The 225145-nt window shown below is 68.1% G+C and carries 209 protein-coding genes and 5 tRNA genes; 126 read left to right on the top strand and 88 right to left on the bottom strand.

What is annotated here, in order from left to right:
* Positions 1-297: 297 nt before the first annotated feature.
* Complete coding sequence (locus tag M2421_RS09035; RefSeq protein ID WP_259206110.1) at positions 298-2361, bottom strand: 3-hydroxyacyl-CoA dehydrogenase NAD-binding domain-containing protein; 2064 nt, start codon at positions 2359-2361, stop codon at positions 298-300.
* A gap of 237 nt (positions 2362-2598) precedes the next feature.
* Here M2421_RS09035 and rpoE point away from each other — a divergent pair, with 237 nt between their 5' ends.
* From rpoE to recO, 9 genes are all read left to right on the top strand, one after another.
* A complete protein-coding gene (gene rpoE, locus M2421_RS09030; protein ID WP_259206109.1) occupies positions 2599-3219 on the top strand; it encodes an RNA polymerase sigma factor RpoE in 621 nt (206 codons plus the stop codon).
* An 8-nt stretch (positions 3220-3227) separates the two neighbouring features.
* Complete coding sequence (locus M2421_RS09025) at positions 3228-4130, top strand: sigma-E factor negative regulatory protein (protein ID WP_259206106.1); 903 nt, start codon at positions 3228-3230, stop codon at positions 4128-4130.
* Positions 4131-4227: 97 nt separating this feature from the next.
* Positions 4228-5754 (top strand): DegQ family serine endoprotease, encoded by a 1527-nt coding sequence (locus M2421_RS09020; RefSeq protein WP_259206105.1) that lies wholly within the window; start codon positions 4228-4230, stop codon positions 5752-5754.
* 168 nt (positions 5755-5922) lie between these two features.
* Positions 5923-7713 (top strand): translation elongation factor 4, encoded by a 1791-nt coding sequence (gene lepA / locus M2421_RS09015; RefSeq protein ID WP_259206518.1) that lies wholly within the window; start codon positions 5923-5925, stop codon positions 7711-7713.
* A 99-nt stretch (positions 7714-7812) separates the two neighbouring features.
* The gene (gene lepB / locus M2421_RS09010; protein WP_259206103.1) at positions 7813-8607 is read left to right on the top strand and encodes a signal peptidase I; all 795 of its coding nucleotides are present in this window, start codon (positions 7813-7815) and stop codon (positions 8605-8607) included.
* A 32-nt stretch (positions 8608-8639) separates the two neighbouring features.
* Entirely contained in the window at positions 8640-9023 is a 384-nt protein-coding gene (locus M2421_RS09005) for a DUF4845 domain-containing protein (RefSeq protein ID WP_259206096.1), read from the top strand.
* Positions 9013-9693, top strand: a complete 681-nt coding sequence (gene rnc, locus M2421_RS09000; RefSeq protein WP_259206094.1) for a ribonuclease III — start codon at positions 9013-9015, stop codon at positions 9691-9693. The genes M2421_RS09005 and rnc overlap by 11 nt, the downstream gene beginning before the upstream one ends.
* On the top strand, positions 9690-10586 hold the full coding sequence (gene era, locus M2421_RS08995; protein ID WP_259206089.1) for a GTPase Era: 897 nt from the start codon (positions 9690-9692) through the stop codon (positions 10584-10586). The genes rnc and era overlap by 4 nt, the downstream gene beginning before the upstream one ends.
* A gap of 67 nt (positions 10587-10653) precedes the next feature.
* Positions 10654-11376 carry a DNA repair protein RecO gene (gene recO / locus M2421_RS08990; protein ID WP_259206087.1) on the top strand — a complete coding sequence of 241 codons (723 nt, stop codon included), beginning with the start codon at positions 10654-10656 and terminating at the stop codon, positions 11374-11376.
* Positions 11377-11619: 243 nt separating this feature from the next.
* Here recO and M2421_RS08985 read toward each other — a convergent pair whose 3' ends face one another.
* Entirely contained in the window at positions 11620-12345 is a 726-nt protein-coding gene (locus M2421_RS08985; RefSeq protein ID WP_259206084.1) for a hybrid sensor histidine kinase/response regulator, read from the bottom strand.
* 138 nt (positions 12346-12483) lie between these two features.
* On the opposite strand from M2421_RS08985, the gene rlmD reads away from it, so the two are divergent.
* On the top strand, positions 12484-13818 hold the full coding sequence (rlmD, locus tag M2421_RS08980; RefSeq protein ID WP_259206079.1) for a 23S rRNA (uracil(1939)-C(5))-methyltransferase RlmD: 1335 nt from the start codon (positions 12484-12486) through the stop codon (positions 13816-13818).
* Positions 13819-13876: 58 nt separating this feature from the next.
* Here rlmD and M2421_RS08975 read toward each other — a convergent pair whose 3' ends face one another.
* Positions 13877-14509: a hypothetical protein gene (locus tag M2421_RS08975; RefSeq protein ID WP_259206074.1), complete on the bottom strand. Its 633-nt coding sequence runs from the start codon at positions 14507-14509 to the stop codon at positions 13877-13879.
* Positions 14510-14569: 60 nt separating this feature from the next.
* Between M2421_RS08975 and M2421_RS08970 the strand changes: the two genes are divergently transcribed.
* The 8 genes from M2421_RS08970 to M2421_RS08935 all read left to right on the top strand — a co-directional run bounded on the left by M2421_RS08970 (position 14570) and on the right by M2421_RS08935 (position 20404).
* Positions 14570-15073, top strand: coding sequence for a CYTH domain-containing protein (locus M2421_RS08970; RefSeq protein ID WP_259206071.1), 504 nt, complete (start codon positions 14570-14572; stop codon positions 15071-15073).
* Positions 15074-15116: 43 nt separating this feature from the next.
* Positions 15117-15806, top strand: coding sequence for a DsbA family oxidoreductase (locus tag M2421_RS08965; protein WP_259206069.1), 690 nt, complete (start codon positions 15117-15119; stop codon positions 15804-15806).
* Between the two features lie 97 nt (positions 15807-15903).
* Positions 15904-16911, top strand: a complete 1008-nt coding sequence (nagZ, locus tag M2421_RS08960) for a beta-N-acetylhexosaminidase (RefSeq protein WP_259206067.1) — start codon at positions 15904-15906, stop codon at positions 16909-16911.
* Positions 16911-17465: a hypoxanthine-guanine phosphoribosyltransferase gene (locus M2421_RS08955; RefSeq protein WP_259206064.1), complete on the top strand. Its 555-nt coding sequence runs from the start codon at positions 16911-16913 to the stop codon at positions 17463-17465. The genes nagZ and M2421_RS08955 overlap by 1 nt, the downstream gene beginning before the upstream one ends.
* On the top strand, positions 17465-18211 hold the full coding sequence (locus M2421_RS08950; RefSeq protein WP_259206061.1) for an S-methyl-5'-thioinosine phosphorylase: 747 nt from the start codon (positions 17465-17467) through the stop codon (positions 18209-18211). The genes M2421_RS08955 and M2421_RS08950 overlap by 1 nt, the downstream gene beginning before the upstream one ends.
* Before the next feature lie 88 nt (positions 18212-18299).
* Positions 18300-18509 carry a cold-shock protein gene (locus tag M2421_RS08945; protein ID WP_259206060.1) on the top strand — a complete coding sequence of 70 codons (210 nt, stop codon included), beginning with the start codon at positions 18300-18302 and terminating at the stop codon, positions 18507-18509.
* Positions 18510-18627: 118 nt separating this feature from the next.
* Entirely contained in the window at positions 18628-19875 is a 1248-nt protein-coding gene (locus tag M2421_RS08940; protein ID WP_259206058.1) for an NAD(P)/FAD-dependent oxidoreductase, read from the top strand.
* A 259-nt stretch (positions 19876-20134) separates the two neighbouring features.
* Positions 20135-20404, top strand: a complete 270-nt coding sequence (locus tag M2421_RS08935) for a hypothetical protein (protein WP_259206053.1) — start codon at positions 20135-20137, stop codon at positions 20402-20404.
* Between the two features lies 1 nt (position 20405).
* Here the strand turns inward: M2421_RS08935 and pdeM are convergent, their stop codons facing one another.
* Genes pdeM through M2421_RS08915 form a run of 4 tightly spaced genes read right to left on the bottom strand, consistent with a single transcriptional unit; the run spans position 20406 to position 26116 of the window.
* Positions 20406-21056 (bottom strand): ligase-associated DNA damage response endonuclease PdeM, encoded by a 651-nt coding sequence (gene pdeM / locus M2421_RS08930; RefSeq protein ID WP_259206047.1) that lies wholly within the window; start codon positions 21054-21056, stop codon positions 20406-20408.
* Positions 21046-23493, bottom strand: coding sequence for a ligase-associated DNA damage response DEXH box helicase (locus M2421_RS08925; protein WP_259206515.1), 2448 nt, complete (start codon positions 23491-23493; stop codon positions 21046-21048). The genes pdeM and M2421_RS08925 overlap by 11 nt, the downstream gene beginning before the upstream one ends.
* Positions 23494-23507: 14 nt before the next feature.
* Entirely contained in the window at positions 23508-25112 is a 1605-nt protein-coding gene (locus M2421_RS08920; protein WP_259206044.1) for an ATP-dependent DNA ligase, read from the bottom strand.
* Positions 25109-26116, bottom strand: a complete 1008-nt coding sequence (locus M2421_RS08915) for a ligase-associated DNA damage response exonuclease (protein ID WP_259206041.1) — start codon at positions 26114-26116, stop codon at positions 25109-25111. The genes M2421_RS08920 and M2421_RS08915 overlap by 4 nt, the downstream gene beginning before the upstream one ends.
* A 110-nt stretch (positions 26117-26226) precedes the next feature.
* Between M2421_RS08915 and M2421_RS08910 the strand changes: the two genes are divergently transcribed.
* Positions 26227-27858, top strand: coding sequence for an isovaleryl-CoA dehydrogenase (locus M2421_RS08910; protein ID WP_259206038.1), 1632 nt, complete (start codon positions 26227-26229; stop codon positions 27856-27858).
* Positions 27859-27975: 117 nt separating this feature from the next.
* Here the strand turns inward: M2421_RS08910 and M2421_RS08905 are convergent, their stop codons facing one another.
* The 3 genes from M2421_RS08905 to M2421_RS08895 form a co-directional block, all read right to left on the bottom strand.
* The gene (locus M2421_RS08905; RefSeq protein WP_259206035.1) at positions 27976-28380 is read right to left on the bottom strand and encodes a hypothetical protein; all 405 of its coding nucleotides are present in this window, start codon (positions 28378-28380) and stop codon (positions 27976-27978) included.
* Between the two features lie 227 nt (positions 28381-28607).
* Positions 28608-28949, bottom strand: a complete 342-nt coding sequence (locus M2421_RS08900) for a hypothetical protein (RefSeq protein ID WP_259206034.1) — start codon at positions 28947-28949, stop codon at positions 28608-28610.
* Positions 28950-29073: 124 nt separating this feature from the next.
* Positions 29074-30249, bottom strand: a complete 1176-nt coding sequence (locus M2421_RS08895) for a thiolase family protein (RefSeq protein ID WP_259206033.1) — start codon at positions 30247-30249, stop codon at positions 29074-29076.
* A 302-nt stretch (positions 30250-30551) separates the two neighbouring features.
* Between M2421_RS08895 and M2421_RS08890 the strand changes: the two genes are divergently transcribed.
* On the top strand, positions 30552-33398 hold the full coding sequence (locus M2421_RS08890; RefSeq protein WP_259206031.1) for an autotransporter serine protease: 2847 nt from the start codon (positions 30552-30554) through the stop codon (positions 33396-33398).
* A gap of 117 nt (positions 33399-33515) precedes the next feature.
* On the opposite strand, the gene M2421_RS08885 is transcribed toward M2421_RS08890, so the two are convergent.
* A complete protein-coding gene (locus tag M2421_RS08885) occupies positions 33516-34613 on the bottom strand; it encodes a Glu/Leu/Phe/Val dehydrogenase dimerization domain-containing protein (protein ID WP_259206029.1) in 1098 nt (365 codons plus the stop codon).
* 324 nt (positions 34614-34937) lie between these two features.
* Here M2421_RS08885 and M2421_RS08880 point away from each other — a divergent pair, with 324 nt between their 5' ends.
* Positions 34938-36038, top strand: a complete 1101-nt coding sequence (locus tag M2421_RS08880; RefSeq protein ID WP_259206028.1) for an HDOD domain-containing protein — start codon at positions 34938-34940, stop codon at positions 36036-36038.
* Between the two features lie 39 nt (positions 36039-36077).
* On the opposite strand, the gene M2421_RS08875 is transcribed toward M2421_RS08880, so the two are convergent.
* From M2421_RS08875 to M2421_RS08865, 3 genes are all read right to left on the bottom strand, one after another.
* Positions 36078-37655 (bottom strand): phospholipase D family protein, encoded by a 1578-nt coding sequence (locus tag M2421_RS08875; RefSeq protein WP_259206027.1) that lies wholly within the window; start codon positions 37653-37655, stop codon positions 36078-36080.
* Positions 37656-37710: 55 nt separating this feature from the next.
* Positions 37711-38421: an rRNA pseudouridine synthase gene (locus tag M2421_RS08870; protein WP_259206026.1), complete on the bottom strand. Its 711-nt coding sequence runs from the start codon at positions 38419-38421 to the stop codon at positions 37711-37713.
* 535 nt (positions 38422-38956) lie between these two features.
* Positions 38957-39454, bottom strand: coding sequence for a M48 family metallopeptidase (locus M2421_RS08865; RefSeq protein ID WP_259206025.1), 498 nt, complete (start codon positions 39452-39454; stop codon positions 38957-38959).
* Positions 39455-39527: 73 nt separating this feature from the next.
* On the opposite strand from M2421_RS08865, the gene M2421_RS08860 reads away from it, so the two are divergent.
* Both M2421_RS08860 and M2421_RS08855 read left to right on the top strand, forming a co-directional pair.
* The gene (locus M2421_RS08860) at positions 39528-40079 is read left to right on the top strand and encodes a DUF2058 domain-containing protein (RefSeq protein ID WP_259206023.1); all 552 of its coding nucleotides are present in this window, start codon (positions 39528-39530) and stop codon (positions 40077-40079) included.
* A 109-nt stretch (positions 40080-40188) separates the two neighbouring features.
* Positions 40189-40455: a DksA/TraR family C4-type zinc finger protein gene (locus tag M2421_RS08855; RefSeq protein WP_259206020.1), complete on the top strand. Its 267-nt coding sequence runs from the start codon at positions 40189-40191 to the stop codon at positions 40453-40455.
* A 52-nt stretch (positions 40456-40507) separates the two neighbouring features.
* Here the strand turns inward: M2421_RS08855 and M2421_RS08850 are convergent, their stop codons facing one another.
* Complete coding sequence (locus M2421_RS08850) at positions 40508-41089, bottom strand: mechanosensitive ion channel family protein (RefSeq protein ID WP_259206014.1); 582 nt, start codon at positions 41087-41089, stop codon at positions 40508-40510.
* A gap of 84 nt (positions 41090-41173) precedes the next feature.
* Entirely contained in the window at positions 41174-41350 is a 177-nt protein-coding gene (locus M2421_RS08845; protein ID WP_259206013.1) for a hypothetical protein, read from the bottom strand.
* A 135-nt stretch (positions 41351-41485) separates the two neighbouring features.
* Here M2421_RS08845 and M2421_RS08840 point away from each other — a divergent pair, with 135 nt between their 5' ends.
* Genes M2421_RS08840 through M2421_RS08830 form a run of 3 tightly spaced genes read left to right on the top strand, consistent with a single transcriptional unit; the run spans position 41486 to position 43497 of the window.
* A complete protein-coding gene (locus M2421_RS08840; RefSeq protein ID WP_259206012.1) occupies positions 41486-42070 on the top strand; it encodes a sigma-70 family RNA polymerase sigma factor in 585 nt (194 codons plus the stop codon).
* Complete coding sequence (locus M2421_RS08835) at positions 42067-42600, top strand: hypothetical protein (protein ID WP_259206010.1); 534 nt, start codon at positions 42067-42069, stop codon at positions 42598-42600. The genes M2421_RS08840 and M2421_RS08835 overlap by 4 nt, the downstream gene beginning before the upstream one ends.
* 15 nt (positions 42601-42615) lie before the next feature.
* Entirely contained in the window at positions 42616-43497 is an 882-nt protein-coding gene (locus M2421_RS08830) for a DUF4097 domain-containing protein (protein WP_259206009.1), read from the top strand.
* A gap of 48 nt (positions 43498-43545) precedes the next feature.
* Here M2421_RS08830 and M2421_RS08825 read toward each other — a convergent pair whose 3' ends face one another.
* The 3 genes from M2421_RS08825 to M2421_RS08815 form a co-directional block, all read right to left on the bottom strand.
* Complete coding sequence (locus M2421_RS08825) at positions 43546-43725, bottom strand: hypothetical protein (protein WP_259206007.1); 180 nt, start codon at positions 43723-43725, stop codon at positions 43546-43548.
* 17 nt (positions 43726-43742) lie between these two features.
* Complete coding sequence (locus tag M2421_RS08820; protein ID WP_310439728.1) at positions 43743-44036, bottom strand: YkgJ family cysteine cluster protein; 294 nt, start codon at positions 44034-44036, stop codon at positions 43743-43745.
* A gap of 408 nt (positions 44037-44444) precedes the next feature.
* Entirely contained in the window at positions 44445-45800 is a 1356-nt protein-coding gene (locus M2421_RS08815) for an Hsp70 family protein (protein WP_259206002.1), read from the bottom strand.
* A gap of 115 nt (positions 45801-45915) precedes the next feature.
* Between M2421_RS08815 and M2421_RS08810 the strand changes: the two genes are divergently transcribed.
* Complete coding sequence (locus tag M2421_RS08810) at positions 45916-46251, top strand: zinc ribbon domain-containing protein YjdM (RefSeq protein ID WP_259205999.1); 336 nt, start codon at positions 45916-45918, stop codon at positions 46249-46251.
* 7 nt (positions 46252-46258) lie between these two features.
* On the opposite strand, the gene M2421_RS08805 is transcribed toward M2421_RS08810, so the two are convergent.
* Entirely contained in the window at positions 46259-47356 is a 1098-nt protein-coding gene (locus M2421_RS08805) for a tetratricopeptide repeat protein (protein WP_259205997.1), read from the bottom strand.
* A 297-nt stretch (positions 47357-47653) separates the two neighbouring features.
* On the opposite strand from M2421_RS08805, the gene M2421_RS08800 reads away from it, so the two are divergent.
* From M2421_RS08800 to M2421_RS08785, 4 genes are all read left to right on the top strand, one after another.
* A complete protein-coding gene (locus M2421_RS08800; RefSeq protein WP_259205994.1) occupies positions 47654-48253 on the top strand; it encodes a hypothetical protein in 600 nt (199 codons plus the stop codon).
* Between the two features lie 38 nt (positions 48254-48291).
* Positions 48292-48474, top strand: a complete 183-nt coding sequence (locus M2421_RS08795; RefSeq protein WP_259205991.1) for an oxidoreductase-like domain-containing protein — start codon at positions 48292-48294, stop codon at positions 48472-48474.
* Between the two features lie 36 nt (positions 48475-48510).
* The gene (locus M2421_RS08790) at positions 48511-49140 is read left to right on the top strand and encodes a DUF998 domain-containing protein (protein WP_259205988.1); all 630 of its coding nucleotides are present in this window, start codon (positions 48511-48513) and stop codon (positions 49138-49140) included.
* Positions 49141-49228: 88 nt separating this feature from the next.
* The gene (locus M2421_RS08785) at positions 49229-50572 is read left to right on the top strand and encodes an AcvB/VirJ family lysyl-phosphatidylglycerol hydrolase (protein ID WP_259205987.1); all 1344 of its coding nucleotides are present in this window, start codon (positions 49229-49231) and stop codon (positions 50570-50572) included.
* A 149-nt stretch (positions 50573-50721) separates the two neighbouring features.
* Here M2421_RS08785 and mprF read toward each other — a convergent pair whose 3' ends face one another.
* On the bottom strand, positions 50722-53280 hold the full coding sequence (mprF, locus tag M2421_RS08780) for a bifunctional lysylphosphatidylglycerol flippase/synthetase MprF (protein WP_259205986.1): 2559 nt from the start codon (positions 53278-53280) through the stop codon (positions 50722-50724).
* 193 nt (positions 53281-53473) lie between these two features.
* Between mprF and M2421_RS08775 the strand changes: the two genes are divergently transcribed.
* Positions 53474-53821 (top strand): RidA family protein, encoded by a 348-nt coding sequence (locus M2421_RS08775; RefSeq protein ID WP_259205980.1) that lies wholly within the window; start codon positions 53474-53476, stop codon positions 53819-53821.
* Positions 53822-53891: 70 nt separating this feature from the next.
* Here the strand turns inward: M2421_RS08775 and rnfB are convergent, their stop codons facing one another.
* From rnfB to M2421_RS08735, 8 genes are all read right to left on the bottom strand, one after another.
* On the bottom strand, positions 53892-54311 hold the full coding sequence (rnfB, locus tag M2421_RS08770; protein WP_259205979.1) for an Rnf electron transport complex subunit RnfB: 420 nt from the start codon (positions 54309-54311) through the stop codon (positions 53892-53894).
* A 25-nt stretch (positions 54312-54336) separates the two neighbouring features.
* Positions 54337-54930, bottom strand: coding sequence for an HAD family hydrolase (locus M2421_RS08765; RefSeq protein WP_259205973.1), 594 nt, complete (start codon positions 54928-54930; stop codon positions 54337-54339).
* Positions 54931-54991: 61 nt separating this feature from the next.
* The gene (metG, locus tag M2421_RS08760) at positions 54992-57058 is read right to left on the bottom strand and encodes a methionine--tRNA ligase (protein WP_259205972.1); all 2067 of its coding nucleotides are present in this window, start codon (positions 57056-57058) and stop codon (positions 54992-54994) included.
* 533 nt (positions 57059-57591) lie between these two features.
* On the bottom strand, positions 57592-58035 hold the full coding sequence (locus tag M2421_RS08755) for a DUF2147 domain-containing protein (RefSeq protein WP_259205970.1): 444 nt from the start codon (positions 58033-58035) through the stop codon (positions 57592-57594).
* Positions 58036-58133: 98 nt separating this feature from the next.
* The gene (locus M2421_RS08750) at positions 58134-58553 is read right to left on the bottom strand and encodes a VOC family protein (protein WP_259205969.1); all 420 of its coding nucleotides are present in this window, start codon (positions 58551-58553) and stop codon (positions 58134-58136) included.
* Complete coding sequence (locus tag M2421_RS08745) at positions 58550-59638, bottom strand: serine hydrolase domain-containing protein (RefSeq protein ID WP_259205968.1); 1089 nt, start codon at positions 59636-59638, stop codon at positions 58550-58552. Before M2421_RS08745 ends, M2421_RS08750 begins: the two co-directional genes overlap by 4 nt.
* Positions 59639-59658: 20 nt before the next feature.
* Positions 59659-61584: a DUF885 family protein gene (locus M2421_RS08740; RefSeq protein ID WP_259205965.1), complete on the bottom strand. Its 1926-nt coding sequence runs from the start codon at positions 61582-61584 to the stop codon at positions 59659-59661.
* 133 nt (positions 61585-61717) lie between these two features.
* Positions 61718-62395: a DUF502 domain-containing protein gene (locus M2421_RS08735; protein ID WP_259205963.1), complete on the bottom strand. Its 678-nt coding sequence runs from the start codon at positions 62393-62395 to the stop codon at positions 61718-61720.
* Positions 62396-62482: 87 nt separating this feature from the next.
* On the opposite strand from M2421_RS08735, the gene M2421_RS08730 reads away from it, so the two are divergent.
* Positions 62483-63781, top strand: coding sequence for a hypothetical protein (locus M2421_RS08730; protein WP_259205961.1), 1299 nt, complete (start codon positions 62483-62485; stop codon positions 63779-63781).
* 68 nt (positions 63782-63849) lie between these two features.
* On the opposite strand, the gene M2421_RS08725 is transcribed toward M2421_RS08730, so the two are convergent.
* The 4 genes from M2421_RS08725 to trxA form a co-directional block, all read right to left on the bottom strand.
* Positions 63850-64329: a DUF4442 domain-containing protein gene (locus M2421_RS08725; protein WP_259205951.1), complete on the bottom strand. Its 480-nt coding sequence runs from the start codon at positions 64327-64329 to the stop codon at positions 63850-63852.
* 69 nt (positions 64330-64398) lie between these two features.
* Positions 64399-66036 carry a CHASE2 domain-containing protein gene (locus M2421_RS08720; protein WP_259205947.1) on the bottom strand — a complete coding sequence of 546 codons (1638 nt, stop codon included), beginning with the start codon at positions 66034-66036 and terminating at the stop codon, positions 64399-64401.
* Positions 66033-67691 carry a FecR domain-containing protein gene (locus tag M2421_RS08715; protein WP_259205937.1) on the bottom strand — a complete coding sequence of 553 codons (1659 nt, stop codon included), beginning with the start codon at positions 67689-67691 and terminating at the stop codon, positions 66033-66035. The genes M2421_RS08720 and M2421_RS08715 overlap by 4 nt, the downstream gene beginning before the upstream one ends.
* 213 nt (positions 67692-67904) lie before the next feature.
* The gene (gene trxA / locus M2421_RS08710; RefSeq protein WP_259205917.1) at positions 67905-68762 is read right to left on the bottom strand and encodes a thioredoxin; all 858 of its coding nucleotides are present in this window, start codon (positions 68760-68762) and stop codon (positions 67905-67907) included.
* A gap of 127 nt (positions 68763-68889) precedes the next feature.
* Here trxA and M2421_RS08705 point away from each other — a divergent pair, with 127 nt between their 5' ends.
* The 8 genes from M2421_RS08705 (at position 68890) to M2421_RS08670 (ending at position 75926) form a co-directional block, all read left to right on the top strand.
* The gene (locus tag M2421_RS08705; RefSeq protein WP_259205908.1) at positions 68890-69495 is read left to right on the top strand and encodes a DUF998 domain-containing protein; all 606 of its coding nucleotides are present in this window, start codon (positions 68890-68892) and stop codon (positions 69493-69495) included.
* Between the two features lie 160 nt (positions 69496-69655).
* Complete coding sequence (gene leuS / locus M2421_RS08700) at positions 69656-72295, top strand: leucine--tRNA ligase (protein ID WP_259205892.1); 2640 nt, start codon at positions 69656-69658, stop codon at positions 72293-72295.
* A 91-nt stretch (positions 72296-72386) separates the two neighbouring features.
* Positions 72387-72974, top strand: a complete 588-nt coding sequence (gene lptE, locus M2421_RS08695) for an LPS assembly lipoprotein LptE (protein WP_259205872.1) — start codon at positions 72387-72389, stop codon at positions 72972-72974.
* A 30-nt stretch (positions 72975-73004) separates the two neighbouring features.
* Positions 73005-74042, top strand: a complete 1038-nt coding sequence (gene holA, locus M2421_RS08690; RefSeq protein WP_259205865.1) for a DNA polymerase III subunit delta — start codon at positions 73005-73007, stop codon at positions 74040-74042.
* Positions 74043-74047: 5 nt separating this feature from the next.
* Positions 74048-74713: a nicotinate-nucleotide adenylyltransferase gene (gene nadD, locus M2421_RS08685; RefSeq protein WP_259205853.1), complete on the top strand. Its 666-nt coding sequence runs from the start codon at positions 74048-74050 to the stop codon at positions 74711-74713.
* A 97-nt stretch (positions 74714-74810) separates the two neighbouring features.
* A complete protein-coding gene (gene rsfS, locus M2421_RS08680) occupies positions 74811-75212 on the top strand; it encodes a ribosome silencing factor (protein ID WP_259205851.1) in 402 nt (133 codons plus the stop codon).
* Between the two features lie 85 nt (positions 75213-75297).
* Positions 75298-75768 (top strand): 23S rRNA (pseudouridine(1915)-N(3))-methyltransferase RlmH, encoded by a 471-nt coding sequence (rlmH, locus tag M2421_RS08675; protein WP_259205842.1) that lies wholly within the window; start codon positions 75298-75300, stop codon positions 75766-75768.
* A gap of 81 nt (positions 75769-75849) precedes the next feature.
* Positions 75850-75926, top strand: a tRNA-Asn gene (locus tag M2421_RS08670).
* A 162-nt stretch (positions 75927-76088) separates the two neighbouring features.
* On the opposite strand, the gene M2421_RS08665 is transcribed toward M2421_RS08670, so the two are convergent.
* From M2421_RS08665 to M2421_RS08655, 3 genes are all read right to left on the bottom strand, one after another.
* A complete protein-coding gene (locus M2421_RS08665) occupies positions 76089-78881 on the bottom strand; it encodes a TonB-dependent receptor (protein WP_259205826.1) in 2793 nt (930 codons plus the stop codon).
* 182 nt (positions 78882-79063) lie between these two features.
* The gene (locus M2421_RS08660; RefSeq protein ID WP_259205824.1) at positions 79064-79726 is read right to left on the bottom strand and encodes an energy transducer TonB; all 663 of its coding nucleotides are present in this window, start codon (positions 79724-79726) and stop codon (positions 79064-79066) included.
* A 224-nt stretch (positions 79727-79950) separates the two neighbouring features.
* On the bottom strand, positions 79951-80685 hold the full coding sequence (locus M2421_RS08655; RefSeq protein ID WP_259205823.1) for an SIMPL domain-containing protein: 735 nt from the start codon (positions 80683-80685) through the stop codon (positions 79951-79953).
* Between the two features lie 129 nt (positions 80686-80814).
* Between M2421_RS08655 and M2421_RS08650 the strand changes: the two genes are divergently transcribed.
* Genes M2421_RS08650 through tldD form a run of 4 tightly spaced genes read left to right on the top strand, consistent with a single transcriptional unit; the run spans position 80815 to position 88297 of the window.
* A complete protein-coding gene (locus M2421_RS08650; RefSeq protein ID WP_259206514.1) occupies positions 80815-81399 on the top strand; it encodes a Maf-like protein in 585 nt (194 codons plus the stop codon).
* A complete protein-coding gene (gene rng / locus M2421_RS08645) occupies positions 81392-82879 on the top strand; it encodes a ribonuclease G (protein WP_259205821.1) in 1488 nt (495 codons plus the stop codon). The genes M2421_RS08650 and rng overlap by 8 nt, the downstream gene beginning before the upstream one ends.
* 45 nt (positions 82880-82924) lie before the next feature.
* Positions 82925-86797: a YhdP family protein gene (locus M2421_RS08640; RefSeq protein ID WP_259205817.1), complete on the top strand. Its 3873-nt coding sequence runs from the start codon at positions 82925-82927 to the stop codon at positions 86795-86797.
* A gap of 54 nt (positions 86798-86851) precedes the next feature.
* Positions 86852-88297, top strand: coding sequence for a metalloprotease TldD (gene tldD, locus M2421_RS08635; RefSeq protein WP_259205814.1), 1446 nt, complete (start codon positions 86852-86854; stop codon positions 88295-88297).
* 80 nt (positions 88298-88377) lie between these two features.
* Here the strand turns inward: tldD and yjgA are convergent, their stop codons facing one another.
* Positions 88378-88983, bottom strand: a complete 606-nt coding sequence (gene yjgA / locus M2421_RS08630) for a ribosome biogenesis factor YjgA (RefSeq protein WP_259205813.1) — start codon at positions 88981-88983, stop codon at positions 88378-88380.
* A gap of 68 nt (positions 88984-89051) precedes the next feature.
* Between yjgA and pmbA the strand changes: the two genes are divergently transcribed.
* Positions 89052-90419, top strand: a complete 1368-nt coding sequence (gene pmbA, locus M2421_RS08625) for a metalloprotease PmbA (protein ID WP_259205811.1) — start codon at positions 89052-89054, stop codon at positions 90417-90419.
* 76 nt (positions 90420-90495) lie between these two features.
* A complete protein-coding gene (locus M2421_RS08620; RefSeq protein WP_259205809.1) occupies positions 90496-90873 on the top strand; it encodes a DUF4870 domain-containing protein in 378 nt (125 codons plus the stop codon).
* Positions 90874-91042: 169 nt separating this feature from the next.
* Here the strand turns inward: M2421_RS08620 and M2421_RS08615 are convergent, their stop codons facing one another.
* The 5 genes from M2421_RS08615 to M2421_RS08595 all read right to left on the bottom strand — a co-directional run bounded on the left by M2421_RS08615 (position 91043) and on the right by M2421_RS08595 (position 95831).
* Entirely contained in the window at positions 91043-91921 is an 879-nt protein-coding gene (locus M2421_RS08615; RefSeq protein WP_259205808.1) for a farnesyl diphosphate synthase, read from the bottom strand.
* Positions 91911-92171: an exodeoxyribonuclease VII small subunit gene (locus M2421_RS08610; RefSeq protein ID WP_259205806.1), complete on the bottom strand. Its 261-nt coding sequence runs from the start codon at positions 92169-92171 to the stop codon at positions 91911-91913. The genes M2421_RS08615 and M2421_RS08610 overlap by 11 nt, the downstream gene beginning before the upstream one ends.
* Before the next feature lie 36 nt (positions 92172-92207).
* Complete coding sequence (tilS, locus tag M2421_RS08605) at positions 92208-93494, bottom strand: tRNA lysidine(34) synthetase TilS (protein ID WP_259205804.1); 1287 nt, start codon at positions 93492-93494, stop codon at positions 92208-92210.
* A 67-nt stretch (positions 93495-93561) separates the two neighbouring features.
* Entirely contained in the window at positions 93562-94122 is a 561-nt protein-coding gene (locus M2421_RS08600; protein ID WP_259205800.1) for a WG repeat-containing protein, read from the bottom strand.
* The gene (locus M2421_RS08595) at positions 94122-95831 is read right to left on the bottom strand and encodes an alkaline phosphatase (RefSeq protein ID WP_259205798.1); all 1710 of its coding nucleotides are present in this window, start codon (positions 95829-95831) and stop codon (positions 94122-94124) included. Before M2421_RS08595 ends, M2421_RS08600 begins: the two co-directional genes overlap by 1 nt.
* A gap of 149 nt (positions 95832-95980) precedes the next feature.
* Between M2421_RS08595 and M2421_RS08590 the strand changes: the two genes are divergently transcribed.
* The 7 genes from M2421_RS08590 (at position 95981) to M2421_RS08560 (ending at position 103254) form a co-directional block, all read left to right on the top strand.
* On the top strand, positions 95981-97309 hold the full coding sequence (locus M2421_RS08590) for a dicarboxylate/amino acid:cation symporter (protein ID WP_259205796.1): 1329 nt from the start codon (positions 95981-95983) through the stop codon (positions 97307-97309).
* A gap of 368 nt (positions 97310-97677) precedes the next feature.
* The gene (locus tag M2421_RS08585; RefSeq protein WP_310439725.1) at positions 97678-98160 is read left to right on the top strand and encodes a hypothetical protein; all 483 of its coding nucleotides are present in this window, start codon (positions 97678-97680) and stop codon (positions 98158-98160) included.
* On the top strand, positions 98157-98789 hold the full coding sequence (locus tag M2421_RS08580; RefSeq protein ID WP_259205794.1) for a hypothetical protein: 633 nt from the start codon (positions 98157-98159) through the stop codon (positions 98787-98789). The genes M2421_RS08585 and M2421_RS08580 overlap by 4 nt, the downstream gene beginning before the upstream one ends.
* 44 nt (positions 98790-98833) lie before the next feature.
* Entirely contained in the window at positions 98834-100300 is a 1467-nt protein-coding gene (locus tag M2421_RS08575; protein ID WP_259205792.1) for an adhesin, read from the top strand.
* A gap of 137 nt (positions 100301-100437) precedes the next feature.
* On the top strand, positions 100438-101136 hold the full coding sequence (locus M2421_RS08570) for a C39 family peptidase (protein WP_259205791.1): 699 nt from the start codon (positions 100438-100440) through the stop codon (positions 101134-101136).
* Positions 101137-101144: 8 nt separating this feature from the next.
* Complete coding sequence (locus M2421_RS08565) at positions 101145-101903, top strand: hypothetical protein (RefSeq protein ID WP_259205790.1); 759 nt, start codon at positions 101145-101147, stop codon at positions 101901-101903.
* 46 nt (positions 101904-101949) lie between these two features.
* Positions 101950-103254, top strand: a complete 1305-nt coding sequence (locus M2421_RS08560; RefSeq protein WP_259205789.1) for a hypothetical protein — start codon at positions 101950-101952, stop codon at positions 103252-103254.
* Between the two features lie 222 nt (positions 103255-103476).
* On the opposite strand, the gene M2421_RS08555 is transcribed toward M2421_RS08560, so the two are convergent.
* The 3 genes from M2421_RS08555 to M2421_RS08545 form a co-directional block, all read right to left on the bottom strand.
* A complete protein-coding gene (locus M2421_RS08555) occupies positions 103477-104814 on the bottom strand; it encodes a sigma-54 dependent transcriptional regulator (protein ID WP_259205788.1) in 1338 nt (445 codons plus the stop codon).
* Positions 104815-105076: 262 nt separating this feature from the next.
* Positions 105077-105766, bottom strand: a complete 690-nt coding sequence (locus M2421_RS08550; RefSeq protein ID WP_259206513.1) for a C40 family peptidase — start codon at positions 105764-105766, stop codon at positions 105077-105079.
* Positions 105767-105984: 218 nt separating this feature from the next.
* Positions 105985-106524 (bottom strand): C40 family peptidase, encoded by a 540-nt coding sequence (locus M2421_RS08545; RefSeq protein ID WP_259206512.1) that lies wholly within the window; start codon positions 106522-106524, stop codon positions 105985-105987.
* 110 nt (positions 106525-106634) lie between these two features.
* Here M2421_RS08545 and M2421_RS08540 point away from each other — a divergent pair, with 110 nt between their 5' ends.
* From M2421_RS08540 to M2421_RS08510, 7 genes are all read left to right on the top strand, one after another.
* Positions 106635-107114 (top strand): peptidylprolyl isomerase, encoded by a 480-nt coding sequence (locus tag M2421_RS08540; protein ID WP_259205787.1) that lies wholly within the window; start codon positions 106635-106637, stop codon positions 107112-107114.
* A 148-nt stretch (positions 107115-107262) separates the two neighbouring features.
* Positions 107263-108492, top strand: coding sequence for a DUF418 domain-containing protein (locus M2421_RS08535; protein WP_259205786.1), 1230 nt, complete (start codon positions 107263-107265; stop codon positions 108490-108492).
* A 140-nt stretch (positions 108493-108632) separates the two neighbouring features.
* Entirely contained in the window at positions 108633-109994 is a 1362-nt protein-coding gene (gene gorA / locus M2421_RS08530) for a glutathione-disulfide reductase (RefSeq protein ID WP_259205784.1), read from the top strand.
* A gap of 118 nt (positions 109995-110112) precedes the next feature.
* Entirely contained in the window at positions 110113-111033 is a 921-nt protein-coding gene (locus M2421_RS08525) for a DMT family transporter (RefSeq protein WP_259205782.1), read from the top strand.
* A complete protein-coding gene (locus M2421_RS08520; protein WP_259205781.1) occupies positions 111030-111395 on the top strand; it encodes an MGMT family protein in 366 nt (121 codons plus the stop codon). Before M2421_RS08525 ends, M2421_RS08520 begins: the two co-directional genes overlap by 4 nt.
* A 43-nt stretch (positions 111396-111438) precedes the next feature.
* Positions 111439-112110, top strand: a complete 672-nt coding sequence (locus M2421_RS08515; RefSeq protein ID WP_259205779.1) for a rhomboid family intramembrane serine protease — start codon at positions 111439-111441, stop codon at positions 112108-112110.
* A 47-nt stretch (positions 112111-112157) separates the two neighbouring features.
* Positions 112158-113819: an SDR family oxidoreductase gene (locus M2421_RS08510; protein ID WP_259205778.1), complete on the top strand. Its 1662-nt coding sequence runs from the start codon at positions 112158-112160 to the stop codon at positions 113817-113819.
* An 88-nt stretch (positions 113820-113907) separates the two neighbouring features.
* Here M2421_RS08510 and M2421_RS08505 read toward each other — a convergent pair whose 3' ends face one another.
* Together M2421_RS08505 and M2421_RS08500 are read right to left on the bottom strand one after the other, a co-directional pair.
* The gene (locus M2421_RS08505; RefSeq protein WP_259205776.1) at positions 113908-115917 is read right to left on the bottom strand and encodes a M13 family metallopeptidase; all 2010 of its coding nucleotides are present in this window, start codon (positions 115915-115917) and stop codon (positions 113908-113910) included.
* Between the two features lie 141 nt (positions 115918-116058).
* Positions 116059-118170, bottom strand: coding sequence for a M13-type metalloendopeptidase (locus tag M2421_RS08500; protein WP_259205775.1), 2112 nt, complete (start codon positions 118168-118170; stop codon positions 116059-116061).
* Between the two features lie 229 nt (positions 118171-118399).
* Between M2421_RS08500 and M2421_RS08495 the strand changes: the two genes are divergently transcribed.
* Positions 118400-119998 (top strand): NAD(P)/FAD-dependent oxidoreductase, encoded by a 1599-nt coding sequence (locus M2421_RS08495; protein ID WP_259205773.1) that lies wholly within the window; start codon positions 118400-118402, stop codon positions 119996-119998.
* Between the two features lie 30 nt (positions 119999-120028).
* Here M2421_RS08495 and M2421_RS08490 read toward each other — a convergent pair whose 3' ends face one another.
* The 4 genes from M2421_RS08490 to M2421_RS08475 form a co-directional block, all read right to left on the bottom strand.
* Positions 120029-120859 carry an SEL1-like repeat protein gene (locus M2421_RS08490; protein WP_259205772.1) on the bottom strand — a complete coding sequence of 277 codons (831 nt, stop codon included), beginning with the start codon at positions 120857-120859 and terminating at the stop codon, positions 120029-120031.
* A gap of 141 nt (positions 120860-121000) precedes the next feature.
* Entirely contained in the window at positions 121001-122998 is a 1998-nt protein-coding gene (locus tag M2421_RS08485; RefSeq protein WP_259205770.1) for a prolyl oligopeptidase family serine peptidase, read from the bottom strand.
* A gap of 111 nt (positions 122999-123109) precedes the next feature.
* Entirely contained in the window at positions 123110-126010 is a 2901-nt protein-coding gene (locus tag M2421_RS08480; protein ID WP_259205767.1) for a TonB-dependent receptor, read from the bottom strand.
* Between the two features lie 478 nt (positions 126011-126488).
* Positions 126489-129290, bottom strand: a complete 2802-nt coding sequence (locus M2421_RS08475; RefSeq protein WP_259205766.1) for a TonB-dependent receptor — start codon at positions 129288-129290, stop codon at positions 126489-126491.
* 207 nt (positions 129291-129497) lie between these two features.
* Here M2421_RS08475 and apbC point away from each other — a divergent pair, with 207 nt between their 5' ends.
* Together apbC and dcd are read left to right on the top strand one after the other, a co-directional pair.
* Positions 129498-130355 carry an iron-sulfur cluster carrier protein ApbC gene (gene apbC / locus M2421_RS08470; protein WP_259205763.1) on the top strand — a complete coding sequence of 286 codons (858 nt, stop codon included), beginning with the start codon at positions 129498-129500 and terminating at the stop codon, positions 130353-130355.
* A 164-nt stretch (positions 130356-130519) separates the two neighbouring features.
* Positions 130520-131092: a dCTP deaminase gene (gene dcd, locus M2421_RS08465; protein WP_259205762.1), complete on the top strand. Its 573-nt coding sequence runs from the start codon at positions 130520-130522 to the stop codon at positions 131090-131092.
* 228 nt (positions 131093-131320) lie between these two features.
* Here the strand turns inward: dcd and M2421_RS08460 are convergent, their stop codons facing one another.
* From M2421_RS08460 to M2421_RS08450, 3 genes are read right to left on the bottom strand one after another with little or no spacing between them, the layout of a single operon-like run.
* Positions 131321-131488: a DUF5668 domain-containing protein gene (locus M2421_RS08460; protein ID WP_259205760.1), complete on the bottom strand. Its 168-nt coding sequence runs from the start codon at positions 131486-131488 to the stop codon at positions 131321-131323.
* Between the two features lie 15 nt (positions 131489-131503).
* The gene (locus tag M2421_RS08455; protein ID WP_259205759.1) at positions 131504-131926 is read right to left on the bottom strand and encodes an HIT family protein; all 423 of its coding nucleotides are present in this window, start codon (positions 131924-131926) and stop codon (positions 131504-131506) included.
* A complete protein-coding gene (locus M2421_RS08450) occupies positions 131923-132594 on the bottom strand; it encodes a dienelactone hydrolase family protein (protein ID WP_259205755.1) in 672 nt (223 codons plus the stop codon). Before M2421_RS08450 ends, M2421_RS08455 begins: the two co-directional genes overlap by 4 nt.
* A 204-nt stretch (positions 132595-132798) precedes the next feature.
* Between M2421_RS08450 and rimO the strand changes: the two genes are divergently transcribed.
* Positions 132799-134163 (top strand): 30S ribosomal protein S12 methylthiotransferase RimO, encoded by a 1365-nt coding sequence (gene rimO, locus M2421_RS08445; RefSeq protein ID WP_259205751.1) that lies wholly within the window; start codon positions 132799-132801, stop codon positions 134161-134163.
* On the top strand, positions 134160-135032 hold the full coding sequence (locus M2421_RS08440; RefSeq protein ID WP_259205750.1) for a DUF3025 domain-containing protein: 873 nt from the start codon (positions 134160-134162) through the stop codon (positions 135030-135032). Before rimO ends, M2421_RS08440 begins: the two co-directional genes overlap by 4 nt.
* 47 nt (positions 135033-135079) lie before the next feature.
* Here the strand turns inward: M2421_RS08440 and greB are convergent, their stop codons facing one another.
* Both greB and M2421_RS08430 read right to left on the bottom strand, forming a co-directional pair.
* Positions 135080-135586 carry a transcription elongation factor GreB gene (gene greB / locus M2421_RS08435; RefSeq protein WP_259205749.1) on the bottom strand — a complete coding sequence of 169 codons (507 nt, stop codon included), beginning with the start codon at positions 135584-135586 and terminating at the stop codon, positions 135080-135082.
* Positions 135587-135641: 55 nt separating this feature from the next.
* Positions 135642-137147 carry a DUF853 domain-containing protein gene (locus M2421_RS08430; RefSeq protein ID WP_259205746.1) on the bottom strand — a complete coding sequence of 502 codons (1506 nt, stop codon included), beginning with the start codon at positions 137145-137147 and terminating at the stop codon, positions 135642-135644.
* A 147-nt stretch (positions 137148-137294) separates the two neighbouring features.
* Between M2421_RS08430 and M2421_RS08425 the strand changes: the two genes are divergently transcribed.
* Entirely contained in the window at positions 137295-138905 is a 1611-nt protein-coding gene (locus M2421_RS08425; protein WP_259205739.1) for a transglycosylase SLT domain-containing protein, read from the top strand.
* A gap of 120 nt (positions 138906-139025) precedes the next feature.
* Positions 139026-139367 (top strand): ribonuclease E inhibitor RraB, encoded by a 342-nt coding sequence (locus tag M2421_RS08420; protein ID WP_259205736.1) that lies wholly within the window; start codon positions 139026-139028, stop codon positions 139365-139367.
* A 94-nt stretch (positions 139368-139461) separates the two neighbouring features.
* On the opposite strand, the gene asd is transcribed toward M2421_RS08420, so the two are convergent.
* Together asd and M2421_RS08410 are read right to left on the bottom strand one after the other, a co-directional pair.
* The gene (gene asd, locus M2421_RS08415) at positions 139462-140304 is read right to left on the bottom strand and encodes an archaetidylserine decarboxylase (RefSeq protein ID WP_259205734.1); all 843 of its coding nucleotides are present in this window, start codon (positions 140302-140304) and stop codon (positions 139462-139464) included.
* Positions 140301-140951: an SCO family protein gene (locus M2421_RS08410; protein WP_259205722.1), complete on the bottom strand. Its 651-nt coding sequence runs from the start codon at positions 140949-140951 to the stop codon at positions 140301-140303. Before M2421_RS08410 ends, asd begins: the two co-directional genes overlap by 4 nt.
* 330 nt (positions 140952-141281) lie before the next feature.
* Here M2421_RS08410 and prmB point away from each other — a divergent pair, with 330 nt between their 5' ends.
* From prmB to M2421_RS08340, 14 genes are all read left to right on the top strand, one after another.
* Positions 141282-142211 (top strand): 50S ribosomal protein L3 N(5)-glutamine methyltransferase, encoded by a 930-nt coding sequence (gene prmB, locus M2421_RS08405; protein WP_259205721.1) that lies wholly within the window; start codon positions 141282-141284, stop codon positions 142209-142211.
* Entirely contained in the window at positions 142208-143311 is a 1104-nt protein-coding gene (gene aroC / locus M2421_RS08400) for a chorismate synthase (RefSeq protein WP_259205705.1), read from the top strand. Before prmB ends, aroC begins: the two co-directional genes overlap by 4 nt.
* The gene (locus tag M2421_RS08395; RefSeq protein WP_259205694.1) at positions 143304-144359 is read left to right on the top strand and encodes a D-glycerate dehydrogenase; all 1056 of its coding nucleotides are present in this window, start codon (positions 143304-143306) and stop codon (positions 144357-144359) included. The genes aroC and M2421_RS08395 overlap by 8 nt, the downstream gene beginning before the upstream one ends.
* 206 nt (positions 144360-144565) lie before the next feature.
* Positions 144566-145591 (top strand): aspartate-semialdehyde dehydrogenase, encoded by a 1026-nt coding sequence (locus M2421_RS08390; RefSeq protein WP_259205690.1) that lies wholly within the window; start codon positions 144566-144568, stop codon positions 145589-145591.
* Between the two features lie 88 nt (positions 145592-145679).
* Positions 145680-147662, top strand: a complete 1983-nt coding sequence (locus M2421_RS08385; protein ID WP_259205676.1) for a FimV/HubP family polar landmark protein — start codon at positions 145680-145682, stop codon at positions 147660-147662.
* Positions 147659-148039 (top strand): VOC family protein, encoded by a 381-nt coding sequence (locus tag M2421_RS08380; RefSeq protein ID WP_259205674.1) that lies wholly within the window; start codon positions 147659-147661, stop codon positions 148037-148039. The genes M2421_RS08385 and M2421_RS08380 overlap by 4 nt, the downstream gene beginning before the upstream one ends.
* Before the next feature lie 48 nt (positions 148040-148087).
* Entirely contained in the window at positions 148088-148861 is a 774-nt protein-coding gene (truA, locus tag M2421_RS08375; RefSeq protein WP_259205672.1) for a tRNA pseudouridine(38-40) synthase TruA, read from the top strand.
* Positions 148858-149514, top strand: coding sequence for a phosphoribosylanthranilate isomerase (locus M2421_RS08370; RefSeq protein WP_259205657.1), 657 nt, complete (start codon positions 148858-148860; stop codon positions 149512-149514). The genes truA and M2421_RS08370 overlap by 4 nt, the downstream gene beginning before the upstream one ends.
* Before the next feature lie 222 nt (positions 149515-149736).
* Positions 149737-150417: a hypothetical protein gene (locus M2421_RS08365; RefSeq protein ID WP_259205656.1), complete on the top strand. Its 681-nt coding sequence runs from the start codon at positions 149737-149739 to the stop codon at positions 150415-150417.
* On the top strand, positions 150414-152432 hold the full coding sequence (locus M2421_RS08360) for a hypothetical protein (RefSeq protein WP_259205654.1): 2019 nt from the start codon (positions 150414-150416) through the stop codon (positions 152430-152432). The genes M2421_RS08365 and M2421_RS08360 overlap by 4 nt, the downstream gene beginning before the upstream one ends.
* A gap of 120 nt (positions 152433-152552) precedes the next feature.
* Complete coding sequence (locus M2421_RS08355) at positions 152553-157910, top strand: DNA repair ATPase (RefSeq protein WP_259205651.1); 5358 nt, start codon at positions 152553-152555, stop codon at positions 157908-157910.
* A complete protein-coding gene (locus M2421_RS08350) occupies positions 157907-158629 on the top strand; it encodes a hypothetical protein (RefSeq protein ID WP_259205639.1) in 723 nt (240 codons plus the stop codon). Before M2421_RS08355 ends, M2421_RS08350 begins: the two co-directional genes overlap by 4 nt.
* A gap of 58 nt (positions 158630-158687) precedes the next feature.
* A complete protein-coding gene (locus M2421_RS08345) occupies positions 158688-159788 on the top strand; it encodes a toxic anion resistance protein (RefSeq protein WP_259205638.1) in 1101 nt (366 codons plus the stop codon).
* A 734-nt stretch (positions 159789-160522) separates the two neighbouring features.
* Entirely contained in the window at positions 160523-160912 is a 390-nt protein-coding gene (locus tag M2421_RS08340; protein WP_310439604.1) for a transposase, read from the top strand.
* Between the two features lie 934 nt (positions 160913-161846).
* Here the strand turns inward: M2421_RS08340 and M2421_RS08335 are convergent.
* A complete protein-coding gene (locus M2421_RS08335; protein WP_259205631.1) occupies positions 161847-162740 on the bottom strand; it encodes a LysR family transcriptional regulator in 894 nt (297 codons plus the stop codon).
* A 95-nt stretch (positions 162741-162835) separates the two neighbouring features.
* Between M2421_RS08335 and trpB the strand changes: the two genes are divergently transcribed.
* The 5 genes from trpB to glmM all read left to right on the top strand — a co-directional run bounded on the left by trpB (position 162836) and on the right by glmM (position 167946).
* Positions 162836-164053: a tryptophan synthase subunit beta gene (gene trpB / locus M2421_RS08330; protein WP_259205629.1), complete on the top strand. Its 1218-nt coding sequence runs from the start codon at positions 162836-162838 to the stop codon at positions 164051-164053.
* Positions 164050-164742 carry a hypothetical protein gene (locus tag M2421_RS08325; protein ID WP_259205623.1) on the top strand — a complete coding sequence of 231 codons (693 nt, stop codon included), beginning with the start codon at positions 164050-164052 and terminating at the stop codon, positions 164740-164742. Before trpB ends, M2421_RS08325 begins: the two co-directional genes overlap by 4 nt.
* 1 nt (position 164743) lies before the next feature.
* The gene (gene trpA / locus M2421_RS08320) at positions 164744-165556 is read left to right on the top strand and encodes a tryptophan synthase subunit alpha (protein WP_259205621.1); all 813 of its coding nucleotides are present in this window, start codon (positions 164744-164746) and stop codon (positions 165554-165556) included.
* Positions 165557-165694: 138 nt separating this feature from the next.
* The gene (accD, locus tag M2421_RS08315; protein WP_259205613.1) at positions 165695-166579 is read left to right on the top strand and encodes an acetyl-CoA carboxylase, carboxyltransferase subunit beta; all 885 of its coding nucleotides are present in this window, start codon (positions 165695-165697) and stop codon (positions 166577-166579) included.
* On the top strand, positions 166579-167946 hold the full coding sequence (gene glmM / locus M2421_RS08310) for a phosphoglucosamine mutase (RefSeq protein ID WP_259205603.1): 1368 nt from the start codon (positions 166579-166581) through the stop codon (positions 167944-167946). Before accD ends, glmM begins: the two co-directional genes overlap by 1 nt.
* Positions 167947-168053: 107 nt before the next feature.
* Here glmM and M2421_RS08305 read toward each other — a convergent pair whose 3' ends face one another.
* Together M2421_RS08305 and M2421_RS08300 are read right to left on the bottom strand one after the other, a co-directional pair.
* Entirely contained in the window at positions 168054-168908 is an 855-nt protein-coding gene (locus M2421_RS08305; protein ID WP_259205599.1) for a polysaccharide deacetylase family protein, read from the bottom strand.
* Complete coding sequence (locus M2421_RS08300; protein ID WP_259205597.1) at positions 168895-170187, bottom strand: glycosyltransferase family 4 protein; 1293 nt, start codon at positions 170185-170187, stop codon at positions 168895-168897. The genes M2421_RS08305 and M2421_RS08300 overlap by 14 nt, the downstream gene beginning before the upstream one ends.
* Before the next feature lie 193 nt (positions 170188-170380).
* Here M2421_RS08300 and M2421_RS08295 point away from each other — a divergent pair, with 193 nt between their 5' ends.
* From M2421_RS08295 to pnp, 28 genes are all read left to right on the top strand, one after another.
* Positions 170381-171316 (top strand): 2-oxoglutarate and iron-dependent oxygenase domain-containing protein, encoded by a 936-nt coding sequence (locus M2421_RS08295; RefSeq protein WP_259205595.1) that lies wholly within the window; start codon positions 170381-170383, stop codon positions 171314-171316.
* 665 nt (positions 171317-171981) lie between these two features.
* Positions 171982-172737: a triose-phosphate isomerase gene (gene tpiA, locus M2421_RS08290; protein ID WP_259205593.1), complete on the top strand. Its 756-nt coding sequence runs from the start codon at positions 171982-171984 to the stop codon at positions 172735-172737.
* A gap of 54 nt (positions 172738-172791) precedes the next feature.
* Positions 172792-173232 carry a preprotein translocase subunit SecG gene (gene secG, locus M2421_RS08285; protein ID WP_259206511.1) on the top strand — a complete coding sequence of 147 codons (441 nt, stop codon included), beginning with the start codon at positions 172792-172794 and terminating at the stop codon, positions 173230-173232.
* A 63-nt stretch (positions 173233-173295) separates the two neighbouring features.
* Positions 173296-173380, top strand: a tRNA-Leu gene (locus M2421_RS08280).
* 113 nt (positions 173381-173493) lie between these two features.
* Positions 173494-173850, top strand: coding sequence for an NADH-quinone oxidoreductase subunit A (locus M2421_RS08275; protein ID WP_038691968.1), 357 nt, complete (start codon positions 173494-173496; stop codon positions 173848-173850).
* Positions 173841-174395, top strand: coding sequence for an NADH-quinone oxidoreductase subunit B (locus M2421_RS08270; RefSeq protein WP_259205588.1), 555 nt, complete (start codon positions 173841-173843; stop codon positions 174393-174395). The genes M2421_RS08275 and M2421_RS08270 overlap by 10 nt, the downstream gene beginning before the upstream one ends.
* 32 nt (positions 174396-174427) lie before the next feature.
* Positions 174428-175180, top strand: a complete 753-nt coding sequence (locus M2421_RS08265) for an NADH-quinone oxidoreductase subunit C (RefSeq protein WP_259205586.1) — start codon at positions 174428-174430, stop codon at positions 175178-175180.
* 89 nt (positions 175181-175269) lie between these two features.
* The gene (locus tag M2421_RS08260; protein WP_259206509.1) at positions 175270-176499 is read left to right on the top strand and encodes an NADH-quinone oxidoreductase subunit D; all 1230 of its coding nucleotides are present in this window, start codon (positions 175270-175272) and stop codon (positions 176497-176499) included.
* A gap of 94 nt (positions 176500-176593) precedes the next feature.
* Complete coding sequence (gene nuoE / locus M2421_RS08255) at positions 176594-177121, top strand: NADH-quinone oxidoreductase subunit NuoE (protein WP_121038421.1); 528 nt, start codon at positions 176594-176596, stop codon at positions 177119-177121.
* 3 nt (positions 177122-177124) lie between these two features.
* Positions 177125-178465, top strand: coding sequence for an NADH-quinone oxidoreductase subunit NuoF (gene nuoF, locus M2421_RS08250; protein WP_259205581.1), 1341 nt, complete (start codon positions 177125-177127; stop codon positions 178463-178465).
* Positions 178462-180696 carry an NADH-quinone oxidoreductase subunit NuoG gene (gene nuoG / locus M2421_RS08245; RefSeq protein ID WP_259205580.1) on the top strand — a complete coding sequence of 745 codons (2235 nt, stop codon included), beginning with the start codon at positions 178462-178464 and terminating at the stop codon, positions 180694-180696. Before nuoF ends, nuoG begins: the two co-directional genes overlap by 4 nt.
* Positions 180693-181784, top strand: a complete 1092-nt coding sequence (gene nuoH, locus M2421_RS08240) for an NADH-quinone oxidoreductase subunit NuoH (RefSeq protein WP_259205569.1) — start codon at positions 180693-180695, stop codon at positions 181782-181784. Before nuoG ends, nuoH begins: the two co-directional genes overlap by 4 nt.
* A gap of 3 nt (positions 181785-181787) precedes the next feature.
* Positions 181788-182276 (top strand): NADH-quinone oxidoreductase subunit NuoI, encoded by a 489-nt coding sequence (nuoI, locus tag M2421_RS08235; RefSeq protein ID WP_038687244.1) that lies wholly within the window; start codon positions 181788-181790, stop codon positions 182274-182276.
* A 6-nt stretch (positions 182277-182282) separates the two neighbouring features.
* Positions 182283-182942 carry an NADH-quinone oxidoreductase subunit J gene (locus tag M2421_RS08230; protein ID WP_259205557.1) on the top strand — a complete coding sequence of 220 codons (660 nt, stop codon included), beginning with the start codon at positions 182283-182285 and terminating at the stop codon, positions 182940-182942.
* On the top strand, positions 182939-183244 hold the full coding sequence (gene nuoK, locus M2421_RS08225; protein WP_017355932.1) for an NADH-quinone oxidoreductase subunit NuoK: 306 nt from the start codon (positions 182939-182941) through the stop codon (positions 183242-183244). The genes M2421_RS08230 and nuoK overlap by 4 nt, the downstream gene beginning before the upstream one ends.
* Positions 183245-183251: 7 nt before the next feature.
* Positions 183252-185435 carry an NADH-quinone oxidoreductase subunit L gene (gene nuoL, locus M2421_RS08220; protein ID WP_259205551.1) on the top strand — a complete coding sequence of 728 codons (2184 nt, stop codon included), beginning with the start codon at positions 183252-183254 and terminating at the stop codon, positions 185433-185435.
* A 23-nt stretch (positions 185436-185458) separates the two neighbouring features.
* Complete coding sequence (locus tag M2421_RS08215; RefSeq protein ID WP_259205538.1) at positions 185459-186967, top strand: NADH-quinone oxidoreductase subunit M; 1509 nt, start codon at positions 185459-185461, stop codon at positions 186965-186967.
* Between the two features lie 36 nt (positions 186968-187003).
* Entirely contained in the window at positions 187004-188464 is a 1461-nt protein-coding gene (nuoN, locus tag M2421_RS08210) for an NADH-quinone oxidoreductase subunit NuoN (protein WP_259205511.1), read from the top strand.
* A gap of 121 nt (positions 188465-188585) precedes the next feature.
* Positions 188586-188662 (top strand) — tRNA-Met (locus tag M2421_RS08205).
* Positions 188663-188688: 26 nt separating this feature from the next.
* Positions 188689-189021 (top strand): hypothetical protein, encoded by a 333-nt coding sequence (locus M2421_RS08200; protein WP_259205493.1) that lies wholly within the window; start codon positions 188689-188691, stop codon positions 189019-189021.
* A 133-nt stretch (positions 189022-189154) separates the two neighbouring features.
* Positions 189155-189231 (top strand) — tRNA-Met (locus M2421_RS08195).
* A 1150-nt stretch (positions 189232-190381) separates the two neighbouring features.
* Positions 190382-190972 carry a ribosome maturation factor RimP gene (rimP, locus tag M2421_RS08190; RefSeq protein ID WP_259205485.1) on the top strand — a complete coding sequence of 197 codons (591 nt, stop codon included), beginning with the start codon at positions 190382-190384 and terminating at the stop codon, positions 190970-190972.
* Between the two features lie 4 nt (positions 190973-190976).
* Positions 190977-192488, top strand: coding sequence for a transcription termination factor NusA (gene nusA / locus M2421_RS08185; RefSeq protein ID WP_259205483.1), 1512 nt, complete (start codon positions 190977-190979; stop codon positions 192486-192488).
* Positions 192489-192583: 95 nt separating this feature from the next.
* A complete protein-coding gene (gene infB, locus M2421_RS08180; protein WP_259205476.1) occupies positions 192584-195223 on the top strand; it encodes a translation initiation factor IF-2 in 2640 nt (879 codons plus the stop codon).
* Positions 195224-195301: 78 nt separating this feature from the next.
* On the top strand, positions 195302-195724 hold the full coding sequence (rbfA, locus tag M2421_RS08175; RefSeq protein WP_259205468.1) for a 30S ribosome-binding factor RbfA: 423 nt from the start codon (positions 195302-195304) through the stop codon (positions 195722-195724).
* Between the two features lie 119 nt (positions 195725-195843).
* A complete protein-coding gene (truB, locus tag M2421_RS08170; RefSeq protein WP_259205467.1) occupies positions 195844-196755 on the top strand; it encodes a tRNA pseudouridine(55) synthase TruB in 912 nt (303 codons plus the stop codon).
* Positions 196756-196929: 174 nt separating this feature from the next.
* Positions 196930-197190, top strand: a complete 261-nt coding sequence (rpsO, locus tag M2421_RS08165; RefSeq protein WP_038687260.1) for a 30S ribosomal protein S15 — start codon at positions 196930-196932, stop codon at positions 197188-197190.
* 150 nt (positions 197191-197340) lie between these two features.
* Entirely contained in the window at positions 197341-199449 is a 2109-nt protein-coding gene (gene pnp, locus M2421_RS08160; RefSeq protein ID WP_259205453.1) for a polyribonucleotide nucleotidyltransferase, read from the top strand.
* Positions 199450-199560: 111 nt separating this feature from the next.
* Here the strand turns inward: pnp and M2421_RS08155 are convergent, their stop codons facing one another.
* A complete protein-coding gene (locus M2421_RS08155) occupies positions 199561-200583 on the bottom strand; it encodes a hypothetical protein (protein WP_259205433.1) in 1023 nt (340 codons plus the stop codon).
* 251 nt (positions 200584-200834) lie between these two features.
* On the opposite strand from M2421_RS08155, the gene M2421_RS08150 reads away from it, so the two are divergent.
* Complete coding sequence (locus tag M2421_RS08150) at positions 200835-202010, top strand: glycoside hydrolase family 18 protein (protein ID WP_259205431.1); 1176 nt, start codon at positions 200835-200837, stop codon at positions 202008-202010.
* Here the strand turns inward: M2421_RS08150 and M2421_RS08145 are convergent.
* Positions 202007-202390, bottom strand: coding sequence for a VOC family protein (locus M2421_RS08145; RefSeq protein ID WP_259206508.1), 384 nt, complete (start codon positions 202388-202390; stop codon positions 202007-202009). The genes M2421_RS08150 and M2421_RS08145 overlap by 4 nt on opposite strands.
* Positions 202391-202532: 142 nt before the next feature.
* Here M2421_RS08145 and M2421_RS08140 point away from each other — a divergent pair, with 142 nt between their 5' ends.
* Positions 202533-204104, top strand: a complete 1572-nt coding sequence (locus M2421_RS08140) for a winged helix-turn-helix transcriptional regulator (RefSeq protein WP_259205430.1) — start codon at positions 202533-202535, stop codon at positions 204102-204104.
* Here M2421_RS08140 and M2421_RS08135 read toward each other — a convergent pair.
* From M2421_RS08135 to M2421_RS08120, 4 genes are all read right to left on the bottom strand, one after another.
* Positions 204073-205149 carry a serine hydrolase gene (locus M2421_RS08135; RefSeq protein ID WP_259205427.1) on the bottom strand — a complete coding sequence of 359 codons (1077 nt, stop codon included), beginning with the start codon at positions 205147-205149 and terminating at the stop codon, positions 204073-204075. The two genes, M2421_RS08140 and M2421_RS08135, sit on opposite strands and share 32 nt — an antisense overlap.
* A gap of 85 nt (positions 205150-205234) precedes the next feature.
* Positions 205235-206818, bottom strand: a complete 1584-nt coding sequence (locus tag M2421_RS08130; RefSeq protein ID WP_259205423.1) for a PepSY-associated TM helix domain-containing protein — start codon at positions 206816-206818, stop codon at positions 205235-205237.
* A 10-nt stretch (positions 206819-206828) separates the two neighbouring features.
* Entirely contained in the window at positions 206829-207092 is a 264-nt protein-coding gene (locus M2421_RS08125; protein ID WP_259205418.1) for a DUF4175 domain-containing protein, read from the bottom strand.
* Entirely contained in the window at positions 207092-207391 is a 300-nt protein-coding gene (locus M2421_RS08120) for a hypothetical protein (RefSeq protein WP_310439722.1), read from the bottom strand. The genes M2421_RS08125 and M2421_RS08120 overlap by 1 nt, the downstream gene beginning before the upstream one ends.
* 397 nt (positions 207392-207788) lie before the next feature.
* On the opposite strand from M2421_RS08120, the gene thrS reads away from it, so the two are divergent.
* From thrS to M2421_RS08075, 9 genes are all read left to right on the top strand, one after another.
* Positions 207789-209693, top strand: coding sequence for a threonine--tRNA ligase (gene thrS / locus M2421_RS08115; RefSeq protein ID WP_259205415.1), 1905 nt, complete (start codon positions 207789-207791; stop codon positions 209691-209693).
* Positions 209694-209741: 48 nt separating this feature from the next.
* The gene (gene infC, locus M2421_RS08110; protein WP_172407481.1) at positions 209742-210281 is read left to right on the top strand and encodes a translation initiation factor IF-3; all 540 of its coding nucleotides are present in this window, start codon (positions 209742-209744) and stop codon (positions 210279-210281) included.
* A gap of 441 nt (positions 210282-210722) precedes the next feature.
* Entirely contained in the window at positions 210723-210920 is a 198-nt protein-coding gene (rpmI, locus tag M2421_RS08105; RefSeq protein ID WP_017355265.1) for a 50S ribosomal protein L35, read from the top strand.
* Positions 210921-210930: 10 nt separating this feature from the next.
* The gene (gene rplT, locus M2421_RS08100) at positions 210931-211290 is read left to right on the top strand and encodes a 50S ribosomal protein L20 (protein WP_017355264.1); all 360 of its coding nucleotides are present in this window, start codon (positions 210931-210933) and stop codon (positions 211288-211290) included.
* 195 nt (positions 211291-211485) lie between these two features.
* The gene (gene pheS / locus M2421_RS08095) at positions 211486-212481 is read left to right on the top strand and encodes a phenylalanine--tRNA ligase subunit alpha (RefSeq protein WP_259205411.1); all 996 of its coding nucleotides are present in this window, start codon (positions 211486-211488) and stop codon (positions 212479-212481) included.
* Between the two features lie 93 nt (positions 212482-212574).
* Positions 212575-214956 carry a phenylalanine--tRNA ligase subunit beta gene (pheT, locus tag M2421_RS08090; RefSeq protein WP_259205405.1) on the top strand — a complete coding sequence of 794 codons (2382 nt, stop codon included), beginning with the start codon at positions 212575-212577 and terminating at the stop codon, positions 214954-214956.
* 26 nt (positions 214957-214982) lie between these two features.
* Entirely contained in the window at positions 214983-215282 is a 300-nt protein-coding gene (locus M2421_RS08085; protein ID WP_005410432.1) for an integration host factor subunit alpha, read from the top strand.
* Positions 215263-215619: a MerR family transcriptional regulator gene (locus M2421_RS08080; protein ID WP_068853353.1), complete on the top strand. Its 357-nt coding sequence runs from the start codon at positions 215263-215265 to the stop codon at positions 215617-215619. Before M2421_RS08085 ends, M2421_RS08080 begins: the two co-directional genes overlap by 20 nt.
* Positions 215620-215686: 67 nt before the next feature.
* A tRNA-Pro gene (locus M2421_RS08075) sits at positions 215687-215763 on the top strand.
* An 81-nt stretch (positions 215764-215844) separates the two neighbouring features.
* On the opposite strand, the gene M2421_RS08070 is transcribed toward M2421_RS08075, so the two are convergent.
* From M2421_RS08070 to M2421_RS07970, 21 genes are all read right to left on the bottom strand, one after another.
* Positions 215845-216942 carry a tyrosine-type recombinase/integrase gene (locus tag M2421_RS08070; protein WP_259205385.1) on the bottom strand — a complete coding sequence of 366 codons (1098 nt, stop codon included), beginning with the start codon at positions 216940-216942 and terminating at the stop codon, positions 215845-215847.
* 4 nt (positions 216943-216946) lie between these two features.
* A complete protein-coding gene (locus M2421_RS08065) occupies positions 216947-217144 on the bottom strand; it encodes a helix-turn-helix domain-containing protein (RefSeq protein ID WP_259205377.1) in 198 nt (65 codons plus the stop codon).
* A gap of 13 nt (positions 217145-217157) precedes the next feature.
* Positions 217158-217340, bottom strand: coding sequence for a hypothetical protein (locus M2421_RS08060; RefSeq protein WP_259205368.1), 183 nt, complete (start codon positions 217338-217340; stop codon positions 217158-217160).
* Positions 217337-218047 (bottom strand): HNH endonuclease signature motif containing protein, encoded by a 711-nt coding sequence (locus M2421_RS08055; protein ID WP_259205364.1) that lies wholly within the window; start codon positions 218045-218047, stop codon positions 217337-217339. Before M2421_RS08055 ends, M2421_RS08060 begins: the two co-directional genes overlap by 4 nt.
* On the bottom strand, positions 218040-218192 hold the full coding sequence (locus M2421_RS08050; RefSeq protein ID WP_259205362.1) for a hypothetical protein: 153 nt from the start codon (positions 218190-218192) through the stop codon (positions 218040-218042). The genes M2421_RS08055 and M2421_RS08050 overlap by 8 nt, the downstream gene beginning before the upstream one ends.
* Positions 218193-218502: 310 nt before the next feature.
* Entirely contained in the window at positions 218503-219585 is a 1083-nt protein-coding gene (locus M2421_RS08045) for a hypothetical protein (RefSeq protein WP_259205360.1), read from the bottom strand.
* The gene (locus M2421_RS08040; RefSeq protein WP_259205359.1) at positions 219578-219949 is read right to left on the bottom strand and encodes a hypothetical protein; all 372 of its coding nucleotides are present in this window, start codon (positions 219947-219949) and stop codon (positions 219578-219580) included. Before M2421_RS08040 ends, M2421_RS08045 begins: the two co-directional genes overlap by 8 nt.
* Positions 219946-220170: a hypothetical protein gene (locus M2421_RS08035; RefSeq protein ID WP_259205358.1), complete on the bottom strand. Its 225-nt coding sequence runs from the start codon at positions 220168-220170 to the stop codon at positions 219946-219948. The genes M2421_RS08040 and M2421_RS08035 overlap by 4 nt, the downstream gene beginning before the upstream one ends.
* Positions 220167-220436: a hypothetical protein gene (locus M2421_RS08030; RefSeq protein ID WP_259205357.1), complete on the bottom strand. Its 270-nt coding sequence runs from the start codon at positions 220434-220436 to the stop codon at positions 220167-220169. Before M2421_RS08030 ends, M2421_RS08035 begins: the two co-directional genes overlap by 4 nt.
* Positions 220433-220663 (bottom strand): hypothetical protein, encoded by a 231-nt coding sequence (locus M2421_RS08025; RefSeq protein ID WP_259205356.1) that lies wholly within the window; start codon positions 220661-220663, stop codon positions 220433-220435. Before M2421_RS08025 ends, M2421_RS08030 begins: the two co-directional genes overlap by 4 nt.
* A complete protein-coding gene (locus M2421_RS08020; RefSeq protein WP_259205355.1) occupies positions 220663-220998 on the bottom strand; it encodes a hypothetical protein in 336 nt (111 codons plus the stop codon). The genes M2421_RS08025 and M2421_RS08020 overlap by 1 nt, the downstream gene beginning before the upstream one ends.
* A complete protein-coding gene (locus M2421_RS08015) occupies positions 220995-221606 on the bottom strand; it encodes a lambda exonuclease family protein (protein ID WP_259205354.1) in 612 nt (203 codons plus the stop codon). The genes M2421_RS08020 and M2421_RS08015 overlap by 4 nt, the downstream gene beginning before the upstream one ends.
* A 3-nt stretch (positions 221607-221609) precedes the next feature.
* The gene (locus M2421_RS08010; RefSeq protein WP_259205350.1) at positions 221610-222362 is read right to left on the bottom strand and encodes an ERF family protein; all 753 of its coding nucleotides are present in this window, start codon (positions 222360-222362) and stop codon (positions 221610-221612) included.
* Positions 222363-222566: 204 nt separating this feature from the next.
* Complete coding sequence (locus M2421_RS08005) at positions 222567-222842, bottom strand: hypothetical protein (RefSeq protein ID WP_259205348.1); 276 nt, start codon at positions 222840-222842, stop codon at positions 222567-222569.
* The gene (locus M2421_RS08000; protein WP_259205347.1) at positions 222842-223180 is read right to left on the bottom strand and encodes a hypothetical protein; all 339 of its coding nucleotides are present in this window, start codon (positions 223178-223180) and stop codon (positions 222842-222844) included. Before M2421_RS08000 ends, M2421_RS08005 begins: the two co-directional genes overlap by 1 nt.
* Positions 223170-223397 (bottom strand): hypothetical protein, encoded by a 228-nt coding sequence (locus M2421_RS07995; RefSeq protein ID WP_259205343.1) that lies wholly within the window; start codon positions 223395-223397, stop codon positions 223170-223172. Before M2421_RS07995 ends, M2421_RS08000 begins: the two co-directional genes overlap by 11 nt.
* Positions 223394-223597: a hypothetical protein gene (locus M2421_RS07990; protein WP_259205342.1), complete on the bottom strand. Its 204-nt coding sequence runs from the start codon at positions 223595-223597 to the stop codon at positions 223394-223396. The genes M2421_RS07995 and M2421_RS07990 overlap by 4 nt, the downstream gene beginning before the upstream one ends.
* A 106-nt stretch (positions 223598-223703) precedes the next feature.
* Positions 223704-223979, bottom strand: a complete 276-nt coding sequence (locus M2421_RS07985; RefSeq protein WP_259205341.1) for a hypothetical protein — start codon at positions 223977-223979, stop codon at positions 223704-223706.
* Positions 223976-224311, bottom strand: coding sequence for a hypothetical protein (locus tag M2421_RS07980; protein ID WP_259205340.1), 336 nt, complete (start codon positions 224309-224311; stop codon positions 223976-223978). Before M2421_RS07980 ends, M2421_RS07985 begins: the two co-directional genes overlap by 4 nt.
* Positions 224308-224502: a hypothetical protein gene (locus tag M2421_RS07975; protein ID WP_259205339.1), complete on the bottom strand. Its 195-nt coding sequence runs from the start codon at positions 224500-224502 to the stop codon at positions 224308-224310. The genes M2421_RS07980 and M2421_RS07975 overlap by 4 nt, the downstream gene beginning before the upstream one ends.
* A gap of 47 nt (positions 224503-224549) precedes the next feature.
* A complete protein-coding gene (locus M2421_RS07970) occupies positions 224550-225020 on the bottom strand; it encodes an HNH endonuclease signature motif containing protein (protein WP_259205336.1) in 471 nt (156 codons plus the stop codon).
* Between the last annotated feature and the right edge of the window lie 125 nt (positions 225021-225145).

Genomic DNA, 225145 nt, shown 5'->3' with positions numbered 1-225145 from the left:
TGCAACAAGACGCTTCCCTCAGGTGGGAGAAGAACCAAAAGCAAGGCAGAAGGCCACCCCGCGGCCGGGGGACATTTGCGCCAAGGGCCTACCGGCTGCTACGGGGCCCCGACGCTCGCGGCAGACCCGAGCGCAGACGCCACCAGAATCCCACTACGCCTGGAACAACCGACAACGCGCACATCGCCGCGCGGCCTCTCTTACGGTTGGAACAAGACGCGCCCGCCAGTGGGAGAAGAACCAAAAACAACGCCACCTTTCGGTGGCGTCGTCAGTGCATCGTTGTCGGCAGGAAACTCAGACCGCCGGCTCGCGCAACACGGCATCGTCCCAGCCCGGGCGCGGGGCGAAGCGATCGCCGTGACGCTGCTGCAGCACCTTCAAACGCTCCACCAGCGCATCGGCGCCGGTGGCGCGGATGTACTGGATCGGACCGCCGCGGAACGGCGCGAAACCGGTACCGAAGATCACGCCGGCATCCAGCAGGTCGGCATCGGCGACCACCCCGTCATGCAGGCACGCCACCGCTTCGTTGAGCAGCGGCAGGATCAGCCGGTCTTCCAGGTCGGCGGGGGCCTGGTAGTTGGCCGGCACGTCGGGCTTCTGCGCGCGCCCGTTTTCCCACTTATAGATGCCCTGGCCATCCTTCTTCCCGCGCTTGCCCTGCTCGACAGTCTGCAGCGCAGCCGGAATCTGCAGCCCCAGGAAGGGGGCCAGTTCCTTGCCCACGCCCGCGGCCACGTCCAGGCCGACGGTGTCGAGCAGCTCGATCGGGCCCATCGGCATGCCGAACTTCACTGCCGCCTTGTCGATGACCGGACCGGGAATGCCCTCGGCGTACGCGGTGGCCGCTTCCAGCATGTACGGGAACAGCACGCGGTTGACCAGGAAGCCCGGGGTACCCGCCACCGGCACCGGGAACTTGCCCAGTGCCTTGCAGAACGCGGCCAGGCGGCGCTCTGTTTCCGGCGCCATCCCGTCGTGATGGATGATCTCCACCAGCGGCATCTGCGCGACCGGATTGAAGTAGTGCAGGCCGGCAAACTGCGCCGGGCGCTCGATGTGGTCGCGCAGTTCGATCAGCGGGATCGAGGAGGTATTGGTGGTCAGCAGCGCGTCGGCCTTCATCTTCGGCTCCAGCGTCTGGTACAGCGACCGCTTGGCCTGCGGATCCTCGATGATCGCCTCGATCACCAGGTCGGCCAGGGCCACGCCTTCGCCGGCCAGGTCGGCCTTGAGCCGGGCGGCCACGGCCGGGCGCTTGCTGTCGTCCTTCACCTTCTTGGCAAACAGCGCCTGCGCACGTTCCATCGCCGGATCGATGAAGCGCTGCTCGCGGTCCTGCAGGGTCACGTTGAAGCCCTTGAAGGCCGACCACGCGGCGATGTCGCCGCCCATCACGCCGGCACCGACCACGTGAACGTGGCGGATGCCGTGGTCCTTGCCACCGAGTGCCTTGAGGCGTTCGGTGAGGAAGAAGATCCGGATCAGGTTGCGTGCGGTGGGCGTGCTGGCCAGCTTCACCACCGCGCGGCGCTCGGCGTCCAGGCGCACCTGGATCGGGCTGCCCCCCGTGCGTGCCCAGGTGTTGATCAGCGCGTACGGCGCCGGGTAGTGGTCCTTCTTCGCCTTGCGCGCGACCTGCTTGGCCATCTGCGGCGCCAGCAGCCTGCGCGCCAGCCAGGTGTTGGTTGCCCAGGCGGTCGCGCGCTGCTTGAACGGGCGGGTGGTCCCGGTCAGCGCCAGGGCCACCGCCGTATCCAGCAGTACCGCCGGGGCGACGACCTTGTCGACCAGGCCGATGCCGCGCGCGGCCGATGCCGACAGGGTGCGGCCGGTCAGCATCATGTCCATCGCCGCCGGAGCGCCCACCAGCTGCGGCAGGCGCGAGCTGCCGCCCCAGCCGGGGAAGATGCCGAGCTGGGTTTCAGGCAGGCCGATGCGGGTGGAAGCGTCATTGGAGGCCACCCGGTAGCGGCAGGCCAGGGCCAGTTCGGTGCCGCCGCCCAGGCAGTGGCCGTGGATGGCCGCCACGGTCGGGCAGGGCAGTTCGGCCAGCTTCTGGTACGTGCTCTGGCCGCGGCGGATGGCGTCGTTGACGGTGCCGCGGCGGTCGAATTCCTGGAACTCCTTCAGGTCGGCACCGGCGATGAACCCGGCCGGCTTGATCGACTGGATCACCACCGCCTTGGGCGGGTCCATGCCGATCCGTTCGATCAGGTCACCCAGTTCCAGCAACACGTCCTGGGACATGGCGTTGACGCTGCTGTCCTGGCGGTCGAGGCTGAGCACCACGACACCATCATCACGGATCTGCGGGTGCCAATGTGCGAAGCGGAGCCCATCGAAGCCTGAAAGCATGGGGACGTTCCATCCGGTTGTGTATGGAGAAGGGGGCTATGATCCAGAGGTTGTTTCCTCCCCGTCAAATCCCTATAGCTGGGGAAGGGCAGGCCCGGATCATTGCCGTGAACGGGAACCTTAACGGAACGGTGGTTAAAAGCTGGTGCGGCGTCGTGTGATCGGTCGCTGAACTTTTCCCGGGATTGGCAGTCTCATTGCTCGACGTCGGTCGGGCTGACAGGAGTGCGGCCCCACATGGCCGAGGTTGAAACACCACAGGAGCTGGACCTGGAGCTGGTCCGGCGCGTGCAGCGCGGCGAGAGTGCGGCGTTCGATGTCCTGGTGCGCAAGTACCAGCATCGGATCGTGGCACTGATCGGGCGCTACATCGCCGACTGGAGTGAATGTCAGGACGTCGCCCAGGACACGTTCGTCCGCGCGTATCGCGCGATCGGAAGTTTCCGTGGCGATGCCCAGTTCTATACCTGGTTGCACCGGATTGCCGTGAACACTGCCAAGAACCATCTCGCCGCCCATAACCGCCGCCCGCCCACCGATGACATCGACATCGGGGACGCCGAGCAGTTCGACAGCGGTACCCGCCTGCGCGACACCGACACGCCGGAACGCGAGTTGATGCGCCAGGAGCTGGAACAGACGGTGATGAAGGCCGTCTCGGCGCTGCCGGAAGAACTGCGATCGGCCATCACCCTGCGCGAGGTGGATGGGCTGAGCTATGACGAGATCGCGCAGAAGATGGGGTGCCCGATCGGCACCGTGCGCTCGCGGATCTTCCGGGCGCGCGAGGCGATCGACACCGAACTTCGGCCACTGCTGGACATCGGCAGTGCCACCCGCGAGAAGAGCCGCGTATGAGCCAACACATGCCTACCCCTGGATCCACCGGCACCGCGCCGGACAAACTTGATGCCCATAACCGACAGCAGCTGTCGGCCTTGATCGACGGCGAGCTGTCGGCCGACGAGGCGCGCTTCATGCTGCGCCGGCTCGAGCACGACGATGCCCTGGCCGGCTGCCACGAGCGCTGGCAGCTGCTGGGCGACGTGCTGCGCGGCCAGGCCTGCGCGCCGGCACCGCTGGACTTTGCCGGGCGTGTGCGCCTGGCCGTGGCCGAGGAGCCGCTTCCGCAGCGCGTCAGCCCCGATGCCGAACGCCGCAGCGAGGTCCGCCGCAGTGGTTGGCGGCGGTGGGGCGGTGGCGCCGCCCTGGCCGCATCGGTGGCGGCAGTGGCGATGTTCATGACCCGCGAGCAGTTGCCGGCGCCGACCCCGCTGCAACCGGCGGCCACCACCGTCATCGCCAGCCAGGCGGAACGGCCGACCCCGGCGCCGACCCCGGCCCCGGCATCGCCGCCTGCGCCGGTGCAGTCCGCCGTGGCGGTGGCCGCGGTGCCGGCGGCGGCAGTCGCCGCGGCTGGCCGCCGCCAGGAGGTGGCCGCGGTCCGTCGCGCCAGCGCCACGCGCACCCAGCAGGCCGCGCGCAGTGCCGCCGAGCGGAGCGCCGAGCCGCAACGCGCACTGGCCAGCCAGACGCCGCTGGCGCCCGGCCTTCCGGTCGCTACGGCCACGGCCCGCCAGCTGCCGTTCGGCGACGTCGCCAGCCTGCAGGCCAAGCCGTGGCCGCGCTCGACCCTGGCCCCGGCCGCCGGTGGGGCGCTCAATGCGAGTTTCTCCACGCAGGAGCCGCAGGCCGCGTTCTACCCGTTCGAGCCGCGCCTGCAGGAGGTCGACCCGGCCGCCCCCGCGCCGCGCCGGCATCGCGACTGAGTCCTGCCGTCGCGCCCCGTTCCCGCTCCCCCGTGTCCGGCCACCTGGCCGGAACGGCCCCGCTTTTCCCACGTCCCGATCCGGAGGCTGACGCCCGATGACTCCCCGCATGCGTAGCCAGGCCATGACCCTGCTGGCCCTGACCCTGCCGTTGATGGCCTGCGCCCAGGCGCCGGCACCTGCCGCTCCTGCCGCCCCGGCCCCCGCCGCCGCGCCGCGCGCCCCCGCGCCGCAGCTGGTCAGCGGCCTGCCGGACTTCACCAACCTGGTCGAACAGGTCGGGCCCGGCGTGGTCAACGTCGAAACCACCATCGTGCGCAGCAACCGCCCGGCCCGCGGCATGGGCCCGGGGGGCGACGATGAGATGCCCGAATTCTTCCGGCGCTTCTTCGGCCCGGACTTCCAGATGCCGGGGCAGGGCCCCGGTGGCCAGGACGACAGTCCGCGCATCCAGGGCCGTGGCATGGGCTCGGGCTTCATCATCTCCGCCGACGGCTACGTGCTGACCAACTACCACGTGGTCGCCGATGCCAGCGAAGTGAAGGTCAAGCTCGGCGACCGCCGCGAGTTCACCGCCAAGGTGGTCGGCAGCGACCAGCAGTACGACGTGGCCCTGCTCAAGATCGACGGCAAGAACCTGCCGACCGTGCGCGTCGGCGATTCCAATACGCTCAAGCCGGGGCAGTGGGTGGTCGCGATCGGCTCGCCGTTCGGCCTGGATCACTCGGTCACCGCCGGCGTGGTAAGCGCGGTCGGGCGCAGCACCGGTGGTGCGGATCAGCGCTACGTGCCGTTCATCCAGACCGACGTGGCCATCAACCAGGGCAATTCGGGCGGTCCACTGCTCAATACCCGCGGCGAAGTGGTCGGCATCAATTCGCAGATCTTCTCTGCGTCCGGCGGCTACATGGGCATCAGCTTCGCGATCCCGATCGACCTGGCGATGGGCGCGGTGGAGCAGATCAAGAAGACCGGCCGGGTCAGCCGCGGTCAGCTCGGTGCAGCGGTCGGTCCGATCGATGGCCTCAAGGCACAGGGTCTGGGACTGCCGGACAGCCGCGGTGCGCTGGTCAACGAAGTGGTCCCGGGCAGCGCGGCGCTCAAGGCCGGCATCGAGCCGGGTGACGTGATCCGCTCGGTCAATGGCAGCCCGATCACTACCTTCAGTGACCTGCCGCCGGCCATCGGCGCGCTGCCGCCGGGCAGCAAGGTCCGCCTGAGCGTGCTGCGCGATGGCAAGGAGCGGGAGATCACCGCCACCCTGACCGAGCTCGCCGAGGACGCCGAGCGGGGCGCCTCCCGTCCGGCCGCGGAAACGGCCAAGCCGGAAACCGGCGCCAACGCCCTGCTGGGGCTGGAGGTGGCGGATCTGACCGCCGCGCAGCGCCAGCAGCTGGGCCTGTCGGCGGGTGAGGGTGTCCGCATCACCCGGGTCAACGGCCAGTCCGCGCGTGACGCCGGCCTGTCGCCGGGCCTGGTGGTGCTGCAGGTCGGCCGGACCCCGGTCGGCAGCGTGGCCGCGCTGAACAAGGCGCTGGGCAGTTACAGCAAGGGTGACGTGGTCATGTTGCTGGTCCGTGCCAACGGCAACAGCGCCTTCGTGGCGGTCAAGGCCGGGCAGTAAGCCCGCCCCGCCTGTGTTTCCGGGCCCGCTTCGGCGGGCCCGGTCGTTTCTGGGGGGGGCGTTGGCGACAATCGCTGCCGGGCCCACGCGGGATCGGGCCGGCCATGCGATAATCCGCAGTCATCCTGACGACGCGACGCGCCGCCGCCACCTATGTCTTCTGATTCGATGCGGTTCATCCGCAACTTCTCCATCATCGCCCACGTCGACCACGGCAAGTCCACGCTGGCCGATCGCATCATCCAGCTTTGCGGCGGCCTCCAGGCCCGCGAAATGGAGGCGCAGGTGCTCGACTCCAACCCGATCGAGCGCGAGCGTGGCATCACCATCAAGGCCCAGTCGGTCTCGCTGCCGTATGTCGCCAAAGACGGCCAGACCTACCACCTGAACTTCATCGACACCCCCGGGCACGTCGACTTCTCCTATGAAGTCAGCCGCTCGCTGGCCGCCTGCGAAGGCGCGCTGCTGGTGGTCGACGCGGCCCAGGGCGTGGAAGCGCAGTCGGTCGCCAACTGCTACACGGCGGTCGAGCAGGGGCTGGAAGTGGTGCCGGTGATCAACAAGATCGACCTGCCCACCGCCGACATCGACCGGGCCAAGGCCGAGATCGAGGCTGTCATCGGCATCGACGCCACCGACGCGGTCGCGGTCAGTGCCAAGACCGGCCTGAACGTGGTCGACGTGCTGGAGGCGATCGTGCATCGCATCCCGCCGCCGGTGCCGCGCGATACCGACAAGCTGCAGGCGCTGATCATCGACTCGTGGTTCGACAACTACCTGGGCGTGGTCTCGCTGGTGCGCGTGATGCAGGGCCAGATCAAGGCCGGCGACAAGCTGCAGGTGATGTCCACCGGCCGCACCCACCAGGTCGACAACGTCGGCGTGTTCACCCCCAAGCGCAAGGTGCTGCCGGCGCTGCGTGCCGGTGAAGTGGGCTGGGTCACGGCCAGCATCAAGGACGTGCATGGCGCGCCGGTGGGCGACACCCTGACCCTGGCCGCCGACCCGGCCGCCAAGCCGCTGCCGGGCTTCCAGGAAATGCAGCCGCGCGTGTTCGCCGGCCTGTTCCCGGTCGACGCCGAGGACTACCCGGATCTGCGCGAGGCGCTGGACAAGCTGCGCCTGAACGACGCGGCGCTGCGCTTCGAGCCGGAAAGCTCCGAGGCGATGGGCTTCGGCTTCCGTTGCGGCTTCCTGGGCATGCTGCACATGGAAATCGTGCAGGAGCGCCTGGAGCGCGAGTACAACCTGGACCTGATCAGCACCGCGCCGACCGTGGTCTACGAGGTGCTCAAGACCGACGGCACGATCATCAACATGGACAACCCGGCCAAGCTGCCGCCGGTGAACCATGTGCAGGAGATCCGCGAGCCGATCATCCGTGCCAACGTGCTCACCCCCGAGGAGTACATCGGCAACATCATCAAGCTGTGCGAAGAGAAGCGCGGCAGCCAGATCGGCATCAACTACCTGGGCAGCCAGGTGCAGATCAGCTATGAGCTGCCGATGGCCGAGGTGGTGCTGGACTTCTTCGACAAGCTCAAGTCGGTCAGCCGGGGCTACGCCTCGCTGGATTACCACTTCGTGCGCTTCGATGCCGGCCCGTTCGTCCGCGTGGACGTGCTGATCAATGGCGACAAGGTCGACGCACTGTCGCTGATCGTGCACCGCAGCCATGCCGACCGCCGCGGCCGCGAGCTGTGCGAGAAGATGAAGGAACTGATCCCGCGCCAGCAGTTCGACGTGGCGATCCAGGCCGCCGTCGGCTCGCAGATCATCTCCCGCACCACGGTCAAGGCCATGCGCAAGAACGTGCTGGCCAAGTGCTATGGTGGCGACGTTTCGCGCAAGAAGAAGCTGTTGGAGAAGCAGAAGGAAGGCAAGAAGCGCATGAAGCAGGTCGGCCGCGTGGAAATCCCGCAGGAAGCCTTCCTGGCCGTGCTGCAGATGGACAAGTAAGGCTGGACGGCATCTCCCGCGCCGCGCGGCACCGCCCTGGTGCCGCCGGGCGCGCAGGACAGGCATCCGCACCGCTGCAACCGTTCCCAAGGACACTGCATGAAATTGTTTGAGATCCTCCTGGTCGTATTGACGCTGGGCTCGGGCCTGGTCCTGCTGGCCGACCGCCTGTACTTCGCCAAACGGCGTGCCGCCCGTGCCTCGCTGCTGGACACCGAGCCGGTGCTGGTGGACTACGCGCGCGCGTTCTTCCCGGTGCTGGCGATCGTGCTGGTGGTGCGCAGCTTCATCGCAGAGCCCTACAAGATCCCGTCCAGCTCGATGATGCCCAACCTGCTGATCGGCGATTTCATCCTGGTCAACAAGTTCTCCTACGGCCTGCGCCTGCCGCTGAACAACGCCAAGGTCGTGCCGCTGGGCGAGCCCAAGCGTGGCGACGTGGTGGTGTTCCACTTCCCGGGCCATTCGGACAACGATCCGGCCAAGGGCGAGAACTTCATCAAGCGCGTGATCGGCGTGCCGGGCGACCAGATCGTGTTCCAAGGCAACGGCCTGATCCTCAACGGCGAGCCGGTCAAATACGACAACAAGGGCCTGTACGCCGGTCACCGTGGCCAGGGCGAGGGCAGCCAGCTGCTGGTCGAGCACCTGCCGGGCCGCACCCACACCGTGCTGGAGACCGAGTACCCGCGTGGCGAAGGCCAGTGGACCGTGCCGGCCGGCAAGTACCTGGTGATGGGCGACAACCGTGACAACAGCGATGATGGCCGCTTCTGGGGCCTGCTGCCGGAGGAAAATCTCCGCGGCAAGGCGTTCCTGATCTGGCTGAACTGCTCGGGCTGGTTCTGCAAGGACGGTTTCGAGCCGTCGCGGATCGGTACGGGTATCAATTGATCCATGGCACAGGCGTATCTGGGGAGAACGCAATGAAGACGATGAACACGCAGCGCGGCATGACCTTGACCTCGTTCCTGGTGGTGCTGATCGTGATTGGTTTCGGCCTGTACATCGGCATGAAGCTGTTCCCGATGTACCAGGAGTACTACGCGGTACGTTCGGCGCTCAAGGGCCTGGCCAAGGAGCCGGGCGTGGGCAAGATGGAACCGGCGCGCGTGCAGGACATGTTCTTCAAGCGCCTGAACATCAGCTACTCGGAAAATGTGAAGCCGGCCAACGTCAAGTTCGATCGCATCGACGGTGGCTGGAACATGAAGGTCGACTACGAGGTCCGCCGCGAACTGATCGGCAACCTCGACGTAGTGGGCAAATTTGATACGAACCAGGAATTGACCCTCAACGGTGTCGACTAAGACTTTCCAACGCGGTGACCGCATCGGTCACGCCTTCCAGGATCCGGGCCTGCTCCAGCAGGCCCTGACGCATCGCAGTGCCGGGTCGCCGAACAACGAGCGGCTGGAGTTCCTTGGCGACAGCATCGTCAACATGATGGTGGCCCAGGCGCTGTACCAGCGCTGGCCCAAGGCCGATGAGGGCGCGCTTACCCGTGCCCGCGCCGAGCTGGTGCGCGAAGGCGCGCTGGCGGTGATCGCCCGCACCCTCGAGCTGGGCGACCGGCTGATCCTGGGGCCTGGCGAAATGAAGACCGGCGGCCATCGCCGCGATTCGATCCTGGCCGACGCCCTGGAGGCGGTGGTGGCGGCGATCTACCTCGACGCCGGCTTCGCGGCCTGCCAGCAGGTGGTGCTGCCCTGGTTCGGTCCCTCGATGGAGGCGCTGCCGGCCACCGGCAAGCCCGAGAAGGACCCCAAGACCCGCCTGCAGGAATGGCTGCAGGCCCGACAGAGGACGCTGCCGCTGTACGAGCTGTTGTCAGAGTCGGGTGACGACCATGCCAAGACCTTCCGGGTACGCTGCGGCGTAGCCGATCCCGCTGTCAGCACCGAAGGCGAAGGTGCCTCGCGACGGCTGGCCGAACAACAGGCGGCTGCGGCCGCCCTCGAGCAACTGGATTCCAAGTGAGCGAAGCAACCTCCCATCATTGCGGCAGCGTGGCGGTCATCGGCCGCCCCAACGTCGGCAAATCCACCCTGACCAACGCCCTGGTGGGCGCCAAGGTCAGCATCGTGTCCAACCGTCCGCAGACCACGCGGCACCGGCTGCTCGGCATCGCCAGCTACCCGGAAGGGCAGTTGGTGCTGGTGGACACGCCCGGCCTGCACCGGGTGCAGAAACGCGCCATGAACCGGGTCATGAACCGCGCCGCGCGCGGTTCGCTGGAAGGCGTGGACGCGGGCATGCTGGTGATCGAAGCCGGGCGCTGGGACGAGGAGGACACCCTGGCCTTCAACGTGCTCAGTGACTCGGGCATCCCGGTGGTGCTGGTGGTCAACAAGGTCGACCGCCTGAAGGACAAGGCCGCGCTGCTGCCGTTCCTGCAGCAGGTCACCGAAGGCCGCACGTTCGCCGCCGTTCATCCCATTTCGGCGCAGAAGCGCAATGGCCTGGAAGCCCTGGTGCGCGACCTGCTGAAGCTGTTGCCGGAAGCGCCGCCGATGTTCGGCGAAGATGAGATCACCGACCGCAGCCAGCGCTTCCTGGCCGGCGAACTGGTCCGCGAGCAGTTGATGCGTCAGCTGGGCGAGGAACTGCCGTACGCCACCACGGTGGAGATCGAGCGCTTCGTCGAGGACGGCAACCTGCTGCGCATCGGTGCGGTGATCTGGGTCGAGCGCGAGGGCCAGAAGGCGATTGTGATCGGCAAGGGCGGCACCCGCCTGAAGGACATCGGCGCCAAGTCGCGCATGCAGATGGAACGGCTGTTCGGTGCCAAGGTGTTCCTGGAGACCTGGGTGCGCGTGCGTGAAGGCTGGTCCGACGACGAGGCCGCGCTGAAGGCGTTCGGCTACGAATAAGCCGGGCAGGCGTGTCGTCCACCGACGGCCGCCGGCCTGCCACCTGCCTGCCGTGGACCGCTGAGCCATGCGCATCGACGACGAACCCGCTTTCGTGCTGCATGCCAGGGCCTGGCGGGAGACCAGCCTGCTGGTGGAAGTCCTGACCGAGCAGCACGGCCGGCTCGGCCTGCTCGCGCGTGGCGTCAGCAGTCCGCGCAGCCAGGCGCTGCGCGCGGCCCTGCAACCGCTGCAGTGGATCCGCTTCAGCGCCGTGCAACGCGGTGAACTGGCCCAGTTGCGCGGTGCCGAGGCACTCGATGCCGCGCCGCGGCTCGGTGGCGATGCCATGCTGGCCGGCTTCTACATCAGTGAACTGATCATGCGGCTGGCGCCCCGCCAGGATCCGCTGCCCGAGCTATACGACCACTACGGCCTGGTGCGGCAACGGCTGCGCGACGGTGAACCGCTGGCCTGGACCCTGCGCCGGTTCGAGCGCGACCTGCTCGACGTCCTCGGCGTCGGCTTCGACCTGGCCCATGGCAGCGATGGCGAGCCGGTCGACCCGGCCGCCCGCTACGAACTGGATCCGCAGGAGGGGCCGCGCCGCCTGCTCAGCGAGCGGGGGGCCGACCCGCGCCGGGGCACGGCCACCGGCAGCGCCTTGCTGGCCTTGGCCGAGGATCGCCTGCCGGGGGCCGACGACCTGGCCAGCCTGCGCCGGAGCATGCGCGCGGTGCTGCTGCACCACCTGGGCGGGCGCGGCCTGAAGTCATGGGAAATGCTCGAGGACCTGTCGCGCCGCCGCTGACCGGGCGGAAAGGGCACGCCAACGCGGCCCGGTAGAGCCGGGCCACGCCCGGCTACGTGCGGTCCCGGTAGAGCCAGCCCATGCCCGGCCAAGTGCAGTCCCGGTAGAGCCAGGCCATGCCCGGCTACGTGCGATCCCGGTAGAGCCAGCCCATGCCCGGCCAAGTGCAGTCCTGGTAGAGCCGGGCCATGCCCGGCTACGTGCAGTCCCGGTAGAGCCAGGCCATGCCCGGCTGCCTCGGCCTCAATGCAACAATGATTCCACCGCCGCACGGAACTGGGTATGCGCCCCGCTGGACTGCGGCGCCTGGTGCAGCTGTCGCACCGCCCGGGCCAGCCGCGCCGCACCGACGAAGCCGCAACTGGCCTGGAGCCGGTGCAACTGCCCGTGCAGCGCACGCACGTCCTCTTGCAGCAAGGCCTGCGCGACCGCGTCGCGGACCCCGGGCAACTCGGCCAGGAACAGCTCGCGCAGGGCGATCAGGTGATGGCGCTGGCCATTCAGGGCCGCCAGGGCGGTGATCTCGTCCCAGTCCTGGCGTTCGCCTTCGGCGCTGCCGCCGATGGGGGACGGGGCGCTGCCGGGGCTGTTGACCAGCGCCCGACGCACCGCCTTGAGCAGTTGTTCGCCGGTGAGCGGCTTGACCAGCGTTTCGCTGAAGCCGGCATCGCGCAGGCGCGCGTGCATGCTGGTATCGCCGTCGGCGGTATGCGCCAGCGCCGGGGTGTCCGGCCGCGAGCGGCGCAGCTGCTCCAGCAACTGGGTGCCGTTGCCGTCAGGCAGGTTCACGTCGATCAGCCACAGGTCGTGCTGGCCGCTGCGTGCGCGGTCCATCGCCGATGCCAGCGAATCGGCGGTATCCACCTCGGCGGGCAGGGTCTCCAGTGCGGCCTTGAAGAAGCCGCGACTGATGGTGTCGTCCTCGACGAGCAGGAATCGGGGCATGGGATCCCGCGGGGTCATCTGCATTGGGGCTGCCTCCATGTCAGCTATGCACCATATTAAACATGCCGACGCCCGCTGCAAGCGGTTCCAACCGGGTTGGCGGCAGTCCGAGCCACGTATCTGCGACAATACGCACCCTTTTTGCCCGCAGCCTGTTGCCACGTGGCCCGATCCCGCTCCCGCCTCGACCGTACCCCCTTCCAGACCGACATCCTCGACCTCAGCCACGATGGCCGTGGCGTGGCCCGCCGCGACGGCGAGGGTAGCAAGGTCACCTTCATCACCGGCGCGCTGCCGGGCGAGGTGGTGACCGCCGAACCGACTGCCCGCAACCGCCACTTCGACGAAGCGCGCACCCTGGAGGTGCTGCAGCCGTCGGCGCAGCGGGTGACCCCCCGGTGCCCGCATTTCGGCGTCTGCGCCGGCTGCGTGCTGCAGCACCTGGAGGAGTCGCAGCAGATCGTGGCCAAACAGCGCGTGCTGATGGACAACCTGACCCGGATCGGCCACGTCAGCCCCGGCACGGTGTTGCCGCCGCTGGTCGGCGAGAGCTGGGGTTACCGCCGCAAGGGGCGGTTCTCGGTGCGTCGGGTGGAAAAGAAGGACAAGACCCTGGTCGGCTTCCGCGAGCAGGACCCGCGCTTCGTGGCCGACCTGTCGCAGTGCCTGACCGTGATCCCGGAGATCGGCAGCAAGGTGGGCGCCATGGCGACCTTCATCGAGACCCTGGACGGCAAGCGCGATATCCCGCAGATCGAGTTCATCGCCGGCGATGACGCGATCATGCTGACCATCCGCCACATGCAGCCGCTCAGCGACGCCGACCGCGCCGCATGGACCGCCTTCGGGCAGGACCATGGCTTTGCCATTTCGCTGCAGCCCGGCGGCGTGGAATCGGTGCAGCCCCTGTGGCCGGCCGAGGTGCCCCTGTCGTTCAAGCTGGCCCCGTGGGACGTGGAGCTGGCGTTCCGCCCGCTGGACTTCATCCAGGTCAACGCCTCGCTCAACGTGAAGATGATCGCGCTGGCGCTGGACCTGCTCGACGCCGGCCCGGACGAGCGCGTGCTCGACCTGTTCTGCGGGCTGGGCAACTTCACCCTGCCGCTGGCGCGTACCGTGCGCGAAGTGGTCGGCGTGGAGGGCGAGGCCGGGCTGGTGGCGCGCGCCAAGGAAAACGCGGCGCGCAACGGCCTGGACAACGCGCAGTTCTTTGCCGCCGACCTCACCCAGGACCAGCGCCAGACCCCGTGGATGCGCCAGGGCTTCGACAAGCTGCTGCTGGATCCACCGCGTTCGGGCGCCATCGAGGTGCTGCAGCAGCTGCCGCTGAAGCAGTTCAAGCGCATCGTGTACGTGAGCTGCCACCCGGGCTCGCTGGCGCGCGATGCCGGCTACCTGGTCAACGAGCAGGGCTTCACCCTGGTCAGCGCCGGTGCGATGGACATGTTCCCGCACACCGCCCACGTGGAAAGCATCGCGGTGTTCGAAAAGCGCTGATCCGCGCCTGCGCTCGAGCCGCCGATGCCGCGCATCGGCGCTCGGCCCACCCGGCGCCTCACTGCGCCGGCGCGTTCACCCAGTGGCCGTCCCGCCAGGCGAACGCCATGGTCTGGTGGCCGCGTTCGCCGCCGGCACCGGCGCTGACATCGCACTCGATCACCGGCGCGTCATCGCCGACCGCGCAGTCCTGCACGCCGAACACCTCGGCCTCGCGCATCGCCAGCGCCAGGTCCTGGCGCGTGCCCGCATCCTGCTCGCGTGCCAGGCGGGCCGCGAAGCGTTCGCGCAGCAGCACCTGTACCCGCGCCAGCGGCGGCACCGGCACCGGCAACGCACGCTGCGCGTACTGCAGTTCCCATGCCTCGCCCACGCGACTGAAACGCAGCAGGCGATGCACCACCTCCGGCCCGGCCTGGGCCGAGCCGATGCAGTCCACGCTCGGCACTGCCGCATCGGCGGCCGGCAGGCAGCCGGACAGGGCCAGCAGGCGCGGGCGGAACGCGTCGGCGATCAGGCGACGGGTGGGGCTCTCCGGGCGCTCGGCGATGGCCTCCTCGAACAGACGGTCCATCGCAGCCTGGGCCTGGGCAAGAGTCGGATCGGGCATGCCGGCGGCCTGCGCGGCGGGCAGCGCCATCAGCAGCATCGGCAGGGCGGCCAGCGGCGGGAAACGGGGGCAGCGTGGCATCGGGGGACCGGCTCCTTGGAAAGGGCGCGCAGTGTAGGCCGCGCGCGCCATAATGCACGCATGGGCATTGAAATCGAACGCAAATACCGGGTCACCGGCGATGGCTGGCGCACTGCCGCGCACGCGGTGATCCCGATGGCGCAGGGCTACATCAACGACACCGCCGCGCTGGACAGTGGCGCGCAGAAGGCCTCGGTGCGCGTGCGCATCCAGGGCGAGCAGGCCTTCCTCAACCTGAAGTCGCGCGAGATCGGCCACACCCGGCAGGAGTTCGACTACCCGATTCCCGTCGAGGATGCGCGCGCGCTGCTGGCGCTGTGCGTGGGCGGGCTGATCGACAAGCGCCGGCACCTGGTTCACCACGCCGGGCTGGTCTGGGAAGTGGACGAATTCCTCGGCGACAACGCCGGTCTGGTGGTGGCCGAAGTCGAACTGGACCACGCCGACCAGGCCATCGACCTGCCGGACTGGGCGGGTGCGGAAGTCACCGACCAGGTCCGCTACTACAACCTGGCCCTGGCCGCGCACCCGTTCGCGCGCTGGTCGGCCGCTGAACGCGGCTGAGCCCCGCCTTGCATTCGGCCAGGGCGGCCCACAGTGTGGTGGCATGAAAATCGAAATCTGGTCCGACGTGGTGTGCCCCTGGTGCTGGATCGGCAAGCAGCGTTTCGAGCAGGGCCTGGCCCTGCTCGGCGACGAGGCGCCGCAGGTCGAGGTGACCTGGCGTCCGTTCCTGCTCGACCCGGACGCGGGGACCACCCCGGTGCCGCTGCGCGAGGCGTACCAGGCCAAGTTCGGCAGTGCCGAGCGCACCGCGCAGATCCTTACCCAGACGCAGGCCACCGCGCGTGCCGAAGGCCTGCCGATGGACTTCGACCAGGGCCAGGTGCGGGTGACCACGCTGCCCGCGCATCGGCTGATGTGGTTGGCCGGGCGTGAAGGCGTCCAGGCGGCCGTTGGCGAGGCGCTGTTCCGGGCCCATTTCGTCCATGGCCGCAACCTGGCCGAGCCGCAGACCCTGATCGAGGCGGCCGCCGCCGGGGGGATCCCGGCCGAGCGGGTCACTGCGCTGCTGGCCGGCGAGGAGGGTCGGGAGGAGATCGACGCCCAGCTCGCCCGGGCCCAGGCGTTGGGCATCCAGTCGGTGCCGACCTTCGTGGTCAACGACCGTTACGCGCTCCAGGGCGCCCAGCCGCCGGAAGCGTTTGCCCAGGCGCTGCGCCAGATCGCCGCCGAAACGGCCCAGCCTGCCGGACCCGCCGGCGGCCATCGCTGCGACGTGGACGGTTGCCCCTGAGTGAATGCGCCCGGGGCCGCAGCCGTGGCCTAGCGCGTGTGCGTTCTGCGACAATGCGGCGGTGCGCCATCACGGCGTCCCGTATTGGAGATCGACCATGCTCGTGATCGGCGTTGCCGGGACCGAACTCACCGCCCAGGAACGCGCGTGGCTGCAGCACGACGCCGTGGCCGGGGTGATCCTGTTCAAGCGCAATTTCGCCTCGCGCCAGCAGGTGGCCGAGCTGTCGGCCGCGATCCGCGCCGCCGCACCGCGCCCGCAGTTGATCTGCGTGGACCAGGAAGGGGGGCGGGTGCAGCGCTTCCGCGACGGCTACAGCGCGCTGCCGCCGCTGCACGGCTTCGATGCGCTGTACCGGCAGGATCCTGAGGCGGCGCTGGCCCTGGCCGAGCAGCACGCCTGGCTGATGGCCAGCGAGGTGCGCGCCAGTGGCGTGGACCTGAGCTTCGCCCCGGTGGTCGACCTCGGCCGCGGCAACCTGGCCATCGGCGATCGCGCCTTCAGCGCCGATCCGCAGGTGGTGGCGGCGTTCACCGCCGCCTACGTGCGCGGCATGCACAGCGTGGGCATGGCCGCCACCCTCAAGCACTTCCCCGGCCATGGCACGGTGCGCGAAGACACCCATTTCAACGATGCCTCCGACCCGCGCTCGCTGGACGAGCTGCGCGCGCTGGACCTGGTGCCGTTCGCCGCCGGCATCGATGCCGGCGCCGATGCGGTGATGATGGCCCACGTGGTCTACCCGCAGGTGGCCCCGGAGCCGGCCGGCTACTCGCCGCGCTGGATCCAGCAGATCCTGCGCGGGGAGATGGGCTTCGGCGGCGTGGTGTTCTCCGATGACATCGGCATGGCGGCCTCGTTCTCCGCCGGCGGCGTGAAGGCGCGCGTGGATGCGCACCTGGATGCCGGCTGCGACGTGGTGCTGGTCTGCCACCCCGAGCTGGTCGAAGAATCGCTGCGCGCGGTCGAACCGCGCACCCTCAATACCGCCGCGCTGCTGGGCCTGATCGGCCGCGGCGCGCTTGGCTGGGATGGCCTGCTGGCCGATGCCCGCCACGGCGCCACCCAATCCCGTTTGCTTGACACCCTTGGAAGAACCGTCTGATGCCCAACCTCACCATTTCCCAGGCCCTGGCCAAGGCCGACCTGCTGGTCGACCGCCCCACCATCGACACGGCCATCGCCGGCATCGCCGACGCCATCGCGCGCGACTACAAGGGCGAAGTGCCGCTGTTCCTGTCGATCATGCACGGCGCGCTGCCGTTCGCCGGCCAGCTCGCGCTGGAACTGGGCGCACGCGGCCAGGACGTGCAGTTCGATTACCTGCACGCCACCCGCTACCGCGGTGAAACCACCGGCGGCGACCTGGTCTGGAAGCACAAGCCGGCCACCGCGCTGTTCGGCCGCCGCGTGCTGCTGGTCGACGACATCCTCGACGAAGGCTACACGCTGCAGGGCGTGCGCACCTGGTGCCTGGAGCAGGGCGCCACCGACGTGCGCATCGCCGCACTCACGGTGAAGAAGCACGACCGCGCGCTGCCGGACGTGAAAGCCGACTACGCCGGCATCGAACTGCCGGACCGCTACGTGTTCGGGTTCGGCATGGACGTCAACGAGACCCTGCGCTGCGTGCCGGCCATCTACGCGATGAAGGAATGATGGAACACATTGCACTGGCCGTCATTGGCGGCACCGGCGTGTACAAGCTGGCCCAGCTCGACGATGTCAGCAGCCACCAGGTGGAAACGCGTTACGGCACCCCGTCCGGCCCGATCCGGGTCGGCACGCTGCTCGGCCAGCGCGTGGCGTTCCTCGCCCGCCATGGCGAGGGCCATTCGCTGCCGCCGCACAAGATCAACTACCGCGCCAACCTCGCTGCGTTGCAGCAGATCGGCGCCACGCGGGTGCTCGCGCTCAATACGGTGGGCGGCATCACCGACCAGTTCGGCCCGCGCGTCCTGGCCTGCCCGGACCAGTTGATCGATTACACCTGGGGCCGCATCTCCACCCTGAGTGAAGAACCCGGCAGCGAGGTGCTGCACGTGGACTTCGGCCATCCGTACACGCCGATGCTGCGCAGCAAGGTGCTGGCCGCGGCCAAGGTCACCGGCGTGCGCCTGCACGACGGCGGCTGTTACGGCGCCACCCAGGGGCCGCGGCTGGAGACCAATGCGGAAATCGCGCGGATGCGCCGCGATGGCTGCGACCTGGTCGGCATGACCGGCATGCCCGAAGCGAGCCTGGCGCGTGAGCTGGGGCTGGACTACGCGTGCCTGGCGATCGTGGCCAACTGGGCCGCCGGCTGTGGCGATGGCGATGAAATCACGATGGCCGAGGTGTTGGCGAACGTGGATGCCGCCTCGGCCGGATTGCCGGAACTGGTCGGCGAATTGGCGCGGGGGTGATTGTCATTGCGGAGCAAGCTTTGCATACTCCGCCAGTGCGCTGGTTGAGCGTACACCACCCATTCATTGAAGAAGGTCTCGCATCACCATGCCGAACGGTACCGTCAAGTGGTTCAACGACGCCAAGGGATTTGGCTTTATTTCGCCGGAGGACGGCAGCGCCGACGTCTTCGCGCACTTCTCCGCGATCAACTCCAAGGGCTTCCGCAGTCTGCAGGAAGGCCAGCGTGTCACGTATGACGTGACCCAGGGCCCGAAGGGCGCCCAAGCCTCGAACATCGTGCCGGCGGCTGAGTAATTCTTCGCGCCGTGCATTGAAAACCCCGCTTCGGCGGGGTTTTTTTTAGCGGTCGCCGCGCAGGCTGTCGGTCGCTGACCCGCGCAGCGCGTGATGTAGATCACGAATAAGGACATCCATGACACAACGACGGACCATCGCCATCGTCGGCTACGGGACGGCGGGGCAAGCGCTTGCCGTGCTGCTTTCACGCGATCATCACGACGTGCACGTTCTCGAACGCGTCGCGGAGCCGGGCCCGGTGGGTGCCGGCTTCCTGCTGCAGCCCAGTGGCCTGGAGGTGTTGTGGCAGATGGGGCTGCTGCCGCAGGTGCTCGCACACGGCGCGCCGGTGCGACGCCTGTATGGCGACACTCCGTGCGGCCGTACCGTGATGGAGATGGGCTACGCCAGCCTGGACCCCCGCCTGCATGGGGTCGGCATGCAGCGTGGCGCGCTGTTCGCGTTGCTGGCCGATGCATGGACGCATCCGCAGAACCTTCAGGCCGGCACCGGCATCGTCGACGTGGATGCCGACCAGGGGCGCGTGCGCGACGCGCGCGGTCACTGGCATGGGCCGTACGACCTGGTGATCGCCGCCGACGGTTCGGCCTCGGCCCTGCGCACGCACGTGCAGGGCACCCGGCTGGATCGCGAATACCCGTGGGGCGCGCTGTGGTGCCTGCTGCCGGGCGGCGACTGGGCCCACCCCGACGAGCTGCGCCAGCGCTACGTGGCGGCGCGCAAGATGATCGGCTTGTTGCCGGTGGGCACGCGACCCGGCAATGACGTGCCGCAGTTGAGTTTCTTCTGGAGCCTGCCGCGTGACCAGTTCGCGCAGTGGGAACGCGATGGCCTGCAGCGCTGGCTCGATGAGATCGCCACCTTGTGGCCGCAGGCGCACGCGCGGCTGGGCGGCATCGGCGACGGCGCGCAGCTGGCGCGCGCCGGCTACCGCGACGCGGTGATGACGCGCTGGAGCCGTGGCCGGCTGGTGCTGGCCGGCGATGCCGCGCATGCCATGAGCCCGCAGCTGGGACAGGGCGCGAACATGGCCCTGCGCGACGCGCTGGCGTTGCGCGATGCGTTGCGCGTCCACTCCGACCGCGACGCCGCGCTGCAGGCCTATGCCGCGCAGCGGCGCGCGCACGTGGCGATCTATCACTTCTGGAGCCGCTGGTTGACGCCCTTGTTCCAGTCCGAGCGGGACATGGCCGCGCGTGCGCGCGACCTGTTGCTCAAGCCACTGGGCGACCTGCCCGGCGGACGCGGGCACATGCTGCGCGTGCTCAGCGGCACCCAGCGTGGCTGGCTCGGCAAGCTCGGGTTGTCGCCCGGCTTCATCGAGGCGCTGGCCACGCACACCCAGGCGCGCACGCCCGGGTAACCGCCGCAGCAGCTTGCCTGCGACGCCGGTGAAGAGCCGATTAACATTCATTGACGGTGGACTCACCCTGGATCTGCGACAAGGGAAGGGCAGACGCAGCCGCGTGTGCTCCTGTCGCCCACCGCCACGACCATCGTGTCGGCGAGGCCACCGCTACCCTTTGGATGCCCTGGACCCACACCTTGCCAAGCGCAGGGTGGCGTGCGGCGACTGCGCCCCCGGTCCGCGATGGACCGATCGCACCCCGAAGGAGATCGACATGTTGTTCCCGGCCGAAGCCCTGGATGCTGAAATCTGCAAACTGCGCGGACTACTGCAGATGCTGCATGAGGATCAGCCCGACATGATGGACGATGTATTCGAATTCCACGTCACCAGCCTGATCACCCACGCCGCGCCAGACCAGCACGCGCGCATCCGCGCCGCGGCACTCGCGATGATGGGCGAGATCCTGCGGCAACCGGTGCGGCCCCGGCCGCAGACCCCGGACATCCGGCTGATGCCGGACGTCCTGGTCCCGGCGATGTAGCTCATGCGCTGCGGGCGGGCAGGGCGATGGCGTGGTCTTCCACGCACGCCACCAGCTGCTCGCCCGGTGCCAGCACCGGGGCCACCCCGGCAGTGAACCGCGACCATGCCGGCAGCACGCTCAGGCGCTCGCGCAGCCAGAACGCCGGCCAGCGTCGCTGCATGCCCGGCAGCTTGGCCAACGGATGGATGTGTCCGCACAGCACGTGCAGCGACGGATGCGGCTCTGGATCGTGGCGCAGCAGGAAGGGGCCGGCCTCCAGCCGTTCGCCGAGCAGCGTGATGCCCAGATCGGCCTTGGGCAGGGCACGGTCGTGATTGCCGGTGAGCGCGCCGATCTCGACGTCCGCATGCAGTTCGCGCCAGCCCTGCCATTGCCGGTACCACGCGCTGCGATGCGCGACGCCGTGCAGCACATCGCCCAGGATCCACAGCGACGCCACCGCGTGCTGGTTCAGCAGCACCGACAGGCGCTGCAGATCGTCGCCGGTTCCGCCGCTGGGCAGTCCGATCCCCGCCCGCCGGAACACATCGGCCTTGCCCAGGTGCAGGTCGGCGATCAGCAGTGCCTTGCGTGCGGGCCAGTAGAGCGCACGCGCGCCGAGCAGCAGCACCGGCTCCCCGGCGATCGTGGTCGGCAGTTCAGGGGCCATGGCGTGTCTCCAGTTGCCGTGCAGCGCGCTGCACGCGGGTTTTCCAGTCTTCGTTGCTCAGCTGGCCGCGCAGGCGTTCCGCCCACAGCGGGAACGACAGCGGCCCCAGGCTGGTGGGCGCCTGCAGGCTCAACGTCCGCGCCTGGCAGCGTTGCAGCGTGGTGGCCAGGCTGGTCATGTCCAGCTGCGCATGCAGGACCTCGCGCTCGGCAAGCGCAAGCAGGATGTGGTCGGGGTCGTGCTGGCGCAGCACGTCGTACAACAGCCCGCTGGATGCCTGCAGCTGGCGCAGGCTGCGTGGCGTACGGCCGGGCAGTGCGGGCACCAGCAGGCCGGACACGCGCGCGATGTCGCGGAACTGGCGCCGTGCCAGCTCGCCGAGGTTGAGGCTGTCGCGCAGGTCTTCGAACAGATGCGCCGGCTCCAGCAGCGCGCGCACGCCGGGTGCGTCCAGTTCTACCGCGCGGGCCGGTGCCAGCACGAAACCGTAGTCGTTGGCCGCGTAGCCGATCGTGTTGGCCTGCAGCCGCGTCAGCCGCATCGCCATCAGGGCGGCCACGCCTTCGTTGACCTGGCGCCCGGCGAAGGGGTACACGAAGACGAACTGGCCCTCGCGCCGGCGCACCACTTCCACCAGCAGCCGTGTGGGTGAGGGCAGTTCGGACAGCCGCGACTGCAGCGCCAGCAACGGTGCCAGCCAGCGCATCTCCGGCGAAGGCGCCGGCGCGTCGAACACCGCCTCCATTTCATGCCCCAACGCGTCGGACAAGGGCAGGCGGCCGCCCTGCCAGCGCGGCACCAGGCCATCGCCGCCCTTGGCCAGGCGCACGTAGGCCGTCAGGTTCTCCAGGCGCACCAGCTCCAGCAGGCGGCCGGCGAACTGGAAGCGGTCGCCCGGGCGCAGGCGCCCGACGAACTGTTCTTCCACCGCGCCCAGGCGGCCACCACGCAGGAACTGCACCACCGCGCTGCCATCGCTGGTGATGGTGCCGATCGACAGCCGGTGGCGCAGGGCGACGCGGCGGTCGTGGACGCGATACACGCCGTCGTCGTCGAGGACGACCTTGTGGAAGTCCGGGTACTGCGCCAGCGCGCGGCCGCCCTGCACGATGAAGTCGAGCACCGCCTGCCAGTGGGTGTGATCGAGCGCGGCGAATGCATGCGTGCGCCGGACCTGTTCAAACAGGGCATCGGCCTGGAAGCCACCGCCAAGCGCGCAGCTCACGCAGTGCTGCGCCAGCACGTCCAGCGACAAGGTCGGGGGATGCCGTGCCTCGATCACCCCGGTGGCAAGCGCGCGCCGTGCCGCGGCGTATTCGACCAGCTCCAGCGCATGCGACGGCACGCACACGATGTGCCCGGATTCGCCCGGGCGATGGCGGGCGCGGCCGGCGCGCTGCAGCAGCCGCGCGATGCCCTTGGGGCTGCCGATCTGCAGCACCTGGTCCACGGCCGGGAAGTCCACGCCCAGGTCCAGGCTGGAGGTGGCCACCACGCAGCGCAGCCGTCCCTCGCGCAGGCCCTGCTCGGCATCGCGCCGCAGGGCCGGGTCCAGCGACCCATGGTGCAGCGCGAGCGTGGCCGGGTCTTCGGGCCATACCGCCGACAGCGCCTGGTGCCACAGCTCTGCGTGCGCGCGGGTGTTGGTGAACAGCAGGCTGGTGCCGACGGCCAGCAGTTTCTCCAGCACGCGCTGCAACTGCGACAGGCCCAGGTGGCCCGCCCACGGGAAACGTTCGCCATGCGCCGGCAGCAGGGTCTCCACGCTGACCGGCCGCGGCCGCGCGCCGGCTACCAGCGGTGCATCGGGCAGGTCCGGCAGCAGCACCTCGCGCGCCTGGTCCAGGTTGCCCAGCGTCGCCGACAGCCCCCACAGCTGCAGCGCGGGCAGGGCATCGCGCAGCCGGCGCAGGTTCAACTGCAGCAGGACGCCGCGCTTGTTGCCCAGCAGTTCGTGCCATTCGTCGACCACCACGCAGCGCAGCTGCCGCATCTTCGCCAGGCCGTCGGGATAGCTGAGCAGCAGCGCCAGCGATTCGGGCGTGGTCACCAGCACGTCCACGCGGCCCTCGCGCGCCAGCCGCTTGTCGCGGGCGCTGGCGTCGCCGGTGCGCAGGCCCACCTGCCAGTCCAGGCCGAGCGCCGCCAGCGGCTCGCGCAGGGCGCGCGCGGTGTCGCTGGCGAGTGCGCGCAACGGGGTGATCCACAGCACCTGCAGCGCCGGTACCGGCGTGCGTGCACGGCCGGTGCGCACGACCGGCAGCGGATCGGCCAGGGCCTGCAGCAGCGGCCCGCCAAACATCGCCAAGGTCTTGCCGCTGCCAGTGGGGGTGTGCAGCAGCCCGGACGCACCGGCCAGGTAGTGGCGCCACATCGCCTTCTGGAACGGCAGCGGCGTCCAGCCGCGGCTGTCGAACCACGCGGCCAGCCGCGCCATCGCCTCGCGCCGGGTCACCGCGCCAGCGCCTGCAGCTGGGCAAGCGTGTCTGCTTCGCTGGCCGGCTTGTCCTGACGCCAGCGCAGGATGCGCGGGAAGCGCACCGCGATGCCCGACTTGTGCCGGCTGCTGCGGTTGACGGCTTCGAAGCCCAGTTCGAACACCTGCTCGCCGCGCACGCTGCGCACCGGCCCGAAGCGCTCCACGGTGTTGGCGCGTATCCAGCGGTCCAGGGCGAGGATTTCCTTGTCGTCCAGGCCCGAATAGGCCTTGGCCACCGGCACCAGTCTGTCGCCGTCCCACACCCCGAAGGTGTAGTCGGTGTACAGCGTGCTGCGCCGGCCGTGACCGGCCTGTGCGTAGATCATCACCGCATCGATGGTGAGCGGATCGATCTTCCACTTCCACCAGTCGCCGCGTCGCCGACCGCTCTGGTAGGGCGAATCGTGGCGCTTGAGCATCAACCCTTCCACCCCGCGCTCGCGCGCGAGCACGCGCTGCGCCGCCGCCGCCGGCCAGTCGCTCGCCTCGACCGTGGGCGACAGCGCGATCCGCGGGTCCGCCAGTGGCGCCAGCAGCGCCGCCAGCCGCGTGCGCCGCGCGTGCAGCGGCTGCGCGCGCAGGTCCTCGCCATCGGCTTCGAGCAGGTCGTAGGCCAACACGCGCACCGGCGTGTCGCGCAGGGTCTTGGGCCCCGGCTTGCGGCGCTGGATGCGGGTCTGCAGCGCGGTGAACGGCAGCGGGTGCTCGTCGCCATCGCGCCAGGCCAGCAGCTCGCCGTCGATCACGCAGCCATCGGGCAGTGCCATCGCAGCTGCCTCGATCTCGGGGAAGCGCCCGTCCAGGCGCTCCTCGCCGCGCGACCACAGCGCCACTTCTCCCTGGCGGCGCAGCAGCTGCAGGCGGATGCCGTCCCACTTCCATTCCAGGGTCCAGTCGGTGATCGGCCCCAGCCGCTCGACCTCGACTTCGAGCGGGGAGGCGAGGAAGAACGGATACGGTTGCTGCCGGTCCTCCGGCCGCTCCTCGGGCGACAGCAGCGCTGCCAGCAGCCCGGGCGAGGGCACCCATTCGCCCAGCATGCGCTGGGCGATGCGCGCGATGTCGATGCCGGACAGGTCGGCCAGCGCCTGCTGCACCACGCGCTGCGACACGCCCACCCGCAGCGCGCCGGTCAGCAGCTTGTTGAAGACCAGGCGTTCGCCGGCAGGCAGCTGGCGCCAGCCGGCCACCACCGCCGCGCGGCGTACCGCATCGTCCTGGTTGGCTACGGCCAGCAGGTGCGCTTCGATCCAGTCGGCCAGGGGCCGGTCGACGCCGCGTTCGGGCGGATCATCGAGCAGCAGGGTCAGGGTCTCGGCGAGATCGCCGACCTGGTCGTAGCTGTCGTTGACCAACCATGCAGGCAGGCCGGATTCTTCGCTGATCCACGCGCGCAGTTCGGCGCTGGCGGCGATCTTGCGGCGCGCGCCGCCGACCTTGCCGCCGCTGAGCAGGTACAGCGCCCAGGCCGCGTCGTGCGGGCGTGCATCGCGGAAGTAGGCGACCAGCGCGGCGCGCTTGTCGAGCGTCGCGGTGCTGCGGTCCAGGCGCTGGTAGAGCGCGGCGAATGCCTTCATTCCTCGCTCCCGAAATCGGTCCGGAAGGCTTCGGCGGCCACGCCGCGTTCGCGCAGGAAGGGGATCAGGGCGTCGGTGTTGCCATGGGTGGCGATCACCCGCCGCGCACCGGTCTGCGCGATGGTCTGCAGCAACGCCGGCCAGTCGGCATGGTCGGAGACCACGAAACCGCGGTCGTAATTGCGGCGGCGACGGTTGCCGCGCAGGCGCATCCAGCCCGACGCAAAGCCGAGCTGGTGCTTGCCGAAGCGGCGCAGCCACGGCGTGCCGGCGGCCGAGGGCGGGGCCAGGATCAGCTTGCCGGCGGCATCCGGCTGCCGGCCCTGCTCGGCCACGGTGTGGGTCTCGAGCATGGGGATGCCGGCCTGCCGGTACACCGCCACGCCGTTGGCGATGGCACCGTGCAGCCACGCCGGCTGGTCGTCCAGCGGCAGCAGCTCGGCCAGGATCCGCTGCGCCTTGCCCAGCGCGTAGCACAGCAGGATCGCCGCCTCGCCGCGCGCGGCGCATTCATGCCGCCAGGCCACGATGTCCGCGGCGACCTCGGCGGTGTCCTGCCAGCGATAGATGGGCAGCGCAAACGTGGCCTCGGTGATGAACACGTCGCAGGGCACCACCTCGAACGGTGCGCAGGTTGGATCGGGTTGGCGCTTGTAGTCGCCGGAGGCGACCCAGACCTGCTCGCCATCATCGATGCGTACCTGCGCCGAGCCCAGCACATGCCCGGCCGAATGCAGCGACACCTCCACCCCGCCCAGCCGGAACGCATGGCCGTAATCGTGCGCCTGCAGTGGCACCTCGCCCAGGCGCCAGCGCAGGATCGGTACGCTCTGCGTACTGCAGTAGTACTGCCCCATGCCGCCGCGCGCGTGGTCGCCGTGGCCGTGGGTGATCACCGCGCGCGGCACCGGCCGCCACGGATCGATGTGGAAATCCCCTGCCGGGCAGTACAGGCCTTCTGGTCGCAGGACCACCAGATCGTTGTGCGTGGAAGTCGGGCTCATGCGCTGCACTGTGCCGCCGCGCTCGTGCAGGAGGTGAGAATCCGCCTGAACGGCGAGTGGCGCGGCAATGCGGCAGAATCGACTCAACCCCAGGCCAGGAGGCCGCTGCGATGACGTCCGAACCGACCGCCTTCGACACCCACGCGGTATTCAACCAGCCACCCCCGTTCGCCGGTCGCAACCTGTGGGCCGATGACGTGGCCCTGGTGGCGGCGGTGCAGCGCGAAGGGGGCGCCGAGTTCGTTGCGCGCCTGGCGCAGTACGGCGGGCTGGCCGGTGATCTGCTGTACCAGCTTGGCTTCGATGCCAACCGCGATCGGCCACGGCTGCGTACCCACGACGCGCAGGGCCATCGCATCGATACGGTGGAATTCCATCCGGCCTACCACCGGCTGATGGACGCGGCCAAGAGCCACGGCGTGGCCGGCCTGTCCTGGTACGACGGCAGCCCGGGCGCGCACGTGGCGCGCGCGGCATTGAGCTACCTGCACCACCAGGCCGAGGCGGGCACCAGTTGCCCGCTGACCATGACCCACGCGGCGGTGGCGGTGCTGCGCCAGCACCCGGAATTGGCCGAGTGGGCCGACAAGGCGTCGGCGCCGCACTACGATCCGCGCGACGTGCCGATCGCCGACAAGCACGGCATCACCCTGGGCATGGGCATGACCGAGAAGCAGGGGGGCTCGGACGTGCGCGCCAACACCACCCGTGCCGAGCCGCAGGCTGACGGGAGCTACCAGCTGATCGGGCACAAGTGGTTTTTCTCCGCGCCGATGTCCGATGGTTTCCTGGTGCTCGCGCAGGCGCCCGGTGGGCTGAGCTGCTTCCTGATGCCGCGGCGACTCGAAGACGGCAACCGCAACGCGTTCCGGTTGATGCGGCTGAAGGACAAGCTGGGCGACTGGTCCAACGCCTCCAGCGAAGTGGAGCTGTGCGGTGCCTGGGCGCGCCTGGTCGGCGAGGAAGGGCGCGGGGTGTCCACCATCATCGGCATGGTGATGATGACCCGCCTGGATTGCATGCTGGGTGCGGCGGCGGAGATGCGCATGGCACTGGCCCAGGCGCTGCACCACACCCGTCACCGGCAGGCATTCGGCAAACGCCTGTGCGACCACGCGCTGATGGCCAACGTGCTGGCCGACCTGGCGATCGAATCCGAAGCGGCCACGACCTTCGCCCTGCGCGTGGCGCGCGCGGTGGACCGCGCCGGCACCGATGCGGATGAAGCGGCGTTCGCGCGCGTCGCCACCGCGGTTGGAAAATACTGGCTGTGCAAACGCGCAGCGGTGTTCGTCAACGAGGCGCAGGAATGCCTGGGCGGTGCGGGCTACGTGGAGGAATCGATACTGCCGCGGCTGTATCGGCAGGCGCCGTTGAATTCGATCTGGGAAGGCAGTGGCAACATCCAGTGCCTGGACGTGCTGCGCGCGCTGTCGCGCGATGCGCAGGTGCTGCCGGTGCTGGAGGCCGAGCTGGGCAATGTCGGCGGTCGCGATCCGATCTATGACGCGGCGCTGCAGGCTCTGCGCGCGATGCTGGCGGCGACGCCGGCGGAAGCGCAGGCGCGCCGCGTCACCGAGCAGTTGGCGCTGCTGTTGCAGGCGGCCGTCCTGCTGCGCGCCGACAGCCCGAATGCAGCGGCCTTCATCCGCTCGCGTCTGGGCGGTGACCATGCGATGGCCTTCGGCACATTGCCGGATGACCTGGATGTCGCCGCGGTACTGACGCGCGCGCTGCCGTGAGCCGGTCCCGCCCCGCACGCCGGCGGTGACCTGCCAGCCACGTTCCCGCGGACGGGGCACACCAAAAAAAACGCCCCTTCCTGCGAAGGGGCGTTCGGGTGCTGCGCCGGCGATGACTCAGTGCTTGGCTTCGTCGGCGTTTTTCTTGGCCTCATCGGCCACGTCGCGGGCCTTGTCGGCCACCTTCTGCGCGGCATCGGCGGTGGCATCGCTGGCGTGGGCGCCCGCATCCTTGGCCGCGGTCTTGGCCTCGCCGGCAGCTTCCGACGTGGCGGCGGCGGCGCGGTCGAGCGCCTGCTGGGTATCGGCCGCGGCACGCTCGGAGGCGGCGGCGGCGTCATCGGCGGCATTGCGGGTGGAGGCAGCGGCCTGGTCGACCGCCTCGCGCGCAGCGGCGTTGGCGCTGTCGGCGGCCTGCGCGGCGTCCTGGCGGGCCTGTTCGGCTTCCGGGCCCTTGCAGGCGGCCAGGCCGAGCAGCAGGGAGGCAGCCAGCAGGGAAGTGGTCAGCGGACGGATGGTCATGGCGGTCTCCAATACGGGAATCGTAGGGGAGGCCAGCGTATTCATGCCGTCGTGAAGACCCGGTGGGCACCGCCGCCGCGCCTGAACGAACGGGGGCCGGGGCAGGCCGTTGGGGGCAGATGGCGTAGGGAGAGACCGTGGGTCGGTACGCGTCCGCCCGACGCGCCCAAAGAAAAAGCCGCTGGCGAACCAGCGGCTTCTTCAGACTTGCTTGAAGAAAGAAGTGATTACTTCTTGGCTTCTTCAGCAGCGTCCTTGGCCTGCTCGGCGGTGGCTTCACCGGCCTTGGCAGCGTCGGCAGCGTTGCCGGCAGCAGCGTCGGTGGCAGCGCCAGCAGCCTGGGCAGCGGCATCGGCCGAAGCGTCAGCAGCGGTGGTGGCGGTGTCGGCGGCAGCCTGGGCAGCGTCGGCGGTCTGGGCGCCAGCAGCAGCGGCCTGGTCGGCAGCGACCTGGGCGTCGGCGGCAGCTTCGTTGGCCGAAGCAGCAGCGTCAGCAGCCTGTTCCTGCTTGGAGCAGGCGGTCAGAGCCAGGCCCAGGGCCATCGCGATCAGCAGCTTGTTGATGCTCATTTGTGTGAATCCTCGTCGTTAGATTAGGCAACGCGCTATTGCGCGCCCGGCAACATGATGACAAGCCAAGATTGGCTGTCAAGCGATCGCGCATTCATTTTTGCGAAATGCGCGTTAAATCCAATCAAATCAATTCGATGGCAATGGCCGTTGCTTCGCCGCCGCCAATGCAGAGCGTAGCGATGCCGCGCTTTCCGCCGCGCTTGCGCAAGGCGTTCACCAGGGTGACCACCAGCCGCGCGCCCGAAGCCCCGATCGGATGCCCCAATGCGCAGGCGCCGCCATTCACGTTGACCTTCTCGTGCGGGATGCCCAGTTCGCGGATCGGGGCCATGGCCACCACCGCGAAGGCTTCGTTGATCTCGAACAGGTCGACCTGGTCGATGCTCCAGCCGGTTTTTTCCAGCAGTTTGTGCAGCGCGCCGATCGGGGCGGTGGTGAACCACTCCGGCGCCTGCGAATGGGTAGCGTGGGCCACGATCCGGGCCAGCGGCTGCAGGCCACGCGCGGCCGCGTCCTCCTCGGCCAGCAGGACCACGGCGGCGGCGCCGTCGGAGATGCTGGAGGAGCTGGCGGCGGTGACGGTGCCGTCCTTCTTGAAGGCCGGGCGCAGGGTCGGGATCTTGGCGACGTCCGAACGACCCGGCTGCTCGTCCTGCGCAAATTCGACCTCGCCCTTGCGGGTGGACACCTTCACCGCGACGATTTCATCGTCGAACGCCCCGCTGGCCTGCGCGGCCTGCGCGCGGCGCACCGATTCGATGGCGAAGGCGTCCTGCTCCTCGCGGCTGACCTGGTACTTCTCCACCGCGCTTTCGGCGAATTCGCCCATGGCCTTGCCGTCGTAGGCGTTGACCAGGCCGTCGTGGGCCATGTGGTCGACCGCCTGGAAATTGCCGAAGCGGTTGCCGGTGCGCGAGTTGGGGAGCATGTGCGGCGCATTGGACATCGACTCCATGCCGCCGGCCACCACGATGCTGGCCGAGCCGGCCTTGATCAGGTCATGGCCGAGCATGATCGCCTTCATGCCCGAGCCGCACACCTTGTTGAGCGTGGTCGCGCCGGTGGCCAGCGGGATCCCGGCGGCGATGGCCGCCTGGCGGGCCGGCGCCTGGCCGAGGTTGGCCGGCAGCACGCAGCCCATGATCACTTCGGAGACATCCGCAGCCGGCACCCCGGACTGCTGCAGTGCCGCGGCGATCGCGGCGGCGCCCAGGGTAGGGGTGGGGACACCGTTGAACTGGCCCAGGAAGGACCCGATGGCGGTGCGTTTGGCGGCGGCGATGACGATGTTGGACATGGCAATCTCGTTGGTGCGTGAGCGATATACGAAATGGGCGCGCGGGCCTCGAGGCCCAATGCGCGTCCCGGCAGACTGCGTGGGGTGGCCCAGTATAGGGGGTCGCGGTTTTCCACCGGTGTCGATGGGGAGCGCCGCCGCCTGGCCGTTCCCATTAGTGGGACGGCGTGCCATTGGCGACACGGGCTTTTCCCGGCACACTGCGCTGCACCGGCCAGCTACGCAGGCATGGCACTTGCCGCCGGTCAGGTCCAGGAGGACCGACCGGGCGGGAGATTTCATACGTCAATGGGGATGCAAGGATGAACAAGGCAGTAGTGGGGCGGACTCTTCTGGTCACTGCATTGGCTGCGGCGCTGGGCGCCTGCGGCGGTGGTGGCGGTGGCAACAACGTGCGGGTCGATCCGCCACCGACGACGCCGCCAACCACGCCTCCCCCGACCACCCCGACGCCGCCCAAGCCGGCCGAGCCGGCGTTCGACGCGCATCTCACCATCACCCAGGCGGGCGCGGCGCGCACGGCCGGGCTGGATGGCACCGGCGTGCGCATCGGCGTGGTCGACTCGGGCGTGATGCGCAACCATCCGGCGCTGGCCGGCCGGGTGCTGGCCAATTACAGCTATGTGGATGCGCGCACCAACAACCTCAACGTGGACGACGTGGTCGGCCATGGCACCGCGGTGGCCGAACTGGCCGCCGGCAAGGCGGTGGGTTCCTGGCCCGGCGGCATCGCGCCGGGGGCGCAGATCGTGTCCGCACGCATCATCGCCGACACCCGGCCGACCGACGACGGCAGCGGCAACGGCAATGAAGTCAACGGCGCGCTGGGTCTGGCCGGGGTCCACCAGGACCTGATCAGCCAGGGCGTGAAGGTGATGAACAACTCCTGGGGCGGCCTGTACTGGACCAACACGGCGGCGACCGCGCCGATCGCGCAGGAATACCGTCCCTTCATCCTGAGCAACGGCGGGCTGGTGGTGTTCGCCACCGGCAACGAGAGCAAGCCCAACCCGTCCAGCATGGCTGCACTGCCGAGCCAGGCCGGCCCGAACGGCACGCTGCCGGCGGCCGATCTGGAACGTGGCTGGTTGAGCGTCACCGCGGTGGATTCGACCGACCCGAGCAAGCTGGCCACCTACGCCAACGCGTGCGGCGTGGCCGCGCGTTACTGCCTGGCCGCGCCCGGTGCGGCGGTCTACGTGGACCCGGCCTACACCAGCGGCACGCCGAAGTACCTGTGGAACTACGGCACCTCCTTCGCCGCGCCGCTGGTCTCCGGCGCTGCCGCGCTGGTGTGGCAGAAGTACCCGTACTTCAGCAACGACCTGGTGCGCCAGACCCTGCTCGGCACCGCCACCGATCTTGGCCCGGCCGGCGTGGACAGCACCTTCGGCTACGGCCTGCTCAACATCGCCAAGGCGATCAACGGGCCGGCCCGGTTCGACTGGGGCAACACCACCGTCAACGTCAACCAGACCTCGCTCAACTCGGTGTGGAGCAACAACATCAGCGGTAGCGGCGGCCTGATCAAGCAGGGCGTCGGCGCGCTCGGCCTGTCCGGCACCAACACCTACACCGGCGAGACCCGCATCGAGCAGGGCACCATCGCGCTGCGCAGCGGCGGCTCGCTGACCTCCAACGTGACCGTGGTGGCCAACGCCAACGGCCCGAACGCGTCCGCGCTGCAGTTCCTGTCCGGCGACGGGCGGGTCAAGGGCAACGTCGACAACGGCGGCAGCGTGATCCTGCGCGACGCCAATACCACCGCCACCATCGACGGCAATTACACCCAGCGCGCCGGTGCGCAGCTGATGATCGCGCTGGGCGGCAGCCCGCTCAATGTCACCGGCACCGCGGCGCTGGCGGGCAACGTGCACGTCAGCAGCATCCTCGCCGGCTACGTGCCGGCGGCCGGGCGGACCCAGACGGTGCTGCAGGCCGGCCAGATCAGCGGGCAGTTCGCCGGGGTCACCCACAGCCTCACCCAGGCCACGCTGCTGCAGATGTCGCTGCAGCAGACCAGCACCGCGGTCACCTTGACCACCGACCAGATCAACGTGGTGTCGGCCAGCGTCAACGCCGGGTTTGGCAGTGCTGCGTTGGCCTCCGCGGCACGCGTGGAATCTGCGTTCGAGGTGCTCGATCGCGGCGGCCTGGCGGGCAGCGGCTTCGCCGACGGTGCAGGCGAACTGCAGCGCGTCGAGGGCAACCAGGCGCTGCAGGACAGCCTGGACAGTTTGTCCGGCAAGGCGCATGCGCTGGCCACCGCCGCCACCTTCGACAGCATCGACCTCAACCGGCGTGCGCTGTCCGAACGCTTTGGCCAGGTGCAGGGCGCACCGCGTCTGCGTGGTGCCTGGCAGAGCCAGCTCGGCGACGTCGGGCAGGGCAGCTTCTCGGCCAGCGGCGCCGAGACACGCGGCTGGATGATGGGCCAGGACGCGGCCTTCGACAGCAACGGCGTGCTGGGCTTCGCCTTCGGCGAAACCCGTACCCACAACAACCGCGACTGGGGCAGCGACCGCGGCCGTGACCGCCAGTCGCAGGCGCAGCTGTACGCCGGCTGGAACGCGGGCCGTGCCTATGCCCTGGGCCAGGTGGGCGCCGGCCAGTTCCATCGTGAGATCGATCGCCAGCTGCTGCTGGGTGCCGGTCAGTACGGTGTCAATGCGCGCTACGGCGGCAGCTTCAGTGCGGCCAGCGTGGAAACCGGCTACCGCTTCGGCGACGCTCGATCCTCGCTTACCCCGTACCTGGGTGCGGATTACGCGCGGGTGGACAACGACCGCTTCACCGAACAGGGCGGCCTCGGCTTCGGCCTGCGTACCGAAGGCAACCTGAGCACGCGCAGCCAGGCCCTGGCGGGCGTGCGTGCCGAGCGGCAGTGGGGCAGTTGGTCGCTGCGCGGTTACGCCGAATGGCAGCAACGGCTGTCCAGCACCGGCCTTGCCCAGGACGCCAGCTTCGTCGGCGTCGACGCCTGGGCACCGCTGGCCGGCCTGCAACCGGCGCGCTCTGGCGGTCTGTTCGGGCTGTCGGTGGAATCGTGGCTGACCCGCAACAGCCGCGTTGCCTTCGGCTACGACCAGCGCTTCGGCCCGCGCGGTGACCTCAGTCAGGTCGCCTTGCGCTACTCGGCCGCATTCTGAGCGCTGGCGGGCGCGGGGCCGGATCGGCGCCGTGCCCACGGGCTCGGCGGCATGGGTTGAGAACGAAAAAGGGCGCGATCACCTCGCGCCCTTTTTCATTGCCGTGCCGGGCGGCGATCAGCTGCCGCGCAGGGTTCCCAGTCGCGGGGTGGCGCGGCCCAGCGGCATCTTCAACTTGCCGATCGACTGGATCCGGGTCTCGGCGATCTGGTCGGCCGCGCGCTGCGGCGCGATGCCCTCGCGCTCGGACAGCGCGAAGATCCTGCCCAGGTTGTGGTAGATGCTGCGGATCAGGCGCATGGCGCGCTCGCGGTTGTAGCCGTCGATCTCCAGCGATACGTTCATCACGCCCCCGGCGTTGACCGCATAGTCGGGTGCATACAGGATGCCGCGGGCGTGCAGCTCATCGCCCACCTCCAGGCTCGACAACTGGTTGTTGGCGGTGCCGCAGACGATCTTGCACTTCAACCGCGGCAGGGTCTGCGGGTTGATCGCCCCTTCCAGCGCGCAGGGCGCGAACACGTCGGCGCTGACATCGTAGATATCGTCCGGCTTGACCGCCTCGGCGCCGTACTCGGTGACGGCGCGCTCGACCCGCGTACTGTCCAGATCGGTGACGAACAGCTTGGCGCCCCGGTCGCGCAGCAGCTTCACCAGCTCCATGCCGATATGGCCCAGGCCCTGCACCGCGATGCTGGCCTTGCCCACTTCCTCGTGGCCGAGCTTGTGCTGCATGGAGGCCATCAGCGCCTGCAGTGCGCCGTAGGCGGTGAACGGGGCGGGATCGCCGGAGCCGCCATGGACCTGGTGCACGCCGGTGACGTACTCGCTCTCCAGGTAGATGTTCTCCATGTCGTTGACGTCGGTGCCGACGTCTTCGGCGGTGATGTAGCGGCCGCCGAGCGAATCCACATACCGCCCGAACGCGCGGAACAGCACTTCGCTCTTGTCCTGGCGCGGGTCACCGATGATCACCGCCTTGCCACCGCCCACGTTCAGCCCGGCCAGTGCGTTCTTGTAGGTCATGGTGCGGCTCAGTCGCAGCGCATCGGCCAGCGCATCGTCGGTGCTGGCGTAGGGGCGCATGCGCACGCCGCCCAAGGCCGGGCCGAGGGTGGTGTTGTGGATGGCGATGATCGCCCTCAGGCCGGCATCGCGGTTGTGGCAGAACACCACTTGTTCGTGACCGGAAGATTCGAGGGTTTCAAATAACATGGTGGCTCCGATGGTGCGAACGGTGGCGAACAGCGGCGAACGAACCAGCAAAAGGTGGGTTGCAAAACAAAAAAAGCGACTTCGTCTGATCGGGTGACGGGTCGCGCGGCGCCATTCTAGTGCATTCCGCCGGAGGGCGTTGTCAGCATCCGGAACGACCCTGCCGGGGCGTCCTGCCACGGACCCGCGGGAAGGCGGCATTAAAGTTGCTGAAGATGGCGCCGATGCCGTGGCAACGGTGCGCAGTACCAGCAATGCCAGGACGGACGACGTGGGTGCAGGGGCGACAAGACAAATACGGTGCCGGCCAGGACGGTGGCGTTGATGACGATGGCCGTGATCGTGATGGCGACAGGACTGTTGGCGGCGGCCGCGCTGGGGGTGGGCATCGCCCGCCGGCGTGGCCGCGGCGGGGCCGTGGCCGCGACGGGGACCGGCGCGCGCGGGATCGCGCCTGCGGCCGCGGCGACCGAGGTCGAGGTCCCGACGGGCGACATCCTGCAATCGGGCCTGCATGCGCTGGCGCTGGTCTCGCGCAGCGGCGTGGACGATGCCGGCGGGTGCGCCGATGAGGCGGCGCTGCAGGCTGCGGTGGTGGCTGCGCTGGAGCAGCGCGACTGGTCGGCGCGGCACCTGCCACGGCGACCGCAGCTGTTGCCGCAGCTGATCCAGACGGTCAACGACAGCGACGCCTCGGCGCGTGCCATGGCGGCCATCATCGGCCAGGATCCGGTGCTGACCGGCAACCTGCTGCGGATCGCCAACAGCCCGGTGTATCGCCTGCAGGCCAAGCCGGTGGACAGCCTGCAGCGGGCGGTAACCCTGGTCGGCACCGACGGCATCCGCCAGATCATCAGCGCGGTGCTGGTGCAGCCGGTGATGCAGGTGCAGTGCGTGGCCTTCCCGCAGTTCGGCACGGTGATCTGGGAACACGCGCTGCTGGCCTCGCGCGCGGCGGCCGACCATGCGCGGTTGGTCACCCATGACGATGCGTTTGCCGCGCAGTGGCTGGGGCTGACCCAGGGCCTGGGGGCGGCGCTGGTGATGCGCCACCTGCTGGATGTCTGCGCCGCGCAGGGTGACGCGGCGCCGTCGCGCGCGCTGGCCGCGCACCTGCTGGACGCCTGGACGTTGCCGGTGGCCAGCCGGATCGCGGCGGCGTGGGAGCTGCCGCCGGCGGTGCACGAGGCATTGCTGCGCGAGGGCGACAACGCCCAGGCGGGGTTGTCGGCCAGTCTGCGTTTTGCGCGCGCGGCGGCAGCGGCCAGCCTGCTGTGCCGGCACGGTCGGATCGGCCAGGCCCAGGCACTGGCGATCCTGGAGCAGCAGCACGCCACGCCGGCGCACGCGCTGCACTGGATCTGGCGGCGCCTGCATGGGCGGGGAGTGGAAACCCTGGACGCGGACGAGCGGGTCGAGGGTTGATGGAGGCCACGCATGGCGTGGCACGACGCTACGGTGGGGTTACAACTGCGATTCCAGGGGCAGCCAGCTGATCGCGCGGGCACTGGCGCGCAACCAGAAGGAGGCGTCCGGCTCGCGGTTGAGCAGCACCGGCGGCTGCGCGTCGCGGTCCAGCCAGCGCACCTGGCCCCGGCTGTCCAGGGTGACCCAGTAACTTTGCCCGGGGTCGGCCAGGCGCAGGTACTCGCTGCGCAGTTGCGCGGCCAGCCAGGGGTCGTCGAACAGCACGCCCATCTCGGTGTTGAGATAGGCCGAGCGCGGGTCGAGGTTGAAGGAGCCGACGAAGCCGCGTCGATCATCGATCATGAAGGCTTTGGTGTGCAGGCTTGCGCCGCTGCTGCCGAACAGGCCGCCGCCATCGGTGTGGCCGTGGGCCTTCAGTTCGTACAGGTGCACGCCGCTGCGCAGCAACGGCGCGCGGTAGTGCATGTAGCCGCCATGCACGGCGGCCACGTCGTTGGCGGCCAGGGAGTTGGTCACCACCGCCACCGTGGCGCCGCGCTGGACCATCGCGGCCATGCCGGCGGTGCCTTCCTCGCCGGGCACGAAGTAGGGGGAGATCAGCAATGCCTTGTGCCGGGTGGCCTGCAGTTCGCGCACCAGGCGGGTGACCAGCCAGTCGGCCTGGTCGTCGCGGCGGTGCTTCATCGGCGGGTCGGACGCGATCTCCACGTTGGCCGACCAGTGCAGGTCGACCGTGTCGCGGTAGTACGAACGCGCCGACTCCGATTGCGCGACCCGGCGCAGGTAGGGTTGGGCGGCGTCCAGCCGGGCTTCGTGCGCGGACTCGCGCACCAGCAGGCGCAGCTGTGCCGGGGTGTAGAACGCCAATGCCGAGATCGGCACGGCGGTGTCGCTGTTCCAGTACGCGTCGAAGATGGTGTTGGCCTGGGCCACGGCCGTGCCGGCGACCAGCAGGTCGAGGTCGCGGAAGTTCACGTCCGGGCGGGCGCTGAAGTATTCCTCGCCGATGTTGCGGCCGCCGACGATGGCGACGCGGCCATCGGCGATCCACGCCTTGTTGTGCATGCGATGGTTGACGCTGAAGAAGCGCTGCACCATCTCCACCAGGCGCCACAGGCCGTTGCGGTTGCGGAACGGGTTGTAGAGGCGGATCTCGATGTTGGGATGCTCGTCGAGCGCCATCATCAGGGCATCCTTGTCCTGGGCATTCATGTCATCGAGCAGGATGCGCACGCGTACGCCGCGTTCGGCGGCCTGGTACAGCTCCTGGGCCATGAGGTGGCCGATGAGGTCGTCGTGCCAGATGTAGTACTGAAGGTCCAGGCTGCGCCCGGCATGGCGGGTGATGACGGCGCGGGCGGCGTATGCGTCCAGGCCATCGGCGAGGAAGGCGACGCCGGTCTGGCCGGGGTGTTCGGCCTGCAGGCGAACGAGTTCGCGGTCGATGGCGGTCTGCTCGGCCCCCGGGGCGAGGACGCTGCTGCGTGGGCCGAGGGCACGGGGGGTGAGGTGGTCGGCCAGCAGCAGGCCGCTGAGGGCGAGCAGCACGAGCAGGGTCAGTGCGATTGCCAGCCAGCGCAGGAGCCGGCGCCAGAGCGGTGTGTGGGTGGTCATACGGCGATGCTAAGCGGGTCCGGCCTGCACGGCGAGTGCAGGCGCGCTGGGCGGCTCAGAAGCGCTCGTCGGGGGCGAGATAGCGCCACTGGCCCGGCGCAAGTTTGCCCATGGCGACGCGGCCGATGCGCAGGCGGCGGACGCTGATGACCTCCAGGCCGACCTGGCGGCACATGTCGCGCAGTTGGCCGGGCTGGACCGGTTTGATGGCGAAGCGCAGGCGGGTTTCGTTCTGCCAGCTGACCTTGCACGGTGGCAGGGGCCAGTTGCGGAAGCTGAGGCCGTGGGCGAGGCGCTTCATGCCGTAGGGCGCCAGTTCGCCGCTGACTTCGACGAGGTATTCCTGTTCGAGGGTGGCGCCACGGTCCTTGAGGTGGGAGACGATGCGGCCGTCCTGGCTGACCACGACCAGGCCGCTGTCTTCGTCGGCCAGTGGCATGACCAGTTGGAGGGCGTGGAAATGGCGCTGGAGGAGGGTGACGCCGGTGGCGTCCAGTTCGCTGCGGCTGTCCGGGGTGACGAGGGCGCAGAGTTCGTCGGCGCGCATGCCGGCCGGTTTGTGCAGGAGCATGCTGACCGTTTCGGCGCGGGTGGCTTCGGCGTTTTCGCGCAGGACGATGGTTTCGTCGGTGACGAGCGTCTGCGGTTGTTCGACGACGTTGCCGTCCACGGTGACCCAGCCGCCTTCGATGTAGCGTTGGGCGTCGCCACGGGAGCAGCCGATGAGGCTGGTGAGGCGTTTGTCGAGGCGGATCGGGTCGGTCATCGGGTGGGCTGCGGAAAGCGGGGTGCGGGCGGGGAGTGTACTGGGTGGGGGGAGGTGATGGGCTGAAGGTGGGGGATTGGAGCCAGAGCCTGAGCCTGAGCCAGAGCCACACAGCTACAGCTACAGCTACAGCTACAGCTACAGCTACAGCTACAGCCTTGGGGGCGGTGGGTGGCGGGCTGGCCTGGCGTGGGTGGGTTGGCGGGACACGCTGCAAGTACGTCCATGTAAGCTCTTTTTGCGCCATCCATGGCGCAAAACGGTCCCGCCAACCCACCCACGCCAGGCCCTGACAGTGGGCCGGTGGCCATTGGAAACGCGGGGCGGTGGACCTTGGAAACGACGGGGCGGATGTGCATGGCGCCTGCGTCAGTGGGCGCTGACCCCAGGTGGGTGGGGAAGAGGTGCAGGTCGGATGCGAGGTGTGGGTGCGTGGGTGGGACGCGCGATGAACGCACCCACGCCAGGGCCTGCCAGTGGGCCGGTGGGCCGGTGGCCATTGGAAACGACGGGGCGGATGCGCGGGGCGCCTGCGTCAGTCGGTGCTGCCTTCCAGGTGGGTGAGGTAGAGGCGCAGGTCGAATTCGAGCTGGTGGTAGTCCGCTTCCATGTGGGTGCAGAGCTGGTAGAAGGCCTTGTTGTGGTCCGATTCCTTGAGGTGGGCCAGTTCGTGCACGACGATCATTTTGAGGAAGGGGGCGGGCGCGTCGCGGAAGACGGTGGCGATGCGGATTTCGCGGCTGGCCTTGAGCTTGCTGCCCTGGACCCGCGACACCGTGGTGTGGGTGCCCAGCGCGTGTTTGAGGACCTGCAGCCTGCTGTCGTAGATCACCTTGGACAGCGGGGCCGATTGGCGCAGGTAGCGCTCTTTGAGGCCCTGGGTGTAGTCGTACAGTTGTCGGTCGTTGCGCACGGTGTGGAGGTCGGCGTAGCGGCGCTGCAGCCAGGGGCCGAGGCGGTCGCCCGCGATCAGGTCGCGGACCTGCTGTTGCAGGGCCTCGGGGTAGCCGGCGAGGTACTTCAGGGCTGCCATGGGCGACGGTTGGGGCCGGGCGGGCGGACCAGTATGATGGCCCCCGCAATCCCGCAACAACAGATGCAAGGCAATGGCGAAGGCGAATCCGCTGCAGGAGCAGCTGCTCAAGGCTGGGCTGGTCAAGAAGTCCCAGGTGTCCCAGGCCGCGCGCGAGCAGGTGAAGGCCCGTCACGGCAAGGCCCCGGTGGCGCCCAGCGAAAGCCAGCGCGAGACCGAGCGGCTGCGTGCCGAGAAGGCTGAACGCGACCGTGCGCTGGAAGCCGAGCGCAAGGAAAAGGCGCGCGCGCAGGAACTGCAGGCGCAGGTGCGGCAGATCATCGAGACCAACAAGGTCAAGCGCGAAGGCGAGAGCGAGTATCGCTTCAACGACGGCACGCTGATCCGCACGATGCTGGTGAATGCGGTGCTGCGGCGCCAGTTGGCCTCCGGTGCGCTGGTGATCGCACGCTTCGGCGAGGGGTTCGAGCTGCTGCCGCGCGCGGCAGCGGACAAGGTGCGCGAACGGGATGCCAGCGCGATCGTGCTCGACAACGCGCAGCCCGCTGTGGAGCCGAGCACCGGCAACGCCGAGGATGACGCCTACTACGCGCAGTTCCAGGTGCCCGACGACCTGGTCTGGTAAGCGCCGGCTGAAGCATTCACGCGGCGTGCGCCTTGTTCAGGTGCACGTTGGCCGCGCCTGCGTGGCCGGGTCTATGCTGGGGGTCTGACACCGGCATGGGAGACACATCATGGCGACAGGTTGGGCAGGCGACGGCGCGGTCCAGGACCAGATCGATGCGACCGTGGACGAGGCCATCCAGCGTGCCCGCGCGCACCTCCGGGAGGGCCCCGGATTGACCCATTGCGAACACTGCGATGCCCCGATTCCCGAGGCGCGGCGCAAGGCCGTGCCCGGTGTGCGTTTGTGCGTGCGCTGCCAGGAAGCGGACGACGCCGCACAGCAGGGCGGCGCCGCTTACAACCGGCGTGGCAGCAAGGACAGCCAGCTGCGCTAGGTCGCGATCATCGGCTATTGCGGCCATGCCGGTCGCACCCGGCGACGCGCGCTCAGCCGTCGCCCTGGATCCCGCCCGGGGCCTGCGCCGGATCGCGCCAGCGGCGCACGGTGCGCTGGAAGAACATGTTGTTGGGAATCTGCAGCACGGTGCCTTCGTGGTTGCCGTCGGTTTCCTGCAGGGTGGTGTAGATCAGGTTGACGTCGATCACCCGCCCCTTCAGCCCCGGCTTCTCGCCGTTTTCCAGCAGTTCGATGTAGTCGTGCAGGCGGAACGGGCGCGTGGTGAAGATCAACAAGGTGCAGAAAATGTTGGAAAGCACGCTCCAGGCGGCGAAGAAGGCCACCGCACCCACGGCCGCAAATCCGGTGAATGCCGTCCACAGCACGGTGGCCGAGACCCCGACGATATTGAGCACCACCAGCAGTACGGTGAAATACACCACGAAGCTGAAGACCCGGCGCGCGCCCATGACCATTTCCGGCGGCAGCGTGTAGTGCTCGCCGATGCGGCGGATCAGCCGTCGGGCGATCAGGCGCAGCAACCACGCCGCGAGCAGGGTGAGCACGATCTGCAGGGCCGGCACGCCGTAGTGCAGCCATTCGTGGGTCCAGGTGGGCAGGTGGTCTTTCATGCGAAGCGCGGATCCTTGCAGCGATACTGCGGTAAACGCCTATCTTAATCCGCTGGCTGCCAGGGCTGGTCAATCCGGTCAGGGCTACGGGTGCGCCTCCAGGCGCGCGATCAGGGCCGATACGCAGCGCGGCGCATGTCCGGCGAACCGCACGCAGAGATCCGCCTGCGGCGCAAGGGTGACGCGCAGGGTCAGCGGGCTTCCGGGCAGGGTGCAACTGGTGGCCATGGCCAGCAGCAAGGCAAGGCAACTGGTGGGCATGGTCGGTTCCTTGGCGAACGCCGGCGCGGGGATGTCAGCTTGGATGCGGCCGGCGGCAGCAGGGTTTAAAGGCCTCGCCGAAACGCCCGTGCGGCCTGCTTTAAACCTTTTCGCCGGTGCCTGCATCCAACGGATATGCTCAACGCCACCATGCCCGCTCCCTGCGTCCCGACCGAGGCCGATGCCATCGATGACCATGCCCTGGTCCGCGCGGCGGTCGGCGGTGACACGCTGGCCTACGAGCGCATCTACCGGCGTCATTCGCCGCGCGTGTATGCCGTGTTGTGGCGACTCTGCGGCGGCCAGGCGGCACGCGCCGAGGATGCGTTGCAGGAAGCATTCCTGCAGGCCTGGAAGGCGCTGCCGGGCTTTCGCTTCGACAGCAGCCTGGGCACCTGGCTGCACCGGCTGGGCGTGAATGCGGCGCTGATGGAACTGCGCGCCAACGCCGCCTGGCAGGCCTGCGACGCCGGTGAGGAGGGCTGGGACAGCGTGGCCGCGCTGGCGTCGGTGGAGCGGTGCGCGGGCACCACGCTGGACCTGGAGCGCGCGCTGGACACCCTGCCGCCGCGCGCCCGTGCCGTGCTGGTGCTGCACGACATCGAAGGCTGGAAACACCAGGAAATCGCCACGCAGTTGCAGATGGCCGTGGGCAGCTCGAAGGCTCAGTTGCACCGTGCGCGCGGTTTGTTGCGCGCACGCTTGGGAGAAACCGCATGAACGACTACGACGACACCACACCCCACGATCCGGAGCATGCCGCGCTGCAGGCGCGGCTGCGGGCGCTGCCTGTCGAGCGGGTGCCACCGGCGCGGGTCTGGCAGGCCATTGCCACGCAGTTGCCGCCGATGCCGCGGCCGTCCGCCGAGCTGCAGCGGCCGCGGGCGACGCGCGCACCGCGCCGGCGCTGGCCGCTTCGCGTGGGGCTGGGCCTGGCGGCGGCGCTGGGGGTGCTGATGGTGGTGCCGATGCCGGCGCCACGGACGCCCCCGCCGACGCTGGTCCAGCGCCAGGCCGAGGCGATGGCCGCCGAATACCAGCAGGCGATGGCGGCGCTGCCGCCGACGCAGGTGGGCGGCGACTGGCAGCCGGCGTTGCATGAGCTGGACAGCAGCGCCGACCACATCCGCGCGGCGATCGCCGAGAACCCGCGTTCGCGCGTATTGCTTTCGCAGTTGCAGCGCACCTACGCGCTGCGCCTTGAACTTACCCAGCAGGCGGTGATGGCCGCCGCTGGCCTGCCATCCTGAAAGAGGAGTGACACCATGCACACATCATTGCGTCTGATCGCCGCCCTGGGCCTGCTGCTGCCGTTGGCGGCGCAGGCCGCCACCCGCGTGGACGAACGCGCGCCGCTGGGCGCGGGGGGCCGCGTCGAGTTGAGCAACATCGCCGGCAAGGTCAGCGTGCGCGGCTGGGACCGCAACGAGGTGGCGTTGAGTGGTTCGATGGCCGACGGCCTGACGCTCAAGCAGGACCGCAGTACCAACCGGGTGCGCTGGGAAGTGGTGTATCCGCGCAACGGCAACAACGGCGGGGCGACGCTGGAGCTGCGGGTGCCGCGTGCGGTGGAGGTGCAGCTGGGCACGGTGAGCGCGGATATCGACGTGGCCGAGGTGGACGTGCGGCGGCTGCAGGCCAACGCGGTGAGCGGCGATATCGCCGCGACCGGGCGCAGCGGCGAGACCGCGTTGACCACGGTGAGCGGCAGCATCCGCTCGCAGGTGCAGACGCCGCGCCTGGACCTGCGCGCGGTGAGCGGTTCGGTGCAGGCAACGGGCGGCTCGGGCGAGGTGGCGGCCGAGACCGTGTCGGGCAGCATCAAACTGGACGCAGGGCGGGTGCAGCGGCTGGGCGCTGAAGCGGTCTCGGGCAGCCTGAACGTGGCGGCCGCCGGATTGGCGCCGGGCGGGAAGGTGACGCTGCAGACGGTAAGCGGGTCGATCGGGCTGCAGTTGCCGCGCTCGGTGTCGGCGCAGCTGAGCGTGAAGACCTTCAGTGGCGACATCCAGTCCGATGCCGGCACGGTCGAGCGGCCGCGCTATGGGCCGGGCCGCAGCCTGGAGGCGAAACTGGGTGGGGGCGATGGGGACATCACGATCAACGCGCACTCGGGCAACGTGCGGGTGGGGCTGGGCGCGCGCTGAGTGCGGCCACCGCACCGGCGCGAGGCCGGTGCGGACGGCTGCAGGTCATCAGCCGGCTTTCTTCAGTGCCAGGGTGTTGCCCAGCACTTCGATCTTGCCACCACTCTTGCGGAACGCGGCCAGGTCGGCTGCGATGCTGGCGCTGTTGACGGCCGTGCTGGAACCCTGCTTACGGTCAACGCGAACGGTGTTGCCTGCCTTGGGGGAGGTCTTTGGCGTACGGGCCATGGATGCTCCTGTCATGGTTAAAACGTGGATAAAATCGTCGACAGATCGTGCTGTTGTCGACGGTAGTCCTGCCGCACGAGGCGGCAGTCATCGCCGCCCATGTCAAACTGGCGGCAGATGGCGGGACGCTGCGAATAGATGGTGCAGCGCAGGTGATAGGGGTCGATGGCCGCGCACCAGCCTTCATCGTTGCGGGCCATGACGGTGCGGCCGGCCTCGTCGGTATCGAGGAGGTAGCCGGGGACGCTGTCGCTGGGCATGACGGTGACGGACATCCGGCAACAGACTGCGTCACAACGGCGGCAGTCGATGGGGTCGGGTTCGGTAGCGGCAACTGGGGCTGGTACAACCAGGCGTTCGCCCAATCGAATCTCTCTTGGCGGCTCGGGGGCACTGCGCGCTGGGAACGAGCCGGATCACAGCGTAAAAGCGATCCCAGCGCCCGGGACGAATCCGAAGGCGGCAGCATCGAGAAGGACGGTGGCCTGTACGAGGCCCGGATGACATGCGCATTGCGCACTGAAGCCGAAAGATGATAGCGCTTCCGGCGTAACGTTTTGTTAATACGCTGCCCGGGCCGGGCGGAAGCCCTTGTGCTGCCTGGGTTTCAGCCGGCGGCCAGATCCACTATGTGGGGGCAGGGGCGCGCAAAACAACCCCTCCGCCCCATGCGGCGCCGCACCCGCAGCCTCACCGTGCCGGCCGCCGCCGACGACGCCTCAACCAGCCGCGGCCCACGCCAACCCATGCACGACGCCGAAGGACGGGTTGCCGCGCACCAGCGTCGCCCCCGGGAACGCCGCGGCCACCGCTTCCTGCAGGTAGCCGGCGCGCGACATGCCGCCGGTCAGGAACACCGCGGCCGGATCGTGGCCGATATCGGCGCGGACCTGCTCCAGCAGCGTGGCCAGCTCGCCCAGGTAGTTGCCGGCGGCCGCTTCCAGCCGCGAACGGTCCACCTGCACCGCCATCCCGCGCTCGATGAAATCCAGCGCGCTGTCGTGGTGGGTCTCGCTGCTCAGCCCGATCTTGCAACGTTCCACTTCGCGGTACAGGCGCGCCGTGTTGCCGGTGTCCTGCAGTGCCTGCATCCGCTTGCCCCACGGCGCTTCGGCGTCGCGGTAGTTGTGCTGGCGGAAATCGCGCTGGCGGGTCATGTCCTGCACCATCGCCGCCTCCACGTAGTGGTGGGCGGGAATGCGGCTGACGCCACGGCCGAACAGCGGCATGTACGCGCCCAGGCTCAGGGCCAGGTCGATATCGGTACCGCCGCGCGCGATGCCCCAGGCGCGGTGGATCTTCGGTGCCTGCGTGCCGCCGACGCGCGCATGCGCGATGTCGGTGGTGCCGCCGCCGATGTCCACCACGATCGCCTCGTGCTCCTGCGCGCTTTCGGCGTGGTAATGCATGGCCGCGGCCGCCGGCTCTTCCAGGAAATCCACGTCGTCGAAGCCGGCTGCGATCGCGGCGGTGTGCAGGATCTCCAGCGCCTGGTCGTTGCCGGCCGCGCCGATCGAACTGCGGAACTGCACCGGGCGGCCCAGCGTGGCCGTGCGCACCGGCTGGTCGAGCTGGCGCGAGGCGGTCAGGCGGATGTGCTCGAGGATGTGCGTGGCGATGCCGGTGATGGTCTGGCGCGCGCGCGGGTGCAGGTTGTAGCCGAGCATCGACTTGGGGCTCTGCACCAGGTTGCCTTCGTTCTCTTCGAAGTAGGCTTCCAGCGCGTCGTCGCCGTACACCGCGTTCTGCAGCAGCTTGGTCGAACTGAGCGGCGCACGCATCTGCTCTTCCATCCACTGCCGCCGCACCACGCGCAGCGCCTCGCGGCGCAGCGCATCGGGCGTGCGCTCCTGTCCGGCGGCACGCGCATCGCGGGCGGCTGCGTCGATCAGCCGGGCCAGGTCGTGCTCCAGCGCCGGGGTCAGCTCGAAGTCGTTCGGGTCGCGCATCACCTCGGGGAAGTACACCGTGGTGCGGAACTGCTCGGCCTGGCCAAACTGGATCGGCACCACGCTGCCGTCCACCACGGCGGCGGCGGCGGAGTTGCTGGTGCCAAAGTCGATGCCGATTTTCATGCGGGGCCGGGCGGTGGTCGGGGGGCGCGCACTTTGCGGCAAGCGGGCGGGCGGTGCAAGGGCCGGAGGGGAGGGCGGTTACAATGGGGATTGTTCAGATTCCCAAGGCGTCACCATGTCCACCGCTCCTGCCTGCCCCCAATGCACCCTCGAAAACACCTACGCCGATGGCGCGCTGTGGATCTGCGCCGACTGCGGCCATGAGTGGACCACGGCCGAAGCCAGCGGCGAAGGCCTGGTGGTGCGCGACAGCAACGGCAACGTGCTGGCCAGCGGTGACACCGTCACCGTGATCAAGGACCTGAAGGTGAAGGGCTCCTCGATCCCGCTCAAGCAGGGCACCGTGATCCGCAACATCCGCCTGGTGGAAGACGACGCCGAGCACATCGAAGGCAACTCGGAGAAGATCAAGGGACTGGTGCTGAAGACCTGCTTCCTCAAGAAGGCCTGAGCCCGGCTCAGTTGGCCGCGGCGTCGTGCTGGCGCCAGCGCGCCAGGCTTTCCATCTTGGCCTGGTAGCGGGCCTTGAGCGCCCCGGCATCGTCGCCGGCCAGGTCGCGCGCGCGGGCCATTTCGCGGGAGGCGCGGCGGTTGTCGCCGGCCAGGAAGTACGCGCGGGCCAGCCCGAAATGGAACTGGTGCGCGGTCTCGTACAGGGCCACCGCGCGCCGGTAATACCGGATCGCCGCGGCGTAGTCGTGGCGTTGCTCGGCCGCGTTGCCGAGGCGGAACTGCACGAACGGGTCGTCGCGCTGCACCTGCTGCAGGCGGTTGGCCAGCAACGTGGCCTGGCGGCTGTCGCCCAGCCGCCGGTACAGCGCGGCGGCGTTGGTCAGGCTGGGCGCATTGCGCGGCTTGAGCTGCAGCGCGATGCGATAGTCATGCTCGGCCTGGGCCAGGTTGCCGTTGCGGGCGTCGAGTACGCCCAGGTTGTTCCAGCCCGAAACGAAGGCCGGATCCTGCGCGAGCGCGGCCTGGAAGTAGGCGCGTGCCTGCACCGCGTCGCCGTCGGTCATGTGCATGGCGCCGCGGTTGTTGTAGAAGTGCGCCAGCGCGCGTGCCGGGCTGACCGGCTGCGGGCCGTAGCGGTCGTAGAGCACGTTGCGGTCCAGGTCCACCACCGCGATGCGACCGTTGATGTTCACCCCGGCGTTGACGTGGCCGACGCTGTAGATGACGCCCTGGTCCTGGTACCAGGTCACCACCTGCGCCACTTCCTGCACGCGCGCGTCGATGCCGGCCGCACGCGCCAGGGTCACGAACAGCAGGGTGAAGGACAGGCAGTTGGCACGGTGGTTCTGCCAGGTCTCGGTCAGCGTCTGGGTGGCATAGGGGTCGTAGGTCAACGCCATGCCGTCGTCATCGAAGATCAGGTGCACCAGGCGTTCGATGCGTTGCTCGCGCGCGTAACCGGGCGCGATCACCCGCTGCTGAAGCAGCGCCTGCAGCGGCGGGGGAATGGCCAGTATCTGCGCAGGGCTGGGCGGTGGAGCCGGCGCCGGCGCGATGGCGGCGACCGGCGGTGGGGCCGGTGGTTCGGCGGACGTGGCAGGCATGGCGACGGCCAGCCCCATCGCGATCAGGCCCCGCAGCAACAGCGTTGATCTGCACACGGACATCGCGCCCACCTCGCCGGGGACTGCCCTGCTCGGGCCAGTCTAGGCCGGGGCAGGCGCCGCGGCATACCGTTTGTCGGCCCGTTCGGCCATCCACAGCCGGTGTGGACCAGGGCCGGGCAAACCTGTGGATAAACCGGCAGACCCACGCTGCGGCAAGGTCTGCACCGGGGTGGTCAAAAAACCGCCAGGCGAGGCCCTCTTGCCAGCCGCCGATCCGGTCGCCACTGTGGGCGCATGCGCTTCGAACCGATGACCCTGCCCGCGACGATGCAGGCCGACCTGGAGGCCGCCTACGCGATGCCGCCGCGGGCGTATCACAACTTTTCCCACGTGCAGGCGGTGCTGCGGCACTGCCAGGACGTGGCTGACGGCCCGGGCTGGCGACAGCCGCGCGAGGTGCAGTTGGCCGCGCTGTACCACGATGCGATCTACGACGCCGGCCGCAGCGACAATGAGGCGCGTTCGGCGGCGATGGCACGGCAGGCGATCGAACGCTGGCTGCCGGCGGCCGGGATCGATGTGGCGCGGGTGGTGCAGCTGATCGAGCTGACGGCGCGCCATGGTGCGCTGGCGGCAGCGGACATCGATGCCGAGGCCGCGTTGTTCCTGGATTGCGACATGGCCATCCTGGGCGCGCCGGCGGCGGTATTCGATGCCTACGACCAGGGGATCGCCGAAGAGTACGCCGGACACGTCCCGGGATTCCTGTTCCGCCTCAACCGCCGTCGTTTCCTCAAGCAACTGCTGCTCAAGCCACGCATTTTCCTGAGTGGCTTCTTCCATGAGCGGCTGGATCGGGCCGCGCGCGCCAACCTGCGTCGCCGCATCGGATAATGGCGGCCGGTTTTCCTCCCATCCCGTCCTGCCTGCCCATGTCCCAGCCTGCTGCGCCGCCCACCGATCCCCGCCCGCAACCGCCCGAGGAACCGGGCCCGAACGAGTGCTGCGGCAGCGGGTGCCCGTTGTGCGTGCTGGACCTGTACAGCGATGAGCTGCAGCGCTATCGCGCCGCGCTGGCCGCCTGGATGCTGCGCCACCCCGATGCCGACGCCTGAGCCGGGAGTCCACCGCCGATGACGGATCATCACCCCATGGCAACCGGCCGCGCGCGGGCGCACGGCGCGATCGCACTGGCGGCCCTGTGTGCGTTGGTGCTGTTCACCGCCACCGCGCTGTGGACCCAGTGGGCACGCCAGGACCTGGACTGGGTGCAGGCCACCTTGAGCCTTTACCTGCACGGTCCCTGGGGCCTGGCGCTGCGCAGCGCGTATTGCGTGCTGGCCGTGGCGATCATGCTGCTGGCGTGGTCGCTGCATGCCGCCAGCCGCTCTCCGCGGCGCAGTGCGGCGGCGCCGCTGCTGTTCTGGATGGCGGCCTGCGGATTGATGGGCGTGGCGATCGGCGACAGTTGGTTGCCCACGCACGCGCCGTTGCTGGCGCCGCTGGTGCATGGCCTGGCGGCCAACACCGCCTTTTTGTGCGTGAGCGTGGCGATGCTGCTGCAGAGCTGGTACCTGCGCGCCGACCCGCGTTGGTCGCGGTGGGCGGGCGCGGCGTGGGGGTGGGCGTGGCTGTGTTTCGTGCTGCTGTGGCTGCACGTGTTGTGGCGTGGCCCGCCACGCGGGGCCGGGCAGAAGCTGGTGATCGCCGCGGTGGTGCTGTGGCTGCTGGCCGTGGCACTGCAGGCCTGGCGTCAGTCGCGGCCGCCCGCGCCGCGCTGAGTGGCGCCCGGCGTGCGGCCAGCCTGTGTACATGCCGTTGCCGGGGGACCGGCGTATCGTGGCGGGGACTCTTTCAGGATATGTGACGATGCGGGCAGCCGGGTGGGGGAAGGTGCTGGGTCTGGTGATCGGCGGGTGGGCGTCGGCGGCGTTGGCCGCGGCCCCGCAGCAGGTGAGCCACGGACGCTTCCAGCAGGTGCCGGTGTACGTGCCGGACGGTCGCCCCCAGCGGGTGGTGGTGTGGTTCGACGGCGGCCGCGAAGAGGCGCGCACGGCCGAGCGGATCGATGCGCTGCGCCTGCAGGGCGCGCTGGTGGCCCGGGTCGACGTGGCCAGGCTGCACCAGGTCCTCGCACGCGAAGGCGGCGGAAGCTGCGCGTTCGGCGCGGGCGATGTGGAGAACTTCTCGCGCTGGTTCCAGGCTTACCTGCACGTGCCCGGCTATCACCTGCCGCTGATCGGTGGCGATGGCGAGGGGGCGGAGCTGGCTTACGCGGTGGCCGCCCAGGCCGATACGCAGGTGTTCGCCGGGCTGCTCACCACCGGCTTCTGCCCTGACCACGCGCGCGAGCGCAAGGTCTGCGGGGCCGGTTCCAGCCATGGCCGGCTGCAGCCGGCCGAATTGAATTTCCCCTGGCTGGACGCGGCCGGCGGCAACCATTGCACGGTCGGCAATGCCGCCGCCTTCGTGCGCAAGGTGGCGATGGGCCGCCAGTTCCAGCGCACCGGCGGTGGCGATGAACTGCCCGGCCTGCTGGCAGCCGCCGAGGTGATCGGCGCGCAGAAGGGGGTGAGCCTGGCGCCGCCGCCGGATGCGCTCAAGGGCCTGCCGGTGGTGGAGGTGGATGCCAGCAAGCCCGGCGATACCTTCGCGATCTTCGTGTCCGGCGATGGCGGTTGGGCCGGCCTGGACAAGGAAGTGGCGGCGGCATTGGCCGAAGGCGGCGTGCCGGTGGTTGGCGTGGATTCGTTGCGCTACTTCTGGACCGCACGTACGCCGGAAGGCTTCGCCCGCGACCTGGAACGGATTGCCGCGCACTACAGCCAGCAGTGGCAGCGCAAACGCGTGGTGCTGGTCGGGTTTTCGCAGGGGGCCGATGTGCTGCCGGCCGCCATCAACCAGCTCTCCCCGGCCGTGCGCGACAGCGTGGCGATGATCGGGTTGATGTCGGTGGGCAGGAACGCCGATTACGAATTCCACGTCAGCAACTGGCTGGGTGGCGGCGGTGGTGGGCTGCCGATCGCACCGGAGATCGCCAGGCTGCCGTCCGGCAAGACGCTGTGCCTGTACGGCGAGGACGACGACGACGCGCTGTGCCCGTCGCTGCCGGCGGGCCATGCACAGGTCATCAAGCTGCCCGGCGACCATCACTTCAAGGGCGACTACGACCGCCTGGCGCAGACGCTGCTGGAGCACCTGCCGGCGCGGTAGAGCCGACCGTTGGTCGGCTGATCCGATGCGTGGCGTTACCGCAGCCGACCAACGGTCGGCTCTACCGGTGCGCTGCGAATTGCGGCAGCCGACCAACGGTCGGCTCTACCGGCGTGCTGCGAATTGCGGCAGCCGACCAACGGTCGGCTCTACCGGCGTGGGTCCAGCGAGATCAGCCGGGTGGCATCGAGCAGCGCGGCGGGCAGGTGCACGCCGCCCGGCGCGGCCAGGTAGCGGGCACGCCACTGCGGGGCGAACTTGGACTTGAAGCGGCGCAGGCCGCTGAAGCCGTAGAAGCGCTCGCCATGACGGGCCACGATGTTCGCAAAGCGGTTCCAGCGGCCGGCCAGGCGATGCTGTGCCAGACCGGACAACGGCGCCATGCCCAATGAGAAGCGGTGGAAGCCGTTGGCACGGCCCCACAGGAACAACTCGATGAACAGGAAATCCATAGTGCCCTTGGGCGCATCGTCGACATGCCGCATCAGGTCCACCGACAGTTCGTTGCCGGCCGGTGCCTGCCACAGGTTGGCGAAGGCGACGATGCGGCCGTCCGCTTCCACCAGCGCGACCGGGAAGCGCACCAGGTAGTCCGGGTCGAAGCTGCCCAGCGAGAAGCCCTTTTCGTCGCCGGCCTTGTCGTCCAGCCATTCCTGCGAGATCGACGCCAGCGCTGGCAGCAACGCCGGTACCTCCACCGGCTGGGCCACGCGGAAGCTCAGCCCGCCGCGCTTGCCGCGGTTCCAGGCCTGGCGCAGGTCGGCGCGCTCGCGCCCCTCCAGGCCGAAGTCCTGCAACGGCACCATGGCTTCCTCGCCCAGCTTGACCAGGGTCAGGCCGAGGTCGAGGTACGTCTGCCAGTAGGCTTCGCCGACCTGGTAGAACACCGGGCGCAGGCCGAGCCGGTCGGCTTCCTCGCGGAAGCGCCAGATCAGCCCGCGGGCGACGTCCGGCGGTCCGACCGGGTCGCCCATCGCGATCAGCGAACCGCCGTAGCGCTGCATCATCACGAAGCCGCGCTGATCGGCATCGCGCAGCACCGCCTTGTCGGCGGTCAGTACCAGGCAGGCCTGGGTGTCTTCGGCGGCGGCCAGGATCGGCGCCAGCGCGTCCAGGGTCGCCGCATCGGCCGGTGGCAGCGGGCTGCGCGTGCTGTGCAGCAGACGGGCCAGGCCGAAGATCGTCAGCGCGATCGCCACCACCAGCAGCGCCCGCAGCGCGCGCGGTGCATTGCCCTGCAGTGCGAATTCCCACCACAACTCGTTCTGGTATTCGACGTGGCTGTAGACGAAGAACAGCAGCCAGATCACCGCCACCAGCACCAGGCCCAGGTTGCGGATCCACGGCCACGACCAGGCTTCGTCGAGCAGCGCGCCCTGGCGGTAGAACTCGCGGCGCGACGCCCACAGGGCCATCGCCACCAGCAGCGCGGACAGCGCGATCAGCACCTGGCCGCCGCGCAGCCAGATCGGCAGGGGTGCGATCACGCAGATGCCCAGGGCGAGCATCCAGGCCGCATGGCTGCGCCGCTGCAGGCCCTGGCCGATCAGCAGCAACGCCACGCCTGCCAGGCTGCCGAGCAGGTGCGAGGTTTCCAGGATCGGCAGCGATGCATTGAGCAGGTGCCGGCGCGGCGTCGGCAGGGTGCCATCGATCACCAACGCGGCGCCCACGCTGAACACCGCCAGCGCGATGATCTGCGGCAGCCACGGGCGCAGTGCGGTCCAGCCGGCCCGGGTGGCCCCGGCGCCCACCCGCAGCGGCTTGCGCATGGCCGGGCCGAGCGCGAGCAGCGTGGCCAGCAGCAACGGCAGCACGTAATAGGTGACGCGGTAGATCAGCGCGGCGGCCAGCACCGCCGCGGGGGCCACCTGCGGCAGCAGCTTGAGCAGGCTCCATTCGAACACGCCCAGCCCGGCCGGCACGCTGGAGATCAAGCCGGCCAGCACGGCCACCAGGTACAGGCCGACGAAGCCGGGCAGGCCGGTCGGGGTGTCCATCGGCAGCAGCACGTAGAACGCCGCGCTGGCCAGCACCAGTTCGACCACGCTCAGCGCGGTGACCCCGAGCATGGTGCGGCGGTCGGGCAGCCACAGGCCGTGGCCGCGGACGCTGAAGGTGCGGCCCTCGCGCCCCACCAGCAGCAACGTGCCGAGGTAGCCGAGCAGGCCGACGATGCCGAACACGCGCACCGCCTGCACGGACACGGGCAGCGCCAGCGCGGCAGCGCCCGGTTCGAGGATGAAGGCCAGGGCCAGCAGCAGCCATGCGCCGAACACGAAGCCCAGCGTGCTCATCAGCACCACCTGGCCGATTTCGCCCAGGCTCAGGCCGGCGCCACCGTAGCCGCGCAGGCGCACCGCGCCGCCGGTGAGCGCGGCAAAGCCGAGGGTCTGGCCAAGCGTGTGGGCGAGGAAGGCGGTGATCCCCACGCGGGCCGGGTGCAGTTGCTTGCCGCTGCGGCGCAGGCCGATCGCATCGAAGCCGATCAGGCAGGCGTAGCTGGCCAGGCCGAGCACCACGGTCAGCGCGATCTGCCCGGCGCCGAGGTGGCGGAAGGCATCGCGGATGGCGCGATAGCCGTGTTCGTCGAATTCGTTGGCCAGCCCGCGCAGGGCCAGGGCCAGGATCGCCAGGCTGAAGATCACGGTGGCCGCGCGGCGCCAGGCGAGGCGGGCCGGGGCCGGAGCAGGGGTTGTTTCGGTCATCGGTACAGCGTGCTCCGGGGCAGGCGATGAAAGAGTCAAGGCCCGCGATGCGGGCCTGCGCGCGCATCGTGCGCCTGATGCGCAGCGTTGCCAAGACCATGCGCTGTGCCTGCCGTGGCCGCAATGATCGCGGGCAAGGACAGGTGCACGCCGCATCGGTGACAATGCCGTATCACCCAGAGGAGCCATCGCCATGTTGGAACGTTTCGACGTAGGTCCGCGCATGTCCGAAATGACCGTCCACAACAAGGTCGCCTATCTGTCCGGGCAGATCCCCGAGGACACCAGCCAGGACATCACCGGGCAGACCCGGCAGGTGCTGGCCGAGATCGACAAGCTGCTGGCGCTGGTGGCCAGCGACAAGCAGCACATCCTGCGCGCGGAAGTGTTCCTGGCCGACATCAACGACTTCGCCGGCATGAACGCCGCGTGGGATGAGTGGGTGGTGGCGGGCATGACCCCGGCGCGTGCGACGGTGGAGGCCAAGCTGGCCGACGCGAGCTGGAAGGTGGAGATCGTGGTCACCGCCGCCTTGCCGTAACCGGCCGCCGGGCATGGCTCGGCGCCCTCCATGCACATCCGCCGCGCCGCGCGATGCGCGCGGCGACGCGTCAGGGCGCGGCGATCAGCGCGATGCAGTCCACCGGACACGGTGGAATGCACAGCTCGCAGCCGGTGCACAGGTCGGCGATGACGGTGTGCATGTACTTGGCCCCGCCAACGATGGCGTCCACCGGGCAGGCCTGGATGCACTTGGTGCAGCCGATGCAGTCTGCCTCGACGATCAGCGCGACCTGGGCGGGGGTGTGTTGGCCGCGGCTGCGGTCGAACGGCACCGCGGCCACGCCCAGCGCATGCGCCAATGCGCGCGCGCCCGCGTCACCGCCAGGCGGGCAATGGTCCACGCCGACCTCGCCGCGGGCCATCGCGGCGGCATAGGGGCGGCAGCCGTCGAAACCGCACTGGCCACATTGGGTCTGCGGCAACAGGCGGTCGAGGCGTTCGATCAGGGCGGTGCTGGGGCTTGGCATGCGTGGCGTCGGCTGCGCGGGGACATCATGGGCTGAGGGGTTTGCCGCGATACCAGCGGTCGTGGGCGAGGGCCAGCATGGGGCGGTCCTCGCGACTGTCGCCGTAGGCGTGGATGCGCTGGTAGCGTGACAGGTCGTAGCGGTGGCGGATGTGTTCGGCTTTGCGCGGGCCACAGTCACCGTCGGCGTAGCGGCCGGTCAGGCGCCCGTCGCGGCTCTCCAGCCGGTTGCAGATCAGGTCCAGGCCGAGCGATTCGCACCAGGGCCGCAGGTACAGGTCCAGCGAGCCGGACACGATCACCACGGTGTGGCGCTGCTGCAGGTGCCAGCGGATCTGTTCCAGCATCTGCGGGCGCACCACCTCGGGCAGCACGTCGCGGGCGTAGCCGACGGCCTGGGTGGCGATGTCGTCAACATGGCGGTTGCTGAAGGTCAGCCGGGTGACGCGGGCACGGATGCGTTCGGCCGAGATCAGCCTGAGCCGGTAGGCCAGCAGCCACGGCCCGACCTTCCACCAGGCCTGGGCCAGTTGCTCGGGCGTGGCGACGCGGCGCAGGAAGCGGCCATAGGTATCGCAGGTGGTGACCGTGTGGTCGAAATCGAACAGCGCCAGTTCCAAACCGCACCTCCCTCCGTGCAGGCCAGCAGGACGGGGCGGCCGGGCCGCCCCATCGTTGCGATCAGCGCACCGGCATGCCGGGCTGGGCGCTGCTGTCGGCGTCGAGCAGGGCCAGGTCGCCGCCGTCGAAGCCGGCCGACAGGATCATGCCTTCGCTCAGGCCGAAGCGCATCTTGCGCGGGGCCAGGTTGGCGATGAACACCACGCTGCGGCCGACCAGCTTGTCCGGCTCGCCGTAGCTGGCGCGGATGCCGGAGAAGATCTGGCGCTTGCCCAGGTCGCCGGCATCCAGTTCGAAGCGGAGCAGCTTGTCCGAGCCGTCGACGAACTCGCAGGCCAGCACCTTGCCGATGCGCAGGTCGAGCTTGGCGAAGTCGTCGATGCCGATATACGCCGGGCCATCGGTGGCCGCCGGCGCAGCGGCCGGTGCGGGCGCCGGCTTGGCGGGCTTGGCCGGGGCGGCAGGCGCAGCGGCGGCGAGGGTGTCCTTGGAGGCGTCAGTCATGGCGTCGATCATTTTCGGGTCGATTCGGGTGAACAGCGGGGCGTACACGGCGATGGTGTGCGCGGTGAGCGGGCGGGCGATGTCGGTCCAGTCCTGCACCGGTGCGGCCAGGAAGGCCTCGGCCTGGGCGGCGGTGGCCGGCAGGATGGGCTTGAGCGCGGTGACCAGCACGCGGAACAGGTTCAGGCCCTGGGTGCAGACCGATTGCAGCTGTGCGTCGGCGCCGTCCTGCTTGGCGATGACCCACGGCTTCTGGTCGTCGATGTAGCGGTTGGCTTCGTCGGCGAGGGTCATCGTGAGGCGCACGGCGGCGGCCGGGTCGTTGCGCTCGTAGGCCTCGCGGATGGGGGCGAGGGCGGCGACGAAGCGGTCGTACTGCGCGGCATCGGGCAGGGCGGCGGCGAGGCGGCCGTCGAAGCGCTTGCTGATGAAGCCGGCGCACCGGCTGGCCAGGTTGACGAACTTGCCGACCAGGTCGGCGTTGACGCGCGCGATGAAGTCGCCAAGATTGAGGTCGAGGTCTTCGACGCCGCCACCGGACTTGGCGGCGAAGTAGTAGCGCAGGGCTTCGGCTTCGAGGCCGACATCGAGGTAGGTGCGCGCCATGACGAAGGTGCCGCGCGACTTGGACATCTTGGCGCCGTCGACCATCAGGTAGCCGTTGACGTGCAGGCGGGTCGGCGCGCGGTGGCCGGTGCCGTGCAGCACCGCCGGCCAGAACAGGCCGTGGAAATTGACGATGTCCTTGCCGATGAAATGGTGCAGTTCGGTGCTGGTGCCGGCGCGCAGGTGGGCGTCGAAGTCTTCGCCGTTCCTGTCACAGAGGGTCTTGAAGCTGGACAGGTAGCCGATCGGGGCATCCAGCCAGACGTAGAAGTACTTGCCGGGCTGGCCGGGGATTTCGAAGCCGAAGTAGGGCGCGTCGCGGGAAATGTCCCAGGCGCGCAGGCCGCCGTCGGCGTTGAGCCACTCGCCGAGCTTGGCCTTGACGCCGGGCAGGGCGACGTCGCCGGCGAGCCAGTCGCGCAGGAAGGCGTCGAAGTGGCCGACCTCGAAGAAGAAATGTTCGGAGTCGCGCAGTTCCGGGGTGGCACCGGAGATGACCGAGCGCGGGTCCTTGAGTTCGGTGGGGGCGTAGGTGGCGCCGCACACTTCGCAGTTGTCGCCGTACTGGTCCGGGCTGCTGCACACCGGGCAGATGCCCTTGATGTAGCGGTCGGGCAGGAACATGCCCTTGGCCGGGTCGTAGAACTGGGCGACGGAGCGGCGCGCGATGTGGCCTTCGGCCTCAAGCTTGAGGTAGAAGGCTTCGGTGAGGGCCTTGTTGGCGGCCGAGTTGGTGGAATCGTAGTGGTCGAAGGCAACACCGAACGCGGCAAAGTCGCGTTCGTGGCTGGCCTGGATGTTGGCGATGAAGGCCTCCGGGGTCACGCCGGCCTTTTCGGCGGCGAGCATGATGGGGGTGCCATGGGTGTCATCGGCGCAGACGAACCAGGTCTTGCCGCCGCTCATTCGCCGCGCGCGTACCCAGATGTCAGCCTGGATGTAGCCGACCAGGTGGCCCAGGTGGAGCGGGCCGTTGGCGTAGGGCAGGGCGGTGGTGACGAGAGCGGTGCGGGTCATGGTCTGCGTTGTTGCCTTGGGGACTGGGGATTATCGCATGGAGGGGGTGGGCGCCTGCGGCGGGCGTTTCTTTTGCGGGCAATGGCTGGAGCTGGAGCAGAAGCTGGAGCCGAAGCCGAAGCTGGGGCGCCGTTGGGGTGTCGGGCTGGGTCGGCGGGGGTGGGGCGCAGGGACACGCCGCAAGTACGTCCATGTAGGCTCGTATAGCGCCATCCATGGCGCTATACGGTCCCTGCGCCCCACCCCCGCCAACCCCTGACAGTGGATGGGGCCTCTTTTTTTGGGGCACGGCTTGAGTCAACGGCAACGGCAACGGCAACGGCTTCAGTGACGGGGTGCGGGCTGGAGACGTGGGGGGGGGGCTGGTGCTGGGCTGCGAGGGGTTGGGATGGATGGGTGGGTGGGGGGAGGAAATGCAAAAGGCCGAAGCGGTGTTGCCGCTTCGGCCTTTTTTGTTTCCCGGCCGGCTATGCCGATGGCTGCGGGCTGGGGGCGCTGGTTCGGCGTTGCGACGCCTGGCCAAGCCGCGATGGTTACTCGCGCACCCAGGTCTGCGAGCGGCAGATGAAGGCGATGCAGCCGGAGACGTCGAGCTTGGCGCCGCCGGTCTGCAGCTTGGCCTTGGACTTGTAGGTCTTGCCGTTGCCCGGGTCCAGGATGGTGCCGCCAGCCCAGGCGTTGCTGCCGTCGGCCTTGAGGTTCCACAGGATCGTCATGCCCTTGACCGGCTTGTTCTTGTTGGCGCCCTCGCAGCCGTCGCAGACCGGATTGGGGCCCTTGTCCGAATGCAGGATCTCCACCACCTTGCCGGTCAGGGTGCCGTTGGTGGCCTGGGTGATCTCCACGATCGACTTCACCTTGCCGGTCTTGTCGTCGATCGTCTTCCAGCGGCCGACGGCGCCATCGGCGGCACTGGCCGACATCGCGGCCATCATCAGCGGCAGTGCCAGCAGCAGGGTCTTCAAAGTCTTGCGCATGGTTCCCCTCCCAGGGAGTTCGTGAATGCCGACGCAGGGCCGGTACAGGCCGACTGTATACCCATTCGCTCCGGTACGGAACGCACCGCCGGCGCTGTTCAGCCGGCCTCGGCCGGGATCTCGTACAGCTCCAGGGGCAGTCCGTCCGGGTCGGCGAAGAAGGTGAAGCGGCGGCCGGTGTATTCGTCGGTACGGATCGGCTCGCAGGTTACGTCGGCGGCGGCCAGGCGGGCGATCATCGGTTCCAGCGCCGCTACCCGGAACGCCAGATGGCGTAGCCCCTGCGCCTCCGGGCGGCTGGGTCGAGGCGGCGCCCCCGGGAACGAGAACAGCTCCAGTTGGCCGCCGTTGGGCAGGGCCAGGTCGAGCTTCCAGGAATCGCGCGCGGCGCGGTAGTTTTCGTCCAGGACCCGCAGCCCCAGTACCTGGGTGTAGAAGGCCTTGGAACGGGCGTAGTCCGCGCCGATCACCGCGACGTGGTGGATGCCGAGCAGCAAGGGAGTGTGGAGGTGGGTCATTGCAGGGTGTCCAGCCAGCGCTGGGCGATCTGCAGCGCCAGCGGATAGGGTTCGGGGCCGTCGCGGTTGGTCAGGATGATCACGCTCAGGCGGTGCGCGGGGTAACGCAGGATCACGCTGCGGAAGCCGATGCTTTCGCCGCTGTGCCAGTGCGCCTGGCCGTTGAGCCGCCAGCCGAAACCGTAGAACGGCGCGTCGGGTTCGTTGGTGCGGGTAGCCGGTGCGAACGCCTGCCGCAGCGAAGCGATGCCGAGCAGGCGCGGGTCGTAGAGCGCGGCATCCCAGCGCGCAAGATCATCCAGCGACGCGTAGATGCCACCGTCGCCGAGCACCGCGCTGGTCGGACTCTGGTCGGTACGCTGCCAGCGTCCGTCGATCTCGCTGTAGCCATAGGCGCGTGCCGCGACATCATCCACGCCGTCCTGGTGCGCGACGGCGTGCGCCATGCCCAACGGCTGGAAGATCCGTGCGCGCAGGAACGTGGCGAAGTCCTGCCCGGATGCCTGGCCCACCACCAGCGCCAGCAGGGCGTAGCCGCTGTTGCTGTAGCGGTAGCGGCTGCCCGGCACGAACAACGTGCGGTCCTGGCGCTCCAGCAGGTGCAGCACGTCGAGGTCGCGCACCTGCGCGGTCGCATCGCGGGGCATCAGGTCTTCGTAGTCCAGCAGTCCGCTGGTATGGCTGAGCAGGTGGCGCAGGGTGATCGTATCGGCGGCTGCCGGCAGCGAAGGCAACCAGCGCTTGACCCGGTTGTCCAGCGAGAGGGCGCCCTCCTGTGCCAGCAGCAGGATCGCCGTCGCGGTGAACTGCTTGCTGACCGAGGCCTGGCGGAAGTTGGTCTGCGCAGTCACCGGGGTGCCGTCTTCGACCACCGCCAGCCCGTAGCCGCGGCGGAACACCGGCTGGCCGTCGTGCAGCACCAGCACCGCCGCACCGGGGACCTGGCCGTCGTAGCGCTGCAGCAGCGCATCGATGCCCGGGTCCGGTGGACCCGGGCGAGGGCCGCCCGCTGCGTCGGCGGCGCCGAGCAGGCCCGTGCACAGCAGGGCGATCCAGCCGAATCGATGGGCAACCGCGCGCTGCATGGCCGGCTCCCTCGTCGTGCTCAGGGAGCGGGCGCGGCAGCCGGCGTACCGGCGGTCTCGCTGGCGATCCAGCGCTGCAGCTTGGCATCGAGGATGTCCAGCGGCATCGAACCGTCGCGCAGCACCTCTTCGTGGAAACGGCGCAGGTCGAAGCGCGGCCCCAGCGCCGCCTTGGCACGGTCGCGCAGCTCGAACATCTTCAGCTCGCCCAGTCCGTTGGGCAGGGTCTGCCCGGGCAGGGCCATGAAGCGTTCGACTTCGGCGGTGGCATCCTCGCTGGGCAGGTCGGCGGTCTTGACCAGGTAGTCCACCGCCTGGCGCTTGCTCCAGCCCTGCGCGTGCAGGCCGGTATCGGCCACCATGCGCGCGGCGCGGGTCAGCGCGGCCTGCAGGTAGCCGATGCGCTCGTACGGGTCCTGGTACACGCCCAACGGCTCGCCCAGCGATTCGGCGTACAGGCCCCAGCCCTCGATGAAGGCGATATCGCCGCCGAGGCGACGGAAGCGCGGCAGCTTGTCCAGTTCCTGCTGCAGGCCCAGCTGCACGTGGTGGCCGGGGAGGCCCTCGTGCAGGAACTGCATCGGGGCCGCCCAGCGCCGGCGCGTGGGCAGGTTGGCGGTGTTGACGTACAGGATGCCCGGGCGCAGGCCATCGGGCAGCGGCGGCTGGTAGCTGACCGCCGCGGCGCTGGCGGCGCGCTCGGGCTCGACCGCGTGCACCTCCATCGGGGCCTTGGGCAGCGTGCCCAGCAGCGCCGGGAGGCGGCTGCCGACCTGGGCCTGCAGCTGCTTGTAGCGGTTCAGCACCGCCTCGGCGTTGGCGTACTGGAAGCTCTTGTCGGTGCGCATGTTGCGCAGCACCTTCTGCTGCGAACCGCGGATCCGGTTGTCCTTGAGGGTGCTGGCGATCTGCCCCTGCAGGGTGGCCACGCGCTGCTCGGCCAAGGTGTGGATCTGTGCGGCATCCAGGGTGGAGGCGCTGCTCTGCACGATGTTCTGCGCATACCACGCCTGCCCGTTCGGCAAGGCGCCCAGGCCGTCGCTGCTGCGCGTGGCCGGGAGGTACTCGGTGGCGATGAAGCCGCGCAACGCGCGGTAGGCCGGCATGATCCGGTACTCGATCATGCGCTTGTACTCGGCGCTGATCCGCGCTTTGTCCGCCGCCGGGAAATCGTCGGGCATGTTGCGTACCGGTGCCCAGAAGATCGATTCCTCGGCCGTCGGCTTGATCACCGCATCCAGCTGCGGCAGCACTTTTTCCATCAGGTCGCGCGGCTGCACCACGCCGGCCGCCATGCCCTGGCGCATGTTGGCCACGGCCTGGTCGAACAACGGGGCGATGCCCAGCGAACGCTTGGACCAGGTGTCGTAATCCTTGACCGTGTTGAACGGCTGGGCACCCGAGCCGGAGCCGAGGATGGCCATGATGCTGCCCAGGTTGTAGTACTGGCTGATCGGCAACATCCAGCTGGGATACTGCTCGGCGGCCACCGACATGCGCGCATCGCGCACGAAGATCTGGTAGCTCAGCAGGTCCTGTCCGGTCAGGCCGTCGGCGCCGATCTTTTCCACCTTGCCCAGCCATTCCACGGTGAAGTCGTGGGATTGCTGGCGGTACGCGGCCGAAAGGATGTTGGGCAACTGGTCGTTGTGGCGGGTGTCGCCCTGGAACGTGGCCTGCAGCGGGTTGAGCCGCATCGACGCATCCCAGTATTCATCATAGATGCGGTTGAGCTGGGCGGCCTTGCTCTGTTGGCGCACCAGCGGCTGGCGGGCGGGGGCGGCCGCGGGGCGCGCGCGCGGCTTGGCCTTGGGCTTGGCCGCCTGCCGGGTCTGCGCGGCGGCAGGCCGGTTGGCCTTCTTCTTGGCGGCTTCAGCCGGGGCGGCGGTGCTGAACACCAGCAGGGCGGCGATGGCGAGCGCCAGGGCGCGGGCGGGGTGGGGCATCGGCTGTTTCCGTAACACTACACAGACCCGGGAGCTTGCCCGATCCGGGCCCGTACGGCCAGCCTCGGGGCGGACGGGCCACCGCCACGCCGGGGCGGCGTTCATGCCCGCTGCCACGCTGCACCGTCGTGGCCTAGCGGTCCCCGGCGCGGGTGAAGGGCACGCTTTCCGGGGCCACCGCACCGCCGGAGATGATGAAGCTCATGGCCTGGTCCACCGTCCAGTCGGTGGGGGTCAGCAGTTCCACCGGGACGATTTCCAGGTACCCGGAGGTGGGATTGGGCGTGGTCGGCACGTAGACCGCGGCCAGCTCGCGATCGGTGCCCTGTTCACGGATCACCCGGGTGACCAGGCCGACCGACTTCATGTCGCGGTGCGGGAAGTCGATCAGGACCACGCGCTGGGTGCTGCCCGGTTCGGTCTGGAGCATGTCCAGCAGCTTCTTGGCGCTGTCGTAGATGATGCTGGCCAGCGGAATGCGCTTGATCACCGCACCGAACCAGCGCAACAGGCGCTGGCCGATCACCCGCCGGCTGAGCACGCCCACGCTGAGGATCACCAGCAGGGTGGCCGCCAGCCCGATCAGGTTCTGCATCCACTCGACCTTGATCCAGCCCAGGTAATGCGGGAACGAGGCGGCGATCTGCTCGGACAGCGGCACCACCACCGGGCTGGAAATGCCCGACAACAGCACGAAGACGAATTTGACCACCACCCAGGTCAGCCAGATCGGCAGCAGGGTCAGCAGGCCGGTCAGGAACAGGCGCTGCAGGGAGGGGCGCGGAACGAGTTGGGGGGCTTCGGGCGACATCGGCGCATTGTAGCGGTGCAGCCGCCCGGATTACCCTGCCGGCCACCGCAGGATGCGGCGCGCTGGGGGAATGCTGTGTTGAAGGGAATGAAGTGGGTGGGGATGACCGTGATCGGGACGGTCGTGCTGGTGCTGGTCGCGGTGCTGGTGTCCTGGCTGCTGCCGGTGCCGGCAGCGGAGCGTGCCGCACTGGCGGCGATGGACGCCGCGCCACGCGGGCAGGTGCCCGAGCGCAATGCGTTCCCGCCGGTGTGGCTGCTGCCGTATGACGGCATCGATCCGGCCCGGGTCCATGCGCTGACCGCAGAAGACGCGCAGCGTTTCGCGCAGGCGATCAGCGCGCAGACGCCGCAGGGGTGGTCGAACAGCGTCGCCGAAGGGCGCTACCCCAAGGCCACGGCGGCCACCGGCTGGTGCGGGCTCGATACCGAGAGCTGCCTGGGCGAGGTCCGTGACCAGGCGGCGGCCGTGGCGCAGGCGCATGCGGGGCATGACGGGCTGCATGCCCGGATCAGCGCCGTAGGCCGCAACGACCATTACCGCAACCTGTTCCCCAGTGACATCGCGATGCCGTTCCCGCCGATGCAGGTGTTGCTGGAGCGTCTCTCGCTGCATGCGCTGGCGCACGTGCAGGGCGACAGTCGACGCGCCCTGCAGGGCGTCTGCGAGGACATCGGCACCGGGCGCATGTTGATGCGCAGCAGCGACAGCCTGCTGGTGGCGATGGTGGGGAGCGCCATGGCCGCCCGCAACGCGGCGCTGTTCACCGAGATCCTGTCCGAACTGCCGGCCGACGTGCCGCTGCCAGCGATCTGCCCGCAGGTGCTGGGGGCGCCGACGGTGGCCGAGCTGGACATGTGCGTGCCGATGCGCGGTGAGTTTGGCTACCAGCGTGCTGCCGGCGCACGCCTGCCGCACGCACAGTCGCGCTGGCTGTACGACGTGGAGAAGACCCAGGCGCGCGCCGCCGCGCTGCTGTCGCGCAGCTGTGCGCCCGAGGTGCAGCAGCAGATCCGCGAGGACCGCCGGGTGCGGCTGGCCGAACCACCGTCGGAGTGGTCCCTGGCGTGCGTGGCCAATGTGGCGGGGTGCATGACCCAGGTCATGGTTGCGCCGACGTATGTCGGTTACAACTGGCGCATGCAGGACGCCGGTGCGCAGCTGCGACTGGCTGCAGCGATGCTGTGGCTGCGCGGGCAGCCCAACGACGGCCACGGTGCGATGGCCACGCTGGCGCGCTTGCCCGCGGCGCTGGGCAGTGCGCAGCGTCCGCTGCAGCCGGCCGCGGATGGGCGCAGCGTGCAGGTGAAACGCTACGGGCGGCCATCGAAAGATGCGCCTGCGATGCTCCGCGCGCGGTTGCCGTTGCCCTGGCAGCCGCAGTGAGCGCATCGGCGCGGGGGGGGCGTCGCGCAGGGCGGCGCCGAGGCCGCCGTGCGTCGCCGCGGAGTGGACTACGGCGTGGCTGCCGGTGGCTTGGGCGTGCGTGCGTCCGGCTTGAGCCGCAGGTAGACCTGCTTGCGCACCCGCGCCACCACCTCGCCCTCCGCATCCACGATGTCGTTGCTGAACCAGTGCAGGTACTTCTCGCCGCCTGCAGTCGCCGCACGCAGCGTATCCAGCAGTGCCTCGTCGAGATGGAACTCGGCCGTCACGGTGCCGCGCCCGGGCTTGATGAATTCGATCGCGCCGGCGCGGTCCCACACGTAGTAGTCGCGGCCCAGGTTGTGCATCACCGTGAGCATCCAGAACGGGTCGGTCATCGCAAACAGGCTGCCGCCGAAATGGGTGCCGACGTAGTTGCGGTTCCACGGGCGCATGCGCAGTTCGACGCGCACGTGGCGGTAGTCGTCGCTGACCTCGGTGACGTGGATGCCGGTGAACAGGAACGGAGGCCACAGGTTCATGCCGCGGCGGAAGAGGCTGGCCTTCATCGGGATCACATCGGAAGGGAGGGTGCCCCGGAGTCTACCATTCGCAAGCGTATGGTCAGGAAGCGGTGTTCACCGGAGGTCCGGCTCGCCCTCGTCGACCGCGTAGCCGTCGCGCCCGGCGGCCTTGGCCTTGTACAGCGCCGCATCGGCGCCCTCGAAGAAGTGCCGTGGTTCGCTGGCGGTCGCGGGCACCCGCGTGTAGATGCCCACGGTCAAGGTGATCTGCAGGGTCTGCCCGTGCCCCACCGCGACCTCCATCGCGCGCGTGCGCGCCAGCAGGTCGTCCACCACCTGCACCGCGCCCTCGGCGGCGGTGTCGGGCAGGATCAGGGCGAATTCGTCGCCGCCGAAGCGGGCGGCCATGTCGCGCGGACGCCGCGCATGCGCGCCGATCTCCTCGGCGATCCGGCGCAGCACGGTGTCGCCGACGTGGTGGCCGTGCAGGTCGTTGTGGTGTTTGAAATGATCCACGTCGATCAGCACCAGGCTGAGCGGCCGGCCACTGCGCCGCCCGGCATCGTGTTCCTGCTGCAGGACCTGCTCGAAACGCAGGCGATTGCCGAGCCCGGTGAGGGCATCGCTGTTGGCCTGGCGGTGCCAGGCGCTGATCCGCCACAGCACCCAGGCCGCGATCACCGCGAGCATGCCGGTCAGCGCGGCCGCCGGTGCGAACCACAGGTTGCCGGCACGCAGCAGCACGAAGCTGAGCAGCAGCGTGACCGGCAGCGCCAGCAGCGCACTGGCGGCGGCACGCGGCAGGGTCAGGCCAAGGCAGCACAGCGCCACCAGCAGCCCACTGAGCAGGTCCTGCCAGAGCGTGGGCGGCAGCTGGATGACCTTGTCGTCGAGCAGCATCGAAGCCACGTTGGCCTGGTACTCGCTGCCGCTCATCCAGCGCTCGCGGGTGGTCGGCGTGAGCAGTCGCGGCGCGATGCCGCTGGCGGTCGTGCCCACCAGTACCAGCCGCCCGCGCAGCAGCGCCGGATCGACCTCGCCGTTGAGCACGTCCACGTAGGACACCTGCGGGAAGCGTTCGGGCGGGCCGGCGTAGCGCACGCGCACGTAATGGTTGCGCCGCCACTGGTACGGCGAGGACTGCGCCGGCGCGGTATCGCGCAGCCCCGGCAGCGGGCCGCGCACGTCGGCCAGGGCCAGTCCCAGCGCCGGCCAGTGCGGTGAACCGATGCCGGCGGTGAGGTAAAGCCCGCGCGCGATGCCGTCGGCATCCACGTCGATGTCACTGTGGCCCAGGGTGGCCGCGTTGGCGGCGATCAACGGGATCGGCAGCAGCTCCTCGGCCATGCGTGGCCCGCTGGCCGGGGCTGCCAGCACGGGCAGGACGACGTGCCCGTTGCGGCGGATCGCCGCTGCCAGGTCGGCATCCTGCGCCGCATCCTGGCGGTCCGGCTCGGACAGCATCAGGTCCAGCACAACGCGCGTGCTGCCGGCGTCGGTGAGGCGGTCGAGCAGGCGCGCGTGGGTCGAGCGCGGCCATGGCCACTGCCCGATCTGCTGCAGGCTGTTGTCGTCGATCGCCACGATCAGCAGGCGCGGATCGGGCCGGTAGTCCCAGCCGCCGACGTAGGCGTCGTACACCGCTTCATCCTGCTGCCAGAACCACTGCCAGTGGCTGGCCGCCACGACCAGCGCGCCAACCAGCACCGACAGCACGATGCGCCGTGGCCAGGACAGGGCCAATGGCCTCACAGCAGCAGCCACAGCAGCAGCGCGCCGCCGCCGGCGCCGTAACAGGTGCGGCACGGCAGCTCGATCCGTTGCGCCGGCGAAAACGCGCCGGCGTAGCCGTCATCATCGATGTACTGCACGCGCACGTGCAGGGTGCCGTGCCAGGGGCGCTTGAGTGAGACCTCCGGTTGCGCCACTTCACGGTCCAGCAGCGGCTGGGCGAAATCGCCGCGGCGATCCAGTTGCACGCGGTAGCGCTGGCCGGGCTCGCCCGCCTGCCAGCGCAGGGTCAGTTGGCCCTTGGCGGCCTGCGGCGGTTGCAACGCCGGGTCGATCGGGGCATCGCTGATGGTGAGCGCCACAGGTTGCCCGAAACGACCGCGATGGCCGTCGCCGTCGCGCGAGGCGACGCGCCAGAAGTAGCTGCCTGCGGCCAGGTCCGTGGCGGGGCGCAGGTGGGTGCCGCGGCTTTCCTGTTCCAGCACCGGCGCCAGGAACTGCGCATCACGCGCGATCTGCAGCACCGTCGAGCGGGCCTGCTCGACCTGGCTCCACTGGAAGCGCGGCCGCGCGCTGCGGACGGTTTCCTGGTTGACCGGCCGCACCGTGAGCGGCGCCGCCGGCTGGTCGCGCACCACCATGTCCTGTTCGGCATCCAGGCCTTCCACCCCGTCGGCGCTGATCGCCCGGACCAGCACGCGCAGCGCGCCGGGCGGCAGGTCGGGGATGGTCAGGGTGGTGGCCTCGGTCTGCTCGGCGAACAGCAGGATCTCGGGCTGGTCGGCCCGCACCACCTCGACCCGGTACTGTGCCGCGGTGGCAACCGCCGACCAGGCCAGCACCGCCGGCAGCGCATCCAGGCGCAGCTGCGCCACATCCAGCCGCGGTGCCGGCAACAGGGCCTCGGCGGCGCCGGGGCGCGTATCCAGTGACTCACTGCGGGTGGCCTGGCCGGGGTTGACCAGGCGTGCGCCGCGGCGGTTGCCGACCTGCACCCGGCCCTGCAGCACTTCGGTGGACGCGACGTGCCCGGGCTCGCCGGCGCTGACCCGGAACACCGTGCCACGCACGCTGCTGGTGGCGGTGGGGGCATCGATGATGTAACGCGACGCGGGCCCCTTGGCGGGGGTGACCCGGTTGCTGGTGCGGCCCTGTTCCAGGCGTACGCGGGTGTCGACCATGCCGGTGCGGCCGTAGCGGCTCAGCTGGTCCAGGCGCAGCCGCGAGTGCTCGCGCAACTGCAGGCGCGATTCATCGGCGAAGACGAGGGTGACGCTGGCATCGGCACCGGTCACCAGGTGCTGGCCGATGGTCAGCAGCTGGCCATCGACCACGTCGCGCAGCGCGGCCTGCCCGGCATCGCCGAACTGGACCTTGCCGCGCGTGGCCAGGACGCGTGCGGGGGCCGGTTGCACGGCCAGCCAGGCCACCGGGAAACGCAGTTGGCTGCCCGGCGGCAACCGGTAGGGATCGGCCACGCGGTTGTGCGCCTGCAGCTGTTCCCACGGCACCGAGGGCTTCAGGTAGCGCCCGCCAAGGTCCCACAAGGTATCGCCGGGCCGGACCCGGTAGGTCCAGTCCTGGGCCAGCGACGGGAACGCGGCGGCCAGCAATGCCAACAGCAGCAGGCGGCTCAGCCAGGGAAGGTGCGTCAGGCGGGTGGAACTCACGGTCATCAGGGCCCTGCAGGACGGGGCGCAGCCCTGCGACCCCGATGGCCCAGACCTCATCCCCCCGAATGGATCGCGGCATCCAACGTGCCACGCGGCATTATTGCCCGGTGGCCGTGCAGGGTTTCTGAACGTGATCGAGATCACGCCCAGAAGTCGCGAAATCCATAACAGCGCGCGTGTCGGGTCCGGCTGGCCGGCCCGACGCGCCGGCGGCGATCAGAACAGCAGCGACGCCATGCGGCGACGGTAGCGGCCGACCAGGTCATCGTCGTCGATCACCTTGAAGGCATCGATCAGCAGCTTGCGCGGCAGGCCATCGGCATGGCTGCGGTCGCGCCGCAGCATCTCCAGGAACTGCTCCAGCGCGGCTTCGTCCTCGCCACCCAGCAGCAGCTGCACGCCACGCAGGTGGCGTGCCTGCAGGTCATCGCCGTCCTGCTGGATGCGTGCCTCCAGGCTGTCGGCCGAAGGTGCATCGCGCAGCGCGTTGGCGAAGTCCAGGCGCGCACGGGCGCGCACGGCACGGTCATCGGTGGCCAGGTTGGCCGGCAGTGCGTCGATCAGGCTGCTGGCCTCGTCGCTGGCGCCGGTCTGCAGCAGCGCAAGGGCCAGGTCGAGCTTGAGTTCGTCCTTGTCCGGTTCGGCGACGATGGCCGCGCGCAGCACGTCCACCTGCGCCTGCGGGTCCAGCGGGGCAAGCGCCACCGGTGCTTCCTCCACCGGCGCGGCCGGGGTCACCCCGTGCTGGGCCAGGAATTCGCGGATCTGGCCTTCGGGCAAGGCGCCGGGGAAGCCATCCACCAGCTGGCCACCCTTGACCAGGAACACGGTGGGCACCGACCGGATCTGGAATGCCGCGGCGATCTGCTGTTCCTGGTCGACGTCGACCTTGGCCAGCTCGAATGCGCCGTGGTACTCGCCGGCCAATTTCTCCAGCATGGGGCCCAGGGTCTTGCAGGGCTCGCACCAGGTAGCCCAGAAGTCCACCAGGACCGGTGTCTGCAGGGACTTCTGCAGGACCTCGGCCTCGAAGGTGGCCGTGGTGGCGTCGAAGACGTGCGGCAATTCGCTCATGGTCGGCAATCACGATTAAAGATGTACGCAGTGTATGGGTGCGTGTGTCGCTGGACGCAACCCCGCTGCCCGCGATCGGTGCAAACCGGAGACAATGCGGCGTCCTGAACCGCGCTGGCAGAATTCCATGCACACCTTGCACCGCATCGATCGCGCCATCGGCGTCCTGGCCGCCCTGCTGTTCGTGGCCGCCGTGGCCGGGTTCGGGCTGGCCTTGCCGGGCTACGACGCGATGCGCCACCCGGTCGCGCTGCTGGGGGCGATCGGGGTGCCGCATGCGCAGGCCTTCAGCGTGCTGGGGTTCGTGCTGCCCGGCGTGCTGGCCAGCGCGGTGGCGGTGCGCCTGCTGCTGCGGGTGCCACGCACCGCGCCCTGGTCCATGCGCGTGGGCGTGCAGTTGCTGATGCTGGCGGGGGTGGGCTTTGCGGCCATGGGCGTATTGCCGCTGGACGCCAACGACATCCAAAGCCCGGCCAGCCAGTACCACGCCAGCGCCTGGATGGTCTGGGTGCTGGCATTCGTGCCGGGCACGCTGATGTATGGCCTGGGCGCGCTGCGGCTGCCGGGCTGGCGCGCCCAGGCCCTGCTGCACCTGGGCTGCGGCGCGGCGATGCTGCTGGCCGCGTTCGTGCTGCAGCAGTGGTTGCCGGCGCCGCTGGCCCAGCGGTTGGCCTTCGCCTGCTGGGCGGTGTGGCTGGTGGCGGCACTGCCGCTGGCGCGCCGGCAGGGCTGAGCACGCGCACCACGGCCCCCGCGCGGAATCGGCAGGGCCGGGAAAACCCTTGCCGATTCAACGGGATGAGGGGTTTGCGGGGGAGGGTAGGTGCGCTCGATTGGAGCCCCATGCCGCACTGCGGTACCCTGTCCCGCTTTGCCGCCGCACTAGCGTTTCCATGACCAGCGTCGAACCCAACGTTTACGATCCGCAGCAGGTTGAATCCGCCGCCCAGAAGTTCTGGGATGCCACCCGTGCCTTCGAGGTCACCGAGACTTCGGACAAGCCGAAGTACTACTGCCTCTCGATGCTGCCGTATCCGTCCGGTGCGCTGCACATGGGCCACGTGCGCAACTACACGATCGGTGACGTGATCAGCCGCTACAAGCGGATGACCGGCCATAACGTGCTGCAGCCGATGGGCTGGGATGCCTTCGGCCTGCCGGCCGAGAACGCGGCGATCAAGAACAAGACCGCGCCGGCCAAGTGGACCTACGCCAACATCGAGCACATGCGTGGCCAGTTCAAGGCCATGGGCTATGCGATCGACTGGTCGCGCGAGTTCGCCACCTGCACCCCCGAGTACTACGTGCACGAGCAGCGCATGTTCACCCGGCTGATGCGCAAGGGCCTGGCCTACCGCCGCAACGCGGTGGTGAACTGGGACCCGGTCGACCAGACCGTGCTGGCCAACGAACAGGTCATCGACGGCCGCGGCTGGCGCTCCGGCGCCCTGGTGGAAAAGCGCGAGATCCCGCAGTGGTTCCTGCGCATCACCGATTACGCCCAGGAACTGCTGGACGGCCTGGACGAACTGCCGGGCTGGCCCGATTCGGTCAAGACCATGCAGCGCAACTGGATCGGCCGCTCGGAAGGACTGGAGATCCAGTTCGACGTGCGTGACGCCGACGGCAGCGCGCTGGACCCGCTGCGCGTGTTCACCACCCGTCCGGACACCGTGATGGGCGTGACCTTCGTGTCGATCGCCGGCGAACACCCGCTGGCCCAGCACGCGGCGAAGTCGAACCCGGCATTGGCTGCGCTGCTGGCCGAGATGAAGCAGGGCGGCGTCTCCGAAGCCGAACTGGAAACCCAGGAAAAGCGCGGCATGGATACCGGCCTGCGCGCCATCCATCCGGTCACCGGCGCCCAGGTGCCGGTGTGGGTCGCCAACTTCGTGCTGATGGGCTACGGCACCGGCGCGGTCATGGCCGTCCCCGGCCACGACCAGCGCGACAACGAATTCGCCAACAAGTACGGCCTGCCGATCCGCCAGGTCATCGCGTTGAAGTCGCTGCGCAAGGAAGAAAGCGCGTACGACGCCACGCGCTGGCAGGACTGGTACGGCGACAAGACCCGTGACACCGAGCTGGTCAACTCCGAGGAGTTCGACGGCCTGGACTTCCAGGGCGCCTTCGAGGCACTGGCCGAGCGTTTCGAGCGCAAGGCCCAGGGCCAGCGCCGGGTCAACTACCGCCTGCGCGACTGGGGCGTGAGCCGCCAGCGTTACTGGGGCTGCCCGATCCCGGTGATCTACTGCCCCAAGTGCGGCGCCTTGCCGGTGCCGGAAGAGCAGCTGCCGGTGGTGCTGCCGGAGAACGTCAACTTCGTCGGCACCGGTTCGCCGATCAAGGCCGATCCGGAATGGCGCAAGACCACCTGCCCGGACTGCGGCGGCGCGGCCGAGCGCGAGACCGACACCTTCGACACCTTCATGGAGTCGAGCTGGTACTACGCGCGCTACACCTCGCCGGGTGCCCGCGACGCGGTGGACAAGCGCGGCAACTACTGGCTGCCGGTGGACCAGTACATCGGCGGCATCGAGCACGCGATCCTGCACCTGATGTACTTCCGCTTCTTCCACAAGCTGCTGCGTGATGCGCGCATGGTGGACAGCAACGAACCGGCGCAGAACCTGCTGTGCCAGGGCATGGTGATTGCCGAGACCTACTACCGACCGAACCCGGACGGCTCCAAGGACTGGATCAACCCGGCCGATGTGGACGTGCAGCGCGACGAGCGCGGCCGCATCACCGGCGCCACCCTGATCGCCGACGGCCAGCCGGTGGTGATCGGTGGCACCGAGAAGATGTCCAAGTCCAAGAACAACGGCGTGGACCCGCAGGTGATGGTGAGCAAGTACGGCGCCGATACGGTGCGCCTGTTCTCGATGTTCGCCGCCCCGCCGGAACAGTCGCTGGAGTGGAACGAAGCCGGCGTGGACGGCATGGCCCGCTTCCTGCGCCGCTTGTGGGCGCAGGTGCAGAAGCATGCCGCCGAAGGCGCCGCCCCGGCGCTGGACCTGGCCGCGCTGACCGCCGAGCAGAAGGCGCTGCGTCGCAAGACCCACGAAACCATCGGCAAGGTCGGCGACGACTACGGCCGTCGCCACAGCTTCAACACCGCCATTGCCGCGGTGATGGAACTGATGAACGCCCTGGCCAAGTTCGACGATGCCAGCGAACAGGGCCGCGCGGTTCGCCAGGAGGCGCTGCGCGCCACCGTGCTGCTGCTCAACCCGATCACCCCGCATGCCAGCCACGCGTTGTGGCAGGTGCTGGGCCATGGCGAAGAACTGCTGGAAGACCAGGCGTTCCCGCAGGCCGACCCCGCCGCGCTGGTGCGCGATGCGGTCACCCTGGCGGTGCAGGTCAACGGCAAGCTGCGCGGCACCATCGAGGTGGCTGCCGATGCGCCGCGCGACCAGATCGAGGCGATGGGCCTGGCCGAGCCGAATGCGGCCAAGTTCCTGGACGGCCTGACCGTGCGCAAGATCATCATCGTGCCCGGCAAGATCGTCAACATCGTGGCCGCTTGACGGCGGCCACCGGTCTCAAGTCACGTTCACGCGGCATCGGGCATCTTCTATGCCTGTTGCCGCGCCTGCCCGGCTCCCCCAGACTGTGCCCATGACCCGATTCCTGCTTGCCTTCGTCCTGACCGCGACCCTTGCCGGGTGCGGCTTCCATATGCGCAACAAGCTGATGCTGCCGGCCGACACCGCCGCGGTGCAGGTGGTGTCCAGTGCGCCTTACAGCGAACTGGCCAAGTTGCTGCGTCGCGGCCTGCAGGCGTCGGGCGCGCAGATCGCCGACCCGGACAGCAAGGACAAGGCCGCGCAGTTGCAGGTGATGTCCGAGCGTTGGGGGGATCTGCCGATCGCCATCGATGCGCAGGGCCGCGCGCAGGAATACAGCCTGCGCTACGCGGTGATCTTCAAGTTCCTGCGCGAGGACGGCAGCGAGCTGGTCCCGCAGCAGGTGATCGAACTGTCGCGCGACTACGTGTCCCCGCCCACCGACGCCACCGGTACCACCACCGAGCGCGAGATCCTCGCCGACGAACTGCGGCGTGAAATGTCGGCCTCGATCATGCGCCGCATCGACAGCGTGGTCCGTGCCGAACTGGACGGCCGCGTGCCGGCCAAGCCGGCCGCCGCGCCGGTGCAGCCGCCGGTCGAGCCGGCCGTGCAGCCGCCGGCCGCGCAGGGTCGCTGACCGGTCCGCCTGCGGACCGGCCGCGCCAGGATGGAACTGCGCCCCGAACAACTCGCCAGCCAGCCGGCCAGCCAGGCGTTGGCGCCGGTGTACCTGATCGCCGGCCCGGAAACCCTGCGCGTGCTGGAGGCCGCCGATGCGGTGCGCGCCCGCGCGCGCGCCGACGGCATCGACGAGCGTGAAGTATTCGATGCCGACGGCCGCGATTTCGACTGGAACCAGGTCGAGGGCAGCTTCAACGCGCCCAGCCTGTTCAGCGCACGCCGGCTGATGGAGGTGCGCCTGCCCAGCGGCAAGCCGGGCAAGGACGGTGCCGAGGTGATCAGCCAGTTCTGCGCCAACCCGGCGCCGGACGTGGTGTTGATGATCACCTGCAACGAATGGAGCAAGGCCCACCAGGGCAAGTGGGCCGAGGCGGTCAACCGCGTCGGCGTGCTGTCGGTGGCCTGGGCGATCAAGCCGCACGAACTGCCCGACTGGATCGAGCGCCGCCTGCGTGGCAAGGGCCTGCGCGCCGATCCGGCCGCGGTGCAGCGCCTGGCCGAGCGGGTGGAAGGCAACCTGCTGGCCGCCGCCCAGGAGATCGACAAGCTGGCGCTGCTGGCGGCCGGGCAGACCCTGGACGTTGACACCATGGAGTCGCTGGTGGCCGATGCGGCCCGCTACGACGTGTTCCGACTGCTGGAGGCCAGCTTCTCCGGGCAACCGGCGGCGGTGTTGCGGATGCTGGCCGGGTTGCGGGGTGAGGGCGAGGCCGTGGCCGCGCTGATGCCGATGGTGATCCGCGAACTGCTCTCCACGGCAGGCCTGGCCAGGGTCCAGGCCCGCGGCGGCAACCTCGCCGCGGAGATGAAGAGCCGCGGCATCTGGGAGTCGCGCCAGGCGCCGTTCAAGCGCGCGCTGCAGCGCCACCCCGAGCCCAAGCGCTGGGACCGGTTCGTGGCCGAGGCCGGCCTGGTCGACCGCATGGCCAAGGGCCGCGCCGATGGCGATCCGTGGTTGGGCGTGGAACGCCTGCTGCTGGCGGTGGCCGAGGCCCGCGCGGTGCGCCTGCTGGCTCGGGCCTGAGCGGCATGCGCCTGCGCATCCATTACGGCGGCACGTTCGATCCGGTCCACCTGGGACACATGGCGATCGCGCGGGCCGCGCGCGATCAGCTGCAGGTGGCCGTGCGCCTGATGCCGGCCGCCGACCCGCCGCACCGGGCACTGCCCGGCGCCGATGCCGAACAGCGTGCCCGGATGCTGGCCCTGGCCATCGGCGATGAACCCGGCCTGCAGCTGGACCGGCGCGAGCTGGACCGGGCCGCGCGCCAGCCGGGCGTGCCGTCCTACAGCGTGGATACCCTGCGCGAGCTGCGCGCCGAGCTCGGCCCGCGGCAGCCGCTGGCGTGGCTGGTGGGGGCCGACAGCCTGCTCGGGCTGCCGGGCTGGCACGCGTGGGAGGCGCTGTTCGACCTGGCCCACTTCATCGTCGCCGACCGCCCGGGCAGCCCGCTGGAGCAGGCCCTGCCACCGGTGCTGGCCACCGCGCTGGCCGGCCGCTGGGCCGCGCATGCGCGTGATCTGCAGGAGGCGCCCGCCGGGCGGGTGCTGCGCCTGCAGGCCCCGCTGCGCGAGGAATCGGCCAGTGCGGTGCGCCAGCGGATCGCCACCGGCGGGGACTGGCGGGCGCTGCTGCCGGCGGCCGTGGCCGACTACATCACCGACCACGGCCTGTACGGTGCGGCGGCGTCGTGAATACGCGCGGGCGCCCGGGCCCGTATAATCGGCCCCACATTTATCGAGTTCACCCGCTTTGAGCAACCAAGCCCAGCCCCAGACCATCAAGGTCCAAATGCCGAATCCGGCGCCCTCCGTCATGCAGCTGCTGGAGTGCGTGCGCAAGGCCACCGAAGAACTGAAGGCCAAGGATCTCGTCGAAATCGACGTGATCGGCAAGTCCAGCGTCGCCGATTACATGGTGATCGCCTCGGGTACCTCCAGCCGCCACGTGAAGTCGATCGCCAATGAAGTGGTCAAGTTCGCCAAGCAGCTGGGCGTGATGCCGCTGGGCGTGGAAGGCGAACGCGAAGCGGAGTGGGTGCTGGTCGACCTGGGCGACGTGGTGGTGCACGTGATGCTGCCGCGCGTGCGTGAGTTCTATGCGCTGGAGCGCCTGTGGACGGTCGGCGACCAGCCGCCGAGCCTGCTGGACGACGCCGATGAAGGCGACGAGTACGACTACGACGCACGCTGAAGCGGCGCGTCGAAGGTCACGATGACGGCGCCGATGGCGCCGTCGTCATTTCAACGGCATCCCCGCTGGTGCCGGGAGACGAGAGATGAAAGCGAAGTTGATCGCCACCGGCGAACGCGCGCCGGCCTGGGTGGCGCAGGGCTTTGCCGAGTACCAGAAGCGGCTGTCGCACTGGTTGCCGTTCGAACTGGTGGAGATCGAGCCGGGCCTGCGCGGCAAGGGCCGCGATGCGCGCCGCGCCACCGATGACGAAGGCAAGCGGGTGATCGCGGCGCTGCCGAAGAATGCCTACGTGGTCGCGTTGGATGTGCCAGGCCGACAGCTCAGTTCGGCGCAGCTGGCGCAGCGGCTGGAGCACTGGCGCGGGCAGGGCAGGGACCTGGCGTTCCTGATCGGCGGGCCGGAGGGGCATTCGGCGGAGGTAGCGGCGCTGGCAGACGAGAAATGGTCGATCGGCCCGCTGACGCTGCCGCACATGCTGGTGCGGCTGGTGGTCGCCGAGCAGCTGTACCGCGCGGCGGCGATGCTGGCCAACCATCCCTATCACCGGGCCTGAACCAGGCGCTGGTGGCGGACGTGAAGAAAAGCAGCCGAAACGGGTTACATCCTGCGAAAAACGGGCTACAATGCGCACCCCGCCCGAATAGCTCAGCCGGTTAGAGCACTTGACTGTTAATCAGGGGGTCGTTGGTTCGAGTCCAACTTCGGGCGCCAAGTTTTGAAAAGCCTCGCAGCGATGCGAGGCTTTTTTTTTGCCCGCGTAGAGCCGACCGTTGGTCGGCTGGCCGCGCGCAGCGCGGCAATGATCCAACCCCACGCACCGCCAAAAAAAAAGCCCGGGCAATGCCCGGGCTTTTCGTTCCACATCCCGCCAGATCAGTTGAAGGTGTACTTCGCGCCGACGGTGAAGTAGCGGCCGATCGCGCCACTGAAGTGCAGCGGGTTGTAGTTCACCGCACCGTAGGTGGACGGATCCAGCGGCGCGATCCGGTCGAACACGTTCTGCACCGAGGCGTTCAGCTCGAAGGCCTCGGTGACCGCCCAGCGGCCGGACAGGTCGAAGCTGGTGAACGAGGCGATCTTCTCGACCGGCGTACCGTCCTCGTAGAAGGCCAGGTAATCGCCGCCGCGACGGTCCTTGTTCTCCATGCTGTCGATGTAGTTGACCACGCCGCTGATGCTCCAGTCGCCCTGCTTCCAGGTCGTGCCGAAGTTGATGCGGTCCTGCGGGGTGCCGATGCAGTTGGTCACATCGCAGTTGCCGTGGGTGCCCACATAATCGACCGTGGTGTCACCTTCGGTACGCTCGAACTTGAGCAGGTGGCTCCACTGCAGGTCCATTTCCAGCTGGCCCGGGCCCAGGTCGAAGGTCTGGCGGATATCGGTATCGATACCGCGCACGCGCGACGAGTTGGCATTCACGTAGGCGGTGTTGACCGCCAGGATCGTGCCGCTGTTGGCCACGCCACCGATGTTGTTGCTGTCACGCAGGACGTTGCCGGCGAGGATCGCGTCGGCGGTGCTGCCCTGGGCGATTTCGTTGGTGCGCTTGATTTCCCACGCATCCACGGTCAGCGAGGTGGTCGAGGTCGGCTGCATCACGATGCCGAAGGAGTAGCTCTTGGACTCTTCCGGCTTCAGTGCCTGGTTGGGACGGGTGATGATCGCCACCGAGCGCGCGGTGCACTCGTTGGCCGGATCGATCGCGCAACGCACCGGATCGCGGGCGTTGGAGAACGCGGCCAGGCCGCCGTCACCGTTTTCGGCCGGGTTCGGCGCGCGGAAGCCTTCGGCGTAGCTGGCACGCAGTGCCAGCCAATCCACCGGATTCCACTTGATGCCCAGCTTCGGCGTGGCCTTGCTGTCGCCGCTTTCGTACTTGTCGAAGCGCACCGCGCCGGTCAGTTCCAACTGCTCCAGCACCGGGGCGGACAGTTCGGCGTAGGCGGCATACACGTTCTGCGTGCCGTCATAGGCCGAGTAGCCCAGGCCGATGATGTCGCCCTGGTCGGTGTAGGTCTGCGGGGTCAGGCTGTTGCTGGTCTTGCGCCACTCGGTACCGAACGCCAGGCCCAGCGGGCCGCCCTTCAGGTCCATCAGGCTGCGCGACACGGTGAAGTTGAACATGTCCAGGCTGGACTTGGCGCGTGCGCTGATGGTCGGGGAGATGTAGTCGTACAGCGCCTGCGAGTTCAGGCCGGCGTTGTCGCCGATCCGCCACACGCCACCCGGGCAGGCCGGGTTGCCCAGGGCGCAACGCACCGCGCTGTAACGCAGGAAGCCGGTGCGCTTGTTGACCAGGTCGGTACCCGAATGCAGGAACGCGGTGTCGTAGGTCCAATCGCCCCAGTCGCCCTTCACGCCCACCAGGAAGCGGTTGAACTCGTTGGTGTTGTCGGTCACGCGCGGGCCCACGTCCCAGGCCGAGTAGCGCAGGCGCGAGGCCTGGCCCGGGATCGGGTTGTCCGGGTGGGTCGGGGACAGCACGGTGGCACCGGCGCCGCTGTTGGCGTTGACCGGGCCGCCGGGATAGCCCCAGCCACCGGACACGCCGGACGGGGTGTTGGAGAAGACGGTTTCCTTCTTGGAGTAGCCGATTTCCGTGTAGATCTCACCGCCTTCACCGAAGGCGAAGCTGGCGCGGCCGAACACGTTGACGTACTTCTCTTCCGGGCTCAGGTCGCGGAACTGCTGGGCCGGATCCCACAGGCAGCCTTGTGCCTGCGCGGTGGCATCGGTCTGGCCGGGGATGGTGGTCAGGCCGGCGCAGCCCGGCAGGGCGACCAGCTGGCCGGCGCTGTTGAATACCGAGCCGTTCGGGCCGGTGCCGCCGGCGGTGCCGCCGGACAGGTAGGCGCCGCCCAGGAACTGCACGTCGGCGGCATCGTAGCCGTAGCGACGGATGTCGCCGGTGCCGATCCACTTACGGTTCTTGCGGTCGCTGATCTTGATCGCGTCGGTCTTGCCCACGTCCAGGCTGAAGAAGGCGTTCCAGCCATCGCTGTTGATGTCGCCGGTACCGGCGGTCAGGGTGGCCTTCTTGGCATCGCCGTCGCCGTCGCCGGACACGCCGTAGGAGCCGCGCAGGATGGCGCCCTGGAAGTCGTTGCGCAGGATGATGTTGACCACGCCGGCGATCGCATCGGAGCCGTAGATGGCCGAGGCGCCGTCCTTCAGGATGTCGATGCGCTCGACTGCATCCAGCGGAATGGTGCTCAGGTCGGTGAACACCTTCTGGCCATCATCGGCCAGACCATAGGTGGCCATGCGACGGCCGTTCAACAACACCAGCGTGGAGCCGGCGCCCAGGCCGCGCAGCGAGATGCCTGCACCGCCGCCGGCGAAGCCGTTGCCGAAGGTCTTGGGGATCGAGCCCGCACCGTCGGAGGTCAGGGTCTGCAGGTACTCGGCCACCGTGGTCTTGCCGGTGCGGTCGATTTCCTGGCGGGTGACCACCTGGACGGGGGAGGGGGTTTCGGTGTTGGTCCGGGGAATGTTCGACCCGGTCACGGTGATGCGGTCAAGGTTGGTGGCCTGCTCCTGCGCGAACGCGGAGCCGGAGGCCAGTGCGCCGGCCAGCAGCATCACGCTGCCGGTGAGGGCGAGGGATACCGAATGGGCCAGGTTGTTGCGGCGGCTGCTGTTGAGCCGTTGGATCGGGTGTTTCACAGCTTCTCTCCTGACTGGGAAAACCAACGATGACGATGGATCGGCACCAAATGAGTGACGACCGCGACAATCTAGGTTTCCAGCGGGTGACGGAGGTGTGAAAAATTGCTTAATTCGTAACGTTCTGTATCAAACTCTTTCGGAACCGGGGGCCGGCACGGCCGGCACCCCGGTTACCGGGGTCAATCCGGCAGCGAGAAGCTCACCGGGACCAGGCCGTCGGCCGGGACCACCTGGCCATCGACCTTGGCCGGCACGAACCGCCAGTGGCGCAGGACCTGCTGGCGGGCGGCGTTGTCCAGCGCCCGCGAGCCGCTGCTGCGCTCGATCACCACGCTGGAGGCGGTGCCGTCCGGCTCCACCCGGACCCGCAGCAGCACCGTGCCCTGTTCGTGGTTGCGCAGCGCCGTCACCGGGTAGGACGGCGGCGGCGCGCTGCGGTACTGCAGCTGCACGCCTTCACCGGCCGGCGCCGGGCCGGGGGCCGGCGGGGTCAGCGACGGGGCCTGGGTGTCGGCGGCCGGCTGCGGCGGCAGGGCCACGGACACGTCTGCGGTGGCGGTCGGCGGCGGCAGCGGGGCCGGCTGCGGCTTGGTCACGGGGGTGCGGGGCTGGACCTCCTGCGCCACCTTCTCGGGGATCACTGGCGGGGCCGGCGGCGGATCCACCGCCGGCACCAGCAGCCGCACCTCGGTGCGTTCACGGGGCAACGGGGCGGCCACGTAGGCGGCCGGGATCAGCAGCAGCATCAGGGCCAGTACGTGAAGGGCCAGCGCGGTGCTCATGCCGAGCACGCGCGAGGCGTCGATGTGCAGCGGGACTACGGGGGGATGCGTACGGACCATGCTCCACTCTCCTTGCCAGATATGCGGGAACATCCAACGTGCAGGCGCGGCCGATGGGGTTGCAGCAGGGGCAGAAGACGGGGCCGCGCAATGACAGCAATACCGGAGCCGGGCGCGGCCCGGAAGTCAGGGGGGCTGTGGGTGTTTGGCTGGCGCTCAGGTAACGGCGCCAGACGGCACGACGGCGCCCGCAGGCGCCGTCGTGGGGCGTACGCCGGGGCGGCTCAGCGGCCCAGGTCGAACACCACGTCCAGGTTCACCGACACGGACGATTCGCCCGGGGAGACCGGGGTGGACACGTCCGCGGCCATCGGCGCGGCGGCCGCGCGCATCATCACCGGACGGAAGTTGCCACCGCCGTTCTCGGAGATGCTCACGATGCGGCGCACGCGCAGGCCCAGCGACTTGGCGTAGGTCTCGGCACGGGCCTGGGCCTTCTTCAGCGCGGCCAGGCGGGCTTCGTCGTAGACCGGCTCGGGCTGGTCGATCTCGAACTGCGGGCCGTTGATCTGGTTGGCGCCCTGCGCGGCCAGCGCATCGAGCACCTTGCCCAGCTTGGCGATGTCGCGCACCTTCAGGCTGACCGTGTTGCTGGCCTGGTAGCCGGTGATCTTCGGCGGCTCGTTTTCCACGTAGCGGTACTGCGGGTTGAGGTTGACCCCGCTGGTCTGCACGTCACGCTCGGCGATGCCGGCGGCCTTGATCGCGGCCAGCACCTTGACCATCTGCTCGGCGTTCTGGCGCATGGCGCTGTTGCCGTCCACGGCCTGGGTGACCACGCCGGCCGACAGCGTGGCCACGTCCGGCACGCGCTTGGCCTCGGCGTTGGCCGAGATGTTGAGCAGGGTGCTGTCGGCGGCGACGGCGACGGCGGGCTGGGTCTGTGCGTGGGCGGTCATCGAGGTTCCCAGGGCGAGGGACAGGGCAAGCAGCAGCGGGGACAAAGACGGGCGGCGCATGTGGATCTCCTTGTGAAGGCGGCAGGGTGGTGTCGGGGCGATGAACGCGTCGTGAGGTTTGACGGGGTCGATCACGATTCGATCGTGTTGCTCGCGATTCAGACAGTGGGCTCAGGTTATGCTTCCTCGATGCTTTATCTTGCCTCTCGATCTCCCCGACGAACCCAACTGCTGGCGCGCCTGGACCGACCGTTCCGCGCGCTGGACCTTGAGGTGCCCGAAGTCCGTGCGGCCGGCGAATCGGCGACCGACTATGTGCAGCGAGTTGCCGCGGACAAGGCGCGGGCCGGGCTGGCATCGGTCCTGGCCACCGATCCGGAGGCCGTCGTGCTGGGCTCGGACACCGAGGTGGTGCTGGATGGCCGGGTGTTCGGCAAGCCGGTCGATGCCGCCGACGCCGACGCCATGCTGCGCGCGCTGGCCGGGCGCACCCACCAGGTGATGACCGCGGTGGCGCTGGTTGGCCAGGGCCGCGAGGACGGGGTGCTGGTGGTCTCGGAGGTGAGCTTCATCGACATCGATGCGTCCGCGATCGCCGCCTACGTGGCCAGCGGCGAACCGATGGGCAAGGCGGGCGCGTACGCCATCCAGGGCGGCGCCGAACGATACATCCGCCACCTGGCGGGAAGCTATTCGGGTGTGATGGGATTGCCCCTGCAACAGACCGAGCAGTTGCTGCAGACGTTTGAACTGAAGGGAGTCGCCCATGTCTGAAGAAATCCTGGTCAATGTCACCCCACGGGAAACCCGGGTCGCCGTCATCGAGAACGGCATGTTGCAGGAATTGCACATCGAACGCGGCTGGCGCCGCGGCGTGGTCGGCAACATCTACAAGGGCAAGGTGCAGCGGGTGATGCCGGGCATGCAGGCCGCGTTCGTCGAGGTCGGGCTGGAGCGCGCCGCGTTCCTGCACGCCAACGACGTGATCCGCCCGGCCCCGGTGGCCAGCCCGGATACCGAAGGCACCACCCTGCCGCCGCCGTCCTCGGTGCCGATCGTGGAGCTGCTGCGCGACGGCCAGGACATCGTGGTGCAGGTGGTCAAGGACCCGATCGGGACCAAGGGCGCGCGCCTGACCACCCAGATCAGCATCCCCTCCCGTTACATGGTGCTGCTGCCGCAGTCCAAGGTGGTCGGCGTTTCGGCGCGGATCGAGGACGAGGCCGAACGGGCCCGGCTGAAGGCGCTGGTGACCGAACTGTCGGCCCAGCATGGCGGCTACGGCTACATCGTGCGCACCAACGCCGAGGGCCAGCCGGCCGAGGCGATCGCCGAGGACGTGGCCTACCTGTCGCGGGTCTGGAACGTGGTCGAGCGGCGCGGCCGCGATGCGGCCCCGCTCAGCGTGATCTATGAAGACCTGAGCCTGCCGCTGCGTTCGGTGCGCGACCTGATCCGCAAGGACGTGGACAAGGTCAAGGTGGACTCCAAGGAGACCTTCAACCAGCTGCAGGCGTTCGTGGCCAAGTACATGCCGGTGCTGGCCGAGAAGCTGGAGCTGTACAGCGGCGACCGCCCGATCTTCGACATGTTCGGGGTGGAGGACGAGATCGGCCGCGCGCTGGACAAGCAGGTGCCGCTCAAGTCCGGTGGCTACCTGGTGATCGACCAGACCGAGGCGATGACCACGATCGACGTGAACACCGGTTCGTTCCTGGGCCAGCGCAACCTCGAGGAAACGGTGTTCCGCACCAACCTGGAGGCGGCGCAGGCGGTGGCGCGGCAGCTGCGGCTGCGCAACCTCGGCGGCATCATCATCATCGACTTCATCGACATGGACGACGCCGAGCACCGGCGCCAGGTGCTGCGCACGCTGGAAAAGGCGCTGGCGCGCGACCATGCCAAGACCACCGTGTACGACTTCTCGCCGCTGGGCCTGGTCGAGATGACCCGCAAGCGCACCGTGGAAAGCCTGGAGCGGCAGCTGTCCGAGCCGTGCCCGGAGTGCAGCGGACGCGGCTCGATCAAGACCGCCGAGACGGTCACCTACGAGATCTTCCGCGAGATCACCCGCGCCGTGCGCCAGTTCGATGCGGCCCGCCTGCTGGTGATCGCCTCGTCCAAGGTAGTGGCGCGGATCACCGACGAGGAATCCTCGGCGGTGGCCGAACTGGAGGAATTCCTCGGCAAGTCGATCCGTTTCCAGGCCGACGAGCAGTACCTGCAGGAGCAGTTCGATGTCGTGCTGCTCTGACCATCGCACGCTGGCGCGCTCGCGCGCCGGTGCGTCCGCGGCGCGATGAGCACGCCGCTCCGACTGCGACTGCGAAGGATTCGCCGCCATGCCGTGTATGCAATGGCGATCGTGCTGGTGTGCGTGGCGCTGCTGGTGGGCACGGTCAGCCAGCTGCTGCCGTTTGCCGAGCGCCACCCGGACAAGGTGGCGGCCTGGCTGAGCGCGCGCGCCGGCCAGCCGGTGCGTTTCGACCACCTGGATACCGCCTGGACCCGGCGCGGTCCGTTGCTCCAGCTCACGGGGCTGCGCGTCGGTGCAGGCCAGGGCATCGCCATCGGCGAGGCCGAAGTGCTGGTATCGATGTATGCGGGGCTGCTGCCCGGGCATTCGCTGACCGAGCTGCGCCTGCGCGGGCTGGCCCTGGTCCTGCAGCGGGCCGACGATGGCCGCTGGTCGGTGCGCGGCATGCCCGAAGCGGGCAGCGGCGACCCGCTCGATGCGCTGCGCCGGCTGGGCGAGTTGCAGGTGATCGGCGGCAGCCTGCGCGTGGATGCGCCCTCGCTGGGCCTGCAGACCGCGCTGCCACGCATCGACCTGCGCCTGCGGGTGAACGGCCAGCGCCTGCGCGTGGGCGCCCGGGCCTGGGCGGACGAGACGGGCATGCCACTGACCGCGGTCCTGGATTTCGATCGCACGCACGGCGATGGCCAGGCCTGGCTGTCGGCCGACCCGGCCGACTTCCGCGCCTGGTCGGCGCTGTTGCGGTTCGCCGGAGTGTCGCTGCAGCAGGGCAGTGGCGAGTTGAATGCCTGGGTGGACCTGCGCGACCACCGCCCGGTGATGGTCACTGCCGATGCCGACCTGCGCGACCTGCGGTTGCGCGGTGCGCCGCTGGCCGATGGCAAGCGCCCCGAGCTCACCCTGGATACGCTGCAGCTGCGCGCGCGCTGGCGCTGGGTGCAGGGCGGCTGGCGCGCCGATGCGCCGCTGCTGCGCATCGGCCTGGCCGGCAACGGCGAGGTCCAGCGCCTGGATGGGCTGCTCATCGCCGGTGGCCAGCACATGGCGCTGGCCGGTGACAATATCGATGCCACCGCGCTGCTGCGCGGGCTGGCGCTCAGCGACCGGGTCGACCCCGGGCTGCGCGAGTGGCTGCAACGCGCCGCCCCGCACGCGCGCATGACCCAGGTGCGGGTGGCCGGCGAACGCGATGGTGCGCTGTCCATCCAGGGCGAGCTGGCCGATATCGGCTTTGCCCCGTCCGGGCATGCGCCGGGCCTGAGCGGGCTGGGCGGCCACTTCAGCGGCGACGCCGATGGGTTCGCGCTGGACCTGCAGCCGGGCCATGTGATGCATTTCGACTGGCCCAGTGGCTTCGGCGCGCGCCACGACGTGCGCCTGGCCGGGCAGCTGGTCGGCTGGCGCGACGAAGCCGGTGGCTGGCGCTTCGGTACCCCGGCACTGCGCGTGCAGGGCACCGACTACGCCGCCGACGTGCGCGGCAACGTGTGGTTCCAGGGCGACGGCACGCGGCCATGGTTGCAGCTGGCCGCGCGCATCGACGACGTGCCGATGACCGCGGCCAAGCGCTTCTGGATCCACTCGCAGATGAGCAAGGGCGCCACCGACTGGCTCGACGCCGCGCTGGTCTCCGGGCAGGTGCGCGGCGGTATCGGCCTGGTCAGCGGCGACCTGGATGACTGGCCCTTCGACCGCAACAACGGGCGCTTCGAGGCCACCGGGCATATCAGCAACGGCACCATCCGCTTCCAGCGCGACTGGCCGGCGATGGGCAAGGTGGACGCGGACATCGCCTTCATCGGCCCCGGTTTCGAGCTGCACGGCAGTGGCGATCTGGCCGGCGTGCCGGTCAACCATTTCGACGCGGGCATCGTCGATTTCGGCCAGACCCCGCTGTACGTCAAGGCCACGACCCAGGCCGAGTCCGGCGCGCTGCTGGCCATGCTCAAGCAGAGCCCGCTGCATGCCACCTATGCCGATACGCTGGACAACCTCACCGCCAAGGGCCCGGCCAAGGTGGGCTTCGACCTGCTGCAGCCCATGCATGCGGGCCAACCCGGCGGCCACCTGCAGGGCACGGTCGACCTGGAGGGCGTGGCGCTGACCGAGAAGCGCTTCGCGCTGGCCTTCGATGCGATGCGCGGCCAGGCCCGCTACAGCCGTGACGGGTTCGATGCGGACAAGTTGAGCGTGCGCCACCTGGGCCAGGAGGGACAGCTCAGCCTGCGTGCCGGCGGCTACGTGCGCGACCCGCAGCAGGCGTTCGAGTCCGAGCTGGGCGCAGCCATGGACGCCGGCCTGCTGCTCGACCGCGCGCCGGAATTGAACTGGCTCAAGCCCTATATCCAGGGCACCTCGCGCTGGACGATCGGGGTGACCCTGCCCAAGGTTGCCGTTGGCGCCAGGACCGAACCGCCCACGCTGCTGACCCTGCACTCGGACCTGGTGGGCACCCGCCTGGACCTGCCGGCGCCGCTGGACAAGGCCGCCACCGTGCCGCTGGCGACCACCGTCAACGCGCAGCTGCCGATGGGCAGCGGCCGGGTCGACGTGGCCTTTGGCCAGCGCCTGGCGCTGGCCGCGCGTACCCACAACAACCAGACCGGAGTTCAGGTCACCCTCGGCAGCGACCGGGTGGACCGCGACCCGCCGGGCAGCGGGCTGGCCGTCAACGGCCGCAGCGGTTCACTGGATGCCCTGGAATGGATCGCGCTTGCCCGCGGCCCCGACGGTGGCGGTGACAAGGACCCGATGCCGCTGCGCCAGGTGGACGTACAGGTCGGGCAGCTGCTGCTGGCCGGCGGCGTGTTCGCGCAGACCCGCCTGCAGTTGCGGCCGACGCCATCGTCGGTGGAGGTGCGCCTGGACGGGCCGTCGCTGGCCGGCACGCTGAGCGTGCCCAATGCCGACGGCGGCACCATCGTGGGCAAGCTCAGCCGGGTGCACTGGCAGTCACTGCCGACCCCGACCAAGGTGCCGGCCGATGGCAGCCTGATCGCACTGCCCAGTGATGCCGCGCTGCCGGCGCGGGTGCAGGCCAGCGCCAACGACACCAACCCGGCGAAGATCCCGCCACTGGCCCTGGACATCGAGGACCTGCAGTTCGGCAAGGCCCGGTTGGGCCAGGCGGTACTGCGCACGCGCCCGTTCGGCAACGGCCTGAGCGTGGACCAGCTGCAGTTCCGTGCCCCCAAGCAGGCCATCGACATCCAGGGCCGCTGGCTGGGCATGGGCGATGCCGCCCGCACCCAGGTCAGCGTCGATGTGAAGAGCGAGGACCTGGGCGGGCTGATGCAGAACCTGGACTACGGCGGCCAGCTGCGCGGTGGCCAGGGCCAGATCACGCTGGACGCCGGCTGGCAGGGCGGTCCGTCCGACTTCCAGCTGGGGGCGCTGCAGGGCCACATGCAGGTCACGGCGCGCAACGGCCAGTTGCTGGAGCTGGAGCCCGGTGCGGGCCGCGTCCTCGGCCTGCTCAGCGTGACCCAGCTGCCGCGCCGGTTGATGTTCGACTTCCGCGATTTCTTCTCCAAGGGCTTCGCGTTCAACCAGGTCGACGGCGCGCTGGCGTTCGGCAACGGCATGGCCACCACCGACAAGGTGCTGATCGAAGGGCCGGCCGCCAACATCAGCATCCGCGGCCAGACCGACCTGCGCCGCCAGCAGTTCGACCAGACCATCGACGTGAACCCGCGCTCGGGCAACCTGCTCACCGTGGTCGGCGCGGTGGCCGGCGGCCCGGTGGGCGCGGCGGTGGGCGCGGCCGCCAATGCGGTGCTGGGCAAGCCGCTCGGCGCGATCGGCGCCAAGACCTATCGGGTCACCGGGCCGTGGGCCGAGCCCAAGGTCGAGGTGATCGACCGTGACGATGCGCCGCCGCGCAGCCCGCCGGCGGCCCCACCTCCGGTACGCTGACCCCCTTTCCCGCGCCCGGGTTGCGATAGCCGCCGGCGCCCTCAGATAGATGACATGACCGATAACGCACTGACCCTCGCCAACGACCGCCTGCTCCTGCCCGCCGGGCTGGATGCCGGCAGCCTGGAACGCACCTTCGGCACCCTGCTGGGGCCGGGGATCGATTTTGGTGACCTGTATTTCCAGCACGCCCGGCGCGAAAGCTGGAGCGTGGAAGACGGCATCGTCAAGGACGGTGCGCATTCGATCGAGCAGGGCGTGGGCGTGCGCGCCATTGCCGGGGAGAAGACCGGCTTCGCCTATTCCGACGACATCCACCGCGATGCGCTGCTGGCCGCGGCACAGTCGGCACGCGCGATCTCCCGCGAGGGCGGGGCGCAGCAGGCGCGCTCGCTGGTGCGCGGCAACGCGCGCGCGCTGTACCCGGCGCTGGACCCGATCGACGGCATGGGCAATGAGGCCAAGGTCGAGGTGCTCAAGCGCCTGGACCGCTACCTGCGTGCTGCCGACCCGCGCGTGCAGCAGGTGATGGTGAGCCTGTCCGGCGGCGTGGACACGGTGCTGATCGCCCGCAGCGACGGCGTGCTGGCCGGCGACATCCGCCCGCTGGTGCGGCTCAACGTGCAGGTGATCGTGGAACAGCACGGCCGCCGCGAGTCCGGCTACTCCGGCGGTGGTGGCCGTTTCAGCTATGCCGAACTGTTCGCCGACGACCGGCCCGAACGCTTCGCCCGCGAGGCGCTGCGCCAGGCGCTGGTCAACCTGGAGGCGATCCCGGCCCCGGCCGGCGTGATGACCGTGGTGCTTGGCCCGGGCTGGCCCGGTGTATTGCTGCATGAAGCGGTCGGTCATGGCCTGGAAGGCGACTTCAACCGCAAGGGCACCAGCGTGTATGCCGGCCGCATCGGCGAGCGGGTGGCCGCCCCGGGCGTGACCATCGTCGACGACGGCACCCTGGACGGGCGCCGTGGCTCGCTCAACATCGATGACGAGGGCCATCCGACCCAGTGCACCACGCTGATCGAGGACGGCATCCTGGTCGGCTACATGCAGGATTCGCTCAACGCGCGGCTGATGGGCGTGGCTCCGACCGGCAACGGCCGGCGCGAGTCGTTCGCGCACATGACCATGCCGCGCATGACCAACACCTACATGCGTGCCGGCCAGCACGATCCGGAAGAAATGATCCGCTCGGTGAAGAAGGGCCTGTACGCCGTCAACTTCGGTGGCGGCCAGGTCGACATCACCAGCGGCAAGTACGTGTTCTCGGCCACGGAGGCCTACCTGATCGAGGACGGCCGGGTCACCGCGCCGGTGAAGGGCGCGACCCTGATCGGCAATGGTCCGGAGACCATGCAGAAGGTGCGCATGATCGGCAACGACCTGGCCCTGGACGAGGGCGTGGGCGTCTGCGGCAAGGATGGCCAGAGCGTGCCGGTCGGCGTGGGCCAGCCCTCGCTGCTGATCGACGGCATCACCGTGGGCGGCACCCAGGCCTGAGCCGGGCGATGGACCTGCCCGCACTGCACGCCCCTGCGGCCGCCAGCCAGGTGCTGGCGCAGCCGCGTGGGCGGCCGGGCTCAGTCGTCGGCGGCGTCGTCGGTGTCGGTGTCGGCCGGCGCGTCGAGCGCGTCGTCGGCGGCGTTCAGCCCCTCCAGGCCCAGCGCGGCGGGCAGCAACAGGGTGCGCAGCGTCTGGTAGATCTCGCGGTAGGCGCGCGGCGGCTTGTTTTTCGCCTTCTCGGCCTGGGCGTTGCGGACCAGCGTGCGCAGCTGCTGGCGATCGGCGTGCGGGTACTCGTCCAGCAGCGCGCCCAGCGCCTTGTCGCCGTCCTTGAGCAGGCGCTCGCGCCAGTCTTCCACGCGGTGCATGGCGGCCACTTCGCGGCGCGAGGTTTCGCTGTTGGCATCGAGCGCGTCGCGGATCGCATCCAGCACGGCATCGTCTTCGCGGCGCATGTGCTTGGCCAGGAACGCCAGCTGGCGCTTGTGGGCGATGTGCGCGGTGATGCGCTTGGCCTCGGCGATGTGCGGCAGCAGGTCCTCCGGGACCGGCACGCGGGCCAGCTGGGCCGCCGTCAGCGACACCAGCTTCTCGCCGAGGGCCAGCACGTCCAGGGCATCCCGGCGGTTCTGGCTGCGGCTGATATCAAGGAATTCACCGGTTTCTTCGTCGCGTCCGCGCATCGTCTTATTTCCACATCCAGAACTGTGCCCGGCGTCGCGCCAGGCACTCACCCGTACAGGATAAAGCATTGAACGTGATCTCCCCTGAAGTGACCCCGGCCGACGACAGCCTGCAGCGCCTGGAGCAGCTGGCCGACATCTCCCAGCGCCTGCTGGAACGGGCCCGTGCGCTGGGCGCCAGCCAGGCCGAGGTGAGCTGCAGCGACGAGCGCGGGCTGGACGTGAACGTGCGCCTGGGCGAGGTCGAGACGGTCGAATCCACCCGCGATCGCGGCATTGCGGTGACCGTGTTCTTCGGCCAACGCAAGGGCAGCGCCAGTACCGCCGACCTGCAGGATGCCAGCCTCGAATCGACCGTGGCCCAGGCCTGCGCGATCGCCCGGCACACCGAGGACGACGCCGCCGCCGGGCTGGCCGAGGCCGCGCTGATGGCCCGTGAGTTCCCGGACCTGGACAGCTGGCACCCCTGGGCGCTGGCCGCCGATCACGCGCTGGACCTGGCGCTGGCCTGTGAAGCGGCCGGGCGCGAGGCCGACGGCCGGATCAGCAACTCCGATGGCGCCTCGGCCGCCACCTCGCAGAGCCTGTCGGTGTATGCCAACTCGCACGGGTTCATCGGCCGCGAGCGCAGCAGCCACCATTCGATCGGCTGCGCGCTGATCGCCGGGCAGGGCGACGGCATGCAGCGCGATGGCTGGTACAGCAGCGCGCTGGCACGGCAGGACCTGGAGTCGCCCGAGGCGATCGGCCGGCGTGCCGCCGAGCGCACCGTGGCCCGGCTGCAGCCGCGCTCGATGGCGACCGCGCAGATGCCGGTGCTGTTCTCCCCGGAGGTGGCGCGCTCGCTGATCGGCCACCTGCTCGGCGCGGTGTCCGGCGGCGCGCTGTACCGGCGCGCCAGTTTCCTGCTCGACAGCGTGGGCACGCAGCTGTTCCCGGACTGGTTCCAGATCGATGAGCAGCCGCTGCTGCGCCGCGGCCTGCGCTCGTCGGCCTTCGACGGCGACGGCGTGGCCACGCGCAATGCGCCGTTGATCACCGACGGCACGCTGCAGCGCTACATCCTGGGCAGCTACTCGGCGCGCAAGCTGGGCCTGGTCACCACCGGCAACGCCGGCGGCGTGCACAACCTCAAGGTCGCGGCCAACGCCGGCGACCTGGTCGCGATCGCCGCGCAGATGGGCGACGGCCTGCTGGTCACCGAGCTGATGGGCCAGGGCGTCAACGGCGTCACCGGCGACTACTCGCGCGGGGCCGGCGGCTTCCGCGTGGAAAACGGCCAGATCAGCTATCCGGTGGACGGCATCACCATCGCCGGCAACCTTAAGGACATGTTCGCCGCCATCGAGGCGGTGGGCAGCGACGTGGACCGCCGCTCGCATGTGCAGGTCGGTTCGATCCTGGTAGGACGAATGACCGTTGCCGGTAACGATTGACGTATTCTATTGGGGCTGCCCAGGCAGGCGGGGAGCCTGCCATGCACCACCCACATAACGCACAAGGAGTTTCCACGTGAGCGATTTCGATAACGTCACCGTACCGCCGCCGGCACCGGCGGGCGATGCCCCGGCCGACCAGCGCACCCTGTCCCTGGTGGCCCACCTGCTCGGCATCTTCACCGGCTTCATCGGTGCGCTGATCATCTGGCTGGTCAACAAGGATGACCCGCAGAAGGGCTTCGTCACCGACCAGGCCAAGGAAGCGCTGAACTTCCAGATCACCGTGGCGATCGCCTACATCGTCTCGACCATCCTGGTGGTGGTGATGATCGGCGCGCTGCTGCTGACCCTGGTGTGGATCGCCAACCTGGTGCTGTGCATCCTGGCCGCGGTCAAGGCCAACAACGGTGAAGCGTATCGCTACCCGTTCACCCTGCGCCTGATCAAGTAAGCCACGCGCAGTGGTGATGCAGAACGCCCGGGATTCCCGGGCGTTTTTTTTTGCTGGCGGTGGGGGCCGGGGATGCGCCCGGGCGTGCGGTGCTGGATGCACTGCCGCGCGGCACGGGGACCGATGCCCGCCATCATGGGCGCCGGTCCACGCCGTGCGTGGAGGCGGTTCAGTGATCGCGTTCCACCGCCAACCGCCCCAACGCACGCAGTGCATCGGCGCGTTCGTCGTAGCCGGCCAGGCTGTCGTGCATGCGCTCGCTCAGCGCGGCCAGTTCGGCCTTGGCCCCGTCCATGCCGAGCAGGGCGGGGAAGGTGGACTTGGCTTGGGCCTGGTCCTTGCCGGCGGTCTTGCCCAGCTGTTCGGAACTGGCTTCCACGTCGAGGATGTCATCGCGGACCTGGAAGGCCAGGCCCAGCGCGCTGGCGAAGTCGTCCAGCTGCAACAGGTCGGACTGCGGTGCCTCGCCGCACAGCGCACCCATGCGCACCGCCGCGCGGATCAGCGCACCGGTCTTGAGCGCGTGCATGCGCTGCAGCGCGTCCAGGCCTTGCGCGTGGCCGGTGGCATCGATATCCAGTGCCTGGCCGCCGCACATCCCGGCGGCGCCGGAGGCATGGGTGAGCGCCTGCAGGCAGTGCACGCGCAGCAGCGCCGGCAGCGCCGCGTCGGCCAGCAGGCCGAACGCGCGGGTCTGCAGCGCATCGCCGGCGAGGATGGCGGTGGCTTCGTCGAAGGCGACGTGGGTGGTGGGCCGGCCACGACGCAGCGCGTCGTCGTCCATGGCCGGCAGGTCGTCATGCACCAGCGAATAGGCATGGACCAGCTCCACCGCCATGGCCGGTGCATCCAGCGCATGTTCGTCGGCCCCGAACACCTGCCCGCTGGCATACACCAGCAGCGGCCGCATGCGCTTGCCGCCGCCGAGCACGGCGTAGCGCATCGCCTGGTGCAGGCGTTGCGGGGCGTGTTCGGGGGAGGGCAGGCTGGCGTCGAGCTGGCTTTCGATGCGGTCGCGCCAACGCGCGAACGTGGACTCAACCATCATGGCCGGGCGGATCGAACGGTTCGGCGGTATCGGGGCGGGCCGGATCGCTGAGCAGGCGCACGCGCAGTTCGGCCTGTTCCAGCGCCTGCTGGCACTGGCGGTACAGGCCGACGCCGCGCTCGTAGGCGCTGAGCGATTGCTCCAGGCTCAGGTCGCCGGCTTCCATCTTCTCCACCAGGTGTTCCAGTTCTTCCAGCGACTGCTCGAAGTGGGCGACCGGGGAGGCTTCGTTGGGGGACTTCTTGGGCATGGCGCAAGTGTGAGCCGCCAATCCGGTGGGGTCAATTCAGGCCGCGCCCGGGGTCCAGCGCAACTGCGCATCGTGTTCATCCAGCCAGTGCTGCAGCGGCGCGGCGATGATCCGGTCGCCCGCGGCCATCAACACCTCGCCGTCGAACAACAACGGCAACTGGCGGCGCTGCCAGGGCGGCAGGCCGCGTTGTTGCAGCAGGTCCTTGAGCGCGTGCGAATGGCTGCGCCCGGGAAGCTGGATGCGTTCGCCACCGCGGCGCGCGCTGACCTGCAACGGGGTGGCCAGGCGGTGCGCGCCCAGCAGTTCCAGCTGCCCGCCATCGGGCAGGGCCAACGGCGCGCGCCCATCCCAGTGCACGCTCCAGTGCGGCGGCAAGGCCAGCGTGGCCGAGAGCAGGTGCAGCTCGCCGCGCCAGCGGCGGATGCGCGCGCCCTGCCAGGCGAACTGGGCATCGGCATCGTGTGCGGCCGGCAACAGCTCGCGTTCGATCGCCTCCACGCCGGCGGCCGGCAGTGGGGGCAGGCCGCAGTTGCGCACCCATTGGCGCAGCAGGCGGGCCCGGCGTTCGCGCGGCAGTCGCAGCAGCCGCACGCTGTCGAGCACGCCGGGCACGACGCTGCAGCGGCGCAGTGCTTCCTGGTCGGACACGTCCAGCAACTGCTGCGCCTGCGCGCAGAGGGCGGCGCTGCGTGCGAAGGCGGCATCGGCCTGCGGCCAGCGTTGCTGCAGCAGCGGCAGCACGTGCAGGCGCAGGAAATTGCGGTCGGCCGCGTCGCTGGCATTGCTGGGGTCGTCGACCCACTGCAGCGCCTGCGACTGTGCGTAGGCCAGCAGCGCCGCGCGCGGCACCTGCAGCAGCGGTCGCCACACCGTACCGGTGGCAAACGGGGCCTCGCTGCGGATCGCGGCCAGCCCATCCACGCCGGACCCGCGCAGGGCGCGCAGCAGGAAGGTCTCGGCCTGGTCATCGCGGTGATGGGCCAGGGCCAGCTGTTCATCCGGGCGCAGGGCGCGGGCGAAGGCATCGCGGCGGGCATGCCGCGCGGCCGCTTCCAGGCCGTGGCCGCTGTCGCGGGCCACGTCGACGCCGATCACCTGCAGTTCGATCTTCCAGGCCGTGCAGATCGCCTGGCAGTGCTGCGCCCACGCGTCGGCGGCCGGTTGCAGGCCGTGGTGGACGTGCACCGCCCGCACGCCGGCATCGCGCTGGGCAGTCGACTGCGCCAGCCAATGCAGCAGCACGGTGGAATCGAGTCCACCACTGAAGCCCACCAGGACCGGGCGGGGCGCAGCAGACAGGTTGGGTAATGGCGACGACATCGGTTCGGGCAGGCTCGGGCAGGGAGGCAGTATCGACGCTGCGGGCCAGGCTCGCCACGCACGGGGATCAGGGAGTGGGCGGTTCGGGCACGCGGATGCCCTGGCGATTGATATGGAACCAGTGGCCGCCTTCCACCGGCGTGTGGCCCTCGCCGTCAGGCGTGCCGGGGCGGCACCCCTCGCAGACCTGGGCAATGCCATCGGCGAAGGGCCAGGCAAAGTCGAACGTGGCCGGGAAGGCCTGTTCAAGCGCGGGGGTGAAGTAGCCGACGCGTGGGCCGATGCGGCCCCGCAGCAGCCCCTCTTCGACGTAGTCCGGCCCGCTGTCCCAGGTCAGGACGGCCTGGGTGCGGCCGGCACGGGTGACGTAATGAAAGCTGTCGGCGGCGTACACCGCCGCCAGTCCGTCGGCATCGTAAGGCAGGTCGGGCAGGACGTCCGCGGCGATCCGGGGCGCGCCGTCGACCACCTCGCAGCCGGGCAACGGCCACAGCCCGTGTTCCTCGGTGAGGACCCGGCAGGCCGGGCCCTGGGCCAGCGCGTGGCCGGTGCTGGCCAGTCCGGCCATCAACAGCAGGAACCGCACGTGGCGGCCCCTGCTACGGGCGGCGGAGAGCCGGGCCGGCATCAGTGGGCGTCGGCCTTGCGCTCGAACGCCTTCGGCGTGGGCAGGTCCACCGGCACGCCCTTGGCGTCGCAGGTACCGGCCTCGCACAGGCGCTGGCGCAGGCGCGGGGTGGCCTGCACGATCATGTGGTAGATCGTGTTCTGTTCCATGGTGCCGCGGATGGCTTTGCTGCCCGGGCCACGTGCCCAGATGCCGACGTCTTCGCCGCCATGGGTTTCACTCTTGGTCGGTACCAGCGCTTCCTGCATGTAATCGGGGTGCTCGGTGTCCACGTGGCTCAGGTCCGGTCGGCCGGGGGCCGGGTCGAAGCTGCTCGGGTTGTGCGGGTACACCTTCGGGCCGGCCGGCTGCTGGTTGGTGGCGCCGGTATAGCCGGGGCCGTTGGCATAGCTGAGCGTGGTGTAGGGCAGGCCGAGGCCGTCGCGGGCCACGTCCAGGCCGCCCACGCCGTCTTCGCCGCCCTTGTCCTTGACCTTGCCCAGGATCGGGTTGCCGCGGGCCGGGTAGCCGACGAAGTTCAGGGTGTGCGAGTGGTCGGCGGTGACGATGATCAGGGTGTCCTGGTCGGAGGTCGCCTCGACGGCCGCGCGCACGGCATCGGACAGTGCCACGGTGTCGCTGAGGGCGCGGTACGCGTTGCCGCTGTGGTTGGCATGGTCGATGCGGGCGCCCTCGACCATCAGCACGTAGCCTTCCTCGTGCCGGGACAGGGTGTTGATGGCGGCCTTGGTCAGCTCGGCCAGGCTGGGTTCGCCGGACGGGTCGTCCTTGCGCTCGATCTCGTAACGCATGTGGTCCGGCTCGAACAGGCCCAGCAGCGCCGGGGCATTGCGCGCGGCCTGCAGCTGCTTGGCGTTCCACACATAGGCGCCCTGCGGGTGGGCCTGCTGCCATTCGGTGACCAGGCTGCGCCCGTCCAGGCGCTGGCCGACCTTGTCGTCATACTCGGGATCGCGCTCTTCCACCGTGGTGAATTCACCGCGGCCGCCGCCCAGGGCGACCAGCGGGCCCCGGCCATAGCGCGCGGTGGACAGCAGCTGCTGGGCGATGTCAGTGCAGCCGGCGGCCTTGGCGGCCTCGGGCACGTCGGTGTCGTTTTCCCAGTTGCGCTCGGGCGAGTGCGCGTAGGTGGCCGCCGGGGTGGCGTGGGTCAGGCGCGCGGTGGACACGATGCCGGTGGCCATGTGCGCGCTGTCGGCCAGCTGCAGCCAGGTCAGCAGGCCCTTGTTCAAGCTGTCGGCGCAGTCGTTGCGGGTGCCGGCGCTGACGCCGATGGCGCCCATGTGGGTCTTCACGCCGGTGGTGATGGCGGTCATGGTGCCGGCCGAGTCGGGGGTCTGCGAGTCGGTGTTGTAGGTCTTGCTGAACGCCGTGGCCGGGAAGCGCTCCCAGGACAGCAGGTTCTCCTCGCCCGGGTTGCCGTTGCGCTGGCCCTCGAAGATGCGCGCGGCCGCCACGGTGGTCAGGCTCATGCCGTCACCGAGGAACAGGATGACGTTTTTGGCCTTGCCGTCCATGGCGCCGCTGCCGGCGGCGCGGGCGGCGCCGCTGCGGTACCACCATTGCGGGGTTTCACCCGCCGGATGGGCGATGGCGGGGACATCGACGGCGATCGCGCCGGGGGTACGGGCCGCGGGGGAGGTGCTGGCGCACGCGCCCAGCAACAGGGTGGCGGCGACGGCGGTCACCAGACAGGTGGTACGGGACATGGACGCGCGTATCTCACATGTGAAACGGGCGTTCATTATGCAGAACCCTGCAAGGCACGCCGATGACACGCTGATTTTCCGTGCGCGCCTCGTTCCCGCGGCCCGGTTGGGCTAATGTGGCGAGCTGTCGAATTCTCTCTGGAAGGCTCATGAAGCTGGTGTCTGCGTGGTTGCGGATCCCGTTCTGGCAACGCGTGCTGGGTGGCTTCGTGCTCGGCGCGCTGGCCGGCTGGCTGCTGGGGCCGGCGGCGGAACTCTGGTTCGGCCCGTTGGGCGAGCTGTACGTGACGCTGATCAAGATGATCGCGGTGCCGCTGGTGTTCTTCGCGGTGATCAACGCGATCTCCTCGCTGCACGGCCAGAAATCGGTGGCCGCGCTGGGCGGGCGCACGTTCCTGTGGTTCATCATCACTGCCGCGCTGGCGGTATGCGTGGGGCTGGCGGTCGGCACGATCATGCAGCCGGGCACCGGCAACCTGAGCCTGAGCATGGACCACGGCTACACACCGCGCGAAGTGCCGAGCGTGGTCAAGGTGCTGATGGACGTGGTGCCCTCCAACGTGTTCTACGCGCTGACCGGGATCGGCACGCGGGTCAATGCGGCCGGCGAGACGGTCCTGGCGGCCGGGCGCGGGTCGATCCTGCCGGTGATCTTCTTCGCGGGCCTGCTGGGCTTTGCGATGGTGAAGCTGGGCGACAAGGTGGCCGAGGCGCGCAAGCTGACCGGGCAGATGAGCGACATCATGATCCAGGTGACGCGCTTCGTGCTGGAGATGACCCCGCTCGGGACGTTCGGCCTGATCGCCGGGCTGGTGGGCAGCTACGGTTTCGAGAAGCTGCTGCCGTTGGGCAATTTCGTGCTGGCGCTGTACGTGGCCTGCGCGCTGCACATCGTGGTGGTGTACGGCAGTCTGCTGCTCGCGCATGGCCTGAACCCGCTGAAGTTCTTCCGTGGTGCGGCCCCGGGCATGCAGGTGGCGTTCGTGAGTTCGTCCAGCTTTGCCGCGATGCCGGCGGCGATGCGCTCGATCACCCACAACCTGGGCGTGAACAAGGACTATGCCTCGTTCGCGGTGCCGCTGGGGGCGAGCATCAAGATGGACGGCTGCGGGGCGATCTACCCGGCGCTGTGCGCGGTGTTCATCGCGCAGTACACCGGCGTGCCGCTGACCCCGGAACAGTACATCGTGGTGTTGATCGCCTCGGTGCTGGGCAGTTTCGGCACCGCGGGCGTGCCGGGCACGGCGGTGGTGATGGCCACGGTGGTGCTGAGCGCGGCCAACCTGCCGCTGGAGACCATCGGCTACCTGTACGCGATCGACCGCATCCTGGACATGATGCGCACCATGACCAACGTGACCGGGCAGATGCTGGTGCCGGTGCTGGTGGCCAAGGAAACCGGGCTGCTGGACAAGGCGGTCTACGACAACCCGTCCACCAACCTGGGCGTGGACGAACTGGAGGAGCGGTCGTCCTGACCCGCCCGCCAGGGTCGTGTCGAAAAAGCCCGCGGATGCGGGCTTTTTCGTGCGCGGCCGGCACCCGTCACCGAGCTGAGCAGGCACTGTAACGGCTGTATCAGCCGGTGTAACAGCGCTGATACACCGCGCTGCATGCCAGCAACGACGGGCCTGTCGGCGTCGCCACGGCTTGTTCAGCGGTGGGTGTTGCCAACGAATCTGTAACATCGTGCCCGCCGCGCGACCCGCCGTGGTGCCGCCAGCCCCCGTGTTTGCTGGGTTCTGCCACTTGGCACGAATGCTGCGTTACCCCTCCGCATGTTTCGAAGGAGGGCGCCATGGACAGCGTAGTCGCACACCGCATTCGCTACACCGGCCTCTGGCTGATGGCCGTCGTACTGACGGCACCGGTCGCCGCGCACGCCTCGGGTGCGCGCCAGGGCGTCAAGGCGCAACCGGGTGAAATCGTGCTGCTGCGCGATGTCTCGACCCGTCCCGCCTATCGGCCCGCGCCGCCCGGCATGGCGCTCATCGCCGATCCCTCGCCCAAGCGTGAGGTGGGCCAGGCGCTGGGCACCTCGACCGGCATGGATGAGTTGAGCGAGGACGACTATGCCGCGCTCGGCTCCAACACCGGCAGTGGCGTCGGCCACGCACAGACCACCATCGAGCGGGTGACCGGCAACACGGTCAACTCGACCCTGGGCAAGGTCACCGACAGCGGCATGTTGTCCGGCGGCCAGTTCAGCAATGCCATCGGCGGCCCGATGGGCGCGGTGACCGGTGCCACGCGCGGCATCGGCGACCAGGTACGCGGTGCGCTGGCGCAGTTCCCGCTCGGCCAACCCGCGGGCGGGCCTGGCAAATGAACCGCTGGCCACGCCTGGCAGTGCTGGCCCTGGTGCTGTCATCGCCGCTGCATGCGCAGCAGGCCGATGACTACGCGGCCATGCTGTCCTACCTCAATACCAGCCGCATCGACGGCCGTGCGCTGTCCGGCGCCGACGGTGCGATCACCGTCAACATGACCGCCGGCGACCTCAACCAGCAGGCCAACCTGCTCGGGATCGCCAATGGCCAGACCGCCCACATCACCGTCGATGCACGCCAGCGGCAGGCCGGCAACCAGGTGCTGTCCGACGGCGCGATGCATGCCAGCGCGAGCATCGGCGGGCAGGCACTGAACGGCGCCAGCGGCGTCGCCATGATCAACCAGGCCAGCGGCACCGGCAACGCGACGCGCAACGTCGTCACTGCCACGCTGGCGCAACAGGGCATACGCGAGTCGAACGACGAGGCCTTGGCCGCGTCGGGGGCGCTCGCGTCAGCAGGGGGGCAGGGGGCCGTCAACCGCGGTCGGCCGGCCGGAACCCGCAGCGTGGCGGTGGAAGGCACCGCGCTGCAGGGCTTCGACGGCGTCCTGCAACTCAATCAGATCGCGGGATCCGGCAACGCCACCGCAAACCAACTGAGCATCTCGGTGCAGTCCACCCCGTGAGTAGTCACATCCACCCGATTGTCTGTGATGAGAGAGAGGGCACCATGAACACCACCATGCACCGTACCGTATTGGCCATTGCGATCGCAGCCGCGTCCGCATCGGTCGCCGCGCAGGACAACCAGAACCAGAGCGCGTTCATCAACCACCTGCACAACGTGGTTGAAACCCGCACCAACCTCAACACCAACGTCGATACCGATGTCGATACGAACATCGACACCAACATCGAGACCAATACGCGCAACGACAACGATTCGCGTACCTGGAACCGCACCTGGAACAACACCCGCAACAACAACACCACCAGCAACACCACTACCACCAACAACAGCACCACCAACAGCAGCGTGACCCGTACCCGTGACGTGACCGTCAACGAGAACGTCAACAAGACCAGCAACATCCAGGCCGACGAGCGCCAGGAAAAGAACAACCACGGCGTCGATGTGAACCTTGAAAAGGACATGCGCCTGAGTTCGGACGTGAACTTCTCGGGCGACCCGGAAATCACCGGCTCGATCGACCTCGACTCGGCCGCCATCGCGATCATCGACAACCGCCAGTCGATCACCGACAACGCCGCCGCCAACAGCCTGGTGACCAACAGCGCCTCGATCGCCGATGACGTCGGTTCCGATGCCTCGGGCAACCTCGGCTTCAACGTCGCCGCCGGCGACAACAATGCCCAGGACAACGCCGCGTCGCTGTCCGCGGCCGATGCCTCCTTCAGCTTCGGCATGGCCGACGCCGAGGTGTTCGTCAACCAGTACGGCGCCGGCAACACCACCCTCAACTCCGGCGTGACCAATGCCGCGGGCCTGGGCGGCAATGCCTTCAGCAACGCGTCCGGCAACATCGGGGCCAACGTCGCCTCGGGCAACAACAACGAGCAGAAGAACGCGCTCGCCGCGTCGGTGGCCACCAGCGCCTATGCCACCTCGAGCATCAGCTCCAACCAGGTCTCCACCGGCAACGCGGTCAGCAACGCAGGCTACCTGCGTTCGATGACCGACACCGTCGATGTGAGCCTGCGTGGTCGCGTCGCCGGCGGCACGCTGGCCTTCGGTGCCGGCACCTACAGTGGCAGCGGCAACGCCTACCAGAAAGACAATTACTACCTGGATAGCTGGAGTGGTGAACTCGACCATCCGAGTGGCAACGCAACCGGCCACATCGACATGGACAACGAGATCCAGAACGCAACCCCCAACCCGAACCGGGAAGGCGTGGGCGGTATCGCCTTCGATACCGATGAAAGTGGCACCAGCCGGTTCGTCGAACTGGGCGTGGCCGACCTGTATGCCAGCCTGAGCGGCACCGTGTCCACCACCCGTTGGGTGAACGTGGATGCGACCAATACCGCGGCGTTGTCCGGCAGTGCGTTCTCCGGCGCCTCCGGCAACATCGGGGTGAACGTGGCCGCCGGCACCGGCAACCTGCAGGCCAACAGCCTGGCCCTGGCGGTTGCCCAGCCCTCCACCGGGGGCGGTGGTGGCACCGGCGAGTAACACGTTGTCCGTTTTCGCAAGCAGTACGCGTTGAGCGCAACAAACCCGGCCATCCGCCAATGGCCGGGCCCCCGGGGGCCCCTGTCCCATTCTCCCCCTTTGGGGCAGGGGCTCCCTCCTTTTCCGGAGCCAAGCCGATGTGGAAGCACGCACTGTGCGGGTCCTTGATGTTGCTGATGCTGCCGTCCGGCGCCGCGCGCGCCGGCGATATCGGCTTCAGCGGCGTACTGCCCAACGGCGCGGTGCTCACCCAGCGCGTGGAGAGCATGCAGGAACGGCGCTTCCGCAACGTGGTGCGGCAACACACCGACTACAGCTGTGGCGCGGCGGCGCTGGCCACCATCCTGCGTTACGCATACCACCTGGAGGCGGACGAAGGCACGGTGATCGAAGGCATGATGGGGGTCTCGGACCCGCAACTGGTCCACCAGCGCGGTTTCTCGCTGCTGGACATCAAGCGTTACGTGGAATCGATGGGCATGCGTGGACGCGGCTACCGCGTCAACGAAGAGCGCCTGCGCTCGCTGCGCGTGCCCGGGCTGGTGTTGATGGATGTGCGGGGCTTCCGCCACTTCGTGGTCCTCAAGCAGGTCCGTGACGACGTGGTCGATGTGGCCGACCCGATCCTGGGCAACCGCAGCATTCCGGTCAGCGAATTTCTCCAGGCGTGGCCGTCGCGGGCCGTCTTTGTCGTGATCGGCAGTGATTTCGATCGCAACACGGTGCTGCTGCAGCCCGGTGAACGGCCCAGTGCACGTTCGCTGTACGCCCGGCAGGGGCCGATCACCGACGCGGAGTTGGTGGACTTCGGCTTTACCCATGCCGACTTGTTCTAGGAGGCACCATGAATATCGCGAAATGGACGCACGGCGTACTGCTGCTCACCCTGCTGGGCGCCGCACCGCTGCATGCGCAGGAAGGACGGCCCGGCAAGGGCCTGAGCGAGATCCCGGATCCGGAACTGAACCTGATGCGCGGCCGCTATACGGTCAACGGCAGCAGCGTGGCCTGGTTCGGGGTGACCATGATCACCCAGTGGAACAGCGGTGGGCAGGCCGCGCGCAGCGCGCTCACGCTGGGCATGGATTTCAGCCAGGGCAGCACGCCCAAGGTCAGCTTCACCCCGTCGGTGACGGTCACCGCCGCCGACGCTCCCTTGCCGGTGACCCCCGGCCGCAGCATCGACGCCAGTGGCCTGCAGAACGTGGCCGGGCTTACCCAGAGCATCCAGGTGGCCGGCGACGGCAACGTGGCCAGCAACACCACCCACCTCACCGTGCGTGACGGCCAGGCGCCGGCACCGGCCAGCGAGGGCCAGCACCTGGCCAGCGTGCAGCAGGGCGGGGTGAGCGCGGTGGCGCAACTGGACGGCAACAACGCCCGGGTCCAGCTGCAGATCGAGGGCGTGGGCGCGGTACAGCAGTGGATCCGCAACGGCAGCGTCGGGCAGAGCATCGCCATCGGCAGTGATGGCCAGGCGGCAAGCAATCGCATGCAGATCGATCTTGTCCGCCAGTCCTTGGCCAACAACGTCCCGCTCAGCCAGAACGTGGCCCAGGCGATGACGCTGGTACGGGGTGTGGGCATGGGACCCGGCCAGTAACGGCACGGCGGGGTGGGGGCGTGACAACACAAGGCAGGCCAAGGCAATGCAGACCACGATTCGAGCAACCCCGCTGGCGCTGGCGGCGCTGGCACTGATGGCGGCGGCCGGCGCGCAGGCGCAGGCCGCACCGGCCGACGAAGCCGACGTCAAGGCGCTGATCATGCAACTGGAAACACTCAAGGCCAACTACGCCCAGGAGGTGCGCCGCCTGCGCGAACTGGACATGCAGGTGCAGGCCATGCAGGCGCGCCTGAGCGGCAAGACCGCGCCGGTGGCCAGTGCGGCTGGTGCACCGCCGCCGCTGCCCGCCGGCACGCCGGCCGCGGCGCCCAGCGCCGATGGCTATGCCAGCAGCGCCGCCGAGGCGCAGGAAGCCAAGCAGGCCTCGCGGCGCAGCGTGGACGACGTCAAACAGCAGCAGGCCGCATTGTTCAGCCGCCGCTTCACCATCGAAAACAGCCTCACCTACGCGCGCTATGACCGCAAGCAGGTCACCCTCAACGGCTTCCTGGCGCTGGATGCGATCTTCCTGGGCAACATCGCCATCGAGAACGTCGAGTCGGACACGCTCACCTACAACCTCGCCGCGCGCTGGGGCGTGAGCCCACGGCTGACGCTGAACCTGGACGTGCCCTACCTGGCACGCAAGACCGTGTTCCAGAAGGGCGGCGCCGGCGGCTCGGCCGCGGCCATCGCGCAGGAGGAGACCACCGGCAACGGCATCGGCGATGTCGGCCTGAGCGGCAACTACCGTCTGTTCGCCGAGCACGGCCGCTGGCCGGAGACGGTGCTTACCGTCGGCGCCACCGCGCCGACCGGGCGCGCGCCCTACGGCGTGGACTGGAAGGTGCTCGAGCGCGACGACGATGATTTCATCCGCTTCGCGGTGCCCGAGCAGCAGCCCACCGGCAACGGGGTGTGGCAGGCCAACGTCGGCCTGTCGGCGGTGAAGACCGCCGACCCGGCGATCCTGTTCGCCAACCTTGGCTACATCCATTCCTTCGCGCGCAGCTTCGATGACCTGGATGCCAATCCGGACACGGTCAACCCGGGCGAGGTGAAGCTGGGCGGTTCGTACTACTTCGGCGCCGGCGTGGCCTTCGCGTTCAACGAGCGCACCAGCCTGAGCATTTCCTTCAGCGACAAGTTGAGCCGCCGTGCCTCCACGCGCTACCGCAACGGGCAGTGGCTCAAGGTGATCGGCAGCGACGCCAATGCCGGCACGCTCAACCTCGGCATTACCTACGCGCTCAACCGCAATACGACGCTGGTGAGCATGCTCGGCATCGGCCTGACCCCGGATGCGCCGGACTTCACGTTGGCCTTCAAGGTGCCGTACATGCTGTGAGCGGAGGCGCTCCATGCATGTGCGGATGCGCATCCCACTCGAACCCTGCGCCTTCGGCGCGCGACCTCCCGTTCCGGGAAGTCCACGCATACCGTCCTGAACCCCGCGCCGTCGACGCGCGCCCTTCAACAAGAGGCGGGCTGCTGGTCTGATGCAGTTGGGCAGTGACGCCGAGGGAGAGGGAGCGCCGCCCCGGTGCGCGGGCCGTGTTGTTGGTCTGGCTCAGCGTAGTTCCGGGAGGGCCAGCTGGTGCTTGCGGCAGAGGCGATAGACGGTGACGCGTGAGACCTGCATGTGGCGGGCGCAGGCGGCGATGTTGAAGTCGTTCTGGCGCAGGGCGCGCAGCAGGGTTTCGCGTTCGGCGACCTGGCGTGCGTCATGCAGCATCTTCTGCGGCATCGCCCTCTGCGCCGGGACCAGTTCGAGGTCGGCCGCGCCGATCAGCTCGCCGTCGGCGACGATCGCCGCGCGCTGCACGCGGTTGAGCAGTTCGCGCACGTTGCCCGGCCAGTTGAAGCGCTCCATGGCGAGGGTGGCGTCGCTGCTGAAACCGCGCGCGCGGGTCACGTGGCGGTCGCGGAAGCTGGCCAGGAAGTGGTGGGCCAGCAGCATGATGTCGCTGCCACGGTCGCGCAGGGCGGGCATCGGCAGGCGCAGTACGTTGAGCCGGTAGAACAGGTCGCGGCGGAACTGGCCGCGTTCCACCGCCTGTTCCAGGTCGACATGGGTGGCCGCCAGCACGCGCACGTCCACCGCCAGCGGTCGGTTGCTGCCGACCCGCTCGACGGTGCCTTCCTGCAGCACGCGCAGCAGGTTGGTCTGCACATCCAGCGGCAGGTCGCCGATTTCATCGAGGAATACGGTGCCGCCGTTGGCCGTTTCGAACAGGCCCAGGCGGCGGCTGGCCGCGCCGGTGAAGGCGCCGCGCTCGTGGCCAAACAGTTCCGACTGCACCAGCGCGGCCGGGATCGCCCCGCAGTTGACCGCCAGGAAGGGCCGGGCGTGGCGTGGCGACAGGGCATGCAGCGCCTGCGCGGCCAGCTCCTTGCCGGTGCCGGTCTCGCCGGTGATCAATACCGGCAGTTCGACGGGGGCGAATTTGCGGATCGCGCCGCGTGCCACCTGCAGCACGGCGCTGTCACCGATCAGGTGTTGTGGGCCATGGGCAACCGGCGTCTGCGGATCGCCGGCCAGTTGCTGCAGGCGCTGCACGATGCAGCCCAGCGCCACCGGTGCGGTCCAGGTCTCCACGCAGGCCGCCAGCAGCGGCTGCAAGGCCGCCGGGATGGTGCCGCCGCCGGCAGGCAGGATGGCCAGCAGCTTCATGTGGCGGTGCTCGACGAGCAGCGCCTGCAGCCGCGCCAGGTTGGCCGGCACGATGCTGCGCAGGTCCAGCAGCCCGACCACCTGGTCGCTGCCGCGCATGCCGATGGCCACGCAGTCGTCCGTGGCCACGCTGCGTACCTGCCAGCCTGCAGCCGCCAGGGCCACGCGCTCGCTTGCCTGGGGCTGCCCAAACCAGATCACACACCGGGCCGGAAAAACGGGGACTGCCGCCATGCGTCACCTTGTCGACGAAGAGCATGGGCGGAGTCCGATGCGGGTCCGGAAGCCTTGGACGTGCCGCCCCACGTCCGGGTCCGTGGCCTGCCCGGTGGGACCGGCAGGCACTTGGTTCTGCTGTCACTGCTGAAACGATATGAGGGACAACGCGGGTTGGGGGCGGCAGCGGCCATGGCGAGGCGGCCAGGTGGGGCGGCGGCCCATGAAAAAAGCCGCTGCAGGGCAGCGGCTTTCCGGTCGTTACGGTGCCAGCGGTCGGTCAGAGATCGACGCGGCGGGCCTGCATGAACTTGGCGCTCCAGTAGCCGGTGACCAGACTGTCCACGCGGACGTCCTTGCCGGTGCTCGGGGCGTGCAGGAAGCGGCCTTCGCCAACGTAGATGCCGACGTGGTCGACCCGGCCCTTGCGGCCGAAGAACACCAGGTCGCCGGCAGCCAGGGCATTGCGGTCGTTGATCAGCTCGGCTTCGCCATCGTGCGCCATTTCACGCGAGACGCGCGGCAGCTCGATGCCCAGGGCGGTGCGGAAGACGTAGCCGACCAGGCCGCTGCAGTCGAAACCGCTGTCCGGCGAGGTGCCGCCCCAGCGGTACGGGGTGCCCAGCAGGGTCATCGCACGGCGCAGCAGCGACTGCACCTTGCCGTTGTCGGCAGCGCCGCCGACCACCGCGCCGGTGGCACCGGTGCTGGCATCGTAATTGGCGAGCAGGCGGCTCAGGTCACCGGCGAACATCGCCGAGCGGTCCATGAGGGGGATGGTGTCGTTGGCGGCCAGGTGCGGAAGCAGGGCGGCGAGGGTGGCGCTGGCAGCGGCGTCGGCCTTGCTGCGGGCGGGGCCATCAGCCTTGGGCTTGGCCACCGCGGAGGATTCGGGGGTGCTGGCGCCAGCCGGGGCGGCGTCTACAGCGGTGGCCGGTGCGGTCTGTGCCCAGGCCGGCAGGCTGGCCAGGCAGAGCGCAAGGGCGAGGAAAACGGGTCGCGTGCTGCGCTTGGGGGCGGCGGTCTGGCCTGGGTAGTTCCGGTCGGCTGTCGTCACGCGGCGGTCACTGAATAAAAACGATGGGTGATGATGCCGTGTAAGAACAGTGATTAGGTACAAATTTCGTTAATTTTTCGTTTACAACTGTGTGATTTCGATCACAAATTTGGCCCTTGCCCCTGTTCATCTTAGTGTAGAACGCGTTTCGCGCCCGTGTAGTGGTCCTTCCAGTAGGCCCCGCCGAGCGAGTCGAGCCGGACCGTGCCGCCGGTGCTCGGGGCGTGCACGAAGCGCCCTTCGCCCACGTAGATGCCCACGTGGGACACGCTGCCGCGGCTGCCGAAGAACACCAGGTCGCCCGGCGCCAGGCGCGTCGGCTCGATCTTCGGGCCCTGTACCGCGGCCAGGTCGCGCGAGGTGCGCGGCAGCTTGAGGTCCAGCATTTCCCGGTAGACGTAGGCGACCAGACCGCTGCAGTCAAAGCCCGACTCGGGCGTGTTGCCGCCGTAGCGGTACGGGGTACCGACCAGGCCGATGGCGCGCATCAGCACCGCGTTGGCGGCCTGCGGGTCGTTTGGCGCCACCGTCGGCCAGACCTGGGTCGAGGCGGGTGGGGCGGTCGGGCGGGTGGCCTTGCCGCCGCCGCAGGCGCTCAACACGAGTACAGCGGCCAGCGCGGCCAGGCGGGCGATGAGGCGGAATGCGGGCGAAACTGGCGTCAGCTGCATGATGTCCGGATAATGCGCCACCTCAGGAGGCCGTCATGATGGCGGCGTATCCGGCGGGCGACAACCCGCCCCACCCGTCTGCCATCGGCAGCGACCAGCCAGAGTTGCGCATGAAGATCGAAAAAGACAGCGTCGTCCGTTTCCATTACACCGTCTCCGAGCAGGGCCAGGAGCCGATCGAGAGCTCCAAGGACCGTGATCCGCTGGCGATCCTGATCGGCCACGGCAACATCATCCCGGGCCTGGAAAACGCCATGATGGACAAGGAAGCCGGCGCCAGCTTCGAAGTGGACGTCAAGGCCGCCGATGCCTACGGCGAACGCCGCGAAGGCCTGACCCAGCGCGTGCCGAAGAAGCACTTCGGCACCAGCAAGCTGATCCCGGGCCAGCAGGTCGTACTGCAGACCAACTTCGGGCCGCGCGCGGTCACGGTGGAAAAGGTCGGCATGAGCGTGGTCGACGTCGACCTGAACCATCCGATGGCCGGCAAGGACCTGCACTTCGCCGTGGAAATCGTGGATGTGCGTGCTGCCGCCGCCGAAGAGCTGGAGCACGGCCACGTGCACGGCGATGGCGGCCACCAGCACTGAATCCTGCGCCGCGCAGCGGGCTTGCCTAGCCGCTGACACGCAGCACGCAACGGCCCGCTTCGGCGGGCCGTTTGCATGTGCGCGCCCGCGGGATCGGCCACCGCCCCGGCCCGACGGCATAATGGCCGGCCTGGTCCACGGATAGCCTGTGAACACCGTTTCCCTTTCCCTGCAGCCGGTCGCCACCGGCGATCGCATTGCGGTGCTGGACATCCTGCGCGGGTTCGCCCTGCTCGGCATCCTGCTGATGAACATGGAAGCCTTCAGCGGGCCGCTGGACCTGTCCTTCACCGGCATCGACCCGCACTGGCAGGGCCTGGACTACGCGGCGGACGCGGTCATCTACGTGCTGGTGCAGGGCAAGTTCTTCACCCTGTTCTCGCTGCTGTTCGGTGCCGGCTTTGCGATCATGGCCCAGCGTGCCGACGCGGCACGGCGCGCGTTCGCGCCGTTCTACCTGCGCCGCAGCGCGGCCCTGCTGCTGATCGGACTGTGCCACGCGCTGCTGGTGTGGTCCGGCGACATCCTGGTGGTCTACGCCTTGATCTCGCTGCCGCTGCTGGCCTGCCGCGAAGCGCCCACGCGCTGGTTGCCGGTGATGGGCGTGCTGACGTACCTGTGCGCGGCAGCGCTGATGCTGCTGCTGGGGGCGCTGACGGGCCTGGAGGCGCAGCTCCAGCCCGACGGCGCGCAGGTGCAGGCCGCGATCGACAGCGCGCAGCAGACCATCGATCTGCAGCGCCAGGCCTATGCACATGGCACCTATGGCCAGGCGGTGCTGCAGCGCCTGCGCGACCTCGTCACCCAGGTTGGCGCGATCATCGTGGTGGGGCCGGAAGTGCTGGGCATGTTCCTGATCGGCAGTTGGTTCGCGCGTAGCGGCGCGCTGGCCACGCCGGAGCGGTTCACGCGCCTGTACGGCCGGCTGCGCTGGGGCGCGTTGCCGCTGGGCCTGGCGGTGATGCTGGGCAGTGCGATCTGGCAGCCCTACCTGGCGCCGGGCACGTTCACCCCGGCCAGCGGTGCCGCGTTCGCGCTGGCCTCGGTGGCCTCGCTGCTGATGTGCCTGGGCTACCTGGGCTGGATCATGCGCCTGCGCGCCGGGCTGCACTGGCTGGCGCCGATGGGGCGGATGGCGTTGACCCAGTACATCCTCCAATCGCTGGTCTGCACCTGGGTGTTCTACGGCTACGGGCTCGGCGCGTTCGAGCAGATGTCGCGGGCGTGGCAGGTGCCGTTCGCGCTGGCGCTGTTCGCCGTGCAGGTGCTGCTGAGCCACCTGTGGTTGCGCCTGTTCCGCTTCGGCCCGCTGGAGTGGGTGTGGCGGGCGATGACCTACCTGCAGTGGCCGCCGCTGCGCAGGGCCGAGCGCGCCTGAGCAGTGCGCGGCGCGCGCTGCGGCCGTTGAACCGGGACCGACCGTGGCGTTGCCATCACGTCTGGCTCGCGAGCGGACATGGCATGCTCGGTCCCTGCATGGGCGCGTGATCGTGCCCCTTAACGAGTCGAGCGATTCCAATGAGCAAGCATTACGACTATGACCTGATCGTGCTGGGCGGTGGCTCCGGCGGATTGGCCGCGGCATTCCGCGCCGCCCAGCATGGTCAGCGCGTGGCGATGCTGGAGCCGGGTGAACTGGGCGGTACCTGCGTCAACGTGGGCTGCGTGCCGAAGAAGGCGATGTGGCTGGCGGCTGACCTGGCCGGCAGGATCGGCATGGCCGCGGCGATGGGCTTCGACGTCCCGGTGCGGCCGGCGCTGGACTGGAAGGAACTGGTGGTGCATCGCCAGGCCTACATCGCCAACATCCATGCCAGCTACCTGAAGCGGCTGGACGAGAACAAGGTGGTGCGCGTGCCGCGACGAGGGCGCCTGGTCGACGCGCACACGGTGGAGTGCAGCGACGGCGTGCGCATCAGCGCCACGCACATCCTGATCGCCACCGGTGCGCACCCGCAGCGGCCGGACATCCCCGGCGCGGAGCTGGGCGCGGTGTCCGATGATTTCTTCAACCTGTGCAGTGCGCCGGCGCGCGTTGCGATCGTCGGCGGCGGCTATATCGCCGTGGAGCTGGCCGGACTGCTGCAGGCGCTGGGCAGCAAGGTCACGCTGCTGGTGCGCGGGTCGCGGCTGCTGGAGCGCTTCGATGCGGAACTGACCGCGCAGCTGGCCGACAACCTGCGCCACCAGGGCGTGCAGGTGCACTTCGATTACCGGCTGCGCGAGCTGCGCCGCGATGGCGATGGCGATGGCGTGGTGGCCTACGGCCATGACGGCCCGCACGAAGCGGCCTTCGACCAGCTGTTCTTCGCCACCGGCCGGCGCGGCAACAGCGCCGGCCTGGGCCTGGAAGCGCTGGGAATCGGGGTTGGCGACAAGGGCGAAGTGGAGGTGGATGACGGGCAGACCACGGCGGTGCCCAGCGTGCATGCGGTGGGCGACATTGCCGGCAAGGTCGGGCTGACCCCGGTCGCCATCGCCGCGGCACGCAAACTGATGGATCGCCTGTTCGGCGGCAACCCCCAGGCGAAGATGGACTACGAGAACGTGGCCAGCGTGGTGTTCTCGCATCCGGCGCTGGGCGCGGTGGGGTTGAGCGAGGAAGAAGCACGCGAGAAACACGGCGACGTGCGCGTGTACCGCAGCAACTTCCGCCCCATGCTGCAGGCCCTCTCCGATGGCACCCAGCGCAGCCTGTTCAAGCTGGTCTGCGTGGGCGAGGAAGAGCGGGTGGTCGGCGTGCATCTGCTCGGCGAATCGGCCGATGAGATCCTGCAGGGTTTCGCGCTGGCGGTGAAAATGGGCGTGACCAAGGCCCAGTTCGACGACACCGTGGCGATCCATCCAACCTCGGCGGAAGAAGTGGTCCTGATGCGCTGAAGGCGCGGAGTGCCGCGCCGCGCGTGGCACCCCGGCGGGGCAATCGCCCCGCCCAAGCATGCGACAATCCCGTTCCCCCCGTTGATCCGGCCGCCGCGCGCGGCCGTCTGCCGTGCCGATGCCGCCTGCTGCTTCCCCGCTCCCCACCTCCTCGCACCGCATCGCGGCCGGCGGCATCGCGCTGGCCGCGGTCGGCGCCATCGCGGCGTCCGGCAAGGCGGTCATCGTCAAGCTGGCCTACCGGCATGGCGTGGATGCGACCACCTTGCTGGCGCTGCGCATGCTGATGGCGTTCCCGTTGTTCGCGCTGCTGGCGGCGTGGTCGGCACGGCGCGCCACGGCGCTGACGTGGGGCGATCGCGGTCGCGTGCTGTGGTTGGGTTTCACCGGCTACTACCTGTCCAGCCTGCTCGATTTCCAGGGCCTGCAGTACATCAGCGTGACCCTGGAACGGCTGATCCTGTACCTCAACCCGACCCTGGTGCTGCTGATCAGCCTGGTACTGCTGAAGAAACGGCCGGGGCGCTGGCAGCTGGTCGCGCTGGGGCTGAGCTACCTGGGCGTGCTGCTGGCCTTCGGCCACGACCTGCAGATGGAAGGCGGGCGCATCGTACTGGGCAGTGCGCTGGTGCTGGCCAGTGCGCTGAGCTATGCGCTGTACCTGTTCGGCAGTGGCCAGGTGGTGGCACGGATCGGCGCGATCCGCCTGACCGCCTACGCCAGTTGCGTGGCCTGCGTGCTGTGCGTGCTGCATTTCGCGCTGCTGCACCCGCTGGCCGCGCTGGGGCAGGCGCCGGTGCCGGTGTACTGGCTGTCGCTGGTCAATGCCACGCTGTGCACGGTGCTGCCGGTGCTGGCGATCATGCTGGCGGTGAAGCGGATCGGCTCGTCGCTGGCCGCGCAGGTGGGTATGCTCGGACCGGTATCCACCATCGTGATGAGTCTATGGCTGCTCGACGAACCCATGGGCCCCTGGCAGATCCTGGGGACGGCACTGGTGCTGGTCGGCGTGCTGCTGGTCAGCCGCGTACGCGCGTGACCCCGCCCGCCGGCGCCGGCGAAGACGCCGCCGCGCAGGCGCGCCAACGCATCCTGGCGGTGATCCGCGCCATCCCGCGCGGGCAGGTGATGGGCTACGGACAGGTGGCGGCCAAGGCCGGCCTGCCGGGCCGGGCGCGACTGACCGCGCGCGTGCTGGGCATGAACAAGGACCCGGACCTGCCCTGGCACCGGGTGCTGCGCTCGGACGGGCGGATCGCCATGCCCGAGGGGTCGCGGGGCTGGCGCGAGCAGAGCCAGCGCCTGCGTGCCGAAGGCGTGGCGATCGAACGCGGGCGGGTGAAGGACATGCCGCGCAGCGCCGGCGACGCGCTGGATGCGGCGCTGTGGGGGCCGGACTGAGGGTGCTGCGGCTATGATGGGCATGGTTCCAAAGGATGCACCCATGTTTCCGCGATTGCCCACCGTCACCAAAGCACTGCTGATCGCCAATGCGGTGCTGTTCCTGCTGCAGCAGCCGTTCCTGCTCGGCTACGGCACCTTCGAGCCGTTCATGCTGCAGCCGCTGCGCGGTGGCTTCGATCCGTTCTCGCCCGGCGGCAATTTCCAGGTATGGCAGCTGCTGACCTATGGCTTCCTGCATGGTGGCGTCATGCACCTGTTGTTCAACATGCTGGCGCTGTACATGTTCGGCGCGCCGCTGGAACAGACCTGGGGCGAGAAGCGTTTCCTGACCTACTACCTGGTGTGCATCGTCGGTGCCGGCCTCTGCCAGCTCGGCGTGGGCGCGATGCTGGCCGACCCGGCGCCGGTGCTGGGCGCGTCCGGTGGCGTGTTCGGGCTGCTGCTGGCCTACGCCATGCTGTTCCCCAACCAGCGGATCATGCTGCTGTTCCCGCCGATTCCGATGAAGGCGCGCACCTTCGTGATCATGATCGGCCTGACCGAACTGGTGATGGGCGCCACCTCGTGGCAGCCGGGCATCGCCCACTTCGCGCACCTCGGCGGCATGCTGTTTGGCTGGCTGCTGATCCGCTACTGGCGCGGGCAACCGCCGTTCAACAAGCGTCCGCCGGGTGGCCCGCGGCGCAAGAACCACCTCAGGAGCGTGCGCTAGCACCCGCCGCCGGCCGCCCGCGACCCCGGAACAAGGATGTGTCCGCAATGAAAATTCTGATCCTCGGCGGCTACGGCGTGTTCGGTGGCCGCCTGGCGGGCCTGCTTGCGGACGTGCCCGGCATCGAACTGCTGATCTGCGGGCGGCGCCTGGACGCGGCCTCGGCCTTCTGCGCCGGTTACGTGGGCATGCCGGCGGTGCGCGCGCTGCAGGTGGACCGGGACCGCGTCGAGCCGGTACTCGCGGCAGAACGGCCGGACCTGCTGGTGGATGCCTCCGGCCCGTTCCAGGAGTACGGCGAGCGTCCCTATCGCGTGATCGAGGCCTGCATCGCCGCACGCATCCCGTACCTGGATTTCGCCGACGGCGCCGATTTCGTGTTCGGCGTGGCCCGCTTCGATGCGCAGGCCAAGGCGGCCGGGGTGTACGTGCTGTCCGGGGTGAGCAGCTTCCCGGTGCTGACGGCCGCCGTGGTGCGGCGGATGGCGCGCGACATGGACATCGTGACCGTCGAGGGCGGTATCGCCCCGTCGCCGCATGCGGGCATCGGGCTCAATGTGATGCGCGCGGTGGTCGGCTACGCCGGCGCACCGGTCAAGCTGCGCCGCAATGGCGCGCCCGGGCATGGCCTGGGGCTGGCCGAGAGCCGGCGGTTCACCGTGGCCGTGCCGGGCAGGGTGCCGCTGCGCAACCTGCATTTCTCGCTGGTGGACGTGCCGGACCTGCAGGTACTGCCGCTGGAGTACCCGGGCATGACCGATATCTGGATCGGTGCGGCGCCGATACCCGAGGCGCTGCACCGCCTCCTCAACCTGCTGGTCAAGGCGCGCGCGCGGTTCGGGCTGCCTTCGCTGGCGCCCCTGTCGCGGCTGTTCTACACCGTGCTCAACCTGATGAAGTTCGGCGAGCATCGGGGCGGCATGTACGTGCGCGCCACCGGCACCCACGCCGGCCGCGAGATGGTGCAGAGCTGGCATCTGCTGGCCGAGGGCGACGGCGGCCCCTACATTCCCTCGATGGCGGTCGAGGCGGTGGTGCGCAAGCTGCTGGTGGGCGAGCGCCCGCACGATGGCGCGCGTCCGGCCACGCACGCGCTGGAACTGGCCGACTACGAGCGCCTGTTCGACGGCCGTTCGATCTTCACCGGCTTCCGTCGCGACGATCCCGATGCCAGCCTGTACCCGGACCTGCTGGGCACGGCCTTCGCCACGCTGCCCGGGCAGGTGCAGGCGCTGCACGCCGCTGCGCACGCGCGGCAATGGCGCGGCGTGGCCGAGGTCCGGCGTGGCACGGGGCTGCTGTCGCGGCTCGTCGGCGGCGTGTTCGGGTTTCCCCCCGCCGGTGCGGACGTGGCGGTCAGCGTGGCCTTCGCGCCGGAGCGCGGTGGCGAGCGCTGGACCCGCGACTTCGCCGGCAAACGGTTTTCCTCGTGGCAGCGGCGCGGGGAGGGCCGAAACGCACGGTTGCTGGTGGAGCGCTTCGGCCTCGTCGATGTCGCGCTGGCGCTGGTGGTGGAGGAGGACCGCCTGCACCTGGTGGCGCGGCGCTGGTCATGCCTGGGCATTCCGTTGCCGACCGCGCTGCTCCCCTCTGGACGCACCTTCGAGACCGAACGCGACGGTCGCTTCGTGTTCGACGTGGAAATCGCCGCGCCGCTGGTCGGCCTGATCGCCGCGTATCGCGGGACGCTGCAGGCCGATCCCGCATAGCCCCGCGCCCGGCGTGCTGACGGGCCGACCCTCCACAACGGAAAAGGGCGCCCGAGGGCGCCCTTCCGATTCACTCAGTCCCGCAGGTTCAGCGCCAGACCTTGATCTGCTCGGCGTCCACGCGCTGCATCGGCTGGCCCGGCTTGCAGCTGAAGGTGGCACCGAAGGCGGGCAGGTTGGACAGCGCGCCGTTGGTGCGCCAGCGGCCCGGGGCCAGCACGTCGGCGGTCAGCCGCTGCGCAGCCTCGTTCGGCGACAGCTGCTGGGCCCACAGGCTGGCCCACGCACGGAAGAAGCCCTGCTGGGTGGCCGGCTTGGCGCTGGGGTCCACCGCCTTGTAGGCCTCCCACGCCAATTCCAGCCCGGCCACGTCGGCCAGGTTTTCTTCGCGGGTCAGTTCGCCGTTGACCTTGGCGCCCTTGATGCCGGGGAAGTCGTAGCTGCCGTACTGGCTGGCCACGCGGGTGCCGAGCAGGGTCCAGGCGGTCTTGTCGGCCGGGGTCCACCAGCTGCGCAGTTCGCCCTTGGCATCCACCAGCGCGCCCTTGGCATCGATGGCGCGGGTGAGCTCATGCGCCACCAGGGCACCGAAGCTGCCGTACTTGTCGGCGGTATCGGCCTTGGCGTTGAACACCGGGCCCTGCAGCACCGCGGCGGTGACGATCAGGCGGTTCTGCGCGATGTCGTAGGCCAGCGCCGGCTGCTGCGGCAGCACGTCCCAGCGACGGTCGGCGTTGCCCTTGCCGATCCGCTTCATTTCCTCGCGGTGGCGCCAGGTGGAGGCGATCAGCATGTTGCCGCCGAAGCTGCCACGGCCCATCGGCTGCACGCTGTAGTCCAGGTCGCGCAGCGGGGTGCCGATCTCGATCTTCAGCGCGGCCAGCTTGGCCTGGGCTTCGGTCTTGGCCTCGGCGCTCAGCCAGGTGCTGCGCTTGACCGCATCGATCTGCACTTCGCGGATCTTGTCCACGATCACCGCGGCCTGGCGGCGGTCGTCGGCCGACAGGAACTTGCTGGCGTACTCGCGGCCGAGCATCGGGCCGGCGGCGACATTGATCGCATCCAGGGTCTGCTCCCAGCGCGCCGGCGCGATGGTCTCGCCACGGATCACGCGGCCACGGAACTCGAACTCGGCATCGCGGTAGGCCTTGGACAGGTACGGTGCCATGGCATCGCCCACGCGCCAGCGCAGGTAGGCCTTCCACTGGTCCGGCTTGATCCGGGTGACCATGCCGTCGAGCTGCTTGAACAGCGCCGGGTCGGCCAGCGAGACCAGGTCGTCGTTGACGCCCTGGACCTTCAGGAACGCATCCAGCTGCAGGTTGCGGTAGCGGCTGTTGAGGTCCTTGGTGGAGATCGGGGCGTAGTTGTTGAACGGGTTGTTGATCCCGGCCAGCGACTGCGCGTTGCGCGCCAGCTCGGTCTCCAGCGCGATCACCGCCTGCGACTCTTCATCCAGCTTGGCCGCCGGGGTGCCGGTGAGGGCCAGGATCTGCTTGACGTAATTGCGGTAGCGGCCCATCAGCGCGACAGTGTCGGCATCGGTGCGGGTGTAGAACGCCGGGTCCGGCAGGCCCATGCCGCCCTGCATGAAGTAACCGATGTGGCGGTCGAGCGCCTTCAGGTCCACATCCGGGGCGAAGTTGAACGCGACCGGGATGCCGACCTGGTGCAGCGCGGCGATCGACGCCGGGACATCCTTGGCCTTCTTGATGGCATTGATGCGGGTCAGCAGCGGGGCGATCGGGTTGGAGCCATCGGCTTCCACCGCCGCTTCGTCCAGGCCGCTGGCCCAGAAGTCGCCGAGCAGTTTCTGCACGTTGCCCTGCGGCGCCTTCATCGACGCATCCAGCAGTTCACGCTGTTGCTGGCGGGTCCGCTCGGCCAGTTGGCCCAGCGCCGTGGTGGCGCCGGTCTGCGGTACCGGGTTGGCCTTGAGCCAGGTGGCGTTGGTGGCCTCGTAGAAGTCGCTGCACTGCGCGCTGACGGCCGGCGCGCGTGCGGCCTTCTTCTTCGGCGCGGCATGCGCATCGTGTGCGATGACCAGGGAGGCCAGGCTCAGGCCCAGGGCGATGGCGAGCGGACGGAGGTTGGACATGTAAAGCGAATCCAGCGGGATTGGGATCGCGCGAGTGTACCAAGCAAAGCGAAACGAGCGTGATGGCGTCGGCCCCAAACAACAAAGGCCCGGGATATCCCGGGCCTTTGCCTGCATCACATCACGCGTTGGCGCGATGGTTTACCAGATGACCACCTGCTGGTCGCCAGCGCGGACCATCGGCGAGCCGGCCTTGCACTGGAAGGCGGCGGCGAAGGTCGGCAGGTTCGACGGCGCGCCCATCGCGCGGAACTGCGCCGGTGCGTGCGGATCGGTGGCCAGGCGGACCTTGGCGTTCTCCGGGGTGTACTTGGTGCGCCACACGGTGGCCCAGTTGAAGAAGAAGCGCTGGTCGCGGCTGAAGCCGTCGACCTTCGGGTCTTCCTTGCCGGCCGACGCCTTCTGCAGCGCGTCGTAGGCGGTGGCCAGGCCGCCCAGGTCGGCGATGTTCTCGCCCAGGGTCAGCTTGCCGTTGACGGCCTGGCCGTCCACCTTGTAACCGTCGAACTGCTTGACCAGCTTGCCGGTCAGGCCGCTGAAGTTCTTGGTGTCCGCCTCGTTCCACCAGTTCTCGAAGTTGCCGGTCGGCCCGAAACGGCTGCCCTGGTCATCGTAACCGTGGGTCATTTCGTGGCCGATGACCGCACCGATGCCGCCGTAGTTGAGCGCGTCGTCCGCCTTGGGATCGAAGAACGGCGGCTGCAGGATGGCGGCCGGGAACACGATCTCGTTCTGCAGCGGGTTGTAGTAGGCGTTGACCGTCTGCGGGGTCATGCCCCACTCCGTCTTGTCCACCGGCTTGCCGATCTTGGACAGGGCGAACTTGTAGTTGAACTCGTTGGCCGCGCGCACGTTGCCGAAGTAGCTGTCGCGACCGGTGCTCAGGCCGTTCCAGTCACGCCACTTGTCCGGGTAGCCGATCTTCGGGGTGAAGGTTTCCCACTTGGCGATCGCCTTGGCCTTGGTCTCGTCGCTCATCCAGGTCAGGCCCTGGATCCGCTCCTTGAGCGCAGCGGCGAGGTTCTTGACCAGTTCTTCCATCTTGGCCTTGGCTTCGGGCGAGAAGGCGACCTTGACGTACAGCTGGCCGAAGGCATCGCCGGCATCGTTTTCGATCGTGCCCAGCACGCGCTTCCAACGCGGCTTCTGTTCCTTCTGGCCGTTGAGGGTCTTGCCGTAGAAGTTGTAGTTCTCGTTGACGAAGGCATCGGCCAGGTACGGCGAGGCGCCGTCCACGGTGTGGAAGCGCAGGTAGGCGCGCCACACCGACGGGTCGGTGTCGCCCAGCGCCTTGCTCACTTCCTGGTGGAAGGAGGGGATGGCCAGCGAGAACGTCTCCGGGGTCGCGATGCCCTGCGCCTTGAAGAACTCGGTCCAGCTGAAGTTCGGGGTCAGCTTGTCCGCATCGGCCACGGTGACCGGGTTGTAGAACAGCGAGACATCGCGCGACAGCTCGACGCTGGACTTGGAGGCCTTGGCCAGGCGGGTTTCAAACTTCACCACGTCGGCGGCCTGCTTCTCCGCGTCGGCCGTGGCCACGCCCGACAGTTCCAGCACCTTGGCCACGTGGGCCTGGTAGGCCTTGAGCTTGTCGGCGTTCTTGGCGTCGGTGTAGTACGTGGTGTCCGGCAGGCCCAGGCCGCCCTGGCTGGCGTAGGCCATGTTCATGCTGGAGTTCTTGAAGTCCGCTTCCGGACCGAACCCGAACAGCACGTTGTCGCCCTTGGCGGCGCTGGTGCGCAGGTAGGCGGCGACGGCGTCCTTGCTCTGCAGGCCGTCGATGGCGGTCAGGTCGGCCTTGATCGGCTCGATGCCCTGGGCATTGATCTTGGCTTCATCCATGCCGGTGGCCCAGAAGTCGCCGACGATCTTTTCGATGCCGTTCGGGTTCTTGACCGCCGCGACCTGCTCGGCGAGCTGGTGCTGCACGGCGACCGAGCGCTCGTCCAGGATGGTGAAGGCGCCCCAGCTGGTGCGGTCGGCCGGGATCGCATTGGCGGCCAGCCACTTGCTGTTGACGTAGTCACCGAAGGCGCCGCAGGCGTCCAGGCTGGTGTCCAGGTCGGACGGGTGGAAGGCGTTGTAGGCCGGCAGCTTGCTCTCGTCGAGCTTGTACTCGGTGGCGGCAGCGGTGGTGGCCGGGGCAGCGGTGGAGGCCGCGCCGTCCTTCGCCGGGGTGTCGGTCTTGCCGCAGCCGACCAGCGCGGCCGAAACGGCCAGGGTCAGCAGGACGATCTTGGGATTGCGGATCACGTGGGTTGGCCTCCAGGCCTGGAATGCATCGGGGATGGCCCCCCACCGGGGAGCCGTGGGCCAGACGATACGCCGCTGGCTCGACCGGCAAGGGTGTCGAAGGTCATGGCCGATGGCAAGCGCGGCCTGCGTGCCACCGTCGGCCCGATCCGGCACGGTGGGCCGGCTGCCGCAGCAAAGCCCGGCCCGGCCGGCGACACGCCCGGCTGCGGCGGTGTATACAGCGGGCATGGCGAACTCTTCTGCGCAGCCGTGGGACGCGGTGATCATCGGTGCCGGGCACAATGGCCTGGTGTGCGCCGCCTATCTGGCGCGTGCCGGCAAGCGCGTGCTGGTGCTGGAGCGGCGCGGCGTGGTGGGCGGCGCGGCCGTCACCGAGGAATTCCATCCCGGGTTCCGCAACTCGGTGGCGTCCTACACGGTCTCGCTGCTGCAGCCCAAGGTGATCGCCGAGCTGGACCTGGCCGCGCATGGGCTGCGGGTCGTGCCGCGCCGGATCAACAACTTCCTGCCGCTGCCCGATGACCAGTACCTGCTCGCCGGCGGCGCGCTGACCCAGGCCGAGCTGCAACGCTTCTCGGCCCACGACGCCCGGCAACTGCCCTTGTACGAGCAGCGCTTGGAGGTGTTCGCCGACGTGCTGCGCGCGGTGGCCCTGCAGGCGCCGCCCAACGTCGGCGACGGCCACTGGCTGCAGATGCTGCCGCAGCTGTGGCGGGCAGGGCAGCTCGGGCGGCGGTTGCATGCGCTGGCGCCGGCGCTGCGCCAGGAACTGCTGGACCTGTTCACCATCTCGGCCGCCGAATACCTGGACCGCTGGTTCGACAGCGAGCCGATCAAGGCCCTGTTCGGCTTCGACGGCGTGGTCGGCAACTACGCCAGTCCATATGCGCCGGGCACCGCGTACGTGCTGCTGCACCATGCCTTCGGCCAGAGCAACGGGGTCAAGGGCGCATGGGGCCATGCAATCGGTGGCATGGGCGCGATCACCCAGGCGATGGCGCGTTCGGCGATGGCCGCCGGCGCGCAGATCCGCACCGATGCCGGAGTGCGCCGGGTGCTGGTGGAGGGCGGGCGCGCGGTCGGGGTGGAAACACTGCAGGGTGAACGGATCACCGCGCGTGCGGTGGTCTCCAACCTCAACCCCAAGCTGCTCTACGAACAGCTGCTCGGCGCTGGCGAAGTGCCCGCGGCCACGCGCGAGCGGATGGCGAACTGGCGGTGTGGTTCGGGGACCTTCCGCATGAACGTGGCGCTGTCGCGCCTGCCGGACTTCCGCTGCCTGCCCGGGCCCGGCGACCATCTCACCGCCGGGATCATCATCGCGCCCTCGCTGGACTACATGGACCGCGCCTGGGTGGATGCACGCACCCACGGCTGGTCGCGCCAGCCGATCGTGGAGATGCTCATCCCCAGCACGCTGGACGACTCGCTGGCACCGCCCGGCCAGCACGTGGCCAGCCTGTTCTGCCAGCACGTGGCGCCGCAGCTGCCGGGCGGCCGCCACTGGGATGATCATCGCGAGGAGGTGGCCGACCTGATGTTCGCCACGGTGGAGCAGCATGCGCCGGGCTTCTCGGCCTCGGTGCTGGGCAGGCAGGTGCTCAGCCCGCTGGACCTGGAGCGCATTTTCGGCCTGGTCGGCGGCGACATCTTCCACGGCGCGCTCAGCCTCAACCAGCTGTTCAGCGCCCGCCCGATGCTGGGCCAAGCCGATTATCGCGGCGCGCTGCCGGGGCTGTACCTGTGCGGGTCCGGCAGCCATCCCGGTGGCGGGGTGACCGGTGCGCCGGGGCACAATGCCGCGCAGGTGATCCTGCGCGGCTGAGGTGGCCGCTCACCGGCGGCGGTGCCGGGATTACTTGTGGTCAACCTTGGGCTGGATGTCTTCGGTCTGCGGCTCGAGCGCATCGGCCTGCGGTGCCACATCGGGAATGCGCGAACTGCGGCCCGGATCGGCCGGAACCGTGCTGACCGTGCCGACATCGACGCGGCCGACGCGCGGGGTCATCCAGATGCTGTCCTGGTACTGGCGGTACTTGTCCGGATCCCAGTAACGCTCGTCGTAGAACTTGGAGCCGTCGATCTGCTCGTCCACGCCGTTGGGGCCGGGCACGAATATCTTCACGTTGCTGGCGAAGCCGGTGCGGCTGCCGGTCATGCGGCGCCGTTCGCGGCGCATCGCCTGGTTCAGGCGCGGCATGGCCGCGTCATCGCCGAAGCGCGCATAGACCGCCTCGCCTTCGGCGATCGCCTGCGTCTGGCCGGCCGCATCCAGCGCCGCCCAGTAACGTTCGCGCAGCTCGATGAAGCCCTTGTAGCCACGTTCGGCGGCCAGGTCCATCCAGGCATACGCCAACGGCTTGTTGGCCGCGGTGCCGGTACCGTTCCAGAGCATCTCGGCCACCATCGCCTGGGACACCTTGTCCGAGTAGAAGCCGGCACGCTGGAAGAAACCGAAGGCGGCCGCCGGATCGTTGCCGCGCAGCTTTTCCATCCCGAGCATGCGGAAGCGCAGGTCCGGGTGGCCGTTGAGGAAGCCGGCGGTGATCATCACCGGATCGTCGGTGGGGTCGCTGGGCGCGGCGGCGGCAGCCTTGGCCTTGGTCGCCGGTGAGGCGGCCTGGGCCATGCCGGGCAGCAGCAGCACGACGGCCAGTGCGGCCCCGAGATAGCGTGGTGCGTTCATGTGCATCGTTCCTTGATCGTCCCATGCGGAAAACCTTGGGTGACATGCTCCATCCGTGCATGGGCCGGAGGCATGCGGCGTAGGTCACTAGGCCAAACGGCAGGGCGGGCGGCTGCAAGGCCACCCGCCCTCGCATTCTACTCAGCGCGTGCGCGCGGTTCCGATATGGCGGTCAAAGAACTCCAGCATCTTGGTGTACAGGTTGACCCGCGCCGGCACCCCGTAAAAACCGTGCATCTCGCCGGACTGGATGATCACGCCTTCCGGCGCATTGCCTGCCTCGGTCAGCGCCTTGGCCATCAGTTCGGTCTGTTCGGGGACGGCGCGCATGTCGCGTGCGCCAGCGGCCAGGTACACCGGGATGCGGACTTCGGCAGCACGCCTGGCCGGCGACGCCTTGGCACGTTCGGCCGGATCCACGCCATGGGTGCGGCGCAGGTAGCGCAGGCCCGACTCGCGCTGCGGGATGTCGCCCTTGGTAAACAACATATCCACGTCGTAGACGCCCACGTAACCGAAGGCACACTTGAACAGGCCCGGCTCACGGATCGGCGCCATCAGCGCCGAGTAACCGCCGAAGCTGCCGCCGTAGATGCACAGGCGGTCCTTGTCGGCCACGCCCTGGTCGATCGCCCAGTGGGTCGCGTCGAGGATGTCGTTCTGGATGCCGTCGGCCCATTGCCGGTGGCCGGCCTCCTCGAAGCCCTTGCCGAACCCGCCCGAGCCGCGGAAATTGACCTGCAGCACTGCATAGCCGCGGCTGGCCAGCAGCTGTGCTTCCGGGTTGAAGCCCCAGTTGTCGCGCGGGCCGATCGGGCCGCCGTGCGGGTTGACGATCATCGGCAGCGGCTTGCCTTCCGCGCCCTTGGGCACGGTCAGGTAGCCGTAGAGCTGGCGGCCGTCGCGCGCTTTGACGGTGAACGGCCTGACCGTGGCCATGCGCTTGGCATCGAGCCAATCGCGGCTCTGCAGCAGGAAGCGGGCCTGGCCGGTGGCACGGTCGAACAGGTACAGCTCGCCGGGGTTGGTGTCGCTGTAGACCGAGACCAGGATCTTCTTGCCGTCTTCGGTATAGCTGGAGAACTGCACCATCTGGTTGGGGAAGGCCTCGCTCAGCGACTGGTACAGCGCCGCATCCGGGTGTTCCTCATCGACCAGGGTGACCTTGGGCGAGCCAGCCTGGTTGACCACGCCGATCAGGCGCGTGTCATCGGTGCTCCACATCAGCTGCGACACGTCGGTGACCGGGTCCTGGAAGATGCGGTGGAACTGCCCGCTGGCGGTATCCAGCGTGCCGACCGCAGGCGGTGCCTTGCCATCGTCCTGCTCGGCGTACACGGTGCCGTCGGCGGTGGTGCGCAGCACGCGCAGGTGCTGGCCATCGGCCTTGGACGCGTTGATCAGCGTCCAGTTGGTGCCATCGCGGCGATACAGCTCGCTGCGCTCATCGTACTCGCCGCTTTCATCGCGGCTGGAACTGCACACCGCAAAGCGGGGCTCCTTGGCCGCATCCAGTGCGATATCGCAGTTTTCCTTCGGCGCACGCGCCATCGGGGTACGTCGGCCGCTGATGGTGTCCACGCTGACCACCTGGGTGCCGGCACCTTCGGACGAGCGCGGGTAGCGCACCTGCATGATCACGTTCTGGTCGTCGCCGCGCAGCGTGTCCAGCAGTGAGTAGGACTCGTTGCCCACGCTCTTGCCGCGCTGGGTCGCGTCGCGGGTGCCGTAGAAGATCACCGGGCGGGCCAGGCTGCCGTCGGCATTGACCGCGAACCACTCACCGGTCGGGAAGGGCTGGGCATAGCCACCCTGCTTCTTGACCGCGTTGAACATCAGCCGTTCGGGCGAAATCCAGTAGAAGCTGCCCACGCTCTTCTTGTCGGGCAGCTGGTTGACCTTGAGTACTTTCAGGTCGCTGGTGCGCAGGATGGTCAGCACGTCCTGGTCGCCCAGGTCCACGCTGATGGCGAGGTAATCGCCGTTGGGCGAGATCTTGGCCGAGCTGTAGCTGGCGTGCTTGGCGAAGTCTTCGATGGAATAGGCGGCCGTCGCGCCTGCGGGGGCGGCGAAGGCAGTGGCGGGCAACGCGGCGGCGAGCGCGAGCGCCAGCGGAGCCAGCAGCGAGGTCATCTTCATGATCGAGGTTCCTTGTCCTGGCCGGCGGTGGAAACGGCCGGGTTCCAAAAAAAAGGAAAGCCCGGTTCAAACCCGGGCTTTCCGATGCGTCCTTACCTCATGCAGCGAGGATCAGAACTTGTACTGCAGGCTCACGTAGAAGCGACGGCCGAGCGGATCGGCGCCGATGAACGGGTCGTAGAACGGGTACGTCGTGTTGCTGTTGTCCTTGCGGTACTGGTTGTCGAACACGTTGACCACCTGGAAGGTCGCCAGCACGTTCTCGCCGAACTTCTTGCCGACGCTCAGGTTCCACAGGAAGTACGGTTCCAGGCGACGCGAGTAGACACCGCCGGCGGCGTTGGTGCCGTCGGCTTCGGCATAGCTGAAGGCCGAGCCGTAACGGGTACCGAACACGGTGGTGGCCCAGTCGCCCTTGGTCCAGGTCAGGCTGCCGCGGGCGCGGCTGCGCTCGGGGTTGAAGTACTCCGGCGGCAGGTCGCGGTAGTCGATCAGCTCGTCGTCGGCGGTCTGCTGGTACTTGTTGGTCAGGGTCAGCGAGTAACCCAGGTCAACGTTGAAGCGGCCCCAGCGATCGGTGTCCAGCGTGTACTTGTAGCTTGCATCGATACCGCTGGTGTCCTGCAGCGCGGTGTTGATGTAGGCGTTGTTGATGCGCTGGATGCGGCCGTCGTCCGGCGAGCCGGGCAGGTTGGTGCGGGTGATCAGGCCAAGCACGTTTTCGCAGACCGAGGCACTCGGCACCGAGCGACCGTCGCTGGCGGTGCCCAGGCGGCACGCCGCTTCGGCGCGCAGCAGGTAGTCGTTGCTGAGCTGGGCAGCTGCGTCTTCCAGGCGGATGCGGTAGTAGTCAACCGTCAGCGACATGCCATCGGTGATGTCCCACACGAAGCCTGCGCCCCACGACTTGCCCTTCTCTTCGGTCAGGTTCGGGTTGCCGGCCACCAGGGTCTGCACCGAGTACTTGGTCGGATCGGAGGTCGGGGTGTTGCACTGGGTGCGGGTACGCGGGCCCTGGGCAGCGCCCGGACCGGTACCGGAACGGCAGGCGTACTCATCCAGCTCGGTGGTGTAGGACGCGGCACCGCCGGCGTAGATCAGCTGCATGTCCGGCGCACGGAAGCTGGTGGCGTAGCTGCCACGCACCAGCAGGTTGCTGAACGGACGCCATTCCAGGCCCAGGTTGTACGTGGTGGACGCGTCGACCGAGGAGATGTCGTCGTACTTGTCGTAGCGCGCCGCGGCATTGGCGTTGAGGCTGCTGAAGATCGGCACGCGGAACTCGGCGCCCACCGCGTAGCGGTCGCGGGTACCGTGGGTTTCACCGGAGCTGGTCAGGTTGTAGATGGTCTGGCCGTCGATCGGGCGCAGCTGGTCGGTGCGCGGGTCGCTCACCATGTCCATCTTCTGGCGGTTCCACTCCAGCACGCTCGCGAAGCCAACGGCGCCGGCCGGCAGTTCGAACAGGTCGCCGCTGATGTTGAACGCGGCGTTGGCCACGCTGGTCTCGGAGCGGTTGATCACGCGGGTCGCGAACGACTGGTAGATCTCCGGGGTGATCGGCGAGGACCAGCGATCCAGGTTCAGGCGGTGGATCGGGTAGACGCCCGCACCGGTGCCACCGGCGTTGCTGTAGCCCAGGACCGGGCCCAGGAAGTAGTCATGCACCGACTGCGCGAGCAGGCGCGGGCGGTCCATCTTGTAGTTGTAGTAGCCGTAGCCACCGGTGGCTTCCCAGTCGAAGCGGTCGGCGATGGTGCCACGCACGCCGGCGGCGAAGTCGTAGGTGTACTCGTCGTACTTGGTGCTGGCCGCATCGTTGCCACCCAGCTCGGCGGCGGTGAAGACGCGCTGCAGCTGCACGATGTCGCGCAGGCCGGCATCGTAGTAGTACGCGCTGGTGGCGCCGTTGGACAGGATGTTGAACTTGTCGCCCGAGGTGCCCCAGAACTCCGTGCCGGCGCTGGCCTTGGCGCTGGTGGTGTAGTAGTTGACGCTGGCCCAGCCCTGGGTGGTGTCGGTGAAGTCGAAGGTGCCGTAGCCGTACGCCGAGTAGAACTGGCGCTGGTTGGAGATCGAGCGCGCCGCGTTGCTGTCGTACGAGCCGCAGTAGGTGCCGCGCGCGGCGGTGGTGACCGTGGTGAAGCCCAGGGCGTCGCACTTGGCCTGGCCCGGGTAGTAGGCATTCTGGTTGACGGCACCGTTGGCCGAGGTCAGGCCGCGGATCGCGATCAGCGACAGGCCCGGGTTGGCGGTCTTGCCCAGCGGGCCTTCACGCAGGTCGGACAGCCACTCGCGCTGGTTGGCGTAGACCGCCTCGCGGTCGCTGTACTGCAGGGCCCACACCGCGCTCCAACGATCGCCGGTACGGCCGCCGGTCAGTTCCAGGTTGACCGTGTCACCGCCGCCTTCAGCGGTGGTGCCGGTGGTCAGACGGACCAGGTTGCCGTCGTAATGCTCGCGCAGCACGATGTTGACCACGCCGGCGACGGCGTCGGAACCGTAAATGGCCGAGGCGCCACCGGTCAGTACTTCCACGCGCTCGACGATGCTGCTCGGGATCGAGTTGATGTTGGCGACGTTGTTGTCGCGGTTGTACGGCTGCGGGTACTGCGCCGGACGGCGGCCGTTGACCAGGGTCAGGGTGTAGCCCGGGCCCAGGTTACGCAGGTTGACCACCTGCGCGTTGGGGGTGAAGCCGGTCACGGCCAGGTCGCCGGTGAACGAGGAGGTGGTGTTCTGGGTCAGCGTCTGCAGCATGTCGCCGACGGTCTGGAAGCCTTCGCGGTCGATGTCGGTGCGGGTGATCACGGTCACCGGCGCCGGGCCTTCGACGTCCGAGCGCTTGATGCGCGAACCGACCACGGAGACGCGGTCCAGGTTGGTGGCGTTCTTGCCACCGGCCTCGTTGCCGGCTTCCTGTGCGAACGCCGGAGCGACGGCCGAAACGACCAGCGCCGATGCCAGCGCAAAGCTCAGCGGGTTGCGGCTGAGCAGCGTGCGATTTGCCATGAATAGTTCCCCTTGAAATCAGTTCTGTGCGCCAGGTGACGGTGAGCAGGCCTTCTTGGCCGAACCGGACACCTTTTTGCTCCCGACGGGCCCGTACCGCTGCCCCCTGTAATCAGCTTCACAAGCCGATGACTCGAAGTTAACACGAGCTTAACTTGCGCTGTCAACTGTTCATCACCGCGTCATAAAGACACGATCGGCAAACCGCCTTGCTGCCGTTGGGTTTGCGCTGAAATATTCGCAAGTGATTGATTGCAAGGAATTTAGTTGCGCTTGCAACCATCCCCGGTGACCGCTCGCGGTGTCCCGGACTGGCGCTGGGGACAGTCCGGGCCATACACGGGGCGTTCATTTTCCTGGCTAAGAACAAATCGGAATAAGGGCGGTCCTGCCCCCTTCGCCCGGGTCCGCGGCCGGCGTGCGGCACAAAAAAAGGCCCCGCCGAAGCGGGGCCTTTCGTCGTGCGCGACGGCGGCGATTACTTGCCGAAGTCGTACTTCATCTGCGCATACACGGCGCGCCCGTAGATGCTGTAGAAGGCGCTGTTGTACGGCGTGCCGGAGGTACCCGGGTAGCTGTATGCCTGGCCTTCGGGCATCTTGTTGAACACGTTGTTGACCATCAGCGACAGGGTCAGGTCATCCTGGGCGCGATAGTTCACGCTCAGGTTGTAGGTGGTGTACGAGCCCCACTTGCCTGCGGCCTTGCCCGACGCGGTGTGCACGTAGTCGTAGCCATTCAGGCCGGCCAGGTAGTTCGGGGTCTTGCCCACGTAGTTGGCGTAGGCGGTGGTGGTGAACCTGCCGAGCGACCAGGCCACGGCGGCATCGCTGCGCACCTTGGCGTAGTTGTCGTAGTTCCACATCGCCACCGGGTTGCCCAGCAGGTCCTGGAAGTCCTCGCCCGGCTCGGACTGCACTTCACGCTTGAGCATGTTGGTGTAGTTGCCCGAGAACTGCAGCGCACCGAAACGGCCGATGTCCTGCAGGTACTTGAAGCCGACGGTGACGGCCTGCAGGTTCTGGCGAGCCACGTTCATCTTCGGCGTGTACAGGCTGCTCAGGTTGCCGGCGGCGTCACGCACCACCCAGTCGGCCACGTTCTGGCAGGTGGCCGAGGCGGCGTTGGGCAGGCTGTTGCGGCAGTAGTACTCGGCCAGCAGCAGCTGGTCGGTGCTGGCCGTGTCGACCTCGTTCTCGATCTTCCAGTTGTAGTAATCGGCCGAGATCGACAGGTTCGCCATCGGGGCCCAGACCAGGCCGGCGTTCCACACATCGGCGGTGATCGGCTCCAGGTCCGGGTTGCCGGCGCGCTCGGAGTACACCGAGACGCTGTTGTCGTAACGGCAGTCGGCGGTGTTGCCCGGCGCATAGCCCAACTGGCCGCAACGGTAGTAGTCGGTCGAGTTGTTGGCGTAGTAGCCGCTGGTGCCCTGGAAGGCATCGGACAGGGTCGGCGCGCGGAAGGCGGTGCCGTACTTGCCGCGGACCAGCAGGCTCTGCAGCGGACGGTATTCCAGGCCCAGGCTGTAGGTGGCCTTGTCGACGGTGTTGTCGGCGATCTTGAACGCGTCATAGCGACCGGAGGCGGTCACGGTGAGCTGTTCCAGCACCGGCATGCGCAGCTCGGAGGTCACCGCGTAGTTGCTGCGGTGGCCATTGCCGGCCACGGCCGACGAACCCCACGCCTGGCCATCGAGCACGCGCTGGTCGGGCGAGTAGTCCCAGCCTTCGCTGCCGCCTTCGACGACGACTGCAAAGCCGGCATCGCCGCCCGGCAGCGTGAACAGCGAGCCGTTGGTGACCTGCGCGCGCGCCAGGTTCTGCCAGGTGCGGCTGCGGTTGTGCGCGTAGCCGGTGAAGCTGGCGAAATCTTCCGGCGAGATCGCCGAGTAGAACGCGCCCCAGTTCGGGTTGTAGATGTCCCAGCCGTCTTCGTTGGTGCCCAGGCTCGGGCCCAGCACGTGTTCGGCGAAGTAGTTGTTGATCGGGTCCTGCCAACGCATGAACTTGTTTTCGGTGAGCTTGTACTCACCGCGGGTGAAGCTGGCGCTGTAGTCCCAGTTGCCGGCCGCGCCCTTGGCGCCCAGGGTGACCTGGTAGGAGCGGCTCTCGTCGCTGTTGAGCACGTCGTTGTAGCCCTGGCCACCGATGTCTTCCGGTGCGAAGGCGCGCTGCAGGTTGACCACCTTGCCCGAGGACTGGTCGTAGAAGCCGCCCATGGTGCTCTTGGTGCCCCACCACAGGTAGTTCGAACCGGAGGTGTACTCGGTCTTTTCCTTGCTGTAGAGCAGGTCGGCGAACAGCTGCAGGTTGTCGTTGACGTCGAAGGTCAGCGCGGAATAGAACTGGCCGCTGTCCTTGCCGTTCTTGACGGTCTTGTAGCCGGCGCCATACACCGAGCCGCAGGACAGGCCGGATGCGCGCGTGCCCATCACGGTGGTGCCACCGAACTGGCCGGCGACGCTGGCGCAGTTGCTCGGGTCCATCATGTACAGGCGGTTGGTATCGGCATCGATGACCGCGAAGTCATTGCCCGGCACCTGCGCGGTGTAGCCGTTGGCGTTGGTGGTGCGGGTGAGGTCGCGCTGGTAGCCCCAGATCGGGTTGCTCGACTCGATCTGCACGTTGACCAGTGCGTTGAAGCGGTCGTCGAACGCGCTGAAGCCATGCGCGGCGCTCAGGCGCACGCTGTTGCCGCCGCCTTCGGTGTAGCTGCCGCCACGCACGGTGACGGTGCCACCGTCCATGCGTTCCTTGAGGATGATGTTGACCACGCCGGCGATCGCGTCCGAGCCGTACAGCGACGACTGGCCGCCCGGCAGGACTTCGATGCGCTCGACGATGTCGATCGGGATGCCGCTGATGTTGTTGAACGTGTCGCCGCCGTTGTACAGCGCCGGGTAGGACATCATCGGGCGACCGTTGATCAGGTACTTGGTGTACCCCGGGTTCAGGCCGAACATGCCGGCCGCTTCAGCGCCCTGGGTGAACGAGGCGGAGGTCTGGCCGCCCTGCAGGCCACCGGTGGTCAGCGAGGACTGCTGCAGCACCTCGGCGACGCTGGTGAAGCCGCGGGTCTGGATGTCCTCGGCGGTGATCGACATCACCGGGGTCTGGGTTTCGAGATCGGTCTGCGGAATCAGCGAGCCGGTGACGGTGACCTTGTCGAGCGTCGTGGCCTTTTCCTGTGCCATGGCCGGAGCGGCTGCGGTGGCGATCAGGGCGGAGAACAGTGCAGCGGCGAGCGTGTTGCGACGTGCGGTAGAGCTGTAAGTCATCAATAGTCCAAAGTGCAGAAACGAGAACGCACCCACGCCAAGATTCCCTCCCGCAATGCGCGGAAAACGCTGAACGTAGTGCCACTCGAACCTAACATGAACTTAACGAAAATTGCATGGATTGCTAGCAATTGCGATTTCCAGTCAGCGTTGGTCAAGGTTGTATGATGTTTGGCTATTCGTGCCGTTTTCTTTCGGAGTCATGCAGTGAGCAGCAGCCAGACGCGTCGTCCCCATGCCAGCCAGGTGCAGAAGGGCCTCAGCCCGCATCCGCGCATCCGCAACGTGATCGCGGTGGGGTCGGGCAAGGGTGGGGTGGGCAAGTCGACCACCGCGGTCAACCTCGCCGTGGCGCTGGCCAGGCTCGGCGCGCGCGTGGGTCTGCTCGATGCGGACATCTACGGCCCGAGCGTGCCGGCGATGCTGGGCCTGAGCGGCCGCCCGGAGAGTCCGGACAACAAGTCGATCGAGCCGATGCGCGCGTTCGGCGTGGAAACGATGTCGATCGGCTACCTGATCGAGGACGAGACGCCGATGATCTGGCGCGGCCCCATGGCCACCTCGGCGATGACCCAGTTCTTCAATGACACGTTGTGGGATGACCTGGACTACCTGCTGATCGACCTGCCGCCGGGCACCGGCGACATCCAGCTGACCCTGACCCAGAAGATTCCGCTGGCCGGGGCGGTGATCGTGACCACGCCGCAGGACATCGCCACGCTGGACGCGAAGAAGGCGCTGAAAATGTTCGAGAAGGTGGAGGTGCCGGTGCTGGGCATCATCGAGAACATGGCCGTGCATACCTGCAGCAACTGCGGCCAGGTCGAGCACCTGTTCGGCGAGGGCGGCGGTGAGCGCATGGCGGCGCAGTACGGCGTGCCGTTGCTGGGATCGCTGCCGCTGGAGATCGGCATCCGCGAGCAGGGCGATGCGGGCACGCCGATCACCGCGGCAGCGCCGGAGTCGACGGCGGCGCAGGCCTACCTGCGTGCGGCCGAGCGGCTGGTCGAGGAAATGGGCAAGCGTCCGCGCGCGAGCATCCCGATCCTGTCCTCGCTGATCTGAGCGCGGCTGCCCTGGCGGCGCGTGGCGCCCGGCCCGGCTCTGCCGGGCCGTGTCCTGCCCGGGCCAGGGGCGGCGCCGCTGGTCGCGGCGGGGGCGGCTGTTTAGAATCGTGGCCCGGGCGCCCGTTGGCGGTGCCGTTGTTCCTTTCGCACCCAGGACCCCCCATGAGCATCAAGAGTGACCGCTGGATCCGTCAGATGGCCGAACAGCAGGGCATGATCGAGCCGTTCGAAGCCGGCCAGGTCAAGCAGGCCAACGGCCAGCGCATCGTCAGCTACGGCACCTCCAGCTACGGCTACGACGTGCGCTGCTCGCGCGAGTTCAAGGTGTTCACCAACATCAACTCCACGATCGTGGACCCCAAGCACTTCGATCCGGGCAGTTTCGTGGACATCGTCGGCGACGAGTGCATCATCCCGCCGAACAGCTTTGCGCTGGCGCGCACGGTGGAATACTTCCGCATTCCGCGCGATACGCTGGTGGTGTGCCTGGGCAAGAGCACCTACGCGCGCTGCGGGATCATCGTCAACGTGACCCCGCTGGAACCGGAGTGGGAAGGCCACGTCACGCTGGAATTCAGCAACACCACGCCACTGCCGGCGCGCATCTATGCCAATGAAGGCGTGGCGCAGATGCTGTTCTTCCAGGCCGACAAGTACGACATCTGCGAGACCTCCTACAAGGATCGCGGCGGCAAGTACCAGGGCCAGACCGGCGTCACCCTGCCGCGCACCTGATCACCACGCGGGTGGCGCGGCGCACCTGGTCAATCCCCGGGCGTGCGGCCGCGTCCGGGCCTGGTAGCGCCGAGCGTTGGTCGGCTGCCTCTGCGGTTACCGTTACCCTTCAATGGTGGCGACCACAAAAAAGCGCGGCGTACGCCGCGCTTTTTTGTGGCCTGGTCCGGAGTCCGGCAGGTAACCGGACTGTCAGTAGACCCAACAGCATTGGACCAACGGTCCGCCCTACTTGCCGCGACCGAACAGCAACCCGATGCCGACCGCCACCAGGATCACGGGCCACCAGGTAAGGATAAGGCGACCCAGGTTCATGTTGGTCCAGCCCAGGTTGCTGGCCAGCAGGAACAGGCCGACGACGATCAGGACGATGGCAGCGACGAGGTTGGAACGCATCAGGGGCAGGGTCCGCTAGGGCTGGGGCGAATATCCTAGCCGTTCCTTCCAGTAGGCGACACGTTCGGACAGCACCTGGCCGTCGTAACGGTGCGCCTGGCCCTGGCCCCACACCGGTCCGGGCCAGGCCGGATCACCGACGTGGCGGCCGATCACGTGGAAGTGCAGCTGGCGCACGATGTTGCCCAGCGAACCGATGTTGATCTTCTCCACCCCATCGGTGCCCTTGAGCGCCTTGCAGGCGCGGTTCAACTCGGTCCGCAGCTTGTCCTGCTGCTCCCCGTCCAGGTCGATCCACTCGGTGATGCCGGCCAGGCGCGGCACCAGGATCAACCAGGGGTACCGCTCGTCGTTCATCAGTCGCACTTGCGACAACGGCCCTTCTGCTACCAGTACGCTATCGGTGGCCAGGCGTGAATCCAGTTCGAACTCGCTCATCCAAGATGCTCCGCAAAGAAGTCCAGGGTGCGTTCCAGCGCCAGGGCGGCGCTGTCTGGATCATACGCATGTCCGACGCTGCGGTTGAAGCCGTGGTCGGCCGGGTAGACGAAGGTGGCCATCTGCGGCAGCTTCTCGCGATGGGCCGCCACCGCCTCCGGCGGGATGCTCTTGTCCTGCGCCCCGAAGTGGAACATCACCGGCGCCTTCGGCGTTTCATCCAGGAACTGCACGTTGCGCGCGCCGTAATAGCTTACCGAGGGCAGGCCCAGCCGCAGCGCCGACAGCAGCGCGATGCTGCCGCCCCAGCAATAGCCCACCGTGCCGACCTTGCCCGCCGGGGCCAGCCGCGAGGCCGCCGCGCGCACCATCTCCAGGGCCCTCTCCACGCCCAGCGCGTCCACCCGCTCCAGCCCCTGCTTCACGCCCTCGGGGGTGTAGGGCAGGGCATCGGGGTCGGCGTCCACCCCGTCGATGAGGTCGAAGAACGACGGGGCCAGCACCGCATAGCCCTGCGCCGCAAAGCCCTCGGCCACCTCGCGCATGTGCGGGTTGACGCCGAAGATCTCCTGGATGACCACCAGCCCGGCCCGGGGCCTGCCCTCCGGGGTGGCCTGCCAGGCGCGGACCGGACCGTGATGCGTATCGAGCGTGACCCACTCACCCATGATGCGTGACTCCTGTTGGTTCAGGCATTCATTATCCGGCCGCCACCGGTTAGCGGGATGTCAGCGGCCATGCCGGATCGGGCGGCATCGTCGCGATCCGATTCAGGGGGCGGGGCGCAACGCCGGTATACTTGCCGCCGTTTCCGGCCCCAGGTCCCCACGCCATTCCGGCATGGGCCCAGGCCCCCAGAGTCCCGCGATTCCATGTCCCAGCTGAACCCCAAAGTCGGCTTCGTCAGCCTTGGCTGCCCGAAGGCCCTCGTCGATTCCGAGCGCATCCTTACCCAGCTGCGGTCCGAAGGCTACGACATCGTCCCTTCCTACGATTCGGCCGACGTGGTGGTGGTCAACACCTGCGGCTTCATCGATTCGGCCGTGACCGAGTCGCTGGATGCCATTGGCGAGGCGATGAATGCCAACGGCAAGGTGATTGTCACCGGCTGCCTGGGCAAGCGTCCGGAACAGATCCGCGAGGCCTACCCGAACGTGCTGGCCGTGTCCGGCCCGCAGGACTACCTGAGCGTGATGGAGGCCGTGCATGCCGCGCTGCCGCCCAAGCACGATCCGTTCGTGGACCTGGTGCCCGACTACGGCATCAAGCTGACCCCGCGCCACTACGCGTACCTGAAGATTTCCGAAGGCTGCAACCATAAATGCAGCTTCTGCATCATTCCCTCGATGCGCGGCAAGCTGGTCTCGCGCCCGGTCGATGAAGTGCTGCGCGAAGCCGAGCGGCTGGTGCGCGGCGGCGTGAAGGAACTGCTGGTGGTGTCCCAGGACACCTCGGCCTACGGCGTGGATGTGAAATACGCCGAACGCATGTGGCGCGACAAGGCGTACCAGACCCGGCTGAAGGCACTGTGCGAAGGCCTGTCCGAACTGGACGCCTGGACCCGCATGCATTACGTCTACCCGTACCCGCACGTGGACGAGATCGTGCCGCTGATGGCCGAGAACCGGATCCTGCCGTACCTGGACATCCCGTTCCAGCACGCCAGCCCGCGCATCCTCAAGCTGATGAAGCGCCCGGGCGCGGTCGACAAGACCCTGGAGCGCGTGCAGCGCTGGCGCCAGCTCTGCCCGGACATCACCGTGCGCTCGACCTTCATCGTCGGCTTCCCCGGCGAGACCGAGGCCGAGTTCGAGGAACTGCTGGGCTTCCTGGACGAGGCGCAGCTGGACCGCGTCGGTGCGTTCGCCTACTCGCCGGTGACCGGTGCCACCGCCAACGACCTGCCCGATGCGGTGCCTGAGGAAGTGAAGCAGGAACGCCTGGCCCGCTTCATGGCCCGCCAGGCGGAGATTTCCGCCGCGCGCCTGGAGGCCAAGATCGGCAGCGTGCAGCAGTGCCTGGTCGATGCGATCGAAGACGGCATCGCGGTGGCTCGTTCCAAGGCCGATGCGCCGGAGATCGATGGCCTGGTGCATATCCAGAATGCCGAGGAAGCCAGGCTGCGCGTGGGTCAGTTCGTCGATGTCGAGATCACCGAGAGCGACGAGCACGACCTGTACGGCGATGCACTGATCGTGGAAACGGCGCGCAAGCCGTTCGATCTGCAGGTGCTGTGACCGCGGCGGCGGTCGATGCCGGTGGCACGCGCCGCCGTTTCATCGCACCGCCGCGTGGCGCGGTGGCCGCGGACGTCTTCGCCCAGCCGCTGTTTGCCGGCGTTTCCCGCTACGCCGATCTGATGACGGCGGCCGACTGGCCGACCGTCGCGGCGCTGGATGCCCGACTGATGCTGCCGGGCCGTCAGCTGGTCGAGCAGGACGAGGCGCTGCTGGCCGACGGCCTGCATTACGAGCAACGCATTGCCCAGGGCCGCATCGCCACGCGCGCGGAGAACTGGCACGACCTGTTCAACGCGCTGGTGTGGGCGCGCCATCCGGCCATCAAGAAGGCGCTCAACGCGCGCCAATGCCTGCACATCGGCTGCCACGGTCCGCGGCAGCGCAACCGTGCGCAGGCGGCGCTGACCCAGTTCGACGAAACCGGCGTGATCGTGCGCGTCCACGATCCGGCGATGGTGCAGGCCTGGGATCGGCATGACTGGGCGGCGATGTTCGTGGACGGAGCAGGGCGCTGGCGCAGCGGCGAAATCGCCGTGGCGGCGGTGATCGGGCATGCCTTGATGGAGCAGGCCTTGCTGCCGGGGCGTCTGCTGGTGGGCAAGTGCGTGGTGGTGTGCGCCGACGAGGACGCGTGCGCCGTGGCGCAGGTCGCGCAGATGATCGAGAGCGGTTGCGTCCTCGACGACCCGCTGGAACTGCGGCCGTTGCCATTGGCCGGCATTCCGGGCTGGCATCGGCGGCAGGATGCGGCGTTTTACCGGCAGGCCGACTACTTCCGGCCGCTGCGCGAGGGCCGGTGCTATCCCGCGCCCACGACGCGGGTGACACGCACACGGCAGGGTAGGTTGCCCAGCACCCGCCGATAGCGCTGCACCACGCGCGGTGACGCCGTGCGTTGAACGGCGCAAACGCCTCAGCCCACGCCGTACTCCACCGCGAGGATCGCAAAGCCGGTGCGCCCGCTGGGCAGTTCCACCTCGAATTCTTCGTCCACGCGCTTCTTCAGCAGCGCGCGCGCCAGCGGCGAGTCGATGCTGATCCAGCCGGTGGCGGCGTCGGTCTCGTCCGGGCCGACGATGCGATACCGGCTCACATCGCCGCTGTCCACGTTCTCCAGTTCCACCCATGCCCCGAAGAACACCGCCTGCGGGTCGCTCGGCGTGGTATCGACCACGCGCAGTGATTCCAGTCGCTTGGTCAGGTAGCGCACGCGGCGGTCGATCTCGCCCAGCTGCTTCTTGCGGTAGGTGTACTCGGCGTTCTCCGAGCGGTCGCCTTCCGCGGCCGCGGCGGCCAGTGCCTTGACCACCTCGGGACGGCGCACGCGCCACAGGTCATCCAGCTCATGCTTGAGTCGCTGGTGGCCCTGTGCGGTGATCAGGGCCGTACTTTTTTCCGCAGGGGGGCGCCAACGCGACATCGGGTCTGTCTGTGCTCTTCGAAAGGTGCCGCGGCAGGCGGCGCGGCACCGAGTATCAGCGTTTGCCGCCGAACAGGCCACCCAGGATGCCGCGCACGATCTGGTTGCCCAGCTTGGCGCCGACGGTGCGGGTGGTCTGCTTGGCCATCGTTTCAATCATGCCCTGGCGGCGCTTGGTGCCGAAGATGGCGTCCTTGATCGACTGCCCGAAGCCGCCTTCCTGCTGGTCGTCCTGCTCGCGGGTGCGGGCCTTGGGCGCATCCGCCTGTTCGACCGCCTTCTGCGCGCGCTGGGCCAGCAGTTCGGCGGCCGATTCGCGGTTGATGGCGGTGTCGTAGCGGCTGCCGACCGGGCTGCCGGCACGCACCTGGGCGCGCTCGGCCTCGCTGATCGCGCCCATCCGACAGCGCGGCGGTGCAATCTGGGTCTGCTGCACGGGCGAAGGAATGCCCTTGTCCTGCAGCGTCGAGACGAGGGCTTCGCCGGTGCCGAGCTTGGCCAGTACGGCGGCCACGTCCAGCTTCGGATTGGGGACGAAGGTTTCGGCGGCGGTCCGCACCGCCTTCTGGTCGCGCGGGGTGAAGGCACGCAGCGCGTGCTGCACGCGGTTGCCGAGCTGGCCCAGGATATTGGCCGGCACGTCATCGGGGAACTGCGAGCAGAAGTACACGCCCACGCCCTTGGAGCGGATCAGGCGGACCACCTGCTCGATGCGCTGGACCAGCGCCGGCGGGGCGTCGTCGAACAGCAGGTGGGCCTCGTCGAAGATGAAGACCAGCTTGGGCTTGTCCAGGTCGCCCACTTCCGGCAGCGTCTCGAACAGCTCCGACAGCAGCCACAGCAGGAAGGTGGAGTACAGCCGGGGCTTGAGCACCAGCTGGTCGGCGGCCAGGATGCCGATCACGCCACGGCCATCGTGGTTGACCCGCATGATGTCGGCCAGTTCCAGGGCCGGCTCGCCGAAGAAGGCTTCGCCGCCATCCTGGGACAGGCGCAGCAGCGAGCGCTGGATCGCCGCCACGGTCTGCGCGCTGACCAGGCCGTATTCGGTGGAGATGTCCTTGCGCTCGTCGGCGACCAGGCCGAGCAGCGCCCGCAGGTCGTCCAGGTCGAGCAGCAGCAGGCCGCGGTCGTCGGCCAGCTTGAACACGATGTCGAGCACGCCGGACTGGGTGTCGTTGAGTTCCAGGATGCGCGCGAGCAGGGTGGGGCCCATTTCGCTCACGGTGGTGCGCACCGGGTGCCCCAGCTTGCCGTACAGGTCCCAGAAAATGGTGGGGCTGGCCGCGGGCGCGTAGTCGCTCACGCCGATTTCGGCGGCCCGCTGCAGCAGTGCCTCGCTGCCCGCGCCGGGCACGGCCAGGCCGGACACGTCGCCCTTCACGTCGGCCAGGAACACCGGCACCCCGATCCGCGAGAAACCTTCGGCCAGGGTCATCAGGGTGACCGTCTTGCCGGTGCCGGTCGCCCCGGCCACCAGGCCGTGGCGGTTGCCCAGGCGGGGTTGCAGGGTCACGGCGATGTCGTCGGTGATGCCTTTGCCGAGCAGGATCGGATCCATGGTCAACTCGCTGGTGGACGTGCGGTGTGGGGAGGGTATCTGAATAGGCTGGATTCTAAACGTCGGCGCAGGTCCGGCTGCCTGCCGGGTTGCCCCGATGCAAGCGGCGCGGCTACTCTGCCCCTTCTTTCGCACACAGTGCCAAAAATGCCCGTTCCTGTCTTGCTTGTCCGTGGTTGGCCGCTGTTGGCGCTGGCTGCGATGCTGTCGTTCGTGCCCGAGGCACATGCCCAGCGGGTTTCCGCGCGTGATAAGGCCAAGATCGAGGCGCTGGACCAGCGCATGGCCGCCGCCGAAAAGCGCTACCGCGACGCGCTGGTGCTGGTGGCCAACGCCGATCCGAAGGGCAAGAACGAAGGCGATGCCGCGCTGGAGGACATGGAGGACGTGATCAGTGCCTGCGTGGCCCAGAAGGGCTGCCAGGTGAGCAACATGCTGCCGGCCTACAAGCGCCTGCTCAAGGACAACGCCGATACCCGCGACAGCGACGACGCCACGCTGGCCAGCGATGGCGGCCTGCTCGAGGCCGACCCGGACCACACCAGTCCGCTCGCCGCCGACGTGCCCGAGGCCGCGCGCGCCGCGGCACTGTTGAATGACAAGCGCCACGCCTTCGACAGCATGGTGGAGTACAACCCGGCCGTGCAGGCCGGCATCCGCCGCTGGCTGACCGACATGCGCCCGGCGTTGATGACCACCTACGAGAACTACCAGAACCTGCGTGCGGTGATGTGGCCCGAGTGGGAAAAGCGGGGCCTGCCAGAAGCGCTGCTGTTCGGGATCATGGCCAAGGAGTCCAATGGCCGCGTGCATGCCTCTTCGCGTGCGGGCGCCGCCGGGCTGATGCAGTTCATGCCCGCTACCGGGCGTCGCTTCGGGCTGGGCCCGGACGGTACCGGGTTCGACACCCGCTTCGATGCACGCAGCGCCGCCGAGGCCAGCGCGACCTATCTCAATGAACGCATGCGCGAGCTCAACGGCAACGTCGAGCTGTCGCTGGCCGGCTACAACGGCGGCGAAGGCCGCGCCGCGCGCGTGTTCAAGCAGAGTGGCGGACAGGGCTTCTGGGTGGATAGCGTGTACAACCAGTTCCCCGGCGAAACCAAGGACTACGTGCCGATGGTGATCGCCGCGGCGTGGATCTACCTGCACCCGCAGCAGTACGGCGTGGAGTTCCCGAAGATCAGCGCGCAGCCGGCCACGATCCGCCTGGTCAAGTCGACCAGCATCTATGAGCTGACCATCTGCCTGGGCAGCGCCGGCACCCGCGACGGTTACATGCGCGCGCTGCGCAACCTCAACCCGCGGTACGAGGCCGACGGCTGGATCCCGGCCGGCACCACGATCAACGCCACCACCCGCATCGCCGGTCTCTACAACCGCTACTGCGTCAGCGGTCCGCGTGCGGACCTGGCGCGCACCTTGATCACCGCCGACCTCAATGCGGCGATCGTGCGGCCGAGCGCGGCCAGCTATACCGGCAACGTGGCGGTGGGCAGCGTGGTGCCGGTGGCGCAGGTGCAGGCCACGGCCGTGGCCGCCACGCCGATCGCGCCGGTGGCCACGCCGGCCGCCAAGCCGAAGGCCAAGGCCAAGCCGGTACGCAGCCACAAGGTCGGCAAGGGCCAGACCCTGGGCGCGATCGCCGACAAGTTCCAATGCGACGTGCGCGAGCTGGCGCGTGCCAACGGGCTCAAGGCGCCGGCCTACGCGCTCAAGCAGGGGCAGGTGCTCAAGCTGCAGGGCTGCGACAGGTAAGCGCCGCCGGAAAGGAGTAGGCTGCCGGCATTACGCCTGCAGCCCGCGCGCTGCAGCACATCCATCGCCGGCCGGGGCTGCGTGCCACGGCCCACAGGTAGACGCACACAGGACAGCAAGATGGATATCACCGCGATCAACGAGATGTTCGCCAACATCCGCGAGAACACCGATTGGGACCTCAATGGCCCGATGCTGTGGGGCTATTTCTTCGTCAACACCACCCCGGAGCCGCTGACCGGCCTGTCCGAGAAGCTGGTCGACATGGGCTACACGCTGGTGGAGATCTTCGAACCGGACCTGGAGGAAGGCGAGGCGCCGTACCACGTGCTGCACGTGGAGCGCGCCGAGGTGCACGACGAGGCGTCGCTGGATGCCCGCAACCACGAGTTGCAGGCGCTGGCCGAGGCCAATGGCGTCGAGGATTACGACGGCATGGACGTCGGCCCGGTCGAGATCTGAGCGGATCGGATCACGTCCAATGAAAACGCCCCGGGAAACCGGGGCGTTTTTGATGGTGCGGCGTTGATGCGCGGTTGCCACGCATGGCGCGGTGTTACCGCAGGGTAGCCAGGGGCTGGCCGAGTTGCACGGCATGCTCGGCATCCAGGTGCGGGGCGAACTCGGCCACGCCCGGCGGCAGCAGCACGATGACGGTGGAGCCGTAGTTGAAGCGCGCCATCTCCGCGAACCGTTCCAGGGTGATGCCCTTGTTGCGGTAATCCTTGCGGGTGATGGTGTCGCCGTAGGCAGGAATTTCTTCGCCGCCCCAGACGGTTTCCACGCCGGAGACCAGCAGCGCGCCGACCATCACCGAGACCATCGGGCCGAAGTCGGTATCGAAGTGGCAGACCAGGCGCTCGTTGCGGGCGAACAGGCCCGGCACGGTGTTGACCGCCGCCGGCCCGACGCTGAACAGACGCCCGGGCACGTGCACGGTTTCGCGCAGGGTGCCGGTCCACGGCATGTGCACGCGGTGATAGTCCTTGGGCGAGAGGTAGACGGTGGCGAACAGGCCGTGGCGGAACACCTCGGCATCGGCGGCATCGCCGAGCAGTTCGGCGGCGGTGAAAGACTGGCCCTTGGCCTGGAAGATGCGGCCGTCCTCGATCGCGCCAAGCTGGCTGATGCGGCCGTCGGCGGGCATCACCAGGGTGCGCGGATCGGGCGCGGGCACGCGTGCGCCGGGCTTGAGGGCGCGGGTGAAGAACTGGTTGAAGGTGGCGTAGCTACGCGGGTCGGGGTTGGCGGCCTCGGCGAGGTTGACGCCGAACTTCTCGGTGACGGTATCGATCAGCCAGCGCGAGATCCGCGGGTTGCTGGAATACGCCAGGCGCCGCGCCATCGAGGACAGCAGGCGGTGGGGCAGGACGTAGCTCAGCGTGGTGGTCAGGCTCATGGTGCGGTTTTCTCGGTCAGCGTCTGCAGGTCGCGGGCAATGGCCTGCGCATTGAAGGGGGGGCGGATCAGGCCGGCGAGTTTGCCGTCCGGGTCCAGCACGGCCAGGCTGGCCGAGTGTTCGAGGGTGTAATCCTCGGGATTCTCGTCGAAGTGCTTGCCGGGCACCTTCTGGAAGACGAAGCCGAGCGAGGTGGCAAAGCGTTCCAGCGAGGGGACGTCGCCGGTGGCGGCGAGGGTGTCCTTGTGGAAGGCGTGGACATATTCGCCCAGGCGGGTGGGGGTGTCGCGCTCGGGATCGACGGAGATGAAGACCAGGCGCGGACGCAGGGTGTCCGGCTGGGCTTCCCACTGCTTCTGGGCCTGGGCGAGGTCGGCCAGGGTGGTCGGGCAGACGTCGGGGCAGAAGGTGAAGCCGAGGAAGACCAGGGTCCAATGGCCCTTGAGCTCGCCGGGGATGAGGCGGGTGCCGTCGGACTGGCCCAGGTTGAAGTCGGGCAGCGGACGCGGCTGGGGGTAGAAGGTGATCGATTCGGTGGCGGGGCGATCGCTGGCCGGGGAGGGCGCGAACACTTTCTGCGCGGCGACCAGCCCCAGGCCGGCGGCCAGGGCGATGAGCAAAATGATGCCTGCGTTGCGGTTGAACATGGAAAGCCCGTTCCCGGAAGGGGCCACCATGATAGGGGGGGAGGCGGCGCTGGTGGGTTTTTTGGGGTTCTTCCACGCAGGAGGCAGCCGCACCGTCAAAGGCCCTGGTGGGCTGAAAACGGGGAGGGCACCGGAATGGTGGGCTTCCCGGACGCGCCGTGAACCCATCCGCACCGCCCCAGCCCGCGAACAACGCGGTACCCGCCACGGACGTTGCGCTTGACCCTGCTGCAGGCCGCCAGCCCCCAACCCAACCACTTTCCACTGCAACGGATGCCGGGGGGCATGGGGTCGCCTATAATCGGGGGCCACTTTGTCTGTTGCCTTGCCATGACTGCCGAAACGGCCGCCGAACTCCATACGATCATCGACCTGATCCGCTACGGCACCAGCCGTTTCAATGCCGCCGGGCTCACCTTCGGGCACAGCTACGACAATGCCCTGGACGAAGCCACCCAGCTCGTCCTGCACAGCCTGCACCTCCCGCACGACCTCGGCCCGGCCTATGGTGCCGCCCGTGTCACCTCCGCGGAGAAGGCCGAGGTCCTGGCCCTGTTCGAACGCCGCATCAGCGAACGCCTCCCGGCTGCCTACCTCACCGGTGAAGCCTGGTTCGCCGGCCTGAGCTTCAAAAGCGACCGCCGCGCCCTCGTGCCGCGCTCGCCCATCGCCGAACTCATCGAAACCGGCTTTGAGCCGTGGCTGGCCGGCCGCGACGTCCATCGCGCCCTGGACCTGTGCACCGGCTCGGGCTGCATCGCCATCGCCATCGGCCACTACTACCCCAATTGGGAAGTGGACGGCGTCGACCTCAGCGACGACGCCCTCGCGCTGGCGCACGAGAACAAGGAACGCCTGCAGGCGCACAACGTCACCCTGCTCAAGTCCGACCTGTTCAACGGTCTCACCGGCCGCCACTACGACCTCATCGTCACCAACCCGCCCTACGTCACCAACGACGAAACCGATGCCCTGCCGCAGGAGTACTCCTACGAGCCGGACATGGGCCTGCGCGCCGGCCCCGATGGCCTGGACCTGGTCCTCAAGATCCTGCGCGACGCCCCGCTGCACCTCAGCGAGGATGGCCTGCTCATCTGCGAAGTGGGCGAGTCCGAACAGCACCTCATCAAGCTGCTGCCGGAAGTCGACTTTGCCTGGGTCGAGTTCAAGGTCGGCCAGATGGGCATTTTTGCCGTCGAATGCCGTGAACTGATCGCCCACAGCGCCCGCATCACCGAACTGGCAGCGCAGCGGCCGTGAGTTCCAACAGCTTCGGCAGACTGCTGACCGTCACCACCTTCGGCGAATCGCACGGTCCGGCGATCGGCTGCGTGATCGATGGCTGCCCGCCCGGGCTGGAGATCAGTGCCGACGAGTTCGCCCACGACCTGCAGCGTCGCGCCACCGGCAAGAGCCGGCATACCTCGGCGCGGCGCGAGGCCGATGACATCGAGATCCTGTCCGGCGTGTACGAAGGCCGCACCACCGGCACCCCGATCGCGCTGCTGATCCGCAACACCGACCAGCGCAGCAAGGACTACACAAACATCGCCCAGCAGTTCCGCCCGGGCCACGCCGATTACAGCTACTGGCAGAAGTACGGCATCCGCGACCCGCGCGGTGGCGGACGCTCGTCCGCGCGCGAAACCACCATGCGCGTGGCCGCCGGCGTCGTCGCCAAGAAGTGGCTGCGGCAGCGCTTCGGCGTGACCGTGCGCGGCTACCTTTCGCAGCTGGGCGAGATCACCCCGACCGGGCATGACTGGTCGGCGGTGGAAGACAACCCGTTCTTCTGGCCGGTCGCCGACCAGGTGCCGGCGCTGGAGAGCTACATGGATGCGCTGCGCAAGTCCGGTGATTCGGTCGGCGCGCGGGTCAACGTGGTCGCCGATGGCGTGCCGCCCGGCTGGGGCGAGCCGATCTACGGCAAGCTCGACGGCGAACTGGCCGCCGCGCTGATGAGCATCAACGCGGTCAAGGGCGTGGAGATCGGCGACGGCTTTGCCAGCGCCGCCCAGCTTGGCACCGAGCACCGCGACCTGATCACCCCGCAGGGCTTTGCCAGCAACCACGCCGGCGGCATCCTCGGCGGCATCTCCACCGGCCAGCAGGTCACCGCCTCGATCGTGCTCAAGCCCACCTCCAGCCTGCGCTTGCCCGGTGCCACGGTGGATGCGGCCGGCAACGCGGTCGATGTCATCACCACCGGCCGCCACGATCCCTGCGTCGGCATCCGCGCCACCCCGATCGCCGAGGCGATGATGGCCCTGGTGCTGATGGACCAGGCACTGCGCCACCGCGCCCAGTGTGGCGATGTCGGCGAGATCACCCCGCGCATCCCGGGCACGATCGATGGCTGATCGGCGCCCCCGGGTCTGGGTCAGCCAGCCGCTGTTCGATGATGTCATCGAGCAGCTCGGGCAGCATTTCGACCTGGACATGACCAGCGACGTCACCCGCTACACGCCGCAGCAGCTGGCCGAACGGCTGGCCGGCGTGGACGGGGCGCTGATCACCCTCAACGAACGCATCGGCGCGGCCGAGATCGGCAACGCGCCGCAGCTGCGCGCGATCGCCAACGTCGGGGTGGGCTACAACAACCTGGACGTCGACGCGCTCAGCGCCGCCGGCATCCTGGCCAGCAACACCCCGGACGTACTCACCGAGACCACCGCCGACCTCGGCTTCGCGCTGCTGATGGCCACCGCGCGCCGCATCACCGAGTCCGAGCGCTGGCTGCGCGACGGCCAGTGGGGCCAGTGGTCGTTCCAGACCATGCTCGGCGCGGACATCCACGGCAGCACGCTGGGCATCCTCGGCATGGGCCGGATCGGGCAGGGCATCGCCCGCCGCGGTGCGCTCGGCTTCGGCATGCGCGTGCTGTACCACAACCGTTCGCGGCTGCCCGAGGCCACCGAGGCCGAGGTCGGCGCGCAGTACGTGGACCTGGACACGCTGCTCGGGCAGGTCGATCACCTGGTGCTGGTGCTGCCCTACAACGCCTCCTCGCACCACATCATCGATGCCGCCGCACTGGCGAAGATGAAGCCCACCGCCACCCTGGTGAACATCGCCCGCGGTGGCATCGTCGACGAGCTCGCACTGGCCGACGCCCTGGCCAACGGCCGGCTCGCCGCGGCCGGGCTGGACGTGTTCGAAGGCGAGCCGACGGTACGCCCGGAACTGCTCGCCCTGCACAACATCGTGCTGACCCCGCACATCGGCAGCGCCAGCCAGGCCACGCGCCGGGCGATGGTGCAGCTGGCCGTGGACAACCTGACCGCCGCACTCGGGCAGGGCCCGAACGCCGGCCACCCGCCGAGCGCGATCAACGCTGATGCTGTCGCTGCCGTGAAAACCGGCGGCGCGACCGTGGGCGGCAAGAAAATCGACGACGCAAAACGATAGGGAACCGCGCCGGCCAACAGGCGAGGTTCCCGAACCGGTAGGTACCGACCGTGGGTCGGTACACATCTCCAAGGCACGGCAGGTACCGATCGTTGGTCGGCACGCACATTCAACATTCCGGCAGGTACCGACCGTTGGTCGGTGCCCATCCCCCAAACAAGGCAGGTACCGACCGACGGTCGGTACACCCAACACGAGGTTCCCCCATGAACAATCCAGATCGTCGTTTCCACGTCGCCGTCGTCGGTGCCACCGGTGCCGTCGGCGAAACCATGCTGGCCATCCTGGCCGAGCGCAACTTCCCGATCGCCACGCTGAGCCTGCTGGCGTCTTCGCGTTCGGCCGGTGGCGAGATTGACTTCCAGGGCAGCAAGATCAAGGTCCAGGACCTGAGCACCTTCGATCCGAACGGCGTGGACATCGCGCTGTTCTCCGCCGGTGGCAGCGTCTCCAAGGAGTACGGCCCGACGTTCGCCGCCGCCGGTGCGGTGGTGATCGACAACTCCTCGGCGTTCCGTTACGACGATGACGTGCCGCTGGTGGTCTCCGAAGTCAACCCGGAGGCGCTGAAGCTCCGCCCGCGTGGCATCATCGCCAACCCGAACTGCTCGACCATGCAGATGCTGGTCGCGCTGGCCCCGCTGCACCGCAAGTACCACATCGAGCGCATCAACGTGGCCACCTACCAGTCGGTGTCCGGCGGCGGGCGTTCGGCGCTGGAGGAACTGGGCAAGCAGACCGGCCAGCTGCTCAGCTTCCAGGAAATCGACCCGCAGCGCTTCCCGGTGCAGATCGCCTTCAACCTGATCCCGCACATCGACGACTTCCAGGACAACGGCTTCACCAAGGAAGAAATGAAGCTGGTCTGGGAAACCCGCAAGATCCTCGGCGACGACAGCATCCTGGTGAACCCCACCGCGGTGCGCGTGCCGGTGTTCTACGGCCACTCCGAGGCGGTCACCATCGAAACCCGCGAGAAGGTCACCCCGGACGCGGCGCGCGAGCTGCTCTCGCGCTCGCCCGGCGTGGAAGTGGTGGACCGGCACGAAGCCGGGGGCTACCCGACCCCGGTCACCCACGCCTCGGGCACCGATGCGGTGTATGTCGGCCGCATCCGCGAGGATCTCTCGCACCCGCGTGGCCTGAACCTGTGGATCGTCTCGGACAACATCCGCAAGGGCGCCGCGCTCAATGCGGTGCAGTTGGCCGAACTGGTCGCCGCCGAAGGCTGATCCCGTGCCGCCGGTGGCATGGGGATGCCATCGGCGGCTGCACTACAAAACATCGCCGATCACGGGGGGAGCCGTTATATTGGCCGCCATGAAGAACCGGGCTCCGGGCGCACTGCGCCCGCTCAAGTATGTCTCCACGCTGGTGCTGGCCCTCGCCAGCAGCTCCGCCATGGCCCTGGGCCTGGGCGATATCCGCGTGCTGTCCAAGCCCGGCCAGCCATTGCTGGCCGAAATTCCGGTCATTTCGGCCGACCCGGCCGAGCTGCAGAACCTGCGCGTCGCCCTCGCGTCGCCGGTGACGTTCGCCCGGGTGGGGCTGGAACGCCCGGTCGGGCTGGTCAGCGAGCTGCAGTTCGAGCTCACCCGCAACGCGCAGGGCAGGGCGGTGGTCCGGGTCAGCACCCAGGCCCCGGTGACGACCCCCTCGCTCAATTTCCTGATCGAAGCCGATTGGGGCCAGGGCCGCCTGGTCCGTGAGTACTCGGCCCTGGTCGATGCGCCCAACAGCGCGCTGGCCGTGGCCGAACCGGAAATCGTCGCCCCCGCCGGCGCGATGTCCAACGCGATCGTGCGTGACCCGGAACCGGTGCCGGCAGCTGCAGCGGCGGCGGCAAGGCCCACCCCGCCAGCCCAGGACACCCCGTCGCGCACCACCCCGGTGCCGCCGCGCAACGCCAGCCCACGTGCCGCCGCACCCGCACCGGCGCCGCCCGCGGCGCGCCTGGCCGCCGATGGCAGCATCACCGTCCAGCGCGGGCAGACCCTGTCGCAGATCGCCGGTGCGATGGCGCGCGAGCAGGGCATCAACCGCAACCAGGCGATGATCGCGCTGTTGCGGGCCAATCCCGAGGCCTTCATCCGTGGCAACGTCAACCTGCTCAAGCAGGGCGCGGTGCTGCGTGGTCCCGCTGGCGACAATGCCACGCCGATCGATGCCAACGAAGCGGCCGCGATCGTGCGCGAGCATGCCGCGCAGTGGCGCCAGTCGCGTGCAGCCATCCCGCAACCGGCCAGCAGCGGCGTCGCCGCCACCCCGGGCCCGGCCACCGCGCCGGCCGCGGCCAGCGGTGCACGCCTGGAGATCGCCCCGGCGGTCGCGGCCACCGACAACAACGCAGGGACAACCACCGGCACCGCCGCCGGCAGTGAGGGTGACATGCTGGGCAACGACCAACTTCGCCAGGCCAAGGAAGACGTGGCCACGCGCGATGCCGAGATCCAGGAACTGCGCGGCCGCGTGGCCGAGCTGGAAAAACTGCAGAAGCAGCAGGACTCCCTGATCGCGATGAAAGACAGTGACCTGGCCGCCGCGCAGCAGCGCCTGGGCCAGGCCCCGGCCGCGCGCGAGGGTGGGGGCGCGGGCTGGTACTGGCTGGGCCTGGGCATCCTGCTGCTGGTCGTCGCCGGCTGGGCCGTGGCACGCCGGCGCAAGCCCTCGCCGCTGCCGCCGCTGCGTCGCGATGGCCTTGACGCCGCCGCGCTGGCCGCTGCCGTGCCTGCCGCCGACTACGTGGACGAACTGGCCGCCCAGCAGGACGCACCGGCGGCGGACGCGCTGGACAGCGAGGACTACGCCACGCCGCCGGACTACGTGCTCGATGGCCAGCGTCGCGAGCCGGTGTTCAGCCTGGAACCGGAGCCCGGCCATCGCGCACCGCACGTGGCCCCGGCGGACGACGTGGTCGCCGATGCGGTACCCGTACCGGCCGTGGCCGACATCGACGCTGACACCGACGCCTTCGTCGCGCCGCCGGCGCATGCGCTGGCGGCCGCCGCGCAACCGTCCTTCCGCGGCGTGTTCGAATTCCCCGACGACAGCGCCGCCGCCCACGCCGATCCCGAGGCCGTGGCCGACGAACCGGTGAACGAGACTCCCGCGCACGGCGATGACAGCGGCGCTGCCGACGCGCATGCCATTCCGACCGCCGGCCGTGATCGACTGGAACTGGCGATCGCCTACCTGGACCTGGGCGATGCCGATACCGCCCGCATCCTGCTGCAGGAAGTGGCCCAGGCCGCCGATCCGCACAGCCAGGCGCAGGCGCGCGAACTGCTGGCGCGGCTGGGATGAGCGCGGCGCCTGCACACCCCGGGCGGGAGCGGCGGCTGGATTACGTGGAGTTCGCCTCCACCGACCCGGCCGCCAGCCGCGCGTTCTTCAGCGCGGTGTTCGGCTGGTCCTTCGTCGATTACGGCCCGGACTACACGGCCTTCGATGATGGCCGCCTGCAGGGCGGGTTCTTCCGCGGCACCCCGTGCACCGCCAGCGCCGGCGCCGGCCTGCTGGTGATCTATGCCGATGACCTGGCGCCGATGGCCGAGGCGGTTGCCGCCCACGGTGGCCGGGTGGTCAAACCGGTGTTCTCCTTTCCTGGCGGCAGCCGCTTCCAGTTCGTCGAGCCCGGTGGCAACGAACTGGCGGTGTGGTCCGAACGCGACCCGGCCTGACCCCCTGGCCGGCCCTGGCCGGTTTCCCCCGACTTACAGAGGTTGACCATGCGCTACGCACTGGGCGTGGAATACGACGGCAGCGACTACAAGGGCTGGCAGCAACTGGGCGAAAGTGGCTGCCCCAGCGTGCAGGCCAGCCTGCAGGAGGCGCTGTCCTCGGTGGCCGATGCGCCCATCCACGTCACCTGCGCCGGGCGCACCGATGCCGGCGTGCACGGCCAATGCCAGGTGGTCCACTTCGACACCGAGGTGGTCCGCGATCCGCGCGGCTGGACCCTGGGGACCACCACCCGGTTGCCGCGGTCGATCGCAGTGCGCTGGTGCGCACCGGTGGCCGACGACTTCCATGCGCGGTTCTCGGCCCGGGCCCGGCGCTACCGCTACCGCCTGCTCAACCGCCAGGTGCGGCCCGCGCTGGAGCGCCAGACCCTGAGCTGGGAGCGGCGCCCGCTCGATGCGGGGCGGATGCACGCGGCGGCGCAGGCGCTGCTGGGCGAAAACGACTTCAGCGCCTTCCGCAGCATCCAGTGCGAAGCCCTGCATGCCCGTCGCGAGCTGCAGGCCATCAGCGTGCGCCGCGACGGTGAGGTGGTGGAGGTCTGCGTTCAGGCCAATGCATTCCTTCATCACATGGTGCGCAATATCGTCGGTTCACTGATCCTGGTTGGATCCGGGGACAAACCGGTGTCGTGGATGGCCGAGCTGCTGGCCGGCCAGGACCGCACCGTGGCCGGACCGACCGCACCGCCACAGGGATTGGTGTTCGTTGGACCCTTGTACCCCGACAACTGGCACCTGCCCGCCGAGGTCACTTTATGAGCCGCTCTTTCTATCGCACCCGAATCAAGTTCTGCGGCATGACCCGCGCCGGCGACGTACGCCTGGCGGGGGAACTGGGGGTGGACGCGGTGGGCTTCATCTTCGCCCGCGAGAGCAAGCGCCGGGTCGCGCCGGCCGAGGCGCGTGCGATGCGCCAGGCGATCGCACCGATGGTCGACGTGGTGGCGCTGTTCCGCGACAACAGCAAGGAAGAAGTGCGCGAGGTGCTGCGCACCGTGCGGCCGACCCTGCTGCAGTTCCACGGCGACGAGGACGAGGCGTTCTGCCGCAGCTTCAACATGCCGTACCTGAAGGCCGTGGCGATGGGCGGGCGTGACGACGTCAATGCCCGCCAACTGCAGCTGCGCTTCCCCAGCGCGGCCGGCTTCCTGTTCGACAGCCACGCCCCGGGCGGCGGTGGCGGCACCGGCGTGGCGTTCGACTGGACCCGCCTGCCGACCGGGCTGCACCGGCCGTTCCTGCTCGCCGGTGGGATTACCCCGGACAATGTGTTCGACGCGATCGTGGCCACGTTGCCTTGGGGCGTGGACGTGTCCAGCGGGATCGAGTCCGAGCCGGGCATCAAGGACGGCTACAAGATGCGCAAGTTCGTCGAAGAAGTGCGCCGCGCCGACTGCCACGAGGCCGATTGATCGACGGCGGCCCCCGCAGGGGGCCGGGCCGACCATTGCCGACACCCTCGATGCCCGCCTCGCCTGGCGCGGCAGCGCCGCTATGGGCGTAGCCGCAAATTTCACGTAGCATCGACAGGACATGGCGCGGCCGGCACGGCGCGTAGTCGGGGCACGCCGGAGCGCGTGCCCACAGGAGGCAGCCGGGGGAAAGGTCGGCCGCCATCGCAGGGAAGACACGGAATGAACGAGTTCCTCAACGTCGCGTTGACGTTTCCCACGCTGCCTTACAGCGTCGTGCTGGCGTTTGCCGTGCTGTACTGGATGCTGGCCGCCTGCGGCGTGGTCGATGACGGCATGGCCCACGACGGCATGGACCTGCATCTGGGCGATGACGGTCTGCACGGCATTTCCGGCATGTTCTCGCGGCTCGGCCTGGGCGGCGCACCGGTGATGCTGGTGATCGCGCTGCTGGCCTTCTTCGGCTGGACCGCCACCTATTTCGTGCATCTGTTCCTGCTGCAGTCATTGCCGACGCCGGTGCGGTGGCTGGCCGGCAGCGTCACCGCCGTACTCGCGCTGATTCCCGCCGTGCCGCTGAGCGTGATCGTGCTGCGCCCGATCCGGCGGCTGTTGTTGCGCCTGCGCCCGGTCGAGCAGGCCTCGCTGTTGGGCCGGGTGGGCGTGGTCGCCTCGCCCCAGGTCAGCGCCAGCAGCGGCTACGCCACCGTCGATGACGGCGGCGCCGGGCTGATCCTGCAGGTGCGCACGCGCGAAGGCGTGATCCTGACGCGCGGCGAGCGCGTGGTCCTGCTGGACTACGTGGCCGAACACAACCATTACCTGGTGGCGCGTGAAACCGACCACCCCGCGCTTTCCATCCAAGACAGCCTGATTCCGGGCGATAAGGAGATCCATCGATGAGTTTTGCGACCTTGGCCCCGTTCGTGATCGGGGTAGGCATCCTGCTGGTCCTTCTGCTCGGCCTCGCTGGCCTGTTCAAGGCCTTCTACCGCAAGGTGGACCAGGGCGTGGCCCTGATCGTCAACGACATGAGCTCCCAGCCGAAGGTGCACTTCACCGGCGCGTTGATCATCCCGGTGCTGTACCGCGCCGAGCTGATGCGGATCAGCCTGATCACCCTGCAGATCGACCGCCGCGGCAAGGAAGGCCTGATCTGCCGCGACAACATGCGTGCCGACATCGCCGTGGCCTTCTACCTGCGCGTCAATGAAACCCAGGCCGACGTGCTGCGCGTGGCCAAGGCGATCGGCGCCGATCGCGCCTCGGACAAGCATGCGGTGGATGAGCTGTTCAACGCCAAGTTCTCCGAAGCGCTGAAGACGGTCGGCAAGAAGTTCGAGTTCACCGAACTGTTCGAGAAGCGCCAGGAATTCCGCGACGAGATCATCGCGGTGATCGGCAACGACCTCAACGGCTACGCGCTGGAAGACGTGGCCATCGATTACCTGGAGCAGACCCCCAAGCTGCTGCTGGACCAGAACAACATCCTCGACGCGCAGGGCATCCGCAAGATCACCGAGCTCACCGCCACCCACAACGTGGTGACCAACGAGCTGGAGCAGAACGAAAAGCTGGCCATCACCAAGAAGAACGTCGAAGCGCGCGAAGCGCTGCTGGCCCTCGAACGCCAGCAGGCCGAAGCCGAAGCCCGCCAGAAGCGCGAGATCGACACCATCCGCGCGCGCGAGGAGGCCGAGACCGCCAAGGTCCAGGAAGAACAGCGCCAGCTCTCCGAGCAGGCCCGCATCGAAGCGCAGGAAGTGATCGAGATCCGCGAGCAGAACCGCATGCGCGAAGTCGAAGTGGCCGAGCAGAACCGCCAGCGTGCGGTGGCGATCGAAGCCGAGCGGGTCGAGCGTGCACGTCAGCTGGAGCAGGTCACCACCCAGCGCGAAGTGCAGCTGCAGGGCGTGGAGCGCGACAAGGTGGTCGAGTCCGGCAAGATGGACGTGGCCAACATCACCCGCGAGCGCATCGCCATCGACAAGACCGTGGCGCAGGAAGAAGAGCGCATCAAGGAAGTGCGTGAGGTCTCCGAGGCCGACCGCCAGAAGCAGGTGCTGATCCTCGAAGCCGAAGCCCGGGCGCAGGAACAGCTGGTGCGCCAGGTCAAGGAAGCGCAGGCCGGCGAGACCGCGGCCAAGCACCGCGCGGTGGAGATCACCACCCTGGCCCAGGCCGAGCACGAGGCGGCCGGCAAGCAGGCCGACGCCAAGCGCCTGCTCGCCGACGGCACCCGCGCCGAGCAGGCCGCGCCCGGCCTGGCCGAGGCGCAGGTGCGCGAAGCCTCCGCGCTGGCCATCGAGAAGGTCGGCATCGCCGAGGCCCGGGTGATCGAGGCCAAGGCCGACGCCAACCTCAAGCAGGGCACCAACGAAGCCCGCGTGCTGGCTGAAAACCTGCAGGCGCAGGCGCAGGGCGAAGAACAGATGGGCCGCGCCCGCGCCACCGCGACCGAGTCGGTCGGCGGCGCCGAGGCCGGCGTGGTGCAGAAGAAGCTGCTCGCCGAAGCCGAGGGCCTGGTGCGCAAGTTCGAGGCGATCGCCTCGCTCAGCGACACCGCGCGTGGCCACGAGGAGTTCCGCATGATGCTCGACAACAGCCTCAAGCAGGCCCTGGCCTCGATCGAAGCCGGCAAGGAAGTCTCGCGCGAGAACGCCGGGGTCATCGCCAGCGCGCTGCGCAATGCCGACATCGACCTGGTCGGTGGCGACGGCGGCATGTTCGAGAACCTCATCAAGGCGGTGTCGCTGGGCAAGTCGATCGAAGGCCTGGCCGACAAGAGCCCGATCGTGCAGGACCTGATGCAGCGCTACCTGGGCGTGAGCCCGCGCCAGGACGCCCAGCGCCAGATCAGCGAAGACACCACGGACACGGTGACCACCGTGACCGCCGCGGTGGTCGAAACCCGCTGAGACCCCCAACCGAGCGCCGCCCGCGTGGCGCGCTCGACCGTGGCGGTGGCCGTGTGGCCATCGCCACGCCTATCCCGGCCGGTTTGCCCGGCCGGTTGCAAGTGAGCCGGAAGGAAGCCGATGTCCGATACCGCCAACCGTCCCGTGCCGTCCGTGCCGGAAGCCACCGCCAGCGTCGACCAGGCGGTCGCCCAGGGCGGCGCCTATGAGGTCCTGCGCCGCCGCCTCGGCGAGCAGGGCAGCCGCCTGCGCACGGTCGCCGATGCCCTGAACCGGCAGCGCCTGGCCGAGTTCGGCGACAGCCGGCTGGAGGTCACCGGACGCTTCCGCATCCGCAGCGAAAACAACTGCGTCGGCCGCGATATCGTGCAGGTCGGCCCCGAGCTGCTGCTGTTCGGCTACAACGTCTTCATCGGCCTCAAGACCCAGACCCGGGTCGAGGACGTGTTCGGCCTGTACCGCCTGGTCCAGGCCAACGATGGCTACGACGTGGTGCCGGTCGACGCCAAGGGCAGCTTCCTGGCCCAGCCCGGCTTCGTGCATGACTTCGGCGAGTTGTATGCCTACTACAAGCACGCCCGGCTGCTGCAGCTGATCGTGATCGGCGACAAGCTGCTGGCGGCCTTCCAGATCGGCGAACGCAGCAGCGACGTGCGCGTGTTCCGCTGGGCACTGGCCAGCGATGGCGAGCTCACCTACCTGGACGCACGTGGCGAGCGCGACATCGCACTGCCGCCGCCGTTCGATTTCGAGTGGACTCGCGCCACCCGCGACATGGCCGTGACCGGTCGCCATGCCCACCTGAACATCCTCGACACCCTGTTCGTGGAGACCACCGGCGGCGACCTGACCATCAAGGTCGAAAACAACACCGAGAGCGGGCAGGGCGTGTACAGCGAACCGGTGGATGACAGCACCCAGTCGCTGGACGATGCCCAGTTCGATTTCGCCCGGGTCGGCTCGCTGATCCTGCTCAAGGTGCTGCCTTACCGCGAAACCGTCTGGCGCGGGCTGATCTACAACACCCTCACCGGCAACATCATCCGCAACGATGCGATCGTCCAGGCCTGCGTGCAGCTGCCCGAGGACCACGGCATCATCTTCCCCGGCGGGTATTACCTGCAGAGCGGCGAGCACAAGGCCTTCGATGCGGCCATGGACGGCATGCAGTTCAAGCGCGCCATCCGCTCGCCCAACGGCGAGGACGTGCTCTACATCTTCTACGAGCGCGAGGGCGGGCGCTCGGCGCTGTTCGTCTACAACACCATCCAGCGCGTGCTACAGAACCCGGTGTTCGGCCACGGCTACGCTTTCATGCATGACGGGCGCATGGTGCTGTTCCATGCCGAGGGCGACGAGCCGACGCGGATCCACGCTATGCAGGTCTGGCAGACCCCGTTCAGCAGCGACGAATTCGCGGCCAGCCGGCCCCCCGGCAACACCTTCATGGGCCGCATCGGCAATGCCGAGCTGGTCCGTGGCATTTCCAACCTGCTCGACCTGGCACGCACCATCGAAGGCGATGACGTCTCGGTGCAGCGGTACCAGCGCCTGGTGCAGGACACCCGCCGCCTGTTCGATGCCCACCATTGGCTGGACGATGCCGAGTGTGGCGGCGCGGTCAGCCTGCTGCGCGAGATCAGCGGCACCGGCGAGTCGGTGCTGGACGAGTACGAGAAGGTCCAGTCGATCCGCGCCCAGTCGGCGCAGGCGATGGCCCAGGCGCAGGCCACGCAGAAGACCCTGCTGGCCCGCCTGCAGCCGGAAAACTGGACCGAGGTGCAGTCCTTCGTCGAGGCGCTCAACGCGATCTCGACCCAGCGTGGCCACCTGCTCACTATCCGCGATTACCGCTACATCGACACCGACATGATCGATGCGATGACCGCCGCGTTGCAGGAGGCGCATCAGCGCATCGGCGCGGCGACCGGCGCGTTCCTGGCCGGCGATGCCGCCCTGGCCCCGCTGGGCGAACGCCTGCAGGCACTGGACGACGCCGCCCAGCAGGCCGGGAGCGCGCGCGTGCTCGACGAGCAGCTGGCCGGGCTGCGCGCGATGTCGGCCGACCTGGACATGCTCTCCGAACTGATGGCCGGGCTGAACGTCGACGATGCCACCGCACGCACCCGTGTGGTCGAGGCCATCTCGGCCATCTATGCGCGCCTCAACCAGACCCGTGCCCGCGCCGAACACCGTCGGCGCACGCTCGGCTCGGCCGAAGCGGTGGCCCAGTTCGCCGCGCAGTTCGCGCTGTTCTCGCAGGCCATCACCAGCGCGCTGGCGATGGCCACCGACCCCGAACGCGCCGACGAACAGATGTCACGGCTGCTGGTGCAGCTGGAGGAACTGGAGAGTCAGTTCGGCGAGCACGAGCAGTTCCTCGGCGACATCCTGGCCAAGCGCGAAGAACTGATCGATGCCTTCGAGGCACACAAGCAGGCGCTGCTGGATGAGCGCCAGCGCAAGGCGCGCTCGGTGCTGGACGCGGCCAATCGCATCCTGGACGGCCTGGCCAAGCGTACCGAGCGCTTCGCCAGTGCCGACGAACTCAACGCGTTCTTCGCCGGCGATCCGCTGATCCTCAAATTGCGTGAACTGGCCGAGCGCCTGCGCAGCCTGCGGGACAGCGTCAAGGCTGACGACATCGAGTCGCGCCTGAAGGGCGTGCGCGACCAGGCCGTGCGTGCGCTGCGCGACCGCAGTGACCTGTTCGAGGCCGGCGGCAATGTGGTGCGGCTGGGCCCGCGCCACCGCTTCAGCGTCAACACCCAGGCACTGGACCTGACCATCCTGCCGCGCGGTGACGAGCTGGCCATCCACCTCACCGGCACCGATTTCCTCGAAACCCTGCACGACCCCGAACTGGCCGCGCTCAAGCCGTACTGGCAGCTCAGCCTGGATTCGGAATCGGACGCGCTCTACCGTGGCGAGTACCTGGCCGGGAGCGTGCTGCGCGCCGCGATGGAGAACCGTGATGGCCTGGACCTGGCTACTCTGCAGCATGACGCGGCCGTGCCCGCGACGCTGGATCGGGTGGTGCGCGATTTCGCCGCCCCGCGCTATCGGGAAGGCTACGAGCGCGGCATCCACGACCACGACGCCAGCCTGATCCTGCGCGCGCTGCTGCCATTGCAGCAGGCCGCGGGTACCTTGCTGCACGCGCCGCGCGTGCGTGCGTTGGCCATGCTGTTCTGGGCCGCCCACCAGCGCCGCGAGGATGTCGTGCAGTGGCCGGCACGCCAGGCCGGTGCGGATGCGATCGCACGGCTGTTTGGTTCCGACGAAGGCCAGCTGGCCCTGCGCGCGGAGATGGCGTTGGCGCTGGCGACGTTCAACGAGGAGCACGGCCTGCCGTTCACCGCCGCCGACCATGTGGCCGCGGCGGCCTATCTGGCCGATGAGTTGTCGCGGGGCGAGCCGGTGTTCGCCAGCAGCCGCTACGCCGCCGCCCTGGTCGAGGCCCTGGGCCAGCAGCTGCAGGCGGCTGGCCAGCGTGACAGCCTGGAGCGCGCGCTGCAGCGCGAGCAGGACGGCCTGGCCGCGCGCTGGGCGCTGGCAGGGCAGTGGCTGCGCGGGCTGTGCCGGACCCCGGCGCTGGCCGACCACGCGGGCTACGTCGACGAGGCCGCCGCGCTGCTGCTGGTCCAGCGTGCGCTGCGCACCCGCGCCAGCGATACCGTCCTGCAGGTCACCGTGGAAGGCCTGCTCGGCGAACACCCGCGCCTGCAACAGGGCCGCCTGGTCCTGTCGCTGGATGACTTCCTGGCGCGCCTGCATCACCACGGCGGCGTCTTCGTGCCTGCCTTCCACGCCTACCAGGCGGTGCGCCAGCGCATCGTCGCGCGCGAGCGCGACAGCCTGCGCCTGTCCGAGTTCAAGGCGCGGCCGTTGTCCTCGTTCGTCCGCAACAAGCTCATCAACGACGTCTACCTCGGCGTGATCGGCGACAACCTGGCCAAGCAGATGGGCACGGTCGGGGAGAACAAGCGCAGCGACCTGATGGGCCTGCTGATGATGATTTCCCCGCCCGGCTACGGCAAAACCACGTTGATGGAGTACGTGGCGCACCGGCTGGGCCTGGTCTTCATGAAGATCAATGGTCCGGCGCTGGGCCACGAGGTGCGCTCGCTGGACCCCGCGCAGGCGCCGGATGCCACCTCGCGGCAGGAGCTGGAGAAGCTCAACCTGGCGTTGGAGATGGGCAACAACACCATGTTGTATGTCGATGACATCCAGCACACCCACCCGGAGTTCCTGCAGAAGTTCATCTCGCTGTGCGATGGCACCCGTCGCATCGAGGGCGTGTGGCGCGGGCGCACCCGCACCTACGACATGCGCGGCAAGAAGTTCTGCGTGGTGATGGCCGGCAACCCGTACACCGAGTCCGGCGAGGTCTTCAAGATTCCGGACATGCTGGCCAACCGCGCCGACATCTACAACCTCGGCGACGTGCTGGGCGGCATGGAAGATGCGTTCACCCTGAGCTACATCGAGAACAGCCTCACCTCCAATCCGGTCCTGGCGCCCCTGGCCACCCGCGACATGGCCGACCTGTACCTGCTGGTCGAACGCGCGATGGGCAAGGAGGTCTCCACCAACGCGCTCAGCCATGCCTACAGCGGCGCGGAGATCAACGAGATCGTGGCCACGCTGCAGCGCATGCTGCGCGTGCGCGACGTGGTCTACCGGGTCAACCAGCAGTACATCGCCAGTGCCGCGCAGGATGATCGCTACCGCACCGAGCCGCCGTTCCGGTTGCAGGGCAGCTACCGCAACATGAACAAGCTGTCGGAGAAGATCTCGCCGGTGATGAACGAGGCCGAGCTGCAGCAGCTGGTCTCCGACCATTACCAGGGCGAGGCGCAGCTGCTCACCACCGGGGCCGAGGAAAACCTGCTCAAGCTGGCCGAACTGCGTGGCCTGCTGCAGGGCGCCGAGCTGGAACGCTGGCAGCAGATCAAGCGCGACTTCCTGCGCAACAAGGCCATGGGCGCCGACGACAGCGACGTCGGCGGGCGCATGGTGGCGCAGCTGGCCGACATCGCCAGCGCGCTGCAGGTGCCGCCGCCGGCCGCGGCGGCCGAGCAGGAACCGGCGCCGTGGTCGGCGTTGCTGTCGGCGTTGGAGCGGCTGTCGGCGGCGCGTGACGAACCGGTCGTCGCGCCGCCCGCCAGCCCCGCGCCGGCGCTCGCCGAGCCGTTGGCCGATGGCCTGCAGGCGGGGCTGGCGCCGTTGCTGCAGTTGCTGGGGCAGTCCCACCAGCAGCAGGTGCGCACCGGCGAGACGCTGGCACTGCTGGCCGGCTGGGTGCGCCAGCAGATGGACGCCGAGCCCGCGGCGCGGCAGCGCGTGCGACCGCGGCGCGCGACCACGCCGGAGGAGCGGGCGCTGGATGAGGCGTTGATGCGGCATTTCTACGGCGAGTCGGCCCGTCCGCCGCGTCTGGATGATGTCGCCGGCGACGACGCCCACGCATGAACACCACGCTGCCCGCGCCGGTCGCCGTCGACACGCCGCAGGCGGCGACGCTCGCGTCGTATGGCGATCCGTTGCTGCGGGCGATTGCACGCCGGGCGGATGCGCAGGGCGCGCTGCACGACGGTGGCGCGGCGGGTCTGATCGATGCGCTGGCACGACTCGCACTGGCGTTGCAGGCGGCCGATCCGGCGTCGCTGCGCCGCCAGGCCGGCTGGTGGGGGCGCCTGCTCGGCCGCGACGTCGAGCGCCAGCGCGATGCCGACGCGTTGCAGCCGCAACTGGGCGTGCTGCTGCTGCAGGCCGAGGCGTGCGCGGCGCGGGTGCAGGCCGCCGCGGCGCAGCGGCAGGCAGCGGTCGCCACCAGCGAGCAGGCAGCCGCCGCGCTGCAGCAGTGGGTCGATGCCGGCAGCCAGGCGCTGCCCGGCTTGCCGGGCGGCGATGGCAGCGCGCTGCAGGGGGTGCTGGCCCAGCGCCTGGATCACCTGCGCCGCCTGGCCGCCCTGCAGCGCAGCGAAGCGGCCCAGTGGCAGCTGCTGCTGGCGCAGGACGAGGCGTTGCTGGCGCGCTTCCGCCGCATCGCCGACATCCTGTTGCCGGCCTGGAAACAGGCCACGCTGGCGCGGCACGTAAAGGACCAGGCCCAGCGGAGCCAGCGCGCCGCGCACCTACAGGCCGAGATCGCCGCCGAGGTTGCCTCGGCGCAGGCTAGACTGCGATGAAGACACTGCCCCTACCGGTGCGCCGCCGTCGGCCGCCCAACAGCATGGAGATCCACCGATGACCCAGGACCCGCAGGCCACTTCGACCCTGCCCGTGACCACGGCCGACGTGCTGGACGACGCGGCGCTGCAGGCACTTGGCCTTGGCCAGGACGACCTGCCGAAGATCGAGGAGATCGGGCGTGGGTTGGATGACATCCGGCCCGGCAACCTGCAGGTATTCGGCCGCGACGCCGCCGCCAAGACGGCGGCGTTCTCCAGCCAGCTGCTGGACCAGGTGCGCAACCGCGATCTTGACGCCAGTGGCGACAAGCTGGGCGAGGTGGTGCGCATCGCACGCTCGCTCAAACTCGACGGCCTAGCCGAGCGTTCGAAGGTACCGGTGATCGGCGGCTTGATCGACAAGCTGCGGGCATCCAAGGGCGAGCTGGTGCAGAAGTTCAGCGACACCAACCGCCAGATCGAACAGCTCATGGGGGACGTCGGCAGCCAGCAGGCCCTGATGGGCCAGCGCGTGGTCGAGTTCGACCGCATGCACGAGATCGTCCGCGAGGAGCGCCACGGCCTGGGCCTGCACATCGCCGCCGGCAAGCGCCGGCTCGCCGCGCTGCGTGGCGAACAGCTGGCCGGGCAGGGCCAGGATGATCCGCAGCAGCGCATCCGCCAAGGCGAGCTGGACAACGCGATCCGCCTGATCGACAAGCGCGTCGGCGACCTGGTGGTCATGCAGCACGCGGCCGACCAGTCGCTGCCCATGATCCGCCTGATCCAGGCCAACGCGATCCTGCTGGTCGAGAAATTCAACACCGTCCGCGACATCACCATTCCGTCGTGGAAGCGCCAGTTCGCCATCCAGTTGTCGTTGGGCGAGCAGAAGAACGCGGTCGCGCTGTCCAACGCCATCGACGACGCCACCAACGAGATGATGCGCCGCAATGCCGACCTGCTGCGCCAGACCACCGTGGAAACGGCCAAGGCCAACCAGCGTGCGGTGATCGACGTAGCCACCCTGCGCCACGTGCATGAGCAGCTGATCGCCACCGTCGAGGAAGTGCGCACCGTCCACCGCGAGGGCATGCAGCAGCGCCAGCAGGCCGAAGTCGAACTGGCACGTCTGCGCGACGACGTGCAGCAGCGCCTGGCCGCCCCGACCACGTAACCCCACGCCACGCAGCCATCGGATCCACCGGCAAGCGCGCCGCGCGCCGCGCGGCATCCACGCATGGCGTGGATCTACGGGATGCCGGATCGAGCGGCCAGATCCATCCCTCCACCAACCATCGTAGATCCACGCCATGCGTGGATGCTCTCCGTCCCGCCATCATGATCCGTGACCGAAAACGCGCCGCGCGTGGCGCGGCATCCACGCATGGCGTGGATCTACGGGACGCCGGATCGAGCGGCCCGGTCCATCCCACCACCGAGCACCGTAGATCCACGCCACGCGTGGATGCTCTCCGTCCCGCCACCATGAACCGTCACCGGAAACGCGCCGCGCCTTGCGCGGCATCCACGCATGGCGTGGATCTACGGGATGCCAGATCGCGCGGCCAGATCCATCCCTCCACCAACCATCGTAGTTCCACGCCATGCGTGGATGCTCTCCGTACCGCCACCATGAACCGTCACCGAAAACGCGCCGCGCCTTGCGCGGCATCCACGCATGGCGTGGATCTACGGGATGCCAGATCGCGCGGCCCGGAACATCCCACCACCGAGCCCCGTAGATCCACGCCATGCGTGGATGCTCTCCCACCCGACGCTGCATAGTTCGCCGACGCCTGAAGGAGCGGGGTGGCGATACAAGGCCGACAAGCCCGCACGCACCCTTTGCTTATGGCCAGTCCTCGCCTTCGCTACGGTCGTCAATCGCAACCCGGAAGCACGTATCTGTTGACGCTGGTCGTGGCCGGGCGCTGTCGCCTGTTCCTGGATCCCGGCAACGTGGCGCTGGTGGTGGAATCGCTTCGATACGCCGAACGCAACGGTTACAGCCGCAGCACCGCCTGGGTGGTGATGCCTGACCATGTCCATTGGTTGATGGAACTGCGGAGAGGCTCGCTGGCCAGTTGCATGGGCCTGTTGAAATCGCGCAGCGCCAGGCTGCTCAATCTGAGGTTGGGCAGGCAGGGGCAGCTCTGGCAGCATGGCTATCACGACCACGCCCTGCGTGATGACGAGTCGCTTGTCCACGCCGCCCGCTACGTCATGACCAATCCGATCCGCGCCGGCCTGAGCAGCGCGATCGGCGAGTACCCCCACGCCTGGAGTCGATGGCCGTAGATCCACGCCATGCGTGGATGCTCTCCGTCCCGCCACCATGCACCGTCACCGAAAACGCGCAGCGCGTCGCGCGGCATCCACGCATGGCGTGGATCTACGGGATGTCGAATCGCGCGGCCCGGAACATCCCGCCACCGACCATCGTAGATCCACGCCATGCGTGGATGCTCTCCGTTCCGCCACCATGAACCGTCACCGAAAACGCGCCGCGCGTCGCGCGGCATCCACGCATGGCGTGGATCTACGGGATGCCGGATCGCGCGGCCCGGAACATCCCGCCACCGACCATCATAGATCCACGCCACGCGTGGATGCTCTTCGTTCCGCCACCATGAACCGTGACCGAAAACGCGCCGCGCGTGGCGCGGCATCCACGCATGGCGTGGATCTACGGGATGTCGAATCGCGTGGCCCGGTCCATCCCACCACCGACCATCGTAGATCCACGCCACGCGTGGATGCTCTCCGTTCCGCCACCATGAACCGTCACCGGAAACGCGCCGCGCCTTGCGCGGCATCCACGCATGGCGTGGATCTACGGGATGTCGACTCGCGCGGCCCGGTCCATCCCACCACGGAGCATCGTAGATCCACGCCATGCGTGGATGCTCTCCGTACCGCCACCATGAAACGTCATCGAAAACGCGCCGCGCGGCATCCACGCATGGCGTGGATCTGCGCGATCACGGTTCGTTCGGCCCACGCCGGTGTGGATCCCCACGATCGTGGATCGTTCGGCCCATTCCAGCATCCACGCCATCGTGGATCCCCACGATCGCGGATCGTCCGGCCCATTCCAACATCCACGCCATCGTGGATCCCCACGCTCGCGCCTCCTCCGGCCTGAACCAATATTCCCCAGGGCGTGGACCCCAGATCCGGGATCGCCGGTTGTCCGCCCACGCCCAGACCCACGCGCAACTGCGAGGCCCGGTCAGGCGCGCGCCAGTTGCGCGGCCAGCCACCCGGCCAGCGCATCCACCCGTGGATCGCTCGCGCCCTCCGGCGTCGCCAGCACCCAGAATCCGCCGGTGGCGGCAAAGCCCCACGGGGCCAGCAGTCGCCCGGCGGCCAGTTCGTCGGCCACCAGCGGCTCCGGTGCGATCGCCACGCCCAGCCCGGCCACCGCCGCCTCCAGCAGGTAGTACAGGTGCTCGAAGCCGTTGCCGAGCTGCAACCGCGCCGGGTCCAGGCCGTGTGCCAGCGCCCAGGCCGGCCAGGCTTGGGGGCGCGAGGTGGTGTGCAGCAGTGGCTCGCCGAGCAGGGTCGACGGCGGGCGCTGGCGCAGCCGCGCCGCGGCCGGATGCTGCGGGCTCACCACCACGCCCACCCGCTCCGGCGCCAGTTCGCGCACCTGCCAGCCTGGCGGCCACGGCGGCTGGGCCAGCAGCAGCACCGCGTCCAGCGATTGCTGTGCCTCGGTGAAGCTGCCGTCCTGCGCGGACCAGTGCAGCGGCACCTGCGGCAGGTCGGCCTGCAGCACCTGCAGCCGCGGAATCATCCAGCGCGCCAGGATGCTGCCACTGCAGCCCAGCACCAGCGCGTCGGCGCGCTGGCGGCGTTGCAGGGCGGCGACCGCCTCACGGATCTGCCCGAACGCGCCGGCGCAGGCCTGCTGCAGGGCCTCGCCGGCCGCGGTCGGGCGCAGCCCGCGGCCATCGCGCTCGAACAGCGCCACGCCCAGATGCTCCTCCAGCACGCGCAGCTGGCGGCTGATCGCCCCGTGGGTCACGTGCAGGGACGCAGCCGCACGGCCCACCCCGCCCAGGCGGGCGGTCGCCTCGAAACTGCGCAGGGCGTTCAGGGGCGGCAGGGGTGGGGTGCTCATGTGAGTTTTCCTGACGGGTTGTCGCAGATAATATCGATATTGCTGTCATGACATGTGCGTTAAATTGTCAGCCTGTCTCAACCGGCTGTCGCGCCATGTCCGCATCCCCCATTACCGATTTCCACGCCTACCCCGACGCGAACGGCCATTTCGGCCGCTATGGCGGCAGTTTCGTGGCCGAAACCCTGATCGGGCCGCTGCAGGAGCTGGCCGCCGCGTACGACGCGGCCCGTCGCGATCCGGCGTTCATCGCCGCCTACGACAAGGACCTGACCCACTACGTGGGCCGGCCCAGCCCGATCTACCACGCAGAACGCCTCAGCAAGCAGGTCGGCGGCGCGCAGATCCTGCTCAAGCGCGAAGACCTCAACCACACCGGCGCGCACAAGATCAACAACACCATCGGCCAGGCCCTGCTGGCCGCGCGCATGGGCAAGAAGCGCATCATCGCCGAGACCGGCGCCGGCCAGCATGGCGTGGCCAGTGCCACCGTGGCCGCGCGACTGGGCCTGGAATGCGTGGTGTACATGGGTGCCACCGACATCGAGCGGCAGAAGATCAACGTCTACCGCATGAAGCTGCTCGGCGCGACCGTGGTGCCGGTGACCTCCGGTTCGGCCACGCTCAAGGACGCGCTCAACGAGGCGATGCGCGACTGGGTCACCAACGTGCGCGACACCTTCTACATCATCGGCACCGTCGCCGGCCCGGATCCGTACCCGCGCATGGTGCGCGACTTCAACGCGATCGTTGGCCGTGAAGCCCGCGCGCAGATGTTCACCGATTACGGCCGCCTGCCCGATGCGATCACCGCCTGCGTCGGCGGCGGCAGCAACGCGATCGGCCTATTCCATGCCTTCCTCAACGACCGCGACGTGCGCATCGTGGGCGCCGAGGCGGCCGGTGACGGTATCGAGACCGGCCGCCACGCCGCCTCCATCGCCGCCGGTCGACCGGGCGTGCTGCACGGCAACCGCACCTACGTGATCTGCGATGACGACGGCCAGATCATCGAGACCCATTCGGTGTCGGCCGGCCTGGATTACCCGGGCGTGGGTCCCGAGCACGCGTTCCTGGCCGATGCCGGCCGCGCCGAGTACGTCGGCATCACCGATGACGAAGCCCTGGCCGCATTCCACCAGCTGGCCCACAGCGAGGGCATCCTGGCCGCGCTGGAATCCAGCCATGCGGTGGCGCAGGCGATCAAGCTGGCGCGCGAGCTGCCCAGCGACAAGCTGGTGCTGTGCAACCTGTCCGGGCGTGGCGACAAGGACGTGCATACCATCGCCGCGCGCGAGGGCCTGATCCTGTGAATCCACTGCTGCGCCAGGGAAGTGCGCTGCTGATCGTGGTCGGCCTGAGTGGCTGCACCGCGCCGGATCCGCCGGTGCTCGCGGCCGCACCTTCGACACCGGCGGCGATCGCCCCGGCGCGGGTGCCGGCGAGCAACGACGATGACATCGCCAATCGTCCCATCCAGGACGATCCTGAGCCGGTACCGGCAAAGGAGGGCACCGATGAACCTGGCCCCGCCGTGGTCTCGGTCGCGCTGGATCATGCCGGTGACATGGTGGTCGGGCAGCGCTTCACCGCCGCCGACGCCGATGCGAACTGGCATTCGGCCGGCCTGAGCGAAGGGGGGCAGCTGGGCGGCTGCGAGTATTACGAGCGCGGCAGCCTGCCCGAGGGCATCTCGATGATGGTCGACGACGACCACGTGCAGCGCTTCGACCTGAGCCTGCTGGACGGTTCGGACGAAACCATCACCCAGGCCGGCCCGTTCGGACTGCGCCTGGGCATGTCGCGCGCCGAGGCGCTCAAGCGCCTGCCCAGGGGCAGCACCCACAAACCGCACGCGTACGATCCGGAAACGGGCGAGTACCTCACCTGGCAGGACCCCGGCTCGGATCTGGCGATCCGGCTGGAGATCTTCGAGGGCAAGGTGTCGATGTTGTACTGGGGCGCCAGTGGCGCCGTTGAATTGATTGAAGGATGTGCCTGAAATGTCAGTGGACCGTATCGATGCCTGTTTTGCCCGCCTGCGCGCTTCCCGGCGCAAGGCGCTGATTCCCTTCATCACCGCCGGCGATCCGGGCCTGGATGCGACCGTGCCGGTGATGCATGCGCTGGCGGCGGCCGGTGCCGACGTGATCGAACTCGGCGTGCCGTTCTCCGACCCGATGGCCGATGGCCCCACCATCCAGCGCAGCTCCGAGCGCGCGTTGGCGCGCGGGGCAGGGCTGCGCTACGTCTTGGAAACGGTGGCCGCGTTCCGCCGCGACGATGCCACCACCCCGGTCGTGCTGATGGGCTACCTGAACCCGGTCGAGATCCACGGCACCGCGCGCTTCGCCGAGGCGGCCATCGCCGCCGGCTTGGACGGGGTGCTGCTGGTCGACCTGCCGCCCGAGGAAGCCGCCGAAACCCGCGATATCTTCACCGCCGCGGGGCTGGCGCTGATCCTGCTGGCCTCGCCGACGACCGCCGATGCGCGCCTGGACACCCTGTCGACGATGGCCCAGGGCTACCTCTACTACGTCAGCTTCGCCGGCGTGACCGGTGCCTCCGAGCGCCTGGACAGTGGCGCGGCCAGCACGCGCCTGCGTGACCTGCGCCGCCGCTCGACGGTGCCGGTGGTAGCCGGTTTCGGCATCAAAGACGCGGCCAGTGCCGCGGCGATGGCGGTCGAGGCCGATGGCGTGGTGGTCGGCAGCGCGCTGGTGGCGGCCCTGGGCGAGGCCACCGATGCTGCCGATGCCGCGCGGATCGCGGCGGGTTTCCTCACGCCACTGCGACACGCGCTCGACGCCGCCTGAATCACCCAAACGTACGTACCAGAATGGTTTGCGCCAGCCCCCCGGCAACCGCCGGGGGGTGCCCGAGCATGGAAACGGTGAGCTAGACTGTCCGCCTTTGCGGCCCCCGGGCCGCCCTGAACGGAAGTAGCATCCCGCATGAGTTGGCTCAGCAAGTTGATGCCGTCTGGCATCCGCACCGACAACGTCCCCAGCAAGAAGCGCAGCGTCCCCGAGGGCCTGTGGGAGAAGTGCAGCAACTGCGGCAGCGCGCTGTACGGTCCTGAGCTGGAAGAGAACCTGGAAGTCTGTCCCAAGTGTGGCCACCACATGGCCATCCGCGCCCGCGCCCGCCTGGCCTCGCTGTTCGATGCGGACAGCACCACCGAGATCGCCGCGCGCCTGGGACCGACGGACCTGCTCAAGTTCAAGGACCAGAAGAAATACAGCGAGCGCATCAAGGCCTCGCAGAAGAACACCGGCGAGTACGACGCACTGATCGCCATGCAGGGCCTGCTCAAGGGGCGCCCGCTGGTGGCCTCGGCCTTCGACTTCGCCTTCATGGGTGGCTCGATGGGCTCGGTGGTCGGCGAGCGTTTCTCGCTGGCCGCTGAGAAGGCCCTGGACATCGGCGCTCCCTACGTGTGCTTCTCCGCCAGTGGCGGCGCACGCATGCAGGAAGGCCTGTTCTCGCTGATGCAGATGGCCAAGACCTCGGCCGCGCTCGGCAAGCTGCGCGAAGCGGGCCTGCCCTACATCTCGGTGTTGACCCACCCGACCACCGGGGGCGTGTCGGCATCGTTCGCGATGCTGGGCGACATCAACATCGCCGAACCGCAGGCGCTGATCGGCTTCGCCGGCCCGCGCGTGATCGAACAGACCGTGCGCGAGAAGCTGCCGGAAGGCTTCCAACGCTCCGAGTTCCTGCTTGAGCACGGTGCCATCGACCAGATCTGCGACCGCCGCGAGATGCGCGAGCGCCTGGCCGACCTGCTGGCCCTCCTGGGCCGCCAGCCGGCACCGGTCGCGGACGAGGCGGCCTGATGGGGGGGCGCAAGTACTTCGGCACCGACGGCATCCGCGGTCGGGTCGGGCAGGGCGTGATCTCGGCTGACTTCGTGCTGCGCCTGGGCAATGCGCTCGGCCGCGTGCTGACCGAACGCAACGGCCACCGTCCCGGGCACCGCCCGGTGGTGGTGATCGGCAAGGACACGCGCATTTCCGGTTACATGTTCGAAGCCGCGCTGGAGGCCGGCCTGGTTGCCGGCGGCGTGGACGTGCAGCTGCTCGGCCCGATGCCGACCCCGGCCGTGGCGTTCCTCACCCGCACCCTCGGTGCCGACGCCGGCATCGTCATCAGCGCCTCGCACAACCCGCACTACGACAACGGCATCAAGTTCTTCTCCGCCGATGGCGAGAAGCTCGACGATGCCACCGAGCTGGCGCTGGAAGCGGCGCTGGACGGGGCGTTCACCACCGCCGAGTCCGACCGGCTCGGCAAGGCGATGCGCGCGCGCGATGCCGTCGGCCGCTACATCGAGTTCTGCAAGGCCAGCGTGCCGCGCGCCTTCGACCTGCGTGGGCTGAAGATCGTGCTGGACTGCGCGCACGGGGCCACCTACCACATCGCACCGCTGCTGTTCCGCGAGCTGGGGGCGGAGGTGGTCACCATCGGCGCCGAACCCAACGGCGTCAACATCAACGATGGCGTCGGCTCGATGCACATCGACAACCTCGCCGCGAAGGTGCGCGAGGTGGGGGCAGACCTGGGCATCGCCTTCGACGGCGACGGCGACCGCGTGCTGATGGCCGACGACCAGGGCAATCCGGTCGACGGCGACGACCTGCTGTACGTGCTGGCCTCGTCCTGGCAGCGCAATGGCCGCCTGCGCGGCCCGGTGGTGGGCACGCTGATGACCAACTTCGGCCTGGAACAGGCGCTGGAGCGCATCGGCCTGCCGTTCGTGCGCAGCAACGTCGGCGACCGCTACGTGCACCAGGCGCTGGTCGAAGGTGGCGGCGTGCTCGGTGGCGAAGCCTCCGGCCACCTGCTGTGCCTGGACCGCGCCACCACGGGCGATGCCATCGTGAGCGCGCTGCAGGTGCTGGAAGTGCTGCGCCGTGAGGGCCACAGCCTGCGCCAGTCGCTGCAAGGCCTGCACAAGGTGCCGCAGAAGACGGTCAACGTGCGCCTCGGCGATGTGTCGGCCAAGGCCACGGTGCAGGCGGAGACGGTGCAGGCGGCGCTGGTTGCCGCCCAGCAGGCCGTGCAGGGCCGCGGCCGCGCGTTCCTGCGCCCGTCCGGGACCGAGCCGGTGGTGCGTGTCACCGTTGAAGCCGACACGGCCGAGCTGATGCAGTCCACGCTGGACAATCTGTCCAGCGCGGTCAAGGCAGCCGCTGCCGCCTGACGCGCGTCCGGCATGACGGTCGGTGTACCGACCAACGAAAACGCCCCGGGTTTCCGGGGCGTTTTCTGTTGCGGGCTGGCGCGCATGGAGACGCCGGCGTTGCCGGCCTACGGCCCCGGCACCATCTTCTTCTGCCTGGCCTTGAAGCGATTGAACAGCGGCCCGATCAGCGGGTGGTAGCTCCAGGCGATGCGCTTGCGCAGCCAGCTGGCCGGACGGTTGCGGATGGCGAAACGATAGATGTGTTCCGGATCGCCGCCCACCACGTTGCGCCCGAACGGATGCGTCGTATGCAGGTAGCGGAAGCCCTGCGCGCGCGCGACCGGCAGATAATCCTCGTCGAAATCGCCGTAGGGCCAGCACAGCGTGTCCGAGACCTCGCCCAGCTGCTGCTGCAGTATCAGGCGCGCCATCGACAGATCGCGGGTAATGCCCTCGCGCTTCTGCTCGCGGCTGATGTCCTGCTTCATCCAGCGCGTATGCGTGTGCGTGTGGCAATGCACTTCGAACGTGCCGGCGGCGATCATCTCGCGCGCTTCGCTCCAGCGCATCATCACATCATCGGCGCGGCCCTCGCGCAGGATCGCCGCCTCGCAGCCGCGGTGGTCCGGCGTTTCCGGCAGGGTGGCACCGGCCTGGCCGGCATGCGGCCGCGCGGGGCCTTCGCCCATCCAGCCGGTCACCACGAACACCACCGCATGCATGCCGTATTTCTGCAGGATCGGATGCGCGTACACCCAGTTGTCCAGGTAGCCGTCATCGAAGGTGATCACGATCGACCTGCGCGGTACCGGCTTGCCGGCCAGGAAGTCGGCGTACTGCGCCAGGGTCAGCGAGGTCCAGCCGTTGCGGGCCAGCCACGCGATCTGGCTCTCGAAATTCTCCGGCGACACCGTGATCATGCCCGGCGAGGGGCTGACGTGGTGGTGCATCAATACCGGCACGGATCTAGCGTTGGCCATGGCCCAGTTCCTTCAACCACTGGTGGTAGTAGTGTTCGGTCGCTTCGGTATGCCCCGACGGGGTGAAGCGTTGGGCGGTGCGCATCCATTCCCAGCCGGCACGGCCCATGCGCTGGCGCTGCTCGGGGTTCTCGACCAGGGTCTGCAGTGCGTGGCTGAGCGCGTCCCGATCGCCGAGCGGGGCGAGCATAGCATTGCTGCCTTCGAGCACCATCTCCGGTACCCCGCCCACGCGCGTGGCCACGATCGGCACGCCCACGTGGGCCGCTTCCAGGAACACCGTGCCGGCCGCTTCCTTGTGCGTGGCCAGCGCGAAGATATCGAACGCGGCCATCAACCGGCACGCGCCCAGGCGGAAGCCGAGCAGGTGCACCTGCGCTTCCAGGCCGAGCTCGCGGCGCAACGCCACCAGCCTGTCCATCATCGGCTGGCCATCGCCCACGATCACCAGCTGCAGGTTGGAGTGCTGGCGGCAGAGCGGGGCGATCGCGTGCAGCAGGTCGATATGGCCCTTGGGCTCGCGCAACACCGCCACGCAGCCGACCACGATCTGCGCCGCATCAAAACCGAGCTCGCGGCGCACCTCCGCGCGGGTGTCCTGCACGCATTGCCAGGGATCCTCGGCGTCGATCTGCGACCACTGCGGCGGCACCGCGATCGGCGGCACGATGCCGATGCGGCCATCGTCCACCCCGCGCGACACCAGCAACTGCTTGACGTAGCTGCTGACGGTCATCACCCGGTGCGGCAGGCCGGTGTAGGTGAGCAGCGAATTGATGGGGCTCATCAAGTGGCGCGAGCGCACGACCAGGCGCGCGCCCCCCAGGCGTGCACCCGCGGCGGCGATCAGGCTGTCGCGGCGGCTGGTGGTGTTGACCACGTCGAATCCATGGCGGGCCACCAGCTGTTTGACCGACCAGATGCCCCGCACCAGCCGCAGCAACCCGCCCATTTTCAGGTAATGCACGGTGAAGCCGGCTTCGCGCGCGGTCTCGCCCAGGCGGGCCCCGGGCTGGCACAGCAGGGACACGTCGTGACCGCGGTCGCGCATGGCCAGCATGTGGCGATAGATATAGATCTCCTGGCCGCCGAATCCCTTGGCGGCCTCGGTGTGCAGGATCTTCAGCGGCGCGAACGCCGCCGGGGCATTCACCGCTGACCTGTCCAGGACCGGCGTGGCGCGCCGGGGTACGGGCGCGGCGGTCACCGTGCCATGCGCCGTGAGCGCGTGGTTCGGGGACAGGGAAGGGGCGGGAACGCTGGGGTGGAAAGCATCCATGGAGCGGCTCGGGTGGCGCAGGAGGGCAGGGGACGTGGCGGCGGCTGCGTCGGCGACCCGTCCAATCGAGGCGGGCGGCGCATTGTATCGGTTTGTATCTTTGTATCGGCAGTGCCGGTGGTCGGATCTGGCACAATGTTCAGCCGGGCCACAGTGGTGGCCCGCGACCCATCCGAACTAGCCAGGAACCGCTGTGAGCCAGATCCCGACCCTCGATATCACCCGTTTCGATAGTGACCGCGACGCGTTCGTCGCCGAACTGGGCGCGGCCTACCGCGAATGGGGATTCGCGGGCATCCGCAACCACGGCATCCCGCAGGCCGACATCGACGCCGCCTACGAGGTCTTCAAGGCCTTCTTCGCGCTGCCGGAGGAGACCAAGCGCAAGTATCACGTGCCGGGCAGTGGCGGTGCGCGCGGCTACACGGCATTCGGGGTGGAGACGGCCAAGGGCTCGCAGCACTTCGACCTGAAGGAGTTCTGGCACATCGGTCGCGAGATCCCGGATGACTCCAAGTACCGGGACGTGATGGCGCCGAACCTGTGGCCGAGCGAGGTCCCGGGCTTCCGTGAGCGCGGCTACGGCCTGTACCAGGCGCTGGACCAGTTGGGCTCGCGGGTGCTGTCGGCATTGGCCCTTCACATCGGCCTGCCGGAAGACTTCTTCGCCGACAAGACCAACAACGGCAATTCGATCCTGCGCCCGATCCACTACCCGCCGATCACCGCGGAGAACATCCCGAACGTGCGCGCCGGCGCGCATGGGGACATCAACTTCATCACGCTGCTGGTGGGGGCGAGCGCGGCCGGGCTGGAAGTGCAGGCGCACGATGGCAAGTGGGTGCCGTTCACGTCGGACGCGGACACGATCGTGGTCAACATCGGCGACATGCTGCAGCGCCTGACCAACCATGTGTACCCGTCGACCATCCACCGCGTGGTCAACCCCCCGGGTGAGCAGGCGCGCCAGCCGCGCTATTCGGTGCCGTTCTTCCTGCACCCGAACCCGGATTATCTGATCGACGTGCTGCCGACCTGCATCACCCCGGAAAACCCGAGCCGCTACCCGGAGCCGATCACGGCCCACGGTTTCCTGGAAGAGCGCCTGCGCGAGATCAAGCTGAAGTAAGCGATCCGTCGGGACAAACGAGAGGGCCGCCGCAAGGCGGCCTTCTTCATTCCGCGCCGTGCCGGCTTCTGGCTGGCTCCAGGCACTGCTGCCCTGGCTGCATTCGGCTATTCGCTGCCCCGTGCAGGGCGAGCACTGCCATGCCCAGCCGGGACGCGCCGTAAATCCGTCCCTGGTGGCTCGACGGGCGCCATCCTTGGCGCCCGACGGTCCCGCCTGTCATCGCAGCGCTCGCCCCCGGCAGATTGCCTCGGCGGAGGGCAGGGCAGATTCAGTGCCGCCCCGCTGCTTCGTCGCCGTCCCATGCAGGCCGACACATTGTCAGAGGGCGGGCGTGGGTGGGTTGGCGGGGCCGTTATGCGCCATGGATGGCGCATAACGAGCCCCATGGGTGAGAGCGCATTGCTTGCGAGGCACTGGCTCGCATGCGTTCGAACGCACAGCCGCCAGCGGCTGGGCCGGGCCGCGGAGCGGGGTTCACGGCGTGTCCCGCCAACCCACCCATGCTCGCCCAGCCCGGGGACGTCCCCTGCTGCCGTTGCCGTTGCTTTTGACTCGAGCCCGCAGCGAAAAATAAATATCCAATTGAAATGTAAGCGTTTTCCCACCAACGCCATTTCGTTTCATCCGTTATCATGGGCGGCTGATACCAATGGAGCACCGCCATGCGCCGCAAGATCGTCGCCGGTAACTGGAAGCTGCACGGCAGCCGCCAATTCGCCACGGACCTGGTCAGCGACCTGGTTGCCAGCCTCCCGTGTGACGGCGTCGACGTGGTGATCCTGCCCCCGTTGCCCTACCTGGGCGAGCTGGTCGAGGCCTTCGAGGGCCGCGCCATCGCTTTCGGCTCGCAGGACGTCAGCTCCAATGAAAAGGGCGCCTACACCGGCGAAGTCTCCGCCGCGATGCTGGCCGAAGTCGGCGCCCGCTATGGCCTGGTCGGGCACTCCGAACGTCGCCAGTACCACGCTGAAAGCAGTGAGCTGGTCGCCCGCAAGTTCGCCGCCGCCCTGCATGCCGGGCTGGTGCCGGTCCTGTGCGTGGGTGAGACCCTCGAGCAGCGCGAGGCGGGCCAGACCGAGCAGGTCATCGCCGGCCAGCTCGCTCCGGTCCTCGATCTGGTCGGCCCGGCCGGCTTCCAGCATGCGGTTGTCGCCTATGAGCCGGTCTGGGCGATCGGCACCGGTCGCACCGCCTCCAAGGAGCAGGCCCAGCAGGTCCATGCGTTCATCCGTGGCGAAGTGGCCAAGCTCGATGCTAGAATCGCTGATTCGTTGCCGATCCTGTACGGCGGCAGCGTGAAGCCCGACAACGCAGGGGAACTGTTCGCGCAGCCCGATGTCGATGGTGGGCTGGTGGGCGGCGCCTCGTTGGTAGCCGCGGACTTCCTGGCCATCGTCGATGCGGCGGCCGGGCGCTGATTCGTAATGTTGCCGGCTGACCGCCGGCACGACATGTCCGAGGACGGATTCGAAATGCTGATGTTGATCCTCAATGTGGTCTACGTGCTGGTGGCGGTCGCCATGATCGCGCTCATCCTGATGCAGCGTGGTTCCGGTGCGGCCGCAGGGTCGGGTTTCGGCGCCGGCGCCTCGGGGACCGTGTTCGGCGCGCGTGGCGCGTCCAACTTCCTGTCCAAGTCGACCAAGTGGCTGGCCGTGGTGTTCTTCGGCATCAGCCTCTTCATGGCCTGGTACGCCAGCCATGGTTCGCGTCCGGCCAGCGGCCAGGACCTCGGCCTGATGTCGGCTCCGGCCGCATCCGCGCCGGCCGCCCCGGCAGGTGAGCTGCCGGCCGTGCCAAAGGCCCCGGAAACCGCTGTCCAGCAGCCGGTTCCGCCGGCAACTGTGCCGGCTCAGGCGGAAACTCCGAAATCTGGTGAAGAAAAGCCTTCGGAAGGCACCCAGACTCGCTGAAGACGGTTACAATATGCGGCGCACTGAGGGAATCCGATAGGAACCCCCTTGCTGCGAACGTAAGCCCAGGTGGCGGAATTGGTAGACGCACTACCTTGAGGTGGTAGCGACGAGAGTCGTAGGGGTTCGAGTCCCCTCTTGGGCACCATTTTGTTTGTAAGCGGGTTCGTCTGGCGCGCAAAGCGCCAGGTAGCGGTATCCGTCCACTCCCCCATGCCAAAGCGCCTGCAGGCGCAGCGGCAGAGGCAAGAGAGAATCGCTGTGCTGGCCGAATATTTGCCGTCTCTGCTGTTTCTGATCGTTGCCACCGGTATCGGCGTATCGCTGATGCTGGTCGGCCGATTCCTCGGTCCACGACGTCCTGATCTGAAAAAGCTCTCGCCGTACGAATGCGGCTTCGAGGCTTTCGAGGACGCGCGCATGAAGTTCGATGTGCGCTACTACCTGATCGCGATCCAGTTCATCGTATTTGACTTGGAAATCATCTTCATCGTGCCGTGGACCCAGGTCTTCATGGAACTGGGCGCACGTTCGCTGGTCACGATGGGCCTCTTCGTAGGCATGCTTTTCCTCGGTTTCATTTACGTCTGGAAGAAGGGAGCGCTGGAATGGGAGTGATTCAGACGCTCGACGGCCTGATGAACAACCCGGTCCCGGAAGGGCGGGTCGACGACATCCTGCGCCCCGAGGGCGACAACCCGCTGCTGGAAAAGGGTTACCTGACCACCAGCGTCGACGCCCTGCTGAACTGGGCGCGTACCGGGTCGATGTGGCCGATGACCTTCGGCCTGGCCTGCTGCGCCGTCGAAATGATGCATGCCGGTGCCGCGCGCCTGGACCTTGACCGCTACGGCGTGGTGTTCCGCCCGTCGCCGCGTCAGTCCGACGTGATGATCGTGGCCGGCACCCTGGTCAACAAGATGGCCCCGGCGCTGCGCAAGGTCTACGACCAGATGCCGGACCCGAAGTGGGTCATCTCCATGGGCAGCTGCGCCAACGGTGGCGGCTACTACCACTACTCCTATGCAGTGGTTCGTGGCTGTGACCGCGTGGTGCCGGTGGACGTTTACGTCCCGGGCTGCCCGCCAACCGCCGAAGCGCTGGTGTACGGGATCCTGCAGTTGCAGAAGAAGATCTGGCGTACGCAGACCATCGCCCGCTGACCTCCCTCCTGACTAGAGCACGCCAAGCCCCCATGGCAGAGCAAGCACCTTCCTTCATCGACCGACTCTCCGCACGTTTTGCTGGTGCGCAGGTCTTCGTGGTCGAACCCCGCGGCGAAGTGACGCTGGAAGTGCCCGCCGCTGACTGGCATGCCACCGCTGTGGCGCTGCGCGACGAATTCGGTTTCGAGCAGGCCGTGGACCTCTGTGGCCTGGACTACCTCGGTTACGGCAGCGACGAATGGGACACGGCCGATGTGTCGTCCCAGGGCTTCAGCCGTGGCGTCGAGGGCAAGTCCGTCGGCCGTTTCGCGTGGGGCGAGTTCCCCACCCGTGAAACCAGCGACGGCGCCCAGCCGCAGCCGATCCCGCTGCAGCGTTTCGCCGTGGTCGCCCAGCTGCGTTCCTACCAGCACAACCTCACCATGCGCATCCGCTGCTTCGCGCCGAACGAGGAACTGCCGGTGGTCGCCTCGCTGACCGACGTGTGGCCGGGCCTGAACTGGTTCGAGCGCGAGGCGTTCGACCTGTATGGCGTGATCTTCGAAGGCCATCCGGACCTGCGCCGGATCCTCACCGATTACGGCTTCGTCGGCCACCCGTTCCGCAAGGATTTCCCGCTGATCGGCAACGTCGAAGTGCGCTACGACGAAGAGAAGAAGCGCGTGATCTACGAGCCGGTCACCTCGGTGGAGCCGCGTGTCGGCGTGCCGCGCGTGATCCGTGACGATGCCCGTTTCCAGACCGCTGCCGGCGAAAGCGCGCAGTCGGAGGCAGTAAAGTGAGTGCTGATCTGAGCAAGCGTGAACCCCAGGCCCACCAGGCCTTTGCGAGCAACCCGGCCGAACTGCGCCAGGAAATCCGCAACTACACCATGAACTTCGGCCCGCAGCATCCGGCCGCGCACGGTGTGCTGCGCCTGATCCTGGAAATGGACGGCGAAACCATCGTGCGTGCCGACCCCCACGTGGGCCTGCTGCACCGGGGTACCGAGAAGCTGGCCGAATCCAAGCCGTTCAACCAGTCGATCGGTTACATGGATCGCCTGGATTACGTGTCGATGATGTGCAACGAGCACGCCTACGTGCGCGCGATCGAAACCCTGATGGGGATCGAGGCGCCGGAGCGTGCGCAGTACATCCGCACCATGTTCGACGAAATCACCCGCATCCTGAACCACCTGATGTGGCTCGGGTCCAACGCGCTCGATCTGGGTGCGATGGCGGTCATGCTGTATGCCTTCCGCGAGCGCGAAGAGCTGATGGACTGCTATGAAGCGGTCTCCGGCGCACGCATGCACGCGGCGTACTACCGTCCGGGCGGCGTCTACCGCGACCTGCCGGACCGCATGCCCAAGTACAAGGAATCGCGCTGGCACAAGGGTAATGCCCTGAAGAACCTCAACGCCTCGCGCGAAGGTTCGCTGCTGGACTTCCTGGAGAACTTCACCGTCGAGTTCCCCAAGCGTGTCGACGAGTACGAAACCCTGCTCACCGACAACCGCATCTGGAAGCAACGTACCGTCGGCATCGGCGTGGTCACCCCGGAACTGGCCCATGCCTGGGGCATGACCGGCGTGATGCTGCGCGGCTCGGGCGTTGCCTGGGACCTGCGCAAGAAGCAGCCGTACGCCAAGTACGACGCGGTCGATTTCGACATTCCGCTCGGCAAGGAAGGCGACTGCTACGATCGTTACCTGGTCCGCGTGGCCGAGATGCGCGAATCCAACCGCATCATCAAGCAGTGCGTCACCTGGCTCAAGGCCAACCCCGGCCCGGTCATGGTCAAGAACTTCAAGGTCGCTCCGCCCAGCCGCGAGGACATGAAGGACGACATGGAAGCGCTGATCCATCACTTCAAGCTGTTCAGTGAAGGCTACTGCGTCCCGGTCGGCGAAACCTACGCCGCCGTCGAAGCGCCCAAGGGCGAGTTCGGCTGCTACCTGATGTCCGATGGCGCCAACAAGCCGTTCCGCGTGCACCTGCGCGCGCCGGGCTTTGCCCATCTGTCCTCGATCGACTCGATCGTGCGCGGGCACATGCTCGCCGACGTGGTGGCCATGATCGGCACCTACGATCTGGTGTTCGGCGAGGTCGACCGGTGATCCGGCCCGCATGCACGATGCCTGACACCCGCCGGCTGTTGCCGGCGCTGCAGGTTCTGGTTTTTAACGATTTCGTATTCGCTGAGGTCGGCCGATGAAGGCGACAGGTAATTTCGAGGCGGCGCGCGACGTCGACCCGATGGTGGTCTTGAACGACAAGACCCGTGCGCACATCGATCATTGGCTGGCCAAGTTCCCGCCGGATCGCAAGCGCTCGGCTGTCCTGCAGGGCCTGCACGCCGCACAGGAACAGAACGCAGGCTGGCTGACCGACGAGTTGATCGCCGGCGTCGCCAAGTACCTGGACCTGCCGCCGGTATGGGCCTACGAAGTGGCCAGCTTCTACTCGATGTTCGAGCTGGAGAAGGTCGGCCGCCACAACGTCGCCTTCTGCACCAACATCAGCTGCTGGTTGAACGGTGCCGAGGACCTGGTCGCGCACGCCGAGAAGAAGCTCGGCTGCAAGACCGGCCAGTCCACCGCCGACGGCCGCATCTACCTCAAGCGTGAAGAAGAATGCCTGGCCGGTTGCGCCGGTGCGCCGATGATGGTCATCAATGGCCATTACCACGAGCGCCTGACCGTCGAGAAAGTCGACGAGCTGCTGGACGGGTTGGAGTAAGACATGGCACATCATCACGCACCCAGTGGTCCGGTCGGTCCCGCACCGTTGCCGCACCAGGTGGTCTACACCACCCTGCATTACGACACCCCGTGGTCGTATGAGAGCTACCTCAAGACCGGCGGTTACGCCGCGCTGCGCAAGATCCTCGAAGAGAAGATCTCGCCGGAGCAGGTCATCGAGATGGTCAAGCAGTCCAACCTGCGCGGCCGTGGCGGCGCGGGCTTCCCGACCGGCCTGAAGTGGTCCTTCATGCCCAAGGGCACGATGCAGAAGTACATCCTCTGCAACTCGGATGAATCCGAGCCGGGCACCTGCAAGGACCGCGACATCCTGCGCTACAACCCGCATTCGGTCGTGGAAGGCATGGCGATCGCCTGCTACGCCACCGGCTCGACCGTGGGCTACAACTACCTGCGCGGTGAGTTCCACCACGAGCCCTTCGAGAACTTCGAGCAGGCCCTGGCCGACGCGTACGCGAACGGCTGGCTGGGCAAGGATATCCTCGGCAGCGGCGTGGACATCGACATCTACGGTGCGCTCGGCGCCGGCGCCTACATCTGCGGCGAAGAAACCGCGCTGATGGAGTCGCTGGAAGGCAAGAAGGGCCAGCCGCGCTACAAGCCGCCGTTCCCGGCCAACTTCGGCCTGTACGGCAAGCCGTCGACGATCAACAACACCGAGACCTATGCCTCGGTGCCGGCAATCATCCGCAACGGTCCGGAGTGGTTCCAGGGCCTGAGCCTGACCAAGAACGGCGGTCCGAAGATCTTCTCGGTCTCCGGTTGCGTGCAGAAGGGCGGCAACTTCGAAGTGCCGCTCGGCACCACCTTCGACGACCTGCTGGAAATGGCCGGTGGCCTGAAGCCGGGCCGCACCCTCAAGGGCGCGGTCCCGGGCGGCGTCTCGATGCCGGTGCTGAAGGCCGACGAGCTCAAGGGCCTGCAGATGGACTACGACACCCTGCGTGCCCTCGGCACCGGGTTGGGGTCGGGTGCGATCGTGGTGCTGGACGACAGCGTCTGCTGCGTCAAGTTCGCCTGCCGCATCAGCCAGTTCTTCCACAAGGAATCCTGTGGCCAGTGCACCCCGTGCCGCGAAGGCACCGGCTGGATGCACCGCGTGCTCGAGCGCATCGTCGCCGGCAAGGCCACGATGGAAGACCTGCACCAGTTGAAGGCAGTGGCCGGCCAGATCGAAGGCCACACCATCTGCGCGTTCGGTGAAGCGGCGGCATGGCCCATCCAGGGCTTCCTGCGCCAGTTCTGGGACGAATTCGAGTATTACATCGTCAACGGTCATTCGATGGTTGACGGCAAGAAGGTGGAGGCAGCCGCTGCATGAGCGCGCAACCCGTAAATCCGAGCGTGCCACCGGACCACGTGACCGTCGAGATCGACGGCCAGTCGCTGGTCGTGCCCAAGGGCTCGATGATCATCCAGGCCGCCGACAAGGCCGGCATCCCGATCCCGCGCTTCTGCTACCACGAGAAGCTGCCGATCGCGGCCAATTGCCGCATGTGCCTGGTCGACGTGGAAAAGTCGCCCAAGCCGGCGCCGGCCTGCGCCACGCCGGTGATGGATGGCATGAAGGTCGCCACCCGCAGTGAAAAGGCGCTCAAGTTCCAGCGCTCGGTGATGGAATTCCTGCTGATCAACCACCCGCTGGATTGCCCGATCTGCGACCAGGGCGGCGAGTGCGAACTGCAGGACGTTTCGCTGGGCTATGGCCGTTCGGTCAGCCGCTTCAACGAGCGCAAGCGCGTGGTGCCCGACGAGGACATCGGTCCGCTGGTCGCCACCGAGATGACCCGCTGCATCCAGTGCACCCGCTGCGTCCGCTTCACCGCCGACGTTGCCGGTACCTACGAGCTGGGTGGCATGTACCGCGGTGAAAACCTGCAGATCGGCACCTACGACGGCAAGCCGCTGACCACCGAACTGTCCGGCAACGTCGTCGACGTGTGCCCGGTCGGTGCGCTGACCAACAAGGTCTTCCAGTTCCGCGCCCGTCCGTGGGAACTGACCGCGCGCGAATCGCTGGGCTACCACGACGCGATGGGCTCGAACCTGTTCCTGCACGTGCGTCGCGGCGAAGTGCTGCGCGCGGTGCCGCGCGACAACGAGTCGGTCAACGAATGCTGGCTGTCCGATCGCGACCGCTACTCGCACCAGGGCCTGTACAGCGAAGACCGTGCGGTCAAGCCGCTGCGCAAGGTCAACGGCGAGTGGAAGGAAGTGAGCTGGGCCGAAGGCCTGGCTGCGGCCACCGAGATCCTCAAGGCCAACCAGGGCGACCACCTCGGCGTGCTGGTGCATCCGTCCACCTCCAACGAGGAAGGCGCGCTGCTGGCCCGCCTGGCCACCGGCCTGGGCTCGAGCAACATCGACCACCGCATCAACAACCGCGACTTCTCCGACGCCGCCACCGCCGAGGCCTTTGGCCTGCCGCTGGCCGACATCGAAGGCGCCGACAGCATCGTGGTGCTGGGCAGCAACATCCGCCATGAGCTGCCGCTGCTGCACGCCCGCCTGCGCAAGGCGCAGACCACGCGCAACGCGAAGATCCACGCGGTCAACCCGGTGGACTTCGATTTCGCGTTCAAGCTGGCCAGCAAGCAGATCGTCGCCCCGTCGGCCTTCATCGACGCGCTCGGCAACGCCGACCTGCGCGATGCGGTCAAGGGCGCCAACAACGCCGTGCTGATCGTCGGTGCGATCGCCGAAAACCACCCGCAGGCCGCCGCGATCCGCGCCGCCGCGCGTGATTTCGCCGCCGCCACCGGCGCCAAGCTGTGCCGCATCCCGCAGGGCGCCAACGCGATCGGCCTGTCCCGTGCCGGCGTGCTGCCGGCCGGCAAGGACGTCAACGCCATGCTGGCCCAGCCGCGCAAGGCCTATGCCATCTACGGCATCGAGCCGGGCCTGGACTTCGCCGACGCCGCCGCTGCCCGCAAGGCACTGGCCGGTGCCCAGGTGGTGGCCTTCAGCCAGTTCGCCTGCGCCTCCACCCGCGACGTGGCCGACGTGATCCTGCCGATCGGCGCGCTGCCGGAAGTGGATGCCACCCTGACCAACCTCGATGGTCGCGAGCAGTCGGCCCGCGCCGGCGGCAAGCTGCCGGGCGAGGCGCGTGAAGGCTGGCGCGTGCTGCGCGCACTGGGCGGCGAACTGGCCCTGGCCGGTTTCGAGTTCACCGACCTGGCCGGCCTGCGTGCCAGCCTGGCCCCGGTCAGCGTCAGCGTTGCGGCGTCGGCGGCAACGCCGGTGGCGGGCGAGGGCCTGGAAGTGGCCTCGACGGCCGCGATCTACCGCACCGATGCGGTGGTCCGTCGCGCCCAGGCGCTGCAGTCGCATCCGCTCAACAACGCCCCGCGCATCGTGCTCAATGCCGCCGATGCCGCCCGCCTGCAGTTGGCGGAAGGGCAGATGGCCAAGGTCGGCACCGATGCCGGCCGCGCCACGCTGCCGGTGGTGGTCGACGCCCGCGTCGCCGCGGGTGCGGTCTGGATTGAATCGGGCCACGGTGCAACCGCGCCGCTGGGTGCCGCACGCGTAACGGTGGTGGCTGCATGAACGAAATGCTGTTGAACGCGGTCGACCCGCTGCACCAGTGGCTGCTGTCGCTGGGCGAGATCGGCGCGCTGCTCTGGATCATCCTGAAGATCCTGGTGATCGCCATGCCGGTGATCATCTCGGTGGCCTTCTTCGTGGTCTGGGAGCGCAAGCTGATCGGCTGGATGCACGTCCGCCACGGCCCGATGTACGTGGGCATGGGCATCTTCCAGGCCTTCGCCGACGTCTTCAAGCTGCTGTTCAAGGAAATCATCCAGCCGGCCAGCTCGCACAAGGCGATGTTCATCCTTGCGCCGTTGATCACGCTGGCCCCGGCCTTCGCGGCCTGGTCGGTGATTCCCTTCGACGCCAGAATCGTGCTGTCCAACGCCAACGCCGGCCTGCTGTACCTGCTGGCGATGACCTCGCTGGGCGTGTACGGCATCATCCTGGCCGGTTGGGCCTCCAACTCCAAGTACGCGTTCCTGGGTGCGATGCGCGCCTCGGCGCAGATGATCAGCTACGAAATCGCCATGGGCTTCGCCCTGGTCGGCGTGATGATCGCCTCGGGCAGCTTGAACCTGAGCAGCATCGTGATGGCGCAGGCCGGCAGCTCCGGTTTCTTCGACTGGTTCCTGCTGCCGCTGTTCCCGCTGTTCATCGTGTACTGGGTGTCCGGCGTGGCCGAAACCAACCGCGCGCCGTTCGACGTGGTGGAAGGCGAATCGGAAATTGTCGCCGGCCACATGGTCGAGTACTCCGGTGGTGCGTTCGCGCTGTTCTTCCTGGCCGAATACGCCAACATGATCCTGATCAGCTTCCTGATCTCGATCTTCTTCCTCGGCGGCTGGCTGAGCCCGATCCAGGGCTGGGTCACCGCGGACATCTCCCCGTGGATCGACTGGATCTGGAAGGGCGGTTGGCCGTGGCTGCTGCTGAAGGTGTTCTTCTTCGCCAGCGCCTACATCTGGTTCCGTGCCAGCTTCCCGCGCTTCCGTTACGACCAGATCATGCGTCTGGGCTGGAAGGTCTTCATCCCGCTCACCATCGCGTGGATTGCAGTGACGGCGTTGATGGTGTTCTACGGCGTGATCCAGAAGGGCGTCTAAGTGATGAACAGAATTACCCATTACTTCAAAAGCCTGCTGCTGCTTGAGCTGCTCGGCGGTCTGTGGCTGACCCTGAAGTACGCCTTCAAGCCCAAGTACACGCTGATGTACCCGATGGAAAAGTTCCCGCAGTCGCCGCGTTTCCGTGGCCTGCATGCGCTGCGCCGCTACCCCAACGGGGAAGAGCGCTGCATCGCCTGCAAGCTGTGCGAAGCGGTGTGCCCGGCACTGGCCATCACCATCGATTCGGCCAAGCGCGAGGACGGCAGCCGTCGTACCACCCGTTACGACATCGATCTGTTCAAGTGCATCTTCTGCGGCTTCTGCGAAGAAAGCTGCCCGGTGGACTCGATCGTCGAGACCCACATTCTCGAGTACCACTTCGAGAACCGTGGCGAGAACATCGTTACCAAGCCGCAGCTGCTGGCCATCGGTGATCGGCTTGAAGCCGAGATCGCCGAGCGTCGCGCCGCCGATGCCGCTTTCCGCTGAGGTCGAATGATGGATTGGGTAAATATCAGTTTCTGGGTCTTCTCCATCGTGGCGGGCATCTCCGCCGCGGCGGTGATCAGCGTGCGCAATCCGGTCTATGCCGTGTTGTGCCTGATCCTGACCTTCTTCTCCGTGGCCTGCATCTGGATCCTGGTCGGCGCCGAGTTCCTCGGCGTGGCGCTGGTGCTGGTGTATGTCGGCGCGGTCATGGTGCTGTTCCTGTTCGTGGTGATGATGCTGGACATCGACGCCAGCAACCTGCGCGAGGGCTGGGTCCGCTACCTGCCGATCGGCCTGCTGGTCGCCATCACCATGCTGGTGCAGATGCTGGTGCTGATCGGGGTGAAGGGCAGGGCGGTCAATCCGTTCCCGGCCGACAATGCCGCCGCGCTCGCCGCTGACAGCTCCAACATCACCTGGCTGGCGCGCAGCCTGTTCACCGAGTACCTGCTGCCGTTCGAGTTCGCCGCCGTCATCCTGACCGTGGCCGTCGTCGCCGCGGTGATGCTGACCCTGCGCCGCCGTACCGGCCTGAAGACGCAGAACCCGACCGAGCAGACCATGGTCAAGGGCAGCGATCGCCTGCGCGTGGTCAAGATGGACGCCGAAAAGCCGGTGATCCACACCAACACCCGGCCGTCCAGCGACGAGGAGGCAACGCCATGATCACCCTCGGCCATATCCTGGCGCTGGGCGCGCTGCTGTTCTGCATCAGCCTCGCCGGCATCTTCCTCAACCGCAAGAACATCATCGTGCTGCTGATGTCGGTCGAGTTGATGCTGCTGTCGGTCAACATCAATTTCGTCGGGTTCTCGCGTGAACTGGGTGATACGGCCGGACAGCTGTTCGTCTTCTTCATCCTGACCGTGGCCGCGGCCGAGGCCGCCATCGGCCTCGCGATCCTGGTAACCCTGTTCCGTAACCGCCGCACCATCAATGTCGGCGAAGTCGATTCGCTGAAGGGCTGATCCGTAGATGGAAATCACTCTCTCCAAGAGTCTGTTGATCGCAGTGGTGCTCGCACCGCTGATCGGCAGCATCATCGCCGGCCTGTTCGGTCGGCAGGTCGGTCGCATCGGCGCACAGACGGTCACCATCCTGGGCGTCGCCGCCAGCTGCATCATGTCCAGCTACGTGCTGTACATGCTGTTGTGGGGCGGGGCACAGCCGTACAACGCGAACGTCTACACGTTCTTCGAGGTGGGCCAGTATTCGGCGCACGTCGGTTTCATGGTCGACAAGCTCACCGCGATGATGATGGTCGTGGTCACCTTCGTGTCGTTCCTGGTGCACGTGTACACCATCGGCTACATGCAGGATGACCCGGGCTACCAGCGGTTCTTCAGCTACATCTCGCTGTTCACCTTCTCCATGCTCACCCTGGTGATGAGCAACAACTTCCTGCAGCTGTTCTTCGGCTGGGAAGCGGTGGGCCTGGTGTCGTACCTGCTGATCGGTTTCTGGTTCAAGCGCCCGACCGCGATCTTCGCCAACATGAAGGCGTTCCTGGTCAACCGCGTCGGCGACTTCGGCTTCATCCTGGGTATCGCCGGCGTGCTGTGGGTGTTCGGCTCGCTGGACTACGCCACCGTGTTCGCCAACGCGTCGGACATGCTGGTCAACGGCCAGAACTCGCATCTGCAGGTCTGGTCCGGCGCGATCAGCCTGTTCGGCAGCTCGATCCAGATGACCGATGCACCGGTCATCTGGTCGGTGGCCACCATCATCTGCATCTGCCTGTTCATCGGCGCGATGGGCAAGTCGGCCCAGGTGCCGCTGCACGTCTGGCTGCCGGACTCGATGGAAGGCCCGACCCCGATCTCGGCACTGATCCACGCGGCGACCATGGTCACTGCGGGCATCTTCATGGTCACCCGCATGTCGCCGCTGTTCGAGCTGTCGCAGACCGCGCTGAACTTCGTGCTGTTCATCGGTGCCACCACCGCGTTCTTCACCGGCCTGATCGGCATCGTGCAGAACGACATCAAGCGCGTCGTCGCGTACTCCACGCTGTCCCAGCTGGGCTACATGACCGTGGCGCTGGGTGTGTCGGCGTACTCCGCCGCCGTGTTCCACCTGATGACCCACGCCTTCTTCAAGGCGCTGCTGTTCCTGGGTGCCGGCTCGGTCATCATCGCGATGCACCACGAGCAGGACATGCGCAAGATGGGCGGCCTGCGCAAGTACATGCCGATCACCTTCATCACCATGTGGATCGGTACGCTGGCCCTGGTGGGGACGCCGTTCTTCTCCGGCTTCTATTCCAAGGACACCATCATCGAGGCGGCGCAGCACCACGCGCACGTGTCCGACAGCTGGGTCGCTACGTATGGCTACTGGGCGGTGCTGGGTGGCGTGATCGTGACCAGCTTCTACAGCTTCCGCCTGCTGTTCCTGACCTTCCATGGCAAGGAACGCTTCCGCGATGCGCATGACGACCATGGCCACGGCCATGACGACCACCATGCCGCCGACGCCCACCACGGTGACGCGCACCATGACGACCACGGCCATGGCCACGGTCCGCATGAGCCGCACGAGACTCCGTGGGTGGTCACCCTGCCGCTGATCCTGCTGGCGATCCCCTCGATCGTGATCGGTTTCTTCAGCATCGGTCCGATGCTGTACGGCACGGACTGGGCGGGGCACCATGCCGAGCATGCGATCCCGGGCCAGGTGCACTCGTTCTTCACCGGCATCGTCGATTTCTACGACCCGGCGCGCAACACCATTGGTGCGCTGGCCGAAGAGTTCCACGGCCCGGTCGCGTTCGCGCTGCACGGGATGATGGCCCCGGCCTTCTTCCTCACCGTGGCAGGCTTCCTGCTGGCCGTGCTGTTCTACCTGTGGAAGCCGGAACTGGCAGGCAAGGCCCGCAAGACCTTCGCGCCGCTGGTGTCGGTGCTGGAGAACAAGTACGGCTTCGACAAGCTCTGGATCGGCGGTTTCGCCGGTGGCGGCATCAAGCTGGGCAAGGTTTCGCGCGCGATCGACACGAACGTGGTCGATGGTGTGGTGGTCAACGGTTCGGCTCGCCTGATCGATCTGGCGGCCAACCTGCTGCGTCGCACCCAATCCGGTTTCCTCTATCACTACGCCTTCGCGATGATCATCGGCCTGATTGCCCTCCTGGGCGTCCTGATGCATTACCTGCGTTGATGACCTGTACGGAATAAGAAGACGTGTCGAACTGGCCTCTACTCAGTGTTCTCATCTGGCTGCCGATCCTCGGCGGTGCCTTGATCCTTGCCATCCGTGACGCCCAAACCGCCCGCTGGGCGTCACTGGGCGTAGCGGTGCTGACCTTCGTGGCCAGCCTGTCGCTGCTCAGCGGCTACGACGTGGGGAACGACGCGCTGCAGTTCGTCGAGACCCGCGCCTGGATCCCCGCCTACGACATCGGCTACAACCTGGGCGTGGATGGCATCGCGATCGCGCTGATCCTGCTGACCACGCTGGTCTCGGTGCTGGCCCTGATCGGTGCCTGGAGCGCGATCGACAAGCGCGTCAACCAGTACGTGGCCGCCTTCCTGATTCTGGAAGGCGTCACGGTCGGCATCTTCGCCGCGACGGACGCGATGCTGTTCTACGTGTTCTTCGAAGCGATGCTGATCCCGATGTTCCTGATCATCGGTGTCTGGGGCGGCCCGCGCCGCATCTACGCCGCGCTGAAGTTCTTCCTGTACACCTTCCTCGGCTCGGTGCTGATGCTGGTGGCCCTGATCTACCTGTACCTGAAGGGCGGCAGCTTCCAGCTGGCCGACCTGTACCAGCTGCAGCTGTCGGGCAAGGAACAGACCTGGATCTTCTTCGCGTTCCTGATCGCGTTCGCGGTCAAGGTGCCGATGTTCCCGGTCCACACCTGGCTGCCCGACGCGCACGTGGAAGCACCGACGGCCGGTTCGGTGATCCTGGCCGCGATCGCGCTGAAGATCGGTGGTTACGGTTTCCTGCGCTTCAACCTGCCGATCGTCCCGGACGCATCGCAGGAATGGGCCTGGCTGGTGATCACGCTGTCGCTGATCGCAGTGATCTACGTCGGCTTGGTCGCGCTGGTCCAGGACGACATGAAGAAGCTGATCGCCTATTCGTCGATCGCGCACATGGGCTTCGTGACCCTGGGCACCTTCATCGCCATGTGGCTGGTGCGTGACGCCGGCAGCCCGGACGCGGCCCGCCTGGGCCTGCAGGGTGCCATGGTGCAGATGGTCTCGCACGGTTTCGTCTCCGGTGCCATGTTCTCCTGCGTGGGCGTGCTGTACGACCGCATGCACAGCCGCCGCATCGCCGATTACGGCGGCGTGGTCAATGTGATGCCGTGGTTCGCCACCTTTGCCATGCTGTTCTTCATGGCCAATGCCGGCCTGCCGGGCACCAGCGGTTTCGTCGGTGAGTTCATGATCATCATGGCCAGCTTCCAGCGTCATCCGGCGCTCGCGCTGGGCGCGGCGAGCACCCTGGTGATCACGGCGGCCTATACGTTGTGGCTGTACAAGCGCGTGTTCTTCGGTGAGGTGGCCAATGCCCATGTCGCCGAGCTGAAGGACATCAACGGTCGCGAATGGCTGGTGCTGGGTGTATTTGCTGTGGGCACCCTTGCCCTGGGCCTGTACCCCAAGCCGCTGACCGACCTGATGGAGCCCTCGATCGCGAAGCTGGCGATGCAGATCGCATCCAGCAAGCTGCTGTAATCGGGCCGTCGAGAGTATTGATTCCAGGATTTGATGATGACCACCTCGCCGCTGTTGCCACTGACCGCCGCCGACCTGCCGCCGCTCGCACCCGAGCTGGTGCTGATCGGCAGCGCGTTCGCCCTGTTGATCCTCGATCTGTTCATCAGTGAGAAGAACAAGATCTGGACCCATCTGCTCTCGGTCGCCGCACTGGCCGGGGTGCTGTTCATGCTCGCCACGGGAGTGGGCGGGCAGGGCGATGTGTTCCACGGCATGTTCGTCCGCGATACCGCGGCGGATGTGATGAAGACCGTGATCGTGCTGTGCAGCGGCCTGACCCTGGTCTATGGCTGGAGCTACCTGCGTGAGCGCAAGCTGTACCAGGGCGAGATCCCGGTGCTGATCCTGTTCGGCACCGCCGGCATGATGATCCTGGTCTCGGCCGGCAGCCTGCTGATGGTGTACCTGGGCCTGGAACTGCTGGCGCTGTGCTCCTACGCGCTGGTGGCCAGCAACCGTGAGAACGGCCTGGCGTCCGAGGCGGCGATGAAGTACATCGTGCTGGGCTCGCTGGCCTCGGGCCTGCTGCTGTACGGCATGTCGCTGATCTACGGCGCCACCGGTTCGCTGCACCTGGACGTGATCCATGCGGCGATCCCGCATTCGGAAGAGAAGGTGCTGCTGCTGACCGGCGCGGTGTTCATGATTGCCGGCGTGGCCTTCAAGCTTGGCGCGGCGCCGTTCCACATGTGGCTGCCGGACGTGTACCAGGGTGCCCCGGCACCGATAGCATTGTTCATCAGCTCGGCGCCGAAGCTGGCCGCGTTCGGCATGGCCTACCGCCTGCTGGAAGTGGGCGTGGGCCCGCTGTCGGACGAGTGGAAGTATCTGATCGGCGGGCTGGCGGCCTTGTCGCTGGTGGTCGGCAACCTGATGGCGATCGCGCAGACCAACCTGAAGCGCATGCTGGCCTACTCGACGGTGTCGCACATCGGCTTCCTGCTGCTGGGCATCGCCGGCGGCGGCGAGCAAGGCTATGCGGCGGCGCTGTTCTACGCGCTGAGCTACGCGATCATGTCGACGGCCGGCTTCGGCGCGATCATCGCGCTGTCGCGCAACGGCTTTGAGGCGGAGAACATCGACGACCTCAAGGGCTTGAACGCTCGCAATCCGTGGATGGCTGGCCTGGTGCTGTGCATCATGGCGTCGATGGCCGGTATTCCGCCGTTCCTGGGCTTCTGGACCAAGCTGGCAGTGCTGGGCGCGGTGATCAACGGCGGCATGCTGTGGTTGGCGATCCTGGGCGTGCTGTGCGCGGTGGTAGGCTGCTTCTACTACCTGCGCGTGATCAAGGTGATGTACTTCGACGAGCCGGTGGGCGAGCCGCTGCCGGCCAACAACGATAGGGTGCTGGGCGTGGTGCTGGGCGTGAATGCCTTGGCGCTGCTGGCCCTGGGCCTGTCGTGGAACCCGATCATGGTGTGGTGCCAGCAGGCATTTGCACATATTTCATAAAAAACGATACAAACGTGCGCAACTCGTGTAATATTCATCTCCTGAGTTGTTGATGCAGCGGTTTCGCCAGAACATCGTTGCTTGGAAGTCCTTTGGGTCTTCCGCACTCATCCGCTTCTGCTGCGGGGTGGAGCAGTCTGGCAGCTCGTCGGGCTCATAACCCGAAGGTCGCAGGTTCAAATCCTGCCCCCGCTACCATATAGCTCCGGTGCAAGCCGGAGGCAGTGGACGAATCAAGCGATCCCGGCGACGGGGTCGCTTTTTTCGTTGTCTGCCCAGTGCAGGTGCAGGTGCAGGTGCAGGTGCAGGTGCAGGTGCAGGTGCAGGTGCAGGTGCAGGTGCAGGTGCAGGTGCAGGTGCAGGTGCAGGTGCAGGTGCCCACGCCCATGCCGCTGCCGACGCCGCTGCCGACGCCGCTGCAGATGCCGGTGCCGATGCCGATGCCGATGCCGATGCCGATGCCGGTGCCGGTGCCGATGCCGATGCCGATGCCGATGCCGATGCCGATGCCGATGCCGATGCCGATGCCGACGCCGACGCGGTCGAGGGCTGGGTAGAGCCGATCCATGATCGGCTGGCTTTTGCTTTGGCCTTGCCTCTGGCTTCGGATCCGCTCATACGGATCAATTCGGTCATGTTTCAACAGGGGGTTGCGCGGGGGTGAAAACCCCCTTACAATTCCGCTTCTGCTGCGGGGTGGAGCAGTCTGGCAGCTCGTCGGGCTCATAACCCGAAGGTCGCAGGTTCAAATCCTGCCCCCGCTACCACAGAAAATCTGCAGTGCAGATGCAGTAGACGAAAAGGCGATCTCGGCGACGAGGTCGCTTTTTTCGTTGTGGGGGTTTGGTTTTTCATTGCGCAGAGCGCAGAGCGCAGAGCGCAGAGCGCAGAGCGCAGAGCGCAAAGCGCAAAGCGCAAAGCGCAAAGCGAAGGCAGGAACCTGTTCGCGTGCATGTGGGAGGGCGCTGGCATGGGCGGGACTGCGGGGCACGCCGCAAGTACGTCCATGTAGGCTCGTTTTGCGCCATCCATGGCGCAAAATCGGCCCCGCAGTCCCACCCATGCCAGCACCTGCGTGGATGGTCGGTGGCCTGGGGATGCGGGCTGCATCTGATCACGTTCCTGGGGCAGTCATTGCTTGGCGGTGGGTGGCTGGCTGTGGGGGATTGGTGGATTGGGTGGATTGGTGGATTGGGTGGATTGGTGGATGGTTGGTTGGATGATTGATTGATTGATTGGTTGATTGGTTGATTGGTTGATTGATTGGTTGGTAGGTGGGGTGGGGCGGGGCTGGTGTGCTGTCAGCCACCGCCCACGGCTGTTGACCTCAACGACTGACCGTTGATCTGTCCAGGTGGCGGGAGGGGTGGGAGGGCGGGACCGTTTTGCGCCATGGATGGCGCAAATCGAGCCCCCATGGATGGGTTCACGGCGTGTCCCGCCCTCCCGCCCCTCCCGTCACCCGCGACCAGACCAGCCAAAGAGGCGCTCCCGCTCCGCGTCGGTGCTGGCTCTGGCTCTGGCTGCGGCTCCTGCTCCGCTCGGGCCCCGCTTCCGCCACCCACCCCGCCTGTTCAGCTTTCGCGACAACCCACCCCAACCATTGCACCAGCGCGGTGCAACGGCTATCATCAGCGGCTTAGCGGACTGTCCATGCGTATCCTGTCAATGGATGTGAATGGGCCCGCAACCGGCTTCCAGGAACGGCAACCTGTACCCAGGCCGCCGTGACCCCCTCGGAAGACTGGGCTCGCAGGAACGCACGCCGCGTGTGTTCCCGCTACCGGAATCCAGCATGACCGGAGTTGTACCGGACAAGGGGCCCAGCGGGCCCTTTGTTGTTTCCGGGGCATGTCCAGTAGAGCCCGGCCAGCGCGACTGGCCAACCCGTATCTCTTTCAACGAACAAGGCAGACTGTGAGCGACAAGGCAACCGAAATCGCGAATCTGCTCGCCCCCACCGTTCAGTCGCTGGGTCTCGAGCTGCTGGGCGTGGAGTACCTGACTGCCCCAGGGGGTGCGACGCTGCGCCTTTACATCGACGTGCCGCTGGCCGAACAGCCCGAGCGTATCGTCAATATCGACGACTGCGAACGCGTCAGCCGCGAAGTGTCCGCACAGCTGGACGTCGAAGACCCGATCAGCGCCAATTACACGCTGGAAGTTTCTTCCCCCGGCGTAGATCGGCCGCTGTTCACCGCCGAACAGTTCGAGCGCGCCATCGGCGAATCCGCCAAGGTCACGCTGAAGCTGCCGCAGGATGGTCGCCGTCGTCTGCAGGGCGAGATCCTCGCGGTCGATATCGAACAGGGCAACGTCACCTTCAAGGTCGACAACTCTCCGTTCACCGCCGATGTCGAGAATATCGACAAGGCACGCATCATGCCGGACTGGGCCGCCCTCGGCCTGGCTCCGACCAAACCGACTGGCCCGGCACCCAAGCAGGGTGGCAAGGCGAACAAGAAACCATCCAACGAGCCGGCGGCCAAGAAGCCGCGCGCGGAGTGAGCCAATGAGCAAGGAACTTTTGCTGGTAGTGGATGCGGTCGCCAATGAAAAGGGCGTTCCGCGTGAAGTGATCTTCGAGGCCATCGAGGCAGCACTGGCGTCGGCCGCGAAGAAGCGCTACCCCGATGAAGAAGTGCTGGCCCGTGTGTCGATCGACCACAAGGACGGCAACTACGAAACCTTCCGCCGCTGGGAAGTGGTGGCCGATGACGTGGTGATGGAATCGCCCGACCGCCAGATCCGTCTGATGGACGCCATCGACGAAGCCGAAGGCGTGGAAGTCGGCGACTACATCGAAGAACAGATCGAAAACCCGGACTTCGGCCGCATCGCCGCCCAGGCCGCCAAGCAGGTCATCGTCCAGCGCGTGCGCGAGGCCGAGCGCCAGCAGGTGGTCGATGCGTGGAAGGATCGCGTCGGCGAACTGGTCACCGGCGTGGTCAAGCGTGCCGAGCGCGGCAACATCTATGTCGACCTCGGCGGCAACGCCGAAGCCTTCATCCCGAAGGACAAGGGCATCCCGCGCGATGTCCTGCGCGCCGGCGACCGCGTCCGCGGTTACCTGGCCGAAGTCCGTTCGGAACCGCGTGGTCCGCAGCTGTTCATCAGCCGCGCCGCCCCGGAATTCATGATCGAACTGTTCAAGCTCGAAGTGCCGGAAGTCGGCCAGGGCCTGGTCGAGATCAAGGCCTGCGCACGTGATCCCGGCGACCGCGCCAAGATCGCCGTGCTGGCCCACGACGCGCGTACCGATCCGATCGGTGCCTGCATCGGCATGCGCGGTTCGCGCGTGCAGGCCGTGTCCAACGAGCTCAATGGCGAGCGCGTGGACATCGTGCTGTGGAACGAAAACCCCGCCAACTTCGTCATCAACGCCATGGCGCCTGCAGAAGTGCAGTCGATCATCGTCGACGAGGAAAAGCACTCCATGGACCTGGCCGTCGCTGAAGAGCGCCTGGCCCAGGCGATCGGCAAGGGCGGCCAGAATGTGCGCCTGGCCAGCCGTCTGACCGGGTGGCAGCTCAATGTGATGACCCAGGACCAGGTGACCGCCAAGTCCGAGGCAGAGCAGGGCGTGGCCCGCCAGCTGTTCATGGACAAGCTGGAAGTGGATGAAGAAATCGCCGCCATCCTGGTGACCGAAGGCTTCAACACCGTGGAAGAAATCGCCTACGTCCCGGTCGGCGAACTGCTGGCCGTGGAAGGCTTCGACGAAGACATCGTCGAAGAGCTGCGTGCCCGTGCCCGCGATGCGCTGCTGAACGAAGCGCTGGCGGTGGAAGAAGGTCTGGAAGACGGCTCGCCGTCGGAAGACCTGCTCGCCCTGGAAGGCATGGACGAGGCAACTGCCTACGCCCTGGCCGGTCACGGCGTGCGTACCAGTGAGGACCTGTCGGACCTGGCCGCCGACGAGATCCTCGAGTTCGGCATCGAGGACATGGACCAGGAGCGCGCCGCCGCCCTGATCCTTGCCGCCCGAGCCGAGGAGATCGCCCGCCTGGAGCGCGGCGAATGAGCCAGCGATGAACAGTGCCCTGACCCGCTCAGGGCTTAGACTCCGCGCTGCCTTCGCACGTTTCGAGGGAGCGCCAACCAGATCATAGGATCCGAATGTCGCAGCAAACCACCATCCGCAAGCTTGCCGAACTGGTCAATACGCCGGTCGATAAACTGCTCGTACAACTTGCCGAAGCCGGCATGAAGTTCAGCGGTCCCGACCAGGTCGTGACCAGTACCGAGAAGGTGAAGCTCCTGGGCTTCCTCCGTCGCTCGCACGGCAAGACCGAGCAGCCCGCCGAGAGCACCGACGAGGCCGCCAAGAAGATCACCCTCAACCGTCGCAAGTTGCAGGAAGTGACCGTCAGCGCCGGCCGCAGCAAGACCACCGTCAACGTGGAAGTGCGCCAGAAGCGTACCTACATGAAGGACGCCAGCGGCAAGCCGATGACCGCGGATGAGGAGCGCGCCGACATCCTGCGCAAGCTGGAGGAATCCCGCCAGCGCAATCTGGACGAGCAGCGCGCACTGGCCGAGAAGGACCGTGCGCGTGACGAGGAAATCGCACGCAAGCGCCAGGAAGAGGTAGACGCCAAGGAGCGTGCCGAAGCCGAGCGCAAGGCTGCCGAGGCCGCCGCCGAAGCCGCCCGCAATGCGCCGCCGGCCCCGGTCGCCGCCAAGCCGGCCGCTGCCGCAGACGCCCCGGCCCGTGCCGCGCGTCCGCCGGCGCCGTCGTCGGCCCGTCCGGCGCCGCGTTCGGATGACCGCAGCGCGAACAACAACAACAACCGTCCGGGCGCCAAGCGCGACGACGAGGGTGGCAACCGCTTCGCCGGTCAGCTGCACCTGTCGGCCGCCGATCGCGCCCGTCGCGGCAACAACAGCAACTCGCGCGGTCGTCCGACCGGGCGCGTGCAGCACGGCAGCCGCCGTGACAGCAACCAGTCGCGCAGTGGCGGTGGTGCCCATGGCTTCGAACGTCCGGTCGCACCGATCGTGCGTGACGTCACCATCGGCGACACCATCACCGTCGCCGATCTGGCCCAGAAGCTGGCCGTCAAGGGCGGCGATGTGGTCAAGGCGCTGTTCAAGATGGGCGTCATGGCGACCATCACCCAGACCATCGACCACGACACCGCCGCGCTGGTGACCGAAGAACTCGGCCACAACGTGATCCGTGCCAACACCAACGACGCCGAAGACGCGCTGCTGGCGCTGGCCGGTGGCAACCAGGGCGAGCCGGTGGCACGTCCGCCGGTGGTCACCATCATGGGCCACGTCGACCACGGCAAGACCTCGCTGCTGGATTACATCCGCCGCACCAAGGTCGCCACGGGCGAAGCCGGTGGCATCACCCAGCACATCGGTGCGTACCACGTTGAAACGCCGAAGGGCGTGATCAGCTTCCTGGATACCCCGGGCCACGCGGCGTTTACGTCCATGCGTGCCCGCGGTGCCAAGCTGACCGACATCGTGGTGCTGGTGGTGGCAGCCGATGACGGCGTCATGCCGCAGACCAAGGAAGCCATCCAGCACGCCCGTTCGGCGGGTGTGCCGCTGATCGTGGCGATCAACAAGATCGACAAGTCCGGCGCCGATCCGATGCGGGTCAAGAACGAACTGCTCACCGAGCAGGTCGTGTCCGAAGACTTCGGTGGCGACACCCAGATGGTCGAGATCTCGGCCAAGGCTGGCCTGGGCATCGACGACCTGCTGGATGCGATTTCCATCCAGGCCGAACTGCTCGAGCTGAAGGCCGTGGCCGACGGCCGCGCCAGCGGCGTGGTCATCGAATCCTCGCTGGACAAGGGCCGTGGCCCGATCGCCACCGTGCTGGTGCAGCAGGGTTCGCTGAAGAAGGGCGATTACCTGGTCTGCGGCATCCAGTACGGCCGCGTGCGCGCCCTGTTCGACGAAACCGGCAAGCAGCCCGACCAGGCTGGCCCGTCGATTCCGGTGCAGGTGCTGGGTCTGTCCGGCGTGCCGGATGCCGGCGATGACTTCGTGGTGGTGGAAGACGAGCGCCTGGCCAAGGACGTCGCGCAGCAGCGCGAAACCAAGCGCCGCGAATCGCGCCTGGTGCAGTCGGCCGGCAGCCGCATGGAAGACATCATGGCGACCCTGGGCAAGGGCGACGGCCAGCAGGTGCTGAACCTGGTGATCAAGGCCGACGTGCAGGGTTCGGTGCAGGCACTGAGCCAGGCCCTGGTCGCGCTGTCCAACGAAGACATCCGCATCAACGTGATCCACTCCGGCGTGGGCGGCATCACCGAGTCGGACGCCAATTCGGCGGTTGCCTCCAAGGCCACCGTGATCGGCTTCAACGTGCGTGCGGATGCCTCGGCCCGTCGCATCATTGAATCCAACGGCGTGGACCTGCGTTACTTCTCGATCATCTATGACGTGATCGACCAGGTGAAGCAGGTGGCGTCCGGTCTGCTCGGCGTGGAAATCCGCGAAGAGATCATCGGTATCGCGCAGGTTCGCGACGTGTTCCGCAGCTCGAAGTTCGGTGCGGTCGCTGGCTGCATGATCATCGAAGGTACGGTCAAGCGCAGCAAGCCGATCCGCGTCCTGCGCGACAGCGTGGTGGTGTTCGAAGGCGAGCTGGAATCGCTGCGTCGCTTCAAGGAGAACGTCGAGGAAGTCCGCAACGGTACCGAATGCGGTATCGGCGTGAAGGCTTACAACGACGTCAAGCCGGGCGACCAGATCGAGTGCTTCGAGCGTATCGAAGTGCCGCGCACGCTGTAATGTTCCAGGCCGGACCGCCGCGCGCGGTCCGGCTCTTTCCGCTTATCCGCATCATCTTTCAAGACGAGTCTGCCTACCGTGCCAAAGACCTTCCATCGAACCGACCGTGTTTCCGCCCAGATCCGCCGTGAACTGGGAACGCTCGTGCACAACGCGGTGCGTGAACACGGCTTGCCTTCGGTGAGCGTCTCCGACGTGGAAATCACCCGTGACATGGCCCATGCCAAGATCTTCGTCACGGCACTGATGCCCGAGCGTTCGGTGGAAGCCATGAAGGGCCTGAAGGAACTGGCCTGGGGCCTGCGCATGGAACTGGCGCGGGCGATGAAGCTGCGCCACGTGCCCGAGTTGCACTTCCACTACGATGATTCGGTGGACCGCGGCGAGCGCATCGACAACATCCTGCGCGACCTGCCCGATACGGTGGCGGCCGAGAAAAGCCGCCAGGCCGACGAGGGTGGGGACGGCGACGCGGACGAGAGCGAAAAGAACGCCGATTGATGGACCAACAGCCCGCAAGGGCTGTTGTCTTATGGGGCGATGCCCGGGTCCACAAGCGACCGCATCGCCGAACGCCGGGAACGCCGGCAGCGCCACATGGCGCCGATCGAAATCATGGCATGGCATCCCGAATCAATTTCCGTCGCCTGGACGGCATCCTGCTGCTCGACAAGCCGACCGGCATGAGCTCCAACGCCGCGCTGCAGATCGCCCGGCGGCTTTACCGCGCCGAGAAGGGCGGCCATACCGGCAGCCTGGACCCCCTCGCCACCGGCCTGCTGCCCCTGTGCTTCGGCGAGGCGACCAAGATCGCCGGGCTGCTGCTGGGCTCGGCCAAGGCATATGACGCCGAGGTGGTGCTGGGGCAGACCACCGACACCGACGATTCGGACGGCACGGTGCTGCGCGAGCGGCCGGTCCCGGCGATCAGCGCGGCCGAGCTGGAGGCGGCGTTGGCGCCGCTGAAGGGGCGCATCCTGCAGCGCGCACCGATCTACTCCGCGCTGAAGCAGGGCGGCGAACCGCTGTATGTGAAGGCCCGACGCGGGGATGTCATCGAGGCGCCCGAGCGCGAGGTGCACGTGCATGCCATCGAGGTGCTGGACCAGCAGCCGGGTCGCCTGAGCCTGCGCGTGACCTGCGGTTCAGGCACGTACATCCGCAGCCTGGCCCGCGACTTGGGCGAGACCCTGGGGTGCGGTGCGCATATCGCCGGGCTGCGCCGGTTGTGGGTCGACCCGTTCCGCGACGCCCCGATGGTGACCCTGGACACCCTGCGCGCCCTGGCCGACCAGGGCGACGAGGCCGGCATGGAGGCCCTGCTGTTGCCGCTGGGCGCGGGCCTGGCGGACTATCCGCGGGTCACCCTGGACGATGAACAGGCACGCCGCTTCTGCGTGGGCCAGCGCCTGCGCAATGCTGACTGGGCGCAGGGCGTGGTCGCGGTCTATGGCCCGGACGAGGCCATCCAGGGGCTGGGGCAGGTTGACGAGACCGGCCTGCTGGCCCCGCAACGCCGCTTCAACTTCTGACCGCGCCTCCGCTGTCCGGGGCATCGGTCCTTGTCCCGGACGGCCGCTACCGTTACAATTTCGCGGCCTTTTCAGGCTCCCCGCGTTCTGCGGGTTCATCCTTTCGTTCACGGCGAGTCGCGCGGTACGTCAATGGGACGTTTCTGCGGGCCACGCATCCAAGAGAAAATAGAAATGTCGATCGACACCCAGAAGGTCATTGAAGACAACAAGCGCAGCGCGGCTGACACCGGCTCCCCGGAAGTCCAGGTCGCCCTGCTGACCGCCCGCATCGAACTGCTGACCGGCCACTTCAAGACCCACAAGAAGGATCACCACAGCCGCCGCGGTCTGCTGCAGATGGTCAACCGCCGCCGCAGCCTGCTCGACTACCTGAAGAAGAAAGACGCTCCGCGTTACAAGGCCCTGATCGAAAAGCTCGGCCTGCGTCGCTAAGCACGAACCCCCACCGCGGCGCAGGAATGCGCCGCGGTTTTGTTTTGGTCGTACCGCATCAAACGCCTGGGCCGGACAACCGGTCACCCGTCGGCGGCAAGGGTCGCCCGCGGTCCATTCGAAGAAAGCATCATCCCAAGGACATCCCCCGTGGCAAAAATCACCAAAACCTTCCAGTACGGCAAGCACACCGTCACGCTTGAAACCGGCGAAATCGCCCGTCAGGCCGGTGGCGCCGTCATCGTCAAGTTCGACGACACCGTGCTGCTGGTCTCCGCCGTGGCTGCCAAGAGCGCGCGTGAGGGCCAGGACTTCTTCCCCCTGACCTGTGACTACCAGGAGAAGTTCTACGCCGGTGGCCGTATCCCGGGTGGCTTCTTCAAGCGCGAAGGCCGCGCGACCGAAAAAGAGACGCTGATTTCGCGCCTGATCGATCGCCCGATCCGTCCGCTGTTCCCGGAAGACTACAAGAACGAAGTGCAGATCATCGCCACGGTGATGTCGCTGAACCCGGATATCGATGGTGACATCGCTGCCCTGATCGGTGCCTCGGCCGCGCTGTCGCTGGCCGGTACCCCGTTCAAGGGTCCGATCGCCGCCGCCAAGGTGGGTTACAAGAACGGTGAGTACATCCTCAACCCGACCGTGACCGAACTGAAGGATTCGGAGCTGGAACTGGTCGTGGCCGGTACCGCCAACGCCGTGCTGATGGTGGAATCCGAAGCCGCGCTGCTGTCCGAAGACGTGATGCTGGGCGCCGTGACCTTCGGTCACCGCGAAATGCAGAAGGTCATCAACGCGATCAACGAGCTGACCGTGGAAGCCGGCACCAAGCCGTCCACCTGGGAAGCCCCGGCCAAGAACGAAGCGCTGATCAGCGCCCTGCAGGAAGCCATCGGCCCGCGCCTGGGCGAAGCCTTCCAGGTGCGCGACAAGCTGCAGCGCCGTGACGCCATCTCGGCGATCAAGAAGGACGTGGTCGAGTCGCTGGCTGGCCGCGTGGCCGCCGAAGGCTGGAACCCGGCCGAGCTGTCGAAGGAATTCGGCGAGCTGGAATACAGCACCATGCGCAACTCGGTGCTGGACACCAAGGTCCGCATCGACGGCCGTGCGCTGGACACCGTCCGCCCGATCGCCGTGAAGACCGGCATCCTGCCGCGTACCCACGGTTCCTCGCTGTTCACCCGCGGTGAAACGCAGGCCATCGTGACCATCACCCTGGGCACCGCCCGCGATGGTCAGGTGATCGACGCCGTGTCCGGTGAGTACAAGGACAACTTCCTGTTCCATTACAACTTCCCGCCCTACTCGGTGGGCGAGACCGGCCGCATGATGGGCCCGAAGCGTCGCGAAATCGGCCACGGCCGCCTCGCCAAGCGCGGCGTGCTGGCAGTGATGCCGTCGCTGGAAGCCTTCCCGTACACCATCCGCGTGGTCTCGGAAATCACCGAATCCAACGGCTCCTCGTCGATGGCCTCGGTCTGCGGTTCGTCGCTGGCCCTGATGGACGCCGGCGTGCCGGTCAAGTCGCCGGTGGCGGGTATCGCCATGGGCCTGGTCAAGGAAGGCGAGCGCTTCGTCGTCCTGTCCGACATCCTGGGTGACGAAGATCACCTGGGCGACATGGACTTCAAGGTCGCCGGTACCGCTGAGGGCATCTCCGCCCTGCAGATGGACATCAAGATCGAAGGCATCACCGAAGAGATCATGAAGCAGGCACTGCAGCAGGCCAAGGCTGGCCGTCTGCACATCCTGGGTGAAATGGCCCACGGCCTGACCGCCCCGCGCGAAGAGCTGTCGGACTACGCGCCGCGCCTGCTGACCATCAAGATCCACCCGGACAAGATCCGCGAAGTGATCGGCAAGGGTGGTTCCACCATCCAGGCCATCACCAAGGAAACCGGCACCCAGATCGACATCCAGGATGACGGCACCATCGTCATCGCCTCGGTCAACGCCATCGCCGCGCAGGCGGCCAAGGCCCGCATCGAGCAGATCACCTCGGACGTCGAGCCGGGCCGCATCTACGAAGGCAAGGTCGCCAAGATCATGGACTTCGGTGCGTTCGTCACGATCCTGCCGGGCAAGGACGGTCTGGTCCACGTCTCGCAGATCTCCAGCGAGCGCGTCGAGAAGGTCGGCGACAAGCTGAAGGAAGGCGACGTGGTCAAGGTCAAGGTGCTGGAAGTGGACAAGCAGGGCCGTATCCGCCTGTCCATGAAGGCCGTCGAAGAAGGCGAAGGCGCTGTTGCCGAGTAATCGGCGCACGCTGATCATCCGGTAGCTGGGGGCCCTGGGCCCTCACGCTTTCGAAAAAAAAAGCGGGCTTCGGCCCGCTTTTTTTGTGCGTGGTTGCCGGCGCCTGGCCTGCTATGCGCCGGCGTCGTCCGCGCCTGCGTCCTCGTCCTGGCCGTCGGTAACGTCGCGCCACCACACCGTGCCGTCTTCCGGCGCGGTTTCCTCACAGGCCGGGAACTCGATCGCATCCACGCCGCGCCCCGGCCCGGCGGCAACCCAGTCGGCGAGCAGTCGCTCCACCGCAGCCTTGCCCTGTGCACCGATGCCGAGCGTGCGTTCGATCTGCCAATCATCGTTGCTGGCTGCATCGTCCTCGTGCGCACTGTCGCCATCCCCGTGCACGTGGCCAACGCCGTAGCTGCAACGCAGGCACAGATGGACGATCGAGGCGGTCCAGTCCTCCACGTAACCGATGCCAGGCAGTTCTGCCGCCTGCAGCGTATCGAGGTCGTCGGCCGACGGGCAGCGGATGAACGCCACGAACGTGCGGTGATCCGAGCGCTCGAGGATCTGCAGCGCGTTGAACACCGGCACCACGCCGTCATCGAGCGCGCGTTCGCCGGTCTTGGCCCCATCGTGCAGCACGATGTCGAACAGGCGATGGCCGGATTCGGGCAGTGGGACGTTCAACAGGCGTGCACGCACCACATCGATGCGGCGGGCGAACACCGTCTCGCCGTCGCCCCACGGGTTGAGCCGGACGCCGATCATCCCGAAGTCGCGTTCCACCGGGCCATCGCCCTCGGGAAGAGTGATGCCGCAGTGCGCCCACTGCCGGCGCGCCTCGGCCCAGTCGCCGAGCGCGGTGGCGGCGATGCCGGCGTTCCAGGCCGCGCTCTCATCCAGCTGCGGCTGCAGCGCCTGCGCGTGCAGGTTGTGCTGCAGCGAGGCTGGCCAATCGCGCAGGTACTTGTGCGCCAGGCCGCGCATGTAATGCAGGTAGCCGACGTGCGGGGCGTACCCGGCCAGCTCGCCGAACAGCGCGCTGGCCTGCTGCAGCTGGCCCTGGTCGAAGGCGGCGTACGCGCGCGCTTCGAGGGCCGCGAGGGCGTCGCTGTCCGGGGCGATGTCGTGTGTGTGATGCGGAGCGGTCATGTACGCTGGGCAGGAAGAACTGCGCTTACCTTACCGCGTTGCAGGCGCCGTCAGCGGCGTCGCAAGCGGACATCGCCCGACACGGCGCATGACTCGGGATGGCGTCCCTGGATGCGGCGATGTCGCATGCGGGAGGGGCGGGGGTGTCCGCTGGACGGGATGGCAGGACAGGGTGCCCAAAGGCGCGCGCGACGGTCGTCGCGCATCGATCCAGCTGCTAACGTGGCCTTGTCGTTGAACGAGGAGAGGCCATGTTCCGTCCTGTCGTGACCGTGCTTGCCGTGTTGATGGCCGGCCTCATGCCGCGGGTTGCGGCCGCCGCCGAACCGTTGCCCAGGGTGATCGGCGCCTACTACCCGGGTGGCTCGGCCGAACGCTACCCGGTGGCCAGCATCCCCGCTGACACCCTGACCCACCTGTTCTACGCGTTCGCCACGATCGACGACGGGCGCTGCGTCGTGGATGCGCAGGCCGCCGGGCACTTCCAGGCACTGGCTGCGCTCAAGCGCACACACCCGCGCCTGCACACGCTGATCTCGATCGGCGGCTGGAATGCCGGCGGCTTCTCCGATGCCGCGCTCACCGCCGAGCGTCGCCAACGCTTCGTGGCTTCCTGCGTGACGCTGTTCTTCGAGCAGCACCGCGGCAGTTTCGATGGCGTGGACATCGACTGGGAATTCCCGGTGTACGGCGGCCCGACCGGGATCACCGACCGCCCGCAGGACCGCCGCAACATGACCCTGCTGGTGCAGGAGTTCCGCCGTCAGTTGGACGTGGTCGGCAAGGCGCGCCACGCCCACCTGCTGCTGACCGCCGCGCTGCCGGCCGGCCGCGTGCAGACCGATGGCCCCTACGATCCGGCGCGCAGCTATGCGCTGGAGGAACTGGGCCGCACGCTCGATTTCATCAACCTGATGAGCTACGACATGGGCACCGGCTTCTCCAGCGTGTCCACTTTCAACGCGCCGCTGCGCGAGGTGCCCGCCGATCCGCTGGACCCGGCGCAGCGGCGCTGGAACAACGTCGCCGGCGCGGTGCAGTACTACCGGCAGCACGGCGTGCCAGCCGACAAGCTGGTGCTCGGCGTGCCGTTCTACGGGCGCGGTTTCCGTGTCACCACCCACGCGGCCGATGGCCTGTACCAACCCTACAGCGCTCCGTTCGATGCCGGCGACTGGCGACGCATCCGCAGCGACTTCCTCGACCAGCCCGGCTGGCAGCGGCATTGGCACCCGGTGGCGCAGGCGCCGTGGCTGTACAACGCGGCCGAGCGGATTTTCATCAGCTATGAAGACCCCGCCTCGATTGGCGTGCGCGCCGAGTTTGCCAAGGCGTCCGCGCTGCGGGGCGTGTTCACCTGGGAGCTCACCGGCGACGATGCCGAGGGCAGTCTGCTGCGCGCGATGGCCAGGCCGTTCCAGCCTTAATCCAGGTAGTGCGAGACCTCGATCAGGTTGGCGTCTGGGTCGCGGAAGTACACCGACAGGATCGGGCCGGTGGCGCCCGTGCGCTGCACCGGGCCGTCCTCGATCGCCACGCCCTGCGCGCGCAGGTGGGCCAGGATCTCGTCCATGGTCGCGTAGGTGACCAGGCACAGGTCCGCCGACCCCGGCGTGGGGTTCAGCGCCTTGGGCTCGAATTCCCGCCCCGCGGCATGCAGGTTGATCTTCTGCAGGCCGAATCGCAGCGCGGTGCGCCCGGCACCGAAGGTCTCCACCTGCATACCCAGCACGCGCTGGTAGAAATCAGCCGTGGCGTCGATGTCGGCGACGGTGAGAACCAGGTGGTCGAGGCGGTCGATGTGCAGGTCGGTCATGGTCGTGCGCAGTGCAAGGGAAACCAGTACGTTACGCCCGCCGCCGCCAGCGCGCGGTGAGCGATGGCACGCTGCCTGTCGGGACACCCACGGCACCTGTGTGGCGGGTCGGCGGTGCCCTATGCTTGGCCGCATGGAAACCGTGCGCCTGCTGGACCTGGACATCGACCGCACCGCGCAGGAGGTGCGGCGTGGCGATGCGCTGTTGCCGGTCAGCGGCCTCAGTTGGCGGCTGCTCGATTGCCTGCTGGCCCACGGCACCGACGTGGCGACCTTCGATACCCTCGCCGAGCAGGTCTGGGCCCCGGCGGTGGTCGGCGAAGACGCCATCAGCCAGCGGGTGAAGCTGCTCCGCCAGGCCCTCGGCGATGACAGTCGCCAGCCGCGCTACGTCCGCTCGGTGCGTGGCCGCGGCTACCAGTTGTGCGCGCCGTTGCAGCCGGTCGCGCGCGTCGTAGCGGGCCATCCGGTCCCGCGCAGGCGCTGGTGGGCCGTCGGCGCGGCCGCCAGTGCCGCCGTCGTGGTGGTGGTCACGGCGGTCATGGCCTGGCCCGGCGCCGGCCCGCGCTCGCCGGCGGAGCCGCTGCTGCAGCGTGCCGACCACTACGCCGGGATCGGCCAGGCCAGCAACAACACGCGCGCCATCGCGCTGTATCGGCAAGCCCTGCAGATCGACCCGGACCTGCCCGCCGCGCGACGCGGGCTGGCGCGTGCGCTCGCGGCCGATACCTGCCTGTTCAATGGCCCCGCCGAGCAGGCGCAGCAGGCATTGCTCGAAGCGGACCGGGTACTGCGTGCCGCACCCGACGATGCGGCCGCATTCGCCGCGCGGGGGTACGCCCATGACTGCCTCGGATCGATGCCGCGCGCGATGGCCGATTACCAGCGCGCAGTCGCGTTGGACCCGGACGATGAGCGCACGCGCGCCTCGTTGGCGTACCTGCAGCAGGAACAGGGCCAGCTGGTGCAGGCGCTGCAGGCCAACCTGGCGTTGCGCGCCCCCGAGCGCGTGCGCTTCCGTGAGGTGCAGGTCGCGCGTGAACTGGAACTGCTCGGGTTCACCGACGCTGCGGCACATCGCCACGAACGCAGCTTCCAGTTGTTTCCCGACAATGTGTTCGCCAACATCGCCTGGCCGCGCAGCCTGCTGCTCAGGGGCGAGGCGGGCAGGGCAGACGAGGCGCTGCAGCAGGCGCTGGCCCGCGGCACCCCGCACCCGCAGTTGTACCGCCTGCAGGGCGAGCTGCGGTTGCTGCAGGGGGATGTGGCGGGGGCGGCGCAGGCGTTTGAACGGAGCCGGCAACTGCGTCCGCAGCAGACGCTGGGGCAGACCCTTGCGGGCCTGTATGGCAACGCGCCGGCGACCCCCGACTGGGTGGCCGGGCGGCTGGCGGCGCTGCAGGGCGAGGCCGGCGATGGCTGGGCGGACGCCGCCATCGAGCGCGCCCTGTTGCACCAGGCCCAGGGCGATGCCGATGCGGCCGTGGACGACCTGCAGCGCGCCGTGGACGCTGGTTTCCGCGACGCCGCCTGGTTGCGGGCGACGCCTTTGTTCACTGCGCTGCACGCTGCGCCGGGGTGGACGCCGCTGTTGGCTCGCATCGAGACCGACGTGGCCGCGCAGCGGGCGCGGGTGCTGGCCGCCGCCTGGCGGCCAGACGATCTCGACGGGCTCAGTGCAGGGCCGGCAACAGGAACTCGGTGAGGATCCGCCGCGACTGCGGATGGGCGTAGTTGCGGTTGTACGCACGGCTGGTGACCACGGCCACCAGCTTCCGCGCCGGGATCACGAACACGTAGTTGCCGCCATTGCCGGACATCGCCCACACCGTGGTTTCGCGACCGTCCACCGGCAGCTTCAGGCCCCACCACTGGTACCCGTAGTCGCTGCCATCCCCGGCGCGGGCCTGCGCGCTGACCATCGCCGCCACGTAGCCGGGCGGAAGCAGTGCCTTGCCCTGCCAGCGGCCGTCGGCCAACACCAGCTCACCCAGACGCGCCAGGTCGCGGCTGCGGTAGCGCGTGCCGCCACCGCCCATGCCGATGCCTTCCGGGGAGCGGTTCCAGTGGCTGGCGCGGATCCCCAGCGGGCGCTCCAGCGCCTGTGCGGCGTAGTCGGCCAGGGGCATCCTGGTGGCGCGCTCCAGCACCGCGCCGAGCACGAACGCATTGGCGGTGCAGTAGGCATGGGCGCGGCCATGCGGGCTGTCCTGCGGGCGCGTCATCCACGGTGCGAACCCCTTCACCGGCAGCGCCAGGGCGAAGTCCAGCCAGCGTTCGGTGACGTACATGCGCTCTTCGTTGCCGGCCGAGAACGCATTCTCGTCATCGCACTCCCACAGGCTGCTCATGGTGAGCAGGTCCTCGAGGGTGGTGGCGCGCAGGCGCGGGTCGACCGGGTGGGTGGCGGTGAACGCGGGGAAGTAGTCGTAAACGCGGGCCTTCACCCCGGGCAGGTGGCCATCGCCGATGGCCGCGCCCACCAGCATCGCGGTGACGCTTTTACTGGCCGAGCGCACGTCATGCAGGGTTTCGGGGCCGGCGCCGTTGAAGTAGTGCTCGTAGGCGACCTGCCCGTCCACCATCAGCAGCACGCTGGTGACGTCCTGGATGTCCTTGCCGGCGATCGCCGCCTCCAGCGCGGCCAGTCGGGCCGGGTCGGGCGTGGCGGGGGCTGCCCGGCCGGGCAGCGGCAGGCAGGCGGCCAATGACAGGATCAGGGCGGCGCAGCGGTGGGGACGGGTGTGCATGGTCAGGCTCCTCGAGGTGGAACCCGACTAGGCCATGGGCACGGCTGAAGTGCTGGAAGAACGCCTGAAGGTTTCTGAAGCCCTGTCAGGACAAGGCATTGCCGGGGCGCGGACGCGACCACACGCTGTTCGGCTCGCCATGCAGTGCGCGCCGGCTGCTGGCCCGTGCCATCGCCGCGAAGCCGATCGCCATCGCCAGGGCGACCCCGTCCACCCAGAACAGCGGCCAGTAGCCGCGCTGCGCGCTGGTCCACAGCCACAGCCCGCTCATCCCCCCATGCACCAGCGGGATCAGCGCGGTGACGATCGCCGCCGCCCACAGCAGCTCGCGTGCAGCCTGCCACGGCGCACGCAGCGCGGCCCACAGGGCGCAGCCGCCCCAGACCAGGAAACAGGTCCAGCGCATGCCGGCGTCGGCCTGGGCCGGGGCCAGGTGCTCCAGCAACTGCACGCTGACGAAGGCCGCCGACACCGCCACGCACAGGCCGATGCAGACCCCCACGGTGGCCCGCGCCATGTTGACCTGCGCGCGTCCCTGCTCCTGCTGGCGACGCTTGCGCCGCGACTCGATCCACAGCAGGTTGCCCGAGTAGAACAGGAACGCGCCGCCCAGCCCCAGCGCGAAGTACAGCCAGGGCACCAGCCCGTTGCCGTACTCGCCGAAATGCAGTGCATAGGCCGCGGCGAGGGTGGCGTGGTTGGCATCGCGCCGGCCCGGCAGCTGGGTGTGCAGCACCTGCCCGGTATTGGCATCCATGGCCACCGCACCCAGCGGCCCCAGCGAGACGCCGCCATCGCCGGTGATCTCGATCACGGCATTGGCATCGCCGGCATTGGCCAGTTTCAGGTAGGCCGGCTCGAAACGCGCCTGGCCCTGGTCGTTGGCCACCGCGATCGCCCGCGCATGCAGCATCGCCAGGCTGCCTGGGCGCACCGGTTGGCCGGCGGCGGCGCGGATCGGGGCGGTGTCCATCGCCGCAGGCAGTGCGGCCAGCAGCTTGCCGTCGTAGATCAGCGGATTGAGCGCGGCCATCTGCAGGAACACCAGGCACAACAGCGCGCCGGTCACCGCGAACAACAGGTGGAAGGGCAGGCTCAGCACGCCGATCACGTTGTGCGCGTCCTGCCACATCTGCTTGAGGTTGCGGCCGGGCCGCAGCGCGAACAGGTCGCCCAGCAGCTTGGGCAGGTGGATCACCAGCCCGGACAGCAAGGCCAGTCCGTACAGCAGGCTGACCACGCCCATCAGGTAGATCCCGGCCACCGGCAGGCCCAGGGTGTAATGCAGTTCGTTGACCAGTTCGGCCAACCCGGCCTGCGGCGCGGTGGGGCTGCCGTCGTACTGGTCGGCCCAGGCGAACAGCCAGGTGCCCCTGGCGTCCTGCCAGTACGCCACCGATTGCGGCGTTTCGGCGCCGGGGAAGGTCATGCCGATGTGCCTGCGGGCCTCCGGGTGCCGTTCCAGCACGCCGTCCAGCAGCCGCTGCGCATCCTCCAGGGTCTGTGCCGGCTGCTCCATCGCGTGCGGCGATTGCCACAGCGGCAGGTCGTGGTGGAAGACGGTGATCGCACCGGCATAGAACGCCACGAACAACGCGAAGCCGGCGACCAGGCCGACCCAGGTGTGCAGGGTGGTGAACGTACGCAGGGTGAGTGAACTGAACTTCATCGGGACACCCTCACAGCACCCAGTGGTTGGCGCGCAGCAGCCACAGCAGCGCGAAGCCGGCCAGCGCACTGCCGCCCAGCCAGGTCCAGGCGCGCAGCCCGGTACGGAAGGCGAAGGCCCAGAGCGCGGCCAGCATCCACGCCGGGATGAAGGCAATCAGGCTCGGCACGATCGCCGACTGCCATGGCCCCGGCGGCAGCCAGGCGAGCAGCCCGGTGACCGCCGCGGCGAGGAAGAAACCGGCCAGCAGGCCGGCCATTGCACGTGCCCACATCAGCGCCGCGCCTCACGTTCGGGGCGCGTCCAGGCGGCCAGGTAGGGCAGCACCAGCGCGGTCAGCATCCACCCGGCGAGGGTCACGCACAGCCCGGTGGCCAGGCCGAGCTGGCCCATCCACAGCCATAGCGAGGTTGCCGCCGCGACCAGCCCGATCTGCCGGCCCAGGCGCCCGGCACGGCGCAGCCGCGGCCAGCGGCAATGGGGCGAGGCGGCATAGAAGGCCAGCGCCGAGAACGCCGACGCGGCGCCGGCGACGCCGCAGTACAGCAGGGCCAGGGTCGCGCCGTTCAGCACGGGGCGCACATCGAAGGCAAGGCGGAAACCATCGCAGGTCCTTGGGAGAAAGCTCCGCCGGGCGTCGCACGGCGTGCTGCGCATGGTAATCATTGCGGTTTTGGTCTGCCACACGGCCCCGTTCAGATGCAGGCCGGGCGTGCCGATGGCAGCAAAAAAACCGGGCTTGGTTTAAGATCGACGGCAACACCCTTCAGGCAACAAGGTGGCCCGCGCCCAGCGCCGGTCCAGCGTGCGACATGAGCACTACCATCGCCCACCGCTGAACGCTCCCGACGGCCCCTTGCAGGCGCCTTCGTGGCGCTTTTTTTATGGCCGGCCCGCCTGTCGCCATTGCCCACCTTCCCGCATTCGTCTCCCCGGCCTGCGCTGCAGGCCCACCAGAAAAAGCCCAGTCATGATCGCGATCACGCTCCCCGACGGCAGCCGCCGTGAATTCGAACACCCCGTCAGTGTCATGGACGTCGCCCAGTCGATCGGCGCCGGCCTGGCCAAGGCCACCATCGCCGGTTCGGTGGATGGCGTGCTGGTCGATGCCAGCGACGTGATCGACCGTGATGCCCGCCTGCGCATCATCACCGCCAAGGACGAGGAGGGCGTGGAGATCATCCGCCACTCCAGCGCCCACCTGGTCGGCCATGCGGTCAAGCAGCTGTACCCGGACGTCAAGATGGTGATCGGCCCGGTCATCGCCGAAGGCTTCTACTACGACATCTACTCCGAGCGTCCGTTCACGCCCGAGGACATGGCCGCCATCGAGAAGCGCATGGGCGAGCTGATCGCGCAGGACTACGACGTCATCAAGAAGGTCACCCCGCGCGCGGAGGTCATCGAGATCTTCAAGGCGCGTGGCGAAGACTACAAGCTGCGCCTGATCGAGGACATGTCCCCGGACATCCAGGCCATGGGCATGTATTACCACCAGGAATACGTGGACATGTGCCGCGGCCCGCACGTGCCCAACACGCGCTTCCTGAAGGCCTTCAAGCTGACCCGCATTTCCGGCGCGTACTGGCGCGGTGATGCCAAGAACGAGCAGCTGCAGCGCATCTACGGCACCGCCTGGGCCGACAAGAAGCAGCTCGAGGCCTACATCAAGCGCATCGAAGAAGCCGAAATGCGCGACCACCGCCGCATCGGCAAGCAGCAGGAGCTGTTCCACCTGCAGGAAGAGGCCCCGGGCCTGGTGTTCTGGCACCCGAAGGGCTGGGCGCTGTGGCAGGTGGTCGAGCAGCACATGCGCCGCGTCTACCGTGACAGCGGTTACGGCGAGGTGCGCTGCCCGCAGATCCTGGACGTGTCGCTGTGGCAGAAGTCCGGCCACTGGGACAACTACCAGGAAAACATGTTCTTCACCGAGTCGGAGAAGCGCACCTACGCGGTCAAGCCGATGAACTGCCCGGGCCACATCCAGGTGTTCAACCAGGGCCTGCACAGCTACCGCGATCTGCCGATCCGCTATGGCGAATTCGGTTCGTGCCACCGCAACGAGCCGTCCGGCGCGCTGCACGGCATCCTGCGCGTGCGCGGCTTCACCCAGGACGACGGCCATGTGTTCTGCACCGAGTCGCAGATCGAGGCCGAAGTGACCGCTTTCCACCAGCAGGCGCTGGCGGTCTACACGACCTTCGGCTTCGAGGACATCCAGATCAAGATCGCGCTGCGCCCGGAAAAGCGCCTCGGCGATGACGCCACCTGGGACAAGGCCGAGGGCGCGCTGCGCTCGGCGCTGGGCAGCTGTGGCGTGGAATGGCAGGAGCTGCCGGGCGAGGGCGCCTTCTATGGCCCGAAGATCGAGTACCACCTCAAGGACGCCATCGGCCGTACCTGGCAGCTGGGCACGATGCAGGTCGACTTCATGATGCCCGGCCGCCTCGGCGCCGAGTACGTGGACGAAAACAGCCAGAAGAAGCACCCGGTCATGCTGCACCGGGCCATCGTCGGCTCGATGGAGCGTTTCATCGGCATCCTGATCGAGCACCACGCCGGGTCCTTCCCGTCCTGGCTGGCTCCGACCCAGGTGGTGGTGGCCAATATCACCGATGCGCAGGCTGAATACGTGAACGAAGTCCGGAAAACCCTTGCAGATCAAGGCTTCCGGGTAAATGCCGATTTGCGCAACGAGAAGATCGGATATAAGATTCGCGAGCATACGCTGCAGCGGGTCCCGTACCTGCTGGTGGTCGGCGACCGTGAGAAGGAAAATGGCGCCGTGGCCGTGCGTACGCGCTCGGGCGAAGATCTGGGCAGCATGTCCGTCCAGGCCTTCATCGAGCGGTTGCAGGCAGAACAGTCCGTGTAAGAAAGTCCCGGCCCTGCGGATGATCCGCTCTGGGCCGGTTTGATTCCTCTGGGAGATTGCAATATCAGTACCCCTGACAACAAACAGAACCGCAAGAATCAGGAAATCCGGGTGCCGCGCGTCCGCGTGATCGGCAGTGACGGAGAAATGATTGGCGTGTTGACGCGTGACGAAGCGCTGTCGATGGCCGAAGACGAAGGTCTGGACCTGGTCGAGATTCAGCCGCAGGCTGATCCGCCGGTGTGCAAGATCATGGACTTCGGCAAGTTCAAGTTCGAAGCGCAGAAGAAGGCCAACGAGGCCAAGAAGAAGACCAAGCAGGTCGAGATCAAGGAAGTGAAGTTCCGCCCGGTCACCGATGAAGGCGACTACCAGATCAAGCTGCGCAAGATGCGCGGTTTCCTGGAAGAGGGCGACAAGATCAAGGTCAACATCCGCTTCCGTGGCCGTGAAATGAGCCATCAGGAACTGGGTCGCGAGATGGCCAACCGGATCGAGGGTGATCTGGGCGAGGACATCGTGATCGAGTCCCGTCCGCGCCTCGAAGGCCGGCAGATGGTGATGATGATCGCGCCGAAGAAGAAGTAACCGACCCTCGGCCCCGGCCCGAACGGGCGGGGCGGGCGCAGCGCCGGGCCATGCCCGGCTGCCGGCGCCGCCGGCGTCGTGTGCTTCAGATTCGCGTCACAAGGCAGGGGCGCCTTTTCAGGCGCCTGCTGCCGTTTGCCGTGGTCGCACTCCCCCTGCGGCCTGTACGGTCGGCGTTCCACGCCTGCCGGCGCCGGCAAACCGCCGCCCAATCAAGCGTTTGCAACTGCCCGGCTTCACGGGCATAATGGGCGGCCCCGTTTTGCGGGGGTGCTGTTTTGAACGGTTTCCCGCCCCATAAAGGCACGCTGTTTCAATGGCAACAGGACCGGCCTGGTTCCCATCGGGGATCCCGGGCTTACAAGCAGGCAAGGGCACGGACGGAAAGTGTGGCAATGCCACCGCCCTGGTCAGTGACAAAACATCATCAAGGACATTGCAATGCCCAAGATCAAGACCAACCGGGCGGCGGCCAAGCGTTTCCGCAAGACCGCCTCCGGCAAGTTCAAGGCTGGCCATGCCAACCGTAGCCACATCCTCACGAAGAAGTCGACCAAGCGGAAGCGCAATCTGCGTCAGACGAACCATGTTCGTGCAGAAGACGCAGGCCGTTTGAACCGTATGCTTCCCTACCTCTGAGGACTGACCCATGGCACGAGTAAAGCGTGGCGTACAGGCGCGTCGCCGCCACAAGAAAATCCTGACCCTGGCTAAGGGTTATTACAACGCTCGCCGCAAGGTCTTCCGCGTTGCCAAGCAGGCCGTGATCAAGGCGCAGCAGTACGCCTACATCGGTCGTAAGCAGAAGAAGCGCAATTTCCGTTCGCTGTGGATCACCCGCATCAACGCGGCTGCCCGCATCAACGGCCTGAGCTACAGCCGTTTCATGAACGGCCTGCTCAAGTCCGGCATCACCCTGGACCGTAAGGTTCTGGCTGACATCGCCGTGCACGACGCAGCTGGTTTTGCTGCACTGGCCGAGAAGGCCAAGGGCGCACTGGCGGCATAAGTCCATTCCCCTGCCGTTGCCGTTCACGCGCAACGGCTGTGGGTAAGGCAAATGCATGGGGAAGGGCGCAAGTCCTTCCCCATTCTTTTTTGTGTTGGCGGTGGCCCTCCCGGTGCCATCGATCGACAGCGGTGGCGACGGGGGTCGGCCCGACGCGCATCGCGATGGCATACCGACGCGAGGCTCCGGCTATCCATGAGTGACATCCAATCCCTGACCACCCAGGCACTGGCCGACGTGGCCGCCGCCAGCAGCCCCGACGCGCTGGAAGCCCTGCGCGTGGCCCTGTTGGGCAAGAACGGCAGCATCACCGCCCAGCTCAAGCAGCTCGGCGCATTGCCGGCCGATGAGCGCAAGGCCGCCGGCGAAGCCATCAACCGCTCCCGCGACGCGCTGACCACCGCGCTGGCCGACCGCAAGGCCGTGCTGGACGACGCTGCCCTGGACGCACGCCTGGCCGCCGAAGCGATCGACATCACCCTGCCGGGGCGTCGCGCCGATCGCGCTGGCCTGCACCCGGTCACCCGTACCCTGGAGCGCATCACCGAGATCTTCGGGCGGCTCGGTTACGAGCTCTCCGAAGGCCCGGAAATCGAAGATGACTGGCACAACTTCGAAGCCCTGAATTTCCCGCCGCACCACCCGGCGCGCGCGATGCACGACACCTTCTATTTCGGCGATGGCCGCCTGCTGCGCACGCATACCTCCGGGGTGCAGGTGCGCTACATGGGCGAGCACGCCCCGCCGCTGCGCATGATCGCCGCCGGCAAGGTCTACCGCAGCGACAGCGACCAGACCCATTCGCCGATGTTCCACCAGGTCGAAGGCCTGCTGGTGGATGAGCATTCGACCTTCGCCGACCTCAAGGGCACGCTGTCCGAGTTCGTGCGCGCGTTCTTCGAGCGCGATTTCGAGATGCGCTTCCGTCCCAGCTACTTCCCCTTCGTCGAGCCCGGCGCGGAAGTGGACATCGCCTGGCAGCAGCCCGACGGCAGCACCCGCTGGCTGGAAGTGCTCGGCTGCGGCATGGTCCACCCCAACGTGCTGCGCAACGTGGGCATCGATCCGGAGCGCTACACCGGCTTCGCCTTCGGCCTGGGCGTGGAGCGCTTCGCGATGCTGCGTTACGGGGTCAATGACCTGCGCGCGTTCTTCGAGAACGACGTGCGGTTCCTGAAGCAGTTCGCGTAAGCACGTCGGCGTAGGGCCGGGCCATGCCCGGCTGGATCGGATCCAAGACCATCACGGCCCAGGCGCATGCGCCGGGCCCACCAGGGTGACACCATGAAATTCTCTGAAAACTGGCTGCGCAGCCACGTTCCCGCATCGGCCTCGCGCGAAGAACTCAGCGCGGTGCTGACCGCCATCGGCCTGGAAGTGGAAGAGGTCACCGCGCTCGGCGCGGGCCTGGACCACGTCGTGGTCGCGCGCATCGTCTCGGCCGAGCGTCATCCCGAAGCCGACCGCCTGCAGATCTGCCAGGTCGACGCGGGGCAGGGCGAGCACCTGCAGATCGTCTGCGGCGCGCCGAACGCACGCCCGGGCCTGCTTGCGCCGCTGGCCATGGTGGGCGCGCAGATCGGCACGCTGGCGATCAAGCCGGCCAAGCTGCGCGGCGTGGAGTCCAACGGCATGCTGTGCTCGGCCAAGGAACTGGGCCTGGACAGCGATGCCTCGGGCCTGTTCGAGCTGCCGGCCGATGCGCCGGTCGGCCAGTCGCTGGTCGAGTACCTCGGCCTGCCCGACGCCAGCATCGAGATCAAGCTGACCCCCAACCGTGCCGATTGCTTCAGCATCCGCGGCATCGCCTTCGACGTGGCCGCCGCGTGCGCCAGTGAAGTGGTGCCGTTCAACGCCGCGCCGGTCCCGGCGGTAGGAACGCGCGAACTGACCGTTGCACTGGCCGCAGGCGCCGAGGCGCCGCGTTACGTCGGTCGCGTCATCGAGGGCATCAACGCGCGCGCGGCCACTCCGCTGTGGATGGCCGAGCGCCTGCGTCGCAGTGGCGTGCGCCCGGTGTCGCTGCTGGTGGATATCACCCAGTACGTGATGCTGGAGCTGGGCCAGCCGATGCACGCCTTCGACCTGGGCACCCTGCAGGGCAGCATCGGCGTGCGCCGTTCGCGTGCCGGTGAAGCGCTGAAACTGCTGGACGGCCGCGATGCAGCGCTGGACGACAGCTTCCTGGTCATCACCGACGCCGATCGCCCGATCGCGCTGGCTGGCCTGATGGGTGGCTTCGACACCCGCGTCACCGATGACACCACCGCCGTGTTCCTGGAGGCGGCGCACTTCGCGCCCGCCGCGATCATGGGCCGTGGCCGCAAGCTGGGCCTGCATACCGATGCCGGCCACCGCTTCGAGCGCGGCGTCGACCCGGCGCTGCCGCGTACCGCCATCGAGTACGCCACCCGCCTGGTCCTGGACCTGGCCGGCGGCACCCCGGGCCCGGTCACCGAAGCGCTGCGTGCGGCCGACCTGCCGGCGACCGCCACGATCGCCCTGCGCCGTGCACGCATCGCCCGCGTGCTCGGCATCCAGATCGCCGATGCCGAGGTCGAGCGCATCCTGCGCGCGCTGGGCATGGACGTGGCGGCGGCCACCGACGGCTGGCAGGTGACCGCGCCGAGCCGCCGGTTCGACATCGCGATCGAAGAAGACCTGATCGAGGAACTGGCCCGCATCCACGGCTACGAGCAGATCCCGACCACGCTGCCGGGCGGCGCATCGCGCATCGCCATGCCCAGCGAGACCCGCCTGGACGACCTCAGCGTCCGCCGCCAGCTGGTCGCGCGGGACCTGCAGGAGACCATCAACTACGCCTTCGTCGACGCCGGCCTGCTGGGCCACTGGCAGTTGCAGGGCGACGTGGTGGCGCTGGCCAACCCGCTGTCGGCCGAACTGGCGGTGATGCGCCCGTCGCTGCTGCCGGGGCTGGTGGCCACGCTGGGCCGCAACGCGGCGCGCCAGCTGGGCCGGGTGCGCCTGTTCGAACTGGGCCGCAGCTTCCACCCGCAGGCCGGCGACGGCCAGCCGGCGCCGCTGGAAACCCAGCGCGTGGCCGCCGCCGTGTGCGGCGATGCGGATCCGCAGCAATGGGGCCTGGCCACCCGCAAGGTCGACTTCCATGACCTCAAGGGCGACCTGGAATCGCTGGCCGCCGCCTCCGGCGCGGTGCTGACCTTCCAGCCCTCGCAGCGCCCGTATGGCCACCCGGCGCGTTCGGCCGATGTGCTCCGCGATGGCGTGGTGCTGGGCTGGATCGGCCAGGTGCACCCGCGCCTGGCCAAGGCCATGGACATCGACGTGGACGTGTTCGCCTTCGAGCTGGACCTGGCCCTGCTGGCCGCGCGCCAGCTGCCGCGTGCCAGCGAGCTGTCGCGCTTCCCCTCGGTGCGCCGCGACCTGGCCTTCCTGGTGCCCGAGGCCGTCGCCTGGGCCGACCTGGAGGCCACCCTGCGCCGCGCCGTCGGCCCGTTGCTGCGCCAGGTCACCCTGTTCGACCGCTACGTCGGCCAGGGGGTCGAGCCGGGCTTCAAGAGTCTCGCTATGGGCTTGATTTTGCAGGACAAGTCGCGCACTCTGACGGACCGCGACGTGGATTCGGTAGTGGCCGAGGCGGTCTCTGCCATGGAGCGTGAACACCACGCCCGGATCCGCGGTTGAGCGGGCAGCATGGGGGATAGCAGGCAATGGCATTGACCAAGGCTGAGATGGCCGAAAAGCTGTTCGACGAAGTGGGTCTGAACAAGCGCGAGGCCAAGGAATTTGTCGACGCGTTCTTCGATGTGTTGCGAGAGGCATTGGAACAGGGACGTCAGGTGAAGCTGTCCGGCTTCGGCAACTTCGACCTGCGGCGCAAGAACCAGCGCCCGGGCCGCAACCCGAAGACCGGTGAGGAAATTCCGATTTCCGCCCGCACGGTGGTCACCTTCCGTCCGGGCCAGAAGCTCAAGGAAAGGGTAGAGGCATATGCTGGATCCGGGCAGTAACCGCGAACTTCCGCCGATACCGGCCAAGCGCTACTTCACCATTGGTGAAGTCAGCGAGCTGTGCGACGTCAAGCCGCACGTGCTGCGCTACTGGGAGACCGAATTTCCCAGCCTCGAACCGGCCAAGCGCCGCGGCAACCGACGTTACTACCAGCGCCACGACGTGCTGATGGTGCGCCAGATCCGCGGCCTGCTCTACGAGCAGGGCTACACCATCGGCGGCGCGCGCCTGCGCCTGGAAGGTGCCGGCGCCCGCGACGAATCGGCGCTGAGCAACCAGATCATCAAGCAGACGCGGATGGAGCTGGAAGAAGTGCTTCAATTGCTGCGTCGCTGAACAAATACGCGGATAAAACCGTTATACTCGTCGGCCCGCTGAGAGGCGGGGACATTGCCAGCATCATCGGGGCGTAGCGCAGCCTGGTAGCGCATCTGCCTGGGGGGCAGAGGGTCGTCGGTTCAAATCCGGCCGTCCCGACCAAACTGGTAATGAAAACAAAGGCCTACGCAGCAATGCGCGGGCCTTTTTTTTGCGTCACCCTATTGTCCCCCTATTCTCCCCCTATCGAACCAGCACGCTGCCGGTCTGCACTTCCTGCCAGGGCGTGTCGTGGCCTTCCAGATAGTGCTCGGTCATCGACGTGGACGAGTGGCCCATCAGGCCCTGGACCTGCTCGATCGCCCAGCCCGATTCGCTCAATAGCGCGCCGCCCAGGCTGCGGATCTCGTGGAAGCTCGGCGGGTTGTCGCCGCTGATGCCGGCCGCTTCGCGCGCGTCCTGGAATGCGCGGGTGAGCTGCTCCGGCATCACCTGCGTGTGGTGCTGCCGCGCCGATGCGCGCTTGTCCGAGGGCCGTGCGCGGTCAGGCAGGCGATGCACCACGAACGGCGACAGCACCGTGTCGCGCGCCTGAGCCAGCAGGCCGGCCAGCTGTTCGCCGACCCGGATCTTCAACTTCACCAGCGTGCTGCCCTCGGTCTTCTGCGGCACCACCCACAGGTAGCCGTCGCGCACGTCGGCGAACTTCAACGACACCACGTCCTCGCGGCGCAGCAGGGTGACCAGCGACAGGTCCATCGCCAGGCGCAGCCACGGCTCGGCCTTCTCCCAGATCGCCGCATAGACCTCCCGGGTCAGTCGCGCGCGCTTTCGCTCGTGCTGGAACCGGCGGGTGGCCAGCACCGGGTTGGTGTCGATCCAGCCCTCCTGCACGGCGCACGCCATGATCCAGCCCAACACCAGCCGGAACTGCTGACGCGCGCGGTCGGACTGGGTCACCCCGCGGATGAACTCGGCGCAGTCCTTCACCGTCACGTCCTCGACCGACCGGCTGCCGATGCTGGCCTCGGTGCGGCGGATGACGCTTTCGTAGACCTCGGCCGTCTTCGGGGCCCAGTTGCGCCCGGGCACGTCGTCGCGGCGGAACACCGCGATCGCGTCGGCCACCGTCTCGCGCGAGCCGATCACCTTGTCCACCAGGTCGTTGCCCGGCAGCAGCATGGCGTTGAGCTTCTTGGCCGCGGCGAACGCCTTGGCCTGGTCCCGGCCCATGAACGTCTCGCGCCGGGTGGTCGGGTGGCGGTATTTGAACCCGCCCTTGTTCGGGTAGAGGTTGTCCGGCCAGCCCTGACGGCCGGCGCTGCGCTTCCGTGGTGACATGTTCCTATCCTGCTTTCAGTACGCGCTCGACCAGGTCATCCCCGTCCGAGAGCCATGCGTGTTCATCGATGAACCAGGTGCCGCCCACCTTCTTGCCGGGGATCTTGCCATCGCGCAGCCAGCGCTGCAGGGTGGCGATGCTGGGCCGGCTGGAGGCGTCGAAATAGCGCAGCAGCCACTGGTCGGTGGTGAGAAGGTTCATTGGCGGCCTCCGGTCAGTTCGCGGCCAGGGCAGCGCGCAGCTGCTCCGTGACCTGGTGCGCGGCGTCCCGCAGGCGCTGGTTCTCGGCGGCCAGCTCGATGATCCGATCGGCCGCCGCGATCAGGTTTTTCCTGAGCACATCCTTGGTCGGTTGGATGAGCCTTCTTGGTTGCTTCGGGAAGAGGAGTCTATTCACGCTCCCTCCGGGTCTGGAAGATGTCGCCACACCAGGCGTTTACGGATTTGCAGGACGAGTGATCCAGAAACCCCATAGGATTTTCCGACGACTGAGGAAGAACGTTGGTCAGCTCGGATTGCTATGACGTTCTGTTCGGTGAGTTTTGCCTGAGGTAATGCCCTTCCCTGAGCGTAGCGGCGTGGCAGCGGTGAAACTTCATCGAGCCGCGGCGGGAGGTGGGTCCATGCCTTCCTATGCAGAATTTGATTTGCTGTGCATTCCGCAATACCAAAGCGGCGTGAAACTTCTACGGAAGTAAGGCCGCTGGCGCGTATGGCGTAGACATCGCGATCCGTAAGAACTGCATGGGAGTGCCTCTGTCCTGCTGGATAGTCCTGGCGGCCCTTCTTCCTCATGTCGTCCATGTTGTCCTGGGGCGAACCCAGGAACAGGTGATCAGGGTTCACGCATGAGCGCGTGTCGCATCGGTGGCAGACAAGTAAGCCAGGCGGAATCGAGCCGCGATGAATCATCCATGAGACTCGGTGTGCAGGCTGCATGCCTCTGCCAAGCTTGATGGCGCCATAGCCAGAGCTACTGACTGCAGCCATCCACAGCCAGCAACCCGACTCCGTAACAGCCTGATATTTTTCATCGAAGATGTCGGCCACTTCGGAAAGCGGCCTCTGCCTCCGGCCCTCGAGGTGGTTCTGCAGCTCAGCCATGCGCCACCAGCCTTGCCGCCCGCCGCCAGCACCAGCGCACCGCGCGGCAGAGGGCGACGACCAGCCACACGGTCAGGAAGCCGATGACCAGCATCAGGGCCAGCACCAGGTACTTCGCCAGCCAGATGGTCAGGGCGTCAGTCATTGTTGGGCTCCTTGAATCTCAGCAACAGCCGGGACCTTTACGCGCATGTTGCGCGGCGGCTTGACGGTGGAGAGGGTGGTGGGCGGGGGGATCTTGAGGCGTGCGCGGATTCCCCCGCTCTTTGTTCTGTTGTGGTCAATACAACGATCAGAGCAGAATATGACCACCTTTGAGAAACCCCCGACGAATAGCGCTTTGAAGCCCGCTGCCTGTGCTGCCTGTGCAAGATGGCACCCAAATCTCGGCGGTTCATCAGCCGAAACGGCGCGAGCTTCGCCACATGCAGCGCAGCACACGAAGAACTCAACGCTCATTGGCCCACCCCCGGCGCTGCATCGCGTTGATCGATCAGGGTGGCAAGGATCTGTGCGTTTCGCTCCGCGTCCGGACCGACTAGATTGGCGACGACCTGATTGCCATCGCTGAGCTGATAGCAGGTTTCGAGCGTACGCAGGCTCCAGCCGTCAGGAATTGACCCCAGGTCGATGCCCTGCGCGGGCCGGGCGGCGTAGAGCCACGCATTGATCGTGTCGATGTGCTTCTGGACGGGGTGCCGCGATTCCTTGTGCGCAATGACAGCCACTGCTGAGATTGCCGAAACGACTTCCTGCGGAACACGGTCACGGACCTGCGCCACCGGCTGGCGGGCGGCGATGGCGGCGGCCGCATCCTTTTCGATCTGGTCAGCGAACGACAGCGAATCGTCCAGCGCCCCGCACCATGCCGCCTTGTGCGGCGATACGGCGAAGGCTTCGAGATTCTTGACGATGCCTGCGGCCAGCCCACGAACCTCCAGCCACTGCGCCAGCGCATCCCCCTGCACCTCGCCAACCTGCGCAGCACAGCCATCGATGCGACGGATGATTTCATCCTTGTATGCCATCGCCGCGTCGTGCTGGCCCTTCGTCCCGTACCTGCACGACCGCGCATACACTTCGAGCGCGCAGTTCAGCAGCTCGTCGGTCGGCAGCGCTCGGCAGCGCTCGACAACGTCATCCGGAAGGACGCCAACCTGCTGCTTGCCAGTTGCGGCAAGGGCTTTCCACGCGGCGAACCAGACATCCCAGTCGTTGTCCACGTGGGGGCTCACATAAGAACTGGTGCCCCAAGTGTCGGGAGTCAGATCGCGGCCCTTCGCCCACTCCTCAAACAGCTTGCGAGCATCGTCAACATCGCAATCCACCCCCTGCTGCTCGGCCAGCTCTGCGGGCTGCGGGTGGGTGAACAACGGCCGTTTCGTGACCGCGCCGTAGGCGTCACCGTATTCGCGATGCACCTCGGCGATAACTCGATTGGCGGATGCTTCGTTGGTCTCGCAGGAAACCACCCCTGCCTGCGCCGACTCCACCAGCCACGCCGCCGGCACCGCCTCACTGATCTTGGTGTCAGACATTTCCCTTCTCCATTGCTGCGTCGATTTGCTGTTCCCACTGCTTTGCGAGCATTGCGGCGTCGTGCCAATCAGAGGGCTTCGAGGTTTCGCACGCCTTGTAGTAAGCATCAAGAAAAAGTGTGTAGGCACTGCCAGAACAGGCCGCACGCAACCCCTCAACCTCGGCGCGACTCGCTGCGAGGGCGGTGCGGAGCTTGTCGATTTCACGATCACGCCATCCAAGCTGCTCCGCGATGTCAGATTTCCTATGTAGACCCTCGGCGGTCATGGCTTCGACATGGCGGCAGTAGTAGCCACCGTCCTTGTCGAGCTGCATGGGGCAAACTTCCGGATAAAGCGCCACAGCCTTGGTATCAGTAGTCATGTCCGCTTCTCCTTCTTCGCAGCGATGCGTTCGTTGGCGCCGCCTTCGATTCCCTTCCGGCGGCTGATGGTCGAGCGGTTGATCGGCGTATTGCCCAGGCGCTGGATCTTGCCGCCCTTGCGCTCGAAGGCGGCCACGTCGGCTGCCAGCTGCAATGCCTCGGCGGCCTTCTGGCGCGCGGTCGGGCTGTCGTACAGGACGAGTGCGTGGATGCTGGTCATGCCGTGCGCTCCAGCTCGGCCAGCAGGGCATCCGCCTGAGCGATTGCCCACCGAGCCTTGAGCTCGCCAACGGCTTGAGGGCTATCCCAATTGAACGGCCCGTGGTCTGCGTTTGGCACCCAAGTGCCCATGCCTTGCATCACCATCGCGGCGATCAGCTCGCGCTTGGTCAGGCCGCCCTCGGACGGCTTGATGTTCTCCAGCATTTCCCATCGCTCTGCCCAAACATGTGGCGTCGGGTAGGCCAATTCGTCAGCGTTGCTCATGCGATGCTCCTCATCGGCTCGCGGCGCACAGGCCCGAACCACAGGTTGGTGAGGTTGGACAGGCGGATCAGTTCCGGGTCCCGCTTGAGCGCCGGCAGCGGCGTGCGCAGCCGGCGCGCGTCGTTGGTGCACATGGCGCAGGTGGGTTCCTTGCCGCGCCGCCCGGCGTTGGGGAACGCCGCCAGCGGCAGACGACGACTGCAGGCGGTGCAGCGCTTCGTGTCCATCAGAAATTCAGGTCGTCGTCGGCGAAGTCATCCACCGGCGGGCGCGAGAGCGGGGTGTGCGCCTCGCCGCGGCTCCCATAGCCAGTCTCCCGGCCGGTGCGTTGCGTCCGCTGGCCGCCGCCGCGCTGCCGGTCGGGCTTCCAAGTGTCGACCTGCGCGTACCACTTCCCGCTCTGCGCCACCTTGATATCGGCGTTGATCCACTCGCCGTCCTGCTGCTGCAGCCAGGCGATCAGCTCTTCGCGCTTCATGGAAATCTGCGCGATCACGTACTCGGGGGCGCCGTCGCGCGGCTGCTTGACCAGCAGGCCGTCGATGAATTTCTTGTCGCTCATGCTGCGTCCTTGAAGAAGATGGCGCGGGCGGCCTGGTACTCGGTCAGGAACCGGTCCAGATGGGCCTGCAGCTTTTCGGTGAAGCCGTCCGGGGTAACGCGCACCAGCAGCGGCTCATACCCCGGGCAAAAGGAAAGGAAGTCCCACCACTCGCGGCCGGTGATGATCAGAGAGCCGTGAACCTGGGGCTTGTGCTCGTCCGGCACGCCGCCGGCGCGCAGCCACTTCACGTGGGTGGGACCGTCCGGGCACTTGATCTCCAGGCCACCGGGCTTGCCGATCAGGCTGTCCGGGCTGCAGCCCAACGTGCCGGCGTCGTTGAGGATGAAGCCGACCTGCTGCGGCACCACGTCCTGCTCAAAGGCGTAGTACTCGCGAGCCTCGGGCTCCAATTCCTTGCCGCGCAGGGTGTGCCGATTGCCGCCGAACGACTCGCCGGCCTCGGGCCGCATCAGCTCATCGATCAGCTGGTTGATGTAGGTGTCGGCCGCGGTGGCGTACTCGCCGCGCTTCGGGGTGATGATGCTGCTGAATTCGCTGGCGGTCGGGACGCCCTTGCGCGCTGCATACCACTCCACCGAACCCTGCTCGACGTCCAGAATGCGCATGGCTCAGTCCTTGGGGGTCACGCGGGCCTTGGCCCGGTTGAACGCGTTGCGCACGTCGGCCGGCAGGTTGGCAGCGCCGCCGTAGTCCTTGAGCAGCTCGGCCCGCTTCGTCTGGTACTGCTCGGGGTGTTCCAGCTCGTTGGCGACGTCGATCCAGTTGACGGCCTTGTCGTCCAGCTTGGTGCCGCCCAGCAGGCCATCGTCGTCCTCGCCGTGGGTGGTGAGGTTCAGCAGCGCCCCGGCGGCGTAGCGCTTGCCGTAGCTGACGCTGGAACCCACCGACTGCACGCTGTTCTTGGAGCCGCTGGTGTCCGCCGGCAGCAGAATCTCGGTCTGCTCGCTGTGGCCGTTCTTGTGCGCCAGGACACCGGTCACGCGGACCATGTTGTCCTCCGTCAGCGTGCGGAAGGAGAGGGCAAAGCCGAACTCCTGCAGCACCGGCTTGATCGCCGCGTTGATGTCCTCCCACAGCGCGTAGGTGCTCTGCACGTTGCCGGAGCGGTCCTTGATCGCGCCGCGCTCCTTGATCGACGGCAGCTTGGGCTGCATGCCGGCCAGGGCAGAGGTGTAGGCCGCTGCCGACTCGCGGTCCAGCAGGCGCTCGTGCATCTGCATCAGGCGCTCCATCTTGTCGATATCGGCGTTGGGGTCGGTGGCCACGCGCTCGATCATTGCCAGCATCGAGTCGGGCGCGGCTGCCGCATGGGCCGGCGCGAGCTGCTGCGCATCGGCCGTGGTGGTGGTGATCTGGTTCATGGGTGCCTCTGCGTGGAATAGGTGCCGGCATTGGGGACCCGGCCGGCGCGGGTGGTGCTGCCCGTGGGGAGCGGGCAGCGGGAAATCAGGACCAGGCCGCCGGCCAGCACAGCGCGCACGCAAGCGCGGCGGTGATGCCGTAGCAGGTAGCGCAGGCGGCGAAGTCGGACCAGCTGCGGCAGCCGGTGGCGGTCAGGAGGCGCATTACTCGATCACCTCGTGGCGGCGAGTTACACCACCCGAGATAAGGCAGTCTTCAGCTGACTGTTCTGTAAGGTGGACAGACATGTGACCATCGAGGTACTGATTCACCCAAATCTCTTTCGTCTCAGGCTTGATGCGGTAGTGGTCGGCAGGCCATGGGTAGGACAATTCCTCCATGTCTCTCCACACCCCGTAGTGGTCGCGCCACTGAATCACCTTCCCATCAGCCAGCGCCTGCACCAGGGGCAGGTAGTCTTTCGCGTTGTCCTTGTTCATCAGGCTTCTCCCGTGGCTTTGGCGATGGCATTTGCTGCCTGCTCCTCAATAACCTTGCAGAGCTCATAGGTAAGCGGGAAGCCCTGTGCACCACGCCTGTAAACATCCAAAAGATCAGCAAGCGCCCCTAAAAGCTCCGGCGCGGCGGCTATCAGGCGGGCGTTGGCTTCCAGTTCTGCGGTGTCTTCCTCGTACGTCCGGTACTCGGGGATATCCGCAACGATTCGGCTGTTGTCCGGGCCGACAACCTCGCAAATCCAGTGGCTCGGGTTTCCCCACTTGCCGTCTACGAACGTCTCATCGAGGTGCCAAGGCCCCGGCGTGTGCTTACTGGTCATCGTTCGAATCCTCTGCGCAGAGGCCGTTGATTGCCTCGTGGTTGTTTATCTCGATATCCGCGTTGCCCAGCAGCACCCCGTCCATGCGATACTCGGTGACGGCGAGGCCGGGCGCGATGGGCGGCTCGATCTGCGGAAATCCGAATTGATCTGCCAAGGTTCGACGGCCCTTAAACTGCTCGGCGAAGGCAGAGTCCAGGTGGGCGCGGATGGTCATGCATCCACCTTGCTGGGCCGCCAGTGCGTTGGGGTGTAGTAGACGTACATGCTCATGTCCGGAAACCACCACATCGGGCGGAATTCCGGGCCGCGCTGCTTCTGGATCAGGAGCTGCTCGTTGCGGGGACCACTGGCGTCATCGATCTTGGTGACGACCACTACGCCCAGAGGCGCAGTGCTGATGGGATTCCAATTCATCACAAAGCTCCAACAATCAGAGAGAAGGCCACCCCGAAGCAGAACGCGAGGAAGTAGGCGGCCATGTGGCCGATGGCGTAGCGGTGCGCGGCGCGGTCGGCGGCGGTCACGCTGCACCGCCTTTGACTAGGGTGAGGGCGGCGCGTGCGGCAATCAGGCGCTTCCGATCCTCCATGCGCTCATCACGCGTCAGTTGTGGGCCAGCGCGGCAATACGCCTCATCAAGCCCTTCCAGCGCCTCGATCAGTTCGGCGACTGCGGCGATGGCCGACTCGATACGGTCCCAGCGCTCGCAGTCGATTTCGTCACCATCGGGTCGGCAAGGCCCAATCCACGCCAACTGGCTCCTAAGCACCGCCAGCACATCGACATGCCGGCTCATGCATACACCGCCTGCAGCGCCCAAGCCGCCTCAAGGTCCGATTCGCCCAGCCCGCGCTCCCAGCGCTTGTGGTTCTGATCGTCCAGAAGCTCCTGAACGTGGCGGTCCATCGCGGCGCGGTACACACGCATCAACGCCTCAGCATCGCCAGCGGCCAGCGCCCGGCCAACGCCCGCGCATTCCTCGTCGTTCAGCACCAACTCGGCGATCACCTTGGCGTTGCTGGTCAGGGCGGACACCGCCTCGACGGTCCGATCCAGAACCGCCGGGTGCGCAACCCGCCGGCCGGCTCCGTCGTGATCCAGGTACACCGGGTTGAGGAGGGCTCTCATTCCTCACCCCGCACGTGCTTGGCCGCGTCGTAGCTGGCGTCCATCTCTGAGGCCAAGAACTGAGCCTCGCGGTCCGACTGCCGGGCCATGTACGAGACAAGGCCGCTGACCCGGATGCAAAACAGAACCCAGCCACCCAGCGCTGCCAGTGCGAGCAGCGTTAAAACGATCACGACGGCGATGAAGTCCATGGATATCTCCCGAGGCAAAATGACATTTACTGACCGACGGCGAGCACTCATTTCGAGGCTTGCCTGCGAATTCGTGACTTGTTAGATGAGGAGACGCCCGCGTATCTGCCCTTGTTCCTTCGGTCGCGCATGTTCTGCGCATGGGTTCCGAGGAAAAGGTGGTCCGGGTTGACGCAAGAAGGGGTGTCGCACTTGTGGCAGACGCACATTCCAGTGGGGATCCAGCCCTTATGTCGCTCGTAATAAAAGCGGTGGGCGAGCTGGAATTCGCCGCGTGCGCCAAGCGCGATGCGCCCATAACCGGAAGAGTTGATGTGGCCCAGCCACAGCCAGCACCCAGACTCGGTTACGGGCGTGTGGTCATTGATCGATTCGGAGCGCAGCGGTCGCTGCGACGGGCGGCGGGCCCGATTGCGGACGCGTTCGCAGGCCTTGCAGCGATAGTCGTTGCCGCGCACCTGCCAGGCCGAACGCTCGAACGGCTGGTTGCACTTGCTGCATGTGCTCAGGTTGGACATCGGATCGTTCTCCAGCCCCGCCTCGGATGAGGGTGTCGTGGGGCGATGGAGAAAGTAAACCATCGGTTACCTTATGGAGTCAACAAAAAGTTACTGTGGGCCCGCAGTAAATTATGAATGCCTTT

The sequence above is a fragment of the Stenotrophomonas sp. BIGb0135 genome, assembly GCF_024810105.1.
In the GTDB taxonomy this organism is placed as follows: Bacteria; Pseudomonadota; Gammaproteobacteria; order Xanthomonadales; family Xanthomonadaceae; genus Stenotrophomonas; species Stenotrophomonas maltophilia_AB.
The sequence above is the reverse complement of the archived record's forward strand: the minus strand, read 5'-3'. Positions and strand labels throughout refer to the sequence as shown.

What these genes read in the sequence shown, in the direction of transcription:
- M2421_RS09035 (WP_259206110.1), bottom strand. Translation starts at nt 2,361, where the DNA reads ATGCTTTCAGGCTTCGATGGGCTCCGCTTCGCACATTGGCACCCGCAG.
- rpoE (WP_259206109.1), top strand. Translation starts at nt 2,599, where the DNA reads ATGGCCGAGGTTGAAACACCACAGGAGCTGGACCTGGAGCTGGTCCGG.
- M2421_RS09025 (WP_259206106.1), top strand. Translation starts at nt 3,228, where the DNA reads ATGCCTACCCCTGGATCCACCGGCACCGCGCCGGACAAACTTGATGCC.
- M2421_RS09020 (WP_259206105.1), top strand. Translation starts at nt 4,228, where the DNA reads ATGACTCCCCGCATGCGTAGCCAGGCCATGACCCTGCTGGCCCTGACC.
- lepA (WP_259206518.1), top strand. Translation starts at nt 5,923, where the DNA reads ATGCGGTTCATCCGCAACTTCTCCATCATCGCCCACGTCGACCACGGC.
- lepB (WP_259206103.1), top strand. Translation starts at nt 7,813, where the DNA reads ATGAAATTGTTTGAGATCCTCCTGGTCGTATTGACGCTGGGCTCGGGC.
- M2421_RS09005 (WP_259206096.1), top strand. Translation starts at nt 8,640, where the DNA reads ATGAAGACGATGAACACGCAGCGCGGCATGACCTTGACCTCGTTCCTG.
- recO (WP_259206087.1), top strand. Translation starts at nt 10,654, where the DNA reads ATGCGCATCGACGACGAACCCGCTTTCGTGCTGCATGCCAGGGCCTGG.
- M2421_RS08985 (WP_259206084.1), bottom strand. Translation starts at nt 12,345, where the DNA reads ATGCAGATGACCCCGCGGGATCCCATGCCCCGATTCCTGCTCGTCGAG.
- M2421_RS08975 (WP_259206074.1), bottom strand. Translation starts at nt 14,509, where the DNA reads ATGCCACGCTGCCCCCGTTTCCCGCCGCTGGCCGCCCTGCCGATGCTG.
- M2421_RS08970 (WP_259206071.1), top strand. Translation starts at nt 14,570, where the DNA reads ATGGGCATTGAAATCGAACGCAAATACCGGGTCACCGGCGATGGCTGG.
- M2421_RS08965 (WP_259206069.1), top strand. Translation starts at nt 15,117, where the DNA reads ATGAAAATCGAAATCTGGTCCGACGTGGTGTGCCCCTGGTGCTGGATC.
- nagZ (WP_259206067.1), top strand. Translation starts at nt 15,904, where the DNA reads ATGCTCGTGATCGGCGTTGCCGGGACCGAACTCACCGCCCAGGAACGC.
- M2421_RS08955 (WP_259206064.1), top strand. Translation starts at nt 16,911, where the DNA reads ATGCCCAACCTCACCATTTCCCAGGCCCTGGCCAAGGCCGACCTGCTG.
- M2421_RS08950 (WP_259206061.1), top strand. Translation starts at nt 17,465, where the DNA reads ATGGAACACATTGCACTGGCCGTCATTGGCGGCACCGGCGTGTACAAG.
- M2421_RS08945 (WP_259206060.1), top strand. Translation starts at nt 18,300, where the DNA reads ATGCCGAACGGTACCGTCAAGTGGTTCAACGACGCCAAGGGATTTGGC.
- M2421_RS08940 (WP_259206058.1), top strand. Translation starts at nt 18,628, where the DNA reads ATGACACAACGACGGACCATCGCCATCGTCGGCTACGGGACGGCGGGG.
- M2421_RS08935 (WP_259206053.1), top strand. Translation starts at nt 20,135, where the DNA reads ATGTTGTTCCCGGCCGAAGCCCTGGATGCTGAAATCTGCAAACTGCGC.
- pdeM (WP_259206047.1), bottom strand. Translation starts at nt 21,056, where the DNA reads ATGGCCCCTGAACTGCCGACCACGATCGCCGGGGAGCCGGTGCTGCTG.
- M2421_RS08925 (WP_259206515.1), bottom strand. Translation starts at nt 23,493, where the DNA reads ATGGCGCGGCTGGCCGCGTGGTTCGACAGCCGCGGCTGGACGCCGCTG.
- M2421_RS08920 (WP_259206044.1), bottom strand. Translation starts at nt 25,112, where the DNA reads ATGAAGGCATTCGCCGCGCTCTACCAGCGCCTGGACCGCAGCACCGCG.
- M2421_RS08915 (WP_259206041.1), bottom strand. Translation starts at nt 26,116, where the DNA reads ATGAGCCCGACTTCCACGCACAACGATCTGGTGGTCCTGCGACCAGAA.
- M2421_RS08910 (WP_259206038.1), top strand. Translation starts at nt 26,227, where the DNA reads ATGACGTCCGAACCGACCGCCTTCGACACCCACGCGGTATTCAACCAG.
- M2421_RS08905 (WP_259206035.1), bottom strand. Translation starts at nt 28,380, where the DNA reads ATGACCATCCGTCCGCTGACCACTTCCCTGCTGGCTGCCTCCCTGCTG.
- M2421_RS08900 (WP_259206034.1), bottom strand. Translation starts at nt 28,949, where the DNA reads ATGAGCATCAACAAGCTGCTGATCGCGATGGCCCTGGGCCTGGCTCTG.
- M2421_RS08895 (WP_259206033.1), bottom strand. Translation starts at nt 30,249, where the DNA reads ATGTCCAACATCGTCATCGCCGCCGCCAAACGCACCGCCATCGGGTCC.
- M2421_RS08890 (WP_259206031.1), top strand. Translation starts at nt 30,552, where the DNA reads ATGAACAAGGCAGTAGTGGGGCGGACTCTTCTGGTCACTGCATTGGCT.
- M2421_RS08885 (WP_259206029.1), bottom strand. Translation starts at nt 34,613, where the DNA reads ATGTTATTTGAAACCCTCGAATCTTCCGGTCACGAACAAGTGGTGTTC.
- M2421_RS08880 (WP_259206028.1), top strand. Translation starts at nt 34,938, where the DNA reads ATGACGATGGCCGTGATCGTGATGGCGACAGGACTGTTGGCGGCGGCC.
- M2421_RS08875 (WP_259206027.1), bottom strand. Translation starts at nt 37,655, where the DNA reads ATGACCACCCACACACCGCTCTGGCGCCGGCTCCTGCGCTGGCTGGCA.
- M2421_RS08870 (WP_259206026.1), bottom strand. Translation starts at nt 38,421, where the DNA reads ATGACCGACCCGATCCGCCTCGACAAACGCCTCACCAGCCTCATCGGC.
- M2421_RS08865 (WP_259206025.1), bottom strand. Translation starts at nt 39,454, where the DNA reads ATGGCAGCCCTGAAGTACCTCGCCGGCTACCCCGAGGCCCTGCAACAG.
- M2421_RS08860 (WP_259206023.1), top strand. Translation starts at nt 39,528, where the DNA reads ATGGCGAAGGCGAATCCGCTGCAGGAGCAGCTGCTCAAGGCTGGGCTG.
- M2421_RS08855 (WP_259206020.1), top strand. Translation starts at nt 40,189, where the DNA reads ATGGCGACAGGTTGGGCAGGCGACGGCGCGGTCCAGGACCAGATCGAT.
- M2421_RS08850 (WP_259206014.1), bottom strand. Translation starts at nt 41,089, where the DNA reads ATGAAAGACCACCTGCCCACCTGGACCCACGAATGGCTGCACTACGGC.
- M2421_RS08845 (WP_259206013.1), bottom strand. Translation starts at nt 41,350, where the DNA reads ATGCCCACCAGTTGCCTTGCCTTGCTGCTGGCCATGGCCACCAGTTGC.
- M2421_RS08840 (WP_259206012.1), top strand. Translation starts at nt 41,486, where the DNA reads ATGCTCAACGCCACCATGCCCGCTCCCTGCGTCCCGACCGAGGCCGAT.
- M2421_RS08835 (WP_259206010.1), top strand. Translation starts at nt 42,067, where the DNA reads ATGAACGACTACGACGACACCACACCCCACGATCCGGAGCATGCCGCG.
- M2421_RS08830 (WP_259206009.1), top strand. Translation starts at nt 42,616, where the DNA reads ATGCACACATCATTGCGTCTGATCGCCGCCCTGGGCCTGCTGCTGCCG.
- M2421_RS08825 (WP_259206007.1), bottom strand. Translation starts at nt 43,725, where the DNA reads ATGGCCCGTACGCCAAAGACCTCCCCCAAGGCAGGCAACACCGTTCGC.
- M2421_RS08815 (WP_259206002.1), bottom strand. Translation starts at nt 45,800, where the DNA reads ATGAAAATCGGCATCGACTTTGGCACCAGCAACTCCGCCGCCGCCGCC.
- M2421_RS08810 (WP_259205999.1), top strand. Translation starts at nt 45,916, where the DNA reads ATGTCCACCGCTCCTGCCTGCCCCCAATGCACCCTCGAAAACACCTAC.
- M2421_RS08805 (WP_259205997.1), bottom strand. Translation starts at nt 47,356, where the DNA reads ATGCCTGCCACGTCCGCCGAACCACCGGCCCCACCGCCGGTCGCCGCC.
- M2421_RS08800 (WP_259205994.1), top strand. Translation starts at nt 47,654, where the DNA reads ATGCGCTTCGAACCGATGACCCTGCCCGCGACGATGCAGGCCGACCTG.
- M2421_RS08795 (WP_259205991.1), top strand. Translation starts at nt 48,292, where the DNA reads ATGTCCCAGCCTGCTGCGCCGCCCACCGATCCCCGCCCGCAACCGCCC.
- M2421_RS08790 (WP_259205988.1), top strand. Translation starts at nt 48,511, where the DNA reads ATGGCAACCGGCCGCGCGCGGGCGCACGGCGCGATCGCACTGGCGGCC.
- M2421_RS08785 (WP_259205987.1), top strand. Translation starts at nt 49,229, where the DNA reads ATGCGGGCAGCCGGGTGGGGGAAGGTGCTGGGTCTGGTGATCGGCGGG.
- mprF (WP_259205986.1), bottom strand. Translation starts at nt 53,280, where the DNA reads ATGACCGAAACAACCCCTGCTCCGGCCCCGGCCCGCCTCGCCTGGCGC.
- M2421_RS08775 (WP_259205980.1), top strand. Translation starts at nt 53,474, where the DNA reads ATGTTGGAACGTTTCGACGTAGGTCCGCGCATGTCCGAAATGACCGTC.
- rnfB (WP_259205979.1), bottom strand. Translation starts at nt 54,311, where the DNA reads ATGCCAAGCCCCAGCACCGCCCTGATCGAACGCCTCGACCGCCTGTTG.
- metG (WP_259205972.1), bottom strand. Translation starts at nt 57,058, where the DNA reads ATGACCCGCACCGCTCTCGTCACCACCGCCCTGCCCTACGCCAACGGC.
- M2421_RS08755 (WP_259205970.1), bottom strand. Translation starts at nt 58,035, where the DNA reads ATGCGCAAGACTTTGAAGACCCTGCTGCTGGCACTGCCGCTGATGATG.
- M2421_RS08750 (WP_259205969.1), bottom strand. Translation starts at nt 58,553, where the DNA reads ATGACCCACCTCCACACTCCCTTGCTGCTCGGCATCCACCACGTCGCG.
- M2421_RS08745 (WP_259205968.1), bottom strand. Translation starts at nt 59,638, where the DNA reads ATGCAGCGCGCGGTTGCCCATCGATTCGGCTGGATCGCCCTGCTGTGC.
- M2421_RS08740 (WP_259205965.1), bottom strand. Translation starts at nt 61,584, where the DNA reads ATGCCCCACCCCGCCCGCGCCCTGGCGCTCGCCATCGCCGCCCTGCTG.
- M2421_RS08735 (WP_259205963.1), bottom strand. Translation starts at nt 62,395, where the DNA reads ATGTCGCCCGAAGCCCCCCAACTCGTTCCGCGCCCCTCCCTGCAGCGC.
- M2421_RS08730 (WP_259205961.1), top strand. Translation starts at nt 62,483, where the DNA reads ATGAAGTGGGTGGGGATGACCGTGATCGGGACGGTCGTGCTGGTGCTG.
- M2421_RS08725 (WP_259205951.1), bottom strand. Translation starts at nt 64,329, where the DNA reads ATGAAGGCCAGCCTCTTCCGCCGCGGCATGAACCTGTGGCCTCCGTTC.
- M2421_RS08715 (WP_259205937.1), bottom strand. Translation starts at nt 67,691, where the DNA reads ATGACCGTGAGTTCCACCCGCCTGACGCACCTTCCCTGGCTGAGCCGC.
- trxA (WP_259205917.1), bottom strand. Translation starts at nt 68,762, where the DNA reads ATGAGCGAATTGCCGCACGTCTTCGACGCCACCACGGCCACCTTCGAG.
- M2421_RS08705 (WP_259205908.1), top strand. Translation starts at nt 68,890, where the DNA reads ATGCACACCTTGCACCGCATCGATCGCGCCATCGGCGTCCTGGCCGCC.
- leuS (WP_259205892.1), top strand. Translation starts at nt 69,656, where the DNA reads ATGACCAGCGTCGAACCCAACGTTTACGATCCGCAGCAGGTTGAATCC.
- lptE (WP_259205872.1), top strand. Translation starts at nt 72,387, where the DNA reads ATGACCCGATTCCTGCTTGCCTTCGTCCTGACCGCGACCCTTGCCGGG.
- holA (WP_259205865.1), top strand. Translation starts at nt 73,005, where the DNA reads ATGGAACTGCGCCCCGAACAACTCGCCAGCCAGCCGGCCAGCCAGGCG.
- nadD (WP_259205853.1), top strand. Translation starts at nt 74,048, where the DNA reads ATGCGCCTGCGCATCCATTACGGCGGCACGTTCGATCCGGTCCACCTG.
- rsfS (WP_259205851.1), top strand. Translation starts at nt 74,811, where the DNA reads ATGCCGAATCCGGCGCCCTCCGTCATGCAGCTGCTGGAGTGCGTGCGC.
- rlmH (WP_259205842.1), top strand. Translation starts at nt 75,298, where the DNA reads ATGAAAGCGAAGTTGATCGCCACCGGCGAACGCGCGCCGGCCTGGGTG.
- M2421_RS08660 (WP_259205824.1), bottom strand. Translation starts at nt 79,726, where the DNA reads ATGGTCCGTACGCATCCCCCCGTAGTCCCGCTGCACATCGACGCCTCG.
- M2421_RS08655 (WP_259205823.1), bottom strand. Translation starts at nt 80,685, where the DNA reads ATGCGCCGCCCGTCTTTGTCCCCGCTGCTGCTTGCCCTGTCCCTCGCC.
- M2421_RS08650 (WP_259206514.1), top strand. Translation starts at nt 80,815, where the DNA reads ATGCTTTATCTTGCCTCTCGATCTCCCCGACGAACCCAACTGCTGGCG.
- rng (WP_259205821.1), top strand. Translation starts at nt 81,392, where the DNA reads ATGTCTGAAGAAATCCTGGTCAATGTCACCCCACGGGAAACCCGGGTC.
- M2421_RS08640 (WP_259205817.1), top strand. Translation starts at nt 82,925, where the DNA reads ATGAGCACGCCGCTCCGACTGCGACTGCGAAGGATTCGCCGCCATGCC.
- tldD (WP_259205814.1), top strand. Translation starts at nt 86,852, where the DNA reads ATGACCGATAACGCACTGACCCTCGCCAACGACCGCCTGCTCCTGCCC.
- yjgA (WP_259205813.1), bottom strand. Translation starts at nt 88,983, where the DNA reads ATGCGCGGACGCGACGAAGAAACCGGTGAATTCCTTGATATCAGCCGC.
- M2421_RS08615 (WP_259205808.1), bottom strand. Translation starts at nt 91,921, where the DNA reads ATGATGGTTGAGTCCACGTTCGCGCGTTGGCGCGACCGCATCGAAAGC.
- M2421_RS08610 (WP_259205806.1), bottom strand. Translation starts at nt 92,171, where the DNA reads ATGCCCAAGAAGTCCCCCAACGAAGCCTCCCCGGTCGCCCACTTCGAG.
- tilS (WP_259205804.1), bottom strand. Translation starts at nt 93,494, where the DNA reads ATGTCGTCGCCATTACCCAACCTGTCTGCTGCGCCCCGCCCGGTCCTG.
- M2421_RS08600 (WP_259205800.1), bottom strand. Translation starts at nt 94,122, where the DNA reads ATGCCGGCCCGGCTCTCCGCCGCCCGTAGCAGGGGCCGCCACGTGCGG.
- M2421_RS08595 (WP_259205798.1), bottom strand. Translation starts at nt 95,831, where the DNA reads ATGTCCCGTACCACCTGTCTGGTGACCGCCGTCGCCGCCACCCTGTTG.
- M2421_RS08590 (WP_259205796.1), top strand. Translation starts at nt 95,981, where the DNA reads ATGAAGCTGGTGTCTGCGTGGTTGCGGATCCCGTTCTGGCAACGCGTG.
- M2421_RS08585 (WP_310439725.1), top strand. Translation starts at nt 97,678, where the DNA reads ATGGCCGTCGTACTGACGGCACCGGTCGCCGCGCACGCCTCGGGTGCG.
- M2421_RS08580 (WP_259205794.1), top strand. Translation starts at nt 98,157, where the DNA reads ATGAACCGCTGGCCACGCCTGGCAGTGCTGGCCCTGGTGCTGTCATCG.
- M2421_RS08575 (WP_259205792.1), top strand. Translation starts at nt 98,834, where the DNA reads ATGAACACCACCATGCACCGTACCGTATTGGCCATTGCGATCGCAGCC.
- M2421_RS08570 (WP_259205791.1), top strand. Translation starts at nt 100,438, where the DNA reads ATGTGGAAGCACGCACTGTGCGGGTCCTTGATGTTGCTGATGCTGCCG.
- M2421_RS08565 (WP_259205790.1), top strand. Translation starts at nt 101,145, where the DNA reads ATGAATATCGCGAAATGGACGCACGGCGTACTGCTGCTCACCCTGCTG.
- M2421_RS08560 (WP_259205789.1), top strand. Translation starts at nt 101,950, where the DNA reads ATGCAGACCACGATTCGAGCAACCCCGCTGGCGCTGGCGGCGCTGGCA.
- M2421_RS08555 (WP_259205788.1), bottom strand. Translation starts at nt 104,814, where the DNA reads ATGGCGGCAGTCCCCGTTTTTCCGGCCCGGTGTGTGATCTGGTTTGGG.
- M2421_RS08545 (WP_259206512.1), bottom strand. Translation starts at nt 106,524, where the DNA reads ATGCAGCTGACGCCAGTTTCGCCCGCATTCCGCCTCATCGCCCGCCTG.
- M2421_RS08540 (WP_259205787.1), top strand. Translation starts at nt 106,635, where the DNA reads ATGAAGATCGAAAAAGACAGCGTCGTCCGTTTCCATTACACCGTCTCC.
- gorA (WP_259205784.1), top strand. Translation starts at nt 108,633, where the DNA reads ATGAGCAAGCATTACGACTATGACCTGATCGTGCTGGGCGGTGGCTCC.
- M2421_RS08525 (WP_259205782.1), top strand. Translation starts at nt 110,113, where the DNA reads ATGCCGCCTGCTGCTTCCCCGCTCCCCACCTCCTCGCACCGCATCGCG.
- M2421_RS08515 (WP_259205779.1), top strand. Translation starts at nt 111,439, where the DNA reads ATGTTTCCGCGATTGCCCACCGTCACCAAAGCACTGCTGATCGCCAAT.
- M2421_RS08510 (WP_259205778.1), top strand. Translation starts at nt 112,158, where the DNA reads ATGAAAATTCTGATCCTCGGCGGCTACGGCGTGTTCGGTGGCCGCCTG.
- M2421_RS08505 (WP_259205776.1), bottom strand. Translation starts at nt 115,917, where the DNA reads ATGTCCAACCTCCGTCCGCTCGCCATCGCCCTGGGCCTGAGCCTGGCC.
- M2421_RS08495 (WP_259205773.1), top strand. Translation starts at nt 118,400, where the DNA reads ATGGCGAACTCTTCTGCGCAGCCGTGGGACGCGGTGATCATCGGTGCC.
- M2421_RS08490 (WP_259205772.1), bottom strand. Translation starts at nt 120,859, where the DNA reads ATGAACGCACCACGCTATCTCGGGGCCGCACTGGCCGTCGTGCTGCTG.
- M2421_RS08485 (WP_259205770.1), bottom strand. Translation starts at nt 122,998, where the DNA reads ATGAAGATGACCTCGCTGCTGGCTCCGCTGGCGCTCGCGCTCGCCGCC.
- M2421_RS08480 (WP_259205767.1), bottom strand. Translation starts at nt 126,010, where the DNA reads ATGGCAAATCGCACGCTGCTCAGCCGCAACCCGCTGAGCTTTGCGCTG.
- M2421_RS08475 (WP_259205766.1), bottom strand. Translation starts at nt 129,290, where the DNA reads ATGACTTACAGCTCTACCGCACGTCGCAACACGCTCGCCGCTGCACTG.
- dcd (WP_259205762.1), top strand. Translation starts at nt 130,520, where the DNA reads ATGAGCATCAAGAGTGACCGCTGGATCCGTCAGATGGCCGAACAGCAG.
- M2421_RS08460 (WP_259205760.1), bottom strand. Translation starts at nt 131,488, where the DNA reads ATGCGTTCCAACCTCGTCGCTGCCATCGTCCTGATCGTCGTCGGCCTG.
- M2421_RS08455 (WP_259205759.1), bottom strand. Translation starts at nt 131,926, where the DNA reads ATGAGCGAGTTCGAACTGGATTCACGCCTGGCCACCGATAGCGTACTG.
- M2421_RS08450 (WP_259205755.1), bottom strand. Translation starts at nt 132,594, where the DNA reads ATGGGTGAGTGGGTCACGCTCGATACGCATCACGGTCCGGTCCGCGCC.
- rimO (WP_259205751.1), top strand. Translation starts at nt 132,799, where the DNA reads ATGTCCCAGCTGAACCCCAAAGTCGGCTTCGTCAGCCTTGGCTGCCCG.
- greB (WP_259205749.1), bottom strand. Translation starts at nt 135,586, where the DNA reads ATGTCGCGTTGGCGCCCCCCTGCGGAAAAAAGTACGGCCCTGATCACC.
- M2421_RS08430 (WP_259205746.1), bottom strand. Translation starts at nt 137,147, where the DNA reads ATGGATCCGATCCTGCTCGGCAAAGGCATCACCGACGACATCGCCGTG.
- M2421_RS08425 (WP_259205739.1), top strand. Translation starts at nt 137,295, where the DNA reads ATGCCCGTTCCTGTCTTGCTTGTCCGTGGTTGGCCGCTGTTGGCGCTG.
- M2421_RS08420 (WP_259205736.1), top strand. Translation starts at nt 139,026, where the DNA reads ATGGATATCACCGCGATCAACGAGATGTTCGCCAACATCCGCGAGAAC.
- asd (WP_259205734.1), bottom strand. Translation starts at nt 140,304, where the DNA reads ATGAGCCTGACCACCACGCTGAGCTACGTCCTGCCCCACCGCCTGCTG.
- M2421_RS08410 (WP_259205722.1), bottom strand. Translation starts at nt 140,951, where the DNA reads ATGTTCAACCGCAACGCAGGCATCATTTTGCTCATCGCCCTGGCCGCC.
- prmB (WP_259205721.1), top strand. Translation starts at nt 141,282, where the DNA reads ATGACTGCCGAAACGGCCGCCGAACTCCATACGATCATCGACCTGATC.
- M2421_RS08395 (WP_259205694.1), top strand. Translation starts at nt 143,304, where the DNA reads ATGGCTGATCGGCGCCCCCGGGTCTGGGTCAGCCAGCCGCTGTTCGAT.
- M2421_RS08390 (WP_259205690.1), top strand. Translation starts at nt 144,566, where the DNA reads ATGAACAATCCAGATCGTCGTTTCCACGTCGCCGTCGTCGGTGCCACC.
- M2421_RS08385 (WP_259205676.1), top strand. Translation starts at nt 145,680, where the DNA reads ATGAAGAACCGGGCTCCGGGCGCACTGCGCCCGCTCAAGTATGTCTCC.
- M2421_RS08380 (WP_259205674.1), top strand. Translation starts at nt 147,659, where the DNA reads ATGAGCGCGGCGCCTGCACACCCCGGGCGGGAGCGGCGGCTGGATTAC.
- truA (WP_259205672.1), top strand. Translation starts at nt 148,088, where the DNA reads ATGCGCTACGCACTGGGCGTGGAATACGACGGCAGCGACTACAAGGGC.
- M2421_RS08370 (WP_259205657.1), top strand. Translation starts at nt 148,858, where the DNA reads ATGAGCCGCTCTTTCTATCGCACCCGAATCAAGTTCTGCGGCATGACC.
- M2421_RS08365 (WP_259205656.1), top strand. Translation starts at nt 149,737, where the DNA reads ATGAACGAGTTCCTCAACGTCGCGTTGACGTTTCCCACGCTGCCTTAC.
- M2421_RS08360 (WP_259205654.1), top strand. Translation starts at nt 150,414, where the DNA reads ATGAGTTTTGCGACCTTGGCCCCGTTCGTGATCGGGGTAGGCATCCTG.
- M2421_RS08355 (WP_259205651.1), top strand. Translation starts at nt 152,553, where the DNA reads ATGTCCGATACCGCCAACCGTCCCGTGCCGTCCGTGCCGGAAGCCACC.
- M2421_RS08350 (WP_259205639.1), top strand. Translation starts at nt 157,907, where the DNA reads ATGAACACCACGCTGCCCGCGCCGGTCGCCGTCGACACGCCGCAGGCG.
- M2421_RS08345 (WP_259205638.1), top strand. Translation starts at nt 158,688, where the DNA reads ATGACCCAGGACCCGCAGGCCACTTCGACCCTGCCCGTGACCACGGCC.
- M2421_RS08335 (WP_259205631.1), bottom strand. Translation starts at nt 162,740, where the DNA reads ATGAGCACCCCACCCCTGCCGCCCCTGAACGCCCTGCGCAGTTTCGAG.
- trpB (WP_259205629.1), top strand. Translation starts at nt 162,836, where the DNA reads ATGTCCGCATCCCCCATTACCGATTTCCACGCCTACCCCGACGCGAAC.
- trpA (WP_259205621.1), top strand. Translation starts at nt 164,744, where the DNA reads ATGTCAGTGGACCGTATCGATGCCTGTTTTGCCCGCCTGCGCGCTTCC.
- accD (WP_259205613.1), top strand. Translation starts at nt 165,695, where the DNA reads ATGAGTTGGCTCAGCAAGTTGATGCCGTCTGGCATCCGCACCGACAAC.
- glmM (WP_259205603.1), top strand. Translation starts at nt 166,579, where the DNA reads ATGGGGGGGCGCAAGTACTTCGGCACCGACGGCATCCGCGGTCGGGTC.
- M2421_RS08305 (WP_259205599.1), bottom strand. Translation starts at nt 168,908, where the DNA reads ATGGCCAACGCTAGATCCGTGCCGGTATTGATGCACCACCACGTCAGC.
- M2421_RS08300 (WP_259205597.1), bottom strand. Translation starts at nt 170,187, where the DNA reads ATGGATGCTTTCCACCCCAGCGTTCCCGCCCCTTCCCTGTCCCCGAAC.
- tpiA (WP_259205593.1), top strand. Translation starts at nt 171,982, where the DNA reads ATGCGCCGCAAGATCGTCGCCGGTAACTGGAAGCTGCACGGCAGCCGC.
- secG (WP_259206511.1), top strand. Translation starts at nt 172,792, where the DNA reads ATGCTGATGTTGATCCTCAATGTGGTCTACGTGCTGGTGGCGGTCGCC.
- M2421_RS08270 (WP_259205588.1), top strand. Translation starts at nt 173,841, where the DNA reads ATGGGAGTGATTCAGACGCTCGACGGCCTGATGAACAACCCGGTCCCG.
- M2421_RS08265 (WP_259205586.1), top strand. Translation starts at nt 174,428, where the DNA reads ATGGCAGAGCAAGCACCTTCCTTCATCGACCGACTCTCCGCACGTTTT.
- M2421_RS08260 (WP_259206509.1), top strand. Translation starts at nt 175,270, where the DNA reads ATGAACTTCGGCCCGCAGCATCCGGCCGCGCACGGTGTGCTGCGCCTG.
- nuoE (WP_121038421.1), top strand. Translation starts at nt 176,594, where the DNA reads ATGAAGGCGACAGGTAATTTCGAGGCGGCGCGCGACGTCGACCCGATG.
- nuoF (WP_259205581.1), top strand. Translation starts at nt 177,125, where the DNA reads ATGGCACATCATCACGCACCCAGTGGTCCGGTCGGTCCCGCACCGTTG.
- nuoG (WP_259205580.1), top strand. Translation starts at nt 178,462, where the DNA reads ATGAGCGCGCAACCCGTAAATCCGAGCGTGCCACCGGACCACGTGACC.
- nuoH (WP_259205569.1), top strand. Translation starts at nt 180,693, where the DNA reads ATGAACGAAATGCTGTTGAACGCGGTCGACCCGCTGCACCAGTGGCTG.
- nuoI (WP_038687244.1), top strand. Translation starts at nt 181,788, where the DNA reads ATGAACAGAATTACCCATTACTTCAAAAGCCTGCTGCTGCTTGAGCTG.
- M2421_RS08230 (WP_259205557.1), top strand. Translation starts at nt 182,283, where the DNA reads ATGATGGATTGGGTAAATATCAGTTTCTGGGTCTTCTCCATCGTGGCG.
- nuoK (WP_017355932.1), top strand. Translation starts at nt 182,939, where the DNA reads ATGATCACCCTCGGCCATATCCTGGCGCTGGGCGCGCTGCTGTTCTGC.
- nuoL (WP_259205551.1), top strand. Translation starts at nt 183,252, where the DNA reads ATGGAAATCACTCTCTCCAAGAGTCTGTTGATCGCAGTGGTGCTCGCA.
- nuoN (WP_259205511.1), top strand. Translation starts at nt 187,004, where the DNA reads ATGACCACCTCGCCGCTGTTGCCACTGACCGCCGCCGACCTGCCGCCG.
- nusA (WP_259205483.1), top strand. Translation starts at nt 190,977, where the DNA reads ATGAGCAAGGAACTTTTGCTGGTAGTGGATGCGGTCGCCAATGAAAAG.
- infB (WP_259205476.1), top strand. Translation starts at nt 192,584, where the DNA reads ATGTCGCAGCAAACCACCATCCGCAAGCTTGCCGAACTGGTCAATACG.
- truB (WP_259205467.1), top strand. Translation starts at nt 195,844, where the DNA reads ATGGCATCCCGAATCAATTTCCGTCGCCTGGACGGCATCCTGCTGCTC.
- rpsO (WP_038687260.1), top strand. Translation starts at nt 196,930, where the DNA reads ATGTCGATCGACACCCAGAAGGTCATTGAAGACAACAAGCGCAGCGCG.
- M2421_RS08155 (WP_259205433.1), bottom strand. Translation starts at nt 200,583, where the DNA reads ATGACCGCTCCGCATCACACACACGACATCGCCCCGGACAGCGACGCC.
- M2421_RS08150 (WP_259205431.1), top strand. Translation starts at nt 200,835, where the DNA reads ATGTTCCGTCCTGTCGTGACCGTGCTTGCCGTGTTGATGGCCGGCCTC.
- M2421_RS08140 (WP_259205430.1), top strand. Translation starts at nt 202,533, where the DNA reads ATGGAAACCGTGCGCCTGCTGGACCTGGACATCGACCGCACCGCGCAG.
- M2421_RS08135 (WP_259205427.1), bottom strand. Translation starts at nt 205,149, where the DNA reads ATGCACACCCGTCCCCACCGCTGCGCCGCCCTGATCCTGTCATTGGCC.
- M2421_RS08130 (WP_259205423.1), bottom strand. Translation starts at nt 206,818, where the DNA reads ATGAAGTTCAGTTCACTCACCCTGCGTACGTTCACCACCCTGCACACC.
- M2421_RS08125 (WP_259205418.1), bottom strand. Translation starts at nt 207,092, where the DNA reads ATGTGGGCACGTGCAATGGCCGGCCTGCTGGCCGGTTTCTTCCTCGCC.
- thrS (WP_259205415.1), top strand. Translation starts at nt 207,789, where the DNA reads ATGATCGCGATCACGCTCCCCGACGGCAGCCGCCGTGAATTCGAACAC.
- rpmI (WP_017355265.1), top strand. Translation starts at nt 210,723, where the DNA reads ATGCCCAAGATCAAGACCAACCGGGCGGCGGCCAAGCGTTTCCGCAAG.
- rplT (WP_017355264.1), top strand. Translation starts at nt 210,931, where the DNA reads ATGGCACGAGTAAAGCGTGGCGTACAGGCGCGTCGCCGCCACAAGAAA.
- pheS (WP_259205411.1), top strand. Translation starts at nt 211,486, where the DNA reads ATGAGTGACATCCAATCCCTGACCACCCAGGCACTGGCCGACGTGGCC.
- pheT (WP_259205405.1), top strand. Translation starts at nt 212,575, where the DNA reads ATGAAATTCTCTGAAAACTGGCTGCGCAGCCACGTTCCCGCATCGGCC.
- M2421_RS08085 (WP_005410432.1), top strand. Translation starts at nt 214,983, where the DNA reads ATGGCATTGACCAAGGCTGAGATGGCCGAAAAGCTGTTCGACGAAGTG.
- M2421_RS08080 (WP_068853353.1), top strand. Translation starts at nt 215,263, where the DNA reads ATGCTGGATCCGGGCAGTAACCGCGAACTTCCGCCGATACCGGCCAAG.
- M2421_RS08070 (WP_259205385.1), bottom strand. Translation starts at nt 216,942, where the DNA reads ATGTCACCACGGAAGCGCAGCGCCGGCCGTCAGGGCTGGCCGGACAAC.
- M2421_RS08065 (WP_259205377.1), bottom strand. Translation starts at nt 217,144, where the DNA reads ATGAACCTTCTCACCACCGACCAGTGGCTGCTGCGCTATTTCGACGCC.
- M2421_RS08055 (WP_259205364.1), bottom strand. Translation starts at nt 218,047, where the DNA reads ATGGCTGAGCTGCAGAACCACCTCGAGGGCCGGAGGCAGAGGCCGCTT.
- M2421_RS08050 (WP_259205362.1), bottom strand. Translation starts at nt 218,192, where the DNA reads ATGACTGACGCCCTGACCATCTGGCTGGCGAAGTACCTGGTGCTGGCC.
- M2421_RS08045 (WP_259205360.1), bottom strand. Translation starts at nt 219,585, where the DNA reads ATGTCTGACACCAAGATCAGTGAGGCGGTGCCGGCGGCGTGGCTGGTG.
- M2421_RS08040 (WP_259205359.1), bottom strand. Translation starts at nt 219,949, where the DNA reads ATGACTACTGATACCAAGGCTGTGGCGCTTTATCCGGAAGTTTGCCCC.
- M2421_RS08035 (WP_259205358.1), bottom strand. Translation starts at nt 220,170, where the DNA reads ATGACCAGCATCCACGCACTCGTCCTGTACGACAGCCCGACCGCGCGC.
- M2421_RS08030 (WP_259205357.1), bottom strand. Translation starts at nt 220,436, where the DNA reads ATGAGCAACGCTGACGAATTGGCCTACCCGACGCCACATGTTTGGGCA.
- M2421_RS08025 (WP_259205356.1), bottom strand. Translation starts at nt 220,663, where the DNA reads ATGGACACGAAGCGCTGCACCGCCTGCAGTCGTCGTCTGCCGCTGGCG.
- M2421_RS08020 (WP_259205355.1), bottom strand. Translation starts at nt 220,998, where the DNA reads ATGAGCGACAAGAAATTCATCGACGGCCTGCTGGTCAAGCAGCCGCGC.
- M2421_RS08015 (WP_259205354.1), bottom strand. Translation starts at nt 221,606, where the DNA reads ATGCGCATTCTGGACGTCGAGCAGGGTTCGGTGGAGTGGTATGCAGCG.
- M2421_RS08010 (WP_259205350.1), bottom strand. Translation starts at nt 222,362, where the DNA reads ATGAACCAGATCACCACCACCACGGCCGATGCGCAGCAGCTCGCGCCG.
- M2421_RS08005 (WP_259205348.1), bottom strand. Translation starts at nt 222,842, where the DNA reads ATGAACAAGGACAACGCGAAAGACTACCTGCCCCTGGTGCAGGCGCTG.
- M2421_RS08000 (WP_259205347.1), bottom strand. Translation starts at nt 223,180, where the DNA reads ATGACCAGTAAGCACACGCCGGGGCCTTGGCACCTCGATGAGACGTTC.
- M2421_RS07995 (WP_259205343.1), bottom strand. Translation starts at nt 223,397, where the DNA reads ATGACCATCCGCGCCCACCTGGACTCTGCCTTCGCCGAGCAGTTTAAG.
- M2421_RS07990 (WP_259205342.1), bottom strand. Translation starts at nt 223,597, where the DNA reads ATGAATTGGAATCCCATCAGCACTGCGCCTCTGGGCGTAGTGGTCGTC.
- M2421_RS07985 (WP_259205341.1), bottom strand. Translation starts at nt 223,979, where the DNA reads ATGAGCCGGCATGTCGATGTGCTGGCGGTGCTTAGGAGCCAGTTGGCG.
- M2421_RS07980 (WP_259205340.1), bottom strand. Translation starts at nt 224,311, where the DNA reads ATGAGAGCCCTCCTCAACCCGGTGTACCTGGATCACGACGGAGCCGGC.
- M2421_RS07975 (WP_259205339.1), bottom strand. Translation starts at nt 224,502, where the DNA reads ATGGACTTCATCGCCGTCGTGATCGTTTTAACGCTGCTCGCACTGGCA.
- M2421_RS07970 (WP_259205336.1), bottom strand. Translation starts at nt 225,020, where the DNA reads ATGTCCAACCTGAGCACATGCAGCAAGTGCAACCAGCCGTTCGAGCGT.